The 227,552-nt window shown below is 68.7% G+C and carries 200 protein-coding genes, 3 tRNA genes and 2 pseudogenes (2 of these 205 only partly in view); 85 read left to right on the forward strand and 120 right to left on the reverse strand.

The genetic code is table 11. The features are described from left to right. The 4 genes in view from AL072_RS20605 to AL072_RS20620 are tightly spaced (each overlapping or abutting the next) and all read left to right on the forward strand, a layout consistent with a single transcriptional unit that may run on beyond the window. Positions 1-121, forward strand: partial view of a chemotaxis protein CheW gene (locus AL072_RS20605; protein ID WP_045584106.1) — the 3' portion only. The gene continues 866 nt to the left of window position 1, outside the view; 121 of the gene's 987 nt are visible here — the last part of the coding sequence; its start codon lies off the left edge, out of view; the stop codon is at positions 119-121. Next, on the forward strand, positions 118-1,245 hold the full coding sequence (gene cheB / locus AL072_RS20610) for a chemotaxis-specific protein-glutamate methyltransferase CheB (protein WP_045584107.1): 1,128 nt from the start codon (positions 118-120) through the stop codon (positions 1,243-1,245). Before AL072_RS20605 ends, cheB begins: the two co-directional genes overlap by 4 nt. Then, complete coding sequence (locus tag AL072_RS20615) at positions 1,242-4,172, forward strand: chemotaxis protein CheA (RefSeq protein WP_052710224.1); 2,931 nt, start codon at positions 1,242-1,244, stop codon at positions 4,170-4,172. The genes cheB and AL072_RS20615 overlap by 4 nt, the downstream gene beginning before the upstream one ends. Next, entirely contained in the window at positions 4,157-6,055 is a 1,899-nt protein-coding gene (locus AL072_RS20620) for a methyl-accepting chemotaxis protein (RefSeq protein WP_045584108.1), read from the forward strand. Before AL072_RS20615 ends, AL072_RS20620 begins: the two co-directional genes overlap by 16 nt. A gap of 76 nt (positions 6,056-6,131) precedes the next feature. Here AL072_RS20620 and AL072_RS20625 read toward each other — a convergent pair. The 3 genes from AL072_RS20625 to AL072_RS20635 form a co-directional block, all read right to left on the reverse strand. Beyond that, positions 6,132-6,208: transfer RNA gene (locus tag AL072_RS20625), tRNA-Pro, on the reverse strand. Positions 6,209-6,388: 180 nt separating this feature from the next. Then, positions 6,389-6,465, reverse strand: a tRNA-Pro gene (locus tag AL072_RS20630). 156 nt (positions 6,466-6,621) lie between these two features. Further along, positions 6,622-7,638: a polyprenyl synthetase family protein gene (locus tag AL072_RS20635; protein ID WP_045584606.1), complete on the reverse strand. Its 1,017-nt coding sequence runs from the start codon at positions 7,636-7,638 to the stop codon at positions 6,622-6,624. Between the two features lie 117 nt (positions 7,639-7,755). On the opposite strand from AL072_RS20635, the gene AL072_RS20640 reads away from it, so the two are divergent. The 3 genes from AL072_RS20640 (at position 7,756) to AL072_RS20650 (ending at position 9,726) form a co-directional block, all read left to right on the forward strand. Then, entirely contained in the window at positions 7,756-7,962 is a 207-nt protein-coding gene (locus AL072_RS20640) for a putative signal transducing protein (RefSeq protein ID WP_045584109.1), read from the forward strand. Next, positions 7,959-8,744 (forward strand): tRNA1(Val) (adenine(37)-N6)-methyltransferase, encoded by a 786-nt coding sequence (locus AL072_RS20645; RefSeq protein WP_045584110.1) that lies wholly within the window; start codon positions 7,959-7,961, stop codon positions 8,742-8,744. Before AL072_RS20640 ends, AL072_RS20645 begins: the two co-directional genes overlap by 4 nt. A gap of 79 nt (positions 8,745-8,823) precedes the next feature. Continuing rightward, complete coding sequence (locus tag AL072_RS20650) at positions 8,824-9,726, forward strand: S49 family peptidase (protein WP_045584111.1); 903 nt, start codon at positions 8,824-8,826, stop codon at positions 9,724-9,726. Between the two features lie 10 nt (positions 9,727-9,736). Here the strand turns inward: AL072_RS20650 and AL072_RS20655 are convergent, their stop codons facing one another. From AL072_RS20655 to AL072_RS20685, 7 genes are all read right to left on the reverse strand, one after another. After that, positions 9,737-10,141 (reverse strand): hypothetical protein, encoded by a 405-nt coding sequence (locus tag AL072_RS20655; RefSeq protein WP_045584112.1) that lies wholly within the window; start codon positions 10,139-10,141, stop codon positions 9,737-9,739. A 218-nt stretch (positions 10,142-10,359) separates the two neighbouring features. Continuing rightward, positions 10,360-10,848 carry a YajQ family cyclic di-GMP-binding protein gene (locus AL072_RS20660; RefSeq protein WP_045584113.1) on the reverse strand — a complete coding sequence of 163 codons (489 nt, stop codon included), beginning with the start codon at positions 10,846-10,848 and terminating at the stop codon, positions 10,360-10,362. A gap of 99 nt (positions 10,849-10,947) precedes the next feature. Then, positions 10,948-11,961: a peptide ABC transporter ATP-binding protein gene (locus AL072_RS20665; RefSeq protein ID WP_045584114.1), complete on the reverse strand. Its 1,014-nt coding sequence runs from the start codon at positions 11,959-11,961 to the stop codon at positions 10,948-10,950. Next, a complete protein-coding gene (locus AL072_RS20670) occupies positions 11,958-12,950 on the reverse strand; it encodes an ABC transporter ATP-binding protein (protein ID WP_045584115.1) in 993 nt (330 codons plus the stop codon). Before AL072_RS20670 ends, AL072_RS20665 begins: the two co-directional genes overlap by 4 nt. Positions 12,951-12,954: 4 nt before the next feature. Next, the gene (locus tag AL072_RS20675; protein WP_045584116.1) at positions 12,955-13,878 is read right to left on the reverse strand and encodes an ABC transporter permease subunit; all 924 of its coding nucleotides are present in this window, start codon (positions 13,876-13,878) and stop codon (positions 12,955-12,957) included. A gap of 9 nt (positions 13,879-13,887) precedes the next feature. After that, on the reverse strand, positions 13,888-14,898 hold the full coding sequence (locus AL072_RS20680; RefSeq protein ID WP_045584117.1) for an ABC transporter permease subunit: 1,011 nt from the start codon (positions 14,896-14,898) through the stop codon (positions 13,888-13,890). Positions 14,899-15,089: 191 nt separating this feature from the next. Next, on the reverse strand, positions 15,090-16,688 hold the full coding sequence (locus AL072_RS20685; protein ID WP_045584118.1) for an ABC transporter substrate-binding protein: 1,599 nt from the start codon (positions 16,686-16,688) through the stop codon (positions 15,090-15,092). Between the two features lie 361 nt (positions 16,689-17,049). Here AL072_RS20685 and AL072_RS20690 point away from each other — a divergent pair, with 361 nt between their 5' ends. Then, positions 17,050-18,000 (forward strand): DMT family transporter, encoded by a 951-nt coding sequence (locus AL072_RS20690; RefSeq protein WP_045584119.1) that lies wholly within the window; start codon positions 17,050-17,052, stop codon positions 17,998-18,000. 99 nt (positions 18,001-18,099) lie between these two features. Beyond that, a complete protein-coding gene (locus AL072_RS20695; RefSeq protein WP_045584120.1) occupies positions 18,100-18,999 on the forward strand; it encodes a ChbG/HpnK family deacetylase in 900 nt (299 codons plus the stop codon). Between the two features lie 13 nt (positions 19,000-19,012). Here the strand turns inward: AL072_RS20695 and AL072_RS20700 are convergent, their stop codons facing one another. Both AL072_RS20700 and AL072_RS20705 read right to left on the reverse strand, forming a co-directional pair. Further along, positions 19,013-20,659, reverse strand: coding sequence for an AMP-binding protein (locus AL072_RS20700; protein ID WP_045584121.1), 1,647 nt, complete (start codon positions 20,657-20,659; stop codon positions 19,013-19,015). 353 nt (positions 20,660-21,012) lie between these two features. Further along, positions 21,013-21,519, reverse strand: a complete 507-nt coding sequence (locus AL072_RS20705) for a hypothetical protein (RefSeq protein WP_045584122.1) — start codon at positions 21,517-21,519, stop codon at positions 21,013-21,015. A gap of 797 nt (positions 21,520-22,316) precedes the next feature. Between AL072_RS20705 and AL072_RS20710 the strand changes: the two genes are divergently transcribed. Then, positions 22,317-23,120: a response regulator gene (locus tag AL072_RS20710; protein WP_045584123.1), complete on the forward strand. Its 804-nt coding sequence runs from the start codon at positions 22,317-22,319 to the stop codon at positions 23,118-23,120. A 50-nt stretch (positions 23,121-23,170) separates the two neighbouring features. On the opposite strand, the gene purU is transcribed toward AL072_RS20710, so the two are convergent. Then, the gene (gene purU, locus AL072_RS20715) at positions 23,171-24,037 is read right to left on the reverse strand and encodes a formyltetrahydrofolate deformylase (RefSeq protein ID WP_045584124.1); all 867 of its coding nucleotides are present in this window, start codon (positions 24,035-24,037) and stop codon (positions 23,171-23,173) included. A 205-nt stretch (positions 24,038-24,242) separates the two neighbouring features. On the opposite strand from purU, the gene AL072_RS20720 reads away from it, so the two are divergent. Then, positions 24,243-24,629, forward strand: coding sequence for a hypothetical protein (locus AL072_RS20720; RefSeq protein WP_060721737.1), 387 nt, complete (start codon positions 24,243-24,245; stop codon positions 24,627-24,629). Positions 24,630-24,814: 185 nt separating this feature from the next. On the opposite strand, the gene AL072_RS35225 is transcribed toward AL072_RS20720, so the two are convergent. Continuing rightward, on the reverse strand, positions 24,815-24,982 hold the full coding sequence (locus tag AL072_RS35225) for a hypothetical protein (RefSeq protein WP_167543394.1): 168 nt from the start codon (positions 24,980-24,982) through the stop codon (positions 24,815-24,817). Between the two features lie 257 nt (positions 24,983-25,239). Here AL072_RS35225 and AL072_RS20725 point away from each other — a divergent pair, with 257 nt between their 5' ends. From AL072_RS20725 to AL072_RS20735, 3 genes are all read left to right on the forward strand, one after another. Then, complete coding sequence (locus AL072_RS20725) at positions 25,240-26,082, forward strand: N-acetylmuramoyl-L-alanine amidase family protein (protein ID WP_045584608.1); 843 nt, start codon at positions 25,240-25,242, stop codon at positions 26,080-26,082. 208 nt (positions 26,083-26,290) lie between these two features. Continuing rightward, positions 26,291-26,887, forward strand: a complete 597-nt coding sequence (locus tag AL072_RS20730; RefSeq protein WP_045584125.1) for a BON domain-containing protein — start codon at positions 26,291-26,293, stop codon at positions 26,885-26,887. Positions 26,888-26,899: 12 nt separating this feature from the next. Beyond that, positions 26,900-28,366, forward strand: coding sequence for a hypothetical protein (locus tag AL072_RS20735; protein WP_045584126.1), 1,467 nt, complete (start codon positions 26,900-26,902; stop codon positions 28,364-28,366). Positions 28,367-28,535: 169 nt separating this feature from the next. Here the strand turns inward: AL072_RS20735 and AL072_RS20740 are convergent, their stop codons facing one another. The 7 genes from AL072_RS20740 to AL072_RS20770 all read right to left on the reverse strand — a co-directional run bounded on the left by AL072_RS20740 (position 28,536) and on the right by AL072_RS20770 (position 37,229). Next, on the reverse strand, positions 28,536-29,546 hold the full coding sequence (locus AL072_RS20740; RefSeq protein ID WP_082109174.1) for an NAD(P)H-quinone oxidoreductase: 1,011 nt from the start codon (positions 29,544-29,546) through the stop codon (positions 28,536-28,538). A 401-nt stretch (positions 29,547-29,947) separates the two neighbouring features. Continuing rightward, positions 29,948-30,913, reverse strand: coding sequence for an IclR family transcriptional regulator (locus AL072_RS20745; protein WP_052710226.1), 966 nt, complete (start codon positions 30,911-30,913; stop codon positions 29,948-29,950). Positions 30,914-31,032: 119 nt separating this feature from the next. Continuing rightward, a complete protein-coding gene (gene sucD / locus AL072_RS20750) occupies positions 31,033-31,923 on the reverse strand; it encodes a succinate--CoA ligase subunit alpha (RefSeq protein ID WP_045584128.1) in 891 nt (296 codons plus the stop codon). Between the two features lies 1 nt (position 31,924). Then, positions 31,925-33,124 carry an ADP-forming succinate--CoA ligase subunit beta gene (gene sucC, locus AL072_RS20755; protein ID WP_045584129.1) on the reverse strand — a complete coding sequence of 400 codons (1,200 nt, stop codon included), beginning with the start codon at positions 33,122-33,124 and terminating at the stop codon, positions 31,925-31,927. A 329-nt stretch (positions 33,125-33,453) separates the two neighbouring features. Next, on the reverse strand, positions 33,454-34,728 hold the full coding sequence (gene frc / locus AL072_RS20760) for a formyl-CoA transferase (RefSeq protein WP_045584130.1): 1,275 nt from the start codon (positions 34,726-34,728) through the stop codon (positions 33,454-33,456). Between the two features lie 46 nt (positions 34,729-34,774). Then, on the reverse strand, positions 34,775-36,538 hold the full coding sequence (gene oxc / locus AL072_RS20765; RefSeq protein ID WP_045584131.1) for an oxalyl-CoA decarboxylase: 1,764 nt from the start codon (positions 36,536-36,538) through the stop codon (positions 34,775-34,777). A gap of 43 nt (positions 36,539-36,581) precedes the next feature. Continuing rightward, positions 36,582-37,229, reverse strand: coding sequence for a GntR family transcriptional regulator (locus tag AL072_RS20770; RefSeq protein ID WP_200909899.1), 648 nt, complete (start codon positions 37,227-37,229; stop codon positions 36,582-36,584). Positions 37,230-37,565: 336 nt separating this feature from the next. Here AL072_RS20770 and AL072_RS20775 point away from each other — a divergent pair, with 336 nt between their 5' ends. Continuing rightward, on the forward strand, positions 37,566-38,423 hold the full coding sequence (locus AL072_RS20775) for an IclR family transcriptional regulator (RefSeq protein ID WP_045584133.1): 858 nt from the start codon (positions 37,566-37,568) through the stop codon (positions 38,421-38,423). Positions 38,424-38,475: 52 nt separating this feature from the next. Here the strand turns inward: AL072_RS20775 and AL072_RS36020 are convergent, their stop codons facing one another. Further along, the gene (locus AL072_RS36020; RefSeq protein WP_045584134.1) at positions 38,476-40,191 is read right to left on the reverse strand and encodes a methyl-accepting chemotaxis protein; all 1,716 of its coding nucleotides are present in this window, start codon (positions 40,189-40,191) and stop codon (positions 38,476-38,478) included. Positions 40,192-40,411: 220 nt separating this feature from the next. Further along, positions 40,412-41,332, reverse strand: coding sequence for a LysR family transcriptional regulator (locus AL072_RS20785; RefSeq protein WP_045584135.1), 921 nt, complete (start codon positions 41,330-41,332; stop codon positions 40,412-40,414). Between the two features lie 250 nt (positions 41,333-41,582). On the opposite strand from AL072_RS20785, the gene AL072_RS20795 reads away from it, so the two are divergent. Beyond that, on the forward strand, positions 41,583-42,446 hold the full coding sequence (locus tag AL072_RS20795) for a hypothetical protein (RefSeq protein WP_162492061.1): 864 nt from the start codon (positions 41,583-41,585) through the stop codon (positions 42,444-42,446). Positions 42,447-42,499: 53 nt separating this feature from the next. Here AL072_RS20795 and gcl read toward each other — a convergent pair whose 3' ends face one another. After that, positions 42,500-44,269 (reverse strand): glyoxylate carboligase, encoded by a 1,770-nt coding sequence (gcl, locus tag AL072_RS20800; RefSeq protein ID WP_045584138.1) that lies wholly within the window; start codon positions 44,267-44,269, stop codon positions 42,500-42,502. 121 nt (positions 44,270-44,390) lie between these two features. After that, positions 44,391-44,741, reverse strand: a complete 351-nt coding sequence (uraH, locus tag AL072_RS20805; RefSeq protein ID WP_045584139.1) for a hydroxyisourate hydrolase — start codon at positions 44,739-44,741, stop codon at positions 44,391-44,393. Between the two features lie 338 nt (positions 44,742-45,079). On the opposite strand from uraH, the gene puuE reads away from it, so the two are divergent. Beyond that, entirely contained in the window at positions 45,080-45,997 is a 918-nt protein-coding gene (gene puuE / locus AL072_RS20810) for an allantoinase PuuE (protein ID WP_045584140.1), read from the forward strand. Between the two features lie 8 nt (positions 45,998-46,005). Continuing rightward, a complete protein-coding gene (gene uraD / locus AL072_RS20815) occupies positions 46,006-46,518 on the forward strand; it encodes a 2-oxo-4-hydroxy-4-carboxy-5-ureidoimidazoline decarboxylase (protein WP_045584141.1) in 513 nt (170 codons plus the stop codon). A gap of 201 nt (positions 46,519-46,719) precedes the next feature. On the opposite strand, the gene AL072_RS20820 is transcribed toward uraD, so the two are convergent. The 6 genes from AL072_RS20820 to oxlT (AL072_RS20845) all read right to left on the reverse strand — a co-directional run bounded on the left by AL072_RS20820 (position 46,720) and on the right by oxlT (AL072_RS20845) (position 53,320). Beyond that, positions 46,720-48,117: an NAD(P)(+) transhydrogenase (Re/Si-specific) subunit beta gene (locus tag AL072_RS20820; protein WP_045584142.1), complete on the reverse strand. Its 1,398-nt coding sequence runs from the start codon at positions 48,115-48,117 to the stop codon at positions 46,720-46,722. A 4-nt stretch (positions 48,118-48,121) separates the two neighbouring features. After that, the gene (locus AL072_RS20825; RefSeq protein ID WP_045584143.1) at positions 48,122-48,547 is read right to left on the reverse strand and encodes an NAD(P) transhydrogenase subunit alpha part 2; all 426 of its coding nucleotides are present in this window, start codon (positions 48,545-48,547) and stop codon (positions 48,122-48,124) included. Positions 48,548-48,560: 13 nt separating this feature from the next. Continuing rightward, on the reverse strand, positions 48,561-49,730 hold the full coding sequence (locus AL072_RS20830) for a Re/Si-specific NAD(P)(+) transhydrogenase subunit alpha (RefSeq protein WP_045584144.1): 1,170 nt from the start codon (positions 49,728-49,730) through the stop codon (positions 48,561-48,563). A gap of 90 nt (positions 49,731-49,820) precedes the next feature. After that, the gene (locus tag AL072_RS20835) at positions 49,821-50,309 is read right to left on the reverse strand and encodes a CBS domain-containing protein (protein WP_045584145.1); all 489 of its coding nucleotides are present in this window, start codon (positions 50,307-50,309) and stop codon (positions 49,821-49,823) included. A 74-nt stretch (positions 50,310-50,383) separates the two neighbouring features. After that, positions 50,384-51,409, reverse strand: a complete 1,026-nt coding sequence (locus tag AL072_RS20840; protein WP_045584146.1) for a 2-dehydropantoate 2-reductase — start codon at positions 51,407-51,409, stop codon at positions 50,384-50,386. 606 nt (positions 51,410-52,015) lie between these two features. Next, entirely contained in the window at positions 52,016-53,320 is a 1,305-nt protein-coding gene (gene oxlT / locus AL072_RS20845; protein ID WP_045584147.1) for an oxalate/formate MFS antiporter, read from the reverse strand. A 490-nt stretch (positions 53,321-53,810) separates the two neighbouring features. Between oxlT (AL072_RS20845) and AL072_RS20850 the strand changes: the two genes are divergently transcribed. Continuing rightward, complete coding sequence (locus AL072_RS20850; protein ID WP_052710227.1) at positions 53,811-54,254, forward strand: GNAT family N-acetyltransferase; 444 nt, start codon at positions 53,811-53,813, stop codon at positions 54,252-54,254. Between the two features lie 101 nt (positions 54,255-54,355). Here the strand turns inward: AL072_RS20850 and AL072_RS20855 are convergent, their stop codons facing one another. After that, positions 54,356-54,574 carry a hypothetical protein gene (locus tag AL072_RS20855; protein ID WP_045584148.1) on the reverse strand — a complete coding sequence of 73 codons (219 nt, stop codon included), beginning with the start codon at positions 54,572-54,574 and terminating at the stop codon, positions 54,356-54,358. A 414-nt stretch (positions 54,575-54,988) separates the two neighbouring features. On the opposite strand from AL072_RS20855, the gene AL072_RS20860 reads away from it, so the two are divergent. Next, on the forward strand, positions 54,989-55,438 hold the full coding sequence (locus tag AL072_RS20860; RefSeq protein ID WP_045584149.1) for a CBS domain-containing protein: 450 nt from the start codon (positions 54,989-54,991) through the stop codon (positions 55,436-55,438). Positions 55,439-55,532: 94 nt separating this feature from the next. Next, entirely contained in the window at positions 55,533-56,462 is a 930-nt protein-coding gene (locus AL072_RS20865; protein WP_045584150.1) for a histone deacetylase family protein, read from the forward strand. 57 nt (positions 56,463-56,519) lie between these two features. Here AL072_RS20865 and AL072_RS20870 read toward each other — a convergent pair whose 3' ends face one another. From AL072_RS20870 to AL072_RS20880, 3 genes are all read right to left on the reverse strand, one after another. After that, the gene (locus tag AL072_RS20870; RefSeq protein WP_245636955.1) at positions 56,520-58,247 is read right to left on the reverse strand and encodes a pyruvate, phosphate dikinase; all 1,728 of its coding nucleotides are present in this window, start codon (positions 58,245-58,247) and stop codon (positions 56,520-56,522) included. A gap of 8 nt (positions 58,248-58,255) precedes the next feature. Continuing rightward, a complete protein-coding gene (locus AL072_RS20875) occupies positions 58,256-58,813 on the reverse strand; it encodes an NAD(P)-binding domain-containing protein (RefSeq protein ID WP_245636956.1) in 558 nt (185 codons plus the stop codon). A gap of 180 nt (positions 58,814-58,993) precedes the next feature. Continuing rightward, positions 58,994-59,797 carry an NUDIX hydrolase gene (locus AL072_RS20880; protein ID WP_052710229.1) on the reverse strand — a complete coding sequence of 268 codons (804 nt, stop codon included), beginning with the start codon at positions 59,795-59,797 and terminating at the stop codon, positions 58,994-58,996. 221 nt (positions 59,798-60,018) lie between these two features. On the opposite strand from AL072_RS20880, the gene pyk reads away from it, so the two are divergent. Beyond that, on the forward strand, positions 60,019-61,488 hold the full coding sequence (pyk, locus tag AL072_RS20885) for a pyruvate kinase (protein WP_045584151.1): 1,470 nt from the start codon (positions 60,019-60,021) through the stop codon (positions 61,486-61,488). 76 nt (positions 61,489-61,564) lie between these two features. On the opposite strand, the gene AL072_RS20890 is transcribed toward pyk, so the two are convergent. Beyond that, complete coding sequence (locus tag AL072_RS20890) at positions 61,565-62,254, reverse strand: GntR family transcriptional regulator (protein ID WP_045584152.1); 690 nt, start codon at positions 62,252-62,254, stop codon at positions 61,565-61,567. 169 nt (positions 62,255-62,423) lie between these two features. Then, a complete protein-coding gene (locus AL072_RS20895; protein WP_045584153.1) occupies positions 62,424-63,092 on the reverse strand; it encodes a thiamine phosphate synthase in 669 nt (222 codons plus the stop codon). A gap of 338 nt (positions 63,093-63,430) precedes the next feature. On the opposite strand from AL072_RS20895, the gene oxlT (AL072_RS20900) reads away from it, so the two are divergent. From oxlT (AL072_RS20900) to AL072_RS34980, 4 genes are all read left to right on the forward strand, one after another. After that, positions 63,431-64,732: an oxalate/formate MFS antiporter gene (oxlT, locus tag AL072_RS20900; RefSeq protein ID WP_045584154.1), complete on the forward strand. Its 1,302-nt coding sequence runs from the start codon at positions 63,431-63,433 to the stop codon at positions 64,730-64,732. 370 nt (positions 64,733-65,102) lie between these two features. Then, positions 65,103-65,717 carry a Hint domain-containing protein gene (locus tag AL072_RS20905; protein ID WP_045584155.1) on the forward strand — a complete coding sequence of 205 codons (615 nt, stop codon included), beginning with the start codon at positions 65,103-65,105 and terminating at the stop codon, positions 65,715-65,717. 112 nt (positions 65,718-65,829) lie between these two features. Continuing rightward, positions 65,830-66,093, forward strand: coding sequence for a hypothetical protein (locus tag AL072_RS20910; protein ID WP_200909900.1), 264 nt, complete (start codon positions 65,830-65,832; stop codon positions 66,091-66,093). A gap of 104 nt (positions 66,094-66,197) precedes the next feature. Continuing rightward, a complete protein-coding gene (locus AL072_RS34980; protein WP_158511086.1) occupies positions 66,198-66,356 on the forward strand; it encodes a hypothetical protein in 159 nt (52 codons plus the stop codon). 89 nt (positions 66,357-66,445) lie between these two features. Here the strand turns inward: AL072_RS34980 and AL072_RS20915 are convergent, their stop codons facing one another. Continuing rightward, positions 66,446-66,658, reverse strand: a complete 213-nt coding sequence (locus AL072_RS20915; RefSeq protein WP_045584156.1) for a hypothetical protein — start codon at positions 66,656-66,658, stop codon at positions 66,446-66,448. A 532-nt stretch (positions 66,659-67,190) separates the two neighbouring features. Further along, positions 67,191-67,283, reverse strand: a tRNA-Ser gene (locus tag AL072_RS20920). Between the two features lie 299 nt (positions 67,284-67,582). On the opposite strand from AL072_RS20920, the gene AL072_RS20925 reads away from it, so the two are divergent. Next, complete coding sequence (locus AL072_RS20925; RefSeq protein ID WP_045584157.1) at positions 67,583-67,819, forward strand: hypothetical protein; 237 nt, start codon at positions 67,583-67,585, stop codon at positions 67,817-67,819. Positions 67,820-67,829: 10 nt separating this feature from the next. On the opposite strand, the gene AL072_RS20930 is transcribed toward AL072_RS20925, so the two are convergent. Then, positions 67,830-69,596 (reverse strand): PAS domain-containing sensor histidine kinase, encoded by a 1,767-nt coding sequence (locus AL072_RS20930; RefSeq protein ID WP_045584158.1) that lies wholly within the window; start codon positions 69,594-69,596, stop codon positions 67,830-67,832. A gap of 164 nt (positions 69,597-69,760) precedes the next feature. Then, positions 69,761-71,212, reverse strand: a complete 1,452-nt coding sequence (gene gatB, locus AL072_RS20935) for an Asp-tRNA(Asn)/Glu-tRNA(Gln) amidotransferase subunit GatB (RefSeq protein ID WP_045584159.1) — start codon at positions 71,210-71,212, stop codon at positions 69,761-69,763. A gap of 254 nt (positions 71,213-71,466) precedes the next feature. Here gatB and AL072_RS20940 point away from each other — a divergent pair, with 254 nt between their 5' ends. Next, a complete protein-coding gene (locus AL072_RS20940; RefSeq protein ID WP_045584160.1) occupies positions 71,467-72,177 on the forward strand; it encodes an ATP-dependent Clp protease proteolytic subunit in 711 nt (236 codons plus the stop codon). A 30-nt stretch (positions 72,178-72,207) separates the two neighbouring features. On the opposite strand, the gene AL072_RS20945 is transcribed toward AL072_RS20940, so the two are convergent. Both AL072_RS20945 and fliN read right to left on the reverse strand, forming a co-directional pair. Continuing rightward, complete coding sequence (locus tag AL072_RS20945) at positions 72,208-73,446, reverse strand: diaminopropionate ammonia-lyase (protein WP_045584161.1); 1,239 nt, start codon at positions 73,444-73,446, stop codon at positions 72,208-72,210. A 185-nt stretch (positions 73,447-73,631) separates the two neighbouring features. Next, complete coding sequence (gene fliN, locus AL072_RS20950) at positions 73,632-73,934, reverse strand: flagellar motor switch protein FliN (protein ID WP_045584162.1); 303 nt, start codon at positions 73,932-73,934, stop codon at positions 73,632-73,634. A 279-nt stretch (positions 73,935-74,213) separates the two neighbouring features. Between fliN and AL072_RS20955 the strand changes: the two genes are divergently transcribed. Further along, positions 74,214-75,056 (forward strand): sulfurtransferase, encoded by an 843-nt coding sequence (locus tag AL072_RS20955; RefSeq protein ID WP_045584163.1) that lies wholly within the window; start codon positions 74,214-74,216, stop codon positions 75,054-75,056. Positions 75,057-75,071: 15 nt separating this feature from the next. Here the strand turns inward: AL072_RS20955 and murJ are convergent, their stop codons facing one another. Further along, positions 75,072-76,622, reverse strand: coding sequence for a murein biosynthesis integral membrane protein MurJ (murJ, locus tag AL072_RS20960; protein WP_045584164.1), 1,551 nt, complete (start codon positions 76,620-76,622; stop codon positions 75,072-75,074). Between the two features lie 235 nt (positions 76,623-76,857). Between murJ and AL072_RS20965 the strand changes: the two genes are divergently transcribed. The 3 genes from AL072_RS20965 (at position 76,858) to AL072_RS20975 (ending at position 81,100) form a co-directional block, all read left to right on the forward strand. Continuing rightward, positions 76,858-77,640 (forward strand): alpha/beta fold hydrolase, encoded by a 783-nt coding sequence (locus AL072_RS20965; protein ID WP_045584165.1) that lies wholly within the window; start codon positions 76,858-76,860, stop codon positions 77,638-77,640. A 177-nt stretch (positions 77,641-77,817) separates the two neighbouring features. After that, the gene (gene eno / locus AL072_RS20970) at positions 77,818-79,095 is read left to right on the forward strand and encodes a phosphopyruvate hydratase (RefSeq protein ID WP_045584166.1); all 1,278 of its coding nucleotides are present in this window, start codon (positions 77,818-77,820) and stop codon (positions 79,093-79,095) included. Between the two features lie 745 nt (positions 79,096-79,840). Further along, on the forward strand, positions 79,841-81,100 hold the full coding sequence (locus tag AL072_RS20975) for an FkbM family methyltransferase (RefSeq protein WP_158511087.1): 1,260 nt from the start codon (positions 79,841-79,843) through the stop codon (positions 81,098-81,100). Between the two features lie 224 nt (positions 81,101-81,324). Here AL072_RS20975 and AL072_RS20980 read toward each other — a convergent pair whose 3' ends face one another. Beyond that, the gene (locus AL072_RS20980) at positions 81,325-82,365 is read right to left on the reverse strand and encodes an extracellular catalytic domain type 2 short-chain-length polyhydroxyalkanoate depolymerase (RefSeq protein ID WP_245636957.1); all 1,041 of its coding nucleotides are present in this window, start codon (positions 82,363-82,365) and stop codon (positions 81,325-81,327) included. Positions 82,366-82,662: 297 nt separating this feature from the next. Further along, a complete protein-coding gene (locus AL072_RS20985) occupies positions 82,663-83,196 on the reverse strand; it encodes a peroxiredoxin (RefSeq protein WP_245636958.1) in 534 nt (177 codons plus the stop codon). 474 nt (positions 83,197-83,670) lie between these two features. Here AL072_RS20985 and AL072_RS20990 point away from each other — a divergent pair, with 474 nt between their 5' ends. After that, positions 83,671-85,314, forward strand: coding sequence for a type I secretion system permease/ATPase (locus tag AL072_RS20990; RefSeq protein ID WP_245636959.1), 1,644 nt, complete (start codon positions 83,671-83,673; stop codon positions 85,312-85,314). 76 nt (positions 85,315-85,390) lie between these two features. Continuing rightward, complete coding sequence (locus tag AL072_RS20995) at positions 85,391-86,836, forward strand: HlyD family type I secretion periplasmic adaptor subunit (protein ID WP_045584169.1); 1,446 nt, start codon at positions 85,391-85,393, stop codon at positions 86,834-86,836. 113 nt (positions 86,837-86,949) lie between these two features. Here the strand turns inward: AL072_RS20995 and AL072_RS21000 are convergent, their stop codons facing one another. After that, the gene (locus AL072_RS21000) at positions 86,950-87,357 is read right to left on the reverse strand and encodes a hypothetical protein (RefSeq protein WP_245636960.1); all 408 of its coding nucleotides are present in this window, start codon (positions 87,355-87,357) and stop codon (positions 86,950-86,952) included. A gap of 329 nt (positions 87,358-87,686) precedes the next feature. Between AL072_RS21000 and AL072_RS21005 the strand changes: the two genes are divergently transcribed. The 5 genes from AL072_RS21005 (at position 87,687) to AL072_RS21025 (ending at position 93,230) form a co-directional block, all read left to right on the forward strand. After that, positions 87,687-89,522: a PHA/PHB synthase family protein gene (locus AL072_RS21005; protein WP_144428323.1), complete on the forward strand. Its 1,836-nt coding sequence runs from the start codon at positions 87,687-87,689 to the stop codon at positions 89,520-89,522. 374 nt (positions 89,523-89,896) lie between these two features. Continuing rightward, positions 89,897-91,894, forward strand: coding sequence for a protein kinase family protein (locus tag AL072_RS21010; protein WP_245636961.1), 1,998 nt, complete (start codon positions 89,897-89,899; stop codon positions 91,892-91,894). 20 nt (positions 91,895-91,914) lie between these two features. Next, positions 91,915-92,406 (forward strand): hypothetical protein, encoded by a 492-nt coding sequence (locus AL072_RS21015; protein ID WP_045584172.1) that lies wholly within the window; start codon positions 91,915-91,917, stop codon positions 92,404-92,406. Positions 92,407-92,441: 35 nt separating this feature from the next. Further along, complete coding sequence (locus tag AL072_RS21020; RefSeq protein ID WP_045584173.1) at positions 92,442-92,948, forward strand: L-2-amino-thiazoline-4-carboxylic acid hydrolase; 507 nt, start codon at positions 92,442-92,444, stop codon at positions 92,946-92,948. An 81-nt stretch (positions 92,949-93,029) separates the two neighbouring features. Further along, entirely contained in the window at positions 93,030-93,230 is a 201-nt protein-coding gene (locus tag AL072_RS21025) for a hypothetical protein (RefSeq protein ID WP_045584618.1), read from the forward strand. Between the two features lie 15 nt (positions 93,231-93,245). Here the strand turns inward: AL072_RS21025 and bla are convergent, their stop codons facing one another. The 6 genes from bla to AL072_RS21055 all read right to left on the reverse strand — a co-directional run bounded on the left by bla (position 93,246) and on the right by AL072_RS21055 (position 99,740). Further along, the gene (bla, locus tag AL072_RS21030; RefSeq protein ID WP_052710230.1) at positions 93,246-94,133 is read right to left on the reverse strand and encodes a class A beta-lactamase; all 888 of its coding nucleotides are present in this window, start codon (positions 94,131-94,133) and stop codon (positions 93,246-93,248) included. Between the two features lie 122 nt (positions 94,134-94,255). Then, positions 94,256-94,849, reverse strand: a complete 594-nt coding sequence (fdh3B, locus tag AL072_RS21035; RefSeq protein ID WP_045584174.1) for a formate dehydrogenase FDH3 subunit beta — start codon at positions 94,847-94,849, stop codon at positions 94,256-94,258. Between the two features lie 28 nt (positions 94,850-94,877). Beyond that, positions 94,878-95,225, reverse strand: coding sequence for a hypothetical protein (locus tag AL072_RS21040; RefSeq protein WP_052710231.1), 348 nt, complete (start codon positions 95,223-95,225; stop codon positions 94,878-94,880). Between the two features lie 62 nt (positions 95,226-95,287). Continuing rightward, positions 95,288-97,750: a trimethylamine-N-oxide reductase TorA gene (torA, locus tag AL072_RS21045; RefSeq protein WP_045584175.1), complete on the reverse strand. Its 2,463-nt coding sequence runs from the start codon at positions 97,748-97,750 to the stop codon at positions 95,288-95,290. Positions 97,751-97,816: 66 nt separating this feature from the next. Beyond that, positions 97,817-98,524 carry a TorD/DmsD family molecular chaperone gene (locus AL072_RS21050; RefSeq protein WP_052710232.1) on the reverse strand — a complete coding sequence of 236 codons (708 nt, stop codon included), beginning with the start codon at positions 98,522-98,524 and terminating at the stop codon, positions 97,817-97,819. Between the two features lie 49 nt (positions 98,525-98,573). Continuing rightward, complete coding sequence (locus tag AL072_RS21055) at positions 98,574-99,740, reverse strand: NapC/NirT family cytochrome c (protein WP_200909901.1); 1,167 nt, start codon at positions 99,738-99,740, stop codon at positions 98,574-98,576. 171 nt (positions 99,741-99,911) lie between these two features. Here AL072_RS21055 and AL072_RS21060 point away from each other — a divergent pair, with 171 nt between their 5' ends. Continuing rightward, positions 99,912-100,598, forward strand: coding sequence for a response regulator (locus AL072_RS21060; protein WP_281178691.1), 687 nt, complete (start codon positions 99,912-99,914; stop codon positions 100,596-100,598). Here AL072_RS21060 and AL072_RS21065 read toward each other — a convergent pair. From AL072_RS21065 to AL072_RS21130, 14 genes are all read right to left on the reverse strand, one after another. After that, complete coding sequence (locus AL072_RS21065) at positions 100,552-103,377, reverse strand: ATP-binding protein (RefSeq protein WP_052710233.1); 2,826 nt, start codon at positions 103,375-103,377, stop codon at positions 100,552-100,554. The genes AL072_RS21060 and AL072_RS21065 overlap by 47 nt on opposite strands. Positions 103,378-103,540: 163 nt before the next feature. Continuing rightward, the gene (locus AL072_RS21070) at positions 103,541-105,958 is read right to left on the reverse strand and encodes a TonB-dependent siderophore receptor (RefSeq protein WP_245636962.1); all 2,418 of its coding nucleotides are present in this window, start codon (positions 105,956-105,958) and stop codon (positions 103,541-103,543) included. Positions 105,959-106,151: 193 nt separating this feature from the next. Continuing rightward, on the reverse strand, positions 106,152-107,087 hold the full coding sequence (locus tag AL072_RS21075; RefSeq protein ID WP_045584179.1) for a FecR family protein: 936 nt from the start codon (positions 107,085-107,087) through the stop codon (positions 106,152-106,154). Further along, complete coding sequence (locus AL072_RS21080) at positions 107,087-107,593, reverse strand: sigma-70 family RNA polymerase sigma factor (protein ID WP_045584623.1); 507 nt, start codon at positions 107,591-107,593, stop codon at positions 107,087-107,089. The genes AL072_RS21075 and AL072_RS21080 overlap by 1 nt, the downstream gene beginning before the upstream one ends. Positions 107,594-107,789: 196 nt before the next feature. Then, positions 107,790-108,653 carry a metal ABC transporter substrate-binding protein gene (locus tag AL072_RS21085; RefSeq protein ID WP_045584624.1) on the reverse strand — a complete coding sequence of 288 codons (864 nt, stop codon included), beginning with the start codon at positions 108,651-108,653 and terminating at the stop codon, positions 107,790-107,792. An 8-nt stretch (positions 108,654-108,661) separates the two neighbouring features. Further along, on the reverse strand, positions 108,662-109,549 hold the full coding sequence (locus AL072_RS21090; RefSeq protein ID WP_045584180.1) for a metal ABC transporter permease: 888 nt from the start codon (positions 109,547-109,549) through the stop codon (positions 108,662-108,664). Further along, a complete protein-coding gene (locus AL072_RS21095) occupies positions 109,546-110,334 on the reverse strand; it encodes a metal ABC transporter ATP-binding protein (protein ID WP_245636963.1) in 789 nt (262 codons plus the stop codon). The genes AL072_RS21090 and AL072_RS21095 overlap by 4 nt, the downstream gene beginning before the upstream one ends. Beyond that, positions 110,331-111,281 carry a metal ABC transporter solute-binding protein, Zn/Mn family gene (locus tag AL072_RS21100; RefSeq protein ID WP_045584181.1) on the reverse strand — a complete coding sequence of 317 codons (951 nt, stop codon included), beginning with the start codon at positions 111,279-111,281 and terminating at the stop codon, positions 110,331-110,333. The genes AL072_RS21095 and AL072_RS21100 overlap by 4 nt, the downstream gene beginning before the upstream one ends. Further along, the gene (locus tag AL072_RS21105) at positions 111,278-111,841 is read right to left on the reverse strand and encodes a DUF6162 family protein (RefSeq protein ID WP_045584182.1); all 564 of its coding nucleotides are present in this window, start codon (positions 111,839-111,841) and stop codon (positions 111,278-111,280) included. The genes AL072_RS21100 and AL072_RS21105 overlap by 4 nt, the downstream gene beginning before the upstream one ends. 12 nt (positions 111,842-111,853) lie before the next feature. Then, positions 111,854-112,177: a hypothetical protein gene (locus AL072_RS21110; protein ID WP_045584183.1), complete on the reverse strand. Its 324-nt coding sequence runs from the start codon at positions 112,175-112,177 to the stop codon at positions 111,854-111,856. Beyond that, a complete protein-coding gene (locus AL072_RS21115; protein WP_045584184.1) occupies positions 112,177-112,632 on the reverse strand; it encodes a hypothetical protein in 456 nt (151 codons plus the stop codon). Before AL072_RS21115 ends, AL072_RS21110 begins: the two co-directional genes overlap by 1 nt. Further along, positions 112,625-113,761 (reverse strand): PepSY-associated TM helix domain-containing protein, encoded by a 1,137-nt coding sequence (locus AL072_RS21120; RefSeq protein WP_045584185.1) that lies wholly within the window; start codon positions 113,759-113,761, stop codon positions 112,625-112,627. The genes AL072_RS21115 and AL072_RS21120 overlap by 8 nt, the downstream gene beginning before the upstream one ends. A gap of 85 nt (positions 113,762-113,846) precedes the next feature. Then, on the reverse strand, positions 113,847-114,884 hold the full coding sequence (locus AL072_RS21125) for a hydantoinase/oxoprolinase family protein (protein WP_045584186.1): 1,038 nt from the start codon (positions 114,882-114,884) through the stop codon (positions 113,847-113,849). Then, a complete protein-coding gene (locus tag AL072_RS21130; RefSeq protein WP_045584187.1) occupies positions 114,881-115,912 on the reverse strand; it encodes an ATP-grasp domain-containing protein in 1,032 nt (343 codons plus the stop codon). The genes AL072_RS21125 and AL072_RS21130 overlap by 4 nt, the downstream gene beginning before the upstream one ends. On the opposite strand from AL072_RS21130, the gene AL072_RS21135 reads away from it, so the two are divergent. Then, a complete protein-coding gene (locus AL072_RS21135) occupies positions 115,911-116,639 on the forward strand; it encodes a HisA/HisF-related TIM barrel protein (protein WP_045584188.1) in 729 nt (242 codons plus the stop codon). The two genes, AL072_RS21130 and AL072_RS21135, sit on opposite strands and share 2 nt — an antisense overlap. Positions 116,640-116,660: 21 nt before the next feature. Here AL072_RS21135 and AL072_RS21140 read toward each other — a convergent pair whose 3' ends face one another. The 4 genes from AL072_RS21140 to AL072_RS21155 all read right to left on the reverse strand — a co-directional run bounded on the left by AL072_RS21140 (position 116,661) and on the right by AL072_RS21155 (position 121,299). After that, positions 116,661-118,232, reverse strand: coding sequence for an FAD-dependent oxidoreductase (locus tag AL072_RS21140; protein WP_045584189.1), 1,572 nt, complete (start codon positions 118,230-118,232; stop codon positions 116,661-116,663). Between the two features lie 104 nt (positions 118,233-118,336). Then, positions 118,337-119,503: an NADH:flavin oxidoreductase/NADH oxidase gene (locus AL072_RS21145; protein ID WP_045584190.1), complete on the reverse strand. Its 1,167-nt coding sequence runs from the start codon at positions 119,501-119,503 to the stop codon at positions 118,337-118,339. Between the two features lie 8 nt (positions 119,504-119,511). Then, positions 119,512-120,939: an FAD-dependent oxidoreductase gene (locus AL072_RS21150; RefSeq protein WP_045584191.1), complete on the reverse strand. Its 1,428-nt coding sequence runs from the start codon at positions 120,937-120,939 to the stop codon at positions 119,512-119,514. 129 nt (positions 120,940-121,068) lie between these two features. Next, complete coding sequence (locus tag AL072_RS21155; RefSeq protein ID WP_045584192.1) at positions 121,069-121,299, reverse strand: hypothetical protein; 231 nt, start codon at positions 121,297-121,299, stop codon at positions 121,069-121,071. A gap of 262 nt (positions 121,300-121,561) precedes the next feature. On the opposite strand from AL072_RS21155, the gene AL072_RS21160 reads away from it, so the two are divergent. Both AL072_RS21160 and AL072_RS21165 read left to right on the forward strand, forming a co-directional pair. After that, positions 121,562-122,797, forward strand: coding sequence for an ABC transporter substrate-binding protein (locus AL072_RS21160; RefSeq protein WP_045584193.1), 1,236 nt, complete (start codon positions 121,562-121,564; stop codon positions 122,795-122,797). 44 nt (positions 122,798-122,841) lie between these two features. Next, positions 122,842-123,201 (forward strand): NIPSNAP family protein, encoded by a 360-nt coding sequence (locus AL072_RS21165; RefSeq protein ID WP_045584194.1) that lies wholly within the window; start codon positions 122,842-122,844, stop codon positions 123,199-123,201. A gap of 66 nt (positions 123,202-123,267) precedes the next feature. Here AL072_RS21165 and AL072_RS21170 read toward each other — a convergent pair whose 3' ends face one another. After that, a complete protein-coding gene (locus AL072_RS21170; protein ID WP_045584195.1) occupies positions 123,268-124,326 on the reverse strand; it encodes a Gfo/Idh/MocA family protein in 1,059 nt (352 codons plus the stop codon). 294 nt (positions 124,327-124,620) lie between these two features. Here AL072_RS21170 and AL072_RS21175 point away from each other — a divergent pair, with 294 nt between their 5' ends. Then, on the forward strand, positions 124,621-125,175 hold the full coding sequence (locus tag AL072_RS21175) for a MarR family winged helix-turn-helix transcriptional regulator (RefSeq protein WP_082109225.1): 555 nt from the start codon (positions 124,621-124,623) through the stop codon (positions 125,173-125,175). Positions 125,176-125,215: 40 nt separating this feature from the next. Then, on the forward strand, positions 125,216-126,982 hold the full coding sequence (locus AL072_RS21180) for an FAD-dependent oxidoreductase (RefSeq protein WP_045584196.1): 1,767 nt from the start codon (positions 125,216-125,218) through the stop codon (positions 126,980-126,982). A 43-nt stretch (positions 126,983-127,025) separates the two neighbouring features. Here AL072_RS21180 and AL072_RS21185 read toward each other — a convergent pair whose 3' ends face one another. Continuing rightward, the gene (locus tag AL072_RS21185; protein WP_045584627.1) at positions 127,026-128,009 is read right to left on the reverse strand and encodes a 3-hydroxyacyl-CoA dehydrogenase family protein; all 984 of its coding nucleotides are present in this window, start codon (positions 128,007-128,009) and stop codon (positions 127,026-127,028) included. Positions 128,010-128,388: 379 nt separating this feature from the next. On the opposite strand from AL072_RS21185, the gene AL072_RS21190 reads away from it, so the two are divergent. The 11 genes from AL072_RS21190 to AL072_RS21240 all read left to right on the forward strand — a co-directional run bounded on the left by AL072_RS21190 (position 128,389) and on the right by AL072_RS21240 (position 138,399). Further along, positions 128,389-129,183 (forward strand): SDR family NAD(P)-dependent oxidoreductase, encoded by a 795-nt coding sequence (locus AL072_RS21190; protein ID WP_082109178.1) that lies wholly within the window; start codon positions 128,389-128,391, stop codon positions 129,181-129,183. A 24-nt stretch (positions 129,184-129,207) separates the two neighbouring features. Further along, positions 129,208-130,068, forward strand: a complete 861-nt coding sequence (locus AL072_RS21195; RefSeq protein WP_045584198.1) for a branched-chain amino acid ABC transporter permease — start codon at positions 129,208-129,210, stop codon at positions 130,066-130,068. Beyond that, positions 130,065-131,090: a branched-chain amino acid ABC transporter permease gene (locus AL072_RS21200; protein ID WP_052710235.1), complete on the forward strand. Its 1,026-nt coding sequence runs from the start codon at positions 130,065-130,067 to the stop codon at positions 131,088-131,090. The genes AL072_RS21195 and AL072_RS21200 overlap by 4 nt, the downstream gene beginning before the upstream one ends. Then, the gene (locus tag AL072_RS21205; protein ID WP_200909907.1) at positions 131,087-131,809 is read left to right on the forward strand and encodes an ABC transporter ATP-binding protein; all 723 of its coding nucleotides are present in this window, start codon (positions 131,087-131,089) and stop codon (positions 131,807-131,809) included. The genes AL072_RS21200 and AL072_RS21205 overlap by 4 nt, the downstream gene beginning before the upstream one ends. Next, the gene (locus tag AL072_RS21210) at positions 131,806-132,504 is read left to right on the forward strand and encodes an ABC transporter ATP-binding protein (RefSeq protein ID WP_045584200.1); all 699 of its coding nucleotides are present in this window, start codon (positions 131,806-131,808) and stop codon (positions 132,502-132,504) included. The genes AL072_RS21205 and AL072_RS21210 overlap by 4 nt, the downstream gene beginning before the upstream one ends. 193 nt (positions 132,505-132,697) lie before the next feature. Continuing rightward, positions 132,698-133,903, forward strand: coding sequence for an ABC transporter substrate-binding protein (locus AL072_RS21215; protein WP_045584629.1), 1,206 nt, complete (start codon positions 132,698-132,700; stop codon positions 133,901-133,903). 46 nt (positions 133,904-133,949) lie between these two features. Further along, entirely contained in the window at positions 133,950-134,732 is a 783-nt protein-coding gene (locus AL072_RS21220; RefSeq protein ID WP_045584201.1) for an SDR family NAD(P)-dependent oxidoreductase, read from the forward strand. Positions 134,733-134,766: 34 nt separating this feature from the next. Further along, on the forward strand, positions 134,767-135,957 hold the full coding sequence (locus tag AL072_RS21225) for a 3-hydroxybenzoate 6-monooxygenase (protein ID WP_045584202.1): 1,191 nt from the start codon (positions 134,767-134,769) through the stop codon (positions 135,955-135,957). 16 nt (positions 135,958-135,973) lie between these two features. Then, positions 135,974-137,032, forward strand: a complete 1,059-nt coding sequence (gene gtdA, locus AL072_RS21230; RefSeq protein WP_045584203.1) for a gentisate 1,2-dioxygenase — start codon at positions 135,974-135,976, stop codon at positions 137,030-137,032. Between the two features lie 11 nt (positions 137,033-137,043). Next, on the forward strand, positions 137,044-137,682 hold the full coding sequence (gene maiA / locus AL072_RS21235) for a maleylacetoacetate isomerase (protein ID WP_045584630.1): 639 nt from the start codon (positions 137,044-137,046) through the stop codon (positions 137,680-137,682). 27 nt (positions 137,683-137,709) lie between these two features. Further along, the gene (locus AL072_RS21240; protein ID WP_045584204.1) at positions 137,710-138,399 is read left to right on the forward strand and encodes a fumarylacetoacetate hydrolase family protein; all 690 of its coding nucleotides are present in this window, start codon (positions 137,710-137,712) and stop codon (positions 138,397-138,399) included. 19 nt (positions 138,400-138,418) lie between these two features. Here AL072_RS21240 and AL072_RS21245 read toward each other — a convergent pair whose 3' ends face one another. Next, positions 138,419-139,375, reverse strand: a complete 957-nt coding sequence (locus AL072_RS21245; protein ID WP_045584205.1) for a LysR family transcriptional regulator — start codon at positions 139,373-139,375, stop codon at positions 138,419-138,421. Between the two features lie 184 nt (positions 139,376-139,559). Between AL072_RS21245 and AL072_RS21250 the strand changes: the two genes are divergently transcribed. From AL072_RS21250 to argE, 9 genes are all read left to right on the forward strand, one after another. Then, positions 139,560-140,990, forward strand: a complete 1,431-nt coding sequence (locus AL072_RS21250; protein ID WP_045584206.1) for an MmgE/PrpD family protein — start codon at positions 139,560-139,562, stop codon at positions 140,988-140,990. Between the two features lie 267 nt (positions 140,991-141,257). Beyond that, the gene (locus AL072_RS21255) at positions 141,258-142,760 is read left to right on the forward strand and encodes an ABC transporter substrate-binding protein (protein ID WP_045584207.1); all 1,503 of its coding nucleotides are present in this window, start codon (positions 141,258-141,260) and stop codon (positions 142,758-142,760) included. 65 nt (positions 142,761-142,825) lie between these two features. After that, complete coding sequence (locus tag AL072_RS21260) at positions 142,826-143,782, forward strand: ABC transporter permease (protein ID WP_045584208.1); 957 nt, start codon at positions 142,826-142,828, stop codon at positions 143,780-143,782. Between the two features lies 1 nt (position 143,783). Continuing rightward, positions 143,784-144,656: an ABC transporter permease gene (locus AL072_RS21265; protein ID WP_082109180.1), complete on the forward strand. Its 873-nt coding sequence runs from the start codon at positions 143,784-143,786 to the stop codon at positions 144,654-144,656. A gap of 1 nt (position 144,657) precedes the next feature. Continuing rightward, entirely contained in the window at positions 144,658-146,805 is a 2,148-nt protein-coding gene (locus AL072_RS21270) for a dipeptide ABC transporter ATP-binding protein (protein WP_052710237.1), read from the forward strand. Positions 146,806-146,910: 105 nt separating this feature from the next. Next, positions 146,911-147,333 carry a RidA family protein gene (locus AL072_RS21275; protein WP_045584633.1) on the forward strand — a complete coding sequence of 141 codons (423 nt, stop codon included), beginning with the start codon at positions 146,911-146,913 and terminating at the stop codon, positions 147,331-147,333. 64 nt (positions 147,334-147,397) lie between these two features. Then, the gene (locus tag AL072_RS21280) at positions 147,398-148,357 is read left to right on the forward strand and encodes an agmatinase (protein ID WP_045584209.1); all 960 of its coding nucleotides are present in this window, start codon (positions 147,398-147,400) and stop codon (positions 148,355-148,357) included. A gap of 33 nt (positions 148,358-148,390) precedes the next feature. After that, positions 148,391-149,788, forward strand: a complete 1,398-nt coding sequence (locus AL072_RS21285; protein WP_045584210.1) for a formimidoylglutamate deiminase — start codon at positions 148,391-148,393, stop codon at positions 149,786-149,788. A gap of 33 nt (positions 149,789-149,821) precedes the next feature. Then, complete coding sequence (gene argE, locus AL072_RS21290) at positions 149,822-150,979, forward strand: acetylornithine deacetylase (RefSeq protein ID WP_045584211.1); 1,158 nt, start codon at positions 149,822-149,824, stop codon at positions 150,977-150,979. A gap of 15 nt (positions 150,980-150,994) precedes the next feature. Here the strand turns inward: argE and AL072_RS21295 are convergent, their stop codons facing one another. After that, positions 150,995-152,515 (reverse strand): AMP-binding protein, encoded by a 1,521-nt coding sequence (locus AL072_RS21295; RefSeq protein ID WP_045584212.1) that lies wholly within the window; start codon positions 152,513-152,515, stop codon positions 150,995-150,997. 59 nt (positions 152,516-152,574) lie between these two features. Continuing rightward, complete coding sequence (locus AL072_RS21300) at positions 152,575-152,862, reverse strand: cupin domain-containing protein (RefSeq protein ID WP_052710238.1); 288 nt, start codon at positions 152,860-152,862, stop codon at positions 152,575-152,577. Between the two features lie 10 nt (positions 152,863-152,872). On the opposite strand from AL072_RS21300, the pseudogene AL072_RS33635 reads away from it, so the two are divergent. Together AL072_RS33635 and AL072_RS34425 are read left to right on the forward strand one after the other, a co-directional pair. Then, positions 152,873-153,057, forward strand: a pseudogene (locus tag AL072_RS33635) (IS5/IS1182 family transposase); the annotation flags it as partial. A 799-nt stretch (positions 153,058-153,856) separates the two neighbouring features. Continuing rightward, positions 153,857-155,287: a hypothetical protein gene (locus tag AL072_RS34425; RefSeq protein WP_144428326.1), complete on the forward strand. Its 1,431-nt coding sequence runs from the start codon at positions 153,857-153,859 to the stop codon at positions 155,285-155,287. Positions 155,288-156,509: 1,222 nt separating this feature from the next. Here AL072_RS34425 and AL072_RS21310 read toward each other — a convergent pair. The 5 genes and pseudogenes from AL072_RS21310 to AL072_RS21330 all read right to left on the reverse strand — a co-directional run bounded on the left by AL072_RS21310 (position 156,510) and on the right by AL072_RS21330 (position 162,549). Continuing rightward, positions 156,510-156,938: a transposase gene (locus AL072_RS21310; RefSeq protein WP_045584214.1), complete on the reverse strand. Its 429-nt coding sequence runs from the start codon at positions 156,936-156,938 to the stop codon at positions 156,510-156,512. Between the two features lie 37 nt (positions 156,939-156,975). Continuing rightward, positions 156,976-157,203 (reverse strand): annotated as a pseudogene (locus AL072_RS36320) (hypothetical protein); the annotation flags it as partial. A gap of 469 nt (positions 157,204-157,672) precedes the next feature. Next, the gene (gene glmS / locus AL072_RS21320; protein ID WP_045584216.1) at positions 157,673-159,499 is read right to left on the reverse strand and encodes a glutamine--fructose-6-phosphate transaminase (isomerizing); all 1,827 of its coding nucleotides are present in this window, start codon (positions 159,497-159,499) and stop codon (positions 157,673-157,675) included. A gap of 51 nt (positions 159,500-159,550) precedes the next feature. Then, the gene (gene glmU, locus AL072_RS21325) at positions 159,551-160,903 is read right to left on the reverse strand and encodes a bifunctional UDP-N-acetylglucosamine diphosphorylase/glucosamine-1-phosphate N-acetyltransferase GlmU (RefSeq protein WP_045584217.1); all 1,353 of its coding nucleotides are present in this window, start codon (positions 160,901-160,903) and stop codon (positions 159,551-159,553) included. 392 nt (positions 160,904-161,295) lie between these two features. Beyond that, positions 161,296-162,549, reverse strand: a complete 1,254-nt coding sequence (locus tag AL072_RS21330) for a nicotinate phosphoribosyltransferase (RefSeq protein ID WP_245636908.1) — start codon at positions 162,547-162,549, stop codon at positions 161,296-161,298. Between the two features lie 344 nt (positions 162,550-162,893). On the opposite strand from AL072_RS21330, the gene AL072_RS21335 reads away from it, so the two are divergent. From AL072_RS21335 to AL072_RS21350, 4 genes are all read left to right on the forward strand, one after another. Beyond that, the gene (locus AL072_RS21335; RefSeq protein ID WP_045584218.1) at positions 162,894-163,397 is read left to right on the forward strand and encodes a flagellar basal body-associated FliL family protein; all 504 of its coding nucleotides are present in this window, start codon (positions 162,894-162,896) and stop codon (positions 163,395-163,397) included. A gap of 124 nt (positions 163,398-163,521) precedes the next feature. Continuing rightward, the gene (gor, locus tag AL072_RS21340) at positions 163,522-164,889 is read left to right on the forward strand and encodes a glutathione-disulfide reductase (protein ID WP_045584219.1); all 1,368 of its coding nucleotides are present in this window, start codon (positions 163,522-163,524) and stop codon (positions 164,887-164,889) included. 169 nt (positions 164,890-165,058) lie between these two features. After that, positions 165,059-165,541 carry a hypothetical protein gene (locus AL072_RS21345; RefSeq protein WP_045584220.1) on the forward strand — a complete coding sequence of 161 codons (483 nt, stop codon included), beginning with the start codon at positions 165,059-165,061 and terminating at the stop codon, positions 165,539-165,541. Between the two features lie 378 nt (positions 165,542-165,919). Next, a complete protein-coding gene (locus tag AL072_RS21350; RefSeq protein WP_245636909.1) occupies positions 165,920-166,816 on the forward strand; it encodes a manganese catalase family protein in 897 nt (298 codons plus the stop codon). 46 nt (positions 166,817-166,862) lie between these two features. Here the strand turns inward: AL072_RS21350 and AL072_RS21355 are convergent, their stop codons facing one another. Further along, positions 166,863-168,224 (reverse strand): AmpG family muropeptide MFS transporter, encoded by a 1,362-nt coding sequence (locus AL072_RS21355; RefSeq protein WP_045584222.1) that lies wholly within the window; start codon positions 168,222-168,224, stop codon positions 166,863-166,865. A gap of 272 nt (positions 168,225-168,496) precedes the next feature. Here AL072_RS21355 and AL072_RS21360 point away from each other — a divergent pair, with 272 nt between their 5' ends. Further along, positions 168,497-169,888, forward strand: a complete 1,392-nt coding sequence (locus AL072_RS21360; protein ID WP_045584223.1) for a class II 3-deoxy-7-phosphoheptulonate synthase — start codon at positions 168,497-168,499, stop codon at positions 169,886-169,888. A gap of 66 nt (positions 169,889-169,954) precedes the next feature. On the opposite strand, the gene deoA is transcribed toward AL072_RS21360, so the two are convergent. From deoA to glgX, 7 genes are all read right to left on the reverse strand, one after another. Beyond that, positions 169,955-171,274: a thymidine phosphorylase gene (deoA, locus tag AL072_RS21365; protein WP_045584224.1), complete on the reverse strand. Its 1,320-nt coding sequence runs from the start codon at positions 171,272-171,274 to the stop codon at positions 169,955-169,957. Positions 171,275-171,277: 3 nt separating this feature from the next. Continuing rightward, complete coding sequence (gene deoC / locus AL072_RS21370) at positions 171,278-172,108, reverse strand: deoxyribose-phosphate aldolase (RefSeq protein WP_045584225.1); 831 nt, start codon at positions 172,106-172,108, stop codon at positions 171,278-171,280. Next, positions 172,105-172,938 (reverse strand): purine-nucleoside phosphorylase, encoded by an 834-nt coding sequence (locus AL072_RS21375; protein ID WP_045584226.1) that lies wholly within the window; start codon positions 172,936-172,938, stop codon positions 172,105-172,107. Before AL072_RS21375 ends, deoC begins: the two co-directional genes overlap by 4 nt. Positions 172,939-172,953: 15 nt before the next feature. Then, positions 172,954-173,373, reverse strand: a complete 420-nt coding sequence (cdd, locus tag AL072_RS21380) for a cytidine deaminase (RefSeq protein ID WP_045584227.1) — start codon at positions 173,371-173,373, stop codon at positions 172,954-172,956. 217 nt (positions 173,374-173,590) lie between these two features. Then, positions 173,591-175,786: a 4-alpha-glucanotransferase gene (gene malQ, locus AL072_RS21385; RefSeq protein ID WP_045584228.1), complete on the reverse strand. Its 2,196-nt coding sequence runs from the start codon at positions 175,784-175,786 to the stop codon at positions 173,591-173,593. Between the two features lie 107 nt (positions 175,787-175,893). Then, the gene (locus AL072_RS21390; protein ID WP_045584229.1) at positions 175,894-176,976 is read right to left on the reverse strand and encodes a response regulator; all 1,083 of its coding nucleotides are present in this window, start codon (positions 176,974-176,976) and stop codon (positions 175,894-175,896) included. A 163-nt stretch (positions 176,977-177,139) separates the two neighbouring features. Further along, positions 177,140-179,278, reverse strand: coding sequence for a glycogen debranching protein GlgX (gene glgX / locus AL072_RS21395; RefSeq protein ID WP_045584230.1), 2,139 nt, complete (start codon positions 179,276-179,278; stop codon positions 177,140-177,142). 200 nt (positions 179,279-179,478) lie between these two features. On the opposite strand from glgX, the gene AL072_RS21400 reads away from it, so the two are divergent. Together AL072_RS21400 and AL072_RS21405 are read left to right on the forward strand one after the other, a co-directional pair. After that, on the forward strand, positions 179,479-180,432 hold the full coding sequence (locus tag AL072_RS21400; RefSeq protein WP_045584231.1) for a hypothetical protein: 954 nt from the start codon (positions 179,479-179,481) through the stop codon (positions 180,430-180,432). Further along, on the forward strand, positions 180,429-182,777 hold the full coding sequence (locus AL072_RS21405; RefSeq protein WP_045584232.1) for a tetratricopeptide repeat protein: 2,349 nt from the start codon (positions 180,429-180,431) through the stop codon (positions 182,775-182,777). Before AL072_RS21400 ends, AL072_RS21405 begins: the two co-directional genes overlap by 4 nt. A gap of 295 nt (positions 182,778-183,072) precedes the next feature. Here AL072_RS21405 and glgB read toward each other — a convergent pair whose 3' ends face one another. Further along, complete coding sequence (glgB, locus tag AL072_RS21410) at positions 183,073-185,355, reverse strand: 1,4-alpha-glucan branching protein GlgB (RefSeq protein WP_045584233.1); 2,283 nt, start codon at positions 185,353-185,355, stop codon at positions 183,073-183,075. Between the two features lie 280 nt (positions 185,356-185,635). Next, complete coding sequence (gene treS / locus AL072_RS21415) at positions 185,636-189,001, reverse strand: maltose alpha-D-glucosyltransferase (protein WP_045584234.1); 3,366 nt, start codon at positions 188,999-189,001, stop codon at positions 185,636-185,638. A 281-nt stretch (positions 189,002-189,282) separates the two neighbouring features. On the opposite strand from treS, the gene AL072_RS21420 reads away from it, so the two are divergent. Continuing rightward, the gene (locus tag AL072_RS21420) at positions 189,283-190,215 is read left to right on the forward strand and encodes a glycosyltransferase (protein ID WP_045584235.1); all 933 of its coding nucleotides are present in this window, start codon (positions 189,283-189,285) and stop codon (positions 190,213-190,215) included. A gap of 4 nt (positions 190,216-190,219) precedes the next feature. Here AL072_RS21420 and pdxR read toward each other — a convergent pair whose 3' ends face one another. Further along, a complete protein-coding gene (pdxR, locus tag AL072_RS21425) occupies positions 190,220-191,701 on the reverse strand; it encodes a MocR-like pyridoxine biosynthesis transcription factor PdxR (protein ID WP_045584236.1) in 1,482 nt (493 codons plus the stop codon). 119 nt (positions 191,702-191,820) lie between these two features. On the opposite strand from pdxR, the gene AL072_RS21430 reads away from it, so the two are divergent. Next, positions 191,821-192,501: a pyridoxamine 5'-phosphate oxidase family protein gene (locus AL072_RS21430; protein WP_045584636.1), complete on the forward strand. Its 681-nt coding sequence runs from the start codon at positions 191,821-191,823 to the stop codon at positions 192,499-192,501. 141 nt (positions 192,502-192,642) lie between these two features. On the opposite strand, the gene AL072_RS21435 is transcribed toward AL072_RS21430, so the two are convergent. The 7 genes from AL072_RS21435 to AL072_RS21465 all read right to left on the reverse strand — a co-directional run bounded on the left by AL072_RS21435 (position 192,643) and on the right by AL072_RS21465 (position 197,816). Beyond that, positions 192,643-193,254 (reverse strand): OmpA family protein, encoded by a 612-nt coding sequence (locus AL072_RS21435; RefSeq protein ID WP_045584237.1) that lies wholly within the window; start codon positions 193,252-193,254, stop codon positions 192,643-192,645. Positions 193,255-193,423: 169 nt separating this feature from the next. Continuing rightward, positions 193,424-193,960 carry a gamma carbonic anhydrase family protein gene (locus AL072_RS21440; protein ID WP_045584238.1) on the reverse strand — a complete coding sequence of 179 codons (537 nt, stop codon included), beginning with the start codon at positions 193,958-193,960 and terminating at the stop codon, positions 193,424-193,426. 166 nt (positions 193,961-194,126) lie between these two features. Further along, positions 194,127-195,203, reverse strand: coding sequence for an N-acetyl-gamma-glutamyl-phosphate reductase (argC, locus tag AL072_RS21445; protein ID WP_045584239.1), 1,077 nt, complete (start codon positions 195,201-195,203; stop codon positions 194,127-194,129). A gap of 121 nt (positions 195,204-195,324) precedes the next feature. Further along, a complete protein-coding gene (gene rpsI / locus AL072_RS21450; RefSeq protein ID WP_045584240.1) occupies positions 195,325-195,810 on the reverse strand; it encodes a 30S ribosomal protein S9 in 486 nt (161 codons plus the stop codon). 2 nt (positions 195,811-195,812) lie between these two features. Continuing rightward, positions 195,813-196,277, reverse strand: coding sequence for a 50S ribosomal protein L13 (gene rplM / locus AL072_RS21455; RefSeq protein ID WP_045584241.1), 465 nt, complete (start codon positions 196,275-196,277; stop codon positions 195,813-195,815). A 181-nt stretch (positions 196,278-196,458) separates the two neighbouring features. Beyond that, the gene (locus AL072_RS21460; protein ID WP_245636910.1) at positions 196,459-196,965 is read right to left on the reverse strand and encodes a PaaI family thioesterase; all 507 of its coding nucleotides are present in this window, start codon (positions 196,963-196,965) and stop codon (positions 196,459-196,461) included. A gap of 74 nt (positions 196,966-197,039) precedes the next feature. Continuing rightward, complete coding sequence (locus tag AL072_RS21465; protein WP_045584242.1) at positions 197,040-197,816, reverse strand: outer membrane lipoprotein; 777 nt, start codon at positions 197,814-197,816, stop codon at positions 197,040-197,042. A gap of 312 nt (positions 197,817-198,128) precedes the next feature. Here AL072_RS21465 and AL072_RS21470 point away from each other — a divergent pair, with 312 nt between their 5' ends. Next, the gene (locus tag AL072_RS21470) at positions 198,129-199,244 is read left to right on the forward strand and encodes a formylglycine-generating enzyme family protein (protein ID WP_082109229.1); all 1,116 of its coding nucleotides are present in this window, start codon (positions 198,129-198,131) and stop codon (positions 199,242-199,244) included. A 23-nt stretch (positions 199,245-199,267) separates the two neighbouring features. Here the strand turns inward: AL072_RS21470 and AL072_RS21475 are convergent, their stop codons facing one another. Further along, a complete protein-coding gene (locus AL072_RS21475; protein WP_045584243.1) occupies positions 199,268-200,173 on the reverse strand; it encodes a LysR family transcriptional regulator in 906 nt (301 codons plus the stop codon). 111 nt (positions 200,174-200,284) lie between these two features. On the opposite strand from AL072_RS21475, the gene AL072_RS21480 reads away from it, so the two are divergent. Both AL072_RS21480 and AL072_RS21485 read left to right on the forward strand, forming a co-directional pair. Beyond that, on the forward strand, positions 200,285-200,908 hold the full coding sequence (locus AL072_RS21480) for a glutathione S-transferase family protein (protein WP_045584244.1): 624 nt from the start codon (positions 200,285-200,287) through the stop codon (positions 200,906-200,908). A 132-nt stretch (positions 200,909-201,040) separates the two neighbouring features. Continuing rightward, a complete protein-coding gene (locus AL072_RS21485; RefSeq protein WP_045584639.1) occupies positions 201,041-201,919 on the forward strand; it encodes a 5'-nucleotidase, lipoprotein e(P4) family in 879 nt (292 codons plus the stop codon). 37 nt (positions 201,920-201,956) lie between these two features. Here AL072_RS21485 and AL072_RS35230 read toward each other — a convergent pair whose 3' ends face one another. The 6 genes from AL072_RS35230 to urtA all read right to left on the reverse strand — a co-directional run bounded on the left by AL072_RS35230 (position 201,957) and on the right by urtA (position 208,553). Beyond that, a complete protein-coding gene (locus AL072_RS35230) occupies positions 201,957-202,109 on the reverse strand; it encodes a hypothetical protein (protein WP_167543395.1) in 153 nt (50 codons plus the stop codon). A gap of 632 nt (positions 202,110-202,741) precedes the next feature. After that, positions 202,742-203,437 (reverse strand): urea ABC transporter ATP-binding subunit UrtE, encoded by a 696-nt coding sequence (urtE, locus tag AL072_RS21490; protein ID WP_045584245.1) that lies wholly within the window; start codon positions 203,435-203,437, stop codon positions 202,742-202,744. 14 nt (positions 203,438-203,451) lie between these two features. Next, positions 203,452-204,198 (reverse strand): urea ABC transporter ATP-binding protein UrtD, encoded by a 747-nt coding sequence (gene urtD / locus AL072_RS21495; protein WP_045584246.1) that lies wholly within the window; start codon positions 204,196-204,198, stop codon positions 203,452-203,454. Positions 204,199-204,201: 3 nt separating this feature from the next. Next, a complete protein-coding gene (urtC, locus tag AL072_RS21500; protein ID WP_045584247.1) occupies positions 204,202-205,380 on the reverse strand; it encodes an urea ABC transporter permease subunit UrtC in 1,179 nt (392 codons plus the stop codon). A gap of 3 nt (positions 205,381-205,383) precedes the next feature. Further along, positions 205,384-207,024, reverse strand: coding sequence for an urea ABC transporter permease subunit UrtB (gene urtB / locus AL072_RS21505; protein WP_045584248.1), 1,641 nt, complete (start codon positions 207,022-207,024; stop codon positions 205,384-205,386). 221 nt (positions 207,025-207,245) lie between these two features. After that, positions 207,246-208,553, reverse strand: a complete 1,308-nt coding sequence (gene urtA / locus AL072_RS21510; RefSeq protein ID WP_144428328.1) for an urea ABC transporter substrate-binding protein — start codon at positions 208,551-208,553, stop codon at positions 207,246-207,248. Positions 208,554-208,911: 358 nt separating this feature from the next. On the opposite strand from urtA, the gene AL072_RS21515 reads away from it, so the two are divergent. Further along, positions 208,912-210,399, forward strand: coding sequence for a L,D-transpeptidase family protein (locus AL072_RS21515; RefSeq protein WP_045584249.1), 1,488 nt, complete (start codon positions 208,912-208,914; stop codon positions 210,397-210,399). A gap of 19 nt (positions 210,400-210,418) precedes the next feature. Next, complete coding sequence (locus AL072_RS21520; RefSeq protein ID WP_045584250.1) at positions 210,419-210,799, forward strand: VOC family protein; 381 nt, start codon at positions 210,419-210,421, stop codon at positions 210,797-210,799. Here the strand turns inward: AL072_RS21520 and AL072_RS21525 are convergent. Together AL072_RS21525 and AL072_RS21530 are read right to left on the reverse strand one after the other, a co-directional pair. Continuing rightward, complete coding sequence (locus AL072_RS21525; RefSeq protein ID WP_045584251.1) at positions 210,790-212,265, reverse strand: hypothetical protein; 1,476 nt, start codon at positions 212,263-212,265, stop codon at positions 210,790-210,792. The two genes, AL072_RS21520 and AL072_RS21525, sit on opposite strands and share 10 nt — an antisense overlap. Next, a complete protein-coding gene (locus AL072_RS21530; RefSeq protein WP_045584252.1) occupies positions 212,262-213,368 on the reverse strand; it encodes a hypothetical protein in 1,107 nt (368 codons plus the stop codon). Before AL072_RS21530 ends, AL072_RS21525 begins: the two co-directional genes overlap by 4 nt. 342 nt (positions 213,369-213,710) lie before the next feature. Between AL072_RS21530 and AL072_RS21535 the strand changes: the two genes are divergently transcribed. After that, positions 213,711-214,115 (forward strand): 6,7-dimethyl-8-ribityllumazine synthase, encoded by a 405-nt coding sequence (locus AL072_RS21535; RefSeq protein WP_082109183.1) that lies wholly within the window; start codon positions 213,711-213,713, stop codon positions 214,113-214,115. Between the two features lie 6 nt (positions 214,116-214,121). Here the strand turns inward: AL072_RS21535 and AL072_RS21540 are convergent, their stop codons facing one another. After that, positions 214,122-215,345: a benzoate/H(+) symporter BenE family transporter gene (locus AL072_RS21540; protein WP_045584253.1), complete on the reverse strand. Its 1,224-nt coding sequence runs from the start codon at positions 215,343-215,345 to the stop codon at positions 214,122-214,124. A 101-nt stretch (positions 215,346-215,446) separates the two neighbouring features. Here AL072_RS21540 and AL072_RS21545 point away from each other — a divergent pair, with 101 nt between their 5' ends. Then, positions 215,447-216,154, forward strand: a complete 708-nt coding sequence (locus tag AL072_RS21545) for a GntR family transcriptional regulator (protein WP_052710240.1) — start codon at positions 215,447-215,449, stop codon at positions 216,152-216,154. Between the two features lie 44 nt (positions 216,155-216,198). Here AL072_RS21545 and AL072_RS21550 read toward each other — a convergent pair whose 3' ends face one another. Both AL072_RS21550 and AL072_RS21555 read right to left on the reverse strand, forming a co-directional pair. Continuing rightward, positions 216,199-218,520 carry a PAS domain-containing hybrid sensor histidine kinase/response regulator gene (locus AL072_RS21550; RefSeq protein WP_245636966.1) on the reverse strand — a complete coding sequence of 774 codons (2,322 nt, stop codon included), beginning with the start codon at positions 218,518-218,520 and terminating at the stop codon, positions 216,199-216,201. A 258-nt stretch (positions 218,521-218,778) separates the two neighbouring features. After that, positions 218,779-219,669 carry a LysR family transcriptional regulator gene (locus tag AL072_RS21555; protein ID WP_045584254.1) on the reverse strand — a complete coding sequence of 297 codons (891 nt, stop codon included), beginning with the start codon at positions 219,667-219,669 and terminating at the stop codon, positions 218,779-218,781. A 75-nt stretch (positions 219,670-219,744) separates the two neighbouring features. Here AL072_RS21555 and AL072_RS21560 point away from each other — a divergent pair, with 75 nt between their 5' ends. Continuing rightward, positions 219,745-221,004, forward strand: a complete 1,260-nt coding sequence (locus tag AL072_RS21560; RefSeq protein ID WP_245636911.1) for an MFS transporter — start codon at positions 219,745-219,747, stop codon at positions 221,002-221,004. Between the two features lie 5 nt (positions 221,005-221,009). After that, on the forward strand, positions 221,010-221,564 hold the full coding sequence (locus AL072_RS21565) for a GNAT family N-acetyltransferase (RefSeq protein ID WP_245636912.1): 555 nt from the start codon (positions 221,010-221,012) through the stop codon (positions 221,562-221,564). Between the two features lie 104 nt (positions 221,565-221,668). Here AL072_RS21565 and AL072_RS21570 read toward each other — a convergent pair whose 3' ends face one another. The 9 genes from AL072_RS21570 to AL072_RS21610 form a co-directional block, all read right to left on the reverse strand. Then, positions 221,669-221,905, reverse strand: a complete 237-nt coding sequence (locus AL072_RS21570) for a transposase (protein ID WP_144428329.1) — start codon at positions 221,903-221,905, stop codon at positions 221,669-221,671. 160 nt (positions 221,906-222,065) lie between these two features. Beyond that, complete coding sequence (locus tag AL072_RS21575) at positions 222,066-222,491, reverse strand: MaoC family dehydratase (RefSeq protein ID WP_052710241.1); 426 nt, start codon at positions 222,489-222,491, stop codon at positions 222,066-222,068. Positions 222,492-222,497: 6 nt separating this feature from the next. After that, a complete protein-coding gene (locus AL072_RS21580; RefSeq protein ID WP_052710242.1) occupies positions 222,498-222,887 on the reverse strand; it encodes a MaoC family dehydratase in 390 nt (129 codons plus the stop codon). After that, positions 222,884-223,279, reverse strand: a complete 396-nt coding sequence (locus AL072_RS21585; protein ID WP_045584256.1) for a Zn-ribbon domain-containing OB-fold protein — start codon at positions 223,277-223,279, stop codon at positions 222,884-222,886. Before AL072_RS21585 ends, AL072_RS21580 begins: the two co-directional genes overlap by 4 nt. Before the next feature lies 1 nt (position 223,280). Then, positions 223,281-224,432, reverse strand: coding sequence for a thiolase family protein (locus AL072_RS21590; protein WP_045584257.1), 1,152 nt, complete (start codon positions 224,430-224,432; stop codon positions 223,281-223,283). Between the two features lies 1 nt (position 224,433). After that, positions 224,434-225,102 carry a TetR/AcrR family transcriptional regulator gene (locus AL072_RS21595; RefSeq protein ID WP_045584258.1) on the reverse strand — a complete coding sequence of 223 codons (669 nt, stop codon included), beginning with the start codon at positions 225,100-225,102 and terminating at the stop codon, positions 224,434-224,436. 89 nt (positions 225,103-225,191) lie between these two features. Beyond that, the gene (locus AL072_RS21600) at positions 225,192-226,421 is read right to left on the reverse strand and encodes an ABC transporter substrate-binding protein (RefSeq protein ID WP_045584259.1); all 1,230 of its coding nucleotides are present in this window, start codon (positions 226,419-226,421) and stop codon (positions 225,192-225,194) included. A gap of 59 nt (positions 226,422-226,480) precedes the next feature. After that, the gene (locus tag AL072_RS21605; protein WP_045584260.1) at positions 226,481-226,966 is read right to left on the reverse strand and encodes a MaoC/PaaZ C-terminal domain-containing protein; all 486 of its coding nucleotides are present in this window, start codon (positions 226,964-226,966) and stop codon (positions 226,481-226,483) included. Further along, a protein-coding gene (locus AL072_RS21610) for an AMP-binding protein (protein WP_045584261.1) crosses the window boundary here: on the reverse strand, positions 226,963-227,552 show its 3' end. Its footprint extends 1,024 nt past the window's final position; only the last 590 of its 1,614 coding nucleotides appear in the window; its start codon lies beyond the right edge, outside the window — the gene reads right to left on this strand; the stop codon is at positions 226,963-226,965. The genes AL072_RS21605 and AL072_RS21610 overlap by 4 nt, the downstream gene beginning before the upstream one ends.

Below are 227,552 nucleotides of genomic sequence, written 5' to 3' on the forward strand. Positions count from 1 at the left end.
CCCCTCGCCCGGCATCGCCGGCATCGCCCGGCGCGACGACCGCGACTATGCGCTGGTGACGGGCGCGTCGCTGTGGCGCGACCTTCTGGACGGGACGGCGGCGGAGGCGCCCGCAAGATGACCTTCTGCCCGCCGGCACATCCCCTGACGGTCCTGATCGTCGACGATTCGGCCTTCATGCGGGCCTCGCTGAAGCACATCGTCGGGGCGACGCCGGGATATGCCGTGATCGGCGAGGCAGGCGACGGCCGGGCAGCGGTGGAGGCGATCCGCCGCCTGCGGCCCGACATCGTGACGCTGGACATCGACATGCCGGTCCTGGACGGCATCGGGGTCCTGAAGGCGATCCGCCCGGCCGCCGGGGTCGCGCCGCTGGTCGTCATGGTCAGCGCCTTCACCACCCAGGGCGCCGACCTGACGCTGACCGCGCTCGGGCTGGGCGCCATCGATTTCGTGCCCAAGGCGTCGGAGCATTTCAAGACCGACCTCGCCCAGGTCGGCGACCTGCTGCGCAGCAAGCTGGCGACCGCCGCCGCCGTGCTGACCGGGCGCGACCGCCTGCCCCATCCGCCGGCATCCTGCACGGCGCCCGCCCGTTCCGCCGCCGCCCACCCTGCCGCCACCCACCCTGCCACCCCCCCTCCAGCGCCGCGCCCTGCGCCGGCCCGCGGCCCGGCGGACATCGTGGTGATCGCGTCCTCGACCGGCGGCCCGCAGACCCTGCCGGAGGTGCTGCGCCCGCTCTGTCCCTGCCCGGCCCCGGTGGTGGTGGCCCAGCACATCCCGGCGATGTTCAGCCGCAGCCTCGCCTCGTCGCTGGCCGCCGCGCTGGGCGTCGCGGTGGTGGAGGCGGAAGACGGCATGGTCCTGGCGGCCGGGACCGTCCACATCCTGCCCGGCGGCTGCAACGGCGAGATCCAGCGGCTCCGCCCCGGTGTCTTCGCCATCAAGCTGAGCGAGGGCGGCAACGCGGTCCATCGGCCCAACGCCGACATCCTGTTCCGCTCCGCCGCGCTGTCGGCCCGCCGGCCGGTGGCGGCGATCCTCAGCGGCATGGGCAGCGATGGGACCGAGGGCGCGCGCGCGCTGGCGCAGCGCGGCTGCGCGGTGCTGGCCCAGACCCCCGAAAGCGCGGTGATCTGGGGCATGCCGCGCGCCGCCATCGACGCCGGCGTCGTCGCCGAGGTGCTGGACCCCGCCGATCTCGGCCGGCGGCTGGCAATGCTGACGGGGAAGGCGCCATGAGCGACGGCGATCCGATCGAGGAGTTCTGGTCGCTGTTCGGCGCCGAACTGGACGAGTATCTCAGCGCCATCGAAGCCATCCTGGCCGCCGGCCGGGTCGATCCCGGCCGGGTCGACGAGCTGTTCCGCGCCTTCCATTCGGTCAAGGGCGGATCGGCGGCGCTGGCCCTGCGCTGCATCGAAACGGTCGCCCATGCCGCGGAGGATGTGCTGCATCTGGTGCGGGCCGGCAAGCGCGACCTGTCGACCGACCTGGTCAGCGCGCTGCTGGAGGCGGTGGACGAGATGCGCCGGCTCCAGGGCACGGCGATGGAGACCCGCACCGACCAGCCGGTGAACGCCGCCATCGTCGCCCGGCTGAAATCCCATATGGGCGACGGCGCACAATCTTCGCCGCCGCCCTTGCCGCCATCCGTGTTGCCCGGCACCGCCGGTGCGGAACCGCCCGGAAAGCCGCCGGCCGGCGAACCGGCGCTGGCGGTCGGGGATGCGGCGCTGGAGGCGATCCAGGACGCCGTTCTCGGCCTGCTCGGCACCATCGACGCGGAGGATCCGTCGGACACCGCCGCGATCCTGGCCGAGGCCGCGGACGCCGCCGGGCTGTGCGGGATCGCGGATTCCGCCCGCCGCCTGACCGCCGGCGACCGCTGGGGCTGGCTCGACCTGACGCTGCGGCTGCGCGGGGTGGAGGCTGCGGGCGGCGGCACCGTCGGCGCCTTCGCCCTGTCGGCGGCGCTGGAGGTGCCGTTCGCCGACCTGCTGCTCGAGCATACCGGCACGCTGAGGGACGAGGCCGGCGACCCAGCGGCCTGGATGCGCGCCGCCCGGCTGCTGACCGCGCTGGAGCTGGACACCGGGGCCGAGCTGGCCGATCTGGTCGTCACCCGGCTGCTGTCCGGCGACCGCTCCTTGGAGCAGGACGACGCCGAACGCGACGAGCTGACCGACCTGTGCGCCCTGATCGGCATTTCCGCCAGCTCCGGCATGGAAATGCCGCATGACGAGCTGGCGGCGCTGCGCACCCGCTGGTTCGGCGGCGCCCCCGCCGCGGCGGGGGAGGACGGCGACGCCATCGCCGAAGCCACCGGACGCGCCCATCCCTGGCCGCCCGACACGCTGGCCGCCATGGCGGAGGCGGCGGAGGCCGGCTGCGGCCTCGTCCTCGTGCTGCTCGACCTGGAGAGCGATCCGGACGCCGCCGACGCGGTGAGCGACCGGATGCGGGCGGAACGCTGCCTCTACAACCGCTCGCGCCTGGATCTGGGCGCCGGGCTGTTCGAGCATGTGGTGGCGCTGGCGCGGACAGACGCGGCCGACGCCGACGCCTTCGCGCTGGCGCTGTACGACGCCGATCCGGCCGGGCGCTGCGTGCGCGCCATCCACGCCGCCAGCCCGGCCGCGGAGGAGGGCCGCGCGCTGGGCCGCCCCGCAGCAGGGGGGCCGGTGGCGACGGCGGCGGCGGCGATGGCCGGGGCAGCGGACATGGCGGCGGCGCCACTGTCCGCCGACCGGGCCGCACCCGCGTCGGAGGCCGCGCCGCCCGCCGCCCGGCCGGCGGATGCGACGGTGCGGGTGCCGAGCGCCGCCATCGATGGATTCATGGACGTGATCGGCGAATTGCGGCTTGGGCTGACCTCGCTGGCGACGATGCTGGAGGACAGGCCGGGCCGACCTGCCGCTTCCGGCCCCGCTTCCGGACAGGCTCCCGGCAGCGCCAGCGACGCGGCGCGGGCGCTGCGCGACGAGCTGCGGCGGATGGACCGCGCCGTCCGCCAGCTCTATGACGGCGCCATCGCGCTGCGGGTGGTGCCGATCGGCGGCCTGTTCACCCGGCTGATGCGCCCGATCCGCGACACCGCCGTGCTGGTCGGCAAGGAGGTCGGGCTGACCACCTCCGGCGAGGACGTCCAGGTCGACAAGGCGATGATCGAGATGCTGGTCGATCCGCTGACCCACATCGTCCGCAACAGCGTCGATCACGGCATCGAGACGCCCGGGCGCCGGCTGGCCGCCGGAAAGCCCGCCGCCGGCAGCATCCGCATCCGGGCACGCCAGACCGCCAGCCTCGCCATCGTCGAGGTGGCGGACGACGGCGGCGGCATCGACACCGCGAGGGTGCGTGCGAAGGCGGTGGCCAAGGGCCTGATCGGCGCGCGCGAGGCCGAGGCCCTGCCCGAGGCCGAGGCGCTGAACCTGATCCTGCTGCCCGGCTTCTCGACCCGCGACGAGGTGACGGCCACCTCGGGCCGCGGCGTCGGCATGGACATCGTGCTGACCGCCATCCGCAAGCTGGGCGGACGCCTGTCGATCGACAGCCACATCGGTCAGGGCACCCGGATGACCATCGAATTCCCGGTGTCGGCGGCGATGCAGCGGGTGCTGGCGGTCGAGGCCGCCGGCCAGACCCTGGCGCTGCACGAACGGACGGTGCGCGAGGTGGTCGACGTGCCGGCCGGCGGGCTGCGGCGGATCGGCCGCCGCCTGACCCTGTCGCTGCATGGGCGCTTCCTGCCGGTGGTCGATCTGGCCGCCCTGCTGGACCTGCGCCCGCCGGTCTTCCCTGCCGCCTCCCCTGCTGCCTCCCCTGCCGCCCCCGATATCGCTGCCGGCCGCTGCGTCCTGGTCGTGGTCGACGATGGGCAGGCGCAGGTCGGCCTGCGGGTGGACCGGGTGGCGGCGCGGCGCGAGGTGTTCTTCAAGCGCCTGCACCCGCTGATCGCACGCAACCCGCTGGTGGCGGGAGCCGCGGCGATCGGGGCCGGCGGCATCATGTTCGCCCTCGACACCCAGACCCTGTTCGAGCGCGCCGCCGCCTGGGCGGAACCGGACCCGGATTCGGACGCTGGTCCGGATGCGGGCCCGGACGCCGCCGCCCTGACCATGCCCGCCATTGCCGGGACCAAGGAGACTCCATGCTCCGCCGATTGAGCATCGCGACCCGCCTGGGCCTGACCGCCCTGCTGTTCCTGGTTCCGACCGCCTATGGCAGCTGGCTGCAGTACCGCACCACCCAGGACGCCATCGACCGCGCGCGGATGGAGGCCGAGGGGGCCGCCTATCTGCGCGGGATCGACGGCGTCTATGCCGCCCTGACGCGGTCGCTGGTCCTGCGCCGGCCGGTCCTCACCGGCGATCTCGCCCAGGCGCTGGGCGACCTGCGCCAGCGCCACGGCGGCGCGTTTCCGGGCGATCCCGACATCGCCGCGCTGTCGCTGGAGGCCGAGGCGCTGGTCCGCTCCAAGGACCGCTCCGCCGCCAAGGTGGAGACGCGGAGAACCCTGCGCCGGATGGTCCAGCAGATCGCCAGCCGGTCGGGCATCATCCTCGATTCCGAACTGGCCACCTACGCGCTGGGCGACATCTTCGCCCTGAGGCTGACCGACCTGCGTGAACAGTTCATCGAACTGCGCCGGATGGACGTGGCCGGGGACGCCGCGGCGGGCGGGCGGCCGGGTGGGCAATCGGGTGGGCAATCGGGCGGCCGGTCCGGAGAGCGCCGGCTCGACGCCGCGCTGATCACCGGGCGCATCGAGACCCTGCTGGTGTCGATCGAGGATTCGCTGGCCGCCGCCACCGGGCCGCAGGGCATGCCGGCGATCAGGGCCGCGCTGGACGAGAGCTTCCAGCCCTTCGGCATGCTGGTCGGCCGCGCCCTGGCGGTGATGGACGAACCGGAGGGCGAAGCGGTCGAGGGCGAGGCCGCCCTGATGGGCGCCGCGCTGGACGCCATCGACCGCTTCGGCCAGTCCGCCAACGGCCATTTCGTGGCGCTGGTGAACGAGCGCGCCGACCGGCTGCGCCAGGAGTATCTCCGCACCGTCGCCATCGGCGGCGGGCTGTCGCTGCTGGCCCTGCTGGGGGTGGTGCTGCTGGTGCGCGTCGGCGTGATCGCGCCGCTGCGCCGCATGACGGAGGCGCTGGGGCGGCTGGCCGACGGCGACATGACGGTGCAGGTGCCGGCCGCCCGCTTCGCCGACGAGATCGCGGCGCTGGCCGCGGCGATGCGCCGGTTCAAGCGGGCGCTGGAGGATTCGCGCACGCTGTCGCGCGCGGTGGTCGACTCCACCATGCAGGTGTCGGTCGCCACCGGGCAGGCCGCCACCGCCATCGCCCAGGTGTCCGACGGCGCGCACGGCCACATGGCCTCGGTCGAGCGGCTGCGCCGCGCCTTCCTGGAGATGCAGGACGCGATGAAGGCGGTCGCCGTCGTCGCCCACACCGGGCAGGAGCATTCCCGCATCTCCGCCGAGCGGCTGGGCGAAAGCATGACCGACATGGAGGCGATGACCGCCGCCGTGCGCGAGATCGCCGGGATGAGCAGCGAGATCAACCGCGTCACCGCCACCATCGGCAAGCTGGCCGCCCATTCCAACATCCTGTCGCTGAACGCCAGCATCGAGGCGTCGCGCGCGGGTGAGCATGGGCGCGGATTCTCGGTGGTGGCGGCGTCGGTCGGCACGCTGGCGCAGCAGACGCTGGCGCTGGCGCAGGAGATCGCCGGGCTGGCCCAGCGCAGCCACGACCGCATCGCCCGCGGGCTGGAGGTGGCCGCCGCCGTCGGCCGGCGCATGCAGGAGGTGTCGACCGCCATCGCGGAGAACGACCTGCTGTCGCAGACCATCGTCGATCAGGTGGCGCAGCAGCGCCAGGGCGTCGACCGGATCGAGGCGGCGCTGCTGGAGTTGGTCGACATCTCGCAATCCAACGCCTCGGCGGCCGAGCAGATCGCCGCGACCATGCATGGCCTGGCCGCCCTGACCGACGACACCCGGCAGCGCGCCGAAACGGTGATGGGCGATCCGCAAGGATAGGCCGGGGAAACAGGCCCCGAAACGACGAAGGGCACCCGCGAGGGGTGCCCTTCGTCATCGGTCTTGCGACCGGTTCTGGTCGGAGAGAGAGGATTCGAACCTCCGGCCCCTGCCTCCCGAAAGCAGTGCTCTACCAGGCTGAGCTACTCTCCGGTCCTGTCACCGCCGGGCGTTGCCGTCCGCCGGTGGAGCGGGTGTATAAACGGTTCCGATCCGCCGCGCAATGCAAAGTCACAGCTCGGGCACCGCATTCTTGCCATGTCCGCCACACATGAAGTGTTTGGCGCACAAAGAAAAAGGGCTCCCGGATTTCTCCGGAAGCCCTTTTCCATATGGTCGGAGAGAGAGGATTCGAACCTCCGGCCCCTGCCTCCCGAAAGCAGTGCTCTACCAGGCTGAGCTACTCTCCGGTCCTGTCACCCGCGGGCGTCGCCGTCCGCCGGTGGAGGGGGTGTATAAACGGTCCCGTCTGGGTGCGCAACGCAAAAAATGCGTCATCGCCAAAAAGATCCGGCCCCCCGGCCCAGGCCGCCGCCAGCCCGGCCGCGGCCCCGCCCGCAACCCGGTCAGAAGTCGCGATCGATCACGAAATCAATGACTTCCAGCAGGGCCTGCTTGACCGGCCCGTCGGCGAACAGGCCGAGGCTGTCGCGGGCGATGGAGCCGTAATGGCGCGCCCGCTCCACCGTGTCCTTCAGCGCGTTGTGGCGGGCCATCAGCGCCTGGGCGTGTTCGAGGTCGCCGTCCTTCTGGTCGAGCTCCTCCATCACCCGGCGCCAGAAGGCGCGTTCCTCGTCGTTGCCCCGGCGGAAGGCCAGCACCACCGGCAGGGTGATCTTGCCCTCGCGGAAATCGTCGCCGACCGTCTTGCCCAGCTTCGCCTGCAAGGCCGAATAGTCGAGCACGTCGTCGACCAGCTGGAAGGCGATGCCGAGATTCATGCCGTAATCGTAGAGCGCCAGCTCCTCCGCCTGGGGGCGGGCGGCGACGACGGCGCCGACGCGGCAGGCGGCGGCGAACAGCTCGGCGGTCTTGCCCTTGATGACCTCCAGATAGGCCTGCTCGCTGGTCTCGGTGTCGTTGGTGGTGCGCAGCTGCAGCACCTCGCCCTCGGCGATGATGGCCGACGCGCCGGACAGGATGCGCAGCACGTCGAGCGACTGCACCTCCACCATCATCTCGAAGGCGCGGGAGAACAGGAAATCGCCGACCAGCACGCTGGCCTTGTTGCCGAACACCGCGTTGGCCGAGGCCATGCCGCGCCGCAGGTCGCTTTCGTCGACGACGTCGTCATGCAGCAGGGTGGCGCTGTGGATGAACTCCACCACCGCCGCCAGCAGCCGGTGATGCTCGCCCTGGTAGCCGCACATGTTGGCCGCCGCCAGCGTCAGCACCGGGCGCAGGCGCTTGCCTCCGGCCGCGATCAGGTAGCCGGCCAACTGGGGGATCATCTCCACCGACGACTGCATCCGGTCGAGGATGATCTGGTTGACGGCGCTGAGATCCTCGGCCACCAAAGCGGTCAGGTCGTCGAGCGGGGTAGACTTGCGCCGTTTCGGCTCGAAGTTGGTCACGACCGCCAAGGTCGACTCCACGGGTGATTGACGCCAGAATTTGCGCTAGGGAGCATAACGGCCTAGCCTCTTCGGTCAAGTCCGCAGGGGACCGTTCTTTTGAGACGCCCGTCCTTACGAGACACCATGACCGAACTGCTGCGCACCACCGACCCCGTCCGCCTGTCCTGGCTGGTCGCCCTGCTGGCCGACGCCGGGATCGAGACCGTGGTCTTCGACACCCACACCAGCATGCTGGAGGGGTCGATCGGCGCCATCCCGCGCCGGCTGATGGTCGAGGCCGGCGATGCCGTCCGGGCCGCCCGCATCCTGCGCGAGGCCGGCGAAGCATGAGCGGGCGGCCCGTGCCGGCGGCGGAGGCCCCCCCCGTACCGCCCCCGCAGGAGTGGCATGCGGATTTCCTGCTGAACGGCAGGGTGACGCTGCTCCAGCCCGACGGCGGCTATCGCGCCGCCATCGACCCGGTTTTCCTCGCCGCCGTCACCGCCGCCGTTTCCGGGGATCGGGTGCTGGATGCCGGCACCGGCACCGGGGCTGCGGCATTGTGCCTCGCCGCCCGGGTGGCGGGCGCGACCGTGGTCGGGCTGGAACAGCGGGCCGACGCCTGCGCCTTCGCCCGCCGCAATGCGGATCTGAGCGGGCTGGCCGGCCGGGTGACGGTGGTGGAGGGCGACCTGCTGGACCCGCCCGCCACGCTCGGCCGTGGCGGCTTCGACCGGGTGATGATGAATCCGCCCTATCTGAAGGCCGATGCCGCCAGCCGCCCGCCCGACGACTGGAAGGCGGCGGCGAATGTCGAGGGGGCGGCGCGGCTGACCGACTGGGTGCGTTTCGCCGACCGCATGCTGAAGCCGCGCGGCACCCTGACCATGGTCCACCGCGCCGACCGCATCGAGGACATCCTCGGCGCCCTGCGCGGCCGGTTCGGCAGCCTGGTGCTGGTGCCGCTATGGCCCAAGCCGGGGGTGGAGGCCAAACGCCTGCTGCTGGTCGCGCGCAAGGGCGGCAAGGCGCCCGCCCGCCTGACTGCCGGCCTGACCGTGCATGACGCGGATGGCGGCTACTCCGCGGCGGCGGCGCGGGTGCTGCGTGATGCGGGGGAGCTGGCGCTTTAGCGGAGCGCATTCTGGCGGTGGCCATTTTAGCTGGGACGGCGCCTTTCAAACGGAAGACTTCAATCCCATCTCTGGCGGCATGAGCCTGAAATCCCTCCTCGCCAAACTCCCCTTCGGCCCCTGGCGCAAGGCCGGGCCGCTGGTGTCCGTCGTCCGCCTGACCGGCGTCATCGGCCAGGGCGGCCCGTTCCGCTCCGGCCTGTCGCTGGCCGGCGTCGCCCCGCTGCTGGACCGGGCCTTCGCGCCCAAGGACCAGAAGGCGGTGGCGCTGATCGTCAACTCCCCCGGCGGGTCGCCGGTGCAGTCGGCGCTGATCGCCAAGCGCATCCGCGATCTGGCGGAAGAGAAGAAGGTGCCGGTCTTCGCCTTCTGCGAGGATGCGGCGGCGTCGGGCGGCTATTGGCTGGCCTGCGCGGCCGACGAGATCTGGGCCGACGAAAGCTCCATCGTCGGGTCGATCGGCGTGGTGTCCTCCGGTTTCGGCCTGCACGGGCTGATCGAGCGCCACGGCATCGAGCGCCGCCTCTACACCGCCGGCGACAAGAAGGTGCTGCTCGACCCCTTCTCGCCCGAGCGGGAGGACGGCGTCGCCCATCTGAAGGCCCTGCAGGCCGACATCCACGAGGCGTTCAAGGCGATGGTGCGCGCACGGCGCGGCGCCCGCCTGACCGGACCGGAGGAGGAACTGTTCTCCGGTTCCTTCTGGGCCGGGCGCAGGGCGCTCGCGCTCGGGCTGATCGACGGGCTGGGCGACCTGCGTTCGGTCATGCGCGGCCGGTTCGGCGAGAAGGTCCGCCTGCGGGTGGTCGAGCAGGAACGCGGCCTGATGCGGCGGCTGGGGCTGCGGGCCGGCGGCGGCACCCCGGCGTTGCAGGCCGGCGGGACACCCGAGGTCTTCGCCGAAGCCCTGGTGGCCGCCGCCCGCACATCCCTGGACGATTGGGCGGCCGACTGGGCGGCCCGGGCGCGGCTGGGGCTGTAGAAGCCCCGGCTCAGGCGGCGGAGTTCTGGGTCAGCAGAGTCGTCAGCCAGCGGAAATTGCTGCCGTCGCCGGCCTGGATCGCGCTTTCCACCACCTGGGCCGCGGTGGCGGGATCCTGGGGATCGGGAATTGCCGCGGTGGGCGCCGCGACCGACCCGCCCTGCCCCTCCTCCTGGGCGAACAGGGTGACGGCGCCGACGCCGAGGCGCAGCGCCGGCTGGGCATTCGCCACCACACCGGCGCCGTCGGCGGCGGAGGTTCCGCCCTCCACCCCGTTCAGGGTTTCCAGCATCGCCGCGAACTGGCCGGCCAGCGCACCCGCCTGCCGGGACGCAGGTGTCCCCTTGCGCTCCAGGACGTCTTCCGCCCGGATGCGCATGGCTTGCGTGGCATCGCTGTTGGCCATCATCGACATGGGGAAAGTCCCTGCGGTTTGTGGCGAACCGCAGGGACACAGGCAAAAATCACGCCATCAACGCAGTCGAGGGGGCATAAGCCTCACGGCGGCCCCTGCGACCTTTTGCCCGGCAAAAAATTCCCAGTCACCCGGCAGAAGATTCCCGGCGGCCGGCAAGCCTTGCCCAGCCGGCGGCGCTCCGCCGGCCGGCCGGGGGTGGTGGCCCGGGGCGGCGGTCAGTCGCGGAAATTCTCGTACTGCAGCGGCTGCTCGATGCCCATCCGCTTGACCAGGGCGATGGCGTCCTGCAGATCGTCGCGCTTCTTGCCCGTGATCCGCAATTCGTCGCCCTGGATCGAGACCTGGACCTTCATCTTGCTGTCCTTGATCCCTTTGACGATGGTCTTCGCCAGATCCTGCGCAATTCCCTGCTTGACCGTGACGGGATGGCGCAGCGCGTCGCCCGCCGCCCGCTCCGGCTTGGCCGAGAAGTCGAGCGCCGCGGCATCGAGCTTGCGGCGGGTCACATGGACGCGCAGCAACTCCTGCATCTGCTCCAGCTTGGTGGCATCGTCGGCCAGCAGCACGATCTCGTTCTCGGTCCGCTCGACGGTGCATTTCGAGCCCTTGAAATCGAACCGGGTCTCGATCTCGCGACGGACGCCGGCGATGGCGTTGTCGATCTCGTGGACGTCCGTCTTGGACACGATGTCGAACGACGGCATGGCGGCACTCTCCCTATAGGACTTCTGGTGAACGGATCGGCCGCACCGTAAAGAAGACGGCCGCCGCACTCAACAGCCGCCTTCCCCGACGGGGTCCGCTCATTCCATCTGTTCGGCGTGGTGGCAGGCCACCAGCCGTTCGTCGACCGGGCGCAGCGCCGGAACCTCCGCCGCGCAGCGGTCGGTGGCGTAGGGGCAGCGCTTGTGGAACGCGCAGCCCGGCGGCGGGTTCAGCGGCGACGGCAGCTCGCCCTTGGGCACCACCCGCTCGAGCCGCAGGTCGGGATTCACCCGCGGCGTCGCCGCCAGCAGGATGCGGGTGTAGGGATGGCGCGGCCGATTGAAGACCACGTCCTTGTCGCCATGCTCCACCGGCTTGCCCAGATACATCACCATCAGCGAATCGGCGATGTGCCGCACCACGCTGAGGTCATGGGAGATGAACAGGTAGGCGAGGTTCAGCTCCTCCTGCAAATCCATCATCAGGTTGAGAACCTGGGCCTGGATCGACACGTCGAGCGCCGACACCGGCTCGTCCGCAACGACGACGCGCGGGTTCAGCATCAGGGCGCGGGCGATGGCGATGCGCTGGCGCTGGCCGCCGGAGAACATGTGGGGGTAGCGGTCGACCTGATCGGGCCGCAAGCCCACCTTGCCCATCATGGCGACCGCGCGGTCGCGCCGCTCATGCTTGTCCATGGCGGTGTTGATCACCAGCGGCTCGGTCAGGATCGATCCGACCGTCTTGCGCGGGTTCAGCGAGCCGTAGGGATTCTGGAAGACCATCTGCACCGTGCGGCGCAGCTCCTTCATCTCGGCCGCGCTTCGCCCGACGACGTCGCGGCCGTCATAATGCAGCTCGCCCGAGGTCGGCGGCTCGATCATGGTGACGGAGCGGGCGAGCGTCGACTTGCCGCAGCCCGATTCGCCGACCACCGCCAGCGTCTTGCCGGCCTGCAGGCGGAACGACACGCCGTCCAGCGCCTTCACCGTCGCCAGCGGCTTGAAGGCGCCGCGCTTGACGGCATAGTGCTTGCGCAGGTCGCGCGCCTCCAGCACGACCGAATTGCCGGCCTCCGCCTCGAAGATTTTGGATTCGGTGCCGATGCTCATGACAGCGCCTCCCCGGCGGCGGAATGGCCGTCCGGCAGCGGGTAGAAACAGCGCGCCCGCCCGTCGTCGACGTCGAACAGGGCCGGGCGCTCGGCGCGGCAGCGGACGTCGGCGAAGCGGCAGCGCGGGCTGAACAGGCAGCCCGCCGGCCGGTCGGCGATGCCCGGCACCATGCCGGGAATGGTCGGCAGCCGGCGCTTGCCCAGCGCCCGTTCCGGCAGCGCGTCGAGCAGGGCGCCGGTGTAGGGATGGCGCGGCCGCTCGAACAGGGAATGGACGGGCCGCGTCTCCGCCACCTGCCCGGCATACATCACGACGACGCGCTGCGCCGTCTCCGCCACCACGCCCATGTCGTGGGTGATCAGGATCAGCGCCATGCCGCGCTCGCGCTGGAGCTGGACCAGCAGGTCGAGGATCTGCTTCTGGATGGTGACGTCGAGCGCCGTCGTCGGCTCGTCCGCCACCAGCAGGCGCGGGTTGCAGGCGATGGCGATGGCGATCATCACGCGCTGGTTCATGCCGCCCGACAGCTGGTGCGGGAAGGCGGACAGCCGGGTTTCCGGCGCCGGAATGCCGACCTGCTCCAGCAGCGCGATGGCGCGGTTGCGCAGCGCCTTGCCGGACAGCCCCTCATGCACCCGCAGCGTCTCCATGATCTGGAAGCCGACGGTGAAGCAGGGGTTGAGGCTGGTCATCGGCTCCTGGAAGACCATCGCCACGTCCTTGCCGGTGATCTTCCGGCGCTGGGCGGCGGGCATGGTCAGCAGATCCCGGCCGGCGAACATCATCCGGTCGGCGACGACCCGGCCGTTGGAGCCGAGCAGCCCCATCACGGCCAGCGAGGTCACGGACTTGCCGGAGCCGGATTCGCCGACGATGCCGACGACCTCGCCCTCGTCAACGGTCAGGTCGATGCCATCCACCGCGCGGAAGGTGCCGGCGCGGGTGGTGAACTCGACCGACAGGTTCTTGATGTCGAGAAGAGGCATGGGGTCAACGTTTCAGCTTGGGGTCGAGCGCGTCGCGAAGACCGTCGCCCAACAGGTTGAAGGCCAGCACGGTCACCAGGATGGCGACGCCGGGCCAGGTGACGACCCACGGCGCCCGCTGGAGGAACTGCAGCGAGGAGGCCAGCATCGTGCCCCATTCCGGCGTCGGCGGCTGGGCGCCGAGCCCGAGGAAGCCCAGCGCGGCGGCGTCCAGGATGGCGGTGGAGAAGCCGAGCGTCGCCTGCACGATCAGCGGCGCCATGCAGTTCGGCAGCACCACGATCAGCATCAGGCGCATCGGCCCGGCCCCGGCGACGCGCGAGGCGACGACATAATCCTTGTTCACCTCCGCCAGCACGGCGGCGCGGGTCAGGCGGGCATAGTGCGGGATCACCACCACCGACACTGCCAGCATGGCGTTCACCAGCCCCGGCCCGAGGATGGCGGCGACCACCACCGCCAGCAGCAGCGAGGGCAGCGCCAGCAGGATGTCCATGCCGCGCATGATCAGCACGTCGGCCATGCCGCCGAAGAAGCCGGCGGCCAGCCCCAGACCCAGCCCGACGGCCAGCGACAGGGTGACGACGATCAGGCCGATCATCATCGACAGCCGCGCGCCATACATCAGGCGCGACAGCATGTCGCGGCCGATGTCGTCGGTGCCGAGCATGTAGGTCCAGGTGCCGCCCTCCTGCCAGACCGGCGGCGTCAGGATGGCGTCGCGGTACTGGATGTCGGGATCGTGCGGCGCGATCACGCCGGCGAAGACGGCGATCAGCGCGATCAGCAGGATCACCACCAGGCCGGCCAGCGCGCCCTTGTTCTGCCGGAAGTGATACCAGAATTCGGCCAGCGGGTGCGGCGGACGCGATGCGGCGACCGGTTCCGGGGTGGCCGGCTCTGTCTTGGCGGAAAGTTCAGTGGACATGGTTCAGCCTCACCGCGCGTGACGGATGCGGGGGTTGAGGACGCCGTAGAGCACGTCCACCAGAAGATTGACCAGGATCACCGAGGTGGCGATCAGCAGGACGCCGCCCTGCAGGGCCGGATAGTCGCGGCGGTTGATCGATTCGATCAGCCATTTGCCGACGCCCGGCCAGGAGAAGATGGTCTCGGTCAGGATGGCGCCGCCCAGCAGCGTGCCGACCTGCAAACCGATGACGGTCACCACCGGGATCAGCGCGTTGCGCAGCGCATGCATGCCGATGACCCGGCCACTGTCCAGCCCCTTGGCGCGGGCGGTGCGGATGTAATCCTCGCCCAGCACCTCCAGCATCGCCGAGCGCGTCATGCGTGCCACCACCGCCAGCGGCACGGTGCCCAACACGATCGTCGGCAGCACCAGATGGCCGAGCGCCGAGCGGAAGGCCTCGTATTCGCCGGCCATCAGCGTGTCGATCAGCATGAAGCCGGTCACCGGCTCGATATAATGGACCAGATCCAGGCGCCCCGACACCGGGGTCCAGCCCAGGCCGACCGAGAAGAACAGGATCAGCAGCAGGCCCCACCAGAAGATCGGCATCGAATAGCCGGTCAGGCTGAGGCCCATCACGCCATGGTCGAACAGCGACCCGCGCTTCACCGCCGCCAGGATGCCGGCCGGCAGGCCGATCAGCGTCGCGAACAGCATGGCGCACAGCGCCAGTTCCAGCGTCGCCGGGAACAGCGTCAGGAACTCGCTCAGCACCGAATTGTGGGTGATCAGCGACAGGCCGAAATCGCCGGACAGCACGTTGCCGACATAATCGAGGAACTGCTGCCACAGCGGGCGGTCGAGGCCGAGCTCGTGGCGGAGCACGGCCAGCCGTTCGGGCGCGATGCCCCGTTCGCCGACGCGCACCTCGATGGGGTCGCCGGGAACCAGCCGGATCAGGATGAAGGTCAGAAAGGTGATGCCGAGAAAGGTCGGAATCACCAAGCTCACCCGCGTCAGGATGAAGCGAAGCATCGAAGGGTACTCATATTTTAAAACTGCGATAAAAACTGGAACGGAGCGCTGTCTTGACAACGCCCCGTTCCGCTGGGGGAACTCCCCCGTTCCGAACCCGCCCCCGCTCACGCCGGGACGGGACACTCATGCACCGGGAACGCACCGACGCCCGGCAGCGCGCCCCGGATCACGTCCGGATCGCGCCAAGCTCACTTCAGGTCGACGCCTTCGAAGCGATGGATGCCGAACGGATCCATCTTGTAGCCGACGACATTCTTGGCGAGCCCCATGTAGACCACCGAATGGGCGATGGTGTACCAGGGCGCCTCTTCCTTGAAGATGACCTGGGACTGTTCGTAAAGCTTGGTGCGCGCGGCGATGTCGGTGGTGCGCTTGGCCTGGACGACGAGGTCGTCGAACTCCTTGTTGCACCATTTGGACAGGTTGTTGCCGCCCGGACGCGCCGCCTCGCAGCCCAGCAGGGTGTAGAGGAAGTTGTCGGGGTCGCCGTTGTCGCCGGTCCAGCCGAGCATGCCCATCTGGTGCTCGCCCTGCTGCATCCGCTTGCGGTATTCACCCCACTCGTACTGCACGATCTTCGCCTTGACGCCGACCTTGGCCAGATCGGCCTGCATCATCTCGGCGATGCGCTTGGCGTTGGGGTTGTAGGGACGCTGCACCGGCATCGCCCACAGGTCGGTCTCGAAGCCGTTGGGATATCCCGCATCGGCCAGCAGCTTCTTCGCCCGCTCGACGTCGTACGGATAATCCTCGATCGCGGTGTTGTACGACCACATGGTCGGCGGGATCGGGTTCTTGGCCGGGACGCCGGCGGCCTGATAGACCGCGGCGACCATCGCCTTCTTGTCCATCGCCATGCTGACGGCGCGGCGGACGCGCACGTCGTCGAACGGCTTCTTGGTCACGTTGAAGGAGACGTAGCCGACGTTCAGGCCTTCCTGCTCCTGCACGACGATCGAGCCGTCCTTCTTCATCGAGTCGATGTCGGCCGGGTTCGGATAGGGCATGACCTGGCATTCGCCGGCCTTCAGCTTGGCCAGCCGGACCGCCGCGTCGGGCGTGATCGCGAAGACGAGGTTGTCGAGCGGCTGCTTGCCGCCCCAATACTGCTCGAATGCCTTGTAGCGGACGACGGCGTCCTTCTGGTAGGCGACGAACTGGAAGGGGCCGGTGCCGACCGGCACCTGGTCGATCTTCTCGGGCGTGCCCTTCTTCAGCAGCATCGCGCCGTATTCGGCCGACATGATCGGCGCGAACGGCATGGCGAGGTTGGCCAGGAACGGCGCCTCGACCGCGTTCAACGTGAACCTGACCGTCAGGTCGTCCACCTTCTCGATCGACTTCAACAGCTTGGGCATCGCCATGTCGTTGAAGTAGTCGTAGGCGCCGCCGGAGATCTTGTGGAAGGGATTGTCCTGCTTCCACTGGCGCTCGAACGAGAAGATGACGTCATCGGCGTTGGCGTCGCGCGTCGGCTTGAAGTCGCCGACGCTGTGCCACTTGGCACCGGCACGCAGCTTGAAGGTGTAGACCAGCCCGTCGTCGGAGATGGTCCAGGATTCCGCCAGGCCTGGAATGACCTTGGTTCCGCCATGCTCGAACTGGACGAGGTTGTTGTAGACCGGGAGAGCCACGTCGAAGCTGGTGCCGGTCGTATTCAACATCGGGTTGAAGTTTTCGGGGCTTCCCTCGGAGCAATAAACAAGGGTCTTCGCCGCCTGGGCCGGCGCCGACAGCGCCAGCGCCGCGGCCATACCAAGCCCGGCACCCAGCAGGATGCGCTTCATTCGTCTTGCCTCCCGATTTCGGTTGAGCGTAGAGAAAATTTGCCAGAACGCCTTTGGAAATAGCGTCGTCATTTGGCGCGTGCCGATGGCACCTGTCAACGCCTACATGCATACGTGGCTATACCGTAGCGCAGAGCATCTTTTGGCGCGCCGATCCGTTTGCAGGACGGCTTTTCAGCGCCGGAAAACGAAACAGTTGCAAATCCAACCATCCGGTTGACCGAACCGGCAGCTTGCTTACCTTGCGAATCAGGACGCCGGACGGCTGCCATGCACACCCGCCATGAAGGCCGGTCGCCGGCCGCATGCTAGGCTGGGTTGCAGCCTTTGCGGAACCACCCTTTCGGACACCGATCCAGCGATGCCGCTTCCCACATTGCCGCTTTCCCTGCGTTCCGGTCCGCTGGCCGCCTACGGCCTCTATCTGGTCGGATCGGCGCTGATGGCTGCGAATCCGGTGATCGGCCGGGCGGTCGCGCATGTGGTGCCGCCGATCGGAATGGCCTTCTGGCGCTGGCTGGTCGCCTTCCTGATCGTCCTGCCCTTCGCCCTGCCCGGCCTGCTGGCCCATCGCCACCGGTTGAGGCGGCAGTGGCGGCATTACCTGCTGCTCGGCGTGCTGGGCCAGGGGATTTCCGGCGCCATCGTCTATTACGGGCTGGAGCGCACCAGCGCCACCAATGCCAGCCTGATCTACGCCACCAGCCCGGCGATGATCCTGGCGCTCGCCGCCGTCTGGCTGGGCGACGCCATCCGGCCGCGGCAGGTGATCGGACTCCTGCTGGCGATGGCCGGCGTGCTGGCGATCCTGACCCGCGGCGACGTCGAGGCGCTGCTGCACCTGTCCTTCAATGTCGGCGACCTGCTGGTGCTGGCCGGGGCGGTGTCCTGGGCGGTCTACACCATCCTGCTGCGGCAATCGGGCACGCCCCTGCCGGTGGTCACCGCCTTCGCCGCCAACGCGTTCGCCGGAGTCCTGGTGCTGGCGCCCTTCTATGCCTGGGAGACCATCGCGGTGCGGCCGGTCCCCGTCTCGGCCTCCACCATCCTGTCGATCGTCGCGGTCGCGCTGTTCGCCTCGGTCCTGGCGCTGCTCACCTACCAGAAGACCATCGCCATGATGGGCGCCGCGCGCGCCTCCACCGCGCTGTACGTGTCGCCGCTGTGGGCCGCGCTGGCCTCCTGGCTGCTGCTGGCCGAGCCGTTGCAGGGCTTCCACCTGATCGGCGTGCTGCTGGTCCTGCCGGGGGTGATGCTGGCCACGCTGCCCGCCCGCAAGCCGGCGGCGGTAGCCGCGGCGGAAACCGCCTGACCGGCCGCCCGGCCCGCGGTTCGCGCAAGGCGTCGTCTTGATCGGAACCGCCGGCCGGCCCATCTTGGCCCAACCCATGGTGCCGGTGCGAATTCACGAATGACCGAGACGTCCCCCACCCGACTTGTTCTCTGTGCCGACGATTACGGGCTGGCACCCGGAGTCGATGCCGCCATCCGCGACCTGATCGCCGCCGGCCGGCTGACCGCGACGTCGGTCATGAGCCTCTGCCCGCACTGGCGCCCCGACGCGGCGGCGTTGCGCGAGCTGAAGGACAAGGCCGATGTCGGGTTGCATTTCACCCTGACCGACCAGCCACCGCTGGGGCCGATGCCGCTCCTCGCCCCCAACGGGCGGTTGCCGCCGTTGGGGCGGCTGATGGGCTGGGCCTATCGCGGGAAACTGAACGGCGCCGCCGTCCGCGCCGAAATCCGTGCCGAACTGTCGCGCCAGCTCGACGCCTTCACCCAGTCCTGGGGCGGACCGCCGGACCACATCGACGGCCACCAGCATGTCCACCAGCTGCCCGGAATCCGCGAGGCGGTGGTGGACGCGCTTGCCGCCCTGAACAGCGCATTGCCCGGCGCCCCGGCCGGCGCCTATGTCCGGCTGTGCGGCGAGCCGGTGGCCGCGATCCTGCGGCGTGGCGTCGCGGTGCCGAAGACGCTGCTGATCGGCGGGCTCGGCGGCGGATTGACCCGCATGGCGCGGGCGCGCGGCATTCCCGCAAACAGCCGCTTCGCCGGGGTCTACGACTTCGCCGGCAAGCGTCCCTTCGCCGAACTGATGCCGCGCTTCCTCGACGGGCTGGATGGCGGATCGGGCAGCCGTCCCCTGATCATGGTCCACCCCGGCCTTCCCGACGCCGAACTGCGCCGCGTCGACAGCCTGGTCGAGCCACGGCGGGCGGAATACGATTATCTGCGCGGACCGGAGTTCGCCGCCCTGCTGGAGCGGCGCGCCATCCGGCTGACCCGCTTCGCCGGCTTCGCCCTGTAACGCTTATCCGGCGTTATCCAACCTCGTCCGGCTGCCACGCGCGGCGGCGCAGCTTGAAGCGCTGGACCTTGCCGGTTTCCGTCCGCGGCAGGGCATCGAGGAACTCGATCGCGCGCGGGTACTTGTAGGGAGCGATGTGCTCCTTGACGTAGCTCTGGAGCTCTTCCGCCAGACGCTCGTCGGGGTACAGCCCGTCGCGCAGCACGACGAACGCCTTGGGAATCGTCCCGCGCACGGGATCGGGAGCGGCGATCACCGCGCATTCCTGCACCGCCTCGTGCGCCAGCAGGATGTTCTCGACCTCCAGCCCGGAGATCTTGTAGCCGGCCGAGACGATCAGGTCGTCGGTGCGGGCGTGGTACCAGAAGAAGCCGTCCTCATCGACGTGGAAGGCGTCGCCGGTCAGGTTCCAGCCCTGCTGGACATAGCTTTCCTGCCGCGGGTCGTCGAGATAGAGGCAGCCGGTCGCGCCGCGCACCGCCAGCCGGCCGACCTGCCCCGGCGGCAGCTTGCGGAACTGGTCGTCGACCACCATCGCCTCGTAGCCCGGCACCGGCTTGCCGGTGGAGCCGGGACGGACGTCGCCGGGCACCGCATGCAGCACGGCGTTCAACAGTTCGGTGGTGCCCAGGCTGTCGAGGATCTCCAGCCCGGTGGCGTCGCGCCAGCCCTCGAAGGTCTGCTGCGGCAGCGGCTCGCCGGCAGACACGCACAGCCGCAGGGAGCGCAGTCCGTCCGCCAGCACCGGATCCGCGGCCATCCGGCCGATCATGCCGCGATAGACGGTGGGCACGGTGAACATCACCGTCGCCCTGTGCCGGGCCGCCGCCTCCAGCAGCCGGTCGGCGGTCCCGCGCTCCAGCAGGATGACCGAGGCGCCGATGCGCAGCGGGAACAGCAGCAGCCCGCCCAGCCCATAGGCGAAGGCCAGCGTCGGCGAGCCGCAGAACACGTCGTCCGCCTGCGTTCCCAGCGCCGAGCGCGGCGACAGATCGGCGATCGCCAGCAGGTGGCGATGCAGATGGGCCGCCGCCTTGGGCGTGCCGGTGGTGCCGGAGGTGAAGGCGATCAGCGCCACGTCGTCGGCCGCGGTGTCCGCCGCCTCGAATCCGGCCGGCTTGGTGGCGATGCGGTGCTCCAGCTCGCCGTCGCGGAAGCCGACGATGCGCAGCGAGGGCAGCGCCGCCTCCTCCAGATCGTCGAGGAAATGGGTGTCGCACAGCGCCATGTCGATCCGGGCGCGCGTCAGCACGTCGGCCAGCTCCGGCGCGCGCAGCAGCGGCATGGTCGGCACCAGCACGCCGCCGGCCTTGATCACCGCCAGCCAGCAGGCGGCCAGCATCGGGGTGTTCGGCCCGCGCAGCAGCACGCGGTTCCCGGTGACCAGCCCGTAATCCTCGGTCAGCACACGGGCGATGCGGTCGACGGTGTCGCGCATCCGGCCATAGCTCCACACCGTGCCGTCGCCGCCGATCAGACAGGGGCTGTCGTCCCGGCCGCGGTCGCGCCAGCCGTCGATCAGGGCGGAGACGGCGTTGAGGCGTTCGGGATACCGGAGTTCGGGGCGGTCGAGAATGAGGTCGGGGCGCTGCGACGGGGCCGGCAGCCGGTCGCGGGTGAAGCTGTCCAGATGTCCGGATCGTGCCCCGGCTGTCGTCATGCGCTGCGATGCCTCCCCCCGTTGCAGGACGGGAAGAGCGGGGCCGGCGTGATCGGTGGGCGGCCCGGGCCGCCACACGCGCGGTTCAGACACGGCCATGCCATCGGCCGGCGCGAATGCGCAACCTTTCATGGGCAATGCTCCATTTCCCCCCGCAGAGGACGCAAGACCACGCCTCCGTCTTATTTTTTATGATCCGACTATAGTGCCGGGGAGCGCCTGTGAGCCATGCAACGAACGAATGGTTGGCACACCATCAATCGCCATTTCTGCCGGGACAAGTGACTGAAAACGCCTGTTTTTCGTTGGTAAGACGCACGATTTGGAACGAAAGTATGGGGCCCCTCGCCCGGCTACTGCCCGTTTTGCAGATACAGGTCGATCTCGCCCTGTTCCATCACATGGGCGGTGCCGTGGATGATGCCGTTGGCCACCTGGATGATGCGGTGGATCATGGCGACGGAGGTCTGGCAATCCAGCCGCAGCTTGTCCGGGTCGCCGCTGTCGATGTCGGTTCCGATCCGCTCCAGCGTGTGGGCGATCACCTGATGGGCCTGGACGATGGTGTCCTCGAACGGCCGGCGGAATTTCGACGGCACATGCCCATAGGCCTCGATCGCCAGTTCCTTGTCGGAGAAGCCGCTGTCGCGGAAATGCTCGGCATAGCTCTTGGGCTGCCAGATGCGGCATTCCTCCAGCATGTCCGGCATGTCCGGGATCATCTCGATCAGCATCACGATTTCGTTGAAGTGATTGAGATAATCGGTGGCGAGCAGAGTCTTTTCGGAGATGTTCGTGCCGCGCACGCGCTCCCGCCACCGGCCATAGTCGGCCAGTTCATCCGGCGGAACGCCATCCATCAGGGACCGATCCAACTCTTGGTCTTCCATGCGCGAACCCGGTCACGATGCGGCAATCGGCGTCAAGCCCGAAAGGTTGGACCGGCAGGGGCCGGCCAGCCTTCCATAACCGACGACACGGTCCAACCGTGAGCCGATGTCCTTAACGTCGGATTAAGCGCGATGCAAGGGGCGCACGCAGCCACGGGGGCAGATTTGCCCGAACACGGATGGCCGGCCGGACCGGCACCGTCGTTCGACCGGACTTCCGTCGGGCCGAGCTGCGTCTGCGCACCATCGCCGACCCCGGGTGGGAGAGGTTCGGACGCAATGCCGGACAAGAAAATGCGCGCCGGCATGGGGGATAGCCGGCGCGCATGAGGATCGGGAACACTCGCCTCGCCCTCGCACAGTCATCGGCACAGCCAATGGCCGGAGGGCAATGTCAGAGTAGGTTTGTAAGTCTTTCCGAAGGGTTAAGAATACCCTTCCGGCATCCCCTATGCCAGGATGGTCATAGGCCGGGCCTCGGCAGTCCGGGGGATGGTCCGGCCGACTCGCATACCATGCATAGAGAGTAATCCTTTATCGGTATCTCGAATAAATCTTTCGGGTTCACTCCCGTTAGGCCGTGAACTGCGCCATATGATTTGGACTGTTGCAGGTCCGAATGCGCCACTCTGCTGATCGGAGCAGCGTCGGCAACGTCGCGACCTTCGGCGGGACCGCCCGGCGCAGCGACCGCATCCGGATCCCCGGGGCGGCTTCGCCGGAAGGAATGTCAGGAACACGCGCCGCAGAAAGGCACGGGGAGAGAGATGGAGCAGTACACCGGTCATTTCATGCAGCACTTGCCCTACCTGCGCCGTTACGCCCGGGCATTGACCGGGACGAACGGGCGCGGGGACGCCTTGGTCACCCGCACCCTGGAGTGGTATCTGGAAGCCGAAGAGGCGGAAACCGGAGGGAACGACGACCTGTCGCGCGGCGCGCTCTACCGCCATCTGAACGAGCTTCAGGACAAGGAAGGCGCCGCCCCCGCGGTCGCCCCCTATCATCCGGTCGAATCCGCGCTGATGACGCTGGACGAGACCGACCGGCGGCTCTACCTGCTGGTCAACCTGGAGGATCTGCCGGTCGGCGATGCCGCCGCCGTCCTGGGCATCGCGCCGGAAAACGCGATGGAGCGGCTGACCCATGCCCGCGAGCGTGTCCGTGCCCGCCTGACCGCCACCATCCTGATCGTCGAGGACGATGCGATCATCGCCTATGATCTGGCGGAAACGGTGCGCGGCATGGGCCACATCGTCTGCGGCAACGCGGCGACGATGGACGAGGCGCTGGCCCTGGCGGCCGAGCACCGGCCGACGCTGGCCCTGATGGACATCCGTCTGGCCGACGGCGACAACGGGCTGGAGGTGGCGCGCGAACTGCGGGCCCGCCGTTTCCTGCCGGTGATCTTCGTCACCGCCTTCCCCGACGATCTGGCCAAGCACGGGTTGGAACATCTGGGGCCGGTGATTCCGAAGCCCTTCACCCGCGACCAGATCGAACAGGCGATCACGCGCGCGGTGTTCATGCCGCAGCCGGAAGACGCCCGCGAGACGGCGCAGCCCCATTGAGGGGCGGCGCCGCGCCCGCGGCCGGCTGGGAATTCAGCGCGAACAGCTGATCAGCGGAAGACAACCGTCTTGCTGCCGTTCAGCAGCACGCGGTGTTCGACGTGGTAGCGCACGGCGCGGGCCAGCACGATGTTCTCGATGTCGCGCCCGATGGCCACCAGATCGTCGGGCGTCATCGTATGGTCGACGCGCTCGGCCTCCTGCTCGATGATCGGACCCTCGTCGAGGTTGGAGGTGACATAATGCGCGGTGGCGCCGATCAGCTTGACGCCGCGGGCATGCGCCTGGTGATAGGGCTTGGCCCCCTTGAAGCTGGGCAGGAAGCTGTGGTGGATGTTGATGACCCGCCCGGCCATCCGCTCGCACAGCGCGCCCGACAGCACCTGCATGTAGCGGGCGAGCACCACGAGGTCGACCCTCTCCTCGTCGACGATCTCCAGCAGGCGGGCCTCCTGCTGCGCCTTGTTGTCGGACCCGACCGGCAGATGGTGGAACGGAATGTTGTGCCAGGCCGCCAGCTGGTAGAAATCGCGGTGGTTGGAGACGATTGCCGGGATTTCGATCGGCAGGTAACCGGTGCGGTAGCGGTACAGCAGGTCGTTCAGACAATGGCCGAACTTCGACACCATGATCAGCACGCGCGGCCGGCGGCGGGCGTCGTGGATCTTCCAGGTCATGGCGAAGCGTTCCGCCACCTGGGCGGCGAACTCGGCCTCCAACTGCGCCTTGGACGGCCCGCCGTCGCTGCCGTTGAAGCTGACGCGCATGAAGAACAGGCCGGAGATGCGGTCGCCGAACTGGGCGCTGTCGATGATGTTGCAGCTCCGCTCCGCCAGGAAGCCGGACACCGCGAAGACGATGCCGACGGTGTCGGGGCAGGAAACGGTGAGGATATAGTCGGAGCCGGTCTCGGACATCGCGCATCCACCATGACGTACAGCATGAAAAGGGGGCTGCTTCCCTAGCACGAACGCCGCCATGTTGCACTTGCTTCATGAGCGGGTCCGGACATCAGGCGGCGCACGGTGCCCCGGCGGCCATACGCCGCGCTGGCGTCCGCCGTCCGGCGGTGCGACAATCGCCGGCAGCGGCAACGGTCGGCAAAAAGCAGGGCAGGCTCCCATGGCATCCGGCGGCAAGGTCATCGGCGAATACACCAAGGGCAAGGTCGACAAGCTGCTGACGGCCGATGCGGCAGACAGCAGCCGCAGCCAGCGCATCCGCCATTTCCTGGAAAACATGGATGCCGCGATCCTGGAGGCCAATTGCGAGGTCATCGGGCGCGAACTGCCCAACCTCAACCGGGACAGCTTCCTGCACATGGCCGTGCGGGTGGCGGAATTGCGCGCCGACTATATCCGCGCCGGCCTGAAACTGTCGGAATCGCGCCATCCCGACCAGACGGCGGTCGCCAACCTGGCCCGCCTGCGGGCCGCCTATGAGGAAATGCTGGCCGTCTACGAAGCGGCCGAGCGCGTGATCGAGCGGGGCTACGCCAAGCTCGGGTGACAGGCGTCCGGCCGGGAAACAGGAGCCTGAAGCAAAAACCCCTCCTCCGCACTGCCGCAGAGAAGGGGGCATGACCATCCGGTCATATCCAGATCATGACCATCCGGTCATATCCAAATCAGTGGCGATGCCCGGCCGTCACCGGTCGGACTTTGCGGCCAGACGTCACAGGCCAGACGTCGCCGTCAGACTTCGTTGAAATGCTCCAACTCCCGGCGCAGGCTGGTCACCTCCTGCTGCAGGCCGACGATCCGCCCGATGTCGGGCCTCGGCTGCTGCTCCTCGCGTTCGAGCTCGTCCTCGACCTCGCGCTGCTCTTGCCGGATGATGTTGAACAAGGCTTTCCTCAACATCGACACCTCCCGAGCTGATCGCTAAAATTTTAGCGCTTTTTCAATCGGCCATCAAGCAACCAATGACATCTGTCGAATCCTCGGCCGGTCAAGTCTGCCTGCATGGCAAAGCGCTCACAAATATTCAGGAATGGTAACCTGCCCGACCTTGACAATACTTTTTCGTAGCCGCATTGGTTAATGAATGAGGTAGGAAGATGGGCGCCGCGATCTGGCATCGCGGCATGTCCACACTTTGCGGCACGGTGATTTTCGCCATGGATCGACGACAGCTGCTTGGGCTCGGGCTGAGCAAGCTTTGGTTAACGGCGCTCGGCACGGCCGGCCTCGCGCTGGCGCAGCCGTTCGGGTCCGGCGCGGCCCTCGCCGGCCAGCGGCGGCCCGAGCGCAAGCCGGTCGCCGCCCCGCCGGCGCGGGCACGGCTGGTGATGCTCGACCCCGGTCACGGCGGCAACGATCCCGGCGCCATCGGCACGCGCGGCACCTTCGAGAAGGACGTGACGCTGGACATCGCCCGCAGCGTCGCCCGGACGCTGGCGGAGCGGAGTGGCGTCGCGGTGAAGCTGACGCGGCGCGACGACCGTTTCCTGGCGCTGGACGACCGGGTGGCCCTGGCGCGCGAGACCGGCGCCGACCTGTTCGTATCGATCCACGCCGACAGCGCGCCCAATGCCGATGCCCGCGGCCTGTCGGCCTACATCCTGTCGGACAAGGCATCCGACGCCTTCGCCTCACGCCTCGCCCAGCAGGAGAACCGGGCCGACCGATTCGGCAAGCCGGGGACGATGGGCGGCGGACGGATCGTCAAGGACATCCTGCTCGACCTGACCGCCCGCCACACCCGCCATGCCTCGCTGGCCGCGCGCCAGCTGCTGGTGGAGGGGGCGGGAAAGGAGCTGCACCTGCTCGACAACCCGATGCGCTCGGCCAATTTCGCGGTTCTGAAGGCGCCGGACGTGCCGTCGGTGCTGGTCGAGACCGGCTTCCTCACCAACCCGAAGGACGAGGAGATCCTGCGCGACCCCACCGCGCGGCGGGTGGTCGCCCGCGTACTGGCGCGCGAGATCGCAGCCGTGCTGTCCAGCCCAGCTTTCGCCTGATTCTGTCCCGAGACTGCGGGAGGCGCTGCGCCCGGAATCACTTCGCGACCGCAGCGACTGCAACATCCGTGCATCACATCGGGACAAAGTGACGATGACTGGCGAAGGCTCCGAATTTCCCCATTGCAAACTCCGTTCCGCCGTGACTTTTTCCGGCCGCGCGCCGCATCCGCCCGGCGCTGGCCGTGCAGGCGAAGGGAGGCACGCTGTGACCGGTTCGAGCCGCCTTGGGACACTGTTCGCGCTTGCCTGCGCCGGGGCCTCGCTCGCCGGCTGCGGCCCGCTGCTGCTCGGCACGGCGGGCGGCGCCGCGGTGGTCGCCTCGCAGGAACGCGGCTTCGGCGGCTTCGTCAGCGATACCGAAATCCGCGCCCGCATCAACTCGCTGTGGCTCCAGCACTCGATCGACATGACCAACCGGATCGGCCTGACCGTCGACCAGGGCCGCGTCCTGCTGACCGGCCGCGCCGCCGATCCGCAGATGCGGCTGGACGCGGTGCGGCTCGCCTGGCAGGCGCAGGGCGTCAAGGAAGTCATCAACGAAATCCAGATCGACAACGGGTCGAGCATCGTCGACAGCGCGCGCGACACCTGGATCTCGACCCAGATTCGCAGCCGCATCACCTTCGATGCGGACATTCATAGCCAGAACTACAGCATCGATACCGTCGATGGCGTTGTTTATCTGATGGGCGTCGCCAGTTCACAGGAAGAGCTGGATCGCACGCTCCAGCACGCCCGCTCGGTCGCCAACGTCCAACGCGTCGTCAGCTACGTCCGCCTGCTCTCAAACCTCCAGGGTTGAAACCCGACCGCCATGGCCTCCGCCCTTCCCCGCGTCCTCGCCTTCATCCGCCGTGCCGCCATGGCCGCCGCCCTGTTCGTGCCGGCGGTACTCGCGGCCGGTCCCGTTCAGGCGCAGGATGGGGCCGTGCAGGGCGCGGCCATGCAGGAAGTCGTGGCACAGGATGTTGCGGTCCAGGATGGCCCGGTCCAGGATGGTGGCGGGGGCGCGGATTCCCCGGCCGCCGGCACGCCGGGCCCGGCCAACCGCCTGTTCGTCCAGGCGCTGCAGCTGATCCGGCAGGCCGACAACACCTATGACGCCGCCGAGGAGTCCCGCCTGCTGAAGGAGGCGGACAAGCTGTTCAACGAGATCGTGACGAAATTCCCCGACAGCCCGCTGGCGGTGCAACTCGTCACCAACCAGTTCGTCGGCGACTTCGACTTCTACGAATTCCGCTCGCGCATCCGCGCGCTGGTCTGCAACGACGCGCTGAGCAGCCTGTGCTTCCTCCACCGCGTCGGCGAGATGCTGCCGCCGGTGGAAACGCCGATCAACGCGGCGCGCTGGGACTGGCTGTCGCTGGCCGTCGCCTACCAGCAGCTGGGCGACAGCGGCCGTGCCAAGGAGATCATGGCTCCCTTCGTCAGCGTGGTGCGCCGCGGCGGCGCCGCCGACAGCTCGGGCCAGGATCTGTTCGTCGCCCGCGCCCTGTCGCTGATGGGACAGACGCCGCTGGCGCTCGACATCACGCGGCAGATCAACGACTGCTCGACCCGCATCTACAACCTCGCCGACATCGCCAAGGCGGCGGCCTGGCGCGGCGACGGCGCGCTGACCAGCGCGCTCGCCGACGAGGCCAAATCCTATGCCTCCAGCCACAATTGCGCCTGGGAGCTGGGGCTGGTCGCCCAGACGCTGCTGCGCGCCGGCAAGGAGGCGCAGGCCCGCACCCTGTTCCTGAACACGGTCGAGACCCAGTTCTCGAAATTCAAGGAAACCCGCGGCGACTGCTGCCCGCCGGAGCTGGCGGTCGCGGCGGCCGACATCGGCGACGCGAAGCTGGCGCTCGGCCTGCTCAGCACCGTGCAGGACGAGAATCCCTGGACGATCCCGGCGGTGCTGGGCCGGCTGGCCAAGCGCGGCGAGACGGCGATGGCCGTCGCCTATGCCGAGCAGGTGGCCGACATCGACACCCGCGGCGAAGCCTATGCCGAACTGGTCGAGGCGGCGATGAAGCGCGGCGAGCCGGCCACCGCCAACGACCTGATGAACCGCCTGAACAAGCTGGTGGAAGACGCCGCCGGCCGCCGCCCCGGCCTGCTGGCGCAGAAGGCCAAGGCGGAGAAGACCTTCTACAACGACGACCGCTGGCGCCGCAGCTTCCAGTCGGCGATCAACGCGGCGGAGAAGGCCAGCAACTTCGTCCGCCGCGACATCGGCGCCCCGCTGCTGGCCGCCCTGGTCCGCATCGAAAGCGGCCTGCCGATGCTGGACTGAGGGGAAGGAAGCCCTCTCCCGCCCCGGGAGAGGGAGGGGACCCGCGCCGAAGGCGTGGGGAGGGTGAGGGGTGACCGGAGAATCCCGAACCGCATGGCTCCTTGGATTGCCCCTCACCCTTCCCACTTCGTGGGCCCCTTCCCTCTCCCGGGGCGGGAGAGGGAGGTATTCACTCCACCGCCAGCACGATCTTGCCGACATGCCTGTTGCTCTCCATCAGCCGGTGGGCGTCGGCGGCCCGGGCCAGCGGGAAGATCTCGTGGACGACCGGTTTGATCCGCCCTTCGGCGATCAGCGGCCAGACGCGGGCCTTCAACTGCTCGGCCACCGCCTGCTTGTAGGCGACCGGCCGCGCCCGCAGGGTGGAGCCGGTCAGCACCAGCCGCTTGGTCATCACGGGGAAGAAATTCACCGTCGCCGTCGCGCCGCGGACGAAGCCGATGCAGACATAGCGGCCCTCGACCGCAAGGGCATCGATGCTGCGGGCCACATAATCGCCGCCGACGATGTCGAGCACCACATTCACACCCGCTCCGCCGGTCGCCTCCTTGACCACCGCGACGAAATCCTCCTCGCCGTAATCGATGGCGCGTTCCGCCCCCAGCTCGACGCAGGCGCGGCATTTGTCGGCGCCGCGGGCGGTGGCGAAGACGCGCGCGCCGAAGGCGGCGCCAAGCTGGATCGCCGTGGTGCCGATGCCCGACGTGCCGCCATGGACCAGCAGCGTCTCGCCGGGCTGGAGGGCGCCGCGCTCGAACACGTTCGACCAGACGGTGAAGGCGGTCTCGGGCAGGGCCGCCGCCTCGGCCATCGACAGGCCGGCGGGGACCGGCAGGCATTGGGCGGCCGGGACCACGCAGAACCCGGCATAGCCGCCGCCGGCCAGCAGGGCGCAGACCGGATCGCCGACCGCCCAGCCCTCCACACCCTCGCCCAGCGCGTCGATCGTGCCGGCGACCTCCAGCCCGGGGATGTCGGTGACGCCCGGCGGCGGGTTGTACTTGCCAAGCCGCTGGAGCACGTCGGGGCGGTTGACCCCGGCCGCCTGGACGGCGATGCGGACCTCGCCCGGCGCCGGGTCCGGAACCGGGCGGCGCACCGGGACCAGCACCTCCGGCTTGCCCGGCTGGCTCACCTCGACCGCCGCCATGGTTCTGGATTCGGCCCTATGTTCGGCCATGTCTGAACACTCCCCTGCCCTGTTGCGTCGATGGGTATGGGGGGCACTGTGTCGCCGCTGGAGCGCGGGCGGCAACGCGCGGCCGGATCCGATTTCACCCTGCGGAAAACAAAAAAATGGCCGTGCTGCACACAGCACGGCCAGTCTCCGAGAGAAGCGCGAACATGCAAAACAACACATCCGCCCGATGAGAAAGGAACGCCTTTCCCGAGACAGACAATCGCACCTATCCGGCCATTACGCCCGAGAAAATCGCGGGTTTTCCACTCCGCGGAAACAGTATCGTGCACAAGAAAAAGGCCGCGTTCCATGCGGAACGCGGCCCAGTTGCGCCAGGGAGGAAATGCCGACGGGCACCACCTGCCGTCAGCTCTTGGCGTTCATTGTCCGTATGGAGCGGGTCAGTTGGGAACGGGCACGCGCCCGCCCAATTCCTGTGTCACCGCCGCGGCGGCACGCTTGACCATCTCGCCCAGGGCGCGCAGCCGCTCGTCCTCGATGCGCCGGCTGGAGCCGGACAGCGACAGGGCGCCCATCACACGGGAATTCTCATCGAAGATCGGGGCGGCGACGCAGCGCATGCCCGACACCCGCTCCTCCTGGTCCAGCGCATAGCCGCGCGTCCGCACCAGCGACAGGTCGCGATACAGCGCCGGCAGCGACGACAGGGTGCTGCGGGTGAACTGGCGCATGCCGCGCTGGGTCACGATGGTCTGCACCTTGGTCTCGGTCATGCCGGCCAGCAGGGCCTTGCCGACGGCGGAGCAATGCAGCAGCGTGCGGTCGGCCTGCGGCACCGCGACCTGCGCGGCGCGCGGGCCCCCGACGCGAGCCAGATACAGCGCCTCGCCATTCTCCTCGACCGCCAGATTGACGATCTCGCTGCTCTCCTCCATCAGGCGGCGCATGCGGGGACGGGCGACGTCGACCAGATTGCGGGTCTTCAGGAAATTGGCGCCGGTCATGTAGGCCTGGACGCCGATCACCCAGCCGCGCGCGCTCTGGTCGAAGCGGACGTAGCGCTCATACTGCAGGGTCGTCAGCAGGCGGTGGGTGGTGGAAGGCGACAGGGTCGCGGCCTCCGCCAGTTCGGTCAGGGTCATCGGCCCGTCGCTGGCGCCGAGGATCGTCAGGATGTTCAGCGCGCGGCACAGCGACTGCACGACCTGGCCGCGCTCGGCCTTGGCCTCGCTCTTGCCGTTGTCGTTCTTGATCCGCGGCGTCTCGATGATCGCGGTCTTGATGATCGCCGCGGCGCCCTCGCTGGGATCGTCGTGGATGATCCGGCGGGCCATGGTGCCGGCCTTCATGCCGCTGGCGGTCATGCTGTTGGGCTTCATGCTGCTGGTTTGGGCTTGCGCTTTCATGTCCCATCTCCCTCGGGGTCCGGCGCGTTGCCTGCGCCTGTCTGTTGCGGCTGATGGCGTGAGTGACAGAAGCTTGCTGGCACCGCGGGACCGCCCTGCGGCGGCCCCGCGGCTTCTCCTCAACCCTTGAAGATCGACTGCATGGTGGAGCCCAGCGAGGCGGGGCTGTCGGCGACGGCGATGCCGACCGACTTCATGAAGTCGATCTTGAAGTCGGCGGTGTCGTTGCCGCCGGAGATCACCGCGCCGGCATGGCCCATGCGGCGGCCCGGAGGAGCCGTGCGGCCGGCGATGAAGCCGACGACCGGCTTCTTCGTGCCCGACGCCTTGATGAACTCGGCGCCGCGGACTTCGGCGTCGCCGCCGATCTCGCCGATCATGATGATGCCCTCGGTCTCCGGATCCTTCACGAACAGCTCCAGGCTGTCGACGAAGTTGGTGCCGTTGACCGGGTCGCCGCCGATGCCGATGCAGGTGGTCTGCCCCAGCCCGGCCGCCGTGGTCTGCGCGACGGCCTCGTAGGTCAGCGTGCCCGAACGGGACACGATGCCGATCTTGCCGCGCTTGTGGATGTGGCCCGGCATGATGCCGATCTTGCATTCGTCCGGCGTGATGATGCCGGGGCAGTTCGGGCCGATCAGGCGGGTGCCAACTCCATTTTTATGGGAGCCGCTGAGCGCGCGCTTGACCCGGACCATGTCCAGCACCGGGATGCCTTCGGTGATGCAGACCACCAGCGGGATCCCGGCGTCGATCGCTTCCAGGATCGCGTCGGCCGCGAACGGCGGCGGCACGTAGATCACGGAGGCGTTGGCGCCGGTCTTCTCCACCGCCTCGGCCACCGTGTCGAAGATCGGCAGGTCGAGGTGCTTGGCGCCGCCCTTGCCGGGGGTCACGCCGCCGACCATCCTGGTGCCGTAGGCGATGGCCTGCTCGGAGTGGAAGGTGCCCTGGGCTCCGGTGAAGCCCTGGCAGATCACCTTCGTGTTCTTATCGACGAGAACAGCCATGTCACGCGGCCTCCTTCTTCACGGCGGCGACGATCTTTTGGGCTGCGTCGTCCAGATTGTCGGCGGACAGGATCGGCAGGCCGGAGTCGGCCAGGATCTGCTTGCCGAGCGCCACGTTGGTGCCTTCCAGCCGCACCACCAGCGGCACATGCAGCTTCACGTCGCGGGCCGCGGCGACCACGCCTTCGGCGATCACGTCGCAGCGCATGATGCCGCCGAAGATGTTGACCAGGATGCCTTCGACCGCGCTGTCGGACAGGATCAGCTTGAAGGCCGCGGTGACGCGCTCCTTGGTGGCGCCGCCGCCGACGTCGAGGAAGTTGGCCGGCTCGGCCCCGTACAGCTTGATGATGTCCATCGTCGCCATGGCGAGGCCGGCGCCGTTGACCATGCAGCCGATGTTGCCGTCGAGCTTGACGTAGTTCAGCTCGTGCTTCGCCGCCTCGATCTCCGCCGGGTCCTCCTCGGCCTCGTCGCGCAATGCCGCGACGTCCTTGTGGCGGAACAGCGCGTTGTCGTCGAAGTTCATCTTGGCGTCGAGCGCCAGGATGTCGCCGGCGCCGGTGACGATCAGCGGGTTGATCTCGACGATGGCGCAGTCCAGGTCAACGAACGCCTTGTAGGCGGCCTGGATGAACTTGGCGGCGGCACCGACCTGCTTGCCTTCCAGGCCGAGCGCGAAGGCGACCTTGCGGGTGTGGTAGCCCTGGATGCCGGTGGCCGGATCGACGGCGACCTTGACGATCTTCTCCGGCGTGTTGTGGGCGACCTCCTCGATCTCCATGCCGCCTTCGGTCGAGGCGATGATGGTGACGCGGCCGGTGGCGCGGTCGATCAGCAGGCCGAGATACAGCTCGCGCCTGATGTCGGCGCCTTCCTCGACATAGAGGCGCTTGACCTCTTTGCCGGCGGGACCGGTCTGCTTGGTCACCAGCACGTGGCTCAGCATCTCGGCGGCGTTGGAGGCGACCTCCTCGACCGACTTGACGACGCGGACGCCGCCCTTGCCGCCCGGATTGTCCTTGAAGCGGCCGGCGCCGCGGCCACCGGCGTGGATCTGCGACTTCACCACCCAGACCGGACCGCCCAGCTCGCGGGCGACCGATTCAGCCTCTTCCGGGGTGAAGGCCACGCCGCCGCGCGGAACGGCGACGCCGTACCCCCGCAGCAGTTCCTTGGCCTGATATTCGTGAATGTTCATGGTTTGCGTCTCTGTCCCAGTCGGGAATGGTCTTTTGGATGCCGCGGGGAGCCGGGAATTCATCGGCTGACAGACGGCGGATTTTTAAAAGTCCGGGCTTCGGCTCTCGCGCGACCGGGAAGGGGACGGCCGGGGAGAGGGGAAGCGGGGTGTTTCAAAAAGCGGTAGGCGTATGAATTGTCAGGTGCTGGCCCCCTCCCCGACCCTCCCCCGCTTCGCGGGAGAGGGAGTAAGCGCCAGGGAGGCGGCAGTCCCCTCTCCCACGATCGGACCGGCCTTCGGCCGGCCGAGGGTGGGGGAGGGTTAGGGAGGGGGCATCGGAGCGGAACCTACTCCGCGGCCAGCCGCTCGACGGCGCCGACGGCGCCGCTGTCGCGGATGTCCAGGATCTCGCGCTCGCCGAAACCCAGAACCTCGCGCAGGATCTCGTCGGTGTGCTCGCCCAGCAGGGGGGAGCGGGTGACCTCCGTCGGGCTGTCGGACAGCTTGATCGGGTTGCCCACCGTCAGGTAGCTGCCGCGCGTCGGGTGCTCCACCTCGACCAGCGTGCCGGTGGCGTAGAGCGACTTGTCCTCGGCGATCTCCTTCATCGACAGGATCGGGCCGCAGGGGATGTCGTATTTGTTGAGGATGTCCATGACCTCGAACTTGCTCAGGGTCTTGGTCCACTCCTCGACGGTCGCGAAGATGCTCATCAGGCGCGGCAGGCGGGCCGCCGGGGTGGCATAGTCGGGATCGGTGATCCACTCCTCCTTGCCGATGACTTTGCAGATCGACTTCCAGACCGGCGCCTGGGCGATGAAGTAGATGTAGGCGTTGGAGTCATGCTCCCAGCCCTTGCACTTCAGGATCCAGCCCGGCTGGCCGCCGCCCGACGCGTTGCCGGCGCGCGGCACGGTGTCGCCGAACTCGCCGTTCGGGTATTGCGGGTATTCCTTCATCGGCCCGTGGGCCAGGCGCTGCTGGTCGCGCAGCTTGACCCGGCACAGGTTCAGCACGGCGTCCTGCATGGCGGCCAGCACCTTCTGGCCCCGGCCGGTCGTCTTGCGCTGGTAGAGCGCGGTGACGATGCCGAGCGCCAGATGCAGGCCGGTGCCGCTGTCGCCGATCTGGGCGCCGGTGACCATCGGCGGGCCGTCGTCGAAGCCGGTGGTCGAGGCGGCGCCGCCCGCACATTGGGCGACGTTCTCGTACACCTTGCAGTTCTCGAACGGCCCCGGCCCGAAGCCCTTGACCGACGCGACGATCATCGCGGGGTTCAGTTCCTGGATGCGTTCCCAGGTGAACCCCATGCGATCGAGCACGCCGGGGGCGAAGTTTTCGACCATCACATCGCAGCTCTTGATCAGCGCCTCCAGCACCTCCTTGCCCTTGGGCGTCTTGGTGTCGAGGGTGATCGACCGCTTGTTGTGGTTCAGCATGGTGAAATACAGGCTGTCGGCGTCCGGCAGGTCGCGCAGCTGGCTGCGGGTGATGTCACCCTCGCCCGGCCGCTCCACCTTGATGACGTCGGCGCCGAACCAGGCGAGCAACTGGGTGCAGGTCGGTCCCGACTGCACATGCGTGAAGTCGAGAATCCGCACGCCCTGAAGTGCCTTGCCCATGTATTTCTCCCCCCTGCTTTTCAATGTCGTGATGGTCGGCTGTTTTTTAGGACGGCATCTTCCGGACCGAGCTGGTCGGGTTCAGGCTGCCGATGTTGCCGCTTTCGGTGCCGGCCGCCGGATCGATGACGGCGTTGACCAGGGTCGGACGGCCGCTGTCCATCGCCTCGCTGACGGCGCGGTACAGCTCGTCCGGGTTGGTGACGTGGACGCCGACGCCGCCGAAAGCCTCCATCATCTTGTCGTAGCGCGAGCCGGGGACGAAGACCATCGGCGACGGGTCGGCCCCGCCGGTCGGGTTGACGTCGGTCCCGCGATAGATGCCGTTGTTGTTGAAGATGACGATGCAGACCGGCAGGTTGTAGCGGCAGATCGTCTCCACCTCCATGCCGGAGAAGCCGAAGGCGCTGTCGCCCTCGACCGCCAGCACCGGCTTGCCGCTCTCCACCGCGGCGGCGACGGCATAGCCCATGCCGACGCCCATCACGCCCCAGGTGCCGACGTCCAGGCGCTTGCGCGGCTCGTACATGTCGATGATGCCGCGGGCGAGGTCGAGGGTGTTGGCGCCCTCGTTGACCAGCATGGCGTCGGGCCGCTCCTTGATGATCCGGCGCAGCGCACCGAGCGCACCGTGGAAGTTCATCGGCGAGGCGTTGCTCATCAGCTTCGGCGCCATCTTGGCGACGTTCTGCTCACGCTTGGCGGCGACGGTGGCCATCCAGTCGGTCGGCGGGGTCAGCCCGCCTTCGATGCCCTTCAGCAGCACTTCCATCACCGAGGCGATGTCGCCGACCAGCGGGGCATGGATTTCGACGTTGCTGTCCATCTCCCGCGGCTCGATGTCGACCTGGATGAATTTCTTGGAGCCGGGCTTGCCCCAGGTCTTCCCCTTGCCGTGCGACAGCAGCCAGTTCAGCCGCGCGCCGACCAGCATGACCACGTCGGCATCCTGCAGCACCAACGAGCGCGCCGCGCCGGCCGACTGCGGATGGGTGTCGGGCAGCAGGCCCTTGGCCATGCTCATCTGCAGGAAGGGAATGCCGCTCTTCTCGACGAAGGCGCGGATGGTGTCGTCGGCCTGGGCGTAGGCGGCCCCCTTGCCGAAGATCACCAGCGGACGCTTGGCGCCCTTGAGCAGGTCGAGGGCGCGGTTCACCGCCTCGGCCGACGGGTACTGCGCCGGGGTCGGATCGACCACCTTGACCAGCGACTTGGCGCCTTCGGCCGCGTCCATCACCTGCGAGAACAGCTTGGCCGGCAGGTCGAGATAGACGCCGCCCGGACGGCCCGACACCGCGGCGCGGATGGCACGCGCCACGCCGATGCCGATGTCCTGGGCGTGCAGGATGCGGAAGGCGGCCTTGCACAGCGGCTTGGCGATGGCCAGTTGGTCCATCTCCTCGTAGTCGCCCTGCTGGAGATCGACGACCTCGCGCTCCGACGAGCCGCTGATCAGGATCATCGGGAAGCAGTTGGTGGTGGCGTTCGCCAGCGCGGTCAGGCCGTTCAGGAAACCCGGCGCCGAGACGGTCATGCAGACGCCCGGCTTCTTGGTCATGAAACCGGCGATGGCGGCGGCGTTGCCGGCATTCTGTTCGTGACGGAACGAGACGACCCGCATGCCCTCGGCCTGCGCCATGCGCAGCAGGTCGGAGATCGGAATACCGGGGACGACATACAGGTTCTCGATGTCGTTGAGCTTGAGCGCGTCGATGACGAGCTGGAAGCCGTCGGTCAGCGCCGGCGCGTCTTCGACAACAGATGCTTCCGTGGCCTGGTTCTTAGTGATCGTTGCAGCCGCAGTAGACATATGGGTGACTCCTCCCCGAGGCTCCAAAAAGGTTCAAGATCGGTTAGTCGAGGAAGGCGCAATGCCGTTCCACGTACTGTGCGAGACCGAGCGTGTGTTCCCGGACGCGGCGTTCCGCGAGATCGGCATCGCGGGCGGCGAGCGCCTCGATGATGTCCCGATGCTCGTGGATGGACTGGTCGGCACGGTCGCCGATGCCCATCGTCGCGCGGCGGATCGCACGCATATGGATGAAGAAGCGGTCGGTCAGGTCCGAGATCAGGCTGGAGCCCGAAGCCTGAACGATGCTTTGATGGAAGACGATGTTGGCGTCCGAATATTCGGCGACATGTTCCGCCAACTCGGCTTTCGTGTATTTGTCGAACGCGGCGTGCAGGAGTTCCAGCTTTTCGGTGGTGGCGTTCTCGACGAACAGGCGGGCCGCCATGCCTTCCAGGGCGGCACACACCGTTATCATCTCCACCAGTTCGGCCTTCGTCTTGCGCACCACGAAGATCCCGCGCCGCGGTTGGGAGCGGATGAACCCCTCCTGTTCCAGCAGCGCCATCGCCTCGCGCACCGGGGTGCGGCTGACACCCAACGCTTCGCACAGACGGCGTTCGTCCAACCTGATCTCGCTGCTCTGGCCGTAGATGTTCATCTGCGTGATCGCCTGTCGCAGCGACTGGTAGGCCTTGGCCTTGAAACTCATCCCCTGTTCAAGGGGTTCCACACTGAATCTGTCTCGGTTCATCACGGTTCCGACCCTTTGCGCGCCGACGCCGGCGGCGCCGCTTGTTGTCGTGAGCGTTGCTCGTGCGAGCGTCCTGATGATCGCCCGTGCCCTTCGTTGTGAGTGGCGCGTCGGTTTTGAATTATCGATACGGTATACCAGATGCCAGACACCCGCAAGACCAATTGCGGGAACTCCAAACTATTTCTGCCGCAGACGGAGTTGGGTGGGCTTCCGTTCGATTCCACTGGTCACTGAGCGATAATCGCCCTATTTTGACGGTCAAACGACCGTTTACCGGGAAGGAGCCCGCGCATGGCCGAAGCCGGCACCAGGACGACGCCCGCCGTCGCAGCAACCGTCGCAGCAACCGCCGGGACGACAGGCGGGGCAGCGGAAGAGGCGTCCGATCCGAATTTCATGACCTCGCTGGCCCGCGGCCTGTCGGTGATTCGCGCCTTCACCGAGCGCGAGCCGAACCTGACCATCGCCGACATCGCCAAGATCACCGGCCTGCCGCGGGCGGCGGCGCGGCGCTGCCTGCTGACGCTGATGCAGCTGGGCTATGCCGGGTCGGACGGCCGCAGCTTCTATCTGAAGCCGAAGATCCTGGCGCTGGGCTATTCCTTCCTGTCGTCGGCGCCGCTGGCGACGATCCTCGACCCGCTGATCGAGCAGGTCAGCGGCGCCGTGCAGGAATCCTGTTCCGCCGCGGTGCTGGACGAGGACGAACTGGTCTACATCGCCCGCGCGGCGACCAAGCGGATCATGTCGGTCGGGCTGAATGTCGGCAGCCGGCTGCCCGCCTACTGCACGTCGATGGGCCGGGTTTTGCTGGCGGCGCTGCCGGAGGCCGAGCTGGATGCCTATCTGGCACGGGTGCCGCTGAGGCCCTATACCGAGCGCACCATCACCGCCGCCGACGCCCTGAAGCGCGAGCTGGAGCGGGTGCGCGAGCGCGGTTTCTCGCTGGTCGACCAGGAGCTGGAGCTTGGCCTGCGGTCGATCGCGGTGCCGATCCGCACCGCCGCCGGCGGCGTGGTCGCGTCGATGAACGTCAGTGCCCAGGCCGCCCGCGTCACCTGCCCGGAGATGGAGCTGCAGTTCCTGCCCCGCCTGACCAAGGCGGCGGAGGAGGCGCGGGTGCTGCTGGTCCGGGCGCGGGGGATTTGATGGGATGCCGGCGGGCAGGCCGCCCGGCCGCCCGCGGATTGCCCTGTCTTGATCAGCGGGCCTTGATCAGCATGTCTTCCAGATTGTGGTTGATCGCCTCGACGTTGCTCCGGGCCTGCCGCATGCTGGACACCACGCCGCCGGTGAGCGCCTTCTGCTCCTCCGCGCTGTGGGTCACGCCATGGACCGTTTCCTTGACGCTTTCGACCGACTGCGCGATCCCGCCCAGGCTGCCGACCACCTGACGCACCACCTCCTGCATCGACTGGATCTCGACGGCGATCCGCTCGGTGGCGGAGGTCGTCTGCTCGGCGAGCGACTTCACCTCCGTCGCCACCACGGCGAAGCCGCGCCCCGCCTCGCCGGCACGGGCCGCCTCGATGGTGGCGTTCAACGCCAGCAGCTTGATCTGCGAGGCGATCGAGTCGATGAATTTCGCCACCCCGTCCATGGCGGCGGCGGCATCGTTCAGCCGGCCGGTCGCGGCGTCGGCTTCGGCGGTGCGGCGGTCGATGTCGTCGACCACGTCACGGGATTTGAGGATGTCCGCCGAAATCCGGCCGGCGGAGCCGCACATCTGTTCGATGGCCTCCGCAACCGCCGTGACCTGCTGCACCGTCTCCTTGGAAAAGCGGATGGCTTCCAGCCGGGCCTTGATCATCGGGGTGACGTTGGTCGCGAACTTGACGACCTTCTGCACCTGGCCGTCGTCGGACAGCACCGGGTTGTAGCTGGCATTGATCCAGACGTCGGACCCGTCCTTGGCCCGGCGCCGGTAGAGCGAGCTGTGGAAGCGCCCGCTGCGCAGGATGTCCCAGAAGTCGCGGTATTCCTGCGTTTCCCGGTATTCCGGGAAAACGAACAGGCTGTGGTTCCGGCCGACGACCTCGTCCAGCTCGTACTGCATCGCCTTCAGGAAATTGGCGTTGGCGTCCAGGATGGTGCCGTCGGTCTTGAACTGGATGACCGCCTGGGACCGGCCGATCGCTTCGATCTGGCTGCGGAAATCGGCGTCGCGGTCGTGCTGTCCGGTGATGTCGCTGGCGAACTTCACGACTTTCCAGGGCCGGCCGGCGGGGTCGAGGATCGGGGCGTAGGTCGCCTGGATCCACACCTCGCGCCCGTCCTTCGACTGGCGCCTGAACTGGGCGCTGCGGAACTCGCCGCGGCGCAGCCCGTCCCAGAAGGCGGCATAGTCGGGCTTCGCCGCCTCCGCCGGATCGACGAAGATCCGGTGATGGCGGTTCCGGATTTCCTCCAGCCGGTAGCCCATCAGGCTCAGGAAATTATCGTTGGCGCTCAGGACCGTGCCATCCAGCGCGAACTCGATCATCGCCTGCGACCGGCCGATCGCGGCGAGCTTGCCTTCCGCATCGGCGGATTTCAGCTTTTCCTCGGTGATGACGCTGGCGAACTTCACGACCCCCTGCGGACGGCCGTCGAATCCCAGGATCGGATTGTAGGTGGCCCGGATCCACACCTCCTTGCCATCCTTGCCGATCCGCCGGAATTCCCCCGTCTGGAAGCGGCCGGCCCGCAGCTCGTTCCAGAACTGCCGGTATCCGGTGCTGATCGCCTGTTCGGGATCGACGAACAGGCTGTGCGGACGGCCCTTGATCTCCGCCAGGCTGTAGCCCATCGCGTCGAGGAAATTCCGGTTGGCGTCGACCACCAGCCCGTCCAGCGTGAACTCGATCACCGCCTGCGACCGGTCCAGCGCGTCCAGCCTCGCCTTCTCATGACGGCTGTTGGTCGTGAATAGAAACATGTGGCGTCTCCCCGTCCCTTGGCGACCATCCGCGTCGCGCATTTCCCGGCAAGCCTTGCCTGCCTGTCCGTTTCTTTCGCAAACCGGGAAAGAAACGACGAGAATTCGGAAAGATTGGATCGCCATGGTCAGCAGGGTTCGTCCCAACCTTTCCGGCGGAGTATGATACGGACAATCGGCGCCGCTGTAGTCGGGGCTTCCCCTTAGGATGTCTGCTTGTTCAAAGCATCGCTTCCGGGGAAATGTCGTTCAGCGCCGCGCGAATCCTGGGCACCATATGGTCGGCGAAGGCCTTTACCTTGGCCGGCACCAGCGCCCGGTGCGGGTAGAGCACCGCCAGCGTCACCGGCTCCGGCGGGAAATCCGGCAACACCGGCACCAGCGCGCCGCTCGCCAGATGCCCGGCCACCTCCCACAACGGTTTCATGACGATGCCACGGCCATCCAGCGCCCAGCCGGTCAGCACGTCGCCGTCATCGGCGTCGAAGCGCCCGGACACCGGCAGCTTCACCGCCTCACCATTGTCCAGCACGCTCCATTGATATTGCTGGGTGCCGGGAAAGCGCAGCAGCAGGCAATTGTGCCCGGACAGGTCGGCCGGCTTGTCCGGCCGGCCGCGCTCCGACAGGTAGGCGGGCGACGCCACCAGCACGCGGCGCATGTCGGCGATCTTGCGGACGACGAAGCTGGAATCCTTCAGCGCCGCCATCCGCACCGCGACATCCACCGCCTCGCGCAGCAGGTCGAGCAAATGGTCGGACAGCCGCAGCCGCACCTCCACCAGTGGATGGGCGGCGCAGAAATCGGGCACCAGCGGCGCCAGGATGCGGCGGCCGAATCCCAGTGGCGCCGTCACCCGCACGCTGCCCGACGGCACGCCGGAACCGGCGGCGATGCTGCTGTGCGCCCGCTCCACCGCCTCCAGCACCTCAAGGCAACTGTGGTAGAACTCCATGCCGGTCTCGGTCGCCTGCAACTGCCGCGTCGTGCGGTTCAGCAGCCGCACGCCGAGATGGGCTTCCAACTGCTGGATGCGGTGGCTGACCATGGCCGGCGACATGCGCAGGTTCCGTCCGGCGGCCGACAGGCTGCCCAGCTCGACGACGCGGACGAAGATGCGCATGTTCTCGAGCAACGCCATGCTTTTCGGAGACTCCCTGCCGGACCGGTGGGTTACGGGTCGGGACCGACGCTAGCACGCGTCGCCCGGTGCTGGGAATTTGCCACTCCCGTTCGCAGCATTGCAGCGCAAAAACTCCCCCATCCGGCGATCCGGCCGGAGATATGTACGGATGCCCGCCCGGCTGCCGGCCCGCCCCGGCGCTATGATCAACGAAAGGTCGCGCAGCCCGTGGCCTTGGACAATGAAGACGTTCAAACGGGAGGGCAGCATGTTCGGACAGGATCGATTCGGCCACCGCGGGAATGGCCATGGCCATGAAGACCGTTATGGCCGGGGGCACGGTCATCACGGCACCGGAGGCGGGGGTGGACATGGAGGCGGAGAAGGAGGCGGTGGCGGTGGCGGTGGCGGTGGCGGTGGCGGTGGCGGTGGCGGTGGCGATGCCTATGAGGGGCTGTACGTCGTCGACGTCCAGGGCGTCGTCGACTTCCCGGCCCCATTCCTGGACGAGGAGGTGCAGGTCGGCGACCCGTTCCGCATCACGCTCGCCATGACGTTCGACGAGCCGGTGATCTCCACCGACGGCACCACCTACCGCCGTTATTTCGACGACCAGCCCAACCAGTTCCTGCTGTCGGCCCAGGTCGGTGACACCGAGATCGAGCATGTCGTCCAGGCCACCGTCCTGCCCACCGACGGGACGACACTGGTGGTCGGCGACGGCACCCTCTATCGCGAGTTCGTGGATGATCCGGAGCCGCCCCGCACGCCGGAGGATTTCCTCGCCGTCATCGCCCCCGGCACCACGACCGACCCGGCGAACGGTCAGGAGCTCTGGCTCAGGGCCCAAATCTATCTGGACGACCCGGCCGGCCAGTTGATCGGCGACCTGAACCTGGATGACGAGGCGACCTTCATTCCGGTGGAGGGCGGACAGGCAAGCGCCAGGTTTGGTCGCTTCCGCGAAGGCCCGGTGAATTTCGACGCCGACATCTACGGCGTCCCGACCTCGGTGACGCTGAACAGCATCGACCCGGCCGAGGTCTTTTCGACGGAAGGCTTGGCGGCGATCGGCTATCCGCTGAACAGCGGCGGCGGCGGCGGCGGGACCGGCTGCTTCGCGTTCGCCTGAAAACAGGAAAGGCGCGCCGCCGGGCGCGCCTTTTCCGTCCGAAGACCGGATCGTCAGACCAGGACGGTCTCGCTCTCCTCGACCGGCAGGTCCAGCGTCTCCTCGAACTCGGTGACGTTGTCGATGTCGGCGCCCATGGCGATGTTGGTCACCCGCTCCAGCACCAGCTCGACGACGACCGGCACCTGATACTCGTCCATCCAGGCCTGGGCCTGGGCGAAGGCGTCCTGGATGCGGTCGGGCTCGGTGACGCGGATCGCCTTGCAGCCCAGCCCCTGCGCCACCGCGACATGGTCGACGCCATAGACGCCGATCTCCGGCGCATTGATGTTCTCGAAGGACAGCTGGACCTGGAAATCCATCTGGAAGGCGCGCTGCGCCTGCCGGATCAGGCCGAGATAGGCGTTGTTCACCAGCACATGGATGTAGGGCAGCTTGTGCTGGGCGCCGACCGCCAGCTCCTCGATCATGAACTGGAAGTCGTAGTCGCCGGACAGCGCGACGATGCGCCGCTTGGGATCGGCGACGCGGACGCCGAGCGCCGCCGGCAGGGTCCAGCCCAGCGGGCCGGCCTGACCGCAGTTGATCCAGTGGCGCGGCTTGTAGACGTGCAGGAACTGCGCACCGGCGATCTGCGACAGGCCGATGGTGGTGACGTAGGTGGTGTCCTGGCCGAAGGCGCTGTTCATCTCCTGATAGACGCGCTGCGGCTTCATCGGCACCTGGTCGAAGTCGCTGCGGCGGTGCATCGACCGCTTGCGGCCCTGGCAGTCCTTGACCCAGCCGCCCAGATCCTTGAAGCGCCCTTCCGCCTTCCACTCGCGCGCCACCTCGATGAACAGTTCGAGCGCGGCGCCGGCATCCGACACGATGCCGAGGTCGGGCATGAAGACGCGGCCGATCTGGGTCGGCTCGATGTCGACATGCACGAACTTGCGGCCCTTGGTGTAGACCTCGACCGACCCGGTGTGGCGGTTGGCCCAGCGGTTGCCGATGCCGAGCACGAAGTCGGACTTCAGCATGGTGGCGTTGCCGTAGCGGTGGGCGGTCTGCAAGCCGACCATGCCGGCCATCAGCGGATGGTCGTCGGGGATGGTGCCCCAGCCCATCAGGGTCGGGATCACCGGCACGCCCAGCAGTTCGGCGAACTCCACCAGCTTGTCGGAGGCGTCGGCGTTGACGATGCCGCCGCCGGCCACCACCAGCGGCCGCTCCGCCGCCGCGAACATCGCCAGCGCCTTCTCGACCTGCTGGCGGGTGGCTGCCGGCTTGTAGGCGGGCAACGGCTCATACACCTCGTCGTCGAACTCGATCTCGGCCATCTGGACGTCGATCGGCAGGTCGATCAGCACCGGGCCGGGCCGCCCCGACCGCATCAGGTGGAAGGCCTGCTGGAAGACGTAGGGCACCTGGGCCGGCTCCAGCACGGTGACTGCCCATTTGGCGACCGGCCTGGCTATGTCGGCGATATTGATCGCCTGGAAATCCTCCTTGTGCAGGCGGGCGCGCGGCGCCTGGCCGGTGATGCACAGGATCGGGATGGAATCGGCGATCGCCGAATAGAGGCCGGTGATCATGTCGGTGCCGGCCGGGCCGGAGGTGCCGATGCACACGCCGATGTTGCCGGCCTTAGCCCTGGTGTAGCCTTCGGCCATGTGCGAGGCGCCCTCGACATGGCGGGCCAGCACATGGCGCATCGTGCCGCGCCGTTGCATCGCCGCGTAGAAGGGGTTGATCGCGGCGCCGGGGACGCCGAAGCAGACGTCGATGCCCTCCCGCTCCAGCACCCGCACCGCCGCTTCCGCCGCCGTCATTCTCGCCATCGCTCGACTCCTCACCAAACGCGATTGTTCGTGAGGACAGCTAAGCGCGTGGACGGCGGCTTCGGCAAATCAACGGGTTGCCTTTTCCACAGACTGGAAAGCGGCGCGAAGGGAGGAGAGGTCAGCTGCCGCGATAGGTCGAATAGGCCCAGGGCGAGACCAGCAGCGGCACATGGTAATGCTGGGAGGCGTCCTTGACGCCGAAGCGCAGCGGCACCTCGTCGATGAAGTCGGGGCCGTCGCCGGAGATGGTCCCGGTGCGGCGGAAATACTCGCCGGCCATGAACAGCAGCTCGTAGCGGCCGGGCTGGAAGGCGTCGCCCTGGAGCGCCGGGGCGTCGAGCCGGCCGTCGGCGTTGGTGGTGAACTCGCCCAGAACCGCGCCGCTGTCGAGGCTGGTCAGGCGGATGCGCAGGCCCGGCGCCGGGCGCCCGGCGGCGATGTCGAGGACGTGGGTGGTCAGGCGGCCCATGGGTGTGCGGTCTCCTTGATTTCGGGTGGTCGCGGCGGGTGCCCCCTCCCTAACCCTCCCCCGCTCCGCGGGAGAGGGAACTGCCGCCGTCTGTCGCTACGGCCACGCCGACAAGCGTCCAACCCCCTCTCCCTCGAAGAGGGGGAGGGATGGGGAGGGGGCACGCGCAGCAACTCATCTTCGAACCGCAACCTTAAGCCCAACCACCCACTTCTGCCCACCCACCGAAATCCGGAAACTGTCTTCAGCCCTGCGCCCAATCGGCCGATTGAAGCCCCTGCCGCCAATGGCTTAGCGTAGGATCCGCTTCGACCGCAGCGCAAAAGGGCGAGACGACGATGACCGACACCGCATATCCCCGCGACATGATCGGCTATGGCGCCACACCGCCACAGGCCAACTGGCCGGGAGGCGCCCGCGTCGCGGTGCAGTTCGTCATCAATTACGAGGAGGGCGGCGAGAATTGCGTCCTCCATGGCGATGCCGCGTCGGAGGCCTTCCTGTCGGAGATCGTCGGCGCCCAGCCGATCCCCGGCGCCCGCCACATGAACATGGAGTCGATCTACGAATACGGCTCGCGCGCCGGCTTCTGGCGGCTGCATCGCCTGTTCACCGAACGCAGGCTGCCGGTCACCGTCTACGGCGTCGCCATGGCGCTGGAGCGCAACCCGGAAATCGTCGCCGCGATGAAGGCCGCCGGGTGGGAGATCGCGACCCATGGCTGGCGCTGGATCGACTATCAGCATCTGCCGGCCGAGGTCGAACGCGAGCACATGCTGCGCGCCATCGAGGTTCATACCCGGGTCACCGGGGAACGCCCGCTCGGCTGGTATCTCGGCCGCTGCAGCCCCAACACCTGGCGGCTGGTCGCGGAGGAGGGCGGCTTCGTCTACAACGCCGATTCCTACGCCGACGACCTGCCCTATTGGGACGACAGCCATGGCCGGCCGCAGCTGATCGTGCCCTACACGCTCGACGCCAACGACATGCGCTTCGCCACCAACCAGGGCTTCAACAGCGGCGACCAGTTCTTCGCCTATCTGAAGGACAGCTTCGACACGCTCTATGCCGAGGGTGAGACGGCGCCGAAGATGATGTCGATCGGGCTGCATTGCCGTCTGGTCGGCCGTCCCGGCCGCGCCGCGGCGCTCGCCCGCTTCCTCGATTACGTGCAGGGCCATGACAAGGCATGGGTGGCGACCCGGCTCGACATCGCCCGCCACTGGATCGCCGAACACCCCTACGCCGCGAAGTGAGAGCGCAGATGCCCTACAGTCTGGACGATTTGAACCGCATGGACCGTGCCGCCTTCGTCGCGGCGCTGGGTGCGGTGTTCGAGGAAAGCCCCTGGGTGGCGGAAGCCGCCTGGGAGCGGCGACCCTTCGCCGATGCCACAGCATTGCGCGCCGCGATGACCGGCATCGTGCGCGATGCGGGAACGGAGCGGCAGCGCGCCCTGATCCTCTCCCACCCCGACCTTGCCGACCGTGCCAGCCGCCCGGCCACCCTCACCGCCTTCTCGCAGACCGAACAGGCGAAGGCCGGGCTCGACGGGTTGACCGACGCGGAGGCGCAGGAGCAGCGCGACCTGAACCGGGCCTATCGCGAGCGCTTCGGCTTTCCCTTCATCATGGCGGTCCGCTTCAGCAGCAAGCAGGAGATCCTGGCGGCGATGCGCGAGCGCGTGGCCAACGAGCCCGATGTGGAGTTCGGCCGGGCGCTGGAGGAGATCTACAGGATCGCCGGGTTCCGGCTGGACGATTTGGTTGTGGGATAGCGCCAGCCGCGGTTGCCCCCTCCTAACCTCCCCCGCTTCGCAGGGGAGGGACTGCCGCCGCCTTTCCAATCAAGCGCCTATCCCCTCTCCCGCGTGAGCGGGGGAGGGTTAGGGAGGGGGCATTCGAAGCCGACACCTTCCCAAAAACAAAAAAGCGCGCCGCCCCATCGGAGCAGCGCGCTTTTTCCGTCAAAGCCTTCGCTACGCGTCCATCGCCTTGACGACCTCTTCGGTGACCTTCTTGGCGTCGCCGAACAGCATCATGGTGTTGGGCCGGAAGAACAGCTCGTTCTCGACGCCGGCATAGCCCGCCGCCATGCCGCGCTTGATGAAGAACACCGTCTTGGCCCTCTCCACGTCGAGGATCGGCATGCCGTAGATGGCGCTCGACGGGTCGGTCTTGGCCGCCGGGTTGGTCACGTCATTGGCGCCGATGACGAAGGCGACGTCCGCCGTGCCGAAGTCGCGGTTGATATCCTCCAGTTCGAACACCTCGTCATAGGGGACGTTGGCCTCGGCCAGCAGCACGTTCATGTGGCCGGGCATGCGGCCCGCCACCGGATGGATGGCGTATTTCACGTCGACGCCCTCATGCTTCAGCGCATCGGCCATCTCGCGCAGCGCATGCTGGGCCTGGGCCACCGCCATGCCGTAGCCGGGCACCACGATCACCGATTGCGCGTTCTTCATGATGTAGGCGGCATCCTCGGCCGAGCCGGCCTTGACCGACCCTTGCGGACCGGCGCCGGCCCCGGCGGCAGCCCCGGCCGCCTCGCCGCCGAAGCCGCCGAGGATGACGTTGAAGATCGAGCGGTTCATGCCCTTGCACATGATGTAGGACAGGATCGCACCCGAAGAACCCACCAGCGCGCCGGTGATGATCAGCAGGTTGTTCTGAAGCGTGAAGCCGATGCCGCAGGCCGCCCAGCCCGAATAGCTGTTCAGCATCGAGATGACCACCGGCATGTCCGCCCCGCCGATGGGGAGGATCAGCAGGAAGCCCAGCGCCAGGGAAACCGCCACGATCAGCCACATGGCCGCATCGGCGTTCGACTGCACCAGCCAGCCGATCAGGATGACGGTCAGCACGCCCAGCGCCGCGTTCAGCGGATGCTGCATCGGGAAGACCAGCGGCTTGCCGGTGACCAGCCCCTGGAGCTTGGCGAAGGCGACGATGGAGCCGGTGAAGGTGATGGCGCCGACCGCGGTGCCGAGCGCCATCTCGATCAGCGAGCCCTTGGCGATGGCGCCGCGCAGGCCGATGCCGTAGGCCTCCGGCGAATAGAAGGCGGCCAGAGCGACGAACACCGCGGCGAGGCCGACCAGCGAATGGAAGGCGGCGACCAGCTGGGGCAGCGCCGTCATCTCGATCTTCTTGGCGACGACATAGCCGATGCCGCCGCCGATGGCGATGCCGAGCACGATCATCCAATAGGACTGCACGATGGGCGAGGCGAGCGTGGTCAGGATGGCGATGGTCATGCCGACCATGCCGTAGATGTTGCCCTGGCGCGAGGTCTCCGGGCTGGAGAGCCCGCGCAGCGCCATGATGAAGCAGATCGAGGCGACCAGATAGAGAAGGGCCGACAAGGTTTCCATGGTCTTACTTGCCCTTCTTCTTGAACATGGAGAGCATGCGCTGGGTCACCAGGAAGCCGCCGAAGATGTTGACGGACGCCAGGATGACGGCGAGGAAGCCCAGGACCTTGGAAAAGCCGAAGCCGGCCGGGCCGGCGGCGACCAGGGCGCCGACGATGATGACCGACGACACCGCGTTGGTGACGGCCATCAGCGGCGAATGCAGGGCCGGGGTGACGCGCCAGACGACGTAGTAGCCGACGAAGCAGGCCAGCACGAGCACGGTCAGGCCGGTGACGAAGAAGCTGCCATGGCCGCCGGCAGCCCCGGCGACGTCGGCGACCGGCGACAGCTGCGCCACCTGCACGGCCAGCGCGTCGACCTGATCGGTCAGCGATGCCAAGGTTTGACGAAAAGCGGCGATGCTGCTTGCGGGATCCGGGTGTTCCATGGGATCCGCCTCCTCACGCGGGTTGCGCTTCGCGGGCGGCCGCGAAGGCGGGATGCACGATGGCGCCGTCGCGGGTCAGCGCGATGGCCTTGACGATCTCGTCGTCCCAATTGACGGCCACACCCGTCTCCTTGGCATGCAGCGAGGTCAGCAGCGCCAGCAGGTTCTTGGCGTAGAGCAGCGACGCGCTCTCGGCGATGCGGCTGGCGTAGTTGGCATGGCCGACGATCTTCACGCCGTTGGCCGTGGTCACCACCTCGCCCAGCGTCGACCCCTCGACGTTGCCGCCCTGCTCGACCGCGAGATCGATCAGGACCGAACCCGGTTTCATCGACGCCACATGCTCCGCCGTCACCAGGATCGGCGCCTTGCGGCCTGGGATCAGCGCCGTGGTGATGACGATGTCCTGCTTCCTGATATGCTCGGCGACCAAGGCCGCCTGCTGGCGCTTGTAGTCTTCGGACATCTCCTTGGCGTAGCCGCCGGCGGTCTCGGCCTGTTTGAACTCGTCGTTCTCGACCGCGACGAAGCTGCCGCCCAGCGACTGCACCTGCTCCTTCACCGCCGGGCGCACGTCGGTCGCCGAGACGATGGCGCCGAGCCGCTTGGCGGTGGCGATGGCCTGCAGCCCGGCGACGCCGACGCCCATGATGAAGGCGCGGGCCGGCGGCACGGTGCCGGCGGCGGTCATCATCATCGGGAAGGCGCGGCCATACTCGCTGGCCGCATCGACGACGGCCTTGTAGCCGGCGAGGTTGGCCTGGGAGGACAGCACGTCCATGACCTGGGCGCGGGTGATGCGCGGCATGAACTCCATGGCGAAGGCGTTCACGCCGGCATCGGCATAGGCCTTCACATGGTCGCGGCTGTTGTAGGGATTGAGGATGGCGAACAGCAGCGCGCCTTTGCGGACCAGCGCCAGTTCGTCCTCGCCGCCCTCGGCAGCGATGAGCGGCCGCTGCACCTTCAGCACGATGTCGGCATCGGCGAGCGCCGAGGCGGCATCGGCGGCGATGGCGGCGCCCGCCGCCTCGAACGCGGCGTCGGTGATGCTGGAGCCGAGCCCGGCCCCGCTCTCAACCACCACGTCCAGTCCGAGGCCCTTGAGTTTCTTGACGGTTTCGGGAGACGCGGCGACGCGGCGCTCGCCCGCGCGGCGCTCCCTGGGGATCGCGATCTTCATGTCGATTGCTTTCAAAGGCCAGCCACGAGACAGCCCACGGCGGCAGGCAAGGGTTGCCCGCTTGCCATCGGCAACTGGGCGGGCGGCCGCTCACTGGTTGGCGACGACCGGATAGTCCCAGCTGTCGGCGGCGGCGCTGTCGGCGGCGGCGACCGCCGCCGGCACCGGCGCGGCGGCGGTCATCTCCTCCAGCTGGCGGCGGATCAGGTCGCGGACGCTGACGACGCCGACCAGGGTCGCGCCTTCCAGGACCGGGACATGGCGGATGCCATGCTCATCCATCAGGCTCAGCACATGGCGCACCGGGTCCGACGGGCTGCAGCAATAGGGGTCGCGCGTCATCAGCGCCGACACCGGCTGTTCGAGGATGGCCGCCCCGCGGTCGACCAGCGCACGCACCACGTCGCGTTCGGAAACGACGCCGACCACCGTGTTGCCTTCGGTACGGCAGACGTCCTTGACGACCAGCGCCCCGGTGTTCTCCGCCTTCATCAGGCGCAGCGCGGTGGCGACGGTTTCATTGACGCGCACCATGCCGATGCGCGTGCCCTTCTTCCGGAGAATGTCTTCGACCTTCATGACGCTCCTCCCCCCAATTCGATGCGGCGTCACGGCGGCCGGCAGCGTCCTTCGCAATGCCGGCCGCCTGTCGCCTAGTGCGCGGCTGCCACTTCCGGCGCCCGCTGCGGCGCGGATTGCGGCCGGCTGTAGCAGCCGGCGGTTTCGCCGCGCTGCTTGACCAGGGCCAGCACCACGTCGATGGTCGGCGTCGGCGCCCCCACCATGCGGCCCATCTCCTGGACGACCGACAGCAGCGGGTCGATCTCCATCGGCCGGCCGCGCTCCAGATCCTGCAGCATGGAGGTCTTGTGCGCGCCCACCGCGGCGGCGCCGTTGATGCGGCGTTCCACGTCGACGCGGAAATGCACGCCCAGCCGGTCGCCGATCTCCTTGGCCTCCAGCATCATCGCCTTGGCGACGGCACGGGTCTCGGCATCGCCGCAGATGACCTCAAGCGTGCCGTGGGTCAGCGCGCTGATCGGGTTGAAGCACAGGTTGCCCCACAGCTTCAGCCAGATCTCGTCGCGGATGCGGTCCAGCACCGGCGCACGCAGGCCGCCGGCCTCCATCGCCTTGGACAGCGCGACGACACGCTCCGACGTCGAGCCGTCGGGCTCGCCCAGCGAGAATTTGTCGCCATAGACATGCTGGATGACGCCGGGCTCGACCACCTCGGTCGCGGGATAGACGACGCAGCCGATGGCGCGCCGGGGACCGAGCCCGTTCCACTGCACCGCGCCCGGATCGACGGTCTCCAGCGTGCGCCCGTCGAAGGCGCCGCCGGTGCCATGGAAATACCAATAGGGAATGCCGTTCACGGCGGTGACGACGGCGGTGTCGTCCCCCAGCAGCGGCTGCATCGCGGGGACGACGCCGGGGACGGAGTGGGCCTTCAGGGCGACGATCACGTAATCCTGCGGGCCGAGTTCGGCCGGGTTGTCGGTACAGCGGGGGTGGACGACGGTCTTCTCATCCCCCATCAGCAAGGTGACACCGTTTTCGCGCATCGCCGCCAGATGCGCGCCGCGTGCCAACAGGCTCACCTCGGCCCCCGCCTGGTGCAGGCGAACGCCGAGATACCCGCCGATGGCCCCGGATCCGTAGATGCAGATCTTCATGCCGGATTCCCCTCTCCCCCGATTTCGCTTTTCGGATGCCCTGGGGCTGGACGGTGCCAGCCTGTCCAAACCGGCCGCATCCATCGGCGGCCCGGTCGCTTTGCAGCGGCATCCAACAGTCTGTCGCGCAAACTGTGCGTGGAGTTTGGTATACCACATACCGTATGTCAATGCGGAATGTGGGGAGACCGCTGAGAATGCGCGCCGTCCGGGTGCCCGTCCGGATCATGCGCCCTTCGCAAGGAAGCACAGGGTCAGCCCTTTCGCTTCGGCCCTTTCGCTTCGGCCCTTTCGCTTCGGCCCTTTCGATCCGGCTCTTTCGATGCGTGTTGACGGACCGGTTCGTATTCTGTATACAGAATATCAGCCTTTGAAGCGGGCTCTGCGGAGACGGCGCCTCCGATGCGGTTCCGGTGGTTTCGCTCCCAAAACGCAACAAACCGACAGCGGGGCCTTGCAGCGGTCCCGATGCCGGTTTGTTTCGTCGTCAGGCGATCGGACGATCGCCACTTTCAGTGCGGCCTTCCGCAAGGCCGCAAGGTCATGGCCGCAAGGTCATGGAGCGTCCCGGTTCGCCCCCCGGTTCACCGGGACACTCCGGTCCTGTCAGTCGGCGCCCTCGGTCACCAGCTTGCCGACCGGCTGCTGCCTGTCCTCGGCGATCTGCCGGGCCCGCATCGGCTTCAGGACGAAGATGGCCATGAAGGCGGCGATGGCGTTGACCGCGGCGGCGAAGAAGAACACCGTCTGCCAGCTGCCGGTCGACGCCACGATCACGTTGGCGAAGGGAACCACCAGCGAGGCTGTGCCCTTGGCGGTGTAGAGCAGGCCGGCGTTGGTCGTCGCGAACTTGGACCCGAAGCTGTCGGCGCAGCAGGACGGGAACAGGCTGTAGATCTCGCCCCAGGCGAAGAACACCAGACCGGTCAGGATGACGAAGGCGACCGGATGATGGCCCCACTGGTTCAGCGCCAGGATGCCGACGGCTTCGATGGCGAAGGCGATGAACATGGTGTTCTCGCGGCCGATATGATCGGACACCCAGCCGAAGAAGGGACGGGTCACGCCGTTCAGCACGCGGTCGATGGTGAGCGCGAAGGTCAGCGCCGGCAGGGTCAGGCCCATGATGCTGACCGGCATGCCGTCGAGGTGGAAGTCCTTGGCGATCGGGCCGAGCTGGGCGGTGGCCATCAGACCGCCGGCGGCGACCATGACGAACATCAGGTACATCACCCAGAAGACCGGCGACTTCAGCGTCTCCTGCGGGGTGTAGCTGCGGCGGCTCTGCGCGATGTTGGACTTGGTCTTCGGCAGCAGGTCGGGATGCGGCTCCCTCAGGAACCAGGCCAGCGCGAAGACGACCAGGCCCTGGCCCAGGCCGAAGACCAGGAAGGTCTGCTCGAAGCCGGAGGTCTGGATCATGTTGGCGATCGGCACGACGGTCAGCGCAGAGCCGGCGCCGAAGCCGGCAGCGGTCAGGCCGGCGGCGAGGCCGCGGCGGTCGGGGAACCATTTCAGCGCGTTGCCGACGCAGGTGCCGTAGACGCCGCCGGCGCCGATGCCGCCGACTGCGGCACCGAGATAGAGCAGCGCCAGGGAGTCGGCGAACGAGTTGATGACCCAGGCCAGGGCGCACAGGATGCCGCCGATCAGGACGACGATGCGGGGACCGAACTTGTCGACGAACCAGCCTTCGACCGGCACCAGCCAGGTTTCGGTCACGACGAAGATGGTGAAGGCGACCTGAATGGCGGCGCGACCCCAGTGATACTTCTCTTCGATGGGGTTGACGAACAGTGTCCAGCCGTACTGCAGGTTGGCGATCATCGACATGCAGATGACGCCGATGACCAACTGCATCCAGCGGCCGCCGAGCGGTGCGCTCGGCGTCCCCGAATTCATATGCTGCATCTTCTATCTCCTCCTAGGAAGCGGTTCTCTGCCGATTCGGGCGTCGCTTCTGTTTTGATGCTTGAGCGTTTTCTTTGATGCTTCGGTGATGTGATGCGGTTCTGTTGTGCTGTCGGTGGTCATGCGGCGGGGATGCGGCCCCGGGGCATTCCACGGATTTCGGGGGCGGGTTTTTCACCCCCCGCCAGACCGATGCGGTCCTGGGTTCGGTCTGGAATTATCAATATGGTATACCAGATGCCGAACGCCTGACAAGCGATTAGTGGACAAGACGAACTGTTTCCGCAGGCTGCATTCGGGCGGCGGAATGGGCCAATTCCGTGCTTTGAATTTCCGGCACGCGGAAAGCGCCGATGGGCCGCTTCTGGCCGGGCGCGTCATTGGCATATGGTATGCCAGCGCAGGAGACAGGGGGAGGCAGGCGGGGCTACGGCCCTCCGATGCCCAGGCCCTTCCCGGCAGAACCCATATTGATAAGGAGTCGACCGCCATGGACCAGCAGCAGACCATCGAGATCGCCGTGGCGCGTGACGATGCCGATATCGCCGCCAGTTACCCGGTCATGAAGGAGCTGCGGACCCACATGACCGATGCGGACGCCTACCGCGCGCAGATCAGGCGGCAGATGGACGACGGCTACAACCTCGCCCTGCTGCGGCTGGACGGCGAGATCGCCGGCTGCGGCGGCTTCCGCGTGCACGAGACGCTGTCGCGCGGCCGCTACATGTATGTCGAGGATCTGGTGACCAGCGCCGCCAAGCGCTCCTACGGGCTGGGCGACAAGCTGTTCGACTGGCTGGCCAGCGAGGCGCGCGAGCGTGGCTGCGCCCAGATGGAGATCATCTCCGGCATCCAGCGCGGCGAAGCCCACCGCTTCTATCACCGCAAGCGGATGACCATCAAAAGCTTCCAGCTGGTGCTGCCGCTCGCCTGACCGGCGACGCCCGCTCCGACGACTGGCGCACAAACGAAAAAGACGGCCTCCAGGGGCCGTCTCTTCGTGATGCGGTCGACCGTGAGGCCGGACCGGCGCGATCAGAAGGCGCGCGGGAAGCTGGCCCAGGCGGGGCCGGGCGGCAGCTCATCCTCCTGGTCCTTCAGGTCGGTTTCCGACGGGTTGGCGAGGCGCAGCGGCGCGGAGGAGAAATCGCGCTGCGCCGCCTTGCCGGCATTGGCGACCTGCATCGACAGGATGTGGTGGACGGTGCCGCCGAAGACGGACAGCACGAGTGCCAGGATCAGCATTTCCAACATGGTCGTCGCTCCGGTGACTCGGGGGTGTGGGGTGCTTTATTGGTTGGTCGGTTTCAGCCCGACGGACCTGTTATGACGCGGCGCAGCATGCAGATCAAGGTTCTTGGTATACAAGGTACAAGATGCCCGATATGCGCCTGCCGCATGCCGGGCATGAAAATATATGCGTAACGAACATACCGCTACTCCAATCATTTCCTCCACCCTGGATTGCCTGGGAGGTGGAGCGTCAGTCCCTGCGGAAAGCAACAGCGCCCGGCCCGATGCGGTCCATGACGATCTGAACCAGGGAACAGGGCCGCAGAAATTGTTTGATTGGCGTACTGTATTTGGTATACCATATTTATAGCGTGGCTCCCGCCGGGCGCTCCGCCATCCCAGCCATCCAGCTGCCAGCCGATCAGGAGACACGCCATGAAGGTCGAACATATCCTGCGCACCAAGGACTCCCGCGTCGTCGCGGTGCGGACGAGCGCGACGGTGGCGGACGCCATCCGGTTGATGAAGGCGGAAAACATCAGCGCCCTGATCGTCAAGGACGTCTGCCGCACCGAAGGCAACACGCTGGCCGGCGTGCTGTCCGAGCGCGACATCGTCCATGCCCTGCTGGAGCGCGGCGCCCCGCTGCTGTCGATGCCGGTGTCGCAGCTGATGACCCGCCAGCCGGTGACCTGCGCCCCGTCCGACAGCCTGCAGCACGCCCTGCACCTGATGGACCAGCACCATATCCGCCATCTGCCGGTGCTGGAGGACGGCCATCTGGTCGGCGTCGTCAGCGCCCGCGACTTCACCCGCCTGCAATTGCGGGAACTGGAGGGAGCGGTCGCCGCCACCGCAGAGCCGCCGGCCGCCTACGCCCACTGAACGACGCCCCGAAGCAACCGCCCCGAAGCAACGCCGCCATGGCCCGGGCTCCCGCCCGCGGCCCGGCGGTGCCTTTCCATGGGAAATGCGAACCGTGACCACCCTGATCTTCACCCATCACGATTGCTTCGCCCACGACACCGGCCCCGGCCATCCGGAAGCGCCGGAACGGCTGGCCGTGGTGTGGGAGGTGCTCGACCGGCCGGAGTTCCGCGACCTGGAGCGCCGCTCCGCCCCCGAGGCCGACGTCGAGCAGCTGTCCCGCGTCCATGACCGCCAATATGTCGAGGCGGTGCTGGCGGCGGTGCCGGACGAGGGCTATCGCCGGCTGGATCCCGACACGCTGCTGTCGCCGGGTTCGCGCGGCGCGATCCTGCGCGCCGCCGGCTCGGTCTGCGCCGCGGTCGATGCCGTGCTGGCCGGCGAGGCGACCAACGCCTTCTGCGCCGTGCGCCCCTGCGGCCACCATGCCGAGCCGGCCCGCGCCATGGGATTCTGCGTCTTCAACAACATCGCCGTCGGGGCGGAGCATGCCCGCAGGATCCACGGGCTGACGCGGGTGGCGGTGGTCGATTTCGACGTCCATCACGGCAACGGCACCCAGGCGATGTTCGCCGACGATCCCAACCTGTTCTTCGCCTCGACCCACCAGTCGCCGCTCTATCCCGGCACCGGCAATTCGTGGGAGCGCGGGGTGGACAACAACATCCTGAACCTGCCGTTGGAGCCCTACAGCGGCACCATCGAGTTCCGCCAGGCGATGGAGCGCGCGATCCTTCCGGCGCTGGAGGCCTTCCAGCCGGAGCTGCTGCTGATCTCGGCCGGCTTCGACGCCCACAAGCGCGATCCGCTGGCCCAACTCGGCCTGACCACCGAGGATTTCGAGTGGGTGACCCGCAAGCTGGTCGATCTCGCCGACCGACTCTGCGGCGGCAGGGTGGTCTCGGCGCTCGAAGGCGGCTATGACGCGACCGGTCTGGCCGAGGGCTGCGCCGCCCATCTGCGGGCGCTGACGGCGGCCTGATCCTCTCCTGCCCTCGATCCGCCGGCCCTTGATCCGCCGGCCTTCGAACCGCCCCCCTCAATCCGCAGCCAGCCCAACCCCCAACTCCCGCATCCACTCCAGCAGCAGGGCGACCGCGCCGTCCGGCTCCGGCCGCTGCAAGGCGGCGGCGCCCAGCACGACGACACCGTTGCCGCCGTCGATGGTCAGCAGGTCGCCGGTGCGGACCGTGACCGTGCCGGCGGTCATCAGCCCCTGCTCCGGATCGATGCGCAGGGCGCGGGCGCCGCAGACGCAAGGCAGGCCCATGCCGCGCGCCACCGTGGCGGCATGGCTGGTGAAACCGCCGCGCGCGGTGACGATGCCGACCGCCACCTGCATGCCGTGGATGTCCTCCGGCGAGGTTTCCGGCCGGCACAGCACCACCGGCACGCCGCCGCGGGACAGCCGTATGGCATCCTCCGACGTGAAGGCGGCCCGGCCGGTCACTGCACCCGGCGAGGCCGGCAGGCCGCGGGCAAGAATGTTGGCGGGATCGCCGGCCAGCGCGTCCGGCGCCAGCATCGGGCGCAGCAGCCCGTCCAGCGCCTGCGGATCGACGCGGCGCACCGCCTCGGCCCGCGTGACGATCCCCTCCTCCGCCATGTCGACGGCGATCCGGACGGAGGCCTCGGGCGTGCGCTTGCCGCTGCGCGATTGCAGGATGAACAGGCGGCCGGACTCCACGGTGAACTCGATGTCCTGCATGTCGGCGAAGGCGCACTCCAGCCGCTGCGACACCGCCGACAGCTCGGCGAAGGCACCGGGCAGGCGGCGCTCCATCGACTGTTCGGGCCGGTCCTGTCCGGCGGCCAGCGGGTCGGGGTCGCGGGTGCCCGACACCACGTCCTCGCCCTGGGCGTCGGCCAGGAACTCGCCGCACAGGCCGGGCGCGCCGGTGGAGGGATCGCGGGTGAACAGCACGCCGGTGCCGGAGTCCGGCCCGCGGTTGCCGAACACCATCGCCTGCACCGTCACCGCCGTCCCCAGATCCTCGGGGATGCCGTGCAGGCCGCGGAACGCCACCGCCCGCGGGTTCATCCAGGAGCGGAAGACCGCCGCCACCGCGGCGCGCAGTTGCTCCGCCGGATCCTGCGGGAAGGGCCGGCCGCAGCGCGTCTCGATAAGATGCAGGTAGCGCGGCAGCAACGCCTGCCAGTCCTCCGCCGTCATCTCGGCATCGCGCCGGTACCCCCGCTCCTCCTTGAGGTCGTCGAGCAGGGTCTCGAAGCGGTGGCCCGGCACCCCCATCACCACGCTGCCGAAGGACTGGACCAGCCGGCGGTAGCAGTCGTGGGCGAAGCGGGCGTCGCCCGACCGCGCCGCCAGCCCGATCACCGTCCGGTCGTTCAGGCCGAGATTCAGGATGCTGTCCATCATGCCGGGCATCGACACCGCCGCGCCCGAGCGGACCGACAGCAGGAGCGGCCGGTCGGCGACACCGAAGCCCGCGCCGGCCCGGCGTTCCAGGTCCGCGACGGCGCCGTCGATGCGGTCGGCCAGCCAAGCGGGAAGTTGGTCGGGCAGCCGATCGGGAGGTTGGGATTCCGCATCCAGCCCGCGGCCGGCCTCGGCGGCGATGACGAAGCCCGGCGGCACCGGAATGCCGAGCCCGGCCATCTCGACCAGCCGCGCCCCCTTGTTGCCCAGCCGCTCCACGTCGACGGAGCCATGGACGAGGCCGGGGCCGAAGGCGACAATCACGCCGGGCGGAATTTCGATGGCCGGAACCGATGTGCGGCAAGGCGGGATGATATGAGGTGTCATCGGCATCGTCATCCTGCGCTCGCCCTGCTTCGGGCCGGCTCGTCGAAGGCCATCAGGCGCAACAGCCGGTGCAGCCCGTCCGGATCGTCGGCGTCGCGCCCCGCCCCGCGGGTCAGGCGCGCGCGCTGTCCCTCGCCCGGCCCGCCGGCCCGCTCGACCCTGGCCGCGAACAGGCGCAGCAGCGGTTCCGCCCGGGCGCAGGCGGCGGCATCGCCACCCAGATCCACGGAGAAATCCCCGGCCGAACCCGGGGCCGGTTTCCCGGCACCGGAAACCGGCGCATCGACCAGCAGCCCGCCCCGCCCGGCGACGCGCGCGGCGTTGAGCGCCGCGTCGGCGGGGGACAGATGCGACAGGTCGATCAGCAGCCGTCCCGGCGGCAGGGTCGCGGCGAGGCCGCCGTCGGAAAACAGCGCCGCTTCGACGGCGCGGGCATCGGGCAGCATCAGCATGATGACGTCGCACTCCCCGACCGACGCCCGGACGGAATGGCCGCGGCGGACATCGCCATCACGGACATCGCCATGGCGCTGGAGCCGGTGCCCTGCCCCCCGCAGCCTGTCCATGATCGCTTCGGCCACATCTCCGCCCCCGCCCCCGATGAACCCGATATCCATGTCCGCGAACCCCCGAGCCTCCGCCCGTCCATGAGCGTCGGATGGAAGCTTGGTTGCGCGCACCGCATCGCACAATAGCACCATTGCGCAATTTTCACATCGCGGAAACCGGTTCCAACTTACCTATTCTTACCCGAGCCTAACATTTTCGGCCGGCGTCTCCAGTGGCGAAAAGCCGCAGCCGGCGGGAATCCGGAACACCGGCCCGGCCGGCGTCTCCACCGGCACCGGCAGAATCGGGGGCGGCGGCTGCGGACCGGCGGCGGCGCAGGCCAGCGCGTCGGCAACGTCGGCGCAGCCCGCCAGCCGCAGCAGCGTCATCCGCGTGGCGAAGACCAGCCGGCGCCGCCCGGCCGCCGCCTCCGCCAGCAGGCGGCGCGGCGAGGCCCACTGCGCGGCGACCGCCTCGCCGCCGTCGCAGAGCGGCGCCTGCCCCGGCGGCGTGGGAGCGAGGAAGAACAGCGTGTCGAAGCGGCGCGGCAGCGTCTCCGGTGTCACCCAGCGCGCCAGCGCCGCCATGCGGTCGAGCGCCGGGGCGAGCCCGGCCGCCGCCAGGGCCGTCCCGAACCCCTCCCCCGCCGCCAGCGCCGCGCGCAAGGCAGCCACTGCGGACGGACCGGGAGGGTCGGATCTCTCCGGCGCCAGCAGGATCCCGCATTCCTCCAGGCATTCCCGGACCGCGGCGACACGGTGGGGCAGGTCGGCGGGCGGCCCCGCAGCCGTCTCCACAGTCGGCCAGGAGGTCCGCCAGACCGGATCATGGTCTGCCGCCTCCAGCCGGCCGCCGGGGAACACGGTGGCGCCAGGGGCGAAGCGCAGTCCGGCATGCCGTTCGATCGTGAGCAGTTCCAGCCCGTCCACCCCGTCGCGCAGCAGGATCAGCGTGGCGGCTGGATGGGGCGGAACGGGCGCATCGGGTGGTGTTTCAGCCATGCCCCAGTGTCGCCGACCGATGCGCCGGCTGTCCATGCGCGGCACGGGGAACCACTCTCACGATGCGGAATAGGAGGCGGCCGGCGTTTGACCGTCCGGCGCATCCCTTCCAGCATCCCGTCATCACCAGCACAAAACCCCGATCCGTACCTCATCGTTCGCCAGTCCCGCCCCTTGCGCCCGTTTTTCGCGCAAGGGCCGGGCGGAGGAAGGCTGTCGCCATGCCGTTTCACCGCAGCACCAAGATCGTCGCCACCCTGGGTCCAGCCAGCTCGTCGGAAAGCCAGATCACGGCGCTGGCCGAGGCCGGCGTCAACGTGTTCCGCCTGAACGCCAGCCACGGCACCCAGGCCGAGCATGCCGAACGCTATGCCCGCATCCGCGCCGCGGAGGACCGGCTGGGACGGCCGATCGGCGTCCTGCTCGACCTCCAGGGGCCGAAGCTGCGGGTCGGGACCTTCGGGTCCGGGCCGGTCGACCTGACGATGGGCGACCGGTTCCGGCTGGATCTCGACCGCAGCCCCGGCGATGGCCGCCGCGTCTGCCTGCCCCATGAGGAGGTGTTCGCCAGCCTGGAACCGGGACTCGACCTGCTGCTGAACGACGGCCGCATCCGCCTGCGCGTGCTCGATTGCGGCCCCGGCTTCGCCGAGACCGAGGTGGTGGCCGGCGGCACCCTGTCCGACCGCAAGGGCGTCAACGTCCCCGGCGCCGCCCTGGCCTTGAGCGCCCTGTCGGAGAAGGACCGCAGCGACCTCGCCTTCGGGCTGGAGCTCGGGGTGGACTGGATCGGGCTCAGCTTCGTCCAGCGGCCGGAGGACATCCTGGAGGCGCGCGCGCTGATCGGCGGCCGCGCCCATGTGATGACCAAGATCGAGAAGCCGGCGGCGCTGCCGACGCTGGACCGGATCATCGAGCTGTCGGACGCGGTGATGGTCGCCCGCGGCGATCTCGGCGTCGAACTGCCGCCGGAGGATGTGCCGGGGCTGCAGAAGAAGATGATCCGGCTCAGCCGCGCCATGGGCAAGCCGGTGATCGTCGCCACCCAGATGCTGGAATCGATGGTGTCGGAGCCGACCCCGACCCGCGCCGAGGCCTCCGACGTCGCCAACGCCGTCTATGACGGGGCGGATGCGGTGATGCTGTCGGCCGAATCCGCGTCGGGCCGCTATCCGGTGGAGGCGGTGGCGATGATGGACCGCATCGTCCGCCGGGTGGAGCGCGACCCGCTCTATCGCCGGATCATGGATGCCGACCATCCCAGCCCCGAGGCGACCGCGCCCGACGCCCTGACCGCGGCGGCCCGGCAGGTGGCGGAAACCATCAGCGCCGCCGGCATCGTCACCTACACCACAACCGGCTCGACCACGCTGCGCGCCTCGCGCGAGCGGCCTGCCGTGCCGATCCTCGGCCTCAGCGCGACGCGGGAGACCGCGCGGCGGCTGTCGCTGGCCTGGGGCGTCCATTCGGTGTGGACCGACGACGTGGCGGATTTCGCCGAGATGGTCGGCCGCGCCCTGGCCGCCGCCGCCGATGCCGGCATCGGCCGGTCCGGCCAGCCGCTGGTCGTCACCGCCGGCGTCCCCTTCGGCACGCCCGGCAACACCAATGCGCTGCGCGTGGTGACCATCGACGGCGACGACGTGCCGAAGGCGAAAGCCCCGGCTGCGCGGGAGGCGGTGCCGGCCTGAGGACGGCGCCGCCGGAATGGCGGGTCGGGAGTGGCAGCCCCCGCCCCCTCATTCCAGGCCCATTATTCCGGGCCCGTTATTCCAGGAAGTCGCAGTGCTTCTCGACATGGGCGGCCAGCCCCATCGTGTGTTCGCGCACCAGCCGCTCGGCAAGGTCGGCGTCGCGGACCTCCAGCGCCTTGATGATGGCGCGGTGGTCGTGGATGGAGCGCTCGGCCCGGTCCTCCTGGCCGATGGTCAGCTTGCGGATCGCCCGCATGTGGATGAAGAGATTGTCGGTGACATCCTGGATCAACTTCGACCCGCTGAGCTGGATGATGCTCTTGTGGAAGGCGATGTTGGCGTCGGAATATTCGCTGACATGGTCCTTCGGGCTGCGCTGCTCGAAGCTGCCGAACAGATCCCACAGCTTGTGGATCTCCGCCGCCGGGGCGTGTTCGGCCGCCATGCGGGCCGCCATGCTCTCCAGCGCCGCCCAGACCTGGATCATCTCGATGACCTCGGTCTTGGTCTTGCGGACGACGAAGATGCCGCGGCGCGGCTGCAGGCGGATGAAACCCTCCTGCTCCAGCAGGGTCAGCGCCTCGCGGATCGGGGTGCGGCTGACGCCGAGCTTGTCGCTGAGCTGGCGTTCGTCCAGCCTGATCTCGCGGTCGTGGTCATAGATGTCCATCTCCGTGATCGCCTGCTTCAGCGCATGATAGACCTGACTGCGGAAGGTCGTTCCGGTGTCGAGGGGCTGGACGTTGAGAGCGGGAACGGTCATGGAGTCGATGTCCTTGTGTCTTCTTGCCGGATGTCTTGCCAGACAGAGATGTCCTGCCAGACTTGGCGGCGCATCCGGTCGGGCGCCGGATAGAGGCGCACCGCCTTTTACGTATCCTACATACCAGATGCATGCAAGGCGCTGAAATGTCCAGGGGGGCGGCCCCGAATCAGCCCTGCGGCCCGACGCCGCGCGGCGCCGCGCCGGCGCCCTCCGTCCGATCCGCCGCCAGTGCGGCGAGCAGCGGCGCCAGCGCCTGCGGGCCGCGCATCGCCAGCCCCATCACCGCCACGCCCGCCGCCCCGGCGCTCCGGCAGGCGGCGATCGCCTCCGGCCTGTCGATTCCGCCGAGCCCGAGCACCGGAACGCCGCGATCCGTCCAGCGCCGCAAGCCCGCCCCCCCCAGGCACGGCCCGTAGCCGGGCTTGCTGGCCGACGGGAAGACCGGCGAGAGGGTAACGTAATCCACCTGCCCGCGCGCCCGCTCCAGCGCCTCCCCGCGTCCCGAGTCGTGGAGCGACTGCCCGACCAGCGCCCGCGGCCCCAGCAGCGCGCGGGCGGCAGCCGGATCGCCATCGGCCCCCAGATGCACCCCGTCCACCCCCGCCTCCCGCGCCAGGGCCGGGTCGCCATGCAGGGTGACGCGGGCACCCCAGGGCCGGGCACGCAGCACCAGCGCACGGGCGAGCGCCAGGCGGTCGGCATCGGGCAAGTCCTTGTCGCGCAACGACAGCCAGCGCAGGCCCGACGCGAACAGCCGCTCCGCCAGCTCCGGCAACGGCAGGACGGCCGCATGGCGGTCGGTGACGGCCAGCAGCGGCGGCGTGGCAAGGATCATGGATCGGCGCTCTCCTGTTCTGCCCCCATCATCGCAAGGCCCGGCCGGTTCGGCCAGGGGGCGGAGCCGGTCTTTCCCATCCTGCGGAAATCGACGGGATTCAGATGGACAGGCCATGGTTGAATCGGTGCGGCTGAAAATGCTTCGTATTGACATAGTCAGCGAAACTGATGATCGTGACTGCGGGTGTGGGCATTTGGCATGCCAACCACCATCTGCCGGCCATACCGAAGCCCCGCCCATGGCCTTTTTCCGGATCCGAAGAACAGCACCGTCAAGCAAGGCAAAGGGTCCGGACGTCCGAACAGAACATGTCGGGTGAAATCGGGAGGAAGGACATGGTGCGTGAGACGCACGGCAACACGGCCCGGGTCGCACCCTGGGGCGGGCGCTGGATGCAGTTGGCCATCGGCATCGTCTGCATGTCGATGATCGCCAACCTGCAATATGGTTGGACCCTGTTCGTCGAACCGATCGACGACAAGCATGGTTGGGGTCGCACCGCGATCCAGGTCGCCTTCACCATCTTCATCGTCACCGAAACCTGGCTGGTGCCGGTCGAGGGCTGGTTCGTCGACCGCTTCGGCCCGCGCATCGTCGTGCTGGTCGGCGGCGCGCTGTGCGCCCTGTCCTGGGCGCTGAACGCGGTGGCGGATTCGCTGGCGCTGCTGTATCTCGCCGCGGTGATCGGCGGCATCGGCGCCGGCGGCGTCTATGGCACCTGCGTCGGCAACGCGCTGAAATGGTTCCCCGACCGCCGCGGCCTCGCCGCCGGCCTGACCGCCGCCGGCTTCGGCGCCGGCTCCGCGCTGACCGTCGTGCCGATCGCCACCATGATCGAGACCTCCGGCTTCGAACAGACCTTCCTGGTCTTCGGCCTGGGCCAGGGTCTTGTCATCCTGGTGCTGGCCTGGTTCCTGGCCGATCCGCCCAAGCCCGGCCATGGCCGCGCCGCGGTCGCCGTCGCCGAGCGCCGCCACTTCGCCCCGCAGGAGATGCTGCGCACCCCGGTCTTCTGGGTCATGTACGCCATGTTCACCATGGTCGCCGCCGGCGGCCTGATGGTCACGGCGCAGCTCGGCCCCATCGCCGCCGACATGGGCCTCGTCGACGCGCCGGTCAGCCTGCTGGGCCTGACCCTGCCGGCGCTGACCTTCGCCCTGTCGATCGACCGGGTGATGAACGGCATCACCCGCCCCTTCTTCGGCTGGGTGTCGGACCATATAGGCCGCGAGAACACCATGTTCATCGCCTTCACCATCGAGGCGGTCGGGGTGATGGCGCTCAGCGCCTATGGCGCCGATCCGGTCGCCTTCGTCATCCTGACCGGCCTGGTGTTCTTCGCCTGGGGCGAAATCTTCAGCCTGTTCCCGGCCTGCTGCGCCGACACCTTCGGCTCGCGCTTCGCCGCGACCAACGCCGGGATGCTCTACACCGCCAAGGGAACGGCGGCGCTGCTGGTGCCGCTGGGCAACCTGATGGTGGCGGCGACCGGCAGCTGGCAGACCGTCTTCTACAGCGTCGCCATCGTCAACGCACTGGCCGCGTTCCTTGCCCTGTTCATCCTGAAGCCGATGCGGGCACGCTACATCGCCGCCAGCACCGCAGCGCCGCGCCTGACCACCCGGCTGGCGGACTGACGCCCGGCCGGATTTACCCGCATCGTTCCCGCCCCGTCATCGACCCCGCCATCCGCCGCGGAAAAAGGCACGGCGCCTTTGCGACCGTCCGCCGATGGACGGGGTTGGTCGGCCCGACAGGCTCCACCAGCCCTCCTCGCATGGATGGAGGCCGCACAGCCTGCCGACAGGAACCTCCGGCCACATCTGCAATCTCAAGTTATCAAAACGTCGCAAGCCATCACAACTGGAAGGAATTTTCAACAAACCGGTCATTCCAATTCCAGAACAGTGGCTTATCATCCCAGAATAGCTTCGCGGAAATGGCAAATAAAAAATCCGAGCAACGCCATGACGAAGTAAATACAGGTCACTGAACAAGGATTTTTCTATGGCTCCCAATCCTATCCCGACCTGCGTCCTGCGCGGCACCTACGTTCGTTCCATGTTTGGCGACGTCGCCGTGGAGAGCCTGAAGATCGGCGATCTCGTCAAGTCCTCGACCAGAGGGGAATTCCGTCCCATTCGCTGGATCGGTCGCCGTGTCCTCGCCGGTTCGTCCCTCGATACCGAACAGCTGCGTCAGGTCCATCTGCCGGTCCGGATCATGCGGGATGCCATCGCGCCGGGCCTGCCGGCCCGCGACCTCTACCTGTCGCCTGCCCACGCGCTGCTGATCGGCGCCTATGGCGTGTCGGCCCGGCTGCTGATCAACGGGTCGTCGATCCGTCAGGTCGATGAGATGGAGGAGATCGAGTATTTCCACATCGAACTCGACAGCCATGACGGCATGTTCGCCGAGGGGCTTCCGGTGGAGACCTATTTCGAGGCTGACAACCGGCAGGCCTACGACAATGCCGCCGAATACGAGGCGCTGTATCCGGGCGACGATCCGCGGATTCAGGAGCCCTGCGCGAAGATCGACATTCCGCTGGCCACGCTGGACCGGATCCGCGCGAACCTGACCGAGCGCGCCGAGCAGATGGGCCTCGTCGAAGCGGTTTGAGCCTTCGCAAAAACCGGGGCAAGGCAACGGCTCTCGATGGGACACCATCGGGAGCCGTTCTGTTTTTGCCCGACTGCGGAAGACCGGGAGCATACCGGCAGCGGTGTGCGGCATGATGGACATCAGGCCATCGCCGCCGCTGGTTTATCATGCCTGCGATCATGAAAAACCGCCTGTCATGGAAAATGCGATGAACAGGGACTGGCACGAGGCCCACCCCATACCGCCGAAGGCGACCCGCCGGCAGCGGGTCGAATGGCATCTGGCGCACTCCCAGGCCTGCGGATGCCGGCCGCCTCCACCCTCGCTGCTCCCCGAAATCCGCGACCTGGAACGGCAGCGTCTGCTTGCGGTCGAAGGCGGCGCCATCCGATAGCCCCCCCTCGCCGCGGCGTTTCACACTCGAAGCCCGCAGGCCGCCGGGGACGAAGTCGGAGCGATGCTGTTGGAGTGGGATCGCAGTCAACCAGGATCCCCATCATGAGCGACAAGCCAACCGAAGATCAGCCGGTGCCCGGCGCCGTCAACCAGCAGGTTCCGAAGAAGCGCCCCGATGGCGATGCAGTGCATCGGCCGAACCCCGGGCAAGCCGATGACCGCGAAGGCCAGACGCGGGAGCCGGGTTACGACGAGGCGTGAGAGAGTGGATCGGACATGCCTTGCGGCCTCGGGTGTTCGGACGGGAGACTCCTGCGGTTCCATGCGCTTGAGCTGAAGCACATGGAACTTCAGTGGTTGAAGAACCAGAGCATGAGGCGCAGTCCGAGCACGAGGAAGCCGCTGACCATGATGCCCATCAGGGCGTCTGCGGCCTCGATATCGGAACCGGACCAGACCATGCAGCCGACCAGGATCAAACCGATCAGAAGGCCGATGAAGAACCATCTGAGCAGGCGGTTCCCAAGCAGAATGTCCCAGAGGGCTTCCATCAGATCGACCATGGATTTCCCCCGTCGAACGCGTGACGAAGCTTAGCCGACGGTGCCGTTCCGGTCAAACCGGCGTCCCACCTTCAGGCCGTCACGGCCCCGGCCAACCGGGTGAGGCTGAGCGCGGCGCGGACGGCCATAGGGTTTGTCCCATCGGGCCGGAGACGGAACAGAAAGGTGGGTGCCGGATCATGGACATGTCTGACGGCGCGTCAGGCAATCTCCCTCGACTAGGGGTGCCTGTTCGGCACCCTTTTTCTTTGAGGGGGAAGACGGCAGTGAACCGCCGGTCTTCATCTTCGCCGGCAGCGCTTCCCCAGCATCCGGCCCGTTCGGGACGACGCGCAGAGCGGCAACTTCAGCAGAGACCGCTCCCCCGGCCGGATTGACGGCGCCGTCGGTACAGGCAGGCCGTGAGGCGCATCTCCGTAACCGTCCGAAGAAAGCCGCCCCGTTGCTGCCTGAGGCTTTGGGATATTCTGTGCGGGAAAGTTAAAGGCTAGAGCGGATTTTACTGCAAAATCAACGCTCTAGCGAAATTTGATGGCGGAGGGGATGGGATTCGAACCCACGATAGGGCTTTAAACCCTATGACGGTTTAGCAAACCGTTGCCTTCAGCCACTCGGCCACCCCTCCAGCCAGTGCGGCAACCCCGTGGGGCGTCGCTGGCGTGGGGAGGGTTCTAGCGGGGCGGCCATGCCCTTGTCAACGCTTACGGAGACGGAAATTCGCTTTTCTCGAAAATAGAAAGAGTGGGACAAATCTGTATAAAATTTTAGGTACTTTTTAATGGTCGTCGGTTATGATCCCGCCATGAGACGCAAAAAGTCCAGGTGACGTACAGCTCGATCGCGCAGGTCCGATCCCCATCGGCCAGCTCCGCCGGAGACCGTCACCGCAGCCCGTCGCCGCGCCCCATCGCTGTGGAGGATGCCATGACCCTGTCACGCCGTTGCACCGAGACGCTGATCGACCTCGTGGAGATCAAGCTGAGCTGTCTTGAGATCACCGATCGTGAGGATCAGCGCGAGAAGGAACTGCTGCAACGCTGCGTGCAGGAACTGCACGCCGAGCTGCGCGGGGAAAACGGTGCGCTGGCCGATTTCGCCGCGCCCAAGCGCCGCGGCCGCCGGCCCAAGCATCTCCAGCTTCACGAACTCCACCACGCCTGACCGGCGGCCGTCAGGTCAGCGCCGCTTCCACCGCGGCAGCCGGCTGCATGGCCGGCGCCTCGCGCGGCAGCAGGATGGTGAAGCGGGTGCCCTGCCCCGGCCAGGACTGGACCGAAACGGTGCCGCCGAGCGGACCGGTCACCGTGTTGAACACGATGTGCAGGCCCAGCCCCGACCCGCCCTGCCCCCGCTTCGTGGTGAAGAACGGGTCGAAGACCTTCGACAGATGCTCCGGCGCGATGCCGGCGCCGTCGTCGATGAAGTCGATGCGCACCCGCTCGGCCCCATCCGGCTGCGCGGTGATACGGATCGTGCCGGCGGCGGTCTCGCCCGCGCGGTCGCCATCGCCATAGGCGTGGACGATGGCGTTGATCACCAGATTGGTCAGCACCTGGCCCAGCGCGCCGGGGAAGCTGTCCATCGTCAGTTCGTCGTCGCACTCCACCGCCACCCTCAGCCCGGTGCGCTTCAACCGCGGCCGCAGCGAGAACAGCAGTTCGCGGATGTAGCCGCCCAGCTCGAAGACCCGCCGGTCGCCGGAGGACTGGTCGACCGCCACCTGCTTGAAGCTCTGCACCAGCGACGCGGCGCGGTCGATGTTGGCCATCAGCAGGCGGCTGCTCTCGCCCAGGCCGTCAAGGAACTCAAGGAATTCCGACTTGCGCAGCGTGTTGCCGGCGAAACGCTGGCGCAGGATCTGCGCCTGCTCGCCGATGTGGCTGGCGGCGGTCAGGCCGATGCCGATCGGCGTGTTGATCTCGTGCGCCACCCCCGCCACCAGCTGGCCGAGCGACGCCATGGTCTCGGCCTGGATCAGGCTTTCCTGCGCCTCGCGCAGTTCGGCCAGCGCCTGCTCCGCCTCCTCCCGCGCCTGGACCATCGCCGATTCGGCGGCCTTGCGGTCGGTGATGTCGTAGAGCCAGGTCAGCAGCGCCGATTCGCCGTCCAGCTCGATGCTGTTCCATGACGACAGCACCCAGACGATGCTGCCGTCGGGCCGGCGGAACCGGATCTCGGCGTTGCGGAACGGCCCCTCGCGGTCGAAGCGGGCGATCAGCGCCGCACGGTCCTCAGGTTCGGCATACAGGTCGGACACCGGCGTCCGCATCAGCGCGGTGCGATCGCGCCCCATCAGGCGCACGGACTGGGCGTTACAGAACAGCCAGCGGCCGTCGCGGGTGGTGACGTTAACCGCGATGGGCGCCGCCTCCATGATCTTCAAAAGCCGCTCCTCGCTGGCGCGCAGCCGTTCCTCCTGCCGGCGGGCCTCGGTGATGTCGGTCATGATGCCGGCATAGCGCACGGCACGGCCGCCGTCGTCGCGGAAGGCGCGGCCCTTGGCGGCGATCCAGACCCAGCCGCCGCCCTCGTGCCGCAGCCGGTAGGAATAGGCGTAGCTGGAGGTCTCCCCCGCCAGATGCGAGGCGATATGGGCCAGCACCCGGTCGCGGTCGTCGGGATGCAGCCGCCTTTCCCAGAAATCCGGCGGCATCGGCGGCCGGTTGCGGTAGCCCAGCATGCGCGGGAAGGTGTCGGTCCACCAGCAGGTGCCGGCCAGCAGGTCGGCGTCCCACACCGCGGCCCCGGTCGCCTCCAGCGCCATCTCCAGCCGCTCGCCGGTCTCGGGTTCGGGCAGCGGCGGCCTGGCCCCGGCGGCCTGGGGCGGCACCGCAGCCTTGCGGGCGGCCCGGCGCCCGGCATAGAGGCCAAGCAGCACCCCCAGCAGCCCGCCGACGGACACCCCCGCCAGCGCCACCATCACCGGCTCCGCCGCCATGGTTCCTCCACCGTTTCCAGCACTGTGGCGACGGTAACCGGGAAAATTCAACTGCGGCTTTACCGTACCGGACGGCAGCACCCAAGAAAAAAGCCTCTCCCACGGGGGAGAGGCTTTCTTTCGGACAGGGTGGCGATTTATGGCCGCCAAGGGGTGGCAGCCGCTTACCCCTTCAGTTTCTTGGTCAGGATTTCGTTGACCATGGCCGGGTTGGCCTTGCCCTGGGTCGCCTTCATCACCTGGCCGACGAAGAAGCCGAACAGCTTGTCCTTGCCGCTGCGGAACTCAGCCACCTTGTCGGGGTTGGCGGCCAGCACGGCGTCGATCGCGCCCTCGATGGCGCCGGTGTCGGTGACCTGGCGCAGACCCTTCTGCTCGACGATGTCGGCGGCCGTCCCGCCGGTCTCGAACATCGTCTCGAACACCTCCTTGGCGATGCGGCCGGAGATGGTGTTGTCGGCGATCAGGTCGATCAGGCCGCCGAGGTTGCCGGCGGACACCGGGCTCTCCTCGATCTCCTTGCCGGCCTTGTTGAGGTAGCCAAACAACTCGCCGGTGACCCAGTTGGACGCCAGCTTGGGATCGCGGCCCTTGGCCACCGCCTCGAAATAATCGGCCTTGGCCTTTTCCGACACCAGCACGCCGGCGTCATAGACCGACAGCTTGTAGTCGTCGATGAAGCGGGCCTTCTTGTCGTCCGGCAGTTCCGGCAACGTCTTCTCGATCTCCTGCACCCACGCCTCGTCGAGTTCGAGCGGCAGCAGGTCGGGGTCGGGGAAGTAGCGGTAGTCGTGCGCCTCCTCCTTCGACCGCATCGAGCGGGTCACGAACTTGGTCGTGTCCCACAGGCGGGTTTCCTGGTTGATTTTGCCGCCATCCTCGATGATCTCGATCTGGCGGCGCGCCTCGTACTCGATGGCGGCCATGACGAAGCGGATCGAGTTGACGTTCTTGATCTCGCAGCGGGTGCCGAATTCGTCGCCCGGCTTGCGCACCGACACGTTGACGTCGCAGCGCATGGAGCCTTCCTCCATGTTGCCGTCGCAGGTGCCGAGATAGCGCAGGATCGAGCGCAGCTTGCGCACGTAGGCGCCGGCCTCCTCCGACGTGCGCATGTCGGGTTCCGACACGATCTCCATCAGCGCCACGCCCGACCGGTTCAGGTCGATGAAGGTCTTGGACGGGTGCTGGTCGTGCAGCGACTTGCCCGCGTCCTGCTCCAGATGCAGGCGCGTGACGCCGACGGTGCGGCTGGTGCCGTCCGGCAGATCGAGCACGATCTCGCCCTTGCCGACGATCGGCTGCAGGAACTGGCTGATCTGATAGCCCTGCGGCAGATCGGCGTAGAAGTAGTTCTTGCGGTCGAAGACCGAGGTCAGGTTGATCTGCGCCTTCAGGCCCAGGCCGGTGCGCACCGCCTGCTCGACGCAAAATTCGTTGATGACGGGCAGCATGCCGGGGAACGCAGCGTCGACGAAGCTGACCTGGCTGTTCGGCGCCGCCCCGAATTCGGTGGCGGAGCCGGAGAACAGCTTCGCGTTCGAAATCACCTGGGCATGGACCTCGAGCCCGATCACGATTTCCCAATCGCCCGTTTCACCCTGGATGTACGACATCGTTCCGCTCTTCGACGTTCACGGCACGGGTCCGGCCGGGCGGCTCCCCCGAAAAGGATGCTCCGGCCATACCCTTGGAATCCTGTTTCTTCTAGCGCCCTTTGCGCCCGCGCGCACGCTTTATCGCGCCGCCGGACCGCCGGCCCGCCTTTACCTCCGCACTTACCCATATTGTGCGGCGGGTCACGGACGCGCCGTTAACCATCGGGCAAGCTTTGCCCCGCAGGCTGGTGGAGTCGAGCGGGGAGGGTCTGATGTCGGTGCTGGCGCTGGTTCGGAAGGTCGGGTTCGCGGTTGGCCTGCTCGGAGTCGGCCTGGGTGCGCTGCCGATGGCCGATGCCGCCACCCGGCAGACGGGCATCGCCGTCAACCCGATCACCATAAATCCGGTCACCGTCAACCCGGCCCCCGCCGCCGCACCCGCGACCGCGTACCCCGACGCCGCCCTGTCCCGCAGCGACCAGGGCGACCTCACCGTGCTGCGGCTGGACGGCATCATCACGCCGGGGGCGGAGCGCCGCTTCGTCGACGCGCTGCACGCCCTGCCCGCCCGCCGCCCGGTGATGGTGGAGCTGGCGAGCCCCGGCGGCTTCACCGCGGCCGGCTACCGCATGATCGACGCCGTGCTGGCCGAGCGCCAGGGCGGGCGTCCGGTCGCCACCCGGGTGCGCGGCGGCGAATCCTGCGAGAGCATGTGCGTCGGCCTCTATCTGGCCGGCTACCCGCGCTATGCCGAGCCGAGGGCCGAGTTCATGGTGCATGCGCCGCGCATGGCGGAGAACGGCCACATGACCATGCGGTCGACCCAGGCCATGGTGCAGCGGCTGGTGTCGCTCGGCGCATCCCCCGCCTGGATCCAGCGCGTCACCGCGGCCGGCGGCTTTTCCGGCGCCCGCGACTACCGCGAGACCGCAGACCGGCTCACCGCCGACGGCGCCAACATCGTCACCGACCTGCTGCGCTGACGATCCGCAACGGACCGCCCGTCCCCGCCCTCACGCCTCCATGACCAACCCGGGCGGACGGCCGACGATCCGCTCATAGACCTCAGGGTCGGTCGCCCCCTCGGTCCCGAACACCAGCACGCGCGCATCCGGCACCAGCCCCAGGGCCAGCCGGACCTCCTCGTGCGCCGCGGCGCAGAGCAGGCCGGCAAGTCCGGCCACCCCCGATTCGCCAGCGACGATCGGCCGGCCGCCATGTGCGCCCTCGGCCAGCTTGCGCATGGCGGCGACCGCGCCCTCGTCCGGAATGGTCAGGAAATCGTCGGCGCCCTGTTCCAGGATCGCCCAGGCCAGCAGCGAGACCTCGCCGCAGGCGAGCCCCGACATCACGGTGTCCAGGTCGCCGTCCGACCGCAACGGCCGGCCGGCGACGGCGCTCCGGTACAGGCAATCGGCATTGTGCGGTTCCACCACCACGAAGCGCGGGCGCTGGCGGCCCCAGCTTTCCCACAGATGGCCGCAGACCGCGGCGGGCAGCCCGCCGACGCCGCCCTGGACGAAGACATGGGTCGGCCGCTCGCTGGCGGGAAGCTGCGTGATCGCCTCCTCCACCATCACGGTATAGCCCTGCATCACGTCACGCGGCACGTCCATGTAGCCGGTGTAGGAGGTGTCGGAGACGACGAACCAGCCATTGTCTGCAGCGTCGGCGGCGGCCTGGCGCACCGCGTCGTCATACAGCCCGTCGACCACCACCAGCCGCGCCCCGTACGCCTCGATGGCGGCGCGGCGGCCGGCGGAGCAGGCGGCCGGCACGTACACCACGCAGCCGCAGCCGAACACCTGCGCGCCCCAGGCGACGGAGCGGCCATGGTTGCCGTCGGTCGCGGTGGCGACGGTCAGGCCGCGCGTCACCTTGGCATAGCGGCCGACGACGAGGTCCAGCGCAGTCACCGGCACGCCCGGCACGCGCGCCGTCACCTCCCGCGCCAGCAGCCGCAGCACGGCGTACGCGCCGCCCAGCGCCTTGAAGCTGCCCTGGGCGAAGCGGGTGCTTTCGTCCTTGTACCACAGGCGGTCGATCCCGGCCTCCCGCGCCAGTCCGGGCAGCGAGCGCAGCGGGGTCGGGGCGTAGCCGGGCCAAGCGCCGATCTCCGCCATCGCCTGTTCGAAGGCGGCGCGGCTGAGGATCGCGCGTTCCGGTTCGCCATAGACCCGTTCATGGTCGGCGCGCGGGTTCGCGTACAGGCGCGGCAGGCAGGAGGATGGGGAGACCGCGTGGTGGGACATGGTTTCGCTCTCCGGACCGGCTGACGGAGCGGCGCCGTCGGTGACGGCACATCCCACGACCGCGCCCAACGAGACCAGATGCCACCTGCCCCCGTCAAGCCGCCAGCTGGGGCGCGGCTGCTACCGAATGAAGCATGGCGGGCAAAGGGGCGGGCAAAGGGGCATGAAAGACCCGGCCGGAAGTCTCAGCGCTTCCACTCGCGGCTGGACTTGATGAAGTCGGTCAGCGTGACGCCGATCTTGTCATCGATGATCGCCACCTCGCCGCGGGCGACCAGCACGCCTTCGACATAGACGTCGGTCGGATCCTTCAGATGGCGGTCGAGTTCAACCACGGCGCCGCGGCCCAGCTTCAGCAGGTCGCGGACGCGGAGCATCGCGGTGCCGATGACCACCTTGATCTCCACCGGCGCATCGCCGATGGCGAAGGACGAGGCGTCGCCGTCGTGGGGATCGGCCGCGCCGAGCAGGTCGTCGATGTTGGCCATGATGTCGAAGCTCCCGCGCCGGGTTCGCGCCCGTATCGGCGCCCGGGAGGGCGCGATTTGCACGAACGGGCGATCCTACACCCCTTCCGGGCGGGCAGGCAACGGCACCGCAGCCCGCCGTTTGCGACAAGATTGGGCTTTTCCCCCACCGGCGCTTCGCCCACACTGTCCGTCCGCCCGCCGCCGCGGGCTCCCGCCGACCGGCCTCCCATTCGTTGCGACATCGCAATGACCGCTGTCCGGCAACGGCACCGATCAACCGGAACCGGGTTTACGCAGATGACCGACACCAGCCTTCCCCCGCTTGTCGATGCCGCCTGGCTGAAGAACCGCCTGGGCAACTCCGCAATCGTCGTCCTGGATGTGCGAACCCCGCCAACCGGCGGCTTTGTTCCGGGATCGGTTCATTCCGACTATGCAACGGCCGGCTGGCGGACGACGGTCGGTGGCGGGGCCGGGATGCTGCCGGAACCGGCGGTGCTGGAGGGGCTGATCGGCGGGCTCGGCATCCGCAACGGCGACCATGTCGTGCTGGTCGCGGCCGGCGCCAATGCGTCGGACATGGGCAACGCCACCCGGGTCTATTGGACCTTCAAGACGCTCGGCCACGACGCGGTGTCGGTGCTGGACGGCGGCTTCGCCGGCTGGATCGCGGCGGGCGGCCCGGTGAAGCCGCTGCCGGCGGACCGCAAGCCGGTGGCCTACACCGCCCATCCGCGTCCCGGCCTGCGCGCCACGCTGGAGGAGGTCGGGGCGGCGGTGGCGGCCGGCACCACCCCGCTGCACGACGCCCGCTCGGCCGAACAGTTCGCCGGCAAGGCCAAGAGCCCGCAGGCGCGTGCCGCCGGCACCATCCCGGGCGCGGTCAACCTCGACATCGCCGCGCTGTTCTCGGCGGACGAGCACCGCTTCGCCCCGGCCGACACGGTCAAGGCGCTGGCGGCGCAGGCCGGCCTGCCGCTGGCGGACCAGCCCATCACCTTCTGCAACACCGGCCATCTGGCCTCGGTGTCGTGGTTCGCCCTGAGCGAGGTCGCCGGGGTGCCGGGGGTGCGGCTCTATGACGGGTCGATGTCGGAATGGAGCGCCGATCCGGCCCGGCCGTTGCAATCCGCCGAATAGCGTCCGCCGAACACCTCACGCCTTCGCCCGGCGGCGGCGCAGACGGCCGAGGTCGCTGCGCCGCACCAGCCCCAGCACCAGCGCAGCGACGCCATAGACCGCCAGCCCGGCCAGGGCCAGCAGCGACAGGCCGCCCAGCCGCTCGACCGCATGGAGGGAGTCCAGCCAGGGCGCCAGCCGGGCGGCGGCCAGCCATAGCGCACCCGCCATCGCCGCGGCGGCCAGTGCCATGCGCGGCAGGTTGCGGATCAGCCGGACATCGGCCCGGAACAGGCCGCGCCGGTACAGCAGCCACGCCAGCAGCCCGGCATTCACCCAGGCCCCGACCGAGGTGGCGACCGCCAGCCCGACCTGGGCCAGCGGCCCCATCAGCACCAGCTTCAACGCCACATTGATGCCGACCGCGGCCAGCGCCACCCGCACCGGCGTCGCGGTGTCGTGGCGGGCGTAGAAGCCGTTGACCAGGGAGCGGATCACCACGAAGGCCGGCAGTCCCAACGCATAGGCCTGGAGGGTGAGGGCCGACGCCGCGGCGTCCGCCGGGCCGAAGGCGCCGCGCTGGAACAGAACCGACAGGATCGGCGTGCCCGCCACCAGGAAGGCGACCGCCGCCGGCAGGGTCAGCAGCAGCGAGAATTCGACGGCGCGGTTCTGGCTGTCGACCGCCCCGGCCTCGTCACCGCCCTTGATCCGCTTGGTCATTTCCGGAAGCAGAACGGTCCCGACGGCGATGCCGATCACCCCCAGCGGCAGCTGGTTCAGCCGGTCGGCGTAATAGAGGTAGGACACCGCACCGGTCGGCAGGGCCGACGCGATCAGCGTGTCGGCGAACAGGCTGATCTGGGTCAGCCCCGACCCCAGCGCCGCCGGCCCCAGCACCGTCAGGAAGCGCTTCACGTCGGCCGACAGCCGCGGCACCACCGGCCGCAGGGTCATCCCCGCCCGCCGCGCGTCCCAGGCAAGATAGAGATACTGCGCCACGCCCGACGCCAGCACGCCCCAGGACAGCGCATGGCCGGCCGTCGGCATCAGCGGCGTGCCGACCACCAGCGCCGCGATCAGGCAGATGTTCATCAGGATCGGCGCCGCCGCCGCCGCGCCGAAACGGCCCATGCTGTTCAGCACCCCGCCATAGAGCGACACCAGCGAGATCAGCAGCAGGTACGGGAAGGTGATGCTGGTGAACAGCACCGCCAGCCGGAACTTCTCCGGCTCGTCGGCGAAACCGGGGGCGAAGACGGTCATGAATTGAGGCATGAAGGCCAGCACCGCCAGCAGCAGCAGCAACTGCACGATCACCAGCAGCGTCATCACCTCGTCGGCGAAGCGGCGGGCGGCGGCGCTGCCGTCCTGCACCAGCTTGCCCGAGAACAGCGGCACGAAGGCGGAGTTGAAGGCGCCTTCCGCGAACAGGGCGCGGAAATGGTTGGGCAGGCGGAAGGCGACGAAGAAGGCGTCGGCCACCGGTCCGGCGCCGAGCAGCGCCGCGGTCAGCACGTCGCGCAGGAAGCCGAGCACCCGGCTGGCCAGCGTCAGGCCGCCGACGGACAGGATATGACGGAACACGATGGCAGGGTCGCTTCTGTGATGCGGATGATGCCCGGCGGCATCCTAGAGTCCATTGGATGCTTATTGAAGCATCCAATGGACTCCAGCCATTTGATTCTTCGTGCGATTCACGCTTCGGACGATTCCGTCCGAAACGATCGCACTCTGGCGATGCGACCGCGTTCGTCATAGGATCGCGGCCCGCATTCGTCCAGAACGCATCTCCGACCTCACCGGACAAAGGCCCCCAGCGATGCCGCAGCAAGCCCTCCCCCTGACATATCTGGAAGCCGGCGAAGCCAATGGCGGGACGCCGCTGCTGGTGCTGCACGGCCTGTTCGGATCGGCCCGCAACTGGCAGACGCTGGCCCGCCGGTTCGGCGAGACGCGCCGCGTCTATGCGCTCGACCTACGCAACCATGGCGGCGCCCCCTGGGCCGAGGGCATGAGCTATCCGGAGATGGCTGCCGACGTGCTGCGCTTCCTCGACGACCGCGGCTTCGCCCGCGCCGCCGTGATCGGCCATTCGATGGGCGGCAAGGCCGCCATGGCGCTGGCGCTGGCCCATCCCGACCGGGTGGAGCGGCTGGTGGTGGCCGACATCGCGCCGGTCGCCTACACCCACACCCATGCCCCCTTCGTCGCCGCGATGAAGGCCGCGAAGCTCGACGGCGTCACCCGCCGGCCGGAGGTCGAGGCCCAGCTGGCCGACGCGGTGCCCGAGGCGCCGCTGCGCTCCTTCCTGATGCAGAATCTGGTGCTGGAGAATGGCGTCTTCTCCTGGCGGATCAACCTGGACTCCATCGCCGCCAACATGGCGGGGCTGATCGGCTTCCCCGATTTCGGCGACGCCCGTTATGACGGGCCGACCCTGTTCATCGGCGGCAGCGCGTCGGATTATATCCGGCCGGAATCCCACGACACCATCCGCCGCCGCTTCCCCAAGGCCATGATCCACATGATCGAGGGCGCCGGCCACTGGCTGCACGCCGAGCGGCCCGCGGACTTCGCCGGGCTGGTGGAAGGCTTCCTCTAACCGGCGGACGCGGCGGAAACGGCGGCGGCGGTCCCTGCAAGCGGTTGTAAGCCGAAGCAGATATTGCATCGCCCGAACGCCGGGGCTATCAAGCCTGCGCGCGCCAAAACGCGGCCCGACCCAAAACTCAGCCTGCGACCACAACGCGGCTGCCTTTCCTCGAAGGATCGACCGATCATGAGCGTCATCACCGAGATTCACGCCCGCGAAATCCTCGACAGCCGCGGCAACCCGACCGTGGAAGTCGACGTCGCCCTGGACAGCGGCGCCTTCGGCCGCGCCGCGGTGCCGTCGGGCGCCTCCACCGGCGCCCATGAGGCGGTCGAGCTGCGCGACGGCGACAAGAGCCGCTTCGGCGGCAAGGGCGTGCTGAAGGCGGTCGAGGCCGTCAACGGTGAGATCTACGACGCGCTCGCCGGCCTGGAGGCCGCCGACCAGCGCGCCATCGACCTCGCCATGATCGATCTGGACGGCACCGAGAACAAGAGCCGCCTGGGCGCCAACGCCATCCTGGGCGTGTCGCTGGCGGTGGCGCGCGCCGCCGCCGAGGATGCCGGCCTGCCGCTCTACCGCTATGTCGGCGGCGCCTTCTCGTCGCTGCTGCCGGTGCCGATGATGAACATCATCAACGGCGGCGCCCATGCCGACAACCCGATCGACATCCAGGAATTCATGATCATGCCGGTGGGCGCCGAGACCGGCGCCGACGCCATCCGCATGGGCTCCGAGATCTTCCAGTCGCTGAAGAAGAAGCTGAAGGACGCCGGCCACAACACCAATGTCGGCGACGAGGGCGGCTTCGCCCCCAACCTCGCCTCGACCGAGGATGCGCTCGGCTTCGTCATGAAGGCGATCGAGGCCGCCGGCTACCGGCCGGGCGACGACGTCATGCTCGCCATCGACGCCGCCTCGACCGAGTTCTTCAAGAACGGCAAGTATGAGCTGGCCGGCGAGGGCAAGTCGCTGTCGCCCGAGCAGATGGTCGCCTACTGGGCCGATCTGGTCGGCCGCTATCCGATCATCTCGGTCGAGGACGGCATGGCCGAGGACGACTGGGAGGGCTGGAAGGCGCTGACCGACGCCATCGGGTCCAAGGTGCAGCTGGTCGGCGACGACCTGTTCGTCACCAACCCCAAGCGCCTGGCCGACGGCATCAAGCGCGGCGTCGCCAACTCGATCCTGGTCAAGGTCAACCAGATCGGCACCCTGTCGGAGACGCTGGAAGCGGTCGACATGGCGCACAAGGCCGGCTACACCGCCGTGCTGTCGCACCGCTCGGGCGAGACCGAGGACAGCACCATCGCCGACCTCGCCGTCGCCACCAACTGCGGCCAGATCAAGACCGGCTCGCTCAGCCGTTCCGACCGCCTCGCCAAGTACAACCAGCTGATCCGCATCGAGGAGCAGCTCGGCGTCGCGGCCCGTTTCGCCGGTCGCGGCATCCTCAAGGCCTGATCGCCTGAACAACAGGAAAGCCTCTCTCACATTGACCGGAGAGAGGCTTTCCTGCGTTCGGGGCGGCTTCTTGTTCGCGATAAAATTCACCCTACAATGAATTGCAATGAAGCGTATCGTTGAGGGAAAGCCGGTATCGGATGCTGGAGAGAGACAGCAACCGACAACAGAATTGGCATGGGGTTCTCAAGAAAAATCTGGATCGGCAAGTCCATAGCTCGAGAAAATAAATATCCCGCAAGCAAATACCGCAATCTCAGTGATTGCGATTATTTGGCACCACTCCCTAATATTATTTTCATAATTCTCTTATTCGCGAACATTTTCTATTTTATAATAGGAAAATATGGCTGACTTTGGGTTCATTTATTTGTCCTGCCATGATTTGTCATGCTTACTGCAAATTATAACAGAGAAGAATGCCCCGCCATCCGTTTCCTGCCTCGCAAGGCGTTCGGTCCCTGATGCCATAGGCGGCAAACAAAAGCCCATTTGAACGTCTCGAATAACTGTAGCGCGATCATGCCCCTGAGCGTGGTATAGGACATGGGTCGCTCATGACGTATCATTCCGGATGGGAGGCTGTGGCCGGCTCGCCGCCAGCCTGGATACGCTGCCCCCAAAAAAATCGCCATCACCCGGATTAAACCATACCTTTCACCCACCGTATCGATGAGTGCTACCGATAAACCACAGCAGGCGATTATCGGCTTCGGCCACCCGATGCTTGAAAATGGAGAAAGAGATGACCGATATCGACAGGACAGGAAAAATAAATTTTCATTATATCGGTGGGAGAGCCGGGGCATATGGCCCCTTTTTCCTCAAAAGCTATGCCGATGAAATGGTGTTTCACATCTATGACGGTGACCCCGACTGTCTCGACCAGATCGCGTCCGATCCGGCCCTCCGTCCGTTCGATTTCAATGTGAAACCGGTCATCTTCGCCCGAACCAACGGGCCGGTTGCGATCAATATCAATTACGACCCCTTTACGAGTTCCTGTCTCGAATTGAACGAAGAGATGGCGGGCGGTTCCTCTATTTTGCCGGACGGCGACTATGTCATGGGTGAAGCTTGCCGGACGGTTCGCCGGGTGGAAGGGCTTGGCCAGACCCTGGATCAGGTGGCCTCGGAAACCGGCAATCCGATCGATTTTCTGACAATGGATACCCAGGGCAGTGAACTCGATATCCTGATGGGAGGTGTCGATGTCACAAAGCGGCAGCTGATCGGTTTTATCAGTGAAGTGGAATTCGAACCGATCTATCGGAATCAACCGCTGTTCGGCGACATTCACGCCTGGGCGCGCGCGCAAGGTTTCCGGCTGATCAATCTGAATATGGCGCCGGTCGATTGGTCGCCGGTTCGCTTGCCTGTCGGCTGGTGCGGCAAGGGGGAATTGCTTTTCGGAGATGCCCTGTTCCTCAAAACGCCGGCCCGCATCGTCGCCGATCATCACGACCCTGTCGCGTCACTGGCGAAAGCGGTGTTCATCGGTCTCGTTCTGGGGCAGATCGGTTATGTTGCCGAATGCTTGGCACTGATGCCCGACGATGCCGCGATGCCGGAACGGTTGGGGCCCAGATACCGGATGCTCGCCCATGACATCGCGGCGCTCTACAAAAAAGACCGCCACCTCTTCGTGCCCAGTTTTGCCGATATCTACTCCGAACAACGTTCCTTCGCCCGGTTCACCCCCACAACGCCGATTAACGGCATGTGGGATACCGACCCCGCCGAAACCCGTCAGCGCTATTTCGCCCATACCGATAAGGCTCTGTTTCTCGAGGCCTTCCCCCGTCTCCTCAGCTCGGCGCTGACACCGTTCGAGGCGGCACTGGCTGCCTATGAATTCAAACGCGCCGCTGCCCTGGTCCGGGAATACCGCCTGAAACATGCGGATCTGCTCGGACGGACGCTGGGATTGGGAACGGCGGTCGACGGAAAAGCCCTGATTGATCTCGAGACCCTCAGAAGCGAATTGGCCCACGGATTGGAATGAGGCCAGCTTTCGCTTCAGCTACCCTGGACGCAGCGTTTGCAGGAATCGTCGCATGACCGAAGCCGCTATCGGCGCGGCCGAACCGGATTTCATGACGATTCCTGGGACCGCGGCGGTCTGATCGCGGCATCTCGGGGAGACTTGCCTTCGAGAGGCATGGGCCTGCGGGGCCGCAGTCGCGGCCCTTACGGTCGAGCGTCGGTCGGGACTTCCGCTCGCCGGCATCACTCCCCGGCCAGCGCCCCGATCATCTTGCGGACGGCGATCATCTGGAAGCCGCCCTTGCGGGCGAAGTCGTAGCCGGTGTAGCCGAACCAGTCCCAGCAGGCCTTGGGGTTGGAGGACGGCTTGGCGGCACCGTCGATCTGCGGGTACAGCACGACGATGTTGTTGACGTCGGCCCAGCGGTTGTAGCCGGCATGCACGGCGAAATGGTCGCCGATCAGGTTCGACGCCATCTTGCAGCCATGGAAGGCGACATGGATGCGGCAGGTCTGCTTGCCGCCCTCGCAGGCTTCCGGAACATAGATGTAGCCGGTCTTGGCCATGCCGCTGCGGCTGGTGTCGCCGACGAAGGGCGACTGGTTGAACAGCTGCGGCTGGCGGGCTGCGGCTGGGGCGTTCGGGATCCTGGCGTCGGCGTAGAAGAAGCGGACGATGGCACCGGCCTGATCGTACTGGCAGTTGTTGATGTATTCGCTCTTTTCATCCTCTTTCGGGATGAAGTCGCAGGCAGCGCCATAGCCGTCGGTGATGTAGGCATGCGCCGCCTTCGGCAGCTTCACATAGGTGAAGTTGGCCTCCGCCACGCCCAGCGCCTTGTAGAACTGCTCGGTGGCGTCGGCAACCGGGCGCTTCACCGTCACGTCGTTGTCGCCGTTGAACAGGTAGATCTTCGACCGCGCCATGTTGGACAGCGGGTCGATCTCCCTCGCCCTCTCGCGCGCCCTGGCATTGGCGACCAGGGCACCGACGTCGGGCGGCCCCATGGCGACGTCCATGCAGCGCTTCAGCGCCACCACCACCGGGGCGATGCCGCCCGGCGACACCTCCGCACAGTCGTAGGGGCCGCCGGCGACGAGGCCGGCAGCCGTGACGAGGCCGGAATAGGCGACCTGGAACTGCCCGGCCATATAGGCGCCGGACGAGATGCCGGACACCGTGGTCTGTGCCGGATCGATCTTCAGCCTCAGCCCGGACAACGCCAGTTCGGCCGCGGCGGCAGGGATCGCCAGCAGCGCCAACCCGGCCGCCGCAAGAGACAAGAACGGAAAGGACCGAGTCTTCCGAGGCATCCCTTGAATCATCGCCATGTCCAGCATCCGGTTCACGATTCCCCACGAAAGATATGGGTATCGCGGAGACGAATCTACCGGAAAGTGCAATTTCCCAACCGGTACACTCCCACCTTCAGGCGCCCACAACCGCTTGGGCGGCAACCGTCATGCGGTCGGCAAGGGCGAGGGCGAAGGCAGCGGGAAGCGCCGGCGGAGCCCCCGCCCCGCCGGCCCTTCATCGCCGCAGCGTCCGTTCAATGCCCGCTCAAGGCCGAATCGGAAGCCTCAGCTCCGCAGATAGGCCAGCACGGTCTCCGGCGAGGATTCGCCGTACGGGTCGCCGTTCTCGCCCGCGTCGTTGATGCCCGGCTCCTCGAAGAGCTTCTCGACCACGCCGTCCTTCACCACCATGGCATAACGCCAGGACCGGAAGCCGAAGCCCAGGCTGTCCTTGTCGACCAGCATGCCCATCCGGCGGGTGAAATGGCCCGACCCGTCGGGGATCAGCTTGACCTTGTTCAGGTTCAGGCTCTTGCCCCACTGGTACATGACGAAGGCATCGTTGACGCTGAGGCAATAGACCTCGTCGATGCCCAATTCCTTGAAGTCGTCATGAAGACGCTCGAACGCCGGGCACTGCTCGTTGGAGCAGGTCGGCGTGAAGGCGCCGGGCAGCGAGAAAACCACGACCCGCTTGCCCGCGAACAGCTCGTCGCTCCGCACATCCTGCCAGCGGAACGGGTTGGGTCCGCCGACACTTTCATCGCGCACGCGGGTCTTGAACACCACCGAGGGGACCTTGCGCCCTTCCATCATCATCTCCGGCTGTCGTTGAGTGAAGCGAATTTGGGATTGAAGCGAATTTGGCTCCGCATCGGAACCGGCGGGTCCGCTGCCGGGCACGATAGCGGTTCGGGCCGTGCCCTCCAACAGACCATAGGTCATGCGCATGTCGGCGGCAAATGTCGCAAAACGCCGCGAAGAGCCGCCGCAATGCCGGGAAGACAGGATCCAAGCTGCGCAAAAGTGGTGGCATCCCGTGGCATTCCTGTGACGCCTGCGAATGTTAAGGTCCCATTTACCAAGATGGCGTTCCCTGAGCCGGCCTGCATCCAGTGGGCACTGTGCCGACCGGTGACAATTGGAGGGCTCCTTATGCCTGCTTCTACCAAGTCAAACTTTATGAAGGCCGACGGCCATAAGCCGGAAACCTCTTTCAATCGCGGTTATTTTTCCAGAATACTTGTTAGTACATTTGTTTTCAGCGCCACCATCAACGCGCTGATGCTGGCGATGCCGCTTTATTCCCTTCAGGTGTTCAGCCGCGCGATTCCGTCCGGCAATTACGACACCCTGGTCATGCTGACCGTCATCGTGGTGATGGCGCTGACGCTGAGCGCGGTGCTGGAGATGGTGCGCTCCCGCCTGCTGGCCCGTGCCGGCAACGCGCTGGAGGTGCGGTGGCGCCGCCGGCTGACCGCCGACGCGCTCGACGCCGCCGGCCGCGGCCGGCCGGACAACGGCCCGCTCGCAGACCTGATGGAGCTGAAGGCCGCCTTTGCCCGCCCCTCGCTGCCGGCGCTGATGGACCTGCCCTGGGCTCCGCTCTATGTCATCGGCATCTATGTGATCCATCCGGTGCTGGCGCTGGTGCTGGTGGTGTCGATGGCGATCATGGCGGTGATGGGCTGGATCGGCCATGTCGCGGTCCGCGACGTCAACGACGAGAGCAAGCTGCCCGCCGGACGCGCCCAGAAGCTGTTCGAGGCGCTGGCCGCCCGCTCCGACACCGTGCGCGGCCTGCGCATGGGCGGCACCGCGCTGGACAGCGTCAACCGCGACTTCCTGACCGCCAGCGCCCTGCAGGGCCAGGGTTTCGAGCGCAGCGCCGCCATCGGCGCCGCCACCAAGTGGGTCCGCATGGTCCTGCAGATCGCGGTCACGGCGGTCGGCGCCTGGCTGGTGATCGAGCAGCACCTGTCCTTCGGCGGCATGATCGCCACCTCGATGCTGGTCGGCCGCGGCCTCGCCCCGATCGAGCAGACCGCCGGCGCCTGGGGCGGGCTGGTCCGCTCCGCCCAGGCCGTCCGCCGCCTGCTGCCGCTGCTGAAGCGCCTGTCGCGCGAGCCGGAGCGTCCCTCCGTGCCGGTGGAGAGCGAGCGGCTGGCCGTCGAGAACCTGCTGTTCGTCTCGCCCCGCGACCAGAAGCCGATCCTGCGCAGCGTCACCTTCACCGTCGAGCCGGGCGAGACGGTCTGCGTCGCCGGCCCCAACCGCTCGGGCAAGTCGGTGCTGGCCCGCCTGCTGGCCGGCGTCGCCATCCCGTCGGCCGGAACCGTGCGGCTGGGCGGCCTGTCCGTCGCCACCCTGACGCCCGACAGCGCCGAACAGGGCATCGGCTATCTGCCGCAGCAGGTCGACCTGCTGCCGGGCAGCATCGCCGACAACATCGCCCGCTTCACCACCGCCACCCGCGAAGAGGTCGAGGCCGCCGCCAAGGCCGCCGGCATCCATGAGTGGATCGAAAGCCTGCCGGCCGGCTACGAGACCGACGTCAACGACCCGCTGTGCCCGATCACCGGCGCCAGCGCCCGCCAGATCGGCCTCGCCCGCGCCGCCTTCGGCCAGCCGCCGCTGCTGGTCCTGGACGAGCCGACCGCCAACCTGGACGAGATGGGCATCAAGGCCGTCCGCGCCTTCGTCGCGGCGACCAAGGAACGCGGGGCGACCACCATCGTCATGACCCACGCCCCGGTCTTCGTCGACATGGCCGACCACACCTATGTGCTGAAGAACGGCATGGCCATGGAGCTGCCGCGTCCGGACCAGCAGCAGCAGCCGGGCGCCGTCAACCTCGCCCGCCTGCGCAATCTCGGCCCTCAGGGTCATTCCGCCACCGGACCGATGGGCGCCGCGACGGCGGGGGCCGCCGGCTGACCGCCGGCACCACCCCAGCCTAAGTCCGCTTCCCTCCGGCCCGCGACGCCAGACCCGACAGAGCTAAGGAACTCCCATGACCAGCATGACCACCGCCCTCCCCTCGCCGCTGCTGCCCGGCGCCGACAGCGAGCCCCCCGCCGACAAGTTCCCCGGCGGCAAATCCTCCTCCGGCAAGCCGTCGCGCAAGGAGTCGACCATCACCTCGATCCATGCGCTGCGGGCGGCGATGCCGGATACCGGCGTGCGCGGCCTGCTGCTGGGCGGCTTCCTGGTCCTGGCGGTCGGCTTCGGCGGCATGACCGGCTGGGCGGCGGTGGCCCCCCTGCACAGCGCGATCAGCGCTGTGGGCTTCCTGGCGCCGGAGACCGGCCGCAAGGTGGTGAAGAACACCGAGGGCGGCGTCATCAGCGCCATCCTGGTCAATGAGGGCGACCGGGTCGCGGCCGGGCAGGTTCTGATGCGGCTGGACAGCACCGAGGCGCAGACCCGGCTGGAGATGCTGAACGCGGCCCTGTTCGACACGCTGGCGACCGAGGCCCGCCTGTCGGCCGAGCTGTTCGAGAAGCCGGCGATCGAATGGCCGGCCGAGCTCGTCGCCCGGCGTGCCAAGGAACCGGCGGTCGACAACGCCATGCTGAACCAGGAGAAGCTGTTCCTGGTGCGCCGCACCCAGCAGGAAACCGAGGCCAAGCTGACCCAGGACCGCATCGCCACGCTGGGCGACGAGGTGAGGAGCCTGGAACAGCAGCGCTCCTTCCTGAACCGCGAGATCAAGCTGTCGGACGAGGACATCCAGATCACCCAGGGCCTGCTGGACCGCGGCAACTCCACCCGCACCAAGCTGGTCGCGGCGCAAAAGGAGAACGCCCAGCTCCACGCCCAGGATCACGAGCTGGAAGCCCGCATGTCGCAGTCGCGCCAGCAGGCGGTCGACGCCCAGGGCGACCTCGTCCGCCGCCGCAGCGACTTCCGCGAAAAGGTGCTGGTGGATCTTGAGAAGGCGCGCGGCGACGCCCAGAAGCTGGCCGAGCAGATCCGCGACGCGAAGAACCGCCTGGACAACCGCACCATCAAGGCGCCCGACGCCGGCAACGTCGTGATCTACGGCCATCCGGCCGTCGGCGGCACCATCACCGCCAACGAGCCGGTGCTGGACATCGTGCCCGACGACAAGGCCCTGCTGGCCGAGGTCCGCATCCAGCCCAAGGACATCAAGTCGATGGCCGTCGACCTGCCGGTGAAGGTACAGCTGACCGCCTATGACAGCCGCGTCGTCGGCACCATCGACGGCACCGTGTCCTACGTCTCGGCCGACCGCCTGACCGACAACGCCACCCGCCAGGACTATTATCTGGCCCGCATCCGGCTGAAGGACGCCGATAGCCACGAGGTCCGCCACATGAAGATCAAGGCCGGCATGCCGGTGGAGGCCCGCATCGTGCTGTCCGCCCGCACCCCGCTGGACTATCTGATCCAGCCGCTGAGCCAGTCCTACGTCAAGGCCTTCATCCAGGAGTGACCCCGGCGGACGGCGGGGCGGGCTCGCCGCGCCCGTCCGGCTTCCATGAGGAAGAAAGCCCCCGGCCATGGCGGCCGGGGGCTTTTCTCATGTCCGCTTCCGCTAGACCGGACTCAGCTCCGCCCCGGCTGCAGGTTGGGCCTGGGCGGGACCGCCATCGGCGTCGGCAGCGGTTCCGGCATCGGGATCGCCTCGGTCTGCTCCTTGGTGCGGCGCGATGCCGCACGGTCCTGGACCAGCCCGTCCATCGCCTGCCGGCGCTGCGCCTCGGTCGTCAGGTCGGTCGGACGCGGCGGGACCGTACCCAGATTGGGGTAGCCGGTACGCTCCCCGGTCATGTTCCTGATGGGCGACTTATTGTCGCTGACCGGCTGGTCCGCACCGGTGACCGCCCCGAACAGGCCGGTATCCAGCATCCGTTCGCTGCAGGCCGACAGGCCGAAAACCATTGGTACAGCGACGATTGCGGCAATGAACGCCCGCTTGCCCGCCGCGATGCCCTGACCGTCCGTCGCCATCATCCTTCCCCGTCTCTGGCCGCCACGCCGCACTTGTGCGACGATCCATGAAATGAAATGTTCACACCTGCGGTGTATGAGAGAACCCGGATTTCTACTGCACCGCACCAGAACGCCGAACCGCCACACGCCACCCACAGCGACATGGTGCAGAGCGCCCCCGAGACCGCCTCCAAGAACGCCCGCGAGACCACCGACCGCAAGCCTGTATAGCCGCCCGTCCGCACCGCCCAAAGCCCAATCTGGCCCGAAGCCCGATCCGGCCGGAGGCGGAGGCGGCGATGGCGGCGACCGAAGACGCGACACCCGCCCAAAGAAGAAGGACCGTGCTCATGGCCGAGACCAAGGCCCCCCCCCAGGCTTCCACCCCGGCTTCCCCCCAGGTTCCTGACGTCAAGCTGCCCGACCCGGTGGAGATGTCGCGTGCGATGACCCGCATCGCCGAGCAGAGCCAGCGTCTGGTCTCCGAGTTCCTCTCGCGTCAGGCGGCGGACGGTGCCGGGCCGAAGAGCCCGGATCCGATGGGCGTCGGCCATGCCTTCCTGGAGATGACCACCCGCATGATGGCCGACCCGGCCAAGCTGATGCAGGCGCAGATGTCGCTGTGGCAGGATTACCTGACCCTGTGGCAGCGCACCACGCAGCGCTTCTTCGGGCAGGACACCCAGCCGGTGATCGCCCCGGCCAAGGACGACCGCCGCTTCAAGGATTCGGCGTGGGACGAGAACACGCTGTTCGACTTCATCAAGCAGTCCTACCTGCTGAGCGCGCGGTGGATGCAGTCGACGGTCAACCAGGTCGACGGGCTGGACGACCACACGGCCAAGAAGGTCGATTTCTACACCCGCCAGTTCGTCGACGCGATGGCGCCCTCCAACTTCGTCATGACGAACCCGGAGGTGCTGCGCGCGACCATCGAGAGCGGCGGCGAGAATCTGGTCAAGGGGCTGGAGCATCTGCTGAAGGATCTGGAGCGCGGCAAGGGCGAGCTGCGCATCTCCATGACCGACTACGACGCCTTCCAGCTCGGCAAGAACATCGCGGTCACGCCGGGCAAGGTTGTGTTCCAGACCAGCCTGATGCAGCTGATCCAGTACACGCCGACCACGCCGGACGTGAACAAGCGTCCGCTGATGATCGTGCCGCCCTGGATCAACAAGTTCTACATCCTCGACCTGCGCGAGAAGAACAGCTTCATCAAGTGGGCGGTCGACCAGGGCCACACCGTCTTCATCCTGTCCTGGGTCAACCCGGACGAGACGCTGGCGGCCAAGGGCTTCGAGGACTACATGGTCGAAGGCCCGCTGGCGGCGCTCGACGCCATCGAGAAGGCCACCGGGGAGAAGGACGTCAACGCCATCGGCTATTGCCTGGGCGGCACGCTGCTGGCCTCGACGCTGGCCTACATGGCGGCCAAGAAGGACGACCGCATCAAGTCGGCGACCTTCTTCACCACCATGCTGGACTTCACCGAAGCCGGCGAGCTGTCCGTCTTCATCGACGAGGAGCAGCTGACCTTCATCGAAGGGCAGATGGCCGAACAGGGCTTCCTCGACGGCTCCAAGATGGCGACCACCTTCAACATGCTGCGCGCCAACGACCTGATCTGGTCGTTCGTGGTCAACAACTACCTGCTGGGCAAGGATCCCTTCCCCTTCGACCTGCTGTACTGGAACGGCGACAGCACCCGCATGCCGGCGGCGATGCACAGCTTCTACCTGCGCAACATGTACCAGAAGAACATGCTGGCGCAGCCGGGGGCGGTGACGCTGAAGGGCGTGCCGATCGACCTGGGCAAGGTCAAGGTGCCGACGCTGTTCCTGTCGGCGCGCGAGGACCACATCGCCCCGTGGAAAAGCACCTATTCCGGCGCCCAGCTGTTCAGCGGCCCGGTCAAGTTCGTGCTGGGCGCGTCGGGCCACATCGCCGGCGTCGTCAACCCGCCGGCGGCCAACAAATACTGCTACTGGACAAGCGACAAGCTGGCCAAGACCTCCGACGAGTGGCTGGAGAAGGCGACCCAGTCGCCCGGCTCCTGGTGGCCGGAATGGAACAAGTGGATCGGTCAGTACGCCAACGGCAAGGTTCCCGCCCGCCAGCCCGGCGACGGAGCCCTGCCCGCCCTGGAGGACGCGCCGGGTTCCTACGTCAAGGTCAAGAACGCCTGATCCGGCCTGCGGTCCGCCGCTGCCGCCGCCGGTTCCCTCTCCCCGACGGGGAGGGGGGCCGGGAGGCTCGGCGGACCGCCGCCACCAGCGGACAGCCGCGATGGAACAGTGGAACGGCACCGGGATCCTGTTTCACCCGGTTTCAAACGTTCCATCCACCTCCGGCTTGTCCCCCGGCCCGACGCGACCGGGCCCGGCCGCCGCCGGGGGTTTTCCTTTCCGGTCCAATCCGATAGTGTTACGTACGCGCGCTTTAAGGATTTGTTTGCCCTTTTGACGCCACCTAAGGCACGCGCACATTCGCACGTCCCGGGGATCCGCCGTCCATGCCATCCGACGCCCAAACTTCTTCGATGAGGGCAGCCACGGCACCGATGGCGAACGCCGAACCGGTCAAGCTCGCCGAACGCTACGAGATCCACCCAGCCGCGCCGATCCCGCCGCTGAACGCCGTCGGAGGCAATGCCTTCACCGCCAAGGCCCTGCGCGAGAAGCGGATCGAGCCCTTCGCGATCATCGCCCATTCCGCGGTGCTGCCGCGCATCGACATCTGCGCGACCGTCGGCAGCCTCGACAATGCCGCGCACATGCGGCTGCTGGACTGGGGGCTGGTGGACTGGCCGCAGGACCGCGGCCGGCGCTATTGCCTGGTGTTCGAGAAGCCGGGCGGCAAGCGGCTGATGGGCTCGCTGACCGACACGCTGGACCCGATGCCGGAAGACCAGCTGACCCGGCAGATCATCCATCCGCTGGTGTCGGCGCTGAAGGAGCTGTCGACCCGCGGCGTGGTCCATGGCGCCATCCGCCCGACCAACCTGTTCTACCGCGACCTCGCCTCGGGCGGGCTGATGCTGGGCGAATGCGTGTCGGCCCAGCCCGGCTATGCCCAGCCGGTGCTGCTGGAGACGATCGAGCGCGGCATGGCCAGCCCGGCAGGCCGCGGCACCGGCACGGCCGCCGACGACCTCTATTCGCTGGGCGTCACCCTGCTGGTCCTGGCCCTTGGCCGCAACCCGGTGGCCGGGCTCGACGACGAGGCGGTGCTGCAGGCCAAGATCGAGCGCGGCTCCTACCCCGCCCTGGTGCAGCAGCACCGGCTGCCGCTGGCGATCAACGAGATGGTGCGCGGCCTGCTGGTCGACGACCCGAAGCAGCGCTGGACCCTGAACGACCTCGACCTGTGGGTGGCCGGACGCCGGCTCAGCCCCAAGCAGCCGCAGATCTCCCGCCGCGCCGCCCGGCCGCTGGAATTCCAGGGTTCCGAATACTGGCATTGCCGCACGCTGGCCCGCGCCTTCACCCGACATGCCCCCGCCGCCGCCTCCGTCATCGAGAGCGGCGAGCTGGACAAGTGGCTGCGCCGCTCGATGGGCGACGATGTCCGGGCGGAAGCGGTGGGCAGCGCCATCCAGACCGCGTCCAGCGGCAAGGGCGGCAGCCAGGGCGACCGGCTGGTCGCCCGCGTCTGCATCGCGCTCGACCCCAACGCGCCGATCCGCTACCGCGGCCGGGCGATGATGCCCGACGGCATTGCCACCATGCTGGCCGACGCCTTCATGCGCAACGAATCGCCCCAGCCGGTGGCGGAGGTGATCGCCAACCAGCTGCCGATGTTCTGGGTCAGTGTCCAGACCGACTTCAAGCCGGAATTCGTGCCGCTGGTGCAGAGCTTCGATCAGCTGCGCGGCTTCCTCGACCGAGCCAGCCACGGCCTGGGGGTGGAGCGCGTGCTGTACGAGATGAACCCCACCATGCCCTGCATGAGCAGCCTGGTGGTCAAGCAGCTGCCGACCAACCCGGCGGAGCTGCTGCGCGCGCTCGACTGGCTCGGCGCCGGGGGCGAGCGGCACAAGGATCCGATCGACCGGCACATCGCCTCCTTCCTGGCCGCCCGCCACAAGCGCAGCGACGAACTGCTGTTCACCCAGCTCGGCAGCGGGGTGGAGCCGATGCGGCGCATCATCGCCATGCTGACCATCCTGTCCGACATCCAGGCCCGCACCGGGGTGGACGGGCTGACCCATCTCGCCTCCTGGGTGGTGGCGATGCTCGACCCCGCCTTCCGCCGCTTCCACAACCGGCCGCAGCAGCAGGAGGTGCGCAAGATGGCGGACGGCGCCGCGCACAACGGCCGGCTGACCGAGCTGCTGAAGGTGGTCGACGACCCCGAGGCGCTGCGCCGCGACCGGCTGGAGTTCGAGGCCGCCCAGATCGCCTACCGCGAGGCCGATGCGGAGATGGACAAGATCCGCCACACCATCGCCGACCGCAACACCATCATCGAGACCTCCGGCCGGCAGGTCGCCGCCATCGTCTCCAGCCTGCTGTCGACCGTGCTGGTCGCCGGCATCATCCTGTTCTTCGCCTTCTGACCGGACAACGGGGGATCGCCATGGCGCGCAAACGCAAGAAGAAGGGCGGCGCCCTCACCCTGATCCTGCTGATCATCCCGGCGGCGCTGATCGTGCTGCCGACCAGCATCCTGTTCGGCGTGGGGATGATCCCGACCATCGTCGCCTACGTCGTCGACCGCGACCCCGACAAATCGGCGCCGATCACCGTCGGCGGCCTGAATTTCTGCGGCTGCATGCCCTTCGCCATCGATCTGTGGAAGCACCAGCACACCATCGGCGCCGCCGCGAAGATCTTCGCCGACCCGCTGGCCTGGATGGTGATGTACAGCGCCGCCGCGGTCGGCTGGGGCCTTTATTACGGCATCCCGCCGCTGGTCGCCGGCATGGAGGTGACCCGCGCCGAGAAGCGGGTCGACGTGCTGAAGCAGAAGAAGGTCGCCCTGGTCCAGGAATGGGGGCCGGACGTCGCCGGCGACTATTTCGACGAGTCGGGCGGCTTCGAGCCGGGCGCCGAACCGGAAGGCGCCTGACCGTTTCCCTGCGACGGGTTTGGAAGGAACGCGAGATGAGCCAGCCCATCAATCAATCTGGAATGGACCAACAGGGCATGGGCATCCTGGAGCGCCGCCGGATCGAGGCGGAGATCCTGAAGCCGGTCTACGAGGAGATGGCGGCACGCCTGGGAGACGCCATGGCGCAGGAGATCCTGGGGGCCGCCATCGTCAAGGCGGCGACCGCGGCGGCGGCGGCCTTCGCCGGCAGCGAGCCCAACGGCACCAGCCTGCGGAGCTTCGCCGACCTTCAGCCGCTGTGGACCAAGGACGACGCCCTGCGGCTGGAGGTGAAGCGGCAGGACGAGACCGGCTTCGACTATGACGTCACCCGCTGCCGCTACGCCGAGATGTACCGCGAGATGGGACTGAGCCATATCGGCCACCTGCTGTCCTGCAACCGCGACGCCGTCTTCTGCACCGGCTATGACCCGCGCATCACCATGGAGCGCACCCAGACGATCATGCAGGGCGCCAGCCATTGCGACTTCCGCTATCGCTTCGACCCCAAGGCCGGATGACCGGCCGCGACGGCCTTGCCTTTGACCCCGCCGAACAGGCATCATCGGCCGAAGGACCGCGAGGTCGGCCACGAGGTCGAAATGTTCAGCGTCAGCCAGGATGAAGCCGCCGCCATTCAGAAGGCGTTTCACGAAAGCGGCGAATGGGCGGCGGTCGCGGAACTGCGACGGCATTTCCCAATTCAGGACAATGCGAACGCCCTGAACGCCGTGCGGGCCATCGTGCGATGGTCGCAGCCGCCGCGGCCGGTTCCGGACGGACCAGCCGGCCCCCCCTCCTGATCCCTGCCGGTTCCGTCAGCCGAGGCTGTCGACGACCGCCCGCGCCACGTCGGCATGGATGGCGTCGTGTTGCTTGAAGCCCTCCGCGGTCCCGGTCAGGTAGCTGGCGACCAGCACCGGCGGCCGGTTGCCTGGCCAGAGGATCGCGATGTCGTTCGCGGTGCCGTTCCGGCCGGTGCCGGTCTTGTCGCCGACACGCCAGCCGGCCGGCAGCCCGGCGCGGATGCGCTTGTCGCCGGTCTTGTTGGCGATCATCCAATCGGTCAGCTGCCGGCGCGTGTCCGGCCGCAGGGCGTCACCGACCAGGAGGCGTTCCATGCTGTGCGTCATCGCGACGGGGGTGGTGGTGTCGCGCGGGTCGCCGGGAATGGCGGTGTTCAGCGACGGCTCGTTGCGGTCGAGGCGGGTCTTCCGGTCGCCGAGATCGCGCAGGAAGGCGGTGAGGCCGGCCGGGTTGCCGACCCCGGGCAGCAGCAGGTTCGCCGCGACATTGTCGCTCAGCGTCAGCGCCGCCTCGCACAGCTCGGCCACCGTCGGCGGCGTGCCGTCGAGCCGGGTCTCGGCGAAGGGCGCGTAGGGCACCAGATCGGCCTTGGTCACCGGGATGCGGCGGTCCAACCGCTCCGTGCCGCGGTCGACCGTCCTCAGCACCGCCGCAGCCAAAAGAAATTTGAAGGTGCTGCACATCGGGAACCGTTCGTCCCCGCGCCATGCCAGACGGCGCCCGGTCCCGGTGTCGAGCACCGCCACGCCGAGCCGCCCGCCGCCGCGCTTTTCCAGCGCGGCCATGCGGCCGGCGAAGGCGCCGCCGTCCGAATCCTTGCTTCCTGCGGCTTTTGCTCCGGTTGCCGAAAGCAGCAGGACCCCGCCCGTCGCCACCAGGAAACCCCGTCTTCCGATCATCCCGACCTCCGTCTTCGTCGTTGCGATGGCCGGACGATAGAAACCCGGCGTTGCGCGGGCAAACGACGTTTCCTTTCAGAAGCCATAAATTAAACTATCAGCTCGGCAGGATCCCGGTACGGTCAGCCCGACCGCTCCCGGTAGGCTTTGGTCCAGCCCCAGGCCCCGGCCCCATAGCCGCGGACCGCCACCCGGTCGCGGTAGATGGCGGCGACCTCGGCGGCCTCGCCGGCCAGCAGCGCCTTGGTGGCGCAGAATTCGGCGCAGAGCGGCAGCTTGCCCGCGGCCAGCCGGTTGCGGCCGTAAGCGCGGCGGTCCGCCTCGGCATCGCCGGTCTCCGGGCCGCCGGCGCAGAAGGTGCATTTGTCCATCTTGCCGCGCACGCCGAAGGCGCCGGCCTGCCCGAAGCGCGGGGCGCCGAAGGGGCAGGCCTGGAAGCAATAGCCGCAGCCGATGCAGCGCTCCTTGTCGTGCAGGACGAGACCGTCGGCGGTCCGGTAGATGCTGCCGGCCGGACAGATGTCCAGGCAGGGCGGGTCGTCGCAATGCATGCAGGCGACCGAGATCGAACGCTCGCCCGGCCTGCCGTCCTTCAGCGTGACGACGCGGCGGCGGGCGATGCCCCAGGGAACCGCATGCTCGGCCTTGCAGGCGACGGTGCAGGCGTTGCACTCGATGCAGCGGTCGGTGTCGCAGAGGAAGACCATCCGGGGCATGACAGGATCCTCGGCCGCCGGGGAACGGTCAGTGGGTGGCGATGTCGCCGTTGCGGTCGAGGGAGACCGGGAAGAGATTGCCCTGCCGTTCGGCCTGGCCGCGCCAGATGCCGTCCTCGCCCAGCATCAGGTCGGTGATGTTGGACATGCCGGCCCGCATCAGCCAGCGGCGCGCCTGCGCCTCGGTGAAGGCCGTGGCACCCGGTGCCAGCGGGCCGGCGTCGATCCGGGGCGGGTTCGCCGGATCGAAGAGCGGCAAGGCGGGAGTGGACTGGGCAGGCGCCGCCTGGGTGGCGGGCGATTGCGCAGCGGCGGGGAGGACGGTTCCGAACAGGAGAGAGCCGAACAGAAGGGCCGCGAGACACTTGCGCAGCATGGCGATGCTCCTTGCGGTGGGGAATGCGGCGCGGCGGGAACGGCCCGCCGCGCCGTCTCCGGTCAGGCGTTGGCCGGGGTGTCGAACACCGTCACCGCCGGCAGCGGCCCGGTGTATTTCTCGACCTCGACCAGGCAGGTGTGGGCCGAGGTCGCCTGGGCAAGGCGGGACGTGCCGATGTCAGGGGTCAGGACATTGGCGTCGCCGTGCTTGCACAGGGTGTTGGCGTCGGTGATGTCCGCGGGGTCGTACCAGGCGCCTTCCTGGAGCTGGACGACGCCGGGCCGGATGTCGTCGCTGACCACCGCCCCGGCAAGGCACTGGCCGCGGCCGTTGAACACACGGACGACGTCGCCGCTCTTGATGCCGCGGGCCTCGGCGTCCTTGCTGTTGATCATGCAGGGCTCGCGGCCCGCCACCTCGTAGATCTCGCGCACCTTGGTGCCGTTGAGCTGCGAATGCATGCGGTGGGTCGGGTGGTTGGAGTTGAGATGGAGCGGATGCGCCTTGTCCTTCCCGCCGAGCCACTCCGCCGGTTCCAGCCAGGAGGCGTGCGGCGGGCAGTCGTCATAGCCCATCTTCTCGATCGGCTTGGAGTAGATCTCGATCTTGCCGGTGCCGGTCGGCAGCATGTTCATCACCGGATCCTCGCGGAAATCCGCGTACTTGACCCAGCGGCGGTTCTTCTCGGGGATCTCGAACTCGATGATGCCCTTCTCCCAGAACTCCTCGAAGCTCGGCAGGGCGACCGACTTCTTGGCGTCCGCGGTCTTCTTCGCCGTGGCGTAGACGTCGCGGACCATGTCCAGCTCGCTCTTGCCCTCGGTGAATTCCTGGGCGACGCCGAGCCTTGCAGCGAGCAGGCTGAAGATCTCGTAGTCGGACTTGGCCTCGAACACCGGCTCGATGACCTTCTTCATCGCGACATAGGCGCGCTTGGAGATGGTGCCGATCATCTCGATGTCGTCGCGCTCGGCGGTGGTCGCCGCCGGCAGCACGATGTCGGCGAAGCGGGCCGACGCCGTCCACTGGAAGTCCTGGACGATGACCGTCTCGAACTTCTTCCAGGCCGCCCGCATGCGGTTGCGGTCCTGGTGGTGGTGGAAGGGGTTGCCGCCGACCCAGTAGGTCAGCTTCACGTCGGGATAGAGATGCTTGGAGCCGTTGTGCTCATAGGGCTTGCCGGGGCCTTCCAGCATGTCGACGATGCGGGCGACCGGGATGACCTTGGCGCCCTTCTCGGCCGGCCAGGGCTTCTTCTCCTTGCGGGTGCCGCCGGACATGCCGGGCGCCAGCGCCGGCGCCGCCGAGGACGGCGAGCCCTGGCTGTAGAGATGGTAGTTCTGGCAGAAGCCGCCGCCCGGCAGCCCGACCTGCCCGACCATCGAGGCCAGCGTGACGAAGGCCCACGGCCATTGCTCGCCATGGTGCTGGCGCTGGCAGCTCCAGCCGCTGACCAGCATGGTGCGGTTCTCGACGAACTGGTGGGCGAGCCGGCGGATGATGTCGGCCGGGATCTCGCTGAGCTCGGCCGCCCATTTCGGCGTCTTCTCGACCTTGTCCCAGCCCTTGCCCAGCAGATAGTCGGCGAACTTGTCGAAGCCGTAGGTGCAGTTCTCGATGAACTCGGCGTCGTAGAGCTTCTCGGTCAGCAGGACATGGCAGATGCCGAGCGCCAGCGCCACGTCGGAGCCCGGACGCACCGCCAGCCATTCCGCGCCGAGATATTTGCAGGCCTCGAGGTTGATCGGGTCGATGAAGATGGCCTTGATGCCGGCCTTCTTCATGTCCTCGAACCACTTGTATTCCTCGTGGTCCGGCAGGGCGAAGGCGATCTGGTTGGTCTTGAACGGGTCGGAGCCCCAGAAGACGATCAGCTTGGTGTTCTCGACCACCGACTGGTAGGTGGTCTGCGGCCCGGCTGCGTCGATCGAGCCGACGACATAGGGCATGATGCCTTCCAGCGCCGCCTTGGAATAGTTGCTGGAGCTGTAGACCGCGCCGCCGTTCAGGTTCATCAGCCGGGTCAGCATGATCTGCGGATTGCCGATCTCGCCGGAGCTGCGCCAGCCATAGCTGCCGGAATAGACCGACCACGGGCCTTCCTGCTCCTGCAGGCGCTTCAGCTCGGCGGCGATGAGGTCCAGCGCCTTGTCCCAGCTGACCCGCACGAAGTCGCCGCCGCCCCGGCTGTCGCGCTCCGCCCCCGGCCCCTTCTCCAGATAGGCGCGGCGCACCATCGGGTAGCGGATGCGGCTGGAGGAGTAGACGACGTCCTGCACGCCATCCAGCGCCTTGTTCGGGTGATAGTCCTTCTCCCACGGGCGCAGGCTGGCGAAGCGTCCGTTCTCGACCTTGGCGTAGAAGGCGCCCCAGTGCGATCCGGTCAGGATCTCCTTGGTGCCGTCGGCAGCCAGGGCGCGGCCGATGCCGCCGGGCAGGACCGCGCCGGCCGCGGCCAGCACCGACAGGGACGAGGTGGCGGTCAGGAAGCGCCGCCGCGACAGTGAGTAGGAGGCATCCATGGGAGTGTTCCTTCGGTGAAGTCCGGTCGATCCGCCCCACCCCTTGCGGGCTTGGCGGAGGGACGGTCAGTGGGTGGCGATCGGCGAGGCGATCGGAGACGGGAGCGGGGCGCGGTCGACGGCGAAGCCGGGGCGCAGCAGCCGGTCGAGCAGGACCGCAGCCGCGGCGTAGAAGCCGGTGGGATCGTTGGCGCGGCAGGCCGCCACGAAGGCGGGAACCCAGCGCCGCAGCCGGACCAGCAGCGCGCCGGCGGTTGCCGCCGCCTGCGCATCCCCGTCGGCGGCGCCGCGCAAGGTCTCCTCCAGCAGCGCCAGCTCGATGACCAGATGGTCGGGCGCCTCGGGGAAGTCCGGGGCCGGCCGGCGGCCCAGCCGGTCGAGCAGCGCCGCCATCTCGGCCGCCGGCTCCTGGAACAGCCGGCCGTTGCCGCGATAGGCGGATTCGTAGGGTGCCGCCGATCTCGGGCCGCCCGCCCCGAGGAAGAGCAGGCAGAAGGCGCGGTTCAGGGCGGGCACCGCAGCCCCGGCATCGCCCAGGGCACGAAGGGCGGCGACGGCAGCCGCGGTCTCGGCCTCCAGCCCGCCGGCCGCGGCGATGGGGGCGAGGGCGCCTTGCGGAAGCGGCCGGTCCAGGGCCTCGATGTCCCGGGCGTCGAGCGGTGCGCCGAACAGGGCGGCGGCGGTCGCGACGGCCTCGGCCAGGCGGGCCGGGCTGGGCGGAAGCGGGGACGGAGCCGGGGAGGCTCCCCGCGGCTGGGCGAGGGTGACGGTCATGATCGGCTCGCAATGAATGGGGTGTCGGGGAGAGGCTGCGTTGGGCGGATCAGCCGCCATGCGCCACCATGTCCTTGGCCCGGAGCTGGTAGTAGGACTGGAGGAAGCGGAGATCCTCGGCGGTCAGGGCGGTGCCGTCCTTCATGTCCTTGATGATCCCCATCCACTGGTTGGCCGGGTAATGGCCGGGCTGGGGCTGGCTGTGGCAGGCGCCGCAGGCGGCGCTGGCCATCTCCGCCCCGTAGGCCGACAGGCCGGCCTCGTCGGCGGTGAAGGCGGACGCCTTGACCCAGCCGGCGACCGTGCCGGTCTGCCAGGACAGGCCGGTGTCCGGATCGGATTCCGCCTCGCCCAGCGTCACCGTGCCGGCCAGCTTCTCCGTCATGCTGAGCTCGAAGATGCGGCGGCCCTTGGCGGCGACCAGCAGGCGCTTGACCCCTTCCTGGACCCAGCCGGACAGCTCGACCTTCAGCAGGTCGCCGTCGCGCTCCAGCACCTTGACGTGGGTCAGCGGGAAGACGCTGCCGTCACCCTTGCCGGCCTCGCCCGACGGGCGCTCGGCATGGAAGGGGGTGGTCTCGATGGCGTAGAGGGTCTTGGCACTGCCGCTTGCCGAGGGGGCCGCCGTCTTGATGTCGGTGAGCAGGGTGCGGTAGCCGCTCGACATGTCGGGGAGCTTATGGGCGATGCCCTTGTGGCAGGAGATGCAGGTCTCGCCGCGCTCCAGCCCCTTGGCCATCACGGTGGCGGCCTTCGGGGTCTGCTTGTGGATGTCCATGGCGTCCTGCTTGTGACAGGAGCGGCATTCACGGGAGTCGGTCGCCTCCATCTTCGCCCAGACCGTCTTGGCCAGATGGAGCCGGTTCTGTTCGAACTTCTCGGGCGTGTCGATGGTGCCGAGCGCGGTGTGCCAGAGGTCTTTGACCGCCATGACCTTGGCCACCATCTTCGGCCCGAACTCCTTGGGCACATGGCAGTCGGAACAGATCGCGCGAACACCGGAAGCGTTCGAGAAATGCGGCGATTTCTTGTATTCCTGGAAGACGGTCGCCTGCATCGAATGGCAGGAGATGCAGAATTCCAGAGAATTCGTCTTTTCGATCACCACGGAGAAGGTTCCCCAGGCGGCCAGCGCACCGCCCGCGGAAAGGACGGCAACGGCAGCCATCGTGCCGATGCCGACGGGCTTCTTCAGCCACTCGCGAAATCGTGCCATACGCCCAGACATACCCGCTCTCCCACAAACAAAACCGGCGAAGGTTTACTTGGGGTCGACGGTATGGGATGGATGTAAACGGCGTTCCGGGGTATTGTAAACGGGATGTAAACCGGACGTTATGTCGCAGTTCGCGTGCCAGAGGGTCTTATGCTTCACGAATATCATCTTGTGGCTGTGGATGACGAGCCGGTCGCACGCGAGTCCATCGCCTCCTATTTCCAGCGCGAAGGCTATCGGGTGAGTGCCGTGGGCGACGCCGCAAGCCTGCGGTTGCTGCTGGCGCGCGAAAAGGTCGATCTGGTGCTGCTCGACATCCGCCTGCCCGGGGAGGACGGGCTGTCCGTCATCCGCGACCTGCGCGCCGAAAGCGACCTGCCGGTGATCTTCGTCACCGGCCGCGGCGACGAGATCGACCGGGTGCTCGGGCTGGAGCTGGGAGCCGACGACTATGTCACCAAGCCCTTTTCCCCCCGCGAGCTGCTGGCCCGCGTGCGCACCGTGCTGCGCCGGACGGCGGACAGCGGGCGCGGCGAGCGCGGCGGCCAGCTGCGCCAGTTCGCCGGCTGGACCGTCGACCTGACCCAGCGCAGCCTGACCTCGCCGCAGGGCGAGGAGGTTCGGCTGACCCGCGGGGAATTCGACCTGCTGGCGGCGCTGGTCCGCCATCCCGGTCAGGTGCTGTCGCGCGACGCGCTGCTCGACGAGGTCAGCCACCGCGACGCCGGCCCCAACGACCGCACGGTCGATGTGCTGATCGCCCGGCTGCGGCGCAAGATCGAGGCCGACCCGGCAGACCCGCAGCTGATCGTCACCGAGCACGGGATGGGTTATCGTTTCCTGCCGCCCGCGCGCTGAGCATCCCAGCCCAGGCCAGCCGCAAGCCGGCGACCGCCCGCGGCGTCGCCGCGGCAAGCCGCCGGGCGTGACGGTGGAGGGCGTCGGGAGTACCGCCGGCCGCATCCCGTTCCAACTCGGCCAGATCCGACTCGGCCAGTTCCGCCGCATCCCGTTCCGCCTGGGCGGCGAGGCGGGCGAAGCGGTGCAGCCCGACCAGCCCGGCCGCGCCCTTCAGCCGGTGCGCCGCATCGCCGAACGACCGGCAATCCCGCATGGCGGCGGCGGCCATGGCCTCGGCCAGCAGCGCCGGTGCGGTGTCGACGAACAGCGCGACGATCCGGCCGGCCTTCTCGATGCCGAGATCGGCGGCCCGCTCCTCCAGCAGGCTGCCGCGGCGGGACGGCGGCGGCGCGGCGGCCTCCTCCTCCCCTTCGGCGCCGATGGCGGCGGCCAGCGCGTCGCGCAGCTCGTCGCGGTGGAACGGCTTGCCGACGAAGCCGGTCATCCCGGCGGCGTAGCACTCCTCGATCCGCTCGGCCGAGACGGTCGCGGTGACGGCGATGATCGGCACCTCGCAGCGGGTGGCGTGCGGCAGGCCGCGGATACGCCGGGCCAACCCGAAACCGTCCAGCCCGGGCATGGCAAGGTCGGTCAGCACCGCGTCGAAATCGTGCCGGGCCGCCAGTTCGGCGGCGGCGAGGCCATCCCCGGCATGGGTGACGCGGTGCCCCATCCGCTCCAGCATGGCGACCGCCGCCGCCGCGTTGACCGGGTTGTCCTCGGCCAGCAGGACCGCCAGCGCCGGCATCGGTGCGGCGAAGCCGGTGCCGGCGGCAGGCAACGCGGCGGGAGCCGGCGGCGCCAGGGCGAACTCCACCGTCACGGTGAAGCGGCTGCCCTGCCCCGGCGCGCTGGCAGCCGCGATGGTCCCGCCCATCGCCTCGACGATCCGCCGGCTGATGGCGAGGCCGAGCCCGGTGCCGCCGAAGCGCCGGGTGATCGAGCTGTCGCTTTGGGTGAAGGCGTCGAACACATGCTCCAGCGCCTGCGGCGCGATGCCGATGCCGGTGTCGGAAACGACGAACTCGAGCAGCGCCCGGCCGGCCGCCGCCCCGTCCAGCCGCCGCACCGACACCACCACTTCGCCCCTGTCGGTGAACTTCACCGCGTTGCCGACCAGATTGAGCAGCACCTGCCCCAGCTTGGCCGGGTCGCCCTGCAGGCGTGGCGGCAGGCCGGACATGGCGCTGCGGTAGCAGAGCCCCCTGGCCACCGCCTGCGGCGCCATCGACGCCTCGATGCTCCGCAGCAGGGCTTCCGGGCTGAAGGGGGTGCATTCCAGCTCCATCCGCCCGGCCTCGATCTTGGCGTAATCCAGCACGTCGTTCAGGACCGCCAGCAGCAGCGAGCCGGACTGGAAGATGCCGTCGAGCCATTGCCGCTGTTGCGGCGACAGCGGGCTGTCGCCCAGAAGCTGGCCCATGCCCAGGATCCCGTTCAAGGGCGTGCGGATCTCGTGGCTCATGGTGGCGAGGAAGACGGTCTTGGCCCGGTTCGCCTCGTTGGCGCGCGCGATCTCCTGGCTCCGCGCCTCGTCGAGCTGGCGTTGCAGGCCGCGCGCGGCGAGCGCCCCGGCCCGCAGATCCTCCAGCGCGCCGGCGATCGCCCCCATCTCGTCGGGATGGCCGGCGGCGGGAACCGGCTCATCGAACTCCTGCCGGGACAGCCGGCCGATGGTGGCCTGCATCCGGCGCATCGGCACCGTCAGCCGGCGGCGGACCGCAAGGATCGACAGGCCGCCGAGCAGCAGGCTGGCCAGCGACAGCGCCGCCATCGCCGTCACCATCCGCCACGCCTCCGCCCGCCGCGTCTCGGCATGCCCGACCGCCAGGGCAAGCGCATGATCGCCGAGCGCCAGCACCGGGCCGTAGGCGTCGGTGCAGAGATGCGACCAGTCGGCCGGCGCCATCGCCGGCACGCCCGATCCGTCGAGCCCGTAGATAATGGCGTCCATCCGCTCCTGCGCCGCCTCGGTGGCCGCCCTGCCGTTGCGGATGTCCTCGACCAGCTGGGGCGGAGCGCCGGGCCGGCCGAGCTGTTCGGCCAGCGCCTCCCACCGCGCGCGATAGGCGCCGATGCCCTCGCGCCACGCGGCGATCCGGTCGCGGTCCAGCGGCTGGTTGCGCTGGACGTCGGGACGCAGCGCCGAGCAGGGCCGCCCGAAGCGCTCGCGGATCAGGTAGGAGGATTGCCGCACATAGGCGAGCTCTGCCACCGTGGGATCGAGCATGCGCACGGCGTTGGTCGCGGCAACGGAGATGTCGGCCAGACGCCCGGCCAGCTCGTACATCGCCATCAGCCAGGGATCGGCCGCCCCCATGTCGCGCTCGGCCAGCGGCTGCGCCAGCAGCGCGTCGAGCATGGGGCGCCGGTCGGCCAGCGTGTCATGGGCGTCGCGCGCCGCGGCGAGCAGCGCGTCCCGCCCCTCGAAGTCGGCCTCGGCGACGGAGAGGACGGCGTCGCGATAATAGCCGTCGACCTTCCGGTAGGACTCCTCCACCGCCGCCGCGGGGTCGTCGAGCGTCAGCACCGCTACCCCGGTCACGCCGTTCTCGAACCGGATGCCGGCGGTCGCGGTAAAGAGCACGCGGTCGGCCCGCGTCAGCCCGACGATGCGGCCGGCATCGGCATAGGCCAGCCATTCCCGGCCGGCCAGCAGGAAGGTGATGCCCACCACCGCCAGGATGGCGGTCCATTGCAGCACCAGGACGAGGCGGGCCAGCGAGTGACGGAACATGAAGGGCCTTCACGGACGGCCGGCGGGAAGGTCATCCCCACCGCCGCCAGGACGAAACGAAGGCCGATTTCAGCACAGGGAACGCCCGGTGGCGATGGGCGCCGGGGTCGCAGCCGGGCGAACGCGGCCGGGCGTCCCCGCCCGGCCGGCCGGCAGCCCTCCGTCACCAGGTGGCGCGCAGGGACAGCAGAACGTTGCGCGGCTCGCCGTAATATCCGTTGCTCTGGATGCTGGTCATGTATTTCTTGTCGAACAGGTTGTTGACGTTCAGCGTCGCCGCGACCTTCTCGGTCACCTGATAGCGGGTCATCAGGTCGACCACCGCGTAGCTGCCCTGCTCGGACCGGCGGCTGCCGCTGCCGTTGTAGATCTCGCCCTGCCATTTCACATTGCCGCCGACGGTCAGCCGGTCCCAGGCCCCCGGCAGCCGGTAGGTGGTGAACATCTTCAGCGTGTCGCGCGGCACGTAGGTCAGCAGCCGCTGGCCGCTGGCATCCTTGACGGAGGTATGGGCGAAGCCGCCGCCGACCTGCCAGCCGGGCATCGCCTCGCCGGTCAGCTCCAACTCGAACCCCTTGCTCTTCGCACCCTTGGCCGCCTTGTAGGCCTGCCCGCCGTCGGGGGTGAAACGGCCGCTGTCGGCGACCGCCAGATTGTCCTGCTGGATCAGGAACACCGCGGCGCTGGCGGTCAGACGGCCGCCGAGGAACTCGGCCTTGACGCCGGCCTCATAGGCGTCGCCGTCGATGGGATCGAGGGTCTGGCCGCTGACGTTCTTATAGTCCTGCGGCTTGAAGATGCTGGTGTAGCTGCCATAGACCGACCAAATGTCGGTCAGGTCGTAGACGATGCCGGCATAGGGGGTGAACACGCCGTTCTCCGACCGCTTCGTCGCGGTCCCCGCGGCGCCGTCCGGGTGGCTCTCCTCGCTCTGCTCCCAGCGGCTGATGCGGCTGCCGAGGATGACCGACAGGGCATCGGTCGGCCGCAGCCGCGTGGCGAGATAGGCCGCCATCTGGCGTTCGTTGGTCTGCGACCAGCCGGTCGGGTTCAGCGTCGGCTCGGCGATCCGGCCGTTCCAGGTGAAGTAGTTGGAGATCGAGGTGTCGTAGCCGTCGATGAACCAGAGCGGATAGTCGAGGCCGCTGCGCTTGGCGTAATAGCCGCCGATGCCGGCCATCAGGTCGTGCTTGCGCCCGAACAGCTCGAACGGGCCGGTCACGTCGGCGTTGATGGAGGTCTGCTGCAGCGTCGAATTCCAGCGGCCGGGCCAGATCCCCATGCCGGTGCCGTCGCGGTTGAGGCTGCCGCGCACGCCGTAGCCGATCAGGCCGTCATATTCGCGCGTGCTGTGCTCGACGTTGAGCGTCGCCGTCCAGCCGTTGGCGAACCGGTGCTTCACGTCGGAGAAGACGGTCAGGTTGTCATGGGTGAAATAGGCCCAGTCGGCACCGCTGTTGTAGGAGCGCCCGAAATCGGTCTTCGTGCCGTCGGCGTAGAACAGCGGAAAGCCGGAGCGCGAGGCGTTGTCCGACTTGTGCTTCTGGTATTCCACCCCGACGGTCCACAGCGTGTCGTCGGTGACGTCGGCCTCCAGAACCCCGTAGAGCACCTTCTTGCGTTCGTGCAGCCGGTCGATGAAGCTGTCGCCGTCCTGGTAGGCGCCGACGACGCGGCCACGCAACCGGCCGTTCTCGACCAGCGGGCCGGAGAGGTCGGCTTCGCCGCGGTAGCGGTTCCAGGAGCCGCCCTGCCCCTGGACATAGCCCTGGACGGTCGGGGTCGGGCGCTTGCGGACGAGATTGACGGCAGCGGAGGGATCGCCGACGCCGTTCAGCAGGCCGGCCGCCCCGCGCACCACCTCGACGCGGTCGAACAGCGCCATGTCGGAGATGCTGTCGCCGAAGCCGTACACCGTCGAACGGGGAATGCCGTCGACCTGGTAATTGTTGACGGCAAAGCCGCGCGCGTAGATTTCCTCACTGTCGGTGCCCAGCGCGCCGGACTGCATCCGCGACACCCCGACGGTCTGGTCGAGGACGTCCCGGATCTCGTTCAGACCCTGGTCGTCCATCCGCTGGCGGGTCATGACGCTGACCGATTGCGGCGTCTCGCGCAGCGTCAGGTCGAGCTTGGTCGCGCTGGTCGACGGTCCGGCGGCGGCGTAGGAGCCGGTTCCCTCGCTGCGGCCGCGGTCGCCGGAAACGGCGCCCTGGACCGTCATCGGATCGAGCATCACCGCACCGGCGGCGCCGGCCACCGGTTTCTCCAGCGTCACCGTGTCGGCATCGGCGAAGCGCGCGGTCAGGCCGGTCCCCGCCAGCAGCCGCACCAGCGCCTCGCGCGGGGCCATGGTCCCCGTCACGCCAGGGGAGGAGACTCCCTGCGCGATCTCCGTCGGGTAGAGAATCTGAAGCCCGGCGGCCTGGCCATAGGCGGCCAGCACGCCCGGCAAGGGACCGGCAGGGATGGCGAAAGCCACCGTGCCGCCCTGCTGCGCCACTTGCGCTGCCGGCGCGCCCGCCGTCGCGGTTGCCGCCGAGGCGCCGTGCAGCGCGGTCGACGCCAGAAGAATCCCCATCAGAACCGGCCTGCAGCCGGTCCGGCCGATTGCCCGTCCCGCCAAGCGCGCCCCTGTACCGACGATCACCGAACCAACCATCACCGAGCCCCCAATTAAATGCGAATGAGTTGCATTTGCCTTTCGGTGAGTCAGGACGTCGGCCGAAGGTTGGCTCCTCACCTCCTTTTCGAAAAAAACTCCGACGAACCGGCTAGACGGAACGGATGATGACCAGTCCGGGAAAAGGGCGCAGCGTGCGCACGGGCAAAGTGCGGATGATCGCATTGAGCGCGGCATCCGGGCGCCCGACGTCGACGCTGCCGTCGACCCGCAGGGCGGCGAGCGGACGGTCCCACAGCAGGATGCGGGCGGGGTGGTAGCGGTTGAGGTCGGCGACCACCGCATCGAGCGGCTGCCCCTGGAAGACCAGCCGTCCCTGCCGCCACGCCGTCTCCGCCGCCACGCCGTCGCGCAGCAGGGGACCGGGTCCGTCGGGGCCGTAGGCGCGGCACTCCCCGGCGGCGAGGCGGACCGGCGGACGGCCTGCCGCCGCCAGCGTCGCCGTCCCTTTTTCGACGGCCACCACCACGCTGTCCGGCTGGCGGTGCACGACAACGGTGGCCTCCACCATGGTGACGATGCCGTCGGCGCAGGCGACGACGAAAGGTCTTCCCGGATCGGGCGCGGCGGCGACGCGCGCACGCCCCTCGATCAGGCGCACCCGGCGCTCCGCGGCGGAGAAATCAACGGCGAGCGCACTGCCGGCGTCGAGGTCGACGGCCGAACCGTCGGCCAGCGCCAGCGACCGGCGCTCGCCGGTTCCGGTACGGACCTCGCCCGGCCAGCCGGTCAGGACCACCGCCGCGCCCAGCCCGGCGGCGCAGGCCGCGGCTCCGCCCACGCCCAAGGCGCCGAACGACAGGAACCGGCGCCGCGTCGGAGCAGCGCGGCCTCCGCCGACTGGCCGGCGCGGGTCCGGCACGCGGCCGAGATCGGCCCACACCCCCGACAGCCGGTCATACTCGTGCCGATTGGCCGGATCACGGGCCAGCCAATCGGCGAAGGCCGCGCGGTCGGCCGCGTCCGCGTCGCCGGATTGCAGGCGGACGAACCATGCCAGCGCCTCATCGCGCGCGTCGCGGTCCATCACAGCGCCAGCCGGTCGCGGCAGTGGGCCAGGGCCTTCATCACATGCTTCTCCACCATGCTGCGCGAGATGCCCAGGCGCACGGCGATGTCGGCATGGCTCAATCCGTCGAATTTGTGAAGCAGAAACACCTCGCGGCAGCGCGGCGGCAGTTCGGCCAACGCCCGGCTCAGCCGTTCGAGCCGCTGCTTGTGCTCAAGCGTGGCTTCCGCATCCGGCTCCTCCAGCGGACGGTCGACTCCCAGTTCGGCCGGGGCGAAGCGGCGGCCCCGCCGGGTCTCCGCCCGCATGCGGTCGAGCGCGATGTTGTCCGCCATGCGGAACAGGTAGGAGCGCGGGTTGTCGATCTCCGGCACGGCGGCCAGGCTGCGCAGGCGCAGATAGGTGTCCTGCACGACATCCTCGGCAAGGCAGAGCGACCCGAGACGCCGCGCCAGATGGCCGGTCATCTCCTCATAATGGACGAGCAGCAGCCCCAACAGGGAAGACCGGTCTCTTTCAGCCATGACCTCGGCGAACCCGTTCCATCGATCCATCGGAGATCCAGTCCTAACCACGAATGAGAATGGTTCGCAATCTATACATCGACCTCCGGAAAATACTTTTCGGAAGCGGGGTGAGGAGCCGGCCGATGGCGGACGTCATGATGTCGGGGGTTTTTCGGCGGAACCGGACCGGCCTTCCGGCGCGCCTTTGCGACACTCAGCGCAGGCCGGCTTCGAGCTGGCCGGCGATCCGCCCCAGCGCGGCATCGATGGCGACGGGCGGGCCGCTCTCCAGGCTGTCGATCACGATCAGGCGGGCGCCGCCGTCGGCGACGGCCTTGACGATCTCCGCCGCCGGCTGGCGGTGGTGCAGCACCGCCGGGATGCGCCCGGCCTTGAGGAAGGCGGTCAGTTCGGCCAGACGCTCCGGCGTCCAGTCGCGGTCGTCGCGGATCCAGACCTTGCGCAGGTCGAGCCCGAGATCGGCGGCGAGCATGGCGAAACGGTCGGACAGCGCCGCCACCGACGGGTCGGGCAGCGCTGCGAACGCCTGCGCGGAGGTCGAGGACAGCGCCAGCAGCCCGCGCTTCACCCCGGCAAGGTTGGCGTCGATGGCGATGGCGCTGTCCGGATACAGGCGCCGCAGGTCGGCGGCCAGGATGTCGGCCATGCGGCCGGCATTGGCGATGCCGAGCCAGGGGAAGGCTGCGCCGTCGCGCAGCGCGATGCCCGGCAGCGCGCCGTCCACCGGACGGGCGGCATCGACCTCGACGAGACGGATGTTGGCGCGCCGCGCCAGCGGATAGAGCGGATCCTCCGCCCAGACCGAGCGCAGGGTCAGCACCGCGTCGGCCTTGCGCGCCGCCTCGACGAGTTTGGCCTCGCCACGCCCGGCGAGGAAGGCATGCTGGCGCCCCATCGGGATGGCGGACGGCACCACCGCCTCGACCGTCACCCCGGTCCCCCGGGTCAGCGCCTGGGCCAGCCCGGCGGTGACCGGGTGGCCGGCAAGCACCGTTTCGGCCGACGCTTCCGGCACCGCCTGCGACATCGCCAGCAGCAGGAGCGCTGCGACCGTCATGCGCCTCATCATTCTTCCCCCCTCATGACCAGACGCACCAGCAACGCGCCCAGGAACAGCAGGCCGGCCGCCAGGATGATGGCGCCGCCCGACGGCACCGGCAGCGCCAGCTGCACCGGCAGCAGGATGCCTGCGACGGCCGCCACGCTGGCGAAGGCGACCGACAGCAGGAAGAAGCCGCGCAGCGACGTCGCGACGACGCGCGCGGCGGCGGCGGGAATCACCAGCAGGGCGCCGACCAGGATGGCACCGATGATCTTGACCGACGCGACGGTGACCACCGTCACCAGCACGATGAACAGATAGTCGAGCCCCTTCACCGGAACGCCGCGCACCCGCGCCAGCGCCGGGTTGAAGCTGGCCAGCAGCAGCCGGTTGAACAGCGGCAGCATCACTGCGGTCACGCCGAGCGCCACCGCCAGCAGGACGGTGAGGTCGCGGTCGTCCACCGTCAGCACCGAGCCGAACAGCACATTCTCCAGGATATGGATGTTGACCCGGCTGGCCAGGATCAGCAGCAGGCTGGCCCCGAGCGCCAGCGACACCGACAGGAAGACGCCGATCAGCGTGTCGGAGGTCAGGTTGCTGCGGTTGCGCGTGTAGTTCACCAGCAGCGCGAACAGCAGGCAATAGCCGAACAGGCTGGCATAGGGGCCGGTGTAGGGCTCCCCCACCAGGATGCCGATGGCGACGCCGGTGAGCGCCGCGTGGCCGACCGCCTCGGAGAAGAAGGCCAGCCGCTTGGTCACCACCAGCGTGCCGAGCCCGCCCAGCACCGGGCCGATGACCAGACCGGACAGCAGCGCGTTGACCAGGAAGCCATGGGTCAGGCCGGCGGGCAGCAGCCCGGCCCCGGCCCAGCCCTGGACCAGGGTCCGCAGGGTCTCGAAGCTCATGACGCGATCCTCCGGGCCGCGGGTTCGCCGGCGGCCGCCTCCGCCCGCTGGCGGGGAACGGCGGAGAACAGGTCGAGCACCCGTTCGGGCGACAGCATCTCCATCGGCGGGCCGTCGAACAGCACGCGCCGGTTCAGCCCCGACACCCGCGTCGCCAGCCGGCGGACCTGGGCGAGATCGTGCTCGACCCACAGGATGGTGGTGCCGGCGGCGGCCAGTTCGGCCAGCAGGGCTTCGAAGATGGCGACGCCGGCCTCGTCGAGCGCGGTCATCGGCTCGTCGAGGATGATCAGGTCGGGTGCCGGGATCAGCGCCTGGGCGAGCAGGACGCGCTGGCGCTCGCCGCCCGACAGGGCGCCGAAGCGGCGGCGCTCCTTGCCGGCCATGCCGACGCGGGCCAGCGCCTCGCCATAGCCCATCCGCCGGTCCGGCCCCAGGAAGGCGGGACGGCGCTGGCACAGCACCGCCAGGAAATCCTCGACCGTCAACGGCAGGCCGCGGTCGAACTCGACCGCCTGCGGCACATAGGCGACGGTGCCGGGCGCCTCGCCCGGCCAGTCGAGCCGGATCATGCCGCGGTGCGGCGCCTGACCGAGCAGGGCGCGGATCAGCGACGACTTGCCGCCGCCGTTGGGGCCGACCACCGCATGCACCGCGCCGGGGGCGACGGTGAGCGAGACCTGTTCCAGGATGGCGGTGCGGCCGAGCGTCAGGTCGACCCGGTCGAACAGGATGCCGGGACCGCGACCGATCGTGGAGCGGCCCGTCATGGAGCAGCCGGTCACGGCTTGGCCTCCACCATCGCCTGCACCAGCGTGTCCATGTTGCGGGCCATCTCGCGCTCGAACTGGTCGGCGGCGTAGTCGCCGTGCGAGATGTGGGAGAAGGCGTAGAGCCGGATGCCGGTCTCGCGGCGGATCGTCTCGACATAGGCGCTGGGGAAGTTCAGCTCCGAGAAGATCACCTGCACGTCGAGCCGGCGCATCGTCGCGATGGTCTCGGCAAGCTGCGCCGGGCTGGGCTCGATGCCATGGGCCGGCTCGACAACGGCGGAGACCTCCAGCCCGAACTCACGCAGCAGATAGTCGTAGGCGCCGTGGATGGTGGCGACGCGCAGGCTGGTGCCGCCGGCCGAAGCCAGCTTGTTCGCCAGCTTGGCCAGGGCGTCGGCCCGCAGCTGGCGCAGCCGGCGGGAATAGGCGCGGGCGTTGGCGGCATAGGCGTCGGCGTTGGCGGGATCGAGCCGCCCAAGCTCGCGGGCGATGGTAGCGACCTGGAGCACCGAGCCGGTGATGGACAGGAAGCTGTGCGGATTGACCACCTTGCCCGACGCGCGCGCCGCCGAGCCGGCGGCGGGCAGCAGCGGCACGTCGGCGTTGGCCTCGACCACCGGCAGGGCGGGCCTGGACGAGGCGGCGATCATCCGGCCGGCGAAATCGTCGTGGCCGATGCCGTTCAGCACGATGGCGTCGAGGCTGCCGATGCGCTGGATGTCCTCCGGGCGCGGTTCGTAGGCGTGCGGGTTGAAGCCGGCGGGAATGATCGGCACCACCTCGGCCAGATCGCCGACGACGTTGGCGACGTAGGAATAGTAGGGATGCAGGGTGACGCCGAAGCGGCGGCGCCCGGCCGGCACGTCCGCACGGGCGTTCGCGGGCAGGATGCCGGTGGCGAAGGCGCCGGCCGCCAGCGCGGCGGCGAGGAAGCGGCGGCGGTTCGTCGGGACGGTCATCGGGTCACACCGGCGGTGAAGGTGGAGGTGATGCGCTTCCAGCCGGCGGCGGCCAGCGACGCCTCGTCGAGGCGGGCGGGCGGCGCCTCGGCGGCGCGCTTCAGCCAAATCCCGGGGGCATGGCTGTCGCTATGCCCGTCCAGCAGCAGGACCAGGGATCCCGCCGTCGCAGGCTGGGTGGAAATGCCGGCATAGGCTACGGTCCCGCCGGCTTCGGCCAGGGTCCAGGCATGGCCGCCGCGCGCCGCCGCGCTGGGGTCGGCGGCGAAGGGCGGCAGGGCCTGGGCGGCCAGTTCGGCCGGGGCCGGCGCCTGTCCGCCGGTGCGCCGCAGGTCGGCGATCTCCGCCGCCGCCGCCTTGAGGTCGGCGTGGAGTCCCTGTTCGGCGGCGGTCAGGCCGGTGCGGGAGTCGAGCTGGCCGGCGACCGGCGGCGCTTCCACCTCCGGTGCGGACCGCAGCCCGGCCACGGTGGCGGCGGATGCGAGGATCAGGCCGGCGGCGAGCAGGACCCACAGGGTTTCGCGCTCGGCCCCCGCGCGGCGGACGATCTGGTGATGCATGGGACGGAGGCCCTATTTGATGGCGCTGTGCTCGATCTCGACCGTATGGCCGGGACCAGCGTCGAACAGGACGTAGAAATCCTGGGCCGGGCGCGGGAAGGACAGGGTCGAATCCGCCCCCAGCCTGCCCTTGACCAGCACCTGCTCGTCATAGGCGATGACGTCCAGCACCACGCCGGGTGCCTTCGATCCGTCGGAGAATCCGCCGGTGCAGACCACGGTCTGGCCGTCCGCCATCCGGCATTCGCAGACCGGGTAATGGGCATGGGCGGTTGCGGCGGGGAACAGGGCGGCCAGGGCGAGCCCGGCCGCCAGACTGAAAAGACGCGGATTCATCACTTGCCTCCCAGGAAACCGGCCAGCGGGGTCGATGCCTGATGCACCTGCCCGTTCCAGTCCTCGACCGTCACCCACAGCTCCTCCGTTCCGGCGGGCTCGGCCGGCACCGCCACCTCGGCTTCGCGTTCATACGGGTTGCCGAAGCCGAGCGCGCCCGCGGCGCGCAGGTTGCGCGGCTTGCCGACGCGCAGGAAGACGCCGCGCACCCTGTCGATGTCGGCCGGGCGGAGATGGATGCGGTACTCCTTCATCCGCTCGCCGTTCCCGCCCCAATGGGGCGCCTCGTCGTAGGTGACGAGCCGGAGGGGGAAGGCACCGGCGGTCAGATCCCGCCGGATCTCGGGCGGGGCGAAGATCGGCTTCGGGCTGAAATAGTTGGGCAGGAAGGGAAGCGGCACCAGCAGCATCAGCGCGCTGAGATGGAACTTGCCGCGCTGCCACAGCCTACGCATTGGACGAGCCCCTCGCCAGCTTGAGCCCGCGCACCGCCTCGACGGTGGCCCGCGCCGTCCGCTTCATCCAGATCAGCATGCCGCTGAACACCAGCAGGGTCATCAGCGACCCGAAGGCGAACCAGACCAGCTTGACCGGCAGGCCACCGAAATCGCCGGTGTGCAGCGCCCGCATGATGGTGCGGGTCAGCTCGACGCCCGACGCGCCGTCCAGCCCGCCTTCCACCGCCATCACCTCGGCGGTGTAGGGGTCGATGCGCAGGATGTCGGGCAAGAGCGGCACCTGCCCGCTGGAGCCGATGACCGACGCCGTGTCGTAGGCGGTGTTCGGCAGCCGCATGTAGCGCAGCCGCATGTCGGGCAACGCCGCCATGGCGGACGCCACGATGGCGTCGGCATCGACCTTCGGCGCGGTCGCCGTCACCGGGATGCCGTCGCGCGCGACCATCACCGGCGCCTTGCTGCCGCCCAGCCCGATGCCGAGATGGAACAGCGCGATGTAGATCAGGAACCACAGGCTGGTGACGGCGATGACGGCGATGAACCAGATCGACCAGGTGCCGGCGACGCGGTGCAGGTCGCCCCACATCACGCGCGGCGCCTGGTTCCAGCGGATGCGCGGCTGGTAGAAGGATTTCCAGAAGCGCTTGTAGACCACCAGCCCGGTGATCAGCGACCCAACCAGCGGGATCGCCAGCAGCGTCACCAGATACCAGCCGGTCGGATAGGTCATCAGCCAGCCATGCAGCGCGCGGATGAACTGGCGGAACGAAGCGCCGGAGGATATCCCCTGCACCACGCCGCTGACCGGGTTGACCCAGGCGGTGGTGAAGGTGCCGTCGGGCATCGCCATGTCGGCGCCCACCGCCATGTGGGATCCACCCCAGTTCAGCGAACTCACCCGCCCGCCCGGCGCCGCTGCCTCGGCCGCGGCGATCAGCGCGCTCGGCGGCAGGGGCTCGCCCCCGCCCGACGCCCGCATCGACGGGTCGACCAGCCATGTGATCTCGGTGCTGACCACGGCGATGGTGCCGGTCAGGCAGATGAAGAACAGGAAGGCCCAGATCGGCATCGCCAGCCAGGAATGCCACAGGAACCACAGCCGCGTGCGCGACTTGCCAGCGCTCATCTCAATCCTCTCCGCAGGAACCCGCGCCCTTTCCCCTCAGACGAACGGGCGGGCCTCCAGCCTCAGGATGAAATGCGAAAGATTCTCAATTTTTATCCGGCCGCCAGCCGAGCAGGGCCATGGCGGCGGCGGGGGCGCAGCCGCTCACCCAGCCCAGGCCCGGAGCGCCCACCAATTCGGCGAACTCGCGGCAGGGGCGGCCCAGCCTTGCGGCCACCGTGGCGGCGACCGCCCTCCCCACCCCGGCCCCGACCACCGGCGCATCCTCCGGCAGCGGCGGGTCCATGGCGGAGATCACCCGTTCGGCGGCATCATGGATGCGGCGCACCTGCCGCTCGGTCAGGTCGCGCGCCATCGCCCGCCAGACCGCCGGGGCGAAATCGGCGGCGTCGTGCCCGACCATGCGGGCAAGGCGGCGGATGCTGGCCTCCACCGTCTTCGGCCCGTTGTCGGCGGCGGGATGCTGGTCCGCGGCCTCGTCCAGGCAGCCCAGCACCCGATGGAGGTCGGCGCTGGTGGCGAAATACTCCGCCATCATCGGCAGCCGCTCCCCCGCGATCAGCGCGGTGCGCTCCATCGCCATCACCGGCGTGCGGGTGAGGCCGGTGTAGAGCAGTTCCTCCACCGCCATCCGCTGGTGATCGGTGACGCCGCGGGCGGCGACGGCCCCGTCGCGGACGGGAACGATGTCGGTGGTGGTGCTGCCCATGTCCACCAGCAGGGCCGAGGGCAGGAACCGGGCGACGACCTCGGCGCTCGCCATCCAGTTGGCGGAGGCGACCTCCATCGCATGGCCGCGCGCCTCGTCCGGCGCCAGCAGCCCGCGCCGGCCGGCATAGATCCGCAGCCGGCGGCCCGGCAGGGCGGCGCAGATGCGGTCGATCAGGGTGTGGACGCCCTGGGCGCGGTCGTCGAACAGGTCGACCAGCTCGCCGGTCATGGTCACCGCATGGCCGGCGTCCGGGGGCAGGCGGGCCAGCGCCGCCGCCAGCGCGGCGTCCAGTTCGCCCAGCCCCTGCCACAGGCGGCACGGCACCTGCACCGCCTCGCGCAGACGGCCGTCCTCCACCCAGGCAGCCTTCAGATGCGCGCCGCCGATGTCCCAGCCGATCATGTTGGTCATGTCCCGCCTCCGGCGCCGTCACCGTCGAACAGGTCGGGGATGAACAGCTCGAGGATGTCGGCGGCCGGGTTCCGGCCCAGCACCCGCGACAGTCCGCAATAGCCGACGGACAGCCGCGGATTGACCTCCACCACCACCGGGCCATTCGACTCTTGGCCATTCGACTCCGGGCCGGCCGGCCGGTCGATCAGATCGACGCCGACATAGCCGCGCAGCCCCGGAATGGCGGCGGCGACCGACCGCGCCAGCGGTTCCCAGACGGCCCGGCGATCCTCCCGCGCGCCCACCTCGACGCCATGGAAGGTGAAGCGCCCGGCAGCGGCCGTAACCGCCTGCCGGTTGCAGGCGAGCAAGCGCACCGCCCCGGCGCCGCCGACCAGCATGGAGAAGCTGCACGCCTCCCCCTCGACCAGGGGCTGGACGATCCAGCGGCCGGGAGCCGGGGGCCGCCAGCCGGCGATGTCGTCGACTATGCCATCGACTATGAAGGTGTCGAGGCAGCCGGCGCCGTCGTCCGGCTTCACCACATGGCGGGCTGCTGCAGGCGGCGGGTCGCCGAGAAGAACGGTCGGAATGGTCGCGATGCCGTGGGCGGCCAGCCGCGCCGCCGTCGCGATCTTGGAGGAGGCGACCACCACCGCGTCGGGCGCGCAGGCCACCACCGGGCGGCCGGTGGCGCGGAACAGCGCCGTCACCCGGCCGAGCAGCCCGTCGCATTCCGGCGCGATGGGCCAGACCGCATCGCAGCCGCCGGCCGCGTCGCGCCAGCGTGCGTCGGCATCCTCGCCCGGCTCCACCGGGAACAGGGCGACCCGGCCGGGAGGGGCGGAGGACAGGACGGCGGGCGGCGGAAGACGGCTGTCCCGGCACAGCACGACCTGCACTCCGTCCAGCATGGCGAGGTCACCGGCCAGGGCGTCGACCATCGCCTCGGCCTCCGCCATCAGGCCGGTCGGCAGCGGCGCGTTGGACAGGCCGCCGCCGGTGACGTATTCACAGACCAGAACCCGATGAAAGCCTCGCCTCATGGACGTCATTCCCGTCATCGACCTGCTGGGCGCACAGGTGGTTCATGCCCGGCGGGGAGAGCGCGACCGCTACCGCCCGATCGACAGCAGCCTGACCGCCGGCGCCGTTCCCGAGGATATCGTGGGCGCGCTTCTGGCGCTGCATCCCTTCCGGGCGTGCTACGTCGCCGATCTCGACGCCATCCGGGGTAGTGGCGACCACCGGACGGCCGTGGCGGCACTCCAGGCGCGCTGGCCGGAGGTCGCCTTCTGGGTGGATGCCGGGCTGGCGACGCCCGGCGACTGCCGCCGCTGGCTCGATGCCGGGATCGGCCATCTGGTGATCGGCAGCGAAAGCCAGACCGGCACCGATGCGCTGGAGGCGGCGATGGCGATGGCGGGGGCCGACCGGGTGGCGCTGTCGCTCGACATCCGCCAGGGCCGACCCCTGGGGCCGGCGGTCCTGCACGAGCGGGCGGACCTGTGGCCGGCGCGGGTGATCGCCATGACGCTCGACCGCGTCGGATCGGGAGAGGGGCCCGATCTGGAGCGGATCGCGGCGCTGGCGGCGCTCCGCCCGGGGCTGCGGGTATGGGCGGCCGGCGGCGTGCGCGATGCCACGGATCTGGACGCGCTCGCCGCGCACGGCGCCGACTCCGTGCTGGTGGCCAGCGCACTGCACGACCGGCGCCTCGACGCCGCGGCGCTCGGCCGCGTCCCGCCCGGCCCGGCGGTGGCGGGCGCGTGACGCCCGGGTGACACGCGGGTCCTAGCGGCCCGCTTGTGCCTCCGTCACCGGATCCCTGGCGCGGCCCTGGGGAGGGGCGGCGACGCCAGTGGAATCACCATGATGCACGGCGGCATGGGCGCCGGCCAGCCGTCCCGAGGTGAAGGCCCAGGCCAGATGATGGCCGTGCCCTTCCAGCAGCAGGCCGCCCTGCCCGACCGATCCGACGGCATAGAGTCCGGGGATCGCCTGCCCGTCGCCGCGCGTCACCTGATGGTTGCGGTTCACCGTCAGGCCGCCGTCGGTCAGGATGATCCAGCTCTTGACCGGGCCCAGCGCATGGTACGGTCCCTTGCCGATGACGGGCCGCCCGCCGGGCGCGGCGTTGTGGGCGGCGACCGCCCCGCCCAGCGCGGCGGCGGGCACCCCCATGGAGGCCGCCAGCTCCTGGATCGTCCGGCCGCGGTGGTAGAGGTCCGGCCGCGTCCGCCGGTAATCCTGGAGATAGGCATAGGCGACGCCGGGAGCGGTCGAGATGAAATGCGGCCACTTGCCGAACCTGCGCGCCACCTCGTCGTCGAAGACGATGTAGCCGACCTTGCCGGGCTGTTCGGCCAGGGCGTAGTTCGGGCGGTCCAGCTCGTCGGCGAAACGCTCGCCCCGCTTGTTGACCAGGATCGCCCCCTCGCGGAAAAGCGACGGCTCGGGGCTGAGATAGGTGGTGACGAAGGACAGGATGAAGGGACGCAGAAGCCAGGTCGGCAGCGTCTCCAGCGCCATGCGCATGGCGCCGGTCAGCAGCCGGTGCGGCGGCAGGCGCAGCAGGATGCTGGGCTTGTCCGGCGGCATGAAGCGCAGGTTCGGGCCGTAGATGATCTCCCCGAACCTCACCTCGGCGCCAAGCTCCTCGCCGAACCGGTGTCCGTCGCCGACATTGGTCGTGTTCACGCCGTCCACCTCGGCCACCGCCGGGTTGAAGCGCCGCTTCCAGTCCGGGCTCGACGAATAGTCGCCGGTCGCAAGGATGACCGCGCGGCGGGCGCGCAGCTCGTGGACGCGGCCGGCGATCCGCGCCGCCACGCCGACGACGCGGCCGTCCTCCACCAGCAGCCGCTCGACCGTCGCCTCGACCCGGGCGTCGACGCCGACGCGCCGTGCCTCGCGCGCCACGAAATAGATGTAGGCGCGCGAGTTGGGCAGCACATTGTGCATACGCGGCTGCCGGTGCGGCGGCTCCGGCATCGGGCCGTAGAAGGTCACCCCCAGCGACATCAGCCAGTCGACGCTGGCCGGGACATTCTCCACCAGGATACGCCGCAGTTCCTCGTTGTCGGCGGCGGCGGCGCGGTCGCCGGCGAGCTTGGCGGCGAACTTCCCCATATCCTCGAAATGGGCCTGGGGATCGTCGGCGATGCCGGCCCGGCGCTGGTGGGGAGTGCCGGTGGCGGTGATCGAGCCGATCGACAGGCCGGTGCTGCCGCGCAACTCGGTGTGCTTCTCCAGCAGGACCACCCGTGCGCCTTCCCGGCGGGCAAAGATGGCGGCGGTCAGGCCGGAGCCGCCGCCGCCCACCACCACGATGTCCGTCTCTTCGCGGACGACGATGTCGCTCATGTCGGTGCCTTCCCAATAGGGCGGCCACCGGCGCCGCGCCGTGAGGAGCACGCCGGTCCGCCGCCTGTCCCGTTGTTTCGGTTGCCGCGCCTCCGGCGGGGCCGTCAGTCCGGCCTGCGGTCGAGCGCCCGCGCCCGCCGGGCCAGCCACCAGCCGGCCTGCTCCGGCCAGCCGTCGAATCCGCCGCCGCACAGCTGCTGCCGGGCATGCAGCGGCCAGTTGGGATCGGCCAGCGCCTCCCGCCCGATGGCGACGAGGTTGGCCTGCCCGTCGCGCAGGATCGCCTCCGCCTGCCGGCCGTCGAGGATCAGGCCGACCGCCATGGTCGCGATCCCGGCCTCCCGCCGGATCCGCCCGGCGAAGGGAACCTGGAAGCCGGGATGGCGCGGAATCGCCGCCGCGGTGGCCGACACCCCGGTCATGCCGCCGGAGGAGCAGTCGATCACGTCGACCCCGAGGTCCCTCAGGTCGCGGCTGAAGGCGACGCTGTCCTCGATAGTCCAGCCGCCGTCGATCCAGTCGGTCGCCGAGATGCGGACGAACATCGGCCGGTCGGCCGGCCAGACCGCCCGCACCGCCGCCGCCACCTCCAGCGGGAAGCGGCAGCGCCCCGCCAGATCGCCGCCATAGCCGTCGGTGCGCCGGTTGGCGAGCGGCGACAGGAACTGGTGCAGCAGGTAGCCGTGGGCGCAATGCAGCTCCACCACCTCGAACCCGGCCTCCAGCGCCCGCGTCGCCGCGCCGCGCCATGCCTCGACCAGGGCGGCGAGGCCGGCGCGGTCCAGTTCCGCCGGCAGCTGCCAGCCGTCGGCGACCGGCAGCGGGCTGGGGCCGACGACCGGCCAGGGCGGCTCCCCGCGCGCCGCGTCGGCGGCGCCGAGCGGGCCGTGCCCCTGCCAGGGCCGTTGGCTGGCCGCCTTGCGCCCGGCATGGCCGAGCTGGATGCCGGGCACCGCCCCGAGGGCCGTCAGCATCGCGGCGATGCCGCGCAGGCCGGGGATCTGGCGGTCGTCCCACAGGCCGAGATCGCCGGGCGTGATCCGGCCCTGTTCGGTCACCGCCGTCGCCTCGACCATCACCATGCCGGCCCCGCCCATGGCGAAGCGACCGAGATGGACCCGGTGCCAGTCGCCGGCCTCGCCATCCACCGCCGAATACTGGCACATCGGCGAGATGACGATGGGGTTGCGCAGCGTCGTTCCGCGCAGGGCGACCGGCCGGCACAGAAGCGGCGTCCCGGCGGAGGGGTCGGCGGCGGGAGCGCTTTCCATATCCGGCCTCACCGCCCCACCCCGCCCCTGCTCCCGCTCCCGCCAAGCTCGGCGGCGGCGGTCTCGGCAGCCCGCAGGCCGGTGACCGACGATTTGGTCAGGCCGCCGACATAGCCGATGGCGTCGCCGCCCTCCAGCCCGCCGGTGGTCGCCCCGGCGGCGAACAGGCCGCCGATCGCCGTGCCGTCCTCGCGCCGGACCCGGCTGCGGTCGTCGATGGCAATGCCGCCCATGGTGTAGGTCATGCCGGCGACCAGACGGATCGCCTGGAACGGCGCCTTGCGGACCGGGAAGGGACGCGCGCGGCCGGTGCTGCGCGGCGGCGTGAGGCCGGCGGTGGCGCCACCGTCCACCGCGGCATTGTAGGCGGCCACCGTCGCCACCAGCCGGTCCGCCGGGATGCCGAGCTTTTCCGCCAGCCCCTCCAGCGTGTCGGCCTCGATGAGTGTGCCGCCGACGCGGGGAAGGTGCGGATTCGCCGGGATGATCGATTCGGTTCCCGGCCCGTCCCAGATCGGCCGGTCGAAGATCACCGTCGCCCCCAGCGGGTCGTCCAGTTTGGCGATCATGTTGGTGACATGGACGCCGCCGCGGCCCTCGTCGACGACCCGCGCGCCGCTCCGGTCCACCACCAGCCCGGCCATCACGATCTCGTCGAGCCAGGGGTAGGGCCACAGCCTGTCATTGGTGAGCGCATCCTGGCACAGGATGTGGCCGTAGACATAGGGCGTGCCGCGCAGGGCCGCGCCGGCCTGGACGGCCATCCGCAGACCGTCGCCGCCGCCGGTGCCGGCGCCGCGCTGGCGCACCGCTTCGGGAACCGGGGAGACGAGGGTGCGCACGAGGTCCGGGTCGCCCTGGAAACCGCCGTCGGCGATGACCACCGCCCGGGCCTCCACCGTCAGCGTCCCGCCGTTCCGGTCGGCCTGCAGCCCGACGCAGCGGCCATCCTCCATCGTCAGGTCGCGGGCACGCACGCCGCGGTGGATGCTGCCGCCGCGCTTTTCCAGGGCGGCGCCCAGCGTGCGCAGCAGCGTGTCGCCGCCCCTGCCCTCCCAGTTCAATCCCGGCTGCGGCAGGGCCGGCGGCGCCAGCACGGTGTCCTGCCAGTCGCGCGGCCCCGCCTTCATGAAGCGGATCCCCTGGCGGCGCAGCCAGTCGACGGCGCGCGGCGCCTCGGTCGCCAGCATCTCCACCAGGGGTTCGTCGACGAAGCCGTCCGTTTCGCTGCGGATTGTGTCCTTCACCTCCTCCACCGGACGGTTCAGGCTGCGCATGCCGATGTGGAAGGCGCCGCCGGTGTAGCGGGAATTGCAGAGGTAACGGTCCTCGGTCCCCTTCTCCAGCACGGCGACGGACAGCCCGAGTTCGGCGGCGCGGTTCGCGGCCACCAGCCCGGCGATGCCGGCGCCGATGACGACCAGATCGGTTTTCATGCGGTCTCTTCCCTCCCGGAATTTACGTCGCGGGCGTTCCGCCCGTCTGTTGCATGCGGGCGTTCCGCCCGGCGTGTTGCATGCGGGCGTTCCGCCCGGCGTGTTGCATGCGGGCGTTCCGCCCGGCGGTTACTTCGGCAGCAGCATGTCGGAGATGATGGCGACCAGTTCCGCGAACGCCTTCATCACCAGGAACAGCAGCGGGGCGCTCAGCGCCAGGACCAGCGCGGCGCCGCCGCCCCAGCCGGACAGCAGCGCCACCGCCGCCACGAAAAGCGGCGCCAGCCCGGCGGCGACGGCAAGCCAAAGGCCGTACCGGACGACGAAGCGGACCGCCGGATAGTTCTGTTCTGGCGACATGGTCCCTGATCCCGAATTTGCGGTGGTGATGGCGGAGATGCCGGGCCGGCCGGGACATGCTGGTCGGCCGGCGGTTCGGCGACAAATGCCGCGCGCCTGATTGTTGACAGGCCATAATCGTGATGTACACTGATTATACGCATACTGTCAATATGTGGCGAGCGATCCCGGCCGGACGAATTCGGCCGGCGGCTCCGCCGGCAGGGTCCGTTGCCCCGCGCCGGCCACCATCCAAAAAAACACGAGCTTTGGGAGGACCATCATGAACACGCGCATCCCGGCACTCGCCCCGGCCCTGGGCTTCGGGCTGGCCCTGCTGGCCTGCGGCGCCGCCCCTGGCACCGCCTCTGCCGCCTATACCGGCAATGTCGTCCGCATCGGCGTCCTCAACGACCAGTCGGGTCTCTATGCCGACATCATGGGACAGGGGTCGGTGATCGCCGCCCGCATGGCGGTGGAGGATTTCGGCGGCAGGATCGGCGACACGCCGGTCGAGGTGGTCGCCGCCGACAACCAGAACAAGCCGGACATCGGCGCCGCCATCGCGCGGCAATGGTACGACGTCCAGGGCGTCGACATGATCGCGGAGATCGCCAACTCCTCGGTCGCGCTGGCGGTGGTCGAGATCGCCCGCGACAAGAACAAGGTCGCCATCGTGTCAGGCTCCAACACCAACCGGCTGACCGGCGATTCCTGCACGCCCAACCATGTGCATTGGGCGTTCGACAATTACGCGCTGGCCAACGCCACGGCGCGGGCGGTGGTCAAGCAGGGCGGAACCTCCTGGTTCTTCATCACCGCCGACTATGCCTTCGGCCATGACATGGAGAAGCAGGCCGGCGACATCGTGAAGCAGTCCGGCGGCACGGTGGTCGGTTCGGTCCGGGCACCGCTGAACTCGGCCGATTTCGCCTCCTACCTGCTGCAGGCGCAAGGGTCGGGAGCGAAGGTGATCGGGCTGGCCAACGCCACCGCAGATTTCACCAGCACGGTGAAGCAGGGCAAGGAGTTCGGCATCCTCGACGGCGGCCAGAGCTTCGCCGGCCTGACCGTGTATTTGACCGACATCGACGCGCTGGGTCTGGAGGCGGCGCAGGGAACCCTGCTCAGCGTTCCGTTCTATTGGGACCTGAACGATAGGACGCGCGCCTTCTCCAAGCGCTTCTTCGAGCGCCACGGCAAGATGCCGACCGCCTACCAGGCGTCGGTCTATTCGCAGGTGACGCATTACCTGAAGGCGGTCAAGTCGCTGGGCAGCGATGCCGACGGCCGGGCCGTCGTCGCCCGCATGAAGGAGCTGCCGACCGACGACGACGCCTACGGCCAGGGGTCGATCCGCGTCGACGGGCGCAAGCTGCACCCGATGTATCTCTTCCAGGTCAAGACGCCGCGGGAATCCAAGGGGCGATGGGACTATTACAAGCTGGCCGCGACCATCCCGACGGAAGAGGCCTGGAAGCCGCTTGATCCGGCCTGCGCCCTAGTCGCCAGGCAATGACGCCGCCCCCCGACACCGACACGGCATCGAACAGGGAGTTTCCAGTGGTTGTCGAAGAACGCACCTATGTCCTGCACACCGGCGTCAGCCTCGCCGACTATCTGCACATCTACGAGACGGAGGGGCTGCCGGCACAGAAGCCGATCCTCGGCGGCTTCCTCGGCTATTTCGTGACCGAGTTCGGCACCCAGAACCAGCTGGTCCATCTCTGGGCCTACGCCGACCTGGAGGACCGGCGGGCGCGGCGGGCGCAGCTGGCCGGGAACCCGCAATGGCAAGGCTGTCTGGCGAAGATCCGGCCGATGATCATGACCATGGAGAACCGGATCATGTATCCGACCTCCTTCTCGCCCATCCGCACCCTGCCGGTCACGACCGGGCAGCCGGACACCGCGCTGGCCTGAGCCGGGGGAGACACCGGGGGCTGCACGGCGACGCGCAGCCCCTTCCCACCGGGTCAGGGCGCCGTGTCAGGCGTCCAGCAGTCGGACCGGGCGGCCGGTGGCCGCTGCCTCCTTCACCGCCAGGGTCGCGCGCAGGGTCTCGGTGGCGTCGGCGCCGCCCGCGACCGGCGCCTCTTCGCCGCGGATCACGCGGGCGAAATGCGCCAGCTGCAGGGCGTAGGGGTTGCCGGGCGTCAGCGGCAGCGCCGTCCGGGTGAAGGGGTCGAGCCAGCCGCGCCCGCCCTCGTAGCGCCAGAGTTCGAGGGTCGGCACCGTCAGCGAGCCGTGGGTGCCCGAAAAGAAATGGGTGGGGACATGCTGGCGGGCGAACTGCGGGCTTTCGCCGGTGGTCATGTCCCAGCTCCAGGGCGTGGCGGCGGCGTCCGACAGGCTGACGGTCGCCAGCGCCCCGCCGCGCAGCCGCAGCAGCACCGCGGCGGTGTCCTCCACCGCGAAACCCCGCGTCCGGTTGGAGCTGGCCGCCTGCAGGCTCTCGATGTCGCCGCACAGGAAGCGCAGGGTGTCGATCTCGTGGATCAGGTTGATCAGGATCGGGCCGCCGCCCTCCTCCCGCCGCCAAGCGGCGTCGAAATAGCCGTCGGGCTTGAGGAAGGTGTAGAGGATCGTCGCCGTCACCAGCGCCCCCAGATCGCCGCGCCCGATCACCTCGCGCGCCATCCGCAGGATCGGGTTGTGGCGGCGGTGATGGCCGACCAGCAGCGGCACGCCGGCACGCTCCGCCGCCCCGGTCAGCCGACGGGCCGCCTCCACCGTGTCGGCGATCGGCTTCTCCACCAGCACCGGGATGCCGCGCCCGATGCAGGCAATGGCGATCGGCGCATGGGTGGCGTTGGGGGTGGCGACGATGACGCCGTCCGGCGGCTCGCCGGAACTCAACAGCGCTTCGATGTCGGCATGGTGCGGCACCCCGTGCCGGCCGGCGAGCGCGCGGGCCCCGTCACCCGGATCGACGATGGCGCAGAGCCGGCAGGGGTGCCCGTCCTGCCGGAGACTGGAAGACATGGCCTCGATGTGCGTCCTGCCGATGACGCCGGCACCGGCGACGGCGATGCGAAGGGGAGACATGCGGGGAACCTCGATGGGGGCCCGATGACGGGCGGAATGGCGGCCAAATGTTGGGTGGGCCGGAGCGGCATCGGACGTCCGGCGCATGCATCGCGAACATTGACAGCATACGTAATGTCAGCTTACATACTGATTGTGTCCTGTCAATATCGTTGGCGAAACGGACGATGGCCCGGGCTTGCGCTCCGGATTGCGAAAGGATGCGGACGAGGGTCATGCGGGTTGTGCTACCGGCGGCTTCCGTATGGGAGTATCACCGCAACATGAACAGGATCGACAGGTGCGCGCATGGCCATGGATGAACTCTACGCAAAACCCGGACATCTTCTCCGGCGGGCACAGCAGATTTCGACGGCGCTCTTCACCGAGGAATGCGCGGTCCATGATCTGACGTCGGTGCAATATGCGGCGCTGGTCGCCATCGACGAGAATCCGGGGGTCGACGCCACCCGGCTGTCGGGGCTGATCGCCTTCGACCGCTCGACGCTGGGCGGCGTCATCGAGCGGCTGGAGGCCAAGGATCTCATCTATCGCCGCCCGAGCGACGACGACAAGCGGATCAAGCTCCTCTACCTGTCGCCCGCCGGCCGGGAGATGCTGGTCACCGTCACCGCGGCGGTCGAACGGGTGCAGGACCGCATCCTGGAGCCCCTGCGTCCGGCCGACCGCAAGACCTTCATCCAGCTCCTGACCCAACTGGTCAACCTGCACAACGACACGCTGCCGTCGTCGCTGCGGCTGGTGGTCGACCGCGAGGCGGCTGCCGAGGATACGGGCGCACCGCCCGCCGCCGACGGAAACACGAAACGCGGCAAGGCCGCAGCCGGTCGAAAGGTCAAGCGACGATAAGAACCTTCGACCGCGCGGGAGGAAACGGAGAGCATAAGGAATGGCACAAGCTACCGCGTGGGATGCCGAAGTCGATCTTCTGGTGGCCGGCGCCGGGCCGGGCGGCATGGCCGCCGCCCTCGTCGGCGCGCTGGAAGGTCTGGAGGTGATGGTCTGCGAGAAATCCACGCAGATCGGCGGCACCGCCGCCACCTCCGCCGGAACGCTCTGGATCCCCGGCAACACGCAGAACCGCCGCGCCGGCCACGACGACAGCCCGGCGCAGGCGGAGATCTACATGGACCGGCTGGTCGGCGGCACCAAGGGCCGCGACCTGCGCAGCGCCTATCTGGAGACCGGGCCGGCGGCGATCGATTATTACGACACCCGAACCGACGTCCAGTTCCTGCCCTGCGGCCGGCATCCGGACTATCGCCAGAACATGGAAGGGGCCGCGGTGACCGGACGGGCGATCGTCCCCAAACCGTTCGACGGCCGCCTGCTGGGCGAGGATTTCCGGCTGGTCCGCCCGCCCATCGGCGAGTTCATGATCTTCGGCGGGATGATGGTCGGCAAGGACGACATCCCCCGCCTGATCGGACGCTTCAGATCGGTGGCGAACTTCACCCATGCGGCGAAGCTGCTGCTGCGCTATCTGTCCGACCGGCTGAACCATCCGCGCGGCACGCGCATCGTCATGGGCAATGCGCTGGTGGCCCGCCTGTTCTACAGCCTGCGCAAGCGCAAGGTGCCGATCCGGCTCGACACCGCCATCCGCGAGATCCTGCGGGAGGACGGGCGGCAGGATGGCCGCGTCATCGGCGCCGTGGTGGAAAGCGGTGGCCGGACGCTGCGGGTGCGCACCCGCAAGGGGGTGGTGCTGGCGACCGGCGGCTTCGCCCACAACAGCGGATTCCGCAAGGCCTTCATGCCGCAGCCGGTCCCCGTCCATTCGCTGGCCTGCGAGACCGACACCGGCGACGGGCTGACCCTGGCGCAGGCCGTCGGCGCGAAGATCGACGGCGACCAGCATCGCGGCGGCGCCTTCTGGACGCCGGTGTCGGTGACGCGCAGGACGGGGACATGGAGGGGGCTGTTCCCCCATCTGGCGCTCGACCGCGCCAAGCCCGGCCTGATCGCGGTGAATGCCGCCGGCCGGCGCTTCGTCAACGAGGGCGCCTCCTACCATGATTTCGTGGAGGCGATGTTCGACTCGCACAAGCTGGTGCCGACCATGCCGGCCTGGCTGGTCTGCGATTCCGCTTTCGTCGCCCGGTACGGCCTCGGCGTGGTGCATCCCGGCACCCGCAACCTGGTGCCGCACGAGAAGAGCGGCTACCTGACCACCGCCCCGACGCTGGAGGATCTCGCCCGCAAGATCGGCGTCGATCCGGCCGGGCTGGCCGACAGCGTGCGCCGGCACAACGGCTTCGCGCAGACCGGCAGCGACCTCGATTTCGGCAAGGGCGACAGCGAACTGAACCGCTTCAACGGCGATCCGGAGAACCGCCCCAACCCGTGCCTGAAACCGATCGAGACCGCCCCCTTCGTCGCCGTCGCGGTCTGGCCGGCGGAGATCGCCTGCAGCGCCGGGCTGGCGACCGACGCCGACGGACAGGTGCTCGGCGAGGGCGGCGACCCGATCCCGGGGCTCTACGCCTGCGGCAACGACATGGCCTCGATCATGGCCGGCACCTACCCCGGCCCGGGAACGACCCTCGGCCCGGCGCTGGTCTTCGCCTACCGGCTGGCCATGCATGCCGCCGGCAGGAGCGATGCCGCCGCCACGGCGGCGGTTGGCCGGGAGGAACGGGCGGCGGCGCACTGACGCCGCCTGCTCCTCCCTGGGCCACGTCACCGTTCGGCAGGCGTCAGTCCGGCGTCCGCTCCCCGTCCGCAGGCCGGGCGGAGAGCGGTCCCGGCGCGCGCAGCACCGCCAGCAATGCCTCGTTGCGCATGCGGAGCAGCGCGTCGCGCCCGCCGACCGACGCCTCCAGCGCCTCGGCCCCGGCGACAAGCGCCCGCTTGCTCTCCGCATCGAAGACCGGGGTGCCGAGATCGTCCCACCAGGACCGGATCGGGGCGTCGAACACCTCCAGGAAGCGGGCCAGCCCGCCCGCCCCGCCGCCCAGATGATAGGACAATCCCTGCCCCAGAACCGCCCAGCGCGGTCCCGGCCCGGCGGCAATGGCACGGTCGATGTCGCCGAGATCGCAGACGCCCTGCTCCACCAGATAGACCGCTTCGCGCCACAGCGCCGCCACCAGCCGGGTCGCCAGATGGCCGGCGATCTCGCGGCGCAGCACCACCGGCACCTTGCCGACGGCTAGATAGACCGCATGGGCCGCCGCCACCGCCTCGGGAGCCGTCTGCCGGCCGGGCACGATCTCGACCAGCGGCAGCAGGTGCGGCGGGTTGAAGGGATGGCCGATCAGGATCCGTTCCGGATGACGGGCGCCCTCCTGCAGATCGCTCGGCATCAGGCCGGAAGTGCTCGACGCGATCAGGGTTCCGGGCGGCACCACCGCCTCGACCGCGGCGTAGATCCCGCGTTTGGCGGCCAGGGATTCCGGCCCGTTCTCCTGGACCAGATCGACGCCGGCCAGCGCGCCCCAGTCGCCGCCGCCGGCGGTCAGCCGGTCCCAGTGGGCGCGCGGGTCGCCGATGCCGAGCGCCACCAGATCGCCGGCCACCGCCTCGATGGCGGGACGCAGCCGGGCCATCGCCTGCGGGTCGGCATCGACGACCGTCACGCGCCGTCCGGTCGCAAGGAAAAGGGCGGCCCAGCTCGATCCGATGGTGCCGGCCCCGACGATGCCGATCGACGCGGCGTCATGGCTGAACGCGCGGTGCATGGCGGACTCCTCTGATTTCATGGGGGGAACGGGGAGATCCTAAGCCGCGCGGCGTCGATCCGCCGCATTGACAATTCGTGATGCCGATCTTCCAAAAAGCCAATTGACAGTACACATACTGACAGATAGCTTTCTGACAGCATACTCACAAAATGGCTACGCCATGGCGCGGCAGCCGGCGCATCGCCGAACACGGCGGGCGGTCTTCCAGAGACGTCTTTCACGGACAAGCGGACAGCCAGGGACGAGGCGAGGGCGAAGAGCGCCCCACCCGGCAGCCAATCGGGCAAGGCCGGCAGGCGCGGCGGAATGGCCGACGCCTGAGGCGTGTCCCGCCCCCTGCGCGAAGCTCCGCGAAAAAAGGAGGGAAAGGAACGCCATGACAATTCCAAACGGCCCGACTTCAAGCGGCCCGACTTCAAGCGGTTCGACACCATTCGACCTGACGGGCAAGCGCGTGCTCATCACCGGGGCGGCCGGCGGCATCGGCTCGGCCACGGCCAGGGCCTGCGCCAGGCTGGGGGCCGAGCTGGTGCTGACCGACATCCGCGACTGCTCGGCCCTGGCGGCTGAGCTGGCGCCGGCCGGCGCCGGGGCGACCGCCCCCAGGGTGACCGCACATGTCTGCGACGTCCGCGACCGCGGCGCCATCGACGCGCTGGCCGAAACCGTCGGCGGCGTCGACGGGCTGGTGCTGAACGCCGGGGCCATCGCCTTCGACGATTGGGACGCGCTGGAGTGGGAGGAGTCCTTCCACGAGATCATCCACGTCAACCTGCTGGCGCCAATGCAGTTCGCCCGCGCCTTCCTGCCCGGCATGCGGACGCGCGGCGGCGCGCGGATCGTGCTGGTCGGCTCGGTCGCCGGCTGGACCGGCGGCACCATGTCGACCACGGGGGCGCATTACGTCGTCTCCAAGGGCGGCGTCCATGCCTTCACCCGCTGGCTGGCCCGCCGGGCCGCGCCGGACGTCGGCGTCAACGCGGTCGCCCCCAGCGCCACGGCGACGGCGATGATCGCCGGCCAGCCGTCCCCGGCGGTGGCGGCGCAGCTGGTGCCGCGCGTGGCCACACCGGACGAGATCGCCTGGCCGATCGCCTTCCTCTGTTCGCCCGCCGCCTCCTTCCTCAGCGGGGTGGTCCTCGACATCAACGGCGGCGCCTACCTGCGCTGACCGGCATCGAAGGGAGCCCCCAAGATGGCGAACGCATTGCTGATCCAGATTCTCAACGGCCTCGTCTATGGGGGCCTGCTCTTCATCGTGTCGGTCGGGCTGGTGCTGATCTTCGGGCTGCGGCGGGTGGTGAATTTCGCCCATGGCAGCCTGTTCATGATCGGCGCCTATGTCGGCTTCAGCATCGCCACCGTCGCCGGCTTCTGGGCCGGCGTCGCCGGGGCCGCGGTGGTGCTGGCGGCGGCCGGCGTGCTGCTCGACATGTCGGTGTTCCGGCCGCTGCGCCGCCAGGACCCGATCGCCACCGTCCTGGTCACCTTCGGGCTGCTGCTGATCCTTGAGGATCTCGCCCACACCGTCTGGGGCAAGGAAACCCGGTCCCTGCCCTTGCCGGAGATGCTGACCGGCAGCGTCGAGATCCTGGGCGAACCCTTCCCGGCCTACCGCCTGATGGTGATCGCGGTCGCGGCGGCGGTCGGCGTCGGGCTGGCCCTGTGGCTGCGCTTCAGCCGGATCGGGCTGTTCGTCCGCGCCTCCAGCGTCGATCCGGTGACGACGGCGGTGCAGGGGGTCGACACCGACCGGGTGAGCGCGCTGGTGGTCGCCATCGGCACCGGGCTGGCTGGCCTGTCGGGCACCATCGCCGCCCCGCTGCTGGCGCTGTCGCCGTCGATGGGCGGGTCGATCCTGATCGAATCCTTCATCGTCGTGGTGGTCGGCGGCCTCGGCAGCTTTTCCGGCGCGCTGATCGCGGCGCTCGCCATCGGCCAGATCCACAATCTCGGCATCATCTACGTCCCCTGGGCAGCGACGATGGTGCCCTTCCTCCTGATGGTCGCGGTCCTGGTGTGGCGGCCGACCGGTTTCGCAGGGAGCCACGTATGAGCCGCGCAACCATGAACATGACCGCCGGCCGCATCAACGCGCCCCGCCTGTCGCATCTCTCCTGGATCCTGCTGGCCGTCGCGGTGGCGGCCGGGTTCGGCCTGCCGGCGGTGGTCGGCTCGGTGCTGGTGCTGACGCTGCTGACGCAGGCGGTGATCGGCGGGATGCTGGCGGTCGGCGTCGGCTTCCTGATCCGCCAGAACGGCGTCGTCAGCTTCGGCCATGCCGCGTGGTACGGGGTGTCGGCCTACTGCCTCGGCCTGCTGCTGCGCCACGGGGTGCTGCCGGTGGAGCTGGCGCTGGTGCTGGCGCTCGCCGTGCCGACGCTGACCGCCTTCCTGCTCGGGCTGGTGATCGTGCGGGTTCCGGGCGTCGCCTTCTCGATGCTGACGCTAGCGGTGGGACAGGCCTTCCACGAATTCGCGATGAAGGCGCAGGGGCTGACCAACGGCGACGACGGCTTCGCCATCCCGCTGCCCGACAGCCTGTTCGGCCTGCCGATCTCCACCGTGCAGCAGCCCGACACGATGTTCGTCCTGTGCTGGACGCTGTTGGCGCTGGTGATCTTCGGCCTCTACGTCACCGTGCGCAGCCCCTTCGGCCGGCTGACCGAGGCGATCCGCGAGAATGAGGAGCGCGCCCGCTTCATCGGCTACAAGACGGTGCTGCCGCGTGCCGCGACCTATGCCATCTCGGCGTTCGTGGCGGCGCTGGCCGGGCTTCTCTTCGCGCTCTACAACGGCTTCGTCTCGCCCGAGGTGCTGCACTGGAGCCTGTCCGGCTCGGCGCTGATCATGGCGGTCATCGGCGGCTCGCGGCTCTTGTGGGGGCCGGCGCTGGGCGCGGTGATCTTCTTCTTCCTCAAGGATCTGGCCGGGAACCTGACCGAGCATTGGCCGGCGATGATCGGCGTCACCGTGATCGTCGTCACCGTGCTGATGCCGGCCGGCATCGCCGGAACCATCGCCGGAACCCTGGCCGAACTGACCGGGCGCCTGCGCCGGGCGGGAGGCCGGGCATGAACAGGAGCATGAACGGCACCTACGCCATCGAGGGGACCGCGCTGACCCGGCCCTATGGCGGCTTCTTCGCGGTGAACAAGGTCGACATCGCGGTGCCCCACGGCGAGATCCGCGGCCTGATCGGGCCGAACGGCGCCGGCAAATCGACGCTGATCGACGTCCTGTCGGGACGCGCCGCGGTGTGGTCGGGACAGGTCAGAATGGACGGCCGCGACATCGGCGCGATGAGCGTGCAGGAACGCCGCCGCCACGGCATGGCCCGCTCCTTCCAGAAGACCAACATCTTCCCCGAGCTGTCGGTGCGCGAGCAGCTCGACCTAGCCGCCCGGCAGGCCGAGAAGCCCAACGTCGAAGAGGTGATGGACGAGCTGGGCCTGTCCGGGCTGGCGGATGCCAAGGCGCGCGACATCGCCTATGGCGAGCAGCGCCGGCTCGACCTGGCGCTGGCGCTGATCGGCCGGCCGCGCGTGCTGCTGCTGGACGAGCCGGCGGCCGGACTGTCGATGCGGGAATCGCTGAACCTCGCCACCCTGCTGCGCGATCTGGCCCAGCGCTGGAGGGTCACCGTCCTGATCGTCGAGCACGACATGGAGGTCGTCTTCTCCATCTGCGACCGCATCACCGTCCTCCAGCTGGGCCGAATCCTGGCCGAGGGCACGCCGGACGAGATCCGCCGCTCGGCTGACGTCGTCACCGCCTATCTCGGGAGCGCCGCATGAGCGAACTTCTGGCCTTCCGCGACGTCGTCGCCGGCTATGGCGGCGCGCGCATCCTCCACGACCTGGATTTCCGCATCGATGCCGGCGAGCGGGTCGCCGTGCTGGGGCGCAACGGGGTCGGCAAGACGACCATCGTCAACGCCTTCCTCGGCATCGCCCGGCGCATGCAGGGGGAAATCCGGCTGGCGGGCAAGGCGGTGGGCGACATCCGCCATTTCACCGCGGCGCGGGCCGGCATCTCGGTGGTGCCGCAGGGGCGCTGCATCATCCCCAACCTGACGGTGCGCGAGAACCTGATCCTGGGCGCCGCCGTCCGCCGCAAGGGGGCGTGGACCATCGAGCGGATCTTCGAAATGTTCCCGATCCTGCGCGAGCGGGCCGACACGCCGGGAACCGCGCTGTCCGGCGGCCAGCAGCAGATGCTGGCGATCGGCCGCGCCCTGATGGCGAACCCGCACCTGCTGGTGCTGGACGAGCCCAGCGAGGGGCTGGCCCCGGTGATCGTCGACGAGCTGGCCGGCAACCTGCGCCGGGTCGCCGACGGCGGCACCGGCCTGCTGATCATCGAGCAGAACCACAGCCTCGTCCACCGGGTGGCCGAACGCTACTACGTGCTGTCCAAGGGCGAGGTGGCGGAACAGGGCGCGATGGCCGCCTTGACCAAGGAAAGCCTGAAGAAGCACATCGCGGTGTGATGCTTTCCCCCTCTCCCCCCGGGGGAGAGGGCTGGGGTGAGGGGGACGCACGGCGGCCGTTTTCCGGAAATGCCGGTGCTCCCCGCCGTCCCCGAACCAGTCGCTACGCATCCCCCTCACCCCGACCCTCTCCCCGGGGGGAGAGGGGGAGAAAGGCGGAAGAGGGGAAAAAAACAGAATCATGGAGGAAACGATGACCAGGACCAACAGCCTCAGGCTCCGCGCTCTCGGCGCCGCCAGCGCCCTCGCCCTCGCCTTTTCCGGTACCGCCCACGCCCAGGACACGCTGAAGATCGGCGTGCCGACCGCCATGTCCGGCACCTATGCCGACCTCGGCAACCAGGCCAAGCGCGCGGTCGAGTTCGCCGTTGCCGAGGCCAACGCCAAGGGCGGCGTCGCCGGCCACAAGGTCGAGATCAAGATCCTCGACACCGAAGCCAAGCCCGATCTCGCCCGCAAGCAGTCCGAACGGCTGGCGCTGGAGGGCTACAAGGTGCTGACCGGCATCATCGCGTCGGGCGAGGCGCTGGCCATCGCGCCGATGCTCGACCGCTGGGACGCGCTTTATGTCGCCACCGTGACCAAGAGCGACAAGATCACCGGCGACAGCTGCGTCCGCCGCGCCTTCCGCGTCAACCACCAGGACGCGCAGGATGCGGCGGTCGTCAAGCCCTGGCTGGCCGGGCGCAAGGAACAGAAATGGGCGGTCATCGGCATGGACGGCGCCTGGGGCCGCGGGTCGGGCGCCGGCTTCAAGGAGGCCGCCGCCGCACACGGCAAGACGGTCGTCGCCGAGCTCTACCCGCCGCTCGGCGCCACCGACTACGCCGCCTACATCCAGCAGATCAAGGCGTCGGGTGCCGAAGGGTTGTGGGTGGCGCTGGCCGGGCGCGACGCCGTCAGCTTCGCCACCCAGGCGCGGCAGTTCGGCCTGCTCGACAGCGTCTTCACCGCCGGGGTCAGCTTCGTCACCGACAACACGGTGCAGGCGATGGGCGAGACCGCCAAGGGCATCCACGGCATCATCAACTACAGCTCGACCCTCGACACGCCGGAAAACAGGAGCTTCGCCGCCGCCTGGGCCAAGCACTTCAACGGCGACCAGCCGTCGAACTTCGAGGGCGAGACCTATCTCGGCATGCAGGTCATCTTCCAGGCGGTCGAGAAGGCCAGGAGCGTCAAGCCGATCGACATCGCCCGGGCGATGAGCGGCGGCAGCTTCGACACCATCCTCGGCAGGCTCGCCTTCCGGCCCGAGGACAACCAGCTGGTCCTGCCCAACTATTTCGGCCATGTCGCCGAGGCCGGCGGCAAGCTGCGCCCGGTGGTGACGATGTCCTTCCCGGCCGATCAGGCGACCCCGCCCCCGTCGGGCGCCTGCAAGCTGGCGAAGCTCTGACCCCCGCCCCACTCCCCTTGCCACCATCAGCGGAAGGAGCCGGCACATGTCCGCTCAGGCATTTCTGGAAAGCCGCTTCGGGCTGGGCGGCTCCGTCTTCCTCGTCACCGGCGGGGCCGGCGGCATCGGCTTCGCCGCCGCCCGCGCCGCGGCCCAGGCCGGTGCCGTCGCCGTCATCAACGACCTCGACCCCGAGCGCACCGAACAGGCTGCCGCGACCTTGCGCGACGAGGGGCTGGAGGCGACCGCCGCCCCCTTCAGCGTCACCGATCCGGACGCGGTGCGGGCCGGCATCGCCCGGATCCTCGACCGCCATGGCCGCATCGACAGCCTGTTCAGCAACGCCGGCAACCAGAACCGCAAGGCCTTCCTGGACTACCGGCCCGACGAATGGGCATCGCTGTGGAAGACCCATGTCGACGGTGCCTTCAACCTCTGCCAGGCGGTGCTGCCGTCGATGGTGGAGCGGCGCGGCGGGCGCATCGTGCTGATGTCGTCGATCTCGGCCTTCGGGTCGCGCGGCACCATCAGCGCCTATGCCACCGCCAAGGGCGGGCTGGCCGCGATGACGCGGGCGCTGGCGGTGGAATACGGGCCGCTCGGGATCGCCTGCAACGCCATCGCCCCCGGCTATGTCGCCACCGGCTTCACCACGGCGATGCAGGGGAACGAGGCCTTCCAGCGCTACATCGAAAGCGACGTTCCGGCGCGGCGCTGGGGGACGCCGGAGGACATCGCCGGGGTGGCGGTCTTCCTGGCGGGACCGGCCAGCGGCTTCATCAACGGACAGGTCATCCCGGTGGACGGCGGGCTGCTCGCCACGCTGTGAGAGACCAGAAGAGACTACGCAGAGGAACAACCACATGCCTGACCGTCCCATCCTGATCGCCGGAGGCGGCATCGGCGGTTTGGCCGCCGCGCTGGGGCTGGCCCGCAAGGGCTTCCGCTCGATCGTGCTCGAACAGGCCCCCCAGCTGGGGGAGATCGGCGCCGGCATCCAGATCGGCCCGAACGCCTTCCATGCCTTCGACTGGCTCGGCGTCGGCGACGCCGCGCGGGCCAAGGCGGTCTACATCGACCATCTGGTGCTGATGGACGCGATGCGCGACGAACGGATCGCCGCCATCCCGCTCGACGAGCCGTTCCGCCGCCGCTTCAAGAATCCCTACGCCGTCGTCCACCGCGCCGACCTGCACATGGTGCTGCTCGACGCCTGCCGGGCCAGCGACCTCATCGAACTGCGCACCAGCGCGTCGGTCGAACGCTATGAGCAGGACGGCGCGTCGGTCACCGTCACGCTCGGCACCGGCGAGCGGCTGGCCGGCTCCGCCCTCGTCGGCGCCGACGGGCTGCGCTCCAAGGTGCGGGCACAGGTGGTGGGCGACGCGCAGCCGCGCGTGTCCGGCCACACCACCTTCCGCTCGGTCATCCCGACCGAACAGATGCCGGAGGATCTGCGCTGGAACGCGGCGACGCTGTGGGCCGGGCCGAAATGCCACATCGTCCATTACCCGCTGAAGGGCGGCAAGGTCTTCAACCTCGTCGTCACCTGCCACAACGACGCCGCGGAGGCGGTGGCCGGCGTGCCGGTGACCCGGGAGGAGGTCCACAAAGGCTTCGAGCACATCGCCGACCGGCCGAAGCGGATCATCGAGCGCGGCGAGAACTGGAAGCTGTGGGTGCTGTGCGACCGCGACCCGACGCCGAACTGGGTGGACGGCCGCGTCGTGCTGCTGGGCGACGCCGCGCACCCGATGCTGCAATATCTGGCGCAGGGCGCCTGCATGGCGCTGGAGGACGCGGTCAACCTCTCCCACCATATGGCCGAGACCGGCGGCGATCTCGATGCCGCCTTCCCCGCCTACAACCGCGACCGCTTCGCCCGCACCGGCCGGGTCCAGCTCAATTCCCGGCTGATGGGCGACTATGTCTACCACCCGGCGGGCGGTCCGGCGGCGCTGCGCAACGCGGTCCTCGGCAACTCGACCCGCGAGCAGCATTACGACCGCGTGGCGTGGCTCTACGGCGTGACCGGTCTCGGCGCCGCAATCTGACAGAAAGGATCGTCCCATGTCCATTTCCGGACCGCCCGCCGAGACGGCCGAACGGCAGGCCTATTACGACAAGATCAGCAAACGCAACCTGAACCCGCTGTGGTCGGTGATGAGCGCCATCATCACCCGCGAGCCGCGCAGCGCCTGCGTGCCGCATCTGTGGGCCTTCGCCGAGATGAAGGAGCTGCTGCTGGAGGCGGGCTCCCTCATCACCGCCAAGGAGGCCGAGCGCCGGGTGCTGATGCTGGAGAATCCCGGCATGCCGGGCCAGAACCGCATCACCACCTCGCTCTATGCCGGGCTTCAATTGGTATTGCCCGGCGAGGTCGCGCCGGCCCACCGCCACAGCCAGTCGGCGGTCCGCTTCGTGCTGGACGGGGCCGGCGCCCACACCTCGGTGGATGGCGAGCGCACCATCATGGAGGTCGGCGACTTCGTCATCACCCCGCCGCGCGCCTGGCACGACCACGGCAACCACAGCGACCGGCCGATGATCTGGCTCGACGGGCTCGACATCCCGACCGTCTCCTTCTACGACGCCTCCTTCGCCGAATCCTACCCGGACGACGAGCAGCCGGTGACCCGGCCGGTCGGCCATTCGCTGGCGCGGTTCGGCGCCAACATGCTGCCGGTCGATTACGAGGCGGCGCAGCCCTCCTCCCCCATCTTCAACTATCCCTATGCCCGCACCCGCGAGGCGCTGGAGGCGATGCGCCGGCAGCAGGAGTGGGACCCGTGCCACGGGCTGAAGATGCGCTTCGTCAACCCGGTGGACGGCGGCTCGCCGATGCCGACCATGTCGGCCTTCATGCAGCTGCTGCCGAAGGATTTCGCCACCAGCGCCTACCGCAGCACCGACGCCACCATCTTCGCGGTGGTCGAGGGGCACGGCACCACGACGATCGACGGCCAGCCCTTCGCCTGGGGACCGAAGGACGTGTTCGTGGCTCCGAGCTGGAAATGGGTGACGCACCATGCCGGCGAGGATGCGGTGATCTTCAGCTATTCCGACCGCATCGCCCAGCAGAAGCTCGGCCTGTGGCGCGAAGACCGCGGCAACCGAGTGAAGGAGTGAGACGGATGCCGATGGAGGTCTACGGCTATTTCCGCTCGTCCGCCGCCTACCGGCTGCGGATCGCGCTGGCCCTGAAGGGGCTGACGGCGGAACAGCACTTCGTCCACCTGCGTCGGAAGGAGCAGTCCTCGCCCGGCTATCTCGCGGTCAATCCGATGGGGCTGGTGCCGGCACTGGTGGAGGACGGGCGGACGCTGACCCAGTCGCTCGCCATCATCGAGTATCTGGACGAGACGCACCCGACGCCGCCGCTGCTGCCGGGCAACCCGTTCGACCGAGCCTGGGTGCGGTCGGTGGCGCTGGCGGTCGCCTGCGACATCCACCCGGTCAACAACCTGCGCATCCTGAACCACCTGCGCGACGCGCTCGGCCAGGACGAGGATGCCCGCAACGGCTGGTACGCCCATTGGGTGGCGGAAGGCTTCCACGGGCTGGAGGCGATGCTGGCGGCGGCCCCGCGGCCCGGCACCCTCTGCTTCGGCGACGAACCGACGCTGGCCGACATCTGCCTCGTCCCGCAGGTCTTCAACGCCGAGCGGATGAACTGCCCGCTCGACGACTATCCGACGATCCGCCGCATCGCCGCGGCGGCGCGCTCCCTGCCGGCCTTCCAGGCCGCCGAGCCGGGCCGCCAGCCCGATGCCGAGTGATCCCACCTCATTGAAGGAAGAACCGACTTGACCAGCTACGTCTTCGATCCGGCACCGCGCCCCGCCGCCCCGGTCCGCGGCACCGACGCCCGGTTTCCGATCAACCGCATCTTCTGCGTCGGCCGCAACTACGAGGCCCATGCCCGCGAGATGGGCGTGCAGGTCGACCGCGAGGCGCCCTTCTACTTCACCAAGTCGCCCGGCACCTATGTGCCGTCGGGCGCCACCGTCGCCTATCCGCCCTCGACCGGGAACTATCATTACGAGATGGAGCTGGTGGTCGCCATCGGGAAGCCGGCCTTCCGCATCGCCCGGGAGGATGCCCTTGATGCCGTGTACGGCTATGCCTGCGGCCTCGACATGACCCGGCGCGACCTGCAGCTCGCCGCCCGCGCCAAGCAGCGGCCCTGGGACATCGGCAAGGATTTCGAGGAGTCGGCCGTGCTGTCGGAGATCGTCCCGGTCGCCGATTGCGGCCACCCGGCCGCCGGACCGCTGGAATTGCGGGTGAATGGCGAAACCCGGCAGTCGAGCGACCTCGGCCTGCTGATCTGGTCGGTGCCCGAGCTGATCGCCCATCTCTCCACCCTCTACCATCTGCAGCCGGGCGACCTGATCTATACCGGGACGCCGGAAGGCGTCGGCCCGGTCGGGCCGGGCGACCGGATCGAAGGCTCGATCGCCGGTCTCGGCGGCATCGCCCTGACCGTCGGGTGAGGCCGGTGCATGGCCCCGGTCAGCGGCCGATCAGCGGCTTCAGCCAGGGCGAATTGGCGAAGACGTCGGTGAAGTAGCCCTGCTGGATCACCGCCCGCCCGGCCTTGTGGATGCCGGCGGGCAGCGATCCCAGCTCGCCCCTCCGCGTCACCACATGGATGGAGCGGCGGAATCCGGAGGTCGGCAGCGGCATCACCCGCATGTGGCTGAGATGCTGGCGGCTCTTCACCAGGGCGGTCGGCGGCAGCAGGCTCCATCCCATCTCCTCGGCCACCATCGCCATCACGGTATCGGTGGCGTCGAAGGCGAAGCTGCGCGGCACCTCCATCCCCAGCCGGCGCAGATGCTGGTCCACCAGCCGGCCGAGCGCGCTGTCGGTCGTGCTGCGGATCAGCGGCAGCGTGCGCGACAGGGCGCGCAACGCCGCCTCGTCGGCGATTTCCGGGCAGCTGCGCGGCAGCAGCAGCACGAAGGGCTCGATCAGCAGGCGCTGGCTGTCGACCTGGTCCATGTCGTCGAAGCTGTCGTTGGTGAACAGCACGTCGAGGCGGCGGGCGAGGAACTGCTCGCGCAATTGCCCGCACAGGCCCGACGCGATGCTGAAGGACGGCACATTGTCGCGCAGCCGCTGCAGCAGCCGCGGGATGAAGGGCGCCGCCAGCGTGTCGATGCAGCCGATCCGCAATTCCGGCATGAAGGGCGCGTCGGCCCCGCCGATGGCCGCCGGCAATTGCCGCGCGTCGGTCAGGATGCGGTTGCTCCAATGCCAGAGCCGCTGGCCGGCGGCGGTCAGCGCCATCGGCCGGATGCTGCGGTCGAGCAGCTGGGTGGAGAAGGCGGTTTCCAGTTGACGGACGACATGCGATACCGCCGACTGGGTCAGCCCGAGCCGGCCGGCGGCGCGGGTCATGCTGCCCAGCTCGGCCACGGCGACGAACACTTCCAGGGATCCCAGGTCGAAGTCTCGGTGATGCATGGCGCTCCGATATGTGGGCTGGCGGCGGCTGGCGGGTCGGACGGCGGACTGCATACTATCTTATGCGGACCGCCTTTATGAATGGTGGTCATACCGACCATGAGATAAATTTGTTCCTCTGACCGGGTGGCGGATTCCACGGCAGCCTCGCAGGCTGTCTGCAAACCCTGCCGGAGCGCCCGCGATGACCCTGATTCCCGACGATGCCCCCCTCCCCGCCGCCGCCCGACGGATCGGCGATTGGCTGGCGGGCTTGCGGCGAAGCGACATTCCGGAGCCGGTCGCAGCGGTCGCGTTGGACTGCATCGTCGACACACTGGGCGTGGCGCTGGCTGGAGCCGGTACGGAGGCCGCCCGGCTGGCCGCGGACGAGGCGCGTGAAATTTACGCTGCCGGAGCTTCGCAGCTGCTGGCCGGAGGGCGGCTGTGCCCGGAGGGCGCCGCCTTCGCCAATGTCGCCGCCGCCCATGCGCTGGATTTCGACGACAACAGCTATGCCGGCTTCGTCCACGGCTCCGCCATCGTGGTCCCGGTGGCGCTGGCAATGGTCGAGATGACAGACGGTACGGGAAGGGACCTGCTCACCGCCGTGGTGGCCGGGGCGGAGGCGCAATATGCGCTGGCGGAGGCGGTCGGTAACGGGGTCTATCATGCCGGCTGGTGGACCACCGCGCTGTTCGGAACCGTCGGCGCAGCGGCGGCCGGCGCCAGGGCGTTCGGGCTGGACGGGCGGACGGCGGCCGACGCCATCGCCTTCGCGCTGTGCGGGACCGGCGGGATGCGCGCCTGCTTCGGCACCGGGGCCAAGCCGCTGCTCGCGGCACAGGCGGCGGCGAACGGGGTGCGCGCCGCCCGGCTGGCCGCAAGGGGACTGACTGTGCCGCATGGGGTGGTGGAGGATCCGCGCGGCTTCGCCCGGCTGGTGGCAGCCGGCCGCTTCGATCCGGCGGCGCTGGATGGGCTCGGCCGGCGCTGGCGCCTGCTCGATCCCGGCATCGACACCAAGCTCTATCCGGTCTGCCTGTCGGCCCATGCCGCCATCGACGCGGTGCGCGACCTGATGGTGGAGCGGGGCCTCGCTGCCGGCAACATCCGCGCCGTCCACTGCCGCGTTCCCCCGGTGGTGGTGGCCAACCTGACCTACGACCGCCCGGCGACGCCGGGGGAGGCCCGCTTCAGCCTGCCCTTCGCCGTCGCCTGCGCGATGCTGTACGGCACCCTGGGGCTGGAGCATCTCGACGACGCGACGCTCGCCGACCCGGCGCTGCGCGAGGCGATGGAGCGGGTTTCCATGACCGCCGATCCCGGCTGGACCGCCGATGCCGACCGTGCCCGCCTCGCGCCGGAAGGGGCGGAGATCCACGTCGAGACGGTGACGGGCGAGCGCATCGACCGCTTCTGCGCCTCGGCCCGCGGCACGGTGGCCCGCCCGCTGTCGGCGGCGGAACTTGCGGCAAAGTTCCTGACCTGCGCCGGCCGCGCGGTCGGGCCGGAGGGGGCGGAGCGTCTCCACCGGAGCTTGCGGCGGCTGGAGACATTGTCCGGCCTCCCGGGCCTGCTCGACCCGAGCCCAACCATGGCCGTGGCTCATGATGTCGATGAATATCGGTCATGATGGGCAGCCGGCGAGCCGGCAGCGGCCCGCTTTTTCAGCAAGCGGGGCTGTCGAACCATTCGGGAAAAACACAGGAAAACCAGCGATTTCAGCGGCGGTGCGCTGCACAAAATATGTTCGCATCCGCGGTATGCATGAAATTTAGGCGGCATGCCGCCCGTTCGCCGTCCTGCCGCAGCCCTTTCCACGGGCGGCGGCCATGTGCGACCGTTTCGGACAAGTGGAAACCAAGGTCCGCCGCAAGGACCGGCAAACAGAGAGGCTTTCATGATGATGCGACGTTTGGTGGCGCGGGCCGTGCTCTCGGCGATCCTCCTGTCCGGGACGGCGATGTCGGTCCAGGCCGCGGGCACGCTCAAGGTGTCGGTGGATTCCAACCTGAACACGCTGGATCCCGCCAAGATGAAGGGCGGCCAGGAGTATGTCGCCGCCTACCTGATCTTCAACGGGCTGACGATCATCAGCCATGACATGACGGTGAAGCCCGACCTGGCCGAACGTTGGGAGCGCAGCGACGACCTGAAGACCTGGACCTTTTATCTCCGCAAGGGCGTGAAGTTCCACAACGGCCGCGAACTGGAGGCCGAGGACGTCGTCGCCACCATCGCCCGCATCCAGGACAAAGCGACCGGCTCCACCGCCCGGGTCAATTTCGAGATCGTGGAGTCGATGAAGGCGCTGGACCCGCTGACCGTCCAGTTCCAGCTGAAGAGCCCCTATGCCGGCTTCGCCGAGCTGTTCGGCGAGCGTCAGGCCCGCATCGTGCCGCGCGACGCCGTCGACACGCTGGCCTCCAAGCCGGTCGGCACCGGCCCGTTCGAGTTCGTGTCCTTCGCCCCCGGCGACCGCATCGTCCTGAAGCGCAACCCGGCTTATTTCGAGCCGGGCCTGCCGAAGCTGGACGAGGTGATCGTGCGCATCCTGCCGGAATCGGCGGCCCAGGTGGCGGCGCTGACCACCGGCGAGCTTGATCTGGTGTGGAACCTGCCGCTGGAGGCCATCGACAAGGTCAAGGCCGACCCCAAGCTGAAGGTCGATTCCGTCCCGACATCGACCTGGGACGGCGTCATCATGAACAACGCGGTGAAGCCGTTCGACGACCCGCGCGTGCGCAAGGCCGTGGCGATGGCGCTCGACAAGCAGGCGATCACCCAGATCGCGCTGTTCGGCAACGGCACGCCGACCCACTCGCCGATCCCGCCGAGCCACCCCTACTACAACAAGGATCTGAAGATCGCCAAGGGCGACCCAGCCGGCGCGAAGAAGCTGCTGGCCGAGGCGGGCTATCCCAACGGCTTCGAGGTCACGCTGCACACCCCGGCCGGCCGCGCCACCCGCGAACGGCTCGGCCTTGCGGTGCGCGAGCTGCTGAAGCCGGCCGGCATCACAGTCAACGTCCAGCGCGTGCCGTTCGACGTCTTCCTGAAGGACATCGAAGGCAAGGCCGGCTTCTACATCGACGGCTTCTTCAGCCGCCCGACCATCGATACCTCGGTCTATCCCTGGTACCACTCGCGCGGGTCGTGGAACACCGCGCTGTGGAGCTATTCCAACCCGAAGATGGACACGCTGCTGGACGGCGCCCGCCAGGCCAAGAGCGAGGACGAGGCGAAGTCGCTCTACACCCAGATCCAGGCGCTGGCGGTGGAGGATTCGCCGGGCGTCATCCCCTACGTCATCAACCACATCAACGGCATGAGCGCCAAGGTCCACGGGTTCCATTCGCACCCGATGATGTTCCTCGACCTGCGCAACGTGTCGGTCGACTGAGGCCAACCGGGGACCGGCCGCGGTGTGCGCGGCCGGTCCCCCCTCTACCCGCCGGGGATGCTGCCATGCTTGCCTACACGCTGACCCGTCTCGTCTATCTGGCGCTGGTCCTGGCCGTCATGTCGGTCCTGGTCTTCCTGGTGACGCAGGCGATGCCGGGCGACGTCGCCTCGATGATCGCCGGGCAGTTCGCCTCCAAGGAGGTGGTCGACGCCATCTCGGTCAAGCTGGGGCTCGACCAGCCGCTGATCGTCCAGTACGGACGCTGGGCCGCCGGCATCCTGCAGGGCGACCTCGGCCGCTCGCTGGTGCTGGAACAGCCCATCGCCCCGATCCTGATGGAGGCGCTGGCCCGCTCGCTGGTGCTGGCCGTGGTCGCGTTGGTGGTGGTGGCTGTGGTCGGCATCGCGCTCGGCGTGCTGGCGGCGGTGCAGCGCGGCAAGCTGGCCGACCAGCTGGTTTCCGGCGTCTCCTATCTCGGCATCGCGCTGCCCGACTTCTTCTGGGCCATCCTGCTGGTGCTGGTGTTCGGCAGCTGGCTGAAGCTGCTGCCGACCGGCGGTTATACCCCGATCGCCGAAGGTTTCCTGCCCTGGGCGTCGCATCTGGTGCTGCCGGTGGTCACGCTGGTGCTGATGCTGCTGGCGCGCATCGCCCGGCTGACCCGCTCCAGCATGATCGACGTGCTGCAGACCAACTACGTGAAGTTCGCCCGTGCCAAGGGCATGCCGGAATCGGTGGTGATCCTGCGCCATGCGCTGAAGAACGCGCTTTTGCCGACCATCACCGTGCTGGCCATCGATTTCGGCCTGATCCTGGGCGGCGTCGTGGTGATCGAGACGATCTTCTCCTATCCCGGCATGGGCCGGCTGCTGCTGTTCGCCATCCAGCGCCACGACCTGCCGCTGATCCAGGCGACCATCCTGATCGTGTCCGCCGCCTACTGCCTCGCCAACCTGACCGCCGACCTGCTCTACGCCTTCGTGAACCCGAAGATCCGCCACGGCATGAGGGCCTCCTGAGATGACCGACGCGACTCCCGTCCAATCGGCGCCGCCCCGCGGCCTCCTGGCACGCCTGCCGGACCTGCCGGTCTCGCTCGTCGTCGGCATCCTGCTGCTGGCCCCGCTGGTGGTGGCCGCCGTCGCCGGATCCTGGCTCGCCCCCTACCCCTACGATGAAATGAACATCATGAGCCGGCTGCAGCCGCCAGGCGCCGATTTCTGGTTCGGCACCGACGAGTTCGGCCGCGACGTGTTCAGCCGCACCCTGGTCGGCACCGGCAGCTCGCTGGTGATGGGCGTCGCCGCCACGGCGCTGAGCCTGCTGGCCGGCGTGCCGCTGGGGCTGGTCGCCGGCTACAAGGGCGGGCGCGTCGGCGAGGCGATCATGCGCGCCATGGACGTGCTGATGTCCTTCCCGCCGATCCTGCTGGGCATCCTGGTGCTGGCCGTCACCCCGCCGGCCCAGTGGAAGGCCATCGCCGCCATCGGCATCGTCTATGTGCCGCAGGTGGTCCGCCTGACCCGCGCCATCACGCTGGAGCTGATGCAGGAGGAGTTCATCACCGCAGCCCGCCTGCGGGGCGAGAGCGCCGCCTACATCCTGTTCCATGAGATCCTGCCGAACATCTGGCCGCCGCTGGCGGTCGAGGCCAGCCTGCGCGTGGTCTTCGCCATCCTGCTCGGCGCGGCGCTCAGCTTCATCGGCATGGGGGCGCAGCCGCCCTCGTCGGACTGGGGCCTGATGATCAGCGAGGCGCGGCCCTTCGTGGAACAGGCGCCGTGGATCGCGCTGTGCCCCGGCTTCGCGCTCGCCACCGCGGTGATCGGCATCAACCTGCTGGGCGACGGGCTGCGCGCCCTGCTCGACCCCCGCAACACGGGAGCGCACTGAGATGATGACCGCTCCGCAAGCGCGCCCGGCGCTTTCCCCGGCGATCCCCCCGGTCACCCTGCCCGAACCGGCGCCGCTGCTGGATGTGCGCGGCCTGACCATCAGCTACGGCAACGCCCGCGGCACGCTGCGCGCCGCCAGCGACGTCAGCTTCGCCATCCGCCCCGGCGAGGTGATGGGGCTGGTCGGCGAATCCGGATCGGGCAAGAGCACCATCGCCATGGCGATCCTCGATCTGCTGGGCGGCGGCGGTCGGGTCGAGTCCGGGGAGATCCTGTTCGACGGCACCGACCTGCGCAAGCTGCCGCCGTCCGGGCGGCGGGCGCTGCGCGGCGACCGCATCGCCGCCGTGTTCCAGGATCCCTTCACCTCGCTGAACCCGGCGCTGACCGTCGGCCGCCAGATCGCCGAGCCGCTGATCCAGCACAAGGGGTTCTCCCCGCGGCAGGCCGCCGTCCGGGTCGAGGAGTTGCTGGCCGAGGTCGGCATCCGCGATCCCCGCCGCGTCGCCGCCGCCTACCCGCACGAGCTGTCGGGCGGCATGCAGCAGCGGGCGCTGATCGCCACAGCGCTGGGCTGCGAGCCGAAGCTGCTGATCCTCGACGAGCCGACCACCGCGCTGGACGTGACGGTCGAGGCCCGCATCATCGAGCTGCTGGCCAAGCTGTGCGACAGCCACAAGCTGAGCGCGCTGTTCGTCTCGCACAATCTCGGCATCGTCAACCGCATCTGCGAAACCGTCACCGTCCTCTATGGCGGGGTGGTGGTGGAGACGGGGCGGACCGGCCGCGTGCTGTCCCGCCCGGCCCATCCCTATGCCAAGGGGCTGGTCGCCGCCCTGCCGCGCATCACCGCCGACCGGCGCCACCGGCTGCCCTCCATCCCCGGCACCGTGGCCAAGCTGACCGGGGCGCCCGCCGCCTGCGTCTTCGCCCCGCGCTGCCCCTTCGCCGAGGAGACCTGCCGCAGCCAGCCGCAGGCGATGCTGACGAATGGCGACGGCAGCGAGGATGGCGTGCGCTGCTGGAAGGCCGGCGCCCTGGCCGGCACGCCCTGGCCGGACGAGGAGGCCGGGGTATCCCGCCGGCCCACGGCAAGGACGCCGACGGCGACGCACTCCGCCCCGCTGGTCGAGGTCGACCATCTGCGCAAGATCTACGGCGCCAGCCGCTCCATCCTGCCCTGGCTGCGCCGGGCCGGCACCGTGGCGGTGGACGACGTGTCCTTCACCATCGGCCGCGGCGAGGTCGTCGGCGTGGTCGGCGAGAGCGGCAGCGGCAAGAGCACCATCGGCCGCGCCCTGCTGGCGCTGACCGAACCCACGGCCGGAGCCGTGCTGTTCGACGGCGCCGACCTCACGGAGCAGGTGAAAAGCGGCAACCAGGATCTGCGCCGCCGGGCCCAGCTGGTCTTCCAGAATTCGGCCGCCTCGCTGAACCCGCGCAAGACCGTGGGGGCGGCGATGGACCGGCCGCTGGTGCTGGCCGGCCGCGAAGATGCGGAGGAGCGGCGGAAGACCGTCGCCGGCCTGCTGACCCGCGTCGGGCTGCCGGCGGCCTATGCCGACCGCTACCCGCACGAGCTGAGCGGCGGCGAGCGCCAGCGCGTCAACATCGCCCGCGCGCTCGCCACCGATCCCGACTTCGTCGTCTGCGACGAGGCGGTGTCGGCGCTCGACGTGTCGGTGCAGGCCAACATCCTGAACCTGCTGGCCGAGCTGCGCGACGAGATGGGATTGTCCTATCTCTTCATCACCCATGACATCGCCGTGGTGTCGCACATCGCCGACCGCGTGCTGGTCGTCTATGGCGGCACCATCTGCGAGGAGGGGCCGATCGGCCGCGTGCTCCGCCCGCCCTACCACCCCTATACCGAGGCACTGCTGTCCGCCGTGCCGCGGCTGGCCGGGGACGGGCCGGAGGCGCCGCGCATCCTGCTGGAGGATGCCGTCGCCGCCCCCGGCGGGCGGGGATGCGCCTTCGCCGCCCGCTGCCCGCGCAAGCTGGGGGCGGTCTGCGACGAGCAGTCCCCGCCGGTCCATGAGACGGCCGACGGCCACCGCATCGCCTGCCACATCCCGCTGGCGACGCTGGCCGAACGCGCCGCGGTCTTTCCGGAGCTTGCCGGCGCGGACGCCACGCCCGGCTGACCGGTCCTTTCCGAACGCCTTGCCTGACGGCGCTCCCGAATGGAGGCGCCGGACGCCTTTCCCTTGCCTTTCGATCCAACCGCCAACCAAGCCAGGGCATCCGCCATGACCGTCCACACCCGCATCCGCCAGTTCAACACCAAGAAGACCTATCCCGAGCAGACGCTGGACAACGACCTGTGCCAGACCGTCGTCGCCCGCGGCACCATGGTCTTCGTGCGCGGCCAGATCGGCCAGAATCTCGACACCAGCGAAAGCGTCGCCATCGGCGATGCCGCCGGCCAGACCGAGCAGGCGATGTCCAACATCAAGATGCTGCTGGAAGAGGCCGGCTCGCAGTTGGAGCACATCTGCAAGATCACCGTCTACATCACCGACCCGCGCTATCGCGAGCCGGTCTACCGCACCATCGGCAAGTGGCTGAAGGGCGTCCATCCGGTGTCGACCGGCCTCGTGATCAGCGCGCTCGCCCGCCCGGAATGGGTGGTCGAGGTCGATGCGATCGCGGTCATCCCGGACGCCACCTGAAGCGGCGCCGCCTGAAGCGGCCTTCGCCACCTGCCCCGCCAACCGACAAGAAGAACCGGCCACCATGAGCAACAGCCTGACCAACGCGCCGCGCCGCGAGCTGCAGAGCTTCCTCGACTTCCCCATCTGTACCGACCTCGACCAGCTCGACGGCCATATCGGCATCCTGGGCATTCCCTACGGCGATCCCTATTCGATCGACGAGGTGACCAACGACCAGACCAACGCCCCGACCTGGGTGCGCCGCTACACCGAGCGGGCGCTGCGCAAGCTGGAGCGCTGGGACTTCGACATCGGCGGCCCGCTGCTGGGCGGCAAGGACATCAAGGTGGTGGATTGCGGCGACGTGAAGGCCGATCCCCGCGACCTCGACCTGCATTACCGCAACGCCGAGGCGGTGGTGCGCCGGATGCTGGCCAAGGGCATGCTGCCGATCGTCATCGGCGGCGACCACGGCATCCCGATCCCGGTGCTGCGCGCCTATGACGACCAGGGGCCGATCACGCTGGTCCACATCGACGCCCATCTGGACTGGCGCGACGACGTGAACGGCGCCCGCAACGGCTATTCCAGCCCGATCCGCCGGGCGGCGGAAATGGACCATATCGGCCAGATCTTCCAGATCGGCCTGCGGTCGGCCGGCAGCGCCCGGCCGGAAGAGGTGGAAGCGGCGCTGGCCTACGGCGCGGTGCTGGTCCCCGACGTGGAGTTGCAGGACATCGGCATGAAGGCGGTGCTTGACCGCATTCCCGACGGCGGCCGCTATTACCTGACCATCGACGCCGACGGCATGGACCCGACCATCATGCCGGCGGTCAACGGTCCGGCGCCGGGCGGCGTCACCTATCCGCAGATCCGCACGCTGATCCACGGGCTGGTGGCGAAGGGTCGCGTCGTCGGCATGGACATCGTCGAGATCACGCCGAAGAAGGATCTCAACGGCATCACCGCCATCACCGCCGGCCGCATCATCTGCAACCTGATCGGCAAGACCATCCAGGCCGGCTATTTCGACGCCAAGTGACGAAGCGCATCGGGCGATAGGGAGGACGGAGCCATGACCGCCGCGCGCCGGCTCGACCGGCTGTACTGCGACCGGGCGCTGCTGGCCGGCGGCTGGGCCTCGGGCGTGCTGCTGCGCTTCGACGCGCAGGGGCTGATCGCCTGGGTGGAGGCTGGGCTGGACGCACCGCCCGACGGCGTCGAACGCGCCGCCGGGCCGGTCGTCCCCGGCATGCCCAACCTGCACAGCCACGCCTTCCAGCGGGCGATGGCCGGGCTGACCGAGCGGGCCGGGCCGGCGGAGGACAGCTTCTGGACCTGGCGGGAGGTGATGTACGGCTTCGTCCGCCGCATCGATCCCGACGGGCTCCAGGCGGTGGCGGCGATGGCCTATGCCGAGATGCTGGAGCGCGGCTACACCTCGGTGGCTGAGTTCCATTACCTCCACCACAATGCCGGCGGGCAGCCCTATGCCGATCCAGCCGAGATGTCGATGCGCATCCTTGCGGCGGCCGGCGCCACCGGGATCGGGCTGACCCATCTGCCGGTGCTCTATGCCCAGGGCGGCTTCGGCGGGCAGCCGGCCGGCGAGGGGCAGCGGCGCTTCCTCAACGATCCCGACCGGCTGCTGCGGATCGTCGAGGCCTGCCGCGCCATCCCCGGCGGGCATCGCACCGGCCTCGCCCTCCATTCGCTGCGCGCGGTGTCGCCCGACGCGATGGCGGCAGCGCTCGACGGGCTGGCGGCACTCGACCCGGCGGCGCCGGTCCACATCCATGTCGCCGAGCAGACGGCGGAGGTGGAATCCTGCCTCGCCTGGTCGGGGCGGCGGCCGGTGGAGTGGCTGCTCGACCGCGGCTGGCCGGGGCCGTCCTGGTGCCTCGTCCATGCCACCCATGTCACGCCGGACGAGGTGGCGGGACTCGCCGCGTCGGGGGCGGTCGCGGGGCTCTGTCCGACGACGGAGGCCGATCTGGGCGATGGGCTGTTCCCGGCGCGCGACTTCCTGGCGCAAGGCGGGCGGTTCGGCATCGGGTCGGACAGCCAGGTCATCATCGACGCCGCGGAGGAGCTGCGGCTGCTGGAATTCGGGCAGCGGCTGGCGGAGAGGCGGCGGAACCTCCTGGCTCGGGAGCCGGGAGCATCGACCGGGGCGGCGCTCTACCGCGCGGCAGTGGCAGGGGGCGGGCAGGCGCTGGGCCTGCCGGAGCCGGCGGGCGGCCTCGCAATGGGCCAGCGCGCCGATCTGGTCGTGCTGGATCCGGACGATCCGCGGCTGTACGGCCGCAGCGACGACACGCTCCTCGACTCCTACGTCTTCACCGGCGCCCGCGGTGCCGTGCGCGACGTGGTGGCGGGGGGGAGGCTGGTCGTGCGGGACGGCCGGCATGTCGATGCCGACGCGATCCGCGGCGGCTGGCGCCGCGCCGTCGACCGGTTGGGCATTGCCTGAGCGATGCAGCGAACGAGCAAGGATAGGGATCCCATGACGGCGACCATCGATATCCTGGAGCGGCTGATTGCCTTCCGCACCGTCAGCCGCGACAGCAACCTGGAGCTGATCCGCTGGGTTCAGGAGCGGCTGGAGGCGGTCGGCGCCGCCACGTGGCTGGTGCCGAGCGAGGACGGGCGCAAGGCCAACCTGTTCGCGACACTGGGACCGGCCGACCGCCCCGGCGTGCTGCTGTCGGGGCACAGCGACGTGGTGCCGGTCGAGGGGCAGGCCTGGACCGGCGATCCCTTCCGGCTGATCCGGCGGGACGGCAAGCTGTTCGGCCGGGGCACCGCCGACATGAAGGGCTTCATCGCCGCGGCGCTCGCCCTGTTCGACCGCGCCGCCGGGCTGACGCTGGCGCAGCCCCTGCATCTGGCCCTGTCCTACGACGAGGAGGTCGGCTGCCTCGGCGTGCGGCGGCTGATCGAGATGATGGCGGCCCTGCCCGTCCGCCCGCGCTTCTGCATCGTCGGCGAGCCGACCGGCATGCAGGTGGTCACCGCCCACAAGGGCAAGACTGCGCTGCGCGCCGACTGCCGCGGCGTCGAATGCCATTCCAGCCTGGCGCCGCAGGGGCTGAACGCGATCCACATGGCGAGCGACCTCCTGACCGGGCTGCGCCGCATCCAGGACCGGCTGCGCGACGACGGCGCGCAGGATGGCGGCTACGACGTGCCGTGGACCACGGTGCATGCCGGGGTCATCCAGGGCGGCGAGGCGCTGAACATCGTGCCGAACCGCTGCCGGCTCGACTTCGAGATCCGCCATCTGCCGCAGGACCCGGTCGAGCCGCTGCTGGACAGCATCCAGGCGGAGGCGGATGCCATCGTCAGCCGCCTGCGCCCCGATTTCCCCGGCGCGGCGCTGACGATCAGCGAATTGTCGAGCTATCCGGCGCTCGACACCGATAGCAACGCCGAGGTGGTGGCCTTCGTCAAGGCGCTGACCGGCGGCAACAGCACCGGCAAGATCTCCTTCGGGACGGAGGGCGGGCTGTTCCAGCGGCGGCTGTCGATGCCGACCGTGGTGTGCGGTCCCGGCAGCATCGGCGAAGCGCACAAGCCCGACGAGTTCGTCACCGAGGACCAGCTCGCCGCCTGCGACCGCATGCTGGACGCCCTGCTCGCCCGCCTGCTGCACCACGCCTGACGGCGGCGGCGGCGCTCAGGCCCCGGCGGACAGGCGCTCGCGCAGCTCGCGCTTGAGCACCTTGCCGTAGTTGTTCTTGGGCAGCGCCTCGACGAACAGGTAGCGCTTGGGCCGCTTGAAGCGGGCGATGCTGGCGTTGCAATGGTCGTCGAGGCTGGCGGCGGCGATGGCGCGTCCCTGGACGGCGACGATGAAGGCGACGACGATCTCACCCCATTCCGGGTCGGGCTGGCCGGTGACGCAGACCTCCTCGACGTCGGGATGGCGCAGCAGCACCTCCTCCACCTCGCGCGGGTAGATGTTGGTGCCGCCGCTGATGATCACGTCCTTGGAGCGGTCGCGCAGCGTCAGGTAGCCGCGCGCGTCGAAGGAGCCCATGTCCCCGGTGAAGAGCCAGCCGCCGCGCAGGGCCTCGGCCGACGCCCTCGCATTGTGCCAATAGCCGGCCATCACGACATCGCCGCGGCAGACGATCTCGCCGACCTCGCCGGGGGGCAGCGGCCGGCCGTCGGCATCCACCACCGCGACCTCGACCCCGCTGCGGGCGAAGCCGACCGATCCCAGCACCGCCTCGTCGTCGCCGACATGATCGCGGCGGCGCAGGCAGGTGATGGTCATCGGCGCCTCGCCCTGACCGTAGATCTGGACGAAGACCGGGCCGAAGACGGCGAGCGACCGGCGCAGCTCCTCGACATACATCGGCCCGCCGCCATAGACGACGCTGCGCAGGTTGGCCGGCCGGCGGCCGCTGCGCTCCGCCTCCAGCCGCAGCCGCTGCACCATGGTCGGGGCGAGGAAGGCGCCGCAGCCGGGATGATGGTCGCAGAGGTCGAGGAACTCCGCCGGCTCGAAGGCGGAGGAGGCCGGAATCACCTGCCGGGCGCCGCGGGCGACGTAGGCGGCCATGTAGAGGCCGGAGCCGTGCGACATCGGCGCGGCATGCAGCAGGCTGCAGTCCTCGTCCACCGTCTCGACGTCGGCGAGATGGGCGATGGTCATGGCCAGCAGGTTGCGGCGGGACAGCATCGCCCCCTTGGAGCGCCCGGTGGTGCCGCTGGTGTAGAACAGCCAGCCCAGCGCCTCCGGGTCGGGGTCCACCGGCCCGGCCCATTCCTCCCCCGCCGCCAGCGCGGCATGGTCGGCCCCGCCGATGACGATGCGGCGGCAGGAGGCCGCCGGCGATCCGGCCAGCACCGCCTCCAACCCCGCCGCCAGCTTGGGCGAGACGAAGATGGTCGTCGCCCCGGAATCCTCCAGGATCTGCACCAGCTCGCGGGCGTGCAGCTTGGCGTTCACCGGGGTCGCCGCCATGCCGGCGGCCCAGATGCCGAAGAACAGCTCGACATATTCCGGCACATTCTCGCTGGCGATGGCGATGCGGTCGCCCGGCTTTCCGGCCGCGCGCAGCCCGGCGGCGATGCGCAGGGCGCGTGAGCGCAGCGATGCGAAGCTGTGGACCTGTTCGGTCCCGCGATACACCGCCCCGCGGTCTGGATGACGGGCCGCCGCCTGATCGAGGAGGGAGAAGAGGTTCACCGGCACTGTTCCCTTGTTGGACTGGTCCCTGAGGCCGGATGACGCACCATCCGTTTTGCCTACAAATATTCTGGCCGCTTCGGGGTGAAGATGTCCAGGTTCAGCACCGGCTCGTCGCCCACCACATCGCCCCAATGCTCGGCGTTCGGCGGGATGGCCGGCAGGCCGTTGGGGCCGACCAGATGGTCCTTGCCGTTGACGTGGAAGCGGATGGTGCCGGCAAGGATCAGGACGATCTGCTCGTGCACATGGCTGTGCGGGCGCGGCTCGTGGCCGGGCATCAGGCGGTGCAACGCCAGCGTGGCGCCCTCGCCGGTGAAGATCTTTCGCTCGACTCCCGGCCGCACCGGGGTTCAGGGCAGCTGGGAGGACATCTTCCGTGCCTTGAGCGTAGCGGGTGGCCCACCGGCCCGGGTGATGATCGCCTCCCCGGCGGTCCGCGCCCATCGTCCGGCAAGCGGCGGCAAGGGGGGGAGCGCGCCCAAGCCATCGGACGGTCCCGATGTGGGAGAACCACCAAAATCCACGCCTTGTTAAACAAATCTTGCTGGAAAAAAATGTTTGTTAGGTCTTTCGCAAAGACAGATTCGAGATATTAGGGATGGGAAATTCAAATATAAACTTCTGGACCAAATTCCCTCGACAGTTAACGTAAAATGGGCTGAGCACCGCTTGAGTCTGTAAAGAAGGGGCAGCCGTAGCCGTCCTGGTGTTGTCGCGAAAGCAACCGTGTTTTGCGAAGCGGGAACTACACCGTTGGAACGGTACTCCTTGTTCAGCTTCTGCGTGCCTTTGCCAAGTTGAAGGACAGCCATCGGAGATGGCAAGGTCGTGGTCAATCCCACAGTCACCTTTCTGAGGCGCTTTCCCAGTTCCCCTATCGGTAGAGGCCCCGCTTCGCGCCGCACCATGACGAAGGGCTGCATCCCACGTTCTGGGCCCTCGGCTTCCTCGCCAGCATCAGGCTGACGCCGTGTTTTTGGAAGGGCGTGACCGACCCGGCAAAGCCAGAGCATGCTTCGTTCCAGGCGCTGGACCCCATACTGTTCAGCACCAAGGCCGTCATCCAGGCCGACCGTGCCTGCAATGGCCAAAGCCATTCTCGATCTCCAAGAACATTTCAAGGTGCGACGTTACAGAAGCAGGCGCAGATCCCGTTGCTAGTCAGAAGGGTATGCTCGTAGCGTTTACCTTTCACCAAAGCTACTCAACGGAGTGGGCGCCATCCGAAGCCTCTCTGCTAACCAACGTAGCTAATACATAGAATATATAACAAATGAGGACTCCTTTAAATCGTAGTTGCCTAGTTAGCATTTCCTGCGCCTGAATTTGGAGGACGCCATGAAACGCATCCTGACGCTAACTGCGGCAGCGGCAATTTTAGGGCCTGCGTTCACCGCACTTTCACAATCTACAGATTGCCCGTACCTTCTTACTCATCCTGTTTTTCGTCAGGAAACCATCAGCCAAAATGAGAAATCACGCGATAATCTCCGGATACTGCAATGCACATCAAGCTGGCGGAACCGGCAAGAGGCGCAGGCGGCTGGTGTCGAAGTAGCGGTTCCCATCTATGGCGTTCCGCTGACCTTCACAGGCGACTTCAGTCAAAGCCAAGTCGACCAGTGGAAGACGCAGAACTGCAGCAATGACGAGCGCAGCGCCGATTATCAGGGTACTCTTGTCCGAATTGTGTACGCCGTCGACCCAATCATCGCCCGGGCGTTTGTTGAGTGCATGGCACTCGCACAAGACCATGCGGCACTGTCGTGCAGCACCACCGAGACACAGACGTCCGTGGTTTTTGATGCAAGCTGGAGGATGGCAAATGGTGAACTGCCGGACGCCGCACCGGTTGTGCAGAACTTGAGCATCATTGGTGCCACCTGTACACAGACGCTTCAAGAAAACAGCCGAATTCCGCAAGGTGGCGTCGGTCTACTATGCCAGATCAGCGGTGATGACGCTCCGGTCTTCGTTCTGAACACCAACCGAGGGCGCTGCGTCAGCCAAGGCAGCGGCATGTCCGGCCAGATCACCTTGGCGGGGACGATCACGCTGAGCGCTCCAACGACCTACAGCTACCGGTCGGTTACACTCGCCAGCGATTCCAAGATCATTACGAATGGCTGGCCCTTGACAATCAAAGCTCACAATCTGGCCATCCAAGGTTCGCCTCAGATCATTTCCTATGAACCCCGCGATATGGCGCCCGCCACCCCCGGCCGATCAGCGGCCCCGATTGCAATCAGCGCGCGCGCCATCACTGGCATTGGCCTTTCCATCCTAAACGCCGGCGAAGAGGGCAGTGTTGGCGCTACGGGCGCAAAGGGCGATACAGGTCCGAAGGGGGCACGTGGTGCGGGAGTGAGCTGGAACCCCATCGAAGGCTGCCATGCCGGGACCAATGGAAACCCAGGCGGACAGGGAGGGCAAGGCCGCCCTGGTCAAGCCGGTGCCCCTGGCGGCGCCGCTGGCGAAGTGCGGCTCCAGACGCCAGACTATGGCCAGCCTAACCCGGCTGTATCGGTTCGCACCGACGTGAGCCTGCGAAATCAACCTCGGCAATGCCAGGGGTTGGTGTGTGGCGGTGCGGGCGGGCCTGGCGGGCCTGGCGGACCGGGAGGCGACGGAGGCCCCGGCGGTGACGGAGCTTCCGGAAATGCGGCTTGTGGAGGAACAAATGGCGGCCCCACGGGGCCGGCTGGTCCCCAAGGTCCGAACGGGGCAGTCGGACCCGATGGTCAACATGGTACGGTCCGACGCTTCTAGCCCGTCCACTCCCTGGTTGTTGGGGACAAGTCCGATGGCGACGCTCTGATGCGCGGACGGCAATCCCATGGGGGAGCCGATCGGTTGCGCCAGTCCGCTGGGCTCACATTCACTGCGGTGTGTCGAGAAGCTCTGCACGCGGCGTCGCATGCGGAGCTTCGCAATCGCTCGCTCCGAGTTGGTTTCCCAGGCCATGGCCATAGCTAACAAGCCTAGGCTGTCCATGGGTTGCGTTATCATCTGCAGTTGAAGAATATGAATTGTCATACGTAGATATTCACAGAAAAGGTATCTCGATCATCACCTAAAACGTGGCATGGCTCTATGAAATATGATTTGCGTTACCCCTCATATAATCTTCAACATTTGTATTATCTGTGTCATTTATTGACGCATAATTCCCAAAAGACCACGCCCAACTGCATGACAGATCGTCATTGATCTTAGACCGACTCCCAAAGCTAATGACCGACCGTACGTCACCATCCTCAAAGCACCGTCATTCACATCAAGCAGGAAGGATTATCAAAATGCGACTGCTGTTAACCATTGCAAGTGTGGCTGCTGGAGCGCTTCTGGTGGGGCACGTTGCTTCCGCGGACGAGCCGAAGACGCCGGAGAAGAAGACGATCCCTGGCACTGGCGGATATGTTTGGGGTTCCGGGCCACCGGCAACTCCACCGAAGACCCCCCCTGCTGCCGGGGGGTTGTTGGTGGGCAATACCCGCCAGATAAAGGGCCGACAAAAGTGAAGTGCACACATAATGGCAAAGAAGTGCCGTGTTGAAAAACTCCAACACCCTGTCCATCCCCCGTGTACTCGCACTCAATCTTGCTCACAGATAGAAAACAAGAAGAAGCGCCTGCCCGTATCGCTTACTATTAAGCGCCATATCGGGACGCTTGAAGGTGTCGCAAAAGCGAGAGCTGAACCGGTGGTGCTCCGCGTCAAGGCGGGCGCGGACGCGCCTCCGCCCTCCGGGCGGCTTCGGCCTTGACCCGTCCGCGCCGCCGGTTCGCTGTGTTCGGCATCGGTCGGCAGCGATGCGCCGACCGTCGGCCTCTTACGCGGGCTTGGCTTCCCAGTTGAACACCTCGATAAACCGGGCTTTCTGGCCGGTTAAGTCCACGGAACGGGGTTGAGCCGGTGAGAAACCAGCAATTTCTGGAACAGAACCCCGATTTTAGTGCAAAAAGTCGGAAATATGCGGCGGTTTTGGCGCTATACGGGCGCAGTTCGCCCCTCGAGCCAGATCAGGCGTCGGAAATTGTAGGCGAGGTTGGCGATGCCGATCTTCACCGTCGCGCGCCCGAGGCCGATGGTGCGGATGAACAGCGCCATGCGCTGCTTCTGTTCGGCGAACACATGCTCGACGGCGGATCGTACCGCGGAACGGGCACGGTTGGCGCGTTGATGCGGCCCAGGCATCGGCCGCCCCTTCTGCTTGCGGAAATGCACCATGCTGCGGCGGCTCGCCGCCGCGATGGCCTCTTCGGTGGCCTTCGAGCGGTAGGCGCTGTCCGCCCATACCCGGCTGTCGAAGGCGTCCGGGTTGAGCAGAGCCGGCAACTGCGCGCCGTCGTGCCGCGCGGCGTCGGTAACGGCAAAGCGCCGGATCAGGTCCTGTGTCCCCGTGCAGATGGATTTCATCCATCTGCCTCGGTTCATAGGAAACCCGGACTTTCCAGGTTCCCCGTTGGCGGGCGCGTTCGAACCAATGCTCGGCGATGGCTTGTGGGCAGGTGTAGCAACAGCCATGGAACCGGATGCCATGAGTGGTCACGACGGGATCATCGGAGGGGAGAAGGCTCAACTTCACCTGATCTTCTGGAAAAATGCGGAGCTTGCCGCTGCGCCGGGCGACTCCCCATTCCCAAAGGTCGGTTGGAATGGCCGGAACATCGTCGGCGATCATCAGCGCGGATTTGTCTTAATCGCGCAGGCGATGCTGATTATTGTAGTAGAGAATGCAGTGGATGATGATCCGCGTGAACTGATCGAAGTCGAGGGTCGCGTCCGGGCGATAATCACTGCCGCCTCGCTCTTTGTAATCCTCAGCGATATCTGCCGTCCCATCTTCAAGCCGCGTAGACGATGAACACGCCCAGAAGAGGGGGCATCCTGGACGGTGAGCCACGGTTTGTAGTTGGCGCCGCGTCCCTTGCCGCGCCCTTCCTGGTGGAAGAGGGCGATCTTGTCCTCATTGAACGTGTAACGACGGCGAGCCATGACACCTCCGGGGTGCGCCTACCTCTTTCGAGGATGCGCTGATTCCCCGGACGGTACAAGGTCACCGGGTATGAGATTTTATTATCCGGTATGAAGGTTTATTCTTCAGTATGAAACTTTATTCTCCGCGAACATTTGCTCCGACTTCCTTGCGTCTACTCCACCGTAACGCTCTTCGCCAAATTCCGCGGCTGGTCGACATCCGTTCCCTTCAGCACAGCCGTGTGATAGGCCAGCAACTGCACCGGAATGGCGTAGAGCAGAGGGGCGACCAGCGGGTCGCAGGCCGGCAGTTCGACCGACCAGCGGACCTTGTCCTTCAACCTGTCGATCCCCTTCTTGTCGGCCAGCAGCAGCACCTTGCCGGACCGGGCGCAGACCTCCTGCACGTTCGACACCACCTTCTCGAACAGGGCGTCGGAGGGCACCAGCACGATCACCGGAACATTGTCGTCGATCAGCGCGATGGGGCCGTGCTTCAACTCGCCGGCAGCGTAGCCCTCCGCGTGGATATAGCTGATCTCCTTCAGCTTCAATGCCCCTTCCAGCGCCAGCGGGTACATGGCGCCGCGGCCGAGATAGAGCACGTCGCGGGCTTCCGACACCTCCTGCGCCAGCTCCTTCAGCCGCTCGTCATGGGCCAGCACGTCGGCGGCACGGGCCGGCACCTCGCGCAGGGCATGGGCGATCTGCTGCATCCGCTCCTGGTCGATGGCGCCGCGGGCACGGCCGACGGTGACGGCAAGGCAGGCGAGCGTGGTCAGCTGGGTCGTGAAGGCCTTGGTCGAGGCGACGCCGATCTCCGGGCCGGCCATGGTATAGAGCACGGCATCGGATTCGCGCGCGATGGTGCTTTCCGGGGCATTCACGATCGACAGGATCTTCTGGCCCTGGCGCTTGCAGTAGCGCAGCGCCTCCAGCGTATCCAGAGTCTCGCCCGACTGCGAGATGAACAGCGCAATGCCGCCCGGCGGCAGCGGCGCCTCGCGATAGCGGAACTCCGACGCGATGTCGACCTCGACCGGGATGCGGGCCAGCGTCTCGAACCAGTATTTGGCGACGAAGCCGGCATAATAGGCGGTGCCGCAGGCGACGATGGTCAGCTTGGCGGCGCCGGCCAGATCGAAGGGAAAGTCCGGCAGGGTGAAGGTGCCGGTCTCCGGGTTGATGTAGGCGTTCAGCGTGTCGCCGATGACCTGCGGCTGCTCGTAGATTTCCTTGAGCATGTAATGGCGGTAGCCGTCCTTGCCGATCAGGGCGCCGGAGACCGCCGTGGTCTTCACCGGCCGCTCGACCACCGCGTCGGTTGCGTCATGAACGATGGCGGCGGTGCGGCTGACCTCGACCCAGTCGCCATCCTCCAGATAGCAGATGCGGTTGGTCAGCGGCGCCAGCGCGAAGGCGTCCGACGCCAGATACATTTCGCCGTCGCCATAGCCGACGGCCAGCGGCGTGCCGTGGCGGGCGCCGATCATCAGCTCATGCTCGCCGGCGAAGATCAGCACCAGGGCGAAGGCGCCGGTGAAGCGCTTGAAGGCGGCGGCCGACGCCTGCACCGGCGTCATGCCCTCCCGGTCCAGGTAATAGGTGACGAGATGGACGATCACCTCGGTGTCGGTGGCGCTTTCGAAGACGTAGCCGTGGCCGGTCAGCTCGTCCTTCAGCTCCTGGTAATTCTCGATGATGCCGTTGTGGACGACGGCGACGCGCCTGGTGGCATGGGGATGGGCGTTGTTCTCGGTCGGGCCGCCATGGGTGGCCCAGCGGGTGTGGCCGATGCCGACGGTGCCGGACAGCGGCTGGTCGCGCAGCTTCATGTCGAGGTTCGACAGCTTGCCTTCGGCGCGGCGGCGTTCGATGTGGCCATTCACCAGGGTGGCGATGCCGGCGCTGTCATAGCCGCGGTATTCGAGGCGGCGCAGGCCTTCCACCAGCCGGGGGGACGCGTCGTGGATGCCGTTGATGCCGATGATGCCGCACATGGACCTGATGCTCCTGAAAAGATGCCGACCGGAGGGAGACCCGAACCGAGCTTAAGCCTTTTTCGCCTTCTCGTTTTGCTTCCGTTCGCGGAAGCGCCTTGCCCAGCCGGCGTACGCCTTCTGGCTGCCGCGGGCGACGACGAGGGCGTCCGCCTCCACCGCCATGGTCACCACGCTGCCGGCACCGACGATTGCACCCTCGCCGATGACGACCGGCGCGACCAGCGCGCTGTTCGACCCGATGAAGGCACCGGCACCGATCTCCGTCCGGCTCTTGGTGAAGCCGTCATAGTTGCAGGTGATGGTGCCGGCACCGATGTTCGCCCTGGCGCCGACACGGGCGTCGCCGATGTAGCTCAGGTGGTTGGCCTTGGCCCCGGCCTCGATCACCGCGTTCTTCACCTCGACGAAATTGCCGATATGGGCGTCGGCGCCGATCTCCGCCCCCGGACGCAGCCGGGCGAAGGGGCCGATGACGGCGCCGCTGTCGATCCGCACGCCTTCCAGGTGGCAGTAGGGCTTGATCTCAACCCGGTCGCCGACGGTGACGCCGGCACCGAAGAAGCAGCCGGGACCAACCACCACGTCGCGGCCCAGCCGGGTGTCGGCGCTGAGGAAAATGCTGTCGGGGTCGATCAGCGTGGCGCCGTTGTCCATGGCGGCCTTGCGCAGCCGGCGCTGCAGCAGCCGTTCCACCTCCGCCAGCTCGGCACGGGAATTGACGCCCACCACCTCGGCCGGGGCGGCTTCGACAACGGCGCAGGCCATGCCGGCGCGGCGCGCGATCTGCACCACGTCGGTCAGGTAATATTCGGACTTGGCATTGACATTGCCGACGCTGCCGATCAGTTCGACCATGCGGGCGCCGTCGAACGCCATCAGGCCGGCGTTGCACAGGCCGACCGCGCGCTCCTGCTCGCTGGCATCGAGATATTCGACGATCTTCTCCAGCCCGCCGCGGGCGTTCAGGATCAGCCGGCCATAGGCGCCGGGATCGTCGGGGCGCATGCCGAGCACGACGACCGCCGGATCGGCCGCCTGGCGCCGCGCCTGCACCAGCGCGCGCAGCGTGTCGGGCGTGACCAGCGGCGTGTCGCCGTACAGCACGATGACGTCGCCGGTGAAGCCCTCCAGCAGGCCGAAGGCGGCGCGGACGGCATCGGCGGTGCCGCGCTGCTCGAGCTGGACCGCGGTGGGATACGGGGCGACGGCCGCCGCCACGCTGTCCATGCCGGGACCGACCACCACGACCACATGATCGGGGTCGAGCGCCTTCACCGCCGCCAGCACATGCCCGACCATCGGCCGGCCGGCCACCCGGTGCAGCACCTTGGGCAGATCGGATTTCATGCGCGTGCCCTTGCCGGCGGCGAGGATCACGCAGGCGAGCGGACGATGAGCCATGTCGATGTTCCTGATCGGACCTGTGTGGAAAGGATGGCGGGCGCCGTACTTGAACCGGTAAAGGTTTAAGACATCACTGCCTCGTCTCGCGGCGCCTCTTCCCGAATGTGCGCCGCTCCGCCGGCAATTTCGAGAGTGGTTTGCCACAGTACGCAGCGGAAGCCCAACTCAACTTTTGTTTCAATCTGCAATAAAGAAACGCCTCCGAAGCTTGTCCGCCGAACGGCTTCATGCTTGCCGGCTTTGCGTCGGCCGGCAGTTCCGAGGTAGCGTTTCCCTTCCCGGCCGTCAACTCGGCCAATCGGGCCGCGGGACATGCTACCCAACAATGGGCCGCGGGGCATTTCTGGGTAACCTGGATCGCGGAGCCGGGCCCGGCGCCCGCTGCGGTCCTATCGCCGGAACAGGAACTCGCGTCCCACCTTCACGCGGCGCTCGCCGTCATAGGCGATGATGTCGGCGGTCGCATAGGTCTCGGTCCAGCGTTCGGGCAGGTAGCTGCCGGTGCCGATGACGTCCACCGGGGCGTTGGCCTCCGCCATCAGGCGGCACTTCGCCGGACCGAAGCCGCTGCTGGCGACGATCTTCACCGCCGGGAAGCCGGCCTCGTCCAGCCTTTCGCGCACGTAATGGATCGCCGCCGCCGACACGCCGGTGCCGATCAGGTAGCGCAGCTGCGTCTCGTCGCGATAGCCGCGGATCGCGTGCGGGGCGTGGCGCTCCAGCACGGCGTAGGATCCCGGCGGGTCCAGCCCCTCGACGAAGCGTCCGCCGGGGGTGTCGAGCCGCAGCGACAGCCTGCCCTGGGCGGCGAGCTGCGGGAAACGGCGGCAGACCTCCAGCCCGTCGGTGATCTCGCGGCCGAAATAATCGACGAGCACGGTCAGGGCCAGGTCGGGGAAGGTCTCGTGGAACATCTCCGCCGCGCGCACGGTCGATCCGGCATAGCCGATCAGGGCGTGCGGCATGGTGCCCATGCCCTTCTCCTGCCCGAAATAGGAGGCGGTGGCATCGGTGGCATTGCCGATGAAGCCCTTGGCTCCGACCTTGCGCCCGGCCCGGGCGGACCCGACCGACGCGGCATAGGCCATCATCTCCGCCATCTCGGTACCGGCGCAATGGCGGGCGTCCATGGCTAGGAAGGCGACCTTCGGCAGATCGGCGCACATGGTGAAGGCGTTGTAGGCGGCGACGCTGGCCGGCCCCAGCTTCTGCAGGATGATCGTCTCGCAGTCGACCAGATGATAGAAGGAGCCGGTGATGTACATGATCGGCTCACCGGCGCCGACCCACTTGCCTTCGGGGTAGTTCAGCTCGATCTGGACCGGGAAGTTGCGCTCGCGCGCCACCGCCTCCAGCCAGTCCACCGCCAGCCGCGGCGCGCAGACCACCGGCCGGCGCATGAAGATGGCGTAGGTCACCGTCTTGTCGCCGAACTTGCCGACCGCCTCCTTGGTGCGGCGGAAGTATGTGTCCGTCCAGTCGGGGATCTCGGCGGAGGATGGGTGGTGGGCTGCCGGCCCGGTTCCGGACGTCGGGTTGCCAGCTGTGCGGTTGCCAGCTGTGCGATTGTCGGTGTCGTTCATCCCGGTCTCGCCTTCCATCCCCGTCTTGCGCCCCAGTGTCTTGCGCCCGAATCCGGGCATCGTCCGCCCCCAATCCACTCCATGACGTTGCCATGCCCTGTCATGGACGGCCGGTTGTGCTGGTATCCCAGCATTATACGGCCCGGGCGGACGGGGGAAGAGGCTCCCATCCCGTCAACCCGTGACGGATGGCTGCGTTGCGTTTTCGACGGGAGTGCGATCCTTCGACACCCACGGGCGAAGGTGCCCGGATGCCAGGCCCGCCCTCGCGAACCGGCCATTCAAGGACGATCTCTCGTCAATCCAAGAAAAAATCCGCTAAAATGCCTTAATTTGACCCACCACTTTCGCACGAGTAAAGTCATCTCACGGCGTTCTTCGACAACAAGGCGGCTGCGGGCATAATGGCGAAGACGGCGGCGGCGGCCGAAGCAGGATCCGACGACAGTCTTTCCAGTCTCGACCGGACGGGAAACCGCCTGGTTTTCGCGCTGATGCTGCTGATGGTGGCATTCGCCGGCGCCGGAGCGGGCGGCGCGCTGCTGCTGCGGCCGGCTCCCGCCCAGGGCGCCTATGTCCCTGCCCGGATCGCCGCCGCCCCCGCTCCGGCGGTCTATGCCTCCCTGCCGACGCTGATCGTCACGCTGAACGATGGCCGCCGCCTGCACGAATTGCGGTTGCGCGCGGTGCTGGAGTTCGATCCGGCAACCCCGCTGGAGACGGTGACCCCACACCTGCCCCGCATCGCCGACGCCATGAACCAGCGCCTGCTGGACGTCGATCCGGCGGAACTGCGCGGGGCGGACGGCCCCGCCTATGTCAAGGACGCGCTGCGCTTCGTCGCCAACAGGACGATGCGGCCGCTCAAGCTTCGGCAAGTGCTGATCCAGGACATGCTGCTGCGCTGACGGCGCGCTTCCCAACCCACGCCACCACCCCATATCCTGCCGGTTCCCTGCTTTTCCCCCGGTCGATCGGGGAACGGTCCGGGGAACCGGGCTGATCGAGCATGTCGAGTGGAAGGAGACGGCTGTGGCCGAGTTCGATTTCGACCTCTTCACCATCGGAGCGGGATCCGGGGGCGTGGCGTCCAGCCGGCGCGCGGCGTCCTTCGGCGCCAAGGTCGCGATCTGCGAAGGCAGCCGCGTCGGCGGCACCTGCGTGATCCGCGGCTGCGTGCCGAAGAAGTTCCTGGTCTATGCCGCCCAGTTCCGCGACGGGTTCGAGGATTCCCGCGGCTATGGCTGGGATGCGCACATGCCGGCCTTCGATTGGGAAACGCTGATCGCCAACAAGGATCGCGAGATCGACCGGCTGAATGGCATCTACATCGACATGCTGAAGAATTCCGGCGTGACCCTGTTCGAGGGCCATGGCCGGATCATCGACCGTCACACGGTCGAGGTGGCCGGCAAGCGCTACACCGCGCGCAACATCCTGGTCGCCACCGGCGGCTGGCCGTCGCTGCCGCCGATCGAGGGCATCGAACTCGCCGCGACCTCCAACGAGGCGCTGGAACTGGAGACGATGCCCCATTCCGTGCTGATCATCGGCGGCGGCTACATCGCCGTCGAGTTCGCCGGCATCTTCCGCGGGCTGGGCGCCGAAGTGACCCTGATGATCCGCGGCGACGACCTGCTGAACGGCTTCGACGACGACATCCGCATTGCCCTGTCACAGGAGATGCGCAAGCGCGGCATCAACATCATCTCGCGCTGCAAACCGGTGAAGCTGGAAAAGGGGGCCGGCGGCTACACCTTGACCGACCATATGGGGCGCGAGCATTCCGCCGGGCTGGTGATGGCCGCGACCGGCCGCAGCCCCAACACCCGCAATCTCGGCCTGGAGGAGGTCGGCATCGCCCTGGACGCCAAGGGTGCGATCCCGGTGGACGAATGGTCGCGCACATCCGTCGACAACATCTACGCCATCGGCGACGTCACCGACCGCATGGCGCTGACCCCGATCGCCATCGCCGAGGGCCGCGCGCTGGCCGAGACGCTGTTCAACGACAACCCGATGCGCATCGGCTACGACAATGTCCCGACCGCGGTGTTCTCGCTGCCGCCGCTCGGCACCGTCGGCCTGACCGAGGCGCAGGCCCGCGCCAAATATCCGCAGGTCGACATCTACAAGGCCGGCTTCCGGCCGATGAAGCACACCCTGTCCGGCCGGGACGAGCGGGTGCTGATGAAGCTGGTGGTCGACGGCGAAAGCCAGCGCGTGCTCGGCTGCCACATGATGGGCATGGACGCGCCGGAGATGATGCAGCCGCTGGCCATCGCACTGAATTGCGGCGCCACCAAGCGCGACTTCGACCGCACCATCGCCCTGCACCCCTCGACCGCCGAGGAGTTCGTGCTGATGCGCGAGAAGGCGAAGCCGGAAGTGAAAATCTGAACGGCGACGCGCCCGCTCCCCTGCAACCGGGACCACGGCCGGAGAAGGAGCGCCTCCGGCCGGGTTCTGGTTGTCCGCCCTCTCGTCCCCTTGGCAGAGGCACTGGACTTACTTCGAATGCCATACGTAGAATGGACAGGTGGATAATAATCGGGGATCGGTTCCAAAGATGCGCGCAATTTTCGCAGCGGTTGCCAGCATGGCAGCGCTTACTTCGGTCGCCACCGCCCAGGCGGAAACCAAAATCGGCGTGTGGAGCGTGAGTATCGATAAGGACTGCGCCATCACCCAGGAATGGAAAACGGAGACGAAGGACACTGCCGGGATCGGCCTTGCCTACACCGCAAAGGGCCAAGCCATGGTGATGGTGTTCAGCGACTCGAGCTGGAAGCTCAAGGAAAAGGAATCCCTGTCCATTTCCTTGGCAGTCGACAAGAAATGGAGCGAAACCGTTTCCGGCACCGCCGTTGACAAGACCATGGCCGCCGTCGGCATTCCCGCCACCTCCAGTGCCATCAACGCTCTCATGAGTGGAAAAGAGCTTTACATGGAGATGGACGGCAAGGGCGACGATTACGCCTACACCTATTATCTCGACGACACGCGCAAGGCGATTTCGGCCCTGGAAGCTTGCCGCGCGCAGGCTGAGTAAACCACGCTCCCTTCGGAGGCGGGAGCATCGGACCGGGTGGCGCCGGCGCTCCCGCCTTCCGTCGGATCCGAACCGGTTTCTCCATTGCTCCGCGTGCCGCCGGAGTGCCCGAAGGTGCATGGGAGGCGCCCGATGGTGTCACCGACACGAGCCAAGCGTAATATCACTCCAATCCGGGACATTTCCCTGGAACGCTTCTAAACAAACCGGGTTAAGGGCATGGACGAACCGGATCGCCCTGCCCAGCCTGGTCCCCAGCCGGGCTCCAAGATCGCGCCCATTTGTGCATCGCCGACGATGCAGTCCTGCGACGGGACGTGCCGATCCGGATTTCTCCAGTCTTTGGCAATCCAAGCGGGAGGAGTCCCTCATATGTTCATGCATAACAAAAACCTGATGTACACGGTGCGCGTGTCGGAGCCGAATCCGGAACTCGCCAGCCTGCTGCTGGAACAGTTCGGCGGGCCGCAGGGCGAACTGGCGGCGGCCATGCGCTATTTCTCGCAAGGCCTGTCCGACGAGGATCCGGGCCGCAAGGATCTGCTGATCGACATCGCGACCGAGGAGTTGAGCCATCTCGAGGTCATCGGCTCGCTGGTGGCGATGCTGACCAAGGGCGTGAAGGGCAAGCTGGCCGAAGGCGCCGAGGAAACGGCCGAGCTCTACGGCAACATCACCCAGGGCAGCGGCAGCCACACGCTTTCGATCCTCTATGGCGGCGGCCCGGCCCTGACCAATTCGGCGGGCCAGCTGTGGACCGCCGGCTACATCGACAGCATCGGCGAGCCGACCGCCGACCTGCGGTCGAACATCGCGGCGGAATCGCGCGCCAAGATCATCTACGAGCGCCTGATCAACGTCACCGGCGATCCCGGCGTCAAGGATGCGCTGGGCTTCCTGATGACCCGCGAGGTCGCGCACCAGAAGAGCTTCGAGAAGGCGCTCTATTCGATCGAGAACAACTTCCCGCCGGGCAAGCTGCCGGCCATGCCGGAATATGCCGACAAATACTACAACATGAGCCATGGCGACGGCGACATGCGCGGCCCCTGGAACCAGGGCGCCCAGTGGGAGTTCGTCGACGTCAAGCCGACCGACGGCCCGGTCAACGGCGGCGACGGCAATCCGTCGGTGAAGCTGGCGGCGAAGGAGCTGGCGGCGGTCAACGCCGTTGCCGCCCGCACCATGTCGAAGCCGGATGCCGATCCGACCACCGGCGCCGACCTCGGCGCCGGTCCCGGCGCCGGCAAGACCAAGGCGAAGGCCAAGGGCTGACGGGCCCCCGCCCGCCCACAGGCAGCTTGCGGTATCGCCGTCCCCGTCACTGTGCGGGGACGGCGGCCTCCTCCCGGCGGCGGAGCCCCATCAGCCAGACCAGCAGGCACAGCGCCGGCAGCGCGCCGGCCATCGACAGCAGGAAGAAGCTGACCCAATCCATCCGGTCGGCCAGCCAGCCCGACGACGCGCCGAACAGGTCGCCGCCCAGCTTGTACAGGCTGGACAGCAACGCGTACTGGGTCGCGGTGTAGGCGACGTTGCACAGGCCGGACAGGTAGGCGACGAAGGCGGCGGTGGCGATGCCGCCGCAGACATTGTCGATCGCCACCGTCGCCGCCAGCATCGAGACGTCGTTGCCGGTCCAGGCCAGCGCGACATAGCCGAGATTCGACACCATCTGCAGGATGCCGCCGACCATCAGGCCGCGCAGCACCCCGACCCTCCCGACCAGCAGGCCGCCCAGCAGGCCGCCGGCGATCGTCGCCCACAGCCCGAACAGCTTGCCGACCGTGGCGATCTCCGCCTTGGTGAAGCCCAGGCCGATGTAGAAGGTGGAGGACATCTGGCCGGCCAGCACCTCGCCCAGCTTGTAGCTGGCGATGAAGGCCAGGATCACCACCCAGCCGCGCCGCTCGGTGAACTGGACGAAGGGCGCAACCACCGCGCCATAGAGCCAGGCCAGCGCCACGGCGCTGCGGCCCGACAGGTGGGGCCGCGCCCGCAGCCATTCGGCGATCAGCCGCTCGCGCGCGTTGGCGGCCGGCGCCTCGGGCTCCCGGCACAGCAGGATGGTCGCCATGCCGACCAGCACCAGCACCGCCATCGCCTCGTAGGCGGTGCGCCAGCCATGGAACTCCGCGATGTAGAGCGCCCCCGCCCCGGCGGCCATCAGCCCGAAGCGATAGCCCAGCACCAGCACCGCGGCGCCGGCCGCCTGCTTGTGCTCCTCCAGCACCTCCACCCGGTAGGCGTCGACGACGATGTCCTGGCTGGCGGAGCAGAAGGCGACCAGCACGGCGCACAGCGCGGTCCACCACAGATCCTCGCCCGGGCTGGTGGATCCCAGCCCCAGCAGCGCCGCCACCAGCGCCGCCTGGGCGGTCAACGCCCAGCCGCGCCGCCGCCCGAACAACCGCGTCATCACCGGCAGCCGCATCCGGTCGACCAGCGGCGCCCACAGGAACTTCAGCGCATAGGGCATGGTGACCAGGGCGAACAGCCCGATGTTGGTCCGGCTGACCCCCTGTTCGGTCAGCCAGACATTCAGCGTGGCGCCGGTCAGCGCCAGCGGCAGACCTTCGGAGAATCCCAGGAACAGGATCGTCAGCACGCGCGGGTCGCGGTAGACCGCCAGGGCCTGCCCCCAGGAGGTCAGTCGCCGGGCCGGCCAGGATGTCGCTTTCACCGGGATGGCTCCTCTCCGGTCGGGATCGTCATCCCCGATGTATAGAGGGCGCGGCGGAGCGCCGCCAGCGGCGCCGGCACGAAGTTTCCTCCGGCCGATATCACCTGCGGTGGCATGCCGCCCATGTCCGCGGCACAGCATTGCCGGAAGGCGGGCCGAAACTGTGGAAAAGTTTCCCCGACTCGCGGTATAGAGTGTACCCCTCACGGGCACAGCCGCCGGTCGTTCGCCCGGCTCCCGTTCCGCAATCGTCAAGGAAGAGCAGGCGCGTCATGGTCGAGCGTTGGACACCCGCCAGTTGGAAGACGAAACCGGCGAAGCAGTTGCCGACCTATCCCGACCAGGCCAAGGTCGAGGCGGTCGAGCAGCGTCTGGCATCCTATCCGCCGCTGGTCTTCGCCGGCGAGGCCCGCCGGCTGAAGGCCAAGCTGGCCGATGCCGCCGCCGGCCGGGCCTTCCTGCTGCAGGGCGGCGACTGCGCCGAGAGCTTCGCCGAATTCCACCCCAACAACATCCGCGACACCTTCCGCGTCCTGCTGCAGATGGCCGTGGTGCTGACCTTCGGCGCCTCGATCCCGGTCATCAAGGTCGGGCGCATGGCCGGCCAGTTCGCCAAGCCGCGCTCGGCCGACATGGAGACCATCGAGGGGGTTGAGCTGCCCTCATACCGCGGCGACATCATCAACGGCTTCGATTTCAACAGCGAGGCCCGCGTTCCCGATCCGGAGCGCATGATGCAGGCCTACACCCAGGCCGCGTCGACGCTGAACCTGCTGCGCGCCTTCGCCCAGGGCGGCTACGCCGACCTGCACAAGGTCCATCAGTGGACGCTGAGCTTCGTCGAGAAGTCGCCGGCCGGCGAGCATTTCCAGGAGCTGGCCGACCGCCTGGACGAGACGCTGGCCTTCATGGCCGCCTGCGGCATCACCGCGGAGACCACGCCGCAGCTGCGCGAGACCGACTTCTTCACCAGCCACGAGGCGCTGCTGCTGCCGTTCGAGCAGGCGCTGACCCGCGTCGACAGCACGACCGGCGACTGGTACGACGTGTCGGCCCACATGCTGTGGATCGGCGACCGCACCCGCCAGCCCGACGGCGCCCATGTCGAGTTCCTGCGCGGCGTGAAGAACCCGATCGGCCTGAAATGCGGCCCGACCACCGATCCGGACGAGCTGATCCGCCTGATCGACATCCTGAACCCGACCAACGAGGCCGGGCGCCTGACGCTGATCGTGCGCATGGGCTCCGACAAGGTGGCGGAGAAGTTCCCGCCGCTGCTGCGCAAGGTCCAGCGCGAAGGCCGCACGGTGGTGTGGTCCTGCGACCCGATGCACGGCAACACCATCAAGTCGACCACCGGCTACAAGACGCGGCCGGTCGAGCGCGTGCTGGCGGAAGCCCGCGGCTTCTTCGAAGTGCATCAGGCCGAAGGCACCCATGCCGGCGGCGTCCATTTCGAGCTGACCGGCCAGGACGTGACCGAATGCACCGGCGGCGCCCAGGCGATCACCGACCACAATCTGGCGCTCCGCTACCACACCGCCTGCGACCCGCGCCTCAATGCCAGCCAGGCGCTGGAACTGGCCTTCCTGCTGTCGGAAAAGCTGAAGGACGGTCGCCAGTCCCGCGAGGCCCAGCGCCGCGCCACCATCGCGGCCGAGTAACGGGGTTCTTCGTCACCGCGACGTCCTCCTCCGGCCCCGCAAGGGCCGGAGGAGGATGGATGCAGTTCAGCCCAACCGTTTCGCGATCAGCGGCCCTCGGGCCGGTGCGCTGTCCGCCACGGTGACGGCGGCGCGCAGACGGCGTTCGGCCTCGTCGGCCTGGGCCTCGGTGCGTGCGTGCAGGATGGCCAGCGGATGCCCGCCCGGCCCGACAGCCTGCCCCAGCCCGGCAACCGCGTCGAACCCGACGGCGAAGTCGATGGCGTCGGTCGTCCGGGTCCGGCCACCGCCGAGCGCAACCACAGCCATGCCGACGCCGCGCGTGTCGATGGCCGACACAAAGCCGGTTCCGGCGGCGAACAGCGGCCGGACGATCGGCGCCCGGTCGAGATAGCGGTCGGGCCGCTCCAGCAGGTCGGCCGGCCCGCCCAGCGCGGCGACCATGCGGGCGAAACGTTCAGCCGCGGCACCGCCGGCAACGGCGCGCTCGGCCATCGCCCGGCCCGCCTCGACGTCCGGCGCCAATCCGCTCACCGCCAGCAATTCCGCCGCCAGCGCCACGGTGACTTCGTAGAGGCGCGGGTCGGCCGCCTCGCCGCGCAGGATGGCGAGGCATTCGCGCATCTCCAGCGCGTTGCCGGCACTCGCCCCCAGCACCTCGTTCATATCGGTCAGCAGCGCCACCGCCGGCAGGCCGGCGCCCTTCGACACGGTGACGATGCTTTCGGCCAGCGCCTCGGCGTCCGGGAGGCGCTGCATGAAGGCGCCGCTGCCGAACTTCACGTCCATCACCAGCGCGTCCAGCCCGGCGGCCAGCTTCTTCGACAGGATCGACGCGGTGATGAGGTCGAGCGATTCGACGGTCGCTGTCACGTCGCGGATGGCGTAGAGCCGCCGGTCGGCCGGGGCGATGTCGTCGGTGGCGCCGATCACGGCGCAGCCGACCTCCTTCACCACACGGCGCAGCAGGTCGTTGTCTGGCTTGGCCTTGTAGCCGGGGATGCTCTCGAACTTGTCGAGCGTGCCGCCGGTGTGGCCCAGCCCGCGGCCCGAGACCATCGGCACGTAGCCGCCGCAGGCCGCCAGCATCGGCGCCAGGATCAGGCTGACCTTGTCGCCGACCCCGCCGGTCGAATGCTTGTCGATCACCGGGCCGGGCAGGCCCAGCGGCCGCCACTCCATCACCGTGCCCGAATCGCGCATGGCGCGGGTGAGCGCCACCCGTTCCTCCAGCTCCATGCCGCGGAAGAAGACGGCCATGGCGAAGGCGGCGGCCTGCGCCTCCGACACCCGGCCGTCGGCGATGCCGCGGACGAACTCCCCGATCGCGGCGGCGTCGAGCGGCTGGCCGTCGCGCTTGGCGCGGACGAACTCCTGCGGCAGCATCCCTCAATACCCCCCGGCCGGGGCCGGCTCGCGCTCGCCACCATGGCCGGCACCGTGACCGGCGGCGGCCAGCAGCGCATCAAGCAGGCTGGAAGCGCCGAAGCGGAAGGTCTGCGGCGTCGCCCAGCCCTCGCCCAGGATATGGTCGGCCAACGCCAGATAGCGCGCGGCCTCGCCGGCATCGCGGATGCCGCCCGACGCCTTGAAACCGACCGTCTTGCCCGATTCATAGATGCTGTCGAGCATCACCGCCGCGGCCGACAGGGTCGCCGCCGGCTGGGTCTTGCCGGTCGAGGTCTTGAGGAAATCGGCCCCCGCGGCGATGGAGTCGCGCGCCGCCCAGGCCAGCAGGTCGGCGTCGGGGAAGGCACCCGATTCCAGGATCACCTTCATCAGCACCGTGTCGCCGCAGGCCTCCCGGCAGGCCTTGACGACATTCATCGGCTGGGTGCGGGCGCCGTCGATGAAGGCCTTGTAGGGCAGCACCACGTCGATCTCGTCGGCACCGTCGGCGATCGCCCGCCGGGTCTCCGCCGCGACCGCCGCGGCATCGGCCTCGCCGCCGGGGAAGTTGACGACGGTGGCGACCTTGACGCCGCTTCCCTCCAGCGCCTTGCGCGCGGTCGGCACGAAGCGCGCCCAGACGCAGACGGCGGCGACCGGCCCGGCCGGCGTGACGGCGCGGGCGCACAGCGCCTCCACCACCCGGTCGTTGTCGTCGCCGTTCAGGCTGGTGAGGTCGAGCATCCCGATGGCCCGGCGCGCCAGATCGGCGTCGGACGGGGCGTTGGCGCTGGCGTCCAGCGCGCTTTGCAGGTCGGCAGACAGCTTCATGACCGGGACCCGTCCTTCTGATGCAGGCGTTCGAGAAAACCGACCAGCAGGCGTTCGAGGTCGGCGGCTGCCGCCGATGCGGCGGTCAGCGTCTGGTGATGGTCGACCGGCCCGTCGCCGAGCCCGACCCCGAGATTGGTGACGACGGCGCAGCCGACGACCCGCAGGCCGCAATGGCGCGCCACGATGCATTCAGGCACGGTGGACATGCCGACCGCGTCGGCGCCCAGCAGCCTCATCATCCGCACCTCGGCCGGCGTCTCGAAGGACGGGCCGGGATAGGCGGCATAGACCCCCTCCGCCAGATCGATGCCGCGGTCGGCCGCGACCTCCTTCAGCAGGGCGCGAAGCTCCGGATCCCAGGCGTCGGTCATGCTGGGGAACCGCTCGCCGAAGGCCTCGTCGTTCGGGCCGGTCAGCGGGTTCGAGCCCAGCAGGTTCAGGTGATCGCTGATCGCCATCAGCCGGCCCGGCCCGACCTCCAGCCGCAGCGAGCCGGCGGCGGCGGTCAGCACCAGCGTATCGCAGCCGGCCAGCTTCAGCGACCGCACCGCGGTCTTTAGCGCGTCGAAGCCGTTGCCCTCATAGGCATGGACGCGCCCCTGCATGCAGGCGACCTCGACCCCGCCGAGCGTGCCGACCACCAGCCGCCCGGCATGGCCGGACACGCTGGGCACGGGAAAGCCCGGCAGCTCGCCGTAGGGGATGGCAACGGACCCGGCGATGCGGTCGGCGATCCCTCCCAGGCCGGAGCCCAGCACGATGCCCACCCGCGGCCGGTGGCCGGGGGCGCGGTGGAGGATGTCCGCGGCGGCGCGGGCTGCGGTCATGTCGGGGAACTCCGCTCAGAAGACCAGGTTGGTGGGGCCGAACGATTCGGGCAACAGCCGCTCCAGCGGAAAGGTCCGCCGCAGGCCGGCCGGGTCGCAGATATGGATCGGCGTCTCCAGCGCCGCGAACTCGCGGATGCGCTGGCGGCAGCCGCCGCAGGGGGTGCAGATCTCTTCCGCCCCGGCCTCCCCGCCCATCACCAGGATGGCGCGGATCCAGCGGTCGCCGGCGGTGACCATGGCGCCGATGGCGGTCGCCTCGGCGCATTGGCCCTGCGGGTAGGCGGCGTTCTCGACGTTGCAGCCGGCGAAGATGCGGCCCGATCCGCCGAGGATGGCGGCCCCCACCTTGAACTTGGAGTAGGGGGCGTGGGCGTTCTCCCGGGCGGTCCGGGCAGCCGCGATCAGGGCGTCCAGTTCGACAGGATCGGACATGGCGTCAACGCTCCTTGACGTGTGGTATGCCGGTGGAACGGTGAGCGGCTCGATCGCCGGCCGGGAAGCGGACGGGCATGCGTCGATAAAGATGTGACGGAGGCAAAGCGCCGGGTCAAGGAGCTTGGAACATTCTTGCTATCCAAGCGGATACGCACCCCCGACGCCGCTTGCGCCGGGGGTGGTGCTGGAGCAGGCGGTACAATCCCGGCCGAGTTCAACGATGCGAGGAGCCACCGGCCACCGGGGCGACGATCCGGAGGAGATCGCCGTCGGCACCGAGATCCTCCAGCTTGCGCGGCAGGCGGCGGCGCCAGTTCGGATGCTGGTCGACGGTGCCGGGAAGGTTGGGCTGCTCGTCGTCACACAGCGCATCCTCGATCTGCACCATGACGATGCGGGACGGGGTGCGCGCCAGATAGGCATGGACGGCGGCCGACAGCTCGACTCGGAAGGGCTGGTCGCCCTCCTCGCTCGGGTAGCTGTCCGGGCGCAGCCCCTCGCGCGACAGCGCCTGCAGCAGGCGCCAGCGGTCGACGCCGCGGTCCCAATGGTCCTTCTCCCGGCTGGCCTCGTCGGGATAGAGGCCGAGACGCCGGCGCCAGTCGAGGTCGCGGCCGGTCCAGAAGCCCTTGAACGGTGCCAGGTCATGGGTGCTGACCGTCGCCATCGACCCGGCCGGATAGTCGCCGGGCGGCTTGAAGGCGCCATCCGCGCCGCGTTCGAAATAAAGCACGCGGTAGCTGAGGATGCCGGCCCGCTCCAGCGCCGGGCGGAAGCCCTCCGGCACGGTGCCCAGATCCTCGCCGATCACGACGCAGCGGTTGCGCCGGCTCTCCAGCGCGACGATGCGCAGCAGGTCGTGGAAGGGATAGGCCACATAGGCGCCGTCGCTGCCGTCCTCCGGGATCCAGAACAGATGCTGGAGCGCCATCACATGGTCGATGCGGAGCGCGGCGGCGTGGCGCATGTTGGCGCGCAGCAGCTCGACGAAGGGGCGGTAGGCGGCCTCGCGCAGGCCGAGCGGCGACAGCGGCGACAGCCCCCAGTTCTGGCCCTTCAGGTTGAACTGGTCGGGCGGGGCGCCGACATTGGCGCCCTGCACCAGCATCGACGGATCGGCCCAGGCGGCCCCGCCGCCGGGATGGACGGCAACGGCGAGGTCACGGTAGAAGCCCATGGCCAGCCCGGCGGACCGGCCGCGCGCCGCCGCCTCGCCCAGCTGGCGGTCGGCCTCGAACTGCGCCCAGGCGAAGAAATCGACCCGGCCGGCCTTTTCGGCGGCGAAGGCCGCGACCTCGGCGCTCTGCGGATCCTGGAAGGCGGCCGGCCAGCTCCGCCACATCCAGCGCGCCGGATCCTGGCGGAAGAAATGCTCGTGCAGGGCGTCGAACAGGGCATGGCGCTCCAGCGCCGCCCCCATCTCCCGCCGGAAGCCGGAATAGGCGGCCTTGCGCGGGTGCTCGTCGGGCAGGGCGCGGAAGCGGGCATGGAGCGCCTCCAGCACCGGCAGCTTCAGCGCGGCGACGGCGGGATGGTCGATCAGCTCCGCCTGCCTCGCCCCGGCCAGCGCTGCCTGGAAGGCCGGATCGGCGATGCGGGCACGGATGTCGCCGGCATCGTCCAGCTCGGGGACCCGCGCCGGGTCGATGTAGAGGATGTTGAGGAACTGGCGGCTGGACGGCGAATAGGGGCCGATATGGTGCGGATCGGCCGGGAACAGGGCATGCAGCGGATTGAGCCCGACCAGCCCGGCACCCAGCCTGCCGGCGGTCTCGGCGAAGCCGGCGAGGTCGCCGAAATCGCCCATGCCCCAATCATGGTCGGAGCGCAGGGAATAGACCTGCAGGCCGATGCCCCACGTCCGCCCGGCGGGGACCATCTCCTCGACCGTCACGCAGCGCTCTGGCGCCACGATCAGGGTGGTGGAGCCGGAGAGTGCGACTCCTCCCGCAGCGGACTCCACGCGCAACTCCAACCGGTGGTAGCCGATCGGCAGCGACACCGGCAGCAGGGCGCCCAGCGCGCGGCGCTCGAAGGCGCCGCCGTCCAGGCTGGCGCGGTCGACCACCGGCAGGTCGTGCACCGCCGTCCGGCCGCCCTGGGCGATGCCGTCCTCCGGCGTCAGTTCCCACACCAGCACCGCGTCGTCGAGGCCGGCAGGCAGGGCGACGCCCAAGTCGATCGCCTGCCCCTCCCCGCTGACCAGCACCGGCGGCAGCGGACGGTCCCAGGCCCGCCGCTCCATGATGCGGAGGCTGGCGGCGACCGCTTCCGCGGTGTCCGCATCCAGCCCCATGGCCCCCACCAGCGCCCGCTTGGTGGCGGCGGACGTCTCGCGCCGGTTGCCCCAGATGTCGTGGTAGAGGGCTTCGAGGCCAAGCAGATCGGCCAGCCGGTCGAGATCACTCATGCAGGGTCCCCGCGGGTTGTTCGGACATCGTGATGGGGCTTAGGGATCGGTGCTGCGGCAGGCGGCGTCAATGCCTTGCCGGCGGCCTATGCCGTCGGCAAGACTGCTCACCCGGCCGGAAGGGCGGAGGCCGCCGCCGATTCGGCCAAAGGCGGCGGGGCCGCGGCGGTGGAGGAGACAGTGGACGCATCGGCCTGCGCCGCCAGGGCCGATGCGGCGGCGGCGGCCTTGGCCTGGGCGATCTGCTCCAGCCGGCTGCGGTAGCCGGCGACGGCCGCCGACACCTCGCGGGTCATCGCCTCCAGCGGGCGGTCGGGGTCGACCGCCTGCATCAGGGCGCGCGACAGGGCCGACAGCTGCTCGCGGTCGCCGGCGGACACCGGGCTGCCGTCGGCGGCGTTGCGGATCCGGTCGGCCAGCGTCTTGATGGCGCGGGCCACCGCCTCGACGGGCGCATGGTCGCCGTCCTCGCCCAGCCGGCGCAGCAGGTCGTCCAGGAATCCGCCGATGCGGCCGACATGATCGACCGCCATCCGGTCCGGCACCGGCCGCGCCAGACCCGGCAGGGCGAATTCGACGAGGAAGGCGACCTGGATGCTGGCGCGCAGCCGCTTCTGGGTGACGACGGCGGCGATCGCCTCGTTCAGCAGCATGCGGGCGCCGGACTGGGTCCATTGGCCGGTCGCCTTCAGCCGCAGGGTGTTGGGGGCGTCCAGCACCGGCACCTGCGCCCCTTCGCGCGGCGACTTGCGGCGGTCGGGACCGGCATAGTCGGCGGTGACGACGAAGCCCTTGCGCGCCTCGATCAGGCTGACGATGCGGTCGCGCACCTGCTTGGGCGACACCGGCTTCATCAGCAGGTCGTCGCCGCCGGCATTGGTGACGCGGGTCAGCAGGGCCGGGGTCGGCGCCCAGGTGGTGACGATGACGCAGGCGAAGGGGTTGGGCACGCCGGGATCGTTGCGCAGGGCGCGGATGAAGCGGAAGGTCTCCGAATCCTCGCCGTCGGCGTCCACCAGCACGAGGTCGGGAATGCCGGCCTGCAGCAGCCCGGAGGCGTTCTTCACCGAATCGAACAGCTCCACCCGGCGGAAGCCCATGCGGATCAGCACGTCGCGGAACACGCGCCCGGTGTTGAGCTGGCCGTCGATGATCGCGGCGTCGACCTGCGAGAAATCGTAGTCCGGCATCGTCCTTCCCGAAGCTCCGCTGCGGCCATGGGGAACACGCTCCACAGCGTAGCACGCCTTGTCCCAACCCGTCGCTGGTAGCATCTCCGGCAGGGGTAAGGACAGTGGGCAAAGGATCGCAGGGACGATATGCCTCCCCCCCTCCACCCGGGGTTCCCCGCAATCACATCCCCGCCTGCTCCACCAGCGTGAAGACCAGGACGGTCCGCCCGTCGACCAGAACCGAACGGCCGGCCAGATGCATGCGCTCGTCCCCCGCCCCGTCGGCGACGCGGGTGTCGAGCACGCAGCGCCAGCCCCGCCCGCCCGGCACGTCGGGCAGGGTGACGGTCAGGGTGTCGCCATGGGCGTTCAGCACGATCAGCATCACGCCGTCCGCCAGGGGCTGCCCGTCCGGCCCGAGATGGGTGCCGGCGCGGCCGTTCAGCAGCAGGACGATGCAGCGGGCCTGGGTGTTGCGCCAGTGCTCCGCCGTCTTCTCGACCCCTTGCGCATTGTACCAGACGATGTCCTTCAGCCCGTTGGACGCCACCTCGCGCCCATGCAGGAAGATCGGCCGGCGCAGCACCGGATGGACGCGCCTGAGCGCGATCAGCCGGCGGACGAAGCCGACCGTCGCCCCGTCGCGCCGCGACCAGTCGAGCCAGGTGATGTCGTTGTCCTGGCAATAGGCGTTGTTGTTGCCCTTCTGGCTGTGGTCCAGCTCGTCGCCGGCCAGCATCATCGGCGTGCCCTGCGACAGCATCAGCGTCGCCAGCAGGTTGCGCTTCTGCCGCCCGCGCAGCTCGTTGATCCCGGCATCGCCGGTCTCGCCCTCGGTCCCGTGGTTCCACGAGCAGTTGGCGGAATGGCCGTCGCGGTTCTCCTCGCCGTTCGCCCAGTTGTGCTTGTCGTTGTAGGTGACGAGGTCGTGCAGGGTGAAGCCGTCATGGGCGGTGATGAAGTTCACGCTGGACCAGGGGCGGCGGCCACGCTTCTCGAACAGGTCGGCGGAACCGGCGATGCGGCCGGCCAGCTCCGGCAGCATGCCGTCGTCGCCGCGCCAGTAGCGGCGCACGGTGTCGCGGTAGCGGTCGTTCCACTCCGCCCAGCCCGGCGGGAAATTGCCGACCTGATAGCCGCCGGGACCGACGTCCCACGGCTCGGCGATCAGCTTGACGTCGGCCAGCACCGGATCCTGCCGCACCGCGTCGAGGAAGCCGGAGCCCGGGTCGTAGCCGTAGGGTTCCCGCGCCAGCACGGTGGCGAGGTCGAAGCGGAAGCCGTCGACATGCATCTCGGTCACCCAGTAGCGCAGGCTGTCCATCACCATCTGGACCACGCGCGGGTGGCTGAGGTTCAGGGTGTTGCCGGTGCCGGTGTCGTTGATGTAGTGGCGCGGCGCGTCCGGCATCAGCCGGTAATAGCTGAGATTGTCGATGCCCTTGAAGGACAGGGTCGGACCCAGATGGTTGCCTTCGGCGGTGTGGTTGTAGACGACGTCGAGGATGACCTCGATCCCGGCCTCGTGCAGGCGGGCGACCATCGTCTTGAACTCCGACAGCACGCCGGTGTTCATGTAGCGCGGCTCGGGCGCGAAGAAGCCGATGGTGTTGTAGCCCCAGTAGTTGGTCAGGCCGCGGGTAACCAGATGCTGTTCGTCCGCCACCGCCTGGACCGGCAGGAACTCGACCGAGGTGATGCCGAGCGCGCGCAGATACTCGATGACGCTCTGGCTCGACATGCCGGCGAAGGTGCCGCGCAAATGGGCCGGCACGTCGGGATGGCGCATGGTGAAGCCGCGGACATGGGTCTCGTACAGCACCGTGTCGGTCCAGGGAATCGTCCGGCGGCGGTCGTGCCCCCAGGTGAAGGCGCCGTCGACCACCCGGCATTTCGGCATGCCGCGGGCGTTGTCGCGCCGGTCGAACGACAGATCCTCGCGCGTCGAGCCGACCCGGTAGCCGTAATGGGCGTCCGACCATTTGAAGCCGCCGAACAGCGCCCGGGCATAGGGGTCGAGCAGCAGCTTGTTGGGGTTGAAGCGGTGCCCCTCCTCCGGCTCGTAGGGGCCGTGGACGCGGTAGCCGTAGAGCATGCCGGGCCGGGCATCGGGCAGGTAGCCGTGCCAGACCTCGTCGGTGTGCTCGGGCAGCGTGACCCGCTCGACCTCGCGCTGGCCGGTCTTGTCGAACAGGCAGAGCTCCACCCGTTCGGCATGGGCGGAGAACAGCGCGAAATTGACGCCGAAACCGTCCCAGGTGGCGCCGAGCGGATGGGGCTTGCCGGGCCAGACCGGGGTGCGGGCGGGAATAGGGGGCATCGGCGGGGTCCGGCGCGTGGCGGGTGACGAAAGAACGACAGCCATTAGAAAGCGTTAGTCGGCAAGGTCAAGAGGGATCGGCCCGGACCGGCCCAACGACGCCGCGCCGTCGACGCGAGTGGAGCACGCCCGATGCAGGCTGCGCTTGTGGCCGGCCAGGGCGTAGGCTATTTCTGGGTGGAGACATCTGGACGGACCGCATGCGCTTCTCCCCCGCCTCCCCCCTGAACGGCATCGTCGATTCCCTGCTGACGGCGACGGAGCCGGTGGATCGGGCGAAGGCCGAGAACATCCGCTGGGAAAGCCGGCTCGCCGCCGTCCGGATCGCCCATTACGAAGGCGAGATCGGATCGCCCGACCCCGAGGATTTCGCGACCGGACACGGGGATTACGTCGCCAACCACATCAACCTCCGCCGTGACACCGGGGAGCCGGCCTGCTTCGCCGCGGCCAACGCCCCGGCCCTGCTGCCGACCCTCGCGCCGGCCGAGCGGCTGGTGCGGGTGGAGGACATGACCGGTTGGGCCGAGCGGATCTTCGGCCGCGACAATCCGGCGGACCTGAAGGATTCGGAGCGGCTGAAGGCCGCCTTCGAATCCGGGTCGGCGGAATTCACCGCCTTCCTGAAGACCTGGAATGAAGCCGCCGACCTGCGGCCGATGTTCGCCGCGGTCGTCGGGGATCTCGACGATCTGCGGCCCGACTGGCGCGGCTCCTGGTGGACCGCCCTGCCGGAGTTGCTGGGACTGGGGCATCTGGGCGCCGCCACGAGCCATCCGCGGGCGCTGGCGCTGATGGAATATCCGGCGTCCCGCGTGCTGGACGAAGCGGGATCGGTCGATCCCGCCCACCGTTTCGCCGCCCCGACGGTGATCGACCATCATCTGAACGCCTATTTCTGCCCGTCCCCGGTGCCGGCCAAAGGGGCGGCGATCTGTTACGGCCGGGCAGTGAACCTGACCGCCCGCGGTACCCTGGTCTGCGAGATGATCCACCGCCATATTTCCTACCGGCCGGAAGACGTGAAGGCGATTGTGGTGTTGACGGAAACGGGGCCGTGGGCAACCGTACCGGACATGCGGGCCGCGCACCTCACCGCCCTCAGATCGCAACCCGGATGGGCCGGGTTCGGTGTGGATGCCACGGGATCATGACCAGCTACCCAACCTTGGACGCCTGGCTGGACGATTTCCGCAAGGAACCGCTCCGCCGCCTGGACCGGCTGTTCCGCCGGGGCGACAGCATCAGCCCGTTCGAGCGCGGCGACCCGCATGACGCCGCGCTGATGGCCCTGCGCAGCCTTGGGACGGCGGACGACCGCGACGCCGCCGACGCCGCCCTGGCGCAGTGGCTGGAGGAGCGTTTGGCCGAACCGCTGGCGGTGGCGGCCAAACGCGGCTGGGGCGCCTATGTCGGCTCTGCGATGGAAGGCTTCGACATGGCCGCCCGCATGCCGGGGGTGCGGGTCGGGGCGGTGCTGCGCGACCAATTCGACCGCTTCGACACATGGACCGGCGACCTGTCCGCCGACGGGCCGGGCGACCTGCGGCTGCGCTTCCTGCTGGCGCTGGCGCACAACCAGGGGAACAAGCGGCGCTTCCTCGGGCTGTGGTACGCGCTGTGCGACAAGGCGGAGCGCAGCGCCACGCCCAACCTGACCCTGTCCGTCGGGCTGGCCGGTCTGCGCGGCCTGCCGCCCGACGAGGACGGCCGTCCCCGCGTCGCCGAGGGGGTGGAAGGGCTGTGCCGCTGGGCACGCCACCTGCCCGACAGCGAGGAGGCGCGCGAGCGCTTCGTGATGCAGTGGCGCGCCTTCACCGGCCGCCATCACCGTAAGCCGGAGGTCTGGCACCGGCTGACCGCCGAGGCGGTTGAGACCCACGCGAGCCGGCCGTTCGTGGGGTGGTGGCGCGATGAGGTGGGGGAAACAGAGAAGCCGGTGCCAGCAGCCGGACCGGCAATGGCGCCGACGAAGCAGGATGCCGATACTCTGGCGCGGAGCATCGCGAAGAACCCGCCCAACAGCTGGGAACGGGATGTCATGGCCTTCACCGCGCGGCATGAACGCTATGCCATGATCAAGCAGGATTTCTACGCGCTGCCACGCGGCCTGAACATCGTCGGGAATGCCCTGCTCCGGCAAAAGACACGGGTGGGCTTCGTCCTGGCCGCCCGGTTGGCGACCACCGCACTGACCCATGTTCCCAACCACGAGAACAGTTGGGTTTTGTGGGCGCAGGCGACGGACGGCCTTGGCCAACGCGATGTGGCGGAAAGCATCCTGTGGCAGGCGATGGAGCGCCTTCCGGCCAGTGCACCCATCCGAAACGCCCTGGCCGGCATGCTGGCAAAACGTGGCCGGGTCGAGGAAGCGGAAGCGCTCTATCGGCAGACCATGCAGCGCAATCCGGAAGCCCCACACGCCTTTACCGCGCTAGCCGGCTTGCTGGCCGACCAGGGCCGCATGAGCGAAGCGCAATCACTCCTGCAAAGCGCCTTGCCGCGCTTCCCCGACGACGAGGCCGTCCCCAGCGCATTTGCCAATCTGCTAGTCCGCGATGGACAATACGCTGAGGCCGAGGCGCTCTACCGCAAGGCAATGGAGCGGTTTCCTCAGGATCCGGTGTGCCGCCTGGATCTCGGCCTGCTGCTGCTCCGGCTGAACCGCCGCGACGACGTGCTTCCCATTCTCGATGAACTGCGCGCTTTGAAACACACCGGTGCGCAAACGCTTCAAGCCCATCTCGACGGACGCGTCCGCGCCGACAGCAGCAAGCCGGCGTCCCCGGCTCCCGACCAGCAGGCTTCCCCCGAATGGTCGCCCCTGCTCACCAACGGCACGGCACTCCGGGCATCCTTCATCCTGTCGCCCGCCCTGTCCCGCACGGATCTGCTTTTGATGACGCGGCAGCGGGCGGAAGAGTTGCGGACACAGGCACGGGAACTGCTGAACGAGGCGCTGGCACACGATCCGAACAATCCGCTGGTCCGGTTGATCGCCCGCCGGCATGGGATCAAGGACGCCGGCGGCATCGACGCCGCACGGCTTCGCACTGTCGCCGGACGGAATTTCCCGTTGCGGCTGGAACTGGCCCTCGATGCCCGGAGCGACAAGGCCCTGCGCTGGCTGTACCAGGACTTCGGCGATGCCAACCACCGCGCCCTGACGGCGGTTGGCTGGCTGCTGGTGTCGCCCTACGCCGATTACGCCGACGACGAGGACGCGTCCTCGCCCGTCGCCGAACAGGCGGCCCGGCATCTCCAAAGCTGGCTGAACCGGCGGGACAATCCGGAGGCGGACACCGGCCTCGGCCTCCTGTGGAGCGACCTGCGAAGCCGGCTCGGCCAGTCCGTGGGCGGCGACCTGGACGGCTTCCTCGACGCTTGGCAGAATGTAATAGCCCCCCGCACGAGCCGCGATCTGCTGGACATCGCGCTGCTCGGCATGGTGCTGGCGGCGCTTCCCTTCGCCGCCTATGAGTACGCGCTGGCCGAGTGACGGGTGGCGATTGGTGAGTGCGGCGGCCTGCAACCCGACCGGGATTTTTACGCCGCGCTTATCGGCGGGCGGCGCTCATGATAGGATTTAACGCCTAATTCCTATCCATGATCGGTCCCGAATGCCTTCCAATGCCGCCGCATTGCCAACCCCATCCGGCCCGTGGAACAGTGGAACAGGCCTGGGAAAATGTTCCATACGGTTTCATATGTTCCATTCAACGCCGAACCGGGGCGGAAAACCGCGCTTTCCGCCCCGTCCCCCGGCCGGCCGTGAAACACGACGTTCCGCCGGTTCACTCCGGCCTGCGCTCCAGGATCAGGGTCGAGAGCGGCGGGATGGTCATGTCCAGCGAGTGGGTGCGGCCATGCCAGGGGATTTCCTCGGCATGGACGCCGCCGCCGTTGCCGACGCCGCTGCCGCCATACTTCGCGTCGTCGGTGTTCATCCGCTCGACATAGCGGCCGGGAAGCGGCACGCCGACACGGTAGCCCTGGCGCGGGATGGGGGTGAAGTTGCAGACGGCGATGACGATGTGCCCGGGGTCGCCGGCCTTGCGCAGGAAGGTGAAGACCGAATTCTCGTTGTCGTTCGACTCGATCCACTCGAAACCGGCCGGGTCGCAGTCGGTCTTGTGCAGCGGCTCCAGCTCGCGGTAGAGGCCGTTCAGGTCGCGGACCAGATCGCGCATGCCGCGGTGCAGCGGCTGGTCCAGCAGGTGCCAGTCCAGGCTGCGCGCCTCGCTCCACTCGCGCCACTGGGCGAATTCGCCGCCCATGAACAGCAGCTTCTTGCCGGGATGGGCGAACATGAAGCCGTAATAGGCGCGCAGGTTGGCGAATTTCTGCCAGTCGTCGCCCGGCATCTTGTTGATCAGCGAGCCCTTGCCATGAACCACCTCGTCATGGCTGAGCGGCAGCACGAAATTCTCGGAGAACTGATAGATCAGCCCGAAGGTCATCTGGTGGTGATGGTAGCGGCGGTGGATCGGGTCGTTCTGCATGTATTCCAGGGTGTCGTGCATCCACCCCATGTTCCATTTGTAGCCGAACCCCAGACCGCCGAGATAAGTCGGCTTCGACACCATCGGCCAGGAGGTCGATTCCTCCGCCACCGTCATGGCACCCGGCTGCTGGCCATAGACAAGCTCGTTCATCCGCTTGAGGAAGGCGATGGATTCCAGGTTCTCGCGCCCGCCGAACTTGTTGGGGACCCACTCCCCTTGCTTGCGGCTGTAGTCGAGATAGAGCATCGAGGCCACGGCATCGACGCGCAGGCCGTCCAGCTTGTACTGGTCGAGCCAGAACAGCGCGTTGCCCAGCAGGAAGTTCTGCACCTCCGTCCGGCCGAAATTGTAGATCAGGGTGTTCCAATCCTGGTGGAAGCCCTGGCGCGGGTCGGCATGCTCGTAGAGATGGGTGCCGTCGAACTCGCCCAGCCCGTGCGGATCGGTCGGGAAATGACCCGGCACCCAATCCAGCAGCACGCCCAGCCCGGCACGGTGACAGGCGTTGACGAAGTCCTTGAAATCCTCCGGCGAGCCGTGCCGCGCCGTCGGGGCATAGAGGCCGATGGGCTGGTAGCCCCAGGATCCGTCGAAGGGATGCTCGGTGACCGGCAGCAGCTCGATATGGGTGAAGCCCATGTCCTTGGCATAGGGGATCAGCCGCTCCGCCAGTTCCTGGTAGGTCAGGAAGCGGTCGTCCTCCTCAGGCACCCGCGCCCAGGATCCCAGATGCACCTCGTAGATCGAGACCGGCGCGCTGCGGTCGGAGCTGGAGAGCTTGCGGCCCTGCCATTCCTGGTCGCGCCACTCGAAGGAGGGCAGCCCGTGGACGACCGACGCGGTGGCCGGCCGCATCTCCGCCTGGAAGGCGTAGGGGTCGGCCTTGGCCGGCAGCAGGGTGCCGTCGGGGCCGCGGATCTCGAACTTGTAGCGCTGGCCGGCGGTGGCGTGGGGGACGAAGATTTCCCACACCCCGACCTCGACGCGCCGCCGCATCGGCAGGCGCCGGCCGTCCCAATTGTTGAAGTCACCGACCACGCTGACGCTGCGCGCGCTCGGCGCCCAGACGGCGAAGGACACGCCGGCGACGCCGTCGACCTCGCGCGGGTGGGCGCCCAGCTTCTCATAGGCGCGCAGGTGGGTGCCCTCGCCCAGCAGATGGACGTCCAGCTCGCCCAGCATGTTGCCGAAGCGGTAGGCGTCCTCGAATTCCTGCGTCGCCAGCGGGTATTGGGCGCGCAGGCGGTAGCGGAACCGCTCCGTCCGGTCGGTCATGACCGCGCGGTAGAAGCCGTCCTGGTGGATGCGCTCCGCCTCGCCCGCCGGCTCGCCGGTGGCGGCGTCGATCACCCACAGCCGCTCGGCCCCGGGCACGAAGGCGCGGACCTCCACCGGCCGGCCCGGCGCCTCCTGCTGCATCCCCAGCACGGCGAAGGGATCACCATGCTCCGCCCGCGCGATGGCCGCTGCCGCCGCAAGCAACGCCTCCGCCCGATTGTCGGCGGCGCGGCCCTCGGAAACGCCGGTCTGCGCCTGGTCCTTGCGGGTGTCCGTCGTCATGTCGCTCGCCATTGGCCAACTGCCCTTCTTCGTGGAGGCCCTGTCGTCTTGTGGACCGTTGATCTCTCACCGTCCAGCCGGAACGCGCCTGCCATGCCGACGCTGCCCCCTCCCCATCCCTCCCCCGCTTTCGGACGGACCTTCAGTCCGCCGAGAGCGGGAGAGGGTGCCTTCTGCAAAGCGGCGGCAGTTCCCTCTCCCTCGAAGAGGGGGAGGGTTAGGGAGGGGGCAACGCCGGCGCAGCCTCGCCGGAAGGCCTTCTCCGGACGTGAACATACCCGCGGCGGTTTCGTCACACCCTGCCCGCCGCGAATCCTCCGCTTCCTTCCAGGGCATCGTCCAGCAGGCCCAGCACGCCCTTGACCGGAATGCCGATCCAGGCCGGCCGGTTGGCCGCCTCGTAGCCGATCTCGTAGAAGGCCTTCTCCAGCAGGAACAGGGTCAGCAGGCCGCGCGCCGCCTCGCCCTGCGACGGCCAGACGGGGCAGCCCTCGATGGCGGTGCGGTAGCCGTCGAGGAAAGAGTCGACGCTGCGCCGCTCCCAGTCGCGGGCGGCGGCCAGCGCCGGGTTGTCGCCGCCGTTGGCGGGCTCGCCGGCATTGTCCAGCCGGAACAGCGCCGCCCAGGCGGCATAGTTGAAGGAGCGCAGCATCCCGGCGACGTCGCGCAGCGGGCTGACCTTGGCCCGGCGCTCGTCCAGCGTCTTGGCCGGTTCGCCTTCGAAGTCGAGGATGTACCAGTCGTTCTGCGCCCGCACCACCTGCCCCAGGTGATAGTCGCCATGGATGCGGGTCTTGACGCTGTCAACCGCCATCCCGGCCAGCGCGTCGAGCCGGTCCATCGCCTCGGCCCGGCGGGCGAGCAGCTGTTCGGCATCCGCCCGCACGTCGGCGGTCAGCCGGTCCAGCGTACCGGGCAGCGCCGCGAAGGCGGCTTCCGCCTGGGCGCGGGCGGCGGCGGTCCAGCCTGCCAGATCGCCTGCATCGACCGGCTCGGGATCGAAGGCCGGGTTTCCGGTGGTCTGCGCCAGCGCCCGGTGCAGTTCGGCGGTGCGCTGCCCCAGCGTGGTCATCATCACCAGATGCATGCCGAAGGGCTCGCCGGCCTCGGCCGCATCCTCGGTGGTACCGGCGACGCCCAGCCGGATGTCCTCCAACTGGCGTTCCAGCTCCTCCACGGTGCTGGCCCAGCCGTCGCCCTGGTTGCGGACGAAAGCCTGCGCCACCGCCAGCGCGGTCGGCGTGCCGTCGGCGGCCACCTGCTCCACCGCGCCCAGCAGGGCCGGGGTGTTGGCAAAGCCGACCTCGGTCAGGAAGCGGCCCATCTCCACCTCGGGATGCTCGCCCTCCACCAGCCGGCGCAGCACCTTCAACACGATCTGGCTGTCGACCAGGACCGAGTTGTTGCTCTGCTCGACGCCCAGGCGCCGCACCTCGGCCTCGGCCGACAGCTCGATGGCGGCCAGCGCGTCGGTGGGGGTGAAGCGGATGCGGTCGCCGCCCGTGGCTGCGGGGAGGGTCTCGCCGCGCCGCAGCGCCTCGATCAGCGACAGGGCGAAGCCGTCGGTCTGCACCGCGTCATAGAGCGCGCCGGTGCGCGGGCCGCGCCGCACCTTGGCCAGCGTGTAGGGCAGCAGCGGCCAGCCGGTGCCGCCGGCTCCGCTCTCCCAGCTCATCGCCAGCGGCAGGAAATAGCTCTGGTCGGCGGCCTCGCCGTCCATGCCTCCCCCGCTCAACCCAACCTGGGTGCGGACCAGCATGAAGCCGTCGCCCGGCCCAGGCAGATGGGCGGCGAGCGTGACGTGCGACCGGGTGATGCGGCGGTCCTTGGCCGAGAACCAGCGCTGTTGCGGCATGTAGGCCTGTAGGATGTCGCGGCCCAGCTCGTCCGCCGACTTGCCGGTGGTCAGGCTGTGCCAGCCGTCGCGCATGACGATGGTCAGTAGGTCGGGCAGCGGTTCCGGCGGCGCCTCGTGCCAGGTCGGCAGCTCCGCCTCCGCGGTCAGAGCGAACCAGTAGAAGCCGTAGGCCGGCAGCGTCAGCAGATAGGGAAGGTCGCCGATGGGCGGAAAGACGGTGCGGCCCAGCAGTTCGACCGGGATGCGGCCCTTCCACGCCTTCAGGTCCAGCTCGACCGCCTGGGCCGAGCGCGACAGGTTGGCGACGCACAGCGCGATCTCCGCGCCGTTTTCCGTCTCCAGGCTGCGGATATAGGCCAGAACCTTGCGGTTGCCGGGATAGAGCAGCGAGAAGCCGCCGCGGCCGAAGCCCTGGCGCTGCTTGCGCACCGCGACCAGCCGCTTCATCCAGTTCAGCAGCGAGGAGGGGTTGCGGGCCTGCGCCTCGACATTGAGGGCCATGAAGCCGTAGATCGGGTCGAGCACCGCCGGCAGGTAGAGCCGCGCCGGATCGGCGCGCGAGAAGCCGCCGTTTCGGTCGATCGACCATTGCATCGGCGTGCGGACGCCGTCGCGGTCGCCGAGATAGATGTTGTCGCCCATGCCGATCTCGTCGCCGTAATAGAGCACCGGCGTGCCGGGCATCGACATCAGCAGGCTGTTCAACAGCTCGATCTTGCGGCGGTCGTTCTCCAGCAGCGGGGCCAGCCGGCGGCGGATGCCGAGGTTGATCCGCATGCGCCGGTCCGACGCATAGAAGTTCCAAAGATAGTCGCGCTCGCTGTCGGTGACCATCTCCAGCGTCAGTTCGTCATGGTTGCGCAGGAAGATCGCCCACTGGCAGTCGGCCGGGATGTCGGGCGTCTGGCGCATGATGTCGGCGATCGGATGCCGGTCCTCCATCGCCACCGCCATGTAGATGCGCGGCATCAGCGGGAAGTGGAAGGACATGTGGCATTCGTCGCCGCCCTTTTCCGGGTCGCCGAAATAGGGCAGCACGTCCTCCGGCCACTGGTTGGCCTCGGCCAGCAGCATGCGGTCGGGATATTCCTCGTCCAGCGCGGCGCGGATCGCCTTCAGGACGTCGTGCGTCTCTGGCAGGTTCTCGTTGTTGGTGCCCTCACGCTCCTTCAGGTAGGGGATGGCGTCGAGCCGCAGCCCATCCACCCCCATGTCCAGCCAGAAGCGCATCACCTTCAGCACCTCCTGCAGGACCTCCGGATTGTCGAAGTTCAGGTCGGGCTGGTGCGAGTAGAAGCGGTGCCAGTAATAGGCGTTGGCGACCGGATCCCAGGTCCAGTTGGATTTCTCCGTGTCGCAGAAGATGATCCGCGTGCCCTGGTATTTCTGGTCGCTGTCGGACCAGACATAATAGTCGCGGTGGTTGGATCCGGCCGGCGCCTCCCGCGCACGCTGGAACCACGGGTGCTGGTCGGAGGTGTGGTTGATGACCAGCTCGGTGATCACCCGCAGGCCGCGGTTGTGGCACTCCTCCATGAAGTGCCGGAAATCCTCCAGGTTCCCGTAGGTCGGGTTGACCGAGGTGTAGTCGGCGATGTCGTACCCGTCGTCGCGCAGCGGCGAGGGGTAGAAGGGCAGCAGCCACACCGCCGTCACGCCCAGATCCTGGATGTAGTCCAGCTTCTGGGTCAGCCCGGCGATATCGCCGATGCCGTCGTTGTCGGCGTCGAAGAACGCCTTCACATGCAGCTGATAGATGACTGCATCCTTGTACCAGAGCCGGTCCTGCCGATCGATCATGGGTCCAGCACTTTCGCATGCGATTGATGGAACACGTGTCGCGGGAACACGGGACGGAAACAAGCCAACGGGTCGAAGGTTTCACTCCGGGCGTCACGAGGCAACCCCTGACTTCCGGATAGGCTGGACGGCGAAAGCCCCGCACCGCAACGGCTTGGCCACTGTCTGCACCTGACGGCCGAAAGCACGGCAACCCCGACTGGACATGGATTGACGCCGAAGAATTATCCAGGCAGGTTGGCTAACTTACCACTTTGCGCATAGGATTCGGCGGACAAGCCATGCTGGGCTCCTTCATCGTCGTCACGGGCGGCGACGCCCGCTATCATCCGCTGATTGTCGAACTGGTCGCCTCGCTGCGGTCATTGAAACCGGCGGCCGACTGCCCGATCGGCATCATCGACGCCGGGCTGACCGCCGAGCAGGTCGCCGGGTTGAAGGCGCAGGGCGCCGCCGTGGTGACGCCGCCCTGGCCGGTCGACATCCCGGCCCGTAAGCTGCGCAACCGCATCCACCTGAAGGCCAACCTGGCCAAACTGCATCTGCCGACATATTTCCCCGGCTATGACACGCTGATCTGGATCGATGCCGACGCCTGGGTCCAGGATTGGGAGGCGGTGGAGATGCTGCGGCGGGGAGCGGCGCTGAACCGCTTCGCCATCGTCGCCCAGTTCGGCCGCTTCTCGGAGACCGAGCTGCGGCTCGACTGGCTGTTCGGCCGCTTCGCGCGGGTGCGCTCGATCCTGTACAAGAACTCCAGCCGCGCCGGCCTGAGCACTGCGGAATGCCGCGCGCTGGCGACCCGGCCGACGCTGAATGCCGGCGCCTATGCGCTGAAGGCCGACGCGCCGCATTGGGCCGCGTTCCAGCGCTGGCAGAAGCGGGTGCTGCGCAAGGGGCGGCTGTTCACCTCCGACCAGTTGGCGATGGCCGGCGCGATCTATCTCGACGGGCTGCCGGTGGAGTTGCTGCCGGAATGGTGCAACTACATCGGCCCCTGGCGCTTCGATCCTGAACGGGCGGAGCTGGTCGAATATTTCCTGCCGAACCGCCGGCTCGGCATCGTCCACATGGCCGGCGAGGACGCCATGCGCGCCGACCCGACGGTGCTGCGCCCGGTGCTGGACATGCAGGACCGGCCGCACCAGCTGAGCCTGCGCTATCCCGCCTGGGCCGCGCTGGCGGTGGAGCGGATGGCGGAACCGGTTCCTTGACCCGTCAGCCCGCCAGCCGTGCCAGATCCCGCACCGCCCGGTCCAGCGCCGCCGGGTCGTGTGCGGCAAAGCCCAGCAGCAGGCCGTTGCCGACCCCGCCGCCGCGGTAATAGTCGGACAGCGGCGGTGTGGTCAGGCCGATGCGGGCCGCCCGCTCCGCCAAGGCGCGGTCGGGGCAGCCCGGCGGCAGGCGCAGCAGGACATGCATGCCGGCCTCGCCGGCCTCCGCCTCGGCGAAACCGGTGAAGGCGGCGGCGATCGATTCCAGGAAGGCGGCGCGCTTGGCGGCGTAGAGCGCGCGCATGGTGCGCAGGTGCGAGGCGAAATGGCCGTCGGCCAGGAAGCGATGCAGCGCGGCCTGCGGCACGATGCTGGTTCCGCCGTCGAAATGGCGCCGCGCCGCCCGCACCGGCTCCACCAGATCGGGGGGCACGACGACATAGCCCAGGCGCAGCGCCGGGAACATCACCTTGCTGAAGCTGCCGACATAGATGACGCGGCCGGCGCCGTCCAACCCCTGCAGGGCGGCAAGCGGCGGCCCGGCATAGCGGAACTCGCTGTCGTAATCGTCCTCGACGATCCAGGCATCGCGCGCGGCAGCCCAATCGAGCAGGCGCAGCCGGCGTGTCAGGCTCATGGTGACGCCCAGCGGGAACTGATGCGACGGGGTGGCCAGCACCAGCCGGGCACCGGGCCCGCGCGCCATGCCGGCGGCGACGTCGATTCCCTCCGCGTCCACCGGCACCGGGACCAGCCGCGCCCCGGCCCCCAGCAGGGCGGCGCGGTTGCCGGGCCAGCCCGGCTCCTCCACCCAGGCCGACTCACCGGGATCGAGCAGCAGTTGCGCCATCAGCGCCAGCCCCTGCTGGGCGCCGGAGACGATGACGACCTGTTCCGCGTCGCAGCGCACCGCACGCACGGCCCGCAGATAGGCGGCGATCTCCGCCCGCAACGGGGGGTGGCCCAGCGGGTCGGGTTCCGTCGCCAGCATGCGCCCACCCCCGCGCCAGCAGCGGCCAAGCAGCTGCGCCCACAGCGCGAAGGGAAAGGCGTCCAGAGCCGGCGTGCCGAGTGCGAAGGGCCGCCCTGCCCGGTCGCGCGCCAGAGCCGGCGCTTCGGCCAGCATCCGGCCGCGGGCCGACAGGCCGACGCCGCGCCGTGACTCGGTCCGGCTCCCGTCGCGCTCGCCGCCGCCCGGCGCCGCATCGGGCAGGGTGGACGCGACGAACGTCCCGGCGCCGACCCGGCCGGTGACGTAGCCCTCCGCCAGCAGCGTGTCGTAGGCGGTGACCACCGTGTTGCGTGACAGCCCCCGGTCGGCGGCCAGCGCCCGGCTGGGCGGCAGACGCTCCCCCGGCCTCAGCCGGCCGTCGAGCACCGCCTGACGCAGCGCGCGGTAGAGCTGGCGGTGCAGCGGCTCGGCCCCGTCGCGGTCGAGCGCGAGCGGTCCCAGGCTGGACAACACCGGACGCAGCGGCCGGGTCATGGCGATCCCTTCGCGGAAGACTGGATTGGTCCCTATTGAATCGACATTCTGGACCTTTCGAAGGGACCATTCTGCTGTCCATTCTGGGGCACCGCAACATCTTCCGCACATGGACGACCATGACCAGCCTTCCCGCCGATCCCACCGCCGGCACCGCCACCTTGCTGCAGACCCCGCGCACCCGTCCGGTGCGGCTGGGCGAGCGCGGCAGCCATGATGCGGCCCTCATCCATGCCATCATCGACGAGGCGCCGATCTGCCATGTCGGCTTCGTCGACGACGCCATCAAAGGGCATGCCGCGCCTTCCCCCATGGTGATCCCGACGATTCCCTGGCGGGTCGGAAACGAGTTGCTGATCCATGGCGCCTCGTCCAGCCGGATGATCCGCCGGCTGCAGGAGGGCGGCGAGGCCTGCGTGACGATCTCGCTGATCGACGGCTGGGTGCTGGCGCGCTCGGCCTTCCATCACTCCGTCAACTACCGGTCGGTGATGCTGTTCGGCCGGCCGCGGCTGGTGGCGGAGGAGACGGAGAAGCGCGCGGCGCTCGATGCGCTGATGGAAAAGATCGAGCCCGGCCGCAGCGCCAAGGTGCGCGCGCCGAATGTCCAGGAGCTGAAGGCGACCGCCGTGCTGGCCTTCGCCATCGCCGAGGCATCCGCCAAGCGGCGGTCCGGCCCGCCCGGCGACGATCCGGAGGATATGGCCCATCCGGTGTGGGCGGGGGTGGTGCCGCTCCGGCTGGTGTCCGGCGAGCCGATCCGGGATCCGGCACAGGATCCGGCCCAAGCCATCGGCTGACACGGCCCGATCGCCTGGGAAGAAACGCCGGAAAAGACAAAGGCCGCGACCGGGAAAACCCGGCGCGGCCTTTGTCTTGCGGAAAAACCGCAGGCGTCGGACCGTTCCGAAACCCCCGGAACGGCCCTTGCCAATCCGTCCTTAGGACGACGGAGCGTTCATCAGACGCGGCAGGATCTGCGCACGACGGTTGGACGGCTCGCGGACGTTCGGACCGGTCTGGACCAGCAGCTGGCTTTCGCCCTTGCCTTCGGTCGTGATGTTGGCGGTCTGGATGCCCTTGGCGACCAGAGCCTTCTTGACCGCGTCGGCACGACGCAGCGACAGCTTCTGGTTGTAGGCCGGCGAGCCCGACGTGTCGGTGTGGCCGACGACGTGGATCTTGGCTCCACCGTTCTTCAGGATCGCCGCAACGGCGTCGCCGATCACGCGATCAGCAGCCGGGGTGATGGCCGACTTGTCCCAGTCGAAGAACACCAGATATTCGCTCTGGACCGCGGCAACGGCGGCCGGAGCCGGAGCGGCAGCGGCCGGCGGGCACGGATAGCTGCCCTGGTGGATCACATAACCGCCGCCGGCGGTGCGGGCAGCGACGCCTTCCTTCACCTGACCGGTCCAGCCGATGACCGGGCTGCACCACTCGGTGCCCTTGCCGACCAGGCTCGCGTCCTGGGCGTTGGCGGCCGCAGACAGACCGAAAGCGACGATGGCGGCCGGGATGGCAGCCAGACCCGCGCGAACAATAGTCTTCATTGTCTTCACTCCCTTCCAGAACCCTTCCCCTCAGAGTGCCTGCGGGGGATGAACCTATCAATCGAAGCATCCGTCCACGTGCAAGCGCGGCAGCGACCTTCCCAACATGTGGTGTGCGGTGTTGTTCCGACACCTCAGCCGTTCGGCCGAACCGGACCTGTTCTTGGACCTATGCTCCACTTCCATAGCAGCTTTTCCGGTAGGTTTCCGCCAAATCCGTATAACGGTGGCTGAGCACCGGAAAAACCGCGAGATCCTTTTCCGTCAGCTCGCGAACCGGTCTAGCCGGGCTCCCGGCCCACAAGAATCCGGACGTCACCCGCTTCCCGGGCGTCACCAGAGCACCGGCGGCGACCATCGCCCGCGACTCGACATAGGCCCCATCCAGGATGCAGGCCTTCATGCCGATGAAGCAGCCGTCTTCCAGCGTGCAGGCGTGCAGCAACGCCATGTGGCCGACGGTGATGTCGTTACCGATGTAGGTGCCCTGCCCTTCGGAGGCCACGTGGATCACGGTGCCGTCCTGGATGTTGGTGCGAGCCCCGATTCGGATCTCGTTGACGTCTCCACGCACGGTGCAGCCGTACCAGATGCTGCTGTTCGCCCCGACCACGACATCGCCGATCACCGCCGCCGTTTCCGCGATGAACGCGGTCGGGTCGACGGTGGGCAGGATGCCGTTGAAGGCGCGGACAAGGCCGGACATCAGATCGTACCGAAGTCGTGCATGACGGGCGGGATTGAAACACCGTAAGGCTTAAGGCACCACCTGATTTCGCATTGACAGGCCAAAGCAAATCCCGATTGGTGCCCTTGTGCAACAGTGCGGACCGGGGGCCACAACGTCGTCACAGCCCCCCTTCGCCCTTTGCTTACGGGAACAGCGGCGCCTGATCGATGCCGGTCGTCTCGCCCAGCCCCATCATGACGTTCATGTTCTGGATGGCCTGGCCCGAGGCGCCCTTCACCAGATTGTCGATCACCGACACGATGATGGCGCCGCGCGGGGTGCGGTCGGCGACCACGCCCATCAGGCAGTGGTTGGAGGCGCGGACATGGCGCGTCGCCGGCACCACGCCGGCCGGGGTCACGCCGACGAAGAACTCGTCGGCATAGCGGGCGGCCAGCGTCGCCCGCAGATCGTCTGCGGTGACGCCGTCGGCCATGCGGACATAGATGGTCGCCAGCATGCCGCGGTTCATCGGCACCAGATGCGGGGTGAAGGAGACGGTGACCGGCCGGCCGGCGGCCAGACGCAGCTCCTGCTCGATCTCCGGCATGTGGCGATGGCTGCCGACGCCATAGGCGTTGAAGCCTTCCGACACCTCGGTGAACAGGTTGGCCTGCTTGGCGTCGCGGCCGGCACCCGACACGCCGGACTTGGCGTCGATGATGATGCCGCCCGGCTCGATCTGGTTCTCCATCAGCAGCGGCAGCAGCGGCAGCAGCGAGCTGGTCGGGTAGCAGCCCGGGTTGGCCACCACCCGCGCCTTGCGGACGCCCTGGCGGTTGAACTCGGTCAGGCCGTAGGCGACCTCCTTCTGCAGGCCGACGGCGCGGTGCTCATGCCCGTACCAGGTGGCATATTCGGCCGGATCGCTCAGGCGGAAATCGGCGGACAGGTCGACCACCTTTAGACCGCTGGGCAGGCCGGCGACCACCTCCTGCGTCGTGCCGTGCGGCAGGGCGCAGAAGACGAAGTCCAGCCCGTCCCACTTCACCGCCTCGATCTTCACCAGATCGGGCAGGCCGTAGCCGCCCAGATGCGGGAACACCTCGGCCATCGGCTTGCCGGCCTGTCGTTCGGCGGTCAGGGCGCTGATCTCGACGTTCGGGTGACGCAGAAGCATGCGCACCAGTTCGGCGCCGGTGTAACCGGAGGCGCCAAGGATGCCGACGCGGATCTTCGAACCGCTGGAGGTGCTGCCGAGAATGCTGGTCGAGGCCATGGAACCGATGTCCTTCGCTTGACGGGAGGAGCGTGCAGGTGGGTGTCGGGACAAAAAGAAAGGGGCGCCCCTTTCGGGACGCCCCTCGCTTGTACCGTAAAGGCGCGGGCCCGTGTAGGGATTAGCGCTTCGAGAACTGGAAGCTGCGGCGGGCCTTGGCGCGGCCGTACTTCTTGCGCTCGACCGTACGGGCGTCGCGGGTCAGGAAGCCGGCGGCCTTCAGCGGCGGGCGCAGGCCCGGCTCGAAGTAGGTCAGCGCCTTGGAGATGCCGTGACGGACAGCACCGGCCTGGCCCGACAGACCGCCGCCAGCGACGGTGGCGACCACGTCGAACTGCTCCGAACGCTCGGTGACGCCGAACGGCTGGGCGATCATCATGCGCAGCACCGGACGGGCGAAGTAGACGGTCTGGTCGCGGCCGTTCACGGTGACCTTGCCGCTGCCCGGCTTGATCCACACGCGGGCAACGGCGTCCTTGCGCTTGCCGGTGGCATAGGCGCGGCCCTGGGCGTCCAGCTTCGGAGCGGCCAGCTCTTCGGTGACGGTCGCGGTGGCGGCGCCCGTCAGATCCTTCAAGCCGGAGAGGGTGGTGGTGACCTGAGCCATTGTTACGCGCTCCGCTTATTCTTCGGGTTCAGGGCGCCGATGTCGATGGCGACCGGCTGCTGCGCATCGTGCGGATGCGTGGCGCCCTTGTAGACCTTGAGATGGGTCATCTGCTGGCGGCCGAGCGGACCGCGCGGAACCATGCGCTCCACGGCCTTCTCGATCACGCGCTCCGGATACTTGCCGTCGAGGATCTGGCCCTTGGAGCGGCCCTTGATCCCACCCGGATAGCCGGTGTGCCAGTAGAAGATGTCGGCGTCGCGCTTGTTGCCGGTCAGCTTCACCTTTTCCGCATTGATCACGACGATGTGGTCGCCGCAATCCATGTGGGGGGTGTAGGTCGGCTTGTTCTTGCCACGCAGGATGTTCGCCAGGATGCTGGCAAGCCGCCCGAGAACGAGGCCGTCGGCGTCAACGACGTACCACTTCTTCTCGATGTCGGTCGGCTTCAGATTGAAGGTCTTCATCGCCACACTCGTTTCTTCGAATACGGATCGGCAGGCCGCCGAATCCGGGGCGCCGAAGCGGACGGCTTTCTACGGTCCAGGGAACGCCCTGTCAACCGAAAAATTTCCATTTATAATCAATTGGTTACAAGAGCGGTAATTAGATACCGCATCAGCAAACCCATTGATTTGAAAAGAGTTTTTAGGAGGCATCATCGACACGGTAATGGGATACCGCAACGGTGACGGGGTCGTGCGGGGGGATCGAGTAGGTGCCGGTCACATGGGCGACCGGCTCCGGATCGCCTTCCGAGAAGAGCAGGATCTCGCCATAGGCCAGCCGCTTGCCCAGCTTCAGGACGCGCGCCTCGGCGACGATGGCGACGGGGGGCGGGCGGCGCAGGAAATTGATGGTCATGCTGGTGGTGACCGCCAGTTCCACCCGGCCGATCAGGCTCAGCACCGCGCCATAGAGCGCCACGTCGGCCAGACCGAACATCGCCGGGCCGGTGACGGTGCCGCCGGGACGGACGAAATCGTCCTTGTAGGGCAGGCGCAGGCGGATCGTGCCGGCGCCGAGACTGTCGACGACGATCCCGAAATTCCCGACCAGCGGAACCCCCTCGCGGATCAGGTCGGCCAGCTCCTCCTTGGTCATGGCGGGAGCGGGAGCGTCGGCGGGCATGGAAGCGGGCGTGGTGACGGACATGGAGCCTCGACCGGTGAGCTTATGATTGCGCTCCCGGACTGTGCGCCATCCCGTCCATTCGGACAAGTATGGTGCTACTCCGCCGGCTTGGCCTCGGTCGGGGCGGCTGCTTCGGGGGCCGGAGCCGGGGAGGCGTCGGGAGCGGTATCGGTGGGAGCGGTCAGGCGAATCGGCCCGCCGCCGCTGGCCGGCACGGTGCCGGCGGCCGATTCGGGCGCGGCCGCGGGAGGCGGGTCGAGCGGGACCGCCCTGATGTCCGATTTGGGCGCGTCGGGTTTGGCGGCATCGGGTTTGGGCGCTTCCGCCGCGGCGGCGTCCGGCTTGGCAACCGCCGCTTTCGCCATGTCCGGCTTGCCGGTGTCGGCTTGCGCAGGGGCAGGCTCCAGCGGCGTCGAATAGTCCGGCACGATGCGGGCCTGGCTGCCGGTGATGACCAGCACCTTCTGGCCGATGGGCAGCGGCTGCGGCTCCTTCTGGGTCAGCGACAGCAGGTCGCCGTTGGACTTGCGGACGATGTATTCCCAGCCGGTGGTGTCGCCGGCGATGTGCTCCATCGCCGTGCCGAGCAGGCCGCCGATCGCGGTGCCGCCGACGGTGCCGAGCGCGGCGTTCATGCCTCCCGATCCCACCTGCGCGCCCAGGATGCCGCCAGCCGCCCCGCCGCTGACGGCGCCCACCGTGCCGTTGGCACTGATCGCCACCTGCCGGAAGCCGACGACGACCGCCGGCTCGACCTTGTTGGCCTGCTGGACCGCGCTGGAGGCGTAGGTGTTGGGGGAATAGTCGGAGGTGCAGCCCGCGAGACCGCCGGCCACGGCGACGAACAGGCAGAATGAAACCGATCGGAGCACGGGGGATCCATCCGTATTGAGACCCGCCCAGTCTCATACGGCAAAGCCCCCCTTGCCGTCACCGGGCAAAATCCGGACTGGCCCGGAAGGCTGCGTTGCAGTGCAGCGATGGGAACGCCGCCAACGGGGAGGCATCCGCGCGCTCCGATGGAAGGAGGCTTGCCGCTTTCGGCCTAGCCCGCCGGGCGAGAGCCACGCTCCCGCCATGGAGTGCTCCCACCAGGACACGGACGCGCGATTGCCGGGCGTCGAGTACACACCGGAAATGGCGGGATGACCCACGGCGACATCCCCGCGAAAGAACTCCCCGTCATGAAGCGTATCCTGCCCGGCTCGGTGGGAGCCGTTCTGGCCCTCGTCCTGCTGCTGGCCGGGCTGGCGGCCTGGCGGCGGGCCGAGCCGGTCGATCTGACCGGCTGGCGAAGCGAACGGCTGGCCGCCTTCCAGGCCTGGCAGACCCAGCCCGGCGCCGCCGATCCGGCCGGCCGGTCCCAGGCCGTCCTTGCCGCCACCGGCAATCCGATCCGCGAGGTCTGGGACCATCCCGACGCGCCGGTGATGGTGGTGGTTCCGCCAGGCAGCTATCTCCAGGGGTCGCCGGAGACGGAGGCCGGGCGCTTCCCGGAGGAATCGCCGCAGCGGACGGTTTCGCTCCGGCAGCCTTTCGCCATCGGCAAATACCCGGTGACCCGCGGTGAATATGCCCGCTTCGTCGAGGACAGCGGCTACGAGTCGAACACCGTCTGCCGCGGCTACTCCGGCGAGACCGAGCTGCTGGCGCGCTGGCATTTCTCCTGGCGCCGGCCGGGCTTCGAGCAGACGAACCGGGAGCCGGCCGTCTGCATCGGCTGGTACGATGCGCAGGCCTATGCCGGATGGCTCAGCCGCCGCACGGGCCAGCGCTACCGCCTGCCGAGCGAGGCGGAATGGGAGTATGCCGCCCGCGCCGGCACCAGGACCGCCCGCTGGTGGGGCGAGGATCCGGCCGCCGGCTGCGATGCGGCGAACGGCGCCGACCGGAGCGCCAGGGACCGCTTCACCGATTGGGAGGTGGCGGCCTGCCGCGACGGCGCCCTGTTCACCGCCCCGGTCGGATCCTACCGGCCCAACGGCTTCGGCCTGTACGACATGCTCGGCAACGTCTGGCAGTGGGTGGAGGATTGCGCCGCAGGCAGCTATGACGGCGCCCCGGCCGACGGAGCGGCCCGCCGGGACGGCGACTGCGGCCGGCGGATGATGCGCGGCGGGTCGTGGCACAGCAACCCACGCTATGTCCGCTCGGCCATCCGCCGGGCCGACGAGCCGGGGACCGGCTATGCCGCCTACGGCATCCGGGTCGTCCGCGAGCTGTCGACCACGGTCGGCGCCTCCCCCGCCCGGTCGGCCGGGCTCGACGGCGGACCGGCGGCCGACACGCCGCGCCACTGAGCGGGAACCGGGCGGCCCGGGGATCACGGACCGGCCTTCAGCACCGCCAGCGCCGTCAGCCCTTTCACCGCATGGTCGAGGAAGGCGCGCACCCGGCCGGGCATCAGCCGGGCCGAGGGCACCACCACATGAACCGGCAGCGGTGCCGGCTCGGCGTGCGGCATCAGCCGCACCAGGGTCCCGGCGGCGATGTCGTCGGCCGCCTGATAGGACAGCGGACGCGCGATGCCGTGCCCGTCGCGCGCGGCCAGCAGGGCCGAGTCGATGTGGCTGACGGCAAGGCGCGGCGCGACCCTGACCAGCCGCTCCCGCCCATCGATCAGAAAGCGCCATTCCGGCGATCCGGAGCGGGCCGTCGAGACGATGACGTCATGCCCGGCCAGATCCTCCGGCATTTCGGGAGTGCCGCGCCGCGCCAGATAGGCGGGGCTGGCGACGAGATGACGCCCGACCTGCCCGACCCGCCGGGCGACCAGACCGGAATCGGGAAGCGGGCCGATGCGGATCGCCACGTCCAGCTCCTCCTCGATCAGGTCGAGGTTGCCGTCGGACAGCACCAGCTCGATCCGGATGTCGGGCAGGGCACGCATGAAGTCGAGGACCAGCGGCGTCACATGCTTGCGCCCGAACATCACCGGCGCGGTGATGCGCAGTCGCCCGCGCAGCGGCCGGTCGGTGCCGGTGGCGGCCAGCGCCTCGTCATAGTCGGCCAGCAGCCGGCGCGCCTGCTCCGCCAGCCGCCGCCCGGCATCGGTGGGGGCGAGATTGCGGGTGGTCCGCTCGATCAGCCGCAGGCCCAGCCGCTCCTCCAGCCCCGACAGGGCGCGGGTGACGACGGGTGCGGAGCGGCGCAGCCGCTTGGCGGCGGCGGCAAGGCTGCCGGCCTCCAGGATCGCGACGAAGATCGCCAGTTCGTCCAGCCGGTCCACGATTCTTCCAGTTTCCGAAAGAGTCCCTTTTGATCAAAGCGCATTCCTGCCGAGCCGCGCAAGTGGTTGGCTTGCCCGCATCGACCGCGCAAGACAACGGAGAACCAACCGGTGACCACCCCCGCCATCACGCTCTACGGAACGCCGCTGTCCGGCCATGTCCACCGTGTCGAAGCCTTCCTGAACATCCTCGGCCTGCCATTCCGCTATGTCGACGTGAATGCCGAGCTGCAGAAATCCGACGGTTTCCTCGCCCTCAATCCGCTTGGACAGATCCCGGTTCTTGTCGATGGCGACCTGGCCCTGGCGGATTCGACCGCGATCCTGGTCTATCTCGCCAGCCGTTACGACGGCAGCGGCCTGTGGAGCCCGAAGGCACCGGAAAAGGCCGCCCAGGTCCAGCGCTGGCTGTCGATCGCATCGGCCGAACTGCGCTTCGGACCGGCGCGGGCACGCTTCCTGACCCTGTGGGGCGGAACCACCTCCTACGCCGACGCGCAGGTACTCGCCGAACGGATCCTGCGCTTCATGGACGGGCATCTGGCAAACCGCGACTGGCTGGCGGCGGAGCGGCCGACCATCGCCGACCTCGCCTGCTACGCCTATGTCGCCCGTGCGCCGGAAGGCGGTGTGCCGCTCGATCCGTACCCTGCGGTGCGGCGCTGGCTGGAGCGGGTGGAGGCGATCCCGCGGTGCACGCCGATGCCGCATAGCACCCTTCCCATATCGTCCTGAGCCGAGCCGGTGCCCGGACAGCCTGACGCAAGCGACGTTTTGCTCCTGACGCAAGCGTCACGGCACCATCGCCAAGCGCCCCAAACTGTGCTTCGATGACGGTTCCATGACACTTGATCGATGGGTGTGTCGATGCGCAAATCCGCCTGTTCCGGGCGCTGGTCGCTGCTGTCCGGTGCGGTTGTCCTCTCCCTGCTGACCGGAACCGCGATGGCGGCGGATCCGGCTCCCCAAGGCCCGGTGCCGCAGAACGACCTGCTGAACGCCGAGCTGTGGATGCAGCGCTCGGTCGAATACAAGGCGAATGCGCTGGCGGTCTATGCGCTGGGCCGGATCCAGTTGGACAAGGCGCTGGCCGACAAGAACTGGACCGCGGCGACCGAGCAGACCGGCGCCTACCAGGACCTGCCGGCGGCGGTGGTGCTGGACCTGGACGAGACGGCGATGGACAACTCGGCCTACCAGGCCGGCCTCGTGACCACCGGCACCGACTTCTCGCCCAAGAGCTGGGATGGCTGGGTGAAGGCGGAGAAGGCGACGGCGGTGCCGGGCGCCGTGGAGTTCACACACTATGCCGAATCGAAGGGCGTCAAGGTCTTCTACGTGACCAACCGCAGCGCCGACCAGGAGGAGCCGACCCGCCGCAACGCGCAGGCGCTGGGCTTCCCGATGGGCGGCAACGTCGATACCTTCCTGATGTCCAAGGAAAAGCCGGACTGGGGATCGGCGAAGAGCACGCGGCGCGCGGCCATCGCCAAGGATTACCGGATCGTCCTGCTGTTCGGCGACAATTTCGGCGACTTCACCGACGCCTACAACGGCAGCGAGGCGGACCGGCTGAAGGCCTACGAGGCGGCGAAGGAGCATTTCGGGCGCGACTGGCTGATGCTGGCCAATCCCGGCTACGGCTCGTTCGAGAGCGCGCCCTACGGCCACAATTTCAAACTATCGGCGGACGAGAAGCGGGCCAGGAAGATCGGCGCGCTGGAACCCTGGGCGCCGGCCCAGTAAGGCGCCCGGTAAGGTGAACGACTGCGGTGCGCCGGGCTCAGAAGAGCAGGCGCACCGCCTGCACGATGACGACCCACGGCGCACCGATCATCACCGCCCAGACGGCCACCCGCGGAAGTCCGCGCATCTTGCGGATCGTCGGCTCGACGGAGGGGGCGGCTTCGAAAGAGGCGGCGTTGTAGATCGACATGGCCTGTGGCTCCGGGAGCAGGATGGCGTTGACGTCATCATGAGGTTACGATCCTTAACGACTGTTAAAGAGCCCGGGACTTGAGGCAGGCACTTGCGATGTACCGCCGTGGATAGGGCATACCTCCAATGTACAGGTTGCCGCATTCACACCGGTCCGGCGCCCCTCCTCTACCACTTTTGCGCAAGGCCGAAGTGACTTCGGAAGACTGTGTTTTTACTTCGATGCCGACGAAGCCTCCGCGTGCCATGACAAGGCTGTAATATTGCCACGAAATCAATCACATACGATTGCACGTTTGACAAAAAATAAAGCCAGGACAGTGCTTTAACAGTTTTTCCACGCCACCCCCCGAGATGTCGGCGCAAGTTTCCTCAACCCCAACGGGTTGACTCGACGAGGCCTTTGACCGATTCTGTCCTCGCCGGGATGGCGGACGTCAAGCTGTCGGCCGGCATTGGAAACATCCCCTTCGGCGAGGTCACCGCCGGCACCTGCACGGTCGCTCCGCTCCGACCGCTCGCGTACATAGTGTGGACCTGCATAAGCACCCAGCCATTTTCATGCGGAAAAAGGCCGGCGGTTTCCCCGCCGGCCTTTCTTTATCGGGCGGCTCCTTCCCGGAACCGCCATCACACCGTCAGGTACTTTCGCACCTCCTGCTCGTCCAGGCCGCTGCGCGGGCCGGACAGCATGACCTCGCCGCGTTCCATCACCACCCAATCGTCGGCGAGGTCGCGGGCGAAGTCGAAATACTGCTCGACCAGCAGGATCGCCATGGTGCCCTTGTCGCGCAGATAGCTGATCGCCCGGCCGATGTCCTTGATGATCGACGGCTGGATTCCCTCGGTCGGCTCGTCCAGCACCAGGAGGCGCGGGCGCGTCACCAGGGCGCGGCCGATGGCGAGTTGCTGCTGCTGCCCGCCCGACAGGTCGCCGCCGCGGCGCTCCAGCATCGTTTTCAGCACCGGGAACAGCTCGAACACCTCGTCGGGGATCGAGCGTTGCGAGCGCGGCAGCGGGGCGTAGCCGGTCAGCAGGTTTTCCCGCACCGTCAGCAGCGGGAAGATCTCGCGCCCCTGCGGCACATAGGCGATGCCGCGGCGCGCCCGGTCGGCCGGCGCCATCTTCGTGACGTCGGCGCCGTCCCAGCCGATGGCGCCGCCGGACACCGGCTTCAACCCGACGATGGCGCGCAACAGGCTGGATTTGCCGACGCCGTTGCGGCCAACCAGACAGGTGACCTTGCCGACCTCCGCCTTCATGGACACGCCGCGCAGGGCCTGTGCGGCGCCGTAATGCAGATCGATGGAACGAACGTCCAGCATGTTACGGCTCCTCCTCAGCGGCCGAGATAGGTGTCGATGACTTGGGCGTTGGCGCTGACCGCATCCAGCGAGCCTTCGGCCAGCACCGAGCCCTCGGCCAGCACCGTCACCTTGACGCCGAGCGCGCGGACGAAGCTCATGTCATGCTCGACCACGATCACCGAATGGCGGCCGGCGATGCTGCACAACAGTTCGGCGGTCTGTTCGGTCTCGGCGTCGGTCATGCCGGCCACCGGCTCGTCGACCAGCAGCAGCTTCGGATCCTGGGCCAGCAGCATGCCGATCTCCAGCCACTGCTTCTGCCCGTGCGACAGGCTGCCGGCCTGGCGGGCACGCAGGGCCGACAGGCGGGTGATGTCCAGGATCTCCTCGATCCGGGCGCGGTCGTCGCGGCTGATTGCATAGGTCAGCGTCTTCAGCGGCCGGCGCGGCGCCTTCAGCGCCAGCTCCAGATTGTCCCACACCGTATGCGGCTCGAACACGGTGGGGCGCTGGAACTTGCGGCCGATGCCGAGATTGGCGATGGCCGCCTCGCGCAGCTTCGTCAGGTCGGTGCCGCCCTCGAACAGGATGGTGCCGGTGTCGGGCCGGGTCTTGCCGGTGATGACGTCCATCATCGTCGTCTTGCCGGCGCCGTTCGGACCGATGATCGCCCGCATCTCGCCCGGCATCATCACCAGCGACAGGCTGTTCAGCGCCCGGAAGCCATCGAAGCTGACCGACACGCCGTCGAGATAGAGAAGGGTCGATTCCGCGCTCATGGGTCAGGCTCCCTTCTGGTCGGCGGCATGGCCATTTGAAAGAGTGGGGCCATTGGGAAGGGTGGGAGGAAGAGCGGCGGTCTTGCGGCCGGGCATCCTCGCGGCCAACTGGCCCCACAGGCCCAGCAGGCCCTTGGGCAGGAACAGGGTCACCGCCACGAACAGGCCGCCCAACGCGAACAGCCACAGCTCCGGCAGGGCGCCGGTGAAATAGCTCTTGCCCATGTTGACCAGCACCGCGCCCAGGATGGCGCCGGCCAGCGTGCCGCGCCCGCCGACGGCGACCCAGATCACCGCCTCGATCGAGCTGGCCGGGGCGAATTCCGAGGGGTTGATGATGCCGACCTGCGGGACGTAGAGGGCGCCGGCGACGCCGGCCATGCAGGCCGACAGGGTCCAGGCGAACAGCTTGTAGCTTTCGGTGTCGTAGCCCATGAAGCGCACGCGGCTCTCGGCGTCGCGCAGCGCCACCAGCACCTTGCCCAGCTTGGAGGCGATGACGCCCGACGCGATCATGTAGGACAGCGCCAGCGCCGCGACGGTCGCCACGAACAGCGCCACGCGGGTGGTGCTGGCCTGGATGTCGTAGCCGAGGATGTCCTTGAAGTCGGTCAGGCCGTTGTTGCCGCCGAAGCCCATGTCGTTGCGGAAGAAGGCCAGCAACAGGGCGAAGGTCAGCGCCTGGGTGATGATCGACAGGTAGACGCCGGTGACGCGGCTGCGGAAGGCGAACCAGCCGAAGGCGAAGGCCAGCAGCCCCGGCACCAGCAGCACCATCAGCGCCGCAAACCAGAACTGGTCGAAGCCCAGCCAGTACCAGGGCAGCTCGGTCCAGTTCAGGAAGACCATGAAATCGGGCAGTTCCGGGTTGCCGTAGACGCCGCGCGGCCCGATCTGCCGCATGAGGTACATGCCCATGGCGTAGCCGCCGAGCGCGAAGAAGGCGGCATGGCCGAGCGACAGGATGCCGCAATAGCCCCAGACCAGATCGAGCGCCAGCGCCAGCAGCGCGAAGCACAGGTATTTGCCGAGCAGCGAGACGGTGAAGATCGACAGGTGGAAGGGCGAGTCCGCCGGAACCCACAGCGTCATCACCGGGACCGCGACCGCCAGGAGTGCCAGGATCGTCAGCACGATCCCGGCCTTGCGGTCCAGCCCCAACAGGAAAAAGCGCAGCAGCATCGGTCAGGCCTCCACCGAGCGGCCCTTCAGCGCGAACAGGCCGCGCGGACGCCGTTGGATGAACAGGATGATGAAGATCAGCACCAGGATCTTGCCCAGCACCGCCCCGGCATAGGGCTCCAGGAACTTGTTCATGGTCCCCAGCGTCAGGGCGCCGACCAGCGTGCCCCACAGGTTGCCCACCCCGCCGAACACCACGACCATGAAGCTGTCGAGGATGTAGCCCTGGCCGAGGTTCGGGCTGACATTGTCGATCTGGCTCAGCGCCACCCCGGCCAGCCCGGCGATGCCGGACCCCAGCCCGAAGGTCAGCGCGTCGACCCTGGCGGTGCGGATGCCCATGGCGTTGGCCATCGGCCGGTTCTGCGTCACCGCCCGGATCGACAGGCCGAACCAGGTGCGCTTGAGCGCCACCAGCAGGGCCGCGAAGACGGCGAAGGCGAAGATGACGATCCACAGCCGGCCATAGGTGATGGTCAGTCCGCCCAGTTCGAAGGCGCCGGACATCCAGCTCGGCGCACCGACCTCGCGGTTGGTCGGGCCGAAGATGCTGCGCACCGCCTGCTGCAGAGCCAGCGACAGGCCCCAGGTCGCCAGCAGCGTCTCCAGCGGGCGGCCATAGAGCCAGCGGATCACGCTGCGCTCGATGACGATGCCGACGCCGCCGGACACGATGAAGGCGGCGGGCAGCGCCACCAGGATCGACAGGTCGAACAGGCCGGGGGCATGGGCGCGGAAGGCCTCCTGCACCAGGAAGGTGGTGTAGGCGCCGATCATCACCATCTCGCCATGGGCCATGTTGATGACGCCCATCACGCCGAAGGTGACGGCCAGCCCGATGGCGGCCAGCAGCAACACCGAGCCGAGCGACAGCCCGTACCAGAGATTCTGCAGCGCGGCCCAGAAGGCCAGCTTCTGTTCAAGGGTTGAGATGGCGGAGGCCGCCGACTTCTTGGTGATTTCCGAGGCGCCGGAGCCGGCGACCATGTTCAGCAGCACCAGCGCGTCGCGGTCGCCGCGGGCGGCCAGCGTGTCGGCGGCGGCCTGGATTTCGGCGTCGGTCATCTTCGCCGCGGCATCGCCGGTCAGCAGGATGGCGGCGCGCGCCTGCTCCATGGCGGCGCGGACACCCTTGTCCTGCTCCTTGGCGATGGCGGCGGCCAGCGTCTCCAGCGCCGCGGGGTCGCGGCTCTTGAACACCGCATCGGCGGCGGAGCGGCGGACGCCCACGTCGGGGCTCATCAGGGTGAGCGCGCCCAGCGACGCATTGATCGCGCGGCGCAGCGAATTGTTGATGCGGATTTTCGTGACGTCCGCCGACGCGGCCTGACCGAGCGAGGCACCGCTCAGCGGGTCGGTCAGGACAAAGGCGTCGCCGGCCTTGCGGGCGATCACCACGGAATTGTCGGACTTGCGGACGTGGAGATCGCCGGCCTGGAGTGCCTCGATCACCGGCACGGCTGCCGGGTCGCCGGCCTCGGACAACTGCTCCAGCGCCTTTTCGGTTCCGGAATAGCCGCCGCTGCCCAGGGCCTGGACGAGGGGACGCAAATCGATTGTTTGGGGATCGGCGGCGAACGCGGCGGTCGATGTGGCGACCACCACCACGCAGACGGCCATCAGCCAGCGGAGAACGCGTCGCATCGCAGGTCCTTCGGTGCGGGGGGCGGATGTCGGGGCGGTTCAAAAAAGCGCTGACGCTTGCCCCCTCCCTAACCCTCCCCCGCTCTCGGCGGACCGAAGGTCGGTCCGATGCGGTGGAGGGGATCTCTCCCTCTCCCGCGTCAGCGGGGGAGGGCCGGGGAGGGAGCAGGCGTCGCGACCACTCAGACGATCAGGATCAGACAGTCAGCGACCGCCAGCCCTCAGGTCCCCTTGCCGCCGCACTTGCCGGTCTTCACGTTGAAGTTGCCGCAGGACATCGGCTTGCGCCAGTCGGCGATCAGGTCCTTGCTGTCCGGCAGGAAATCCGACCACTCGTCGCCGGGGACCAGGCCCGGGGTCTTGGAGACGACGTCGAACTGGCCGTTCTCCTGCACTTCGCCGATCAGCACCGGCTTGGTGATGTGGTGGTTCGGCAGCATCGCCGAATAGCCGCCGGTCAGGTTGGGGACCGACACGCCGACCATGGCGTCGATGACCTTGTCCTGGTCGGTGGTGCCGGCCGCCTCGACCGCCTTCACCCACATGTTGAAGCCGATATAGTGGGCTTCCATCGGGTCGTTGGTGACGCGCTTGTCGTTCTTGGTGTAGGCCTTCCAGGCCTTGATGAAGTCGCTGTTCGCCGGCGTCTCGACCGACTGGAAGTAGTTCCACGCGGCCAGATGGCCCAGCAGCGGCTTGGTGTCGATGCCGGCCAGCTCTTCCTCGCCGACCGAGAAGGCGACGACCGGGATGTCTTCGGCCTTCACGCCCTGGTTGCCCAGTTCCTTGTAGAAGGGAACGTTGGCATCGCCGTTGATGGTGGAGACCACCGCGGTCTTCTTGCCGCCCGAGCCGAACTTCTTGATGTCCGCCACGATCGACTGCCAGTCGGAATGACCGAACGGCGTGTAGTTGATCATGATGTCCTCGGGCTTGACGCCCTTGCCCTTCAGGTAGGCCTCGAGGATCTTGTTGGTCGTGCGCGGATAGACGTAGTCGGTGCCGGCCAGGACCCAGCGCTGCACCTTCTCCTTCTGCATCAGATAGTCGACCGCCGGGATCGCCTGCTGGTTCGGGGCGGCGCCGGTGTAGAAGACGTTGCGCGAGGATTCCTCGCCCTCATACTGGACCGGGTAGAAGAGGATGTTGTTCAGTTCCTCGAACACCGGCAGCACCGACTTGCGGCTGACCGAGGTCCAGCAGCCGAACACGGCCGACACCTTGTCCTTGCTGATCAGCTCGCGCGCCTTCTCGGCGAACAGCGGCCAGTTGGAGGCCGGATCGACCACCACCGGCTCCAGCTTCTTGCCCAGCAGGCCGCCCTTCTTGTTCTGCTCGTCGATCAGCATCAGCATGACGTCCTTCAGGGTCGTCTCGCTGATCGCCATCGTGCCGGACAGGGAGTGCAGGATGCCCACCTTGATCGTGTCCTGCGCCATCGCCGGCGCGGACATCGCCGCCATCGCGCCCATGGCCAGGCCGGCCAGACCGGCGATCCCGAACGTCGACGTCAGTTGCTTGGTCCGCATGAAGTTGCCCCCTTCCTTGTCGGCGCCCCGGTTGCTCCGGGGCTTCACCACATCGTCGGAAGAAAGGCTACCGCGCATGCGAAAAGGCGTATCTACGTCAAATGACACATACGGTCCGCGCCCTGGAGTTCCGGCGGCACGGCGCACGAAGAGCCGGAATAAAGCCGGCCCGGCGGCGTCAACCGATCGTGACCAGCGCTTGTAACGGCCGGCGGGGTGGGCGAACGATGCCGCGATGCATGGGAGCAACAGTATGACGAACAGACCTTCCGTCACCAAATGTCACTTGCGGATTCAGGAAGGCTTGTCGAAGGATACCGCGTCCGATCATTCCTGTTCACGTTCCGGTCCAGTCGCCATGCATGATACCCGCCGCCCGATCTCCCGCCGCTCCGCCGCCCTGCTGATGGTCGGCGGGTTGGTCGGCGTCGTCCTGAGCGGTCCGGCGCTGGCCGCATCGCCGAAGCAGGCGGCGCACGCCGCCAAGCCGTCGTTGGTCGGCGGATGGGCCGCGGCGCTGGAACAGCGCGCGCTGGAGATCCAGAGCGCGCCCAAGGCGCCGGCCACCCGCATCGGCTACGGCGCGGTGGTCAAGAAGGGCGACGGTGGCATGATCGAGAGCGTCGCCCCGGCGGTCGACGTGCCGCCGCCCGACATCCAGGCGCAGGCCCCCACCCTGCCCGGCCTCGCTCCGGTCGAGCCGGCGCCGCCTGTGGTGTTCACCGTGCGCTCGCCGCTGGCCGACCGCGTTGGCAAGGTCGCCCGCCGCCTGACCGAGCTTGGCTACCTGCCCGCCGACAAGTGGGCGGACAGCTTCAACGACGACGTCGATGCCGCCGTGCGCGCCTTCCAGCTGTCCGAAGGGCTGCAACCCGACGGCAAGGTCGGCGAGGTGACGCGCCAGGCGCTCGACCGCACCCCGGCGCAGACGGTGGCGCTGCTGCGCCGCGCCGCCGCGGCGATGCGGGCGCAGCAGGCGTCGATCCCCGAGACCACGGTGCTGGTCAACCTGCCTGGCCAGTCGGTCACCCTGATCGAGCATGGCCGCCCCACCTTCACCATGCGGGCGGTGGTCGGCCGGCCGTCGCGCAAGACGCCGCTGCTGCAGGACAAGATCACCAGCGTCACCATCAACCCGACCTGGACCGTCCCGCCGACGGTGCTGAGCGAGGACAAGCTGCCGGCCCTGCGCAAGAAGGGCACCACCGGCATCAAGAACGCCGTCGTCTATCTGGACGGGTCGGAGGTCGTCACCCAGTCGGTCAACTGGTGGGCGGTCGATCCGGGCCGCATCCGCATCGTCCAGAAGCCGGGCGACGACAACGCGCTGGGCCGCTTCCGCTTCAACCTGACCAACGGCGACGGCATCTTCCTGCACGGCACCAACGATCCCAAGCTGTTCAGCCGCGACCTGCGCGCCGCCAGCTCCGGCTGCGTCCGGCTGGAGGATGCCCGCTTGATGGCGGAGACGCTGCTGGGCGCCGCCCGGCTGACGCCGGCCTCGATCGGCCAGCAGCTCGACACCGGCGAGACCAAGACGATCCGGCTGCCGACCGCGATCCCGGTGCGCTTCGTCTATTGGAACGCCTCGGTCGACACCTCCGGCGTCGTGCGCGTCCATCCCGACATCTACGAGGATCCGCCCACGTTGGCCACCCCGTCGGCCCCGTCGGCAGGCACCAATGGTACGGGCAATCCGGCATCGGCCGTGACCCCGGCGTCGACGCCGCGGCCGCTGAGCAAGCCGGCGCCGTTGCCGATCCCGTCGGCGCATTTGCCGACGCCGCTGTCGTCGGCGTCGGTCTCCGCCCCGGTCAAGCCGCTCCCGACCCCGACGGGGATGTGAGCCGGGGAGGAAACCGGAGGTGAGAATCGACCGGATCGACCATTTCGTGCTGACCGTCGCCTCCATCGAGGCGACCTGCGCCTTCTACCGCGACGTGCTGGGGATGGAGGTCGTCACCTTCGCCGGGGGCCGTCGCGCCCTCGCCTTCGGGGCGCAGAAGATCAATCTGCACGAGGTAGGCCGGGAGTTCGAGCCGAAGGCCGCGCGTCCGGCCGCCGGCGCCGGCGATTTCTGCCTGATCGCCGAAACGCCGCTGGAGGAGGTGATCGCCCATCTCCAAAACCGCGGCGTCGCGATCGAGGAGGGTCCGGTCCCGCGCACCGGCGCCACTGGAGCGATCCGCTCAGTCTATTTCCGCGACCCGGACGACAATCTGGTCGAGGTCGCCACCTACGCCTGATATCCCTCGCGGTCGTCGAACTCGCCGGTCGCCGCCATGATGGCGGTCCGCAGCCGGTCGGCCTTGGCCGGGCCGGCGACCAGCTCCAGCAGCCGCAGGGCATAGAACAGGTTGATCTCCGCCGTCTCCGCAGCGTCGGGATCGGCCGCCACCGCGGGATAGCCGGCCAACAGGGCCTGGGCGCGGCTTTGCAGACCCTTTTCCATCGATGCCACCGCATCCTTCAGCGGCTGGTGCAGGCCGAGCGCGTCGGCCAGCCCCTCGCACCGGCGCAGGGCGCGGGCATGGTCCTCCGCCGCGGCCTGGAGGGTCTCATCGACGGGGACCGGACGGCCATGGTCGGCCGGGGCGGCGACCGCGGTCAGGATGCCCTGGGGCGCGGTGTCGAGCACATTGCCGGCGACCATGGTCCGCACCGCCGCTTTCACCGCATCCAGCCGCCCGCGGTAAGCCGGTTCGGCCAGGACTTCCACCGCGGCCGAGGTGGTATCGACGCTGGCCACCAGCCGCTCGGCGATCGCCACCGCCTCTTCCGGCGAGACGGCGGCGGGGCCGCTTCCGACTCCCCCCTCCCCCTTGCCGCCGGCGCCGCCGAAACGGGCGGCCCGTTCCTCCAGATCGGTGACGACCAGCCCGCCGAGCCGGGCGACGATCGCCGGCTGTTCCCACCGCGCCTTGCCGAGGTCGAGCCCGTCCAGCGCCACCAGGAGATCAGCCGGCGTGCCGAGCCGCGAGGCGGCGACCAGCAGCAGGTGATGGACCAGCCCCGTCGACTGGCGCGCCACCGCCTGGGCCGCCTGCTCGATGGCGGCGAGATGGCTGTCCTCAAGAACTGGCAGCGGCCTGGGCGACAGCGTATCCTTCAGCGCCTCGATCGTCAGACCGATCTCCAGGAAGGCGGCGACGTCCTGCGCCTGACGATGCATCCCCTCGTCACCATGAAGCAGGCGCCACATTCCCTGGCGCGCGGCATCCTGGTCCGTCGCGCCGCGGATCGCCCCGGGGATCGCCTCGCGGATCACCTGGGCGGCCATCGGCCACAGCCGGCGCCCGATGTTGCGCAGGGCGTTGAGGTTGCCGGGCGCCGCCTCCTGCACCTGACGGTCGAGCTGGTCGAGCTGGTGGCGGTCGCCATACTCCGTCACCAGACGCCAGACCGGTTCGATCACCCGCCGTTCGATGTGGCCCAGCGGCATGTCGGCCACGCCGAAGCCTTCCAGCACATCCTCGAACGGCATGCACAGCACGCGTTTCAGCGTCGGGCGGCGGTCGGGGCGGACCTGGGCCAGGCGCGGGCGGATGGCGGCGAAGGTCTGGCGCACGTCGGGATGGTCGCGCACCCGCTCCAGCAGGCGGACGACCTCGACGAACTTGTCCTCGGGAATGTCGAACAGCCGGCTCTCCAGCCCCGGCAGACGGTCGGCGGCTTGGGGGCCTGGGGGCCTGGGCTTTTCCCTTGCGGTCATGGCACGCGGGCCTTCACCGCCTCGATCCGCCGGATGGCGTCGATGTCCATCCGGCCGGTGCGCCAATCCTCCAGCATGCGGACGGACCGGCGATGCGCCGGCTTGACCTCCTTGGACTCCGCCATCAGGTCGCGGCTGCACTCCTTGCGCGGCAACAGCGGCAGGATGCGGAACAGGTCGTTGACCGTCGCCGCCTGCTGCTGCCGGCTTTCGGCCTGCACCACCTCCCACGCGCCGGTGATGTGGCTCCAGCCGTCGAGCAGCCACGCCATGCGGGCGGCCTGGGCGCGCAGCTGAACGATCTCGCGGTCCCAAGCCTGGAGCAGCGGACCGATCGCCCCGATCCGCCGGTGGAATTCGGCCAGCACCGCCTCGCCGATGCCGATGGTGTGCTGCGCCACCTCCGCGCAGAAGACGGCGACCGGGGCCGCGTCGCCCGGCACCGCATGTGCCCAATCGGTCATGCTGTCGCGGAAGCTCTTCAGGTCGGTCAGGCCACGCACCAGCCGTCCGGGCCTGGGCGAGTGCGCCAGCCCGACCGGGGCGGTCACCGCGGCGACGTCGGCCAGCCGGGCATAGAGCAGCGCGGCGTCCATCGCCAGACTTTCCGCCGCCCTGGTCATCAGCTCTCGGGTCAGCCGCTGCCCCTCGTCGGTGTCGAGGCCGGCCCTCAGCATCTCCGGCGATTCCAGGCCGACCGCCTTCAGGATCGCCAGGATCAGCAGGTAATGGGTGAGGGTTCCCTGTTCCTCGTCCTCGTCCAGGGCGCGGCGGGCCGCCTGCGCCGCCTGCGGCCCGGCCAGTCCGCGGCGCGCCGCCCTCAGCGTCGCCCGGCGGATCTCATGGGGGGAACAGGCCTCCTCCTTCACGATCAAGTCGTGGAGGTAACGGTCGTGCATGGTCATCGACACCATCTCCGGCACCGCCTTCCAGGCGACGACATAGATGCCCATGCCCTGCGACAGGCTGGGGATCAGCACCTCCAGCTTGGAGCGCTCTCCGCGCCGCACCCGGGTCTGGGACAGCAGCGGCGTGGTGAAGGCCACCGCGGCGCCCCGCTCCTCGAAGGTCGACGGCGCGTATTCCATCGCACCTTTCAACATGATCGCAGTTCCGGATTCGCCTGACCGTTCTCTTCAAGCGGTGCTGGTCCCATCGGCAGAGGACCGGGCCACAGCCATGCTTCCATTATTACAACGTCGTAAGAAAGGCAGGTGGAACCAATTTGTCGAAAATTGTAGCGTCATACGACGCCTTGTCACGCTCCGCAACATACGGGGATAGGCGCGACCGCCGCCGGGCCGCCCGTTCATCCGGGAGTTTCATCAAGCCGGCCGGAAAGCGCCGAACCGGCGACGGCCCTTGCGCTTTGCGCGGCGACCGGACAATTTGGGCACGACGGTTCGGGCGGACGTCATGCCGCCAGACAAAGGGAGAGACAGAGGGTGAAGAACATCGGCATCGTGCTCGGACGGTTCCACCGCAAAGAGGTGGAAGAGATGCTGGACGAGGCACGCAGCGTGGCCGCCCGCCGTGGGCTCGGCATCGTGGCGGAGGTTTGGGTTCCCGGCTCGATGGAAAAGCCGCTGGCGGTCAAGCGTCTGCTGCTGCGCGACGACGTCGCCGGGGCGGTGGCGCTGGGCATCATCGAACGCGGCGAGACCGAACATGGCAACGTCATGGGCCATGCCGTCATCGGAAGCCTGATCGACCTGCAGCTCCAGTTCATGAAGCCGGTCGGCGTCGGCATCCTCGGCCCGGGCATCAACCCGTCGCAGATCCCGCCGCGCATCCGCCCCTATGCCGCCGCCGCGGTGGAGGCCTGCGCCGACCTGATCGAGCAGGGCTGACCCACCTCACGCTCCGGCGGGGCGCCTGCGGTGCAGGAGATGCATCGCCCCGCCGAACAGCAGGCCCCAGAAGGCCGAGCCGACCCCGAAGAAGGACAGGCCCGACGCCGTCACCAGCAGCGTGACCAGGGCGGGGATGCGGTCGTCCTCCGCCTGGACCGCCGCCAGCAGGGATCCGCCGAAGGCGCCGATCAGCGCCAGCCCGGCCACCGCCTCGATCAGGATCGGCGGGGAGCGGGTGACCAGCGTGGCGGTGACGACCGCCAGCGCCGTCAGCGCGATGTGGCCGGCACCGCAGGTGAAGGCGGCCTGCCAGCGCCGTTCCGGCCGCGGGTCGGCGTCGGGGCCGGCGCACATGGCCGCGGTGATGGCCGCCAGATTGACCGGCGGCGCCCCGAACGGCGCGGTGAGGGCCGAGGCGAAGCCGGTGGTCAGGAACACCGGCGGCACCCGCGGCGTGTAGCCGAAGGTCGCCAGCACCGCCAGACCGGGAATGTTCTGCGACCCCATGGTGACGACGAACAGCGGCAGGGCCAGCCCGACCAGCGCCTCCCAGGTGAAGACCGGCATGACGGCCGACAGGGTGGGCCAGGGATCGGGCGGCAGCGCACCCGACACCGGCGGGTTCAATGCCATCGCCGCCAGCGCCACCGCGACCGCCGCCGGTACGGCATAGAGCCGGGCGACGCGGCTGACCACGGCCCAGGTCGCCAGGACCAGCAGCCCCAGCACCGGCGCCTGCCCCATCGCCAGGAAGGGCGCAAGGCACAGCTTCAGCAGCAGGCCCGCCAGCATGCCGTTGGCCAGCGGCTTGGGAATCGCCGCGATCCAGCGGCCGAGCGGACGCCACAGCCCCGCCACCATGATCAGCACACCCACGGTCAGGAAGGCCCCGACCGCCGCGGGAAAGCCGCCGGCCACCGGCCCGGTCGCCGCCAGCAGCGCCATGCCCGGCGTGGTCCAGGCGATGCTGATCGGCTGGCGCTGCCGCCACGCCAGCCACATCGCCGACAGCCCCATGGAAAAGCCGACGGCCACCAGCCCGGAGGCGATCTGCGCCGTGTCCGCCCCGGCCGCCGACAGGCCCTGGATCACCACCGCGACCGCACCGGCATAGCCGACCAACGCCACCAGCAGCCCGGTGGCGACGGCTGGCGGCGACAGACGCGACGGCGGCACGGCGGGGACCGGCCGGCCGAGAGGCGAGGAATGGGGGGACGAGCCGGACATGCCCGGTCCTTTCCGATGCGTGACAGGAGACGCAGAAACGGTTAGATTGGATCCAATATCCACGCAAGCGGTTTTTGCATCCGCCAATTCCGGTTCCGCCCATGCCCCACTCTCCTCAATCTCCCGACACGCCCTTCCCCGACTTGACGGCGGTGATCGCCCGCAACCGGCCGCGGTTCCGGACGGCGACCGAATTCGTCGAGGCGGCGATGCGCGAGGCGATCCTGGGCGGCATGCTGCCCGGCGGCGCCCCGCTGCGGCAGGAGGAGCTGGCCGCCGCCTTCGGCGTCAGCCGCATGCCGGTGCGCGAGGCCCTGCGCCAGCTGGAAGCGCGCGCGCTGGTGGAGTTCCACCCCCACCGTGGCGCGGTCGTTGCGGCGATCTCGGCGGAGGATTCGGCCGACATCGGCACGATCCGCAGCGCGCTGGAACCGGCGGCGCTGCGCCTGTCGATGCCGCGGCTGACGGCGGAAGACCTCGCCCTTGCCGCCGAGCTGGTGGCGGAGATGGACGGCGAGGCCGATCCCGGACGGATGGGGGAGCTGAACCGCCGCTTCCACATGACGCTCTATGCCCGCGCCGGCCAGCCGCGGCTGCTGGCGCTGGTGGAACAGCATCTGGCCGCCGCCGACCGCTACCTGCGCTTCCAGTTCGTCGCGCTCGGCTACCAGTCACGCTCGCAGGACGACCATTACGCGCTGCTCGCCACCTGCCGGGCCGGCGATGCGGACGCGGCCTGCGCCCTGGTGGTCGAACATGTGACGGCGGCCGAAAGGCAGCTGACCGCCTACCTGAAGAAGCCAGCCTGAAGAAGCCGGCCTGAGAGGCTGCCCGAGGGGCGAGCCCTCCCCGGTCACTGCCTCCCCAGCAGGTCGCCGAGCGCAAGGCTGAGCTGGCGCGGGGTGACCGGCTTGTGGATGATGCCCAGCCCATGGGCGGCGGCGTCGCGTTCGCAGTCGGGACCGGTCTCGCCGGTCAGGATCACGCCCGGCACGGTGGGCCCGCCGCCTCCCTCGAACAGGCCGCGGATACGGGAAATCGCTTCGGTTCCATAGCGGCCCTCGCGCAGGCGGTAGTCGGCGACGATCACGTCGGGCCGGCGGCCGGAGCGCTCCAGCGCCTCCACCGCCTTTTCGGCGGATCCTGCGACCAGCACCTCGTAGCCCCATTCGCGGAAGATCGTCTCCAGCCCCAGCAGCACGATGGCGTCGTCGTCGATCACCACGGCGAAACGGCCTCGGCCGGCGGTCGCCGCCTCCGCCGGGGTCATGGGCCGCTCGACGGTCCGGCCGAGCGGCAGGGCGATGACGAAGGCGGTGCCCTCGCCCGGCCTGGACTGGACGTCGACGGGATGGTTCAGCAGTTGCGACAGCCGCCGCACGATGGCCAGCCCCAACCCCAGCCCGCGGTTGCGGTCGCGTTCCGGGTTGCCGACCTGATGGAACTCCTCCCAGATGCGTTCCAGATGGTCGGGCGGAATGCCGATGCCGGTGTCGCGGACCTCGATCAGCAGACGCCCGCCGGCCCGCCGGCATTCGATGTCGATCCGCCCGCTCTCGGTGTAGCGCAGCGCGTTCTCCACCAGGTTGCGCACCATGCGGGTCAACAGGGTGCGGTCGGTGCGGGCGGCGGCGTTGCAGGCCGACACCCGCAGCTCCAGCCCCTTGGCCGCCGCCACCGGACGGTAGGAGGCGGCGATGTGGTCGAACAGCGGGACGATGGGGACATCCTCGATGTTCGGCTGCACCACGCCGGCATCCAGCCGGGACATGTCCAGCAGGCTGTCCAGCAACTCCTTCAGCGCGTCGAGCCCGCGGCCGAGATGCAACAGCGCGTTCGCCCCCTGGGGGCCCTGCACGTGCGGCTTCAGCACATCGACGAACAGCAGCAGCGCCTGCAGCGGCTGCCGCAGATCGTGGCTGGCGGCGGCCAGGAACTTGCCCTTGGCCCGGTCGGCCGCCTCCGCCCTCTCCTTCGCCAGCATCAGCGCCTGCTGCGCCTGCCGGCGGGCGGTGATGTCGCGGAAATAGACCGACAGCCCGTCGGAGCTGGGGTAGACGCTGATTTCGATCCAACGGCCCAGGACGGGAGACCTCACCTCCACCGTCATCTCGCGCCCTTCGCGCGCGGCCTGCCTCTGTGCCTCCAGCGATTCGCTGCCCAACGCCTTGGGGAAGGCCTCCCACAGGCGGCGGCCCAGCAGGGTGTCGCGCGACCGGCCCCAGAGCTGTTCGGCCTTGCGGTTGATGTAGGTGAAGCGCCAGTCGTGATCCACGGCGTAGAAGGCGTCGCTGATGCTCTCCAGGATCATGACCGCCCGCTCATGGGAGGCGCGCGCCTCGTCCTCCGCCCGCTTGCGGGTGGTGATGTCGCGGAAAAAGCAACCGACCCCCTCCGGTGTCGCCAGGCAACGGATTTCCAGCCACAGGGTGGTGTCTTCGCCGTCGAACCGCTTTTCGATGGAGGTCGGCACCCGCTCCGTCATCGTCTTGCGGCACATCGCCTCCAGATCCGATCCGGAGAACTGGGGCCAGACTTCCCAGAGGCGGCGGCCGAGCATGGCCGACAGCGGCTGGTGGTCGAGCTGTTCGGCCCGCAGGTTCTGGTAGATCACGCGATAGTCGCGGTCGAGCGCCACCAGCGCCTCGTCGATGCTGTCCAGGATGTCGGTCGCACATTTGCGGGCATCGGCAAGCGCCTCCTCCATCCGCCGCTCGCTCGAACGGTCGTGCAGAATCCACAGGAAGCCCTCCTCGTCGCCCTGCAGCGGCAGGATGGTGAGCGCCCCCCAGACCTCGCGGCCGTCGCGGTGGCGGAAGCTTCGTTCCTCCTGGATCCGCCCTTCGGCCAGCGCCCGCATCCCCAACGCAGCGGGGACGCCGCCGGCGACATCTTCCGGCGGAAAGAGGATGTCGACCTGCCCGCCGCACACCTCCTCCTCCATCCAGCCCAGGATGCGGACCGCGCCGGGATTCCAACTCGTCACCCGGCCGTCGGGCGTCGAGGTGAGGATGGCATGGCCGACGGCGCTGTCCAGGATGGCACGCAGCCGCCTCTCGCTGTCGGCATGGGCGGCGCGGCTGCGTTCCAGCGCCGCCAGAGCGGTGCGGAGATCCTCGTTGAGGGCGGTGACCGTCAGCAGGTCGTCGCATCCGGTGCAGGCCGCGGACAGCATCGACCGCAACCGGAGGTTCTCCTGTTCAAGCGCTTCAAGCCGCGAACCCGGTTGCACTTCCGGCCGGGCGTCTCGATCGCCCACGCCACCCTTTCGGATATCGGCGGGCTCGTTTGCAACGAACTGCGGATCGGTCATCGGCGCCCAAGATAAACGAAAGTCTGATCAAGCATAGAGTGCGCAAGTCCGAAAGCCTCTGTAAACCGTCCAAAGGCAATATCCCGGACGATTGGAAACAGAGCGATTTCATCTTTATTATTACCGCATATTGGTAATCGCCCTTACCATCGCACGCACGCCCGGATCGGGTATTTTGTCACGGCGCAACACCAACCCAAGGGTGCGATTCAACGGCGGCGTCAAAGGCTGGACCGCAAAGCGGTTGCAGTCGCCCGGCCCTTGGACGGTGACCGCTGGCAACACCGAGCGGCCGAGCCCGGCGGCGACAAGATTCTTGATCGCCTCCACATTGCCCAACTCCATCGACGGACGCGGCTGGATACCGCCGGCCATGAACCAGCCGTCGATCACCGCCCGCATGGTGCCGCCGCGCTCGTACAGGATCAGCGCCCCGTCCGCCAGCGCTGTCGGAGTGATGCCGTCGCCTCCGGGGGCGTTGCCGGGAGCACGGGGACCGACACAGACTAGGTCCTCGCTGCACACCGGTTCGATGGACAGGCCGGCACGGGCGGCCGGCAGCGTGACCAGCGCCAGATCCAGCGAGCCGGCCTCCACCCCATCCAGGATGTCGGGCGTGTTGCCGGTGACGACGATGATCTCCAGCCCTGGATGGGCGGCGCGCAGCGCGGTCAGGAGCGGAGGCAGCCGGTAGATGCAGGCGGTGGCGCCGGTGCCGATGCGCACGCGCCCAACCTGTCCGGCACGGTGACGGCCCATGGCGGCGGTCGCCGCCTCCGCCTCGTCGCGCAGGCGGCGGATGAACGGCAGCAGGTCGCGGCCGGCGGCGGTCGGCAAGGCGCGCTTGCCCACCCGTTCGACCAGACGCACGCCGAACCGCTCCTCCAGGTTGCGGATCTGCATGCTGACCGCCGGTTGGGTCAGGCCGAGCCGGGACGCCGCCTCGGTGAAGCCGGCATGCTCGACGACGGTGGCGAAGGTGATGAGCTGGTCGAGGTTCAGGCCGCGCATACCCCCAGTCTTCCTTATGATTCCGATCAGATCAATAAATTTGCCTTTTGGCCTTCCGTCCGCGACGGTTGGGGCATGACGATCAACGCCCTTCCCGCCGCCAACCCCGCCCCTGCCCCGACATCGACCTGGCTCGTGCTGCTGTGCGCCAGCCGCTTCGCCACCTCGCTGTCCTTCATGGTCTATGCCGGCGCGCTCGGGCCGGCGATGCAGGCCTGGGGCATGTCGGCGGGAGAGGCCGGGTCGATCCAAGCCGCCTTCAACATCGGCTATGCCCTGTCGCTGGTGGCATCCTCCTGGTTCGCCGACAGCCTGGGCGCCCGGCGCGTCTTCCTGTGGGCCGGCTGGGCGACGGCGCTGACCGGAATCGCCTTCGCCTTCTTCGCCCGTTCGGCGGAAAGCGGGCTGCTGCTGTTCGCGCTGATGGGGCTGACCCAGGGCGGCACCTATGCCCCCTCCATCATGCTGGTGGCGCAGGGCGTGCCGGCGGACCGGCGCGGGGCGGCGGTCGGCTGGTTGCTGGGGGCCGGATCGCTGGGATATTTCGCCTCCATCGCGCTGGCCGCCGGGCTGGCGGAGCGCTTCGGCTACGAGGCCGCCTTCATCGCCTGCGGGCTGGGGCCGCTGCTGGCGATCCTGCTCGCGACGCCGGGCCTGCGCGGGCGACCGAATCTGGTCGCCGGCGGGGCTGCGCGCCGGCTGCGCGGTGCCTTCCGCTTCCTGGCCGACCGCCGCTCCTTCCTGCTGACCGCCGGCTACACCACCCATTGCTGGGAACTGCTGGGAATGTGGGCGTGGCTGCCGGCCTTCCTGACCGCCAGCCTCGCCGGGTCCGGCGGCACCGGCACCGGGGATGCGGGCATGCGTGGGCTGTGGATTGCCGGGGCCATCCATCTGTCGGGCTTCCTGTCGTCGCTGATGATGGGCCGGGCCTCCGACCGGCTGGGCCGACGGACGGTGCTGATGGCGATGGGGCTGCTTGGGGCCGCCTGCTCCTTCACCATCGGCTGGATGGACGGGCTGCCGCTCCTCCCGGTGCTGGCCGTGGCGGCCCTCTACGGCTTTTCCGCCCTGGGCGATTCGCCCGTGCTGTCCACCGCGATGACCGAAGCGGTCGAGCCGGGCAGCCTGGGCGCCGCGCTCGCGGTGCGCTCCATCCTGGGCTTCGGGGCCGGCGGCCTGGCGCCGCTGGCGGTCGGGCTGGTGCTTGACCATGCCGCCGGGGGAGCCGGCGGGTCGGGGTGGGGCTGGGGTTTCGCGCTTCTCGGCGTTGGCGGCGGGTTGGCGACCGTCTGCGCCCTTCTCCTTCCCGCCGACCGTCCTGTCCGGAGTTGAGTCCCATGCCTGCCGACATGTCTGTCCAGACGTCCGCCATCACCGTCCGCGCCTCCACCGACGCCGACATCCCGGCCATCGCCGCGCTCTACGCCGACCATGTCCTGCACGGCACCGCCTCCTTCGAGGAGGTTCCGCCGGACGAGGCCGAGATGGCCCGCCGCCGCGCCGACATCCTGGCCCGCGGCCTGCCCTATCTGGTGGCGGAATGCGAAGGACGGCTGGCCGGCTACGCCTATGCCGGGCTTTACCGCACGCGCAGCGCCTACCGCTTCACGCTGGAGAACTCCGTCTACGTCGCCGAAGGCATGGGCCGGCGCGGCATCGGCCGGGCGCTGCTGCTGCCGCTGATCAAGGCTTGCGAGGCGGCGGGCTACCGCCGAATGGTCGCGGTGATCGGCGACAGCGCCAACCACGGCTCCATCGGCCTGCACGGCGCCTGCGGCTTCCGTCCGGTCGGCGTGCTGCCGGCGGTCGGCTTCAAGTTCGGCCGCTGGCTGGACAGCGTCCTGATGGAACGCCCGCTGGGCGAGGGAAGCGACAGCCTGCCGACGGGATAAGCGGTCAGTCCGCTTCTGGAACGAACCATGAAATGCAATTCTAGCCACTTGAATTCATTGGGAAATCAGCGGAATCTAGAACCATAAGAAGCCGTTCGTGGATGTCACGCGGAAACGGCCTGGATGGCGAGCCCCTTGGGGCGGCGTACGAGGATAGAACCGAAGGCGACGAGGTGCTCCTTCGTCCGCTCGACGATGGCGTTCAATCGACGGTAGCGGCTGATCCAGCTGAAGGAGCGCTCCACGACCCAGGCGAGCCGGCGCAGCACATGCACGATCCCCTTGTTGTCATGCATGTTGGCTGGCGTGGCGTCAATCGCCAACGGGATGCCGATCTTCACGCCACGGACCTTCTTGCCGCCGTCCACGCCCCGCGCGAAGCAACCTGGGGCCGAGGGGCAGTAGCATCCCGACCGCCGCGAGCCGGGACGCCCCTGCTACGAACAAGTTCTCAATAGCATGCTGGATCTTGGAGGCCCGAACTCCGTCCGCGTCGCCTGATCAACGCTGTGGGTAGGGCGACCTCTTGCCGTCCCCGCCTCGCTGCAACACGCCGTCCAGGGTCGCCGTTCCCTCGATCACCGCGATGCCGTCGGCGTTCCTCACCCACACGGAGAACACCGGCCCCTCCGGATCTCGTCTCACGCCGCCGGAGGTCAGGACGTCCTGCTCCCGCACCGGCGCCGTGAAGCGGACGTCCAACGTCGCCCTGCCGGCCCGGTCGGGCCCGAAGGTCGCCGTCAGCGACTGCCAGATCAGGTTCAGCGACATCGTTCCGTGCGCGATGATCCCCTTCATCTCGGTCGTCTCGGCGAAGGAACGGTCGAGATGGATCGGATTGAAATCCTGCGTCGCCTCGGCGTAGGCGCGGATCCGGGCGCTGTCGACGCGCAGGGTCCGTTCGATAAGCCGGTCATCCATGCTCATTCCCCCTCATCCACCCCAGATGACGCGCTTGCGCCCCCGGAACACCGGGATTCCCGTCTGGTTGCGGGTGTCCGTGGCGAATTCCAGCCAGCGTCGGCCATTGCGCTCCGCCTTGCCGGCGCAGACCAGGGTGGTCGTCAGCCGGTCGCCGAGAACCACGGCCCCCAGCATCTCGACGCCCTGGCTGGCGTGGATGTTGCCGGGAGGCCGGTCCTTCAGCAAATCCATGTAGACCCGCATCGTGACCATCGCCGTCATGCCGGGCGGCATCGCGGGTGCCAGGGCGCGGTCGTCCGGAAAGATGGCGCACCATGTCTCCAGCGCCGCCTCGTCGAACAGCAGGCTGCCCGTCCCCACCACGTCGCCGGGCTGGAAGGTCGCGAAGCCCCGCGTCATGACCGCAGCTCCGCCTGCGGCAGGGCCGGACCGCCGTCGGACGGCTCGAAGACGATGCGGACGGGCGACCCGATGGCGAGGCCGGCGGCGTCGCCGTGCCGAAGATTCGTCATGATGCGGAATCCTTCCTCCAGATCCACAAGCAGGATGGCATAGGGGGCGGCGAAGGCGGGGGTCGGGGCGCGATGGACGACCGTGAAGGAATGGACCGTCCCGCACCCGCCGGAGATGCGCCACTCCAGCGTCTCGCCCCGGCATCGCCGGCAGACGCGGCCGGGCGGGAATTGGGCCTTTCCGCACTCCAGGCACTGCCGGTAGGCGAGTTCTCCGCGCTCGGCCGCCTCCCAATAGGGGCGGGTGTCTGCATTCGGAACCGGCGATGGACGGATCATCTCAGTGCCTCCCCAGCACGATGGAGCAGTGGGCGGACAGGATGCCGCCGTCACCGTGGACGAAAGCCAGTTCGGCATCGGGAACCTGCCGGTCGCCGGCCTCGCCACGCAGCTGCTCCACCGCCTCGACGATGTGGAACATGCCCCCGGCCGCCCCCGAATGCCCGTAGGACAGCAAGCCGCCGTGGGTGTTGCAGGGCAGTTGGCCGCCATGGGTGAGCGCCCCGGCCAGCGCCGCCGGGCCGGCTGCCCCGCGCTCGAAGAAGCCCATCGATTCCAGCTCCACCAGCAGGGTGATGGTGAAGCTGTCGTAGATTTCGGCCACGTCGATGTCGGCCGGGGCGACGCCGGCCTCGCCGAAGGCGCGGGCGGCGGCCTGCTTGCAGCCGAAGCTGGTCAGGGACGGCGCGGCGACGATATGCTCGTGCGTGTGGCCCTGGCCGAGGCCCAGCACCGCGACCGGCGGCCGGCGGAGGTCGGCCGCGGCCTCCCCCGCGCTGACGACCAGCGCGGCGCCGCCGTCCGACACCAGACAGCAATCGTGGAGGCGCAGCGGGGCGGCGATCGGGCGCGAGGACGCCACCATCTCCGGCGTCAGCAGATCCCGCCGGTGCGCCTTGGGATGGCGCATCGCGTGGGCGCGCGCGGTGACGGCGACCGCCGCCAGCGCCTCGGCCGTCACGCCGTATTCATGCATGTAACGTTGGGCCACCAGCCCGTAGGCCGCCGGCACGCTGATGCCGTAGGGGCGCTCGAACTGCGGGTGCCCGACCTCGGCCAGCGCCGCGACGGCGCCGCCCTTGGGCATGCCGGTCAACCGGTTGTCGCCGGTGACCAGCAGCACATGGCGGCATTGGCCCGACCGGACCAGGGCGGCCGCATGGGCCAGCATGATGCAGGCGGTGGCGCCGCCGGCCTGGATGGCGCTGCTGAAGGCCGGTTGCAGGCCCATGTATTCACAGAACACCGAACTCAGCATCAGGTGCGGCTCGGTGAAGGAGTAGGCGCAGAGCACGCCGTCGACATCCTCCAGGCGAAGCCCTGCGTCCGCCACCGCCCCGCTTGCGGATTGCGCGTGGAGCGACAGGCAGCTCTCCTCCGGCAGGGCGCCGGCACGGGTGGCATGAACCCCGCTGATGACGGCCCCGGCCATATCAGCCCTCCTTGTCCGCAGGGTCCGGCTTTGCCGCGTCGGCGGCGAACAGGCCGTGCTTGAGCAGTTTCCGATAGGCGCTGAAGACGGGGTCCGGCACCGGGGCCGCCGCGTCCTCCGACCGGCCGTAGCGGAAAGTCAGGTAGGCGCGGGCGGCAAGCAGGATGTAGGCGACCGGCTCCAGCTCCTCGTCGGTGAAGTCGTTCAGTTCGCCGCGCTCCTTGGCCCGGCGCAGCGTCCGCAGATAGCCGGCGCCGAAGCGCCCGACATGCTGGCGGAACACGTCGGGCACGAAGACCTCGCCCTCGTTGAGGATGCGGTAGAATTCCGGATGCTCCTCCAGGAAGCTGAACCAGGCCTTGAGCCGTGCGTCCTCGCGCTCGGGAGCGCTGGATTCTGACGCGACGGCACCGGTCACATGGTTCAGCAGCATCTCGCCCAGCGCCGGCAGCAGCTGTTCGAAAAGATCCTGGCGCGATTCGAAATGGTTGTAGAAGGTTCCGTGCGCCACCTCGGCCGCCTGCGTGATCCGGCTGATCGACGCGTCGGCGTAGCCGTGCTTGCCGACCACCACGGCGGCGGCCAGGAACAGGGATTGGCGGATGGCCTCGGACGTCTCCGCCCGCGTCTTGCGCGTGCGCCGTGCCCGGGACGGAGTGCTGATCGTCATGCTCGCAACACCTTTTCTGCTGTCTGGAAACGCGGCCCGCCGGGAGGCCGGCGGGTCGCGCCACAAGTCGGGCCGCGAACCCGCCGCCGCTAGGGCTTCCTCACCAACGGGCACTCGCTTTCGGACAGGGGGCGCGCCGCGTCCTCTGCCGGAATGGTGGCGACCGGCGTGTAGTAGTCCCACGGTTCCCTGGACTCCGCCGGGCTCTTGACACGGTAGAGGTGGAACTCGCGGACGACGCGGCCGTCCTCGCGGATGCGCCCGTTCTTCGTCATGATGTCGTTGATCGGCATCGCCTTCATCGCCGCCATCACCGCCGCCGTGTCGGTGGTGCCGGCCGCCTGGACCGCCTTCAGGTAATGCAGGACGCTGCCATAGACGCCGGCCGGCACCATGTGCGGCATCGCCTTGTTGCGCGCGAAGAAGCGCTTGGCGAAGGCGCGGCTCTGGTCGTCGGCGTTCCAGTAGAAGGATTCGGTGACGAGAAGCCCCTGTGCCGCCTCCAGCCCCAGCCCGTGCACGTCGGGCAGCAGCGTGAGCAGGCCCAGCATCTGCTGCTTCTTGTCGAGCCCGAACTCGCGACCGGTCTTGACCGCGTTCATGGTGTCCTCGCCGGCGTTGGCAAGCGCGACGATCCTGGCCGGCGAAGCCTGGGCCTGCAGGACGTAGCTGGAGAAGTCCGCCATCCCGGCGGGATGCAGGGCGGTGCCGAGCACGCTGCCGCCTGCCGCCTTCAGGGCCTTGGTCGCATCGCTCTGGAGGGCGGCGCCGAAGGCGTTGTCGGAGGTCACGAAGAACCAGGACTTGTCGCCGCGCTGGGCCAGCGCCCGGCTGGTTCCGGCGGTCAGCGCGTAGGTGTCGTAGGTCCAGTGGATGCTGGTCGGAGAGCAGGCCTTGCCGGTCAGGACCGAGGTGCCGGCGCCCGAATAGATGACGATCTTGTTGCGCTCGCGGGCGATCTCCTGGACCGCCAGGGCCACCGAGGAAACCGCCACGTCCATGATCGCGGTCATGCCGTCGACGTCGAACCATTTGCGGGCGATGGTCGAGCCGAGGTCCGCCTTGTTCTGGTGGTCGGCGCCGACGATCTCGACCTTGCGGCCGAGCACGCTGCCGCCGAAATCCTCGACCGCCATGCGAGCCGCGTCCACGGAACTCGGCCCGTCGATGGCGGCGTAGGGGCCGGACTGGTCGTTCAGGATGCCGAGTGTGATCGGACCCGTCCCGGCGCTCCAGGCGGGATGGGCCAGGGTCAGGGCGGAGGCCAGCAGGGTCAGGGAAAGCCCTGGGAAAAGCCTCAACGCAAGCCATCGTCTCATCGCGTTTCCTCCTTGTTGGTCTTGTCGTTACGCCAGGGATTCTTGTCCGGGATACGAGGTCAGCCGGGGGACCGCAGGCGGATCAGCGCGTCGGACCGCCCCTCCTGCACCACCTCGCCATTCTGGTTCAGGATGGCGAAGCCGCGTTCCAGCACCCCCTGCCGGCCGCTGGCGGTCGGCGCCTTGCCGAGGATGGTCATCCGCACGGTCAGCGTGTCGCCGACGAAGATCGGCCCGCGGAAGCGCCAGCCATCGACCGACAGCATCGCCGTCACGGACTGGTCGAAGATGCCCCAGCGGCACATGGCGCCGGTGACCAGCGCAATGCCGAACACGCCCCCCACCACGCGGCGGCCGAAGCGGGTCGCCTTGGCGTACTCCTCATCGGAATGGAGCGGGTGCCAGTCGCCCGACAGCATGCAGAACATCGACAGGTCGGTGTCGGTGACCGTCCGGCCTGGACTGATGAAGATCTGGCCCGCCTCGAAATCCTCGTAGAACATCGCGGCCGGCAGAGAAGCGGGAGTTGGGATGGAGTTGGTCATCCGCGCGCCGCTCCCTGTTCGCTGCCCTGCGCCCGGGAATCCCACGCACCGACGTTCGACCAGTTGCGCAGCGTGTGGCGTTCGATCTCCCGCTTCGTCGCGGAGCGGGGCAGGATGGACACGAACTCGACGTAGCGCGGCACCTTGAAGCGGGCGAGCCGTGCGGCGCACCAGTCCACGATCGCCTGCGGCCCAGGTGTCTCCCCTTCAACAGGAACCACGAAGAGTTTCACGTCCTCCTCGCCCAGCGGGGCGGGAACGCCGACGACGGCGGCCTCCGCCACCCCCGGACAGGCGCTCGCCACCGCCTCGACCTCATAGGCCGAGACATTCTCGCCCCGGCAGCGCAGCCAGTGGGCTTGGCGGCCGACGAAATGCAGGAAGCCGGCCTCGTCGATCCGGCCGAGATCGCCGGTGTGCAGCCAGAAGTTCGACCAGCATTCCAACGTGCGTTCGAGCGCGTTGTGGTAGCGCAGCATGAAGCTGTAGGGGACGCGCGGCCGCAGCAGGATCTGCCCGACCTCCCCCACCGGCTTCTCCTGGTCCCACTCGTCGACGACGCGGAAGTCCGCCCAGACGCCGGGCG

Source organism: Azospirillum thiophilum (assembly GCF_001305595.1).
Classification (GTDB): domain Bacteria; phylum Pseudomonadota; class Alphaproteobacteria; order Azospirillales; family Azospirillaceae; genus Azospirillum; species Azospirillum thiophilum.

Bases quoted from the DNA above. Each gene is read 5' to 3' on its own strand.
- AL072_RS21160 (WP_045584193.1), top strand. From the start codon at position 121,562: ATGAACACGCGCATCCCGGCACTCGCCCCGGCCCTGGGCTTCGGGCTG.
- AL072_RS20890 (WP_045584152.1), bottom strand. From the start codon at position 62,254: ATGACCGTTCCCGCTCTCAACGTCCAGCCCCTCGACACCGGAACGACC.
- AL072_RS21185 (WP_045584627.1), bottom strand. From the start codon at position 128,009: ATGCACCGCGCGTTCAGCCATGACGCCGCGTCGATCGGCATCGTCGGG.
- AL072_RS20740 (WP_082109174.1), bottom strand. From the start codon at position 29,546: ATGGCCGAACATAGGGCCGAATCCAGAACCATGGCGGCGGTCGAGGTG.
- gtdA (WP_045584203.1), top strand. From the start codon at position 135,974: ATGTCCATTTCCGGACCGCCCGCCGAGACGGCCGAACGGCAGGCCTAT.
- AL072_RS21345 (WP_045584220.1), top strand. From the start codon at position 165,059: ATGCGCGCAATTTTCGCAGCGGTTGCCAGCATGGCAGCGCTTACTTCG.
- rplM (WP_045584241.1), bottom strand. From the start codon at position 196,277: ATGAAGACCTTCAATCTGAAGCCGACCGACATCGAGAAGAAGTGGTAC.
- AL072_RS21090 (WP_045584180.1), bottom strand. From the start codon at position 109,549: ATGAGCTTCGAGACCCTGCGGACCCTGGTCCAGGGCTGGGCCGGGGCC.
- purU (WP_045584124.1), bottom strand. From the start codon at position 24,037: ATGTCCGAGACCGGCTCCGACTATATCCTCACCGTTTCCTGCCCCGAC.
- AL072_RS21420 (WP_045584235.1), top strand. From the start codon at position 189,283: ATGCTGGGCTCCTTCATCGTCGTCACGGGCGGCGACGCCCGCTATCAT.
- cheB (WP_045584107.1), top strand. From the start codon at position 118: ATGACCTTCTGCCCGCCGGCACATCCCCTGACGGTCCTGATCGTCGAC.
- urtE (WP_045584245.1), bottom strand. From the start codon at position 203,437: ATGCTGGACGTTCGTTCCATCGATCTGCATTACGGCGCCGCACAGGCC.
- AL072_RS21010 (WP_245636961.1), top strand. From the start codon at position 89,897: ATGGCGAACGCCGAACCGGTCAAGCTCGCCGAACGCTACGAGATCCAC.
- AL072_RS21085 (WP_045584624.1), bottom strand. From the start codon at position 108,653: ATGACGGTCGCAGCGCTCCTGCTGCTGGCGATGTCGCAGGCGGTGCCG.
- AL072_RS20995 (WP_045584169.1), top strand. From the start codon at position 85,391: ATGACCAGCATGACCACCGCCCTCCCCTCGCCGCTGCTGCCCGGCGCC.
- AL072_RS21590 (WP_045584257.1), bottom strand. From the start codon at position 224,432: ATGGCCGGGGCCGTCATCAGCGGGGTTCATGCCACCCGTGCCGGCGCC.
- AL072_RS21560 (WP_245636911.1), top strand. From the start codon at position 219,745: ATGACGATCAACGCCCTTCCCGCCGCCAACCCCGCCCCTGCCCCGACA.
- AL072_RS20695 (WP_045584120.1), top strand. From the start codon at position 18,100: ATGACCGAGACGTCCCCCACCCGACTTGTTCTCTGTGCCGACGATTAC.
- AL072_RS21065 (WP_052710233.1), bottom strand. From the start codon at position 103,377: ATGTTCCGTCACTCGCTGGCCCGCCTCGTCCTGGTGCTGCAATGGACC.
- treS (WP_045584234.1), bottom strand. From the start codon at position 189,001: ATGATCGATCGGCAGGACCGGCTCTGGTACAAGGATGCAGTCATCTAT.
- AL072_RS20795 (WP_162492061.1), top strand. From the start codon at position 41,583: ATGTTCGGACAGGATCGATTCGGCCACCGCGGGAATGGCCATGGCCAT.
- AL072_RS21375 (WP_045584226.1), bottom strand. From the start codon at position 172,938: ATGACCGCAGCCCGCGCCGCCGCGGACATCCTCCACCGCGCCCCCGGC.
- AL072_RS21025 (WP_045584618.1), top strand. From the start codon at position 93,030: ATGTTCAGCGTCAGCCAGGATGAAGCCGCCGCCATTCAGAAGGCGTTT.
- AL072_RS21280 (WP_045584209.1), top strand. From the start codon at position 147,398: ATGAGCAACAGCCTGACCAACGCGCCGCGCCGCGAGCTGCAGAGCTTC.
- AL072_RS20700 (WP_045584121.1), bottom strand. From the start codon at position 20,659: ATGACGACAGCCGGGGCACGATCCGGACATCTGGACAGCTTCACCCGC.
- AL072_RS35225 (WP_167543394.1), bottom strand. From the start codon at position 24,982: ATGTTGAGGAAAGCCTTGTTCAACATCATCCGGCAAGAGCAGCGCGAG.
- AL072_RS21440 (WP_045584238.1), bottom strand. From the start codon at position 193,960: ATGTCCGGCCTTGTCCGCGCCTTCAACGGCATCCTGCCCACCGTCGAC.
- AL072_RS20640 (WP_045584109.1), top strand. From the start codon at position 7,756: ATGACCGAACTGCTGCGCACCACCGACCCCGTCCGCCTGTCCTGGCTG.
- AL072_RS20830 (WP_045584144.1), bottom strand. From the start codon at position 49,730: ATGAAGATCGCGATCCCCAGGGAGCGCCGCGCGGGCGAGCGCCGCGTC.
- AL072_RS21170 (WP_045584195.1), bottom strand. From the start codon at position 124,326: ATGTCTCCCCTTCGCATCGCCGTCGCCGGTGCCGGCGTCATCGGCAGG.
- AL072_RS21255 (WP_045584207.1), top strand. From the start codon at position 141,258: ATGATGATGCGACGTTTGGTGGCGCGGGCCGTGCTCTCGGCGATCCTC.
- AL072_RS21545 (WP_052710240.1), top strand. From the start codon at position 215,447: ATGCCCCACTCTCCTCAATCTCCCGACACGCCCTTCCCCGACTTGACG.
- AL072_RS20965 (WP_045584165.1), top strand. From the start codon at position 76,858: ATGCCGCAGCAAGCCCTCCCCCTGACATATCTGGAAGCCGGCGAAGCC.
- sucC (WP_045584129.1), bottom strand. From the start codon at position 33,124: ATGAACATTCACGAATATCAGGCCAAGGAACTGCTGCGGGGGTACGGC.
- AL072_RS21350 (WP_245636909.1), top strand. From the start codon at position 165,920: ATGCATAACAAAAACCTGATGTACACGGTGCGCGTGTCGGAGCCGAAT.
- AL072_RS21555 (WP_045584254.1), bottom strand. From the start codon at position 219,669: ATGCGCGGCCTGAACCTCGACCAGCTCATCACCTTCGCCACCGTCGTC.
- fdh3B (WP_045584174.1), bottom strand. From the start codon at position 94,849: ATGCCCCGGATGGTCTTCCTCTGCGACACCGACCGCTGCATCGAGTGC.
- uraH (WP_045584139.1), bottom strand. From the start codon at position 44,741: ATGGGCCGCCTGACCACCCACGTCCTCGACATCGCCGCCGGGCGCCCG.
- AL072_RS36020 (WP_045584134.1), bottom strand. From the start codon at position 40,191: ATGTTTCTATTCACGACCAACAGCCGTCATGAGAAGGCGAGGCTGGAC.
- AL072_RS21110 (WP_045584183.1), bottom strand. From the start codon at position 112,177: ATGAATCCGCGTCTTTTCAGTCTGGCGGCCGGGCTCGCCCTGGCCGCC.
- AL072_RS20820 (WP_045584142.1), bottom strand. From the start codon at position 48,117: ATGGAAACCTTGTCGGCCCTTCTCTATCTGGTCGCCTCGATCTGCTTC.
- AL072_RS21390 (WP_045584229.1), bottom strand. From the start codon at position 176,976: ATGCCGGACTACGATTTCTCGCAGGTCGACGCCGCGATCATCGACGGC.
- AL072_RS21000 (WP_245636960.1), bottom strand. From the start codon at position 87,357: ATGATGGCGACGGACGGTCAGGGCATCGCGGCGGGCAAGCGGGCGTTC.
- AL072_RS20785 (WP_045584135.1), bottom strand. From the start codon at position 41,332: ATGGCGTTGCTCGAGAACATGCGCATCTTCGTCCGCGTCGTCGAGCTG.
- AL072_RS21225 (WP_045584202.1), top strand. From the start codon at position 134,767: ATGCCTGACCGTCCCATCCTGATCGCCGGAGGCGGCATCGGCGGTTTG.
- AL072_RS21605 (WP_045584260.1), bottom strand. From the start codon at position 226,966: ATGACCAACTCCATCCCAACTCCCGCTTCTCTGCCGGCCGCGATGTTC.
- AL072_RS20870 (WP_245636955.1), bottom strand. From the start codon at position 58,247: ATGACACCTCATATCATCCCGCCTTGCCGCACATCGGTTCCGGCCATC.
- AL072_RS21190 (WP_082109178.1), top strand. From the start codon at position 128,389: ATGACAATTCCAAACGGCCCGACTTCAAGCGGCCCGACTTCAAGCGGT.
- AL072_RS20985 (WP_245636958.1), bottom strand. From the start codon at position 83,196: ATGATGATGGAAGGGCGCAAGGTCCCCTCGGTGGTGTTCAAGACCCGC.
- AL072_RS20880 (WP_052710229.1), bottom strand. From the start codon at position 59,797: ATGGCTGAAACACCACCCGATGCGCCCGTTCCGCCCCATCCAGCCGCC.
- glmU (WP_045584217.1), bottom strand. From the start codon at position 160,903: ATGGCTCATCGTCCGCTCGCCTGCGTGATCCTCGCCGCCGGCAAGGGC.
- AL072_RS21105 (WP_045584182.1), bottom strand. From the start codon at position 111,841: ATGCATCACCAGATCGTCCGCCGCGCGGGGGCCGAGCGCGAAACCCTG.
- AL072_RS21460 (WP_245636910.1), bottom strand. From the start codon at position 196,965: ATGTCCGTCACCACGCCCGCTTCCATGCCCGCCGACGCTCCCGCTCCC.
- AL072_RS21115 (WP_045584184.1), bottom strand. From the start codon at position 112,632: ATGCGTAGGCTGTGGCAGCGCGGCAAGTTCCATCTCAGCGCGCTGATG.
- AL072_RS20850 (WP_052710227.1), top strand. From the start codon at position 53,811: ATGGACCAGCAGCAGACCATCGAGATCGCCGTGGCGCGTGACGATGCC.
- AL072_RS20720 (WP_060721737.1), top strand. From the start codon at position 24,243: ATGGCATCCGGCGGCAAGGTCATCGGCGAATACACCAAGGGCAAGGTC.
- puuE (WP_045584140.1), top strand. From the start codon at position 45,080: ATGACCGACACCGCATATCCCCGCGACATGATCGGCTATGGCGCCACA.
- AL072_RS21020 (WP_045584173.1), top strand. From the start codon at position 92,442: ATGAGCCAGCCCATCAATCAATCTGGAATGGACCAACAGGGCATGGGC.
- AL072_RS20680 (WP_045584117.1), bottom strand. From the start codon at position 14,898: ATGCTTCGCTTCATCCTGACGCGGGTGAGCTTGGTGATTCCGACCTTT.
- AL072_RS21405 (WP_045584232.1), top strand. From the start codon at position 180,429: ATGACCAGCTACCCAACCTTGGACGCCTGGCTGGACGATTTCCGCAAG.
- AL072_RS21100 (WP_045584181.1), bottom strand. From the start codon at position 111,281: ATGACCGTCCCGACGAACCGCCGCCGCTTCCTCGCCGCCGCGCTGGCG.
- AL072_RS20665 (WP_045584114.1), bottom strand. From the start codon at position 11,961: ATGAGCATCGGCACCGAATCCAAAATCTTCGAGGCGGAGGCCGGCAAT.
- AL072_RS21400 (WP_045584231.1), top strand. From the start codon at position 179,479: ATGCGCTTCTCCCCCGCCTCCCCCCTGAACGGCATCGTCGATTCCCTG.
- AL072_RS20990 (WP_245636959.1), top strand. From the start codon at position 83,671: ATGCCGCTTTATTCCCTTCAGGTGTTCAGCCGCGCGATTCCGTCCGGC.
- AL072_RS21055 (WP_200909901.1), bottom strand. From the start codon at position 99,740: ATGGCACGATTTCGCGAGTGGCTGAAGAAGCCCGTCGGCATCGGCACG.
- AL072_RS21435 (WP_045584237.1), bottom strand. From the start codon at position 193,254: ATGAAGACTATTGTTCGCGCGGGTCTGGCTGCCATCCCGGCCGCCATC.
- AL072_RS21150 (WP_045584191.1), bottom strand. From the start codon at position 120,939: ATGAAAACCGATCTGGTCGTCATCGGCGCCGGCATCGCCGGGCTGGTG.
- glgX (WP_045584230.1), bottom strand. From the start codon at position 179,278: ATGCCCCCTATTCCCGCCCGCACCCCGGTCTGGCCCGGCAAGCCCCAT.
- frc (WP_045584130.1), bottom strand. From the start codon at position 34,728: ATGGGCAAGGCACTTCAGGGCGTGCGGATTCTCGACTTCACGCATGTG.
- AL072_RS20725 (WP_045584608.1), top strand. From the start codon at position 25,240: ATGGATCGACGACAGCTGCTTGGGCTCGGGCTGAGCAAGCTTTGGTTA.
- AL072_RS21215 (WP_045584629.1), top strand. From the start codon at position 132,698: ATGACCAGGACCAACAGCCTCAGGCTCCGCGCTCTCGGCGCCGCCAGC.
- AL072_RS20650 (WP_045584111.1), top strand. From the start codon at position 8,824: ATGAGCCTGAAATCCCTCCTCGCCAAACTCCCCTTCGGCCCCTGGCGC.
- AL072_RS20925 (WP_045584157.1), top strand. From the start codon at position 67,583: ATGACCCTGTCACGCCGTTGCACCGAGACGCTGATCGACCTCGTGGAG.
- AL072_RS20910 (WP_200909900.1), top strand. From the start codon at position 65,830: ATGATGGACATCAGGCCATCGCCGCCGCTGGTTTATCATGCCTGCGAT.
- AL072_RS35230 (WP_167543395.1), bottom strand. From the start codon at position 202,109: ATGTCGATCTACAACGCCGCCTCTTTCGAAGCCGCCCCCTCCGTCGAG.
- AL072_RS21595 (WP_045584258.1), bottom strand. From the start codon at position 225,102: ATGACGATCAGCACTCCGTCCCGGGCACGGCGCACGCGCAAGACGCGG.
- AL072_RS20685 (WP_045584118.1), bottom strand. From the start codon at position 16,688: ATGAAGCGCATCCTGCTGGGTGCCGGGCTTGGTATGGCCGCGGCGCTG.
- AL072_RS20905 (WP_045584155.1), top strand. From the start codon at position 65,103: ATGGCTCCCAATCCTATCCCGACCTGCGTCCTGCGCGGCACCTACGTT.
- AL072_RS21250 (WP_045584206.1), top strand. From the start codon at position 139,560: ATGACCCTGATTCCCGACGATGCCCCCCTCCCCGCCGCCGCCCGACGG.
- AL072_RS21360 (WP_045584223.1), top strand. From the start codon at position 168,497: ATGGTCGAGCGTTGGACACCCGCCAGTTGGAAGACGAAACCGGCGAAG.
- AL072_RS21125 (WP_045584186.1), bottom strand. From the start codon at position 114,884: ATGACCAACATGATCGGCTGGGACATCGGCGGCGCGCATCTGAAGGCT.
- argC (WP_045584239.1), bottom strand. From the start codon at position 195,203: ATGGCCTCGACCAGCATTCTCGGCAGCACCTCCAGCGGTTCGAAGATC.
- AL072_RS20895 (WP_045584153.1), bottom strand. From the start codon at position 63,092: ATGATCCTTGCCACGCCGCCGCTGCTGGCCGTCACCGACCGCCATGCG.
- AL072_RS21265 (WP_082109180.1), top strand. From the start codon at position 143,784: ATGACCGACGCGACTCCCGTCCAATCGGCGCCGCCCCGCGGCCTCCTG.
- AL072_RS21515 (WP_045584249.1), top strand. From the start codon at position 208,912: ATGCATGATACCCGCCGCCCGATCTCCCGCCGCTCCGCCGCCCTGCTG.
- AL072_RS21130 (WP_045584187.1), bottom strand. From the start codon at position 115,912: ATGAGGCGAGGCTTTCATCGGGTTCTGGTCTGTGAATACGTCACCGGC.
- AL072_RS21135 (WP_045584188.1), top strand. From the start codon at position 115,911: ATGGACGTCATTCCCGTCATCGACCTGCTGGGCGCACAGGTGGTTCAT.
- oxc (WP_045584131.1), bottom strand. From the start codon at position 36,538: ATGTCTACTGCGGCTGCAACGATCACTAAGAACCAGGCCACGGAAGCA.
- AL072_RS20825 (WP_045584143.1), bottom strand. From the start codon at position 48,547: ATGGAACACCCGGATCCCGCAAGCAGCATCGCCGCTTTTCGTCAAACC.
- AL072_RS20860 (WP_045584149.1), top strand. From the start codon at position 54,989: ATGAAGGTCGAACATATCCTGCGCACCAAGGACTCCCGCGTCGTCGCG.
- AL072_RS21175 (WP_082109225.1), top strand. From the start codon at position 124,621: ATGGATGAACTCTACGCAAAACCCGGACATCTTCTCCGGCGGGCACAG.
- AL072_RS20745 (WP_052710226.1), bottom strand. From the start codon at position 30,913: ATGAAAGCGCAAGCCCAAACCAGCAGCATGAAGCCCAACAGCATGACC.
- AL072_RS21470 (WP_082109229.1), top strand. From the start codon at position 198,129: ATGAAGCGTATCCTGCCCGGCTCGGTGGGAGCCGTTCTGGCCCTCGTC.
- AL072_RS21600 (WP_045584259.1), bottom strand. From the start codon at position 226,421: ATGAGACGATGGCTTGCGTTGAGGCTTTTCCCAGGGCTTTCCCTGACC.
- AL072_RS21145 (WP_045584190.1), bottom strand. From the start codon at position 119,503: ATGGAAAGCGCTCCCGCCGCCGACCCCTCCGCCGGGACGCCGCTTCTG.
- pyk (WP_045584151.1), top strand. From the start codon at position 60,019: ATGCCGTTTCACCGCAGCACCAAGATCGTCGCCACCCTGGGTCCAGCC.
- oxlT (WP_045584147.1), bottom strand. From the start codon at position 53,320: ATGCAGCATATGAATTCGGGGACGCCGAGCGCACCGCTCGGCGGCCGC.
- AL072_RS21575 (WP_052710241.1), bottom strand. From the start codon at position 222,491: ATGAGCATGGATGACCGGCTTATCGAACGGACCCTGCGCGTCGACAGC.
- glmS (WP_045584216.1), bottom strand. From the start codon at position 159,499: ATGTGCGGCATCATCGGCATCAACGGCATCCACGACGCGTCCCCCCGG.
- AL072_RS21540 (WP_045584253.1), bottom strand. From the start codon at position 215,345: ATGTCCGGCTCGTCCCCCCATTCCTCGCCTCTCGGCCGGCCGGTCCCC.
- AL072_RS20645 (WP_045584110.1), top strand. From the start codon at position 7,959: ATGAGCGGGCGGCCCGTGCCGGCGGCGGAGGCCCCCCCCGTACCGCCC.
- AL072_RS21585 (WP_045584256.1), bottom strand. From the start codon at position 223,279: ATGATCCGTCCATCGCCGGTTCCGAATGCAGACACCCGCCCCTATTGG.
- maiA (WP_045584630.1), top strand. From the start codon at position 137,044: ATGGAGGTCTACGGCTATTTCCGCTCGTCCGCCGCCTACCGGCTGCGG.
- bla (WP_052710230.1), bottom strand. From the start codon at position 94,133: ATGATCGGAAGACGGGGTTTCCTGGTGGCGACGGGCGGGGTCCTGCTG.
- AL072_RS21550 (WP_245636966.1), bottom strand. From the start codon at position 218,520: ATGCTGTCCGCGGCCTGCACCGGATGCGACGACCTGCTGACGGTCACC.
- AL072_RS21195 (WP_045584198.1), top strand. From the start codon at position 129,208: ATGGCGAACGCATTGCTGATCCAGATTCTCAACGGCCTCGTCTATGGG.
- AL072_RS20915 (WP_045584156.1), bottom strand. From the start codon at position 66,658: ATGGTCGATCTGATGGAAGCCCTCTGGGACATTCTGCTTGGGAACCGC.
- AL072_RS21205 (WP_200909907.1), top strand. From the start codon at position 131,087: ATGAACAGGAGCATGAACGGCACCTACGCCATCGAGGGGACCGCGCTG.
- pdxR (WP_045584236.1), bottom strand. From the start codon at position 191,701: ATGACCCGGCCGCTGCGTCCGGTGTTGTCCAGCCTGGGACCGCTCGCG.
- AL072_RS20875 (WP_245636956.1), bottom strand. From the start codon at position 58,813: ATGGACAGGCTGCGGGGGGCAGGGCACCGGCTCCAGCGCCATGGCGAT.
- AL072_RS21050 (WP_052710232.1), bottom strand. From the start codon at position 98,524: ATGACCGTCACCCTCGCCCAGCCGCGGGGAGCCTCCCCGGCTCCGTCC.
- AL072_RS21260 (WP_045584208.1), top strand. From the start codon at position 142,826: ATGCTTGCCTACACGCTGACCCGTCTCGTCTATCTGGCGCTGGTCCTG.
- AL072_RS20770 (WP_200909899.1), bottom strand. From the start codon at position 37,229: ATGAGTTTCAAGGCCAAGGCCTACCAGTCGCTGCGACAGGCGATCACG.
- AL072_RS20710 (WP_045584123.1), top strand. From the start codon at position 22,317: ATGGAGCAGTACACCGGTCATTTCATGCAGCACTTGCCCTACCTGCGC.
- AL072_RS20775 (WP_045584133.1), top strand. From the start codon at position 37,566: ATGGCCGAAGCCGGCACCAGGACGACGCCCGCCGTCGCAGCAACCGTC.
- urtB (WP_045584248.1), bottom strand. From the start codon at position 207,024: ATGCGACGCGTTCTCCGCTGGCTGATGGCCGTCTGCGTGGTGGTGGTC.
- AL072_RS21285 (WP_045584210.1), top strand. From the start codon at position 148,391: ATGACCGCCGCGCGCCGGCTCGACCGGCTGTACTGCGACCGGGCGCTG.
- AL072_RS21275 (WP_045584633.1), top strand. From the start codon at position 146,911: ATGACCGTCCACACCCGCATCCGCCAGTTCAACACCAAGAAGACCTAT.
- AL072_RS21530 (WP_045584252.1), bottom strand. From the start codon at position 213,368: ATGTTGAAAGGTGCGATGGAATACGCGCCGTCGACCTTCGAGGAGCGG.
- AL072_RS21080 (WP_045584623.1), bottom strand. From the start codon at position 107,593: ATGGCTGAAAGAGACCGGTCTTCCCTGTTGGGGCTGCTGCTCGTCCAT.
- AL072_RS21330 (WP_245636908.1), bottom strand. From the start codon at position 162,549: ATGCCCGGATTCGGGCGCAAGACACTGGGGCGCAAGACGGGGATGGAA.
- eno (WP_045584166.1), top strand. From the start codon at position 77,818: ATGAGCGTCATCACCGAGATTCACGCCCGCGAAATCCTCGACAGCCGC.
- urtD (WP_045584246.1), bottom strand. From the start codon at position 204,198: ATGAGCGCGGAATCGACCCTTCTCTATCTCGACGGCGTGTCGGTCAGC.
- urtC (WP_045584247.1), bottom strand. From the start codon at position 205,380: ATGCTGCTGCGCTTTTTCCTGTTGGGGCTGGACCGCAAGGCCGGGATC.
- AL072_RS20655 (WP_045584112.1), bottom strand. From the start codon at position 10,141: ATGTCGATGATGGCCAACAGCGATGCCACGCAAGCCATGCGCATCCGG.
- AL072_RS21005 (WP_144428323.1), top strand. From the start codon at position 87,687: ATGGCCGAGACCAAGGCCCCCCCCCAGGCTTCCACCCCGGCTTCCCCC.
- AL072_RS21310 (WP_045584214.1), bottom strand. From the start codon at position 156,938: ATGAAATCCATCTGCACGGGGACACAGGACCTGATCCGGCGCTTTGCC.
- AL072_RS21245 (WP_045584205.1), bottom strand. From the start codon at position 139,375: ATGCATCACCGAGACTTCGACCTGGGATCCCTGGAAGTGTTCGTCGCC.
- AL072_RS20620 (WP_045584108.1), top strand. From the start codon at position 4,157: ATGCTCCGCCGATTGAGCATCGCGACCCGCCTGGGCCTGACCGCCCTG.
- rpsI (WP_045584240.1), bottom strand. From the start codon at position 195,810: ATGGCTCAGGTCACCACCACCCTCTCCGGCTTGAAGGATCTGACGGGC.
- AL072_RS20735 (WP_045584126.1), top strand. From the start codon at position 26,900: ATGGCCTCCGCCCTTCCCCGCGTCCTCGCCTTCATCCGCCGTGCCGCC.
- AL072_RS20940 (WP_045584160.1), top strand. From the start codon at position 71,467: ATGTCGGTGCTGGCGCTGGTTCGGAAGGTCGGGTTCGCGGTTGGCCTG.
- oxlT (WP_045584154.1), top strand. From the start codon at position 63,431: ATGGTGCGTGAGACGCACGGCAACACGGCCCGGGTCGCACCCTGGGGC.
- AL072_RS21220 (WP_045584201.1), top strand. From the start codon at position 133,950: ATGTCCGCTCAGGCATTTCTGGAAAGCCGCTTCGGGCTGGGCGGCTCC.
- argE (WP_045584211.1), top strand. From the start codon at position 149,822: ATGACGGCGACCATCGATATCCTGGAGCGGCTGATTGCCTTCCGCACC.
- deoC (WP_045584225.1), bottom strand. From the start codon at position 172,108: ATGAAGCTGTCTGCCGACCTGCAAAGCGCGCTGGACGCCAGCGCCAAC.
- AL072_RS20705 (WP_045584122.1), bottom strand. From the start codon at position 21,519: ATGGATGGCGTTCCGCCGGATGAACTGGCCGACTATGGCCGGTGGCGG.
- AL072_RS20660 (WP_045584113.1), bottom strand. From the start codon at position 10,848: ATGCCGTCGTTCGACATCGTGTCCAAGACGGACGTCCACGAGATCGAC.
- AL072_RS20670 (WP_045584115.1), bottom strand. From the start codon at position 12,950: ATGCCTCTTCTCGACATCAAGAACCTGTCGGTCGAGTTCACCACCCGC.
- glgB (WP_045584233.1), bottom strand. From the start codon at position 185,355: ATGGCGAGCGACATGACGACGGACACCCGCAAGGACCAGGCGCAGACC.
- AL072_RS20975 (WP_158511087.1), top strand. From the start codon at position 79,841: ATGACCGATATCGACAGGACAGGAAAAATAAATTTTCATTATATCGGT.
- AL072_RS20855 (WP_045584148.1), bottom strand. From the start codon at position 54,574: ATGTTGGAAATGCTGATCCTGGCACTCGTGCTGTCCGTCTTCGGCGGC.
- AL072_RS34980 (WP_158511086.1), top strand. From the start codon at position 66,198: ATGAGCGACAAGCCAACCGAAGATCAGCCGGTGCCCGGCGCCGTCAAC.
- AL072_RS21270 (WP_052710237.1), top strand. From the start codon at position 144,658: ATGATGACCGCTCCGCAAGCGCGCCCGGCGCTTTCCCCGGCGATCCCC.
- AL072_RS20675 (WP_045584116.1), bottom strand. From the start codon at position 13,878: ATGTCCACTGAACTTTCCGCCAAGACAGAGCCGGCCACCCCGGAACCG.
- AL072_RS34425 (WP_144428326.1), top strand. From the start codon at position 153,857: ATGAAACGCATCCTGACGCTAACTGCGGCAGCGGCAATTTTAGGGCCT.
- AL072_RS21180 (WP_045584196.1), top strand. From the start codon at position 125,216: ATGGCACAAGCTACCGCGTGGGATGCCGAAGTCGATCTTCTGGTGGCC.
- AL072_RS21430 (WP_045584636.1), top strand. From the start codon at position 191,821: ATGACCAGCCTTCCCGCCGATCCCACCGCCGGCACCGCCACCTTGCTG.
- AL072_RS21525 (WP_045584251.1), bottom strand. From the start codon at position 212,265: ATGACCGCAAGGGAAAAGCCCAGGCCCCCAGGCCCCCAAGCCGCCGAC.
- AL072_RS21200 (WP_052710235.1), top strand. From the start codon at position 130,065: ATGAGCCGCGCAACCATGAACATGACCGCCGGCCGCATCAACGCGCCC.
- AL072_RS21210 (WP_045584200.1), top strand. From the start codon at position 131,806: ATGAGCGAACTTCTGGCCTTCCGCGACGTCGTCGCCGGCTATGGCGGC.
- gcl (WP_045584138.1), bottom strand. From the start codon at position 44,269: ATGGCGAGAATGACGGCGGCGGAAGCGGCGGTGCGGGTGCTGGAGCGG.
- AL072_RS21580 (WP_052710242.1), bottom strand. From the start codon at position 222,887: ATGACGCGGGGCTTCGCGACCTTCCAGCCCGGCGACGTGGTGGGGACG.
- AL072_RS20690 (WP_045584119.1), top strand. From the start codon at position 17,050: ATGCCGCTTCCCACATTGCCGCTTTCCCTGCGTTCCGGTCCGCTGGCC.
- AL072_RS21335 (WP_045584218.1), top strand. From the start codon at position 162,894: ATGGCGAAGACGGCGGCGGCGGCCGAAGCAGGATCCGACGACAGTCTT.
- AL072_RS21075 (WP_045584179.1), bottom strand. From the start codon at position 107,087: ATGGACCGCGACGCGCGCGATGAGGCGCTGGCATGGTTCGTCCGCCTG.
- gatB (WP_045584159.1), bottom strand. From the start codon at position 71,212: ATGTCGTACATCCAGGGTGAAACGGGCGATTGGGAAATCGTGATCGGG.
- deoA (WP_045584224.1), bottom strand. From the start codon at position 171,274: ATGCTGCCGCAGGAGTTCGTCCGCGCCAAGCGCGACGGCCAGCCGCTC.
- sucD (WP_045584128.1), bottom strand. From the start codon at position 31,923: ATGGCTGTTCTCGTCGATAAGAACACGAAGGTGATCTGCCAGGGCTTC.
- uraD (WP_045584141.1), top strand. From the start codon at position 46,006: ATGCCCTACAGTCTGGACGATTTGAACCGCATGGACCGTGCCGCCTTC.
- AL072_RS21015 (WP_045584172.1), top strand. From the start codon at position 91,915: ATGGCGCGCAAACGCAAGAAGAAGGGCGGCGCCCTCACCCTGATCCTG.
- AL072_RS21120 (WP_045584185.1), bottom strand. From the start codon at position 113,761: ATGAGCGCTGGCAAGTCGCGCACGCGGCTGTGGTTCCTGTGGCATTCC.
- fliN (WP_045584162.1), bottom strand. From the start codon at position 73,934: ATGGCCAACATCGACGACCTGCTCGGCGCGGCCGATCCCCACGACGGC.
- malQ (WP_045584228.1), bottom strand. From the start codon at position 175,786: ATGAGTGATCTCGACCGGCTGGCCGATCTGCTTGGCCTCGAAGCCCTC.
- AL072_RS20930 (WP_045584158.1), bottom strand. From the start codon at position 69,596: ATGGCGGCGGAGCCGGTGATGGTGGCGCTGGCGGGGGTGTCCGTCGGC.
- AL072_RS21040 (WP_052710231.1), bottom strand. From the start codon at position 95,225: ATGCTGCGCAAGTGTCTCGCGGCCCTTCTGTTCGGCTCTCTCCTGTTC.
- AL072_RS21140 (WP_045584189.1), bottom strand. From the start codon at position 118,232: ATGAGCGACATCGTCGTCCGCGAAGAGACGGACATCGTGGTGGTGGGC.
- AL072_RS21565 (WP_245636912.1), top strand. From the start codon at position 221,010: ATGCCTGCCGACATGTCTGTCCAGACGTCCGCCATCACCGTCCGCGCC.
- torA (WP_045584175.1), bottom strand. From the start codon at position 97,750: ATGGATGCCTCCTACTCACTGTCGCGGCGGCGCTTCCTGACCGCCACC.
- AL072_RS21485 (WP_045584639.1), top strand. From the start codon at position 201,041: ATGCGCAAATCCGCCTGTTCCGGGCGCTGGTCGCTGCTGTCCGGTGCG.
- cdd (WP_045584227.1), bottom strand. From the start codon at position 173,373: ATGTCCGATCCTGTCGAACTGGACGCCCTGATCGCGGCTGCCCGGACC.
- AL072_RS21155 (WP_045584192.1), bottom strand. From the start codon at position 121,299: ATGTCGCCAGAACAGAACTATCCGGCGGTCCGCTTCGTCGTCCGGTAC.
- AL072_RS21070 (WP_245636962.1), bottom strand. From the start codon at position 105,958: ATGGGGATTCTTCTGGCGTCGACCGCGCTGCACGGCGCCTCGGCGGCA.
- AL072_RS20955 (WP_045584163.1), top strand. From the start codon at position 74,214: ATGACCGACACCAGCCTTCCCCCGCTTGTCGATGCCGCCTGGCTGAAG.
- AL072_RS20840 (WP_045584146.1), bottom strand. From the start codon at position 51,409: ATGAAGATCTGCATCTACGGATCCGGGGCCATCGGCGGGTATCTCGGC.
- urtA (WP_144428328.1), bottom strand. From the start codon at position 208,553: ATGCGGACCAAGCAACTGACGTCGACGTTCGGGATCGCCGGTCTGGCC.
- AL072_RS20945 (WP_045584161.1), bottom strand. From the start codon at position 73,446: ATGTCCCACCACGCGGTCTCCCCATCCTCCTGCCTGCCGCGCCTGTAC.
- AL072_RS20615 (WP_052710224.1), top strand. From the start codon at position 1,242: ATGAGCGACGGCGATCCGATCGAGGAGTTCTGGTCGCTGTTCGGCGCC.
- AL072_RS20835 (WP_045584145.1), bottom strand. From the start codon at position 50,309: ATGAAGGTCGAAGACATTCTCCGGAAGAAGGGCACGCGCATCGGCATG.